Here is a 230686-nt window from a genome sequence, read left to right as displayed (position 1 = left end):
AGATTCGTACACTGTATATGCAGAAGAATACCCATTTAACTATGGAGGAACTATAGGTTATCAAAGAAAGATATTGGATAAATACTTTTTTGATATTTCAATAGACGCTGGAAAGATTAGTCTTGCTCCTTATGAAGTTTTTGGCGATTTAAATCTAAGGGTGCAGCCAAATGTTAAGTTCGGGTATGCTTTTTAAAAGCAACAAAGCTTAATCATATCTTTAAACGGAACTGAGGCATGGGATTTCAAAACTCTTATCTTTGAAGAAAAAAACTATATGCCCGAAAAGAAGATACTTTTTTTAGATATGGATGATGTAATGGCCGATGCTGGTCAAGGCATTTTAGATTTATATAACGCACATTTTAAAACGAATCATACTAAGGAAAGCCTTGCTCAAAACACGCTTTGGGAAGAAGAAATAGGCGTTAATTACCTTACAATAAGAAACCAACTGCATAATCCTGGCTTTTTTAGAAACCTAGCGGTCAAAGATGATGCTATAGAGGTAGTAAGAGAGCTTAATCAAAAGTATAATGTTTATATAGCTTCGGCTGCCATGGAGTTTCCTAATTCTTTAAAGGAAAAGCATGAGTGGTTAGAAGAGCACTTTCCGTTCATTCACTGGAAAAATATGATACTCTGTGGAGATAAGAGTATATTAAAAGGCGATATTTTAATTGATGACCATCTGAAAAACTTAAGTGTTTTTGATGGTCAAACTTTGCTTTTTGACGCCATTCATAATGTGAAAACAGAAGGCCATCAACGAGTTCATAGCTGGAAAGAAATAGCTGACGTTTTACTATAAAAAACTACCATGAAATTAAGGGTCCTTTATTTCGCTTTACTAGCCCTAAATATTATTAGTGGCTTATTCGGGATTCAGGAGCTGGCTTTTCTTACAAAGCCATTACTTATGCCAGTCTTGGTAGGGCTAGTTTGGTTAGAGGGGCGTAATGTTTCTTTTAAGTGGCCTTTGATATTGGCTTTGCTGTTTTCATGGGCTGGCGATTTGTTTTTGATGTTTGATAGAGAAGGCTTCTTTGTATTTGGATTAGGGGCCTTCCTTTTGGCTCATTTGGTATATATTTTTATTTATAGCAAAGCTATCAAGCTCTCTTTGCTTAAAGTGTTGCCTTTTTTAGGTTTCACAGGGCTGTTTTGTTTTGGGGTTCTCTGGAATAAGTTATCAAACGATATGACTATCCCCGTTTATATTTATATGCTGGTGATTAGTACCATGGCCTATCTTGCGTCTTGTAGAGCGGTAAATGTTAAAAGCTTTGAATATGTTTTAGTAGGGGCGGTCTTGTTTGTGATTTCCGATGCTTTTATAGCGGTTAATGAGTTCGTTCAGCCAGTTTTATGGTCTTCTTTTTGGGTGATGATTACTTATGGTTTAGCTCAGTTTTTAATAGTTAAAGGCTTATTAATAAAGAGTTAAGGTGGTTGCTTGAGGATTTGGAAAGCTAGTTTTAAATTAGGCTTTGCGATTTCAAAATAGTTGTCGTACTTTTGCAAGCCAATTTATAACATAAATTAATTAATAATGTACGCAATCGTAGAGATCGCAGGCCAGCAATTTAAAGTTGAAAAGGGTCGTTACATCTTCACTCATAGATTAGAAGGTGACACGGACGCTGAGCTTGTATTTGACAAGGTACTCCTTGTAGATAATAATGGAACCGTTACTGTAGGTGCTCCTACTGTAGAAGGTGCTAAAGTAAAAGCTACTATTTTAGAGCACCTTAAAGGTGACAAAGTGATAGTTTTTAAGAAAAAACGTAGAAAGGGTTACCAAAAAAGTAATGGTCACCGTCAGTATTTGACGAAAGTGATGATTAGCGATATCGTAGCTTAATTAAAATTAATTCACTGGTTTTTGATTTTCAAAAGAAATCAAATCCACTAAAATATCTAGAATAATGGCACATAAGAAAGGTGTAGGTAGTTCTCGAAACGGAAGAGAGTCGGAAAGTAAGCGTTTAGGCGTAAAATTATTTGGTGGTCAGGCGGCTATCGCGGGTAACATTATTGTTCGTCAGCGTGGTACTCCTCATAACCCAGGTGTAAATGTAGGCCTTGGTCGTGACCATACCTTATTTGCATTAAAAGACGGTGTTGTGACTTTTAAGAAAGGTCGTGGCGGTAAGTCTTTTGTTCACGTTTTGCCTGCAGAAGGAGCAGAAGCGTAAATAAAGACGGTCTAAAAATATTAAAGCCAAATTCAGAAATGAGTTTGGCTTTTGGTGTTAAATGACGTTTAGGTATTTTATGATGTATGTTATAAAGTTTTAGGCTCATTAAAAACTATTTCAATACTCTCTATGTTTTCCCATAGATTAGATATAAAACAATTATGCTGAAGAGAAATACAATGATTTATACGGAATTGAGTCCAAATCCCAATTCCATGAAGTTTGTTCTTAATTACGAGCTAGTTCCTGATGGTTTGTCATTCGATTATCCAGATATGAAATCGGCTTTGGATAAAGAGAATGCTTCTCCTTTAGCGGCAGATTGTTTTCAGTTTCCTTTTGTACAGCGTGTATTTATATCATCAAATTTTGTAACGGTTACAAAAGACGACGAAACGCAGTGGGAAGAAGTTTTGGGTAACTTTAAGAAGTTCCTTAAAATTTACTTCGATGATGAAAATCCTGTTTTCACAGAGGCAGCTATAGAAAACAATACGTTGATTGTAGATGCTAATGACACAGAGGCAGTAGGTAAAATAAAAGCAGCATTAGACCAATATGTCCGTCCAGCAGTAGAGTCTGATGGTGGAGCTATAAACTTTGCAGACTTTAATGAAGAAACTGGTGTAGTAACTGTAGTGCTTCAAGGTTCTTGCAGTGGCTGCCCTTCAGCTAGTATAACATTGAAAGACGGGATTGAGCGTCTTTTGACTAATATGGTTCCTGAAGTTAAAGAAGTAGTGGCAGAAGCTCTTTAATTGAGCTTCTCCAGTACTTTTCTTATTTTTTGTTGTTCACGATGTTTTTGAAGTAGTGTAGGAGGGGCAATTCTTTCCTTACAGTCAAAAATTCCACATCTTTCACAGGTTTGATTTACCTCTTGGCGGCTAATGTTTTTATCTGCTAAGAATTTTACTTTAGACTTAAGGTTTTCATCCACTTCAAAACCAAGGCTGACAGAAATATTTAATTGCTTTAAAATATTCAAAGGTCTAGCCATAGAGAATACGAAGAAATCTTCTTTTCTATTACTTAAGAAAGACTTTTGGGCATCCACTATGGGTTTGTGGTATTTGCCGGCTTCTTGTTTACTAGATAAATGGTCAAGAATACTAATGGAAACCCATCTGCGGCAGTAATGTTCCTCTTTGTTTTCCTGTGGCCCCAATCTTTTAGAAAGGTGCAGCTCTTTAGTTAAAAAGTACTTTTGACTTCCAGGCAGTGCGTCAAAACGCATGAAAAGGAAATTATCAATACCGAAATATTTCGGAAGTACGTTCCCGATTCTATAAAATAATGTTTCTGGAGTAGCCGAAAACCTTTCAGACATTTCAATTAAGGCATCTGGATTCCATGTTTCAGAGCCAAACCATTTTTCTAAATCCTGAACTAGGAGTTTTTCTCTAATTAAAATAGCTCCTGCAAAGTAAGACGCCTTATAGTTGTTCAATACCTCTTCAAAAGACTTTACATCAATAGAAGAACTAGTGTACGGACGCTCTTTTAAATCCATAAACTGGAAACCAAGTTCCTTGGCCATGGTAAAGGCTCTCTGATTTTTTGAAATGCGTTTGTTAATCATCAGAACCTTACTTTGAGGTCTGAAAATAGAACGCATATTGCTTATTACAGGCTGGTCTTCTTCGTCAAAAAGTTCAATAGTTATTCCGTAAAGGTCTTTAAGTAACTCTGTAAGGCAGTTTTCATCAATAAACTGTTTATCTGGACTTATTTTCTCTGAAATAAACTTGTTAGCCTCGTTTTCTAAATCGGGAAAATAGTTTTGATGAAGCTCTTGGTATGACCTTAAAGCGGCAAAATAGAATTTCTCAACAGTAAGGTTATAGTTTTTACCAATCTCGAAGATTGCGTTTATAAATGCACTTAATTTAGCTGGTGCAGAAGAGAATAACTCTAAAATTTGAGCAGTGTCAACCCCAAAAAAATCGAAAGGTATTTCGGTTAATAAATTAGACTTTAGAAGCTTAGTGATAGGCTCTAGCTTTTTATTCATTTTCAAAGAAACCAATTCGTCGTATTCGGTTTCAAGAGCACTTGCCAGTGCGGTTATTTTGTCTGTTTTTGGGTACTTTTTACCCTTTTCTATCTCATTTAAGTATGAGTTAGAAATGCCAGACTTAGTAGATAAATCTTGGAGAGAAAGCCCTTTTTCTTGCCTTAGCTGTTTAAGCTTTAGACCAAAAATTAGTTTGATGTGTTCGTTATTCAATTCGGCTAGTTTTATTGTGAGACAGCGTTAAATTCGAGGTTGATTTCTTCGCCAACTCCAGATAAGAAATTCCCTGTAGGAGCTTGAAGCGTTAGTTTTCCAGTTTGTAAAACAACAATTTTAAAGTCGTAATCTAAGTCGGAGAGTTTAACGTTAACTACTTCTTCGCCACCAACAAAATCCCAAACGCCCTTGCTTATTATATTTCCAGATGTTTTATCTATACCTCGTACTTCGTTGTCGCTACGGAACTCAAAATTCATAGCAAATAGGAAAAAAGCTTGTGTCTCTAGGTCGGAGTTTGAAATAGTTTGACCTGATACATTCGTAAACCTTGACAATTCCCATTGGTTGAGAGAAATTAACTCAGTTGTTGTTTTTGCTGAGGAAGGGTCGTCTTCTTTGTCTTTACAGGCTGTAAAAACTAGAGAGACTAATATTAAAACCAGAACTTTTTTCATGATATCAAATATGGGTACATTTGTATAACGCATTTAACATACAAATTTAGTTAAAATTTGAGAGCTTTCTTCGCATTTATATTCCTATTTTATTGTTCTGTTGACCTCGTTTTAGGCCAATCATGCAATGATTTTGCTGATTTTAGCCCTTCAGGAAATAGTCAAATTGATTGGGGTAAATTCCCTGAGTTTGACTTACCATTTAAACTTATATACGGTGGCGAGATTCATAATGGAAATGCTGGTGGTCCTTTAAAGCATGGCTTTTCGCATATAACAGATGCTAGGTATTTAACTAGCGTTCCTTTTTCAAATAGAGCTTTCATCTATTATGGTGTGGCTTATCCAAATCAAAATCAACCTTGGGAGTTGGGAAGAAGTCCATGGAATAATGATTTGGGCATTTATCAGCAAAAATGGAATACAGATTTTATGAACTTTGCTAATTCGCTTGGGAATAGTGATTTCGTTGCCAGTGATATTTTCATGTTTGACATAGAACGCGTTTGGCGATTTGATAATGAAATTCTACAGTTTAAAAATGCTGAAATAGTACCTGAAAGCTATAAATCACTTTCGAATGATAGCTTTGTTAATACTTATAAAAGAGATACCAGAGATTTATACGCAACTGCGGTTAGTAACTTTCTAAGTAATGGTAAGCATCCCGATACCAAAATTAGTTCTTATGCGGATGCTCCTATATTTAACACATTTGATAATATTCAGGGAAAGTCATGGGAGCAATGGATTCGAAACCCGGAACATGTAAATTTTATCACCAAAGATGATAATGGAAATGTGGGCGGGGCTTTTTATGAGCAAATGGATTTTATGTCGCCATCAGCTTATTATTATTATGATTATCCACACCAGTTTGCAGGAGAGTATTTATCATATATGATGTTTCAGATTGAAGCTAATAAAGCTTGGTCTACCAAACCTGTGATACCTTTTTTATGGTTAAAATACAGTGCAAACCCTGACTTAGTTAATCAACCAATAAAACATTGGATGGCTGAAGCAACGGCCATTTTTCCTTTTTTCTCTGGGGCAGATGGTCTTTGGCTTTGGGAGAATCCAACTTTGCTAGGAACTCAAACTGATTTCTCAGCTTATGAATATTTCAATAAGGGGCTTTATAGGTTGAGCGAATTTAAAGGCTTTTTTGAAGGTACTTATGAGTTGGTTCAAGAAACACCTGCTCGTGATTATAATGAAAACAAGCAGCCTATTTGGCGTGGAGTGGTAAAAGAAAATGAAATATTGATAGCTGCTCATAATCCTTTCGCTTTAGATGAAAATGAAGAGGTGACAATTGGCGTAAGCTATCAAAATTGGTCTGGAACAGTAACTTTAAAAGGCTATGAGGTGTTTCTGTGTAAGTTTGACATGAGTGCTCTTGGGAATGCCGTAGAAGAGCCTTTGATGGTGGTTTATCCAAACCCTGCGAGTGACAGGTTGAAAGCTAAGTTTGAATCAAAATTTGCTGATTCAGCAATAGTAAATTTAATTGGGTCAAAAGGTGAAATGCTGAAAGAAAAGCTTTTTGAAGTTGCCAAAGGCCCGAATGAAATTGAACTAGATGTTTCTGATATACAGACCAATCAGTTTTATCTTCAAATCAAGATTCAGAATCAATCCTTTTCTAAGAAGGTTATAAAACGGTAAATTAACATTTGTGCTAATGAACCTAAAGTTGCAGTCAGATGAAGTTTGATATTTATCCCTTAAGTGAACATGCCATTAGTTTATACTTTGAACAGAAAGTATCTCCGGAGATTAATGATTTAGTTTTGTCGGCGTGTGAGTGGATAAATAAAAACCCTATGATAGGATTTGTGGAAGTAGTGCCTGCCTATGCTTCATTAACTGTTTTTTACAAAATCTTAGAAATTAAACCACTAGTAAAAAGCGGAACGGTTTCTGGATATGTTGAAGATTATTTAAAAAGTATTCCTTTAGAAGAATTAACTCAGGTAGAAAGAAAACAAAACATTGTGGAGATACCAGTACGGTATAATGGAGAAGATTTGGTTTCTCTGTGTGAAGCAAAGGACATAGAGAAAGACGAGTTAATCAAACTTCATACGGCTCCAGATTATAGGGTTTATATGATGGGTTTTCTGCCAGGTTTTGCCTATTTAGGAGGTTTAAATGAAAAGTTGAGTATGCCGAGAAGAGCTAAACCAAGAATACGAGTGCCAAAAGGGAGTGTGGGAATTGCAGGAAGTCAAACGGGAATTTATCCGGTTTCAAGCCCAGGAGGATGGCAATTGATAGGCCAAACGGAAGCTGTTCTTTTTGACCCAAAAAAGAAAAAAATGACCTTGTTAAGTAATGGAGACACTGTGAGGTTTGTGGAGGTATGAACTAAGATTTGTGGCTATTTGGTTTGAATATTTCAAGAATCCATCTACCTTGATGTTTGTAAGCAGTGAATTAATGATGTAAAACTCTTAAAATAAAGCTCTTAATATTGATTTTTCTAAAATCTGGAATATTGACAAGTATTCAGGATATTGGAAGGTGTGGTTTCAAAGACAAAGGGATTAACCCCTCTGGTGCAATGGATACTCTTTCAATGAGGTTACTGAATATTCTATTAGGAAACGAAGACACCGAAGCGGTTTTGGAGTTTCATTATCCTACACCTACCATTACTTTTGAAGAGCATGCTCTTTTTGCCATTGGCGGAGCAAATTTTTCTGGCTCTTTAAATAATAAAAGTATTTCTAATTGGAAGGTTCAGGAGGCTAAACCTGGAGATATGTTGTCTTTTGGTAAAAAAATAAACGGAGAACGAGCATATATTGCTATCAAAGGTGGCTTCAATCTTAAAAAGTCTTTGGGTTCTAACAGTACTAATTTGCTAGGAGGCTTTGGCGGGAAAAAAATAGAGAAGGGAGATTCGTTAGATTTAAACCTGAAGAACGGACAATTATTTGCTGCTACTGAAAAGGTTTATTTAGCTCCTAAGACCGTTAATGTTAACTTAAGACCCGCTTTTGAGCAAAAGCAAGAAATAAGGGTTATTGCAGGAAAAGACCTCAGTAGTTTAGATTTAGAAAGTAGAAATAAAATATTTAAACAATCTTTCATCATTTCTTCTCATGCAGATAGAATGGGTTATAGGTTAGAAGGGGATTGTTTGAATTTACAATCTTCTGATGAACAGATTTCTTCTTCAGTGGCCTTTGGCACCATCCAGTTATTGCCGGATGGGCAATTGGTTATTTTAATGGCCGACCATCAAACTACGGGAGGTTATCCTAAGTTAGCTAATGTTATTTCTGTAGACTTGCCTATTTTGGCTCAGCTGTCAGTGGGTCAACATGTAACCTTTAGAGAAATATCTATGGAGGTGGCTGAAAGTGTTTTCCTTAAGCAGGAAAGGGAAATGAAAAAGTTTAAATCTGCGGTTCAGCTGTATTTATAGTCTATAGAAAACACTTTAATTTAGTATGGCTCGGTCGGTAAATATCAACTGCGATATGGGCGAAATTCAAGATTCGTGGGACTCTGGAAGGGATAAAATCCTTTTAGGTTATGTGGATGCGGTGAATGTATCTTGTGGCAAACATGCGGGTAATCATATTTTAATAGAAGAAACCATTCAATATGCAATAAAACTTGGTCTGCAAATAGGAGCTCACCCTAGTTATCCTGATAGAGCGAATTTTGGTCGTAAAGTAATGCGTATATCTATATCAGAACTTAAAGAGACCCTCAAGGAGCAAATTCTTTACATAAAGTTTCTCGTAGAAAAACATGGTGGTAGACTTCATCATGTGAAACCACATGGAGCTTTATATAATGAGGCCGCAGGAAATTTTGAAGTTTCAACTGCCATAGCTGATGTGGTCGAACACATTGATAAGGATTTAATATTATTTGGCTTAGCTCATTCAAAAGGGATTACTAAGTACAAAGAAAAGAGACTACAAGTTTGGGAAGAAGTTTTTGCAGATAGGGCGTATGAGAGTGACGGAACCTTAAGGAAAAGGAGTTTGGCAGGAGCTCTAATTGAGAATCCACAAAAGGCATTTCAGCAAGCTTTTAGTGTGATAACTAGAGGAGAGCTGGTAAGTTATTCTGGTGAGATTATTAAACTTAAAGGTGACACTTTTTGCATTCATGGAGATGGTGAAAGAGCCCTTGAAATAGCCAAAATTCTAAAGAAATAGTTTTACTTAGTCAAATTTAACTCTAACAAAAACATCTTGGTCTAAAACAAAATCGCCTTTAGCAGATTTATAAGGAAAGGAGTAATCCCCTTCTGGCAAAGTTCCTAAATTAAAGCATGTCCCAAAACCTCCAAAAGGCTGGTAATCGCCTAATTGCATGTCCACGTTTATATCTCCTTGAAAAACATTTACAATTACGGTGGAGTCAGCAAGCCTGTTAAATACGGTAGTTCCACAAAAATGCCCGCCACAGGAGCTTCTTGTTACTAAGTATCGGTCAATAGTTTCTCCATGATCGGTTGTGAAATCTATATAGAAATCTTTTGGTACGTTACCAATGTGTTCTATACGTGTTACATCTAGGTATCTTTCTGTAAATGGTTCCCAAACAGGGGTATAATCTATTGATGCACGCCATGAACCACCGTTAATGCGATAGGTGAGATTTGTAAGGCCACCTTTTAGATAAAAATTCCAGAGGTCATAATTATTATCTTGCCCATAGTACAAATCATTAGAAAGGTGAAATGGCGTATTTAAATTAGCATAATTCTCAATTGTGTCTAGCGTTGGCAGTGCTCTTTCATCTCTATATAAGTATTCCATGCTAGTCGTTCTCTCGTCGGGGTAGGCGGGGCAGCCTGCATTGGTTCTGAGGTGAATATTAGAAGGAGCGGTATAAGGATGTCTGTAGCCCCAGAAGAATCTACTGGAGTCTTTGTCTACTCCGATTTTAGTCATTTTTAGGTAGGGCTCATTCGAGCTTATCCTATACTCTGGCTGAGAAATGGCAAAGATTGTTCCTACCATTTCCTGTGAACTAGCATTGGTATATAAATGAGGGATATTGTTTCCGTGATTGTGAAAGTTTTCGCAAACTACTTCAGAAGAGTCTGGATTATAATTTTGGCTGGTGTTTATACATTCGCCAATATTTGCACTAAAAACTGCGGTACTATCTGTTTCAAAACCCGGAAGAAGCTCAATACTGTTGCCTCCTTTTGCAATAATGGAGGTTGAAGGATTTATTTCAAAGCTTAGATGAAGACTATTTATAGCTTGTAAGTTTTGATTGCCATTTCCAGCAGAGTTTATACTGCTATTTTCAGAACAGAAATAAGAATATATGACAGAGCCACCTGTTGGTTGGTTCAGGAGTATATCAGTGTCATCATTTGAATAGTTTGTAATAGTTAAAAGGTAAAAACTCCCTGAATCTGGCTGGTAAAGATTTAAAGTTGGGTTGATAGCCGAGTAATCACATGATTTAGGGAATTGAGAACTGGTAAAACAAGTAGAGTCTAAATCTCCACCTGCAATTGGCCCCCATATGGCAGCATCTATATCATAGTTTTTAGAATTTTGAAAATTGAATTTTAGGGAATCACCTTCAAGTACTTTGACTAAAAACCATTTGGAGTTGTTATAACTTAAGAGACAGCCAGGGTTGAATTCATTTGGTACTTCATAGCATTCTGAATTGTTAGTAATGGCTGGGAATACCAGTTCTTCCGTGGCTACCAAGTTTTCCTTATTTGCAGGAAACAGATTGCAGACAACCTGACAGCTATCATAAATGGTACTTACAGAATTATAGGGTTTAAGCGGTTCTTTTTTATCCTGAGCTATAAGAGAAAAGCTAATAGAAATAAAAAAAGCAATTCTAAATAGATCACCGCTTTTGATGATTTTTAACAACATTTAGAAGAAAAACGAATTATTATGGAAAGCATTGAATTAATGAATGCAAAGGTGAAATTTTCTTCTGAGAATTGCTAGGTATTTTGTTTTTAATTAAAGAGTTATCTAAATTTTTAAATATGTATGCTTTGAATGGCTCAGGAAGGGGAAAGTAGAATCTTATTCGAAGTGACTATTTACGAACGATGAACAAAATTAAATTATTAGGTCTGAAGTTTTTTTGTAGTCCATTTTTTATTTGGAACTGGAAGATTTAGCTTAAAATCCCCATTTCAGGGGATTTTAAGCTATAAATAAGACGTAGTTTTTTTCTTAAAATTCTAAAAGTAGGGTAGAGCTACCTTTAATCTCAATTGATTGACCCAAGGTCAAAGTTTGATCAGAAAGTACATTTTTAACAGTGCTATTTTCAGGCAATAACTCTCTAAATCTATTTAAATCTATCGATTGATTCTTTTCGTTTTTGTTGAAAATGACCATCACCTTTCTAGCATCGCTATGTCGGAAATAAACGTAGACGCCATTTTCTGGGCCGAAGTGCGTTAGTTTTCCTTCATGTAAAACGGGATTTGATTTTCTGTAGTTTAAAAGTGTTTTGAATAGCTTTTGAGCTTCTTTTTGTTTGTCTGAAAGCCCTACACTCGTAAAAGCATTGCTGCTCATGTTTGCAAAACCGCCGGGAAAATCACCTCTTATTTCTCCATGAGAATCTGAGTTAGGGTTGGTCATTAGTATCTCGGTGCCATAATAGAATTGAGGTATCCCACGCATGGTAGCCATCAAAACCATTGCCATTTTAAAATGGTCATAGTTTTCGTGCAACTGCGTATAGATGCGGCTCATGTCATGGTTGTCCGCAAATATTAACAGGTTAGAAGCATCAGCATAAAGAAAATCATTTGATACCGAATGGTAGACTCTGTTGAAATCTGTACCCCAAGCAATGTTCTCATTCAACCCTTTTACTAAAGCATCTTGGAGAGGGAAGTCCATAGGTGTGGGTACATAAGATTTGTAGCCATTTGCGTTAACTTTTCCCCTTTGCCAGTAAGAAGTAATAGCTGGGTTTGTGCTCCATTCTTCAGAAGTGATGTTAAAGTTTGGATATTCCTCCATGATTCTTTTACTCCATCTGCTAGAGAAATCTTGGTCGGAGTAGGGGTAGGTATCTACTCTGAGTCCACCTAAATCTGCCATTTCAATCCACCATATAGCATTTTGTATGAGGTAGTTTGCTAAGAAAGGGTTTCTTTGGTTCATATCTGGCATGGTTTCTACAAACCAACCGTCTGACATTACTTCTTTATCTTTTTGAGAAGCGTGAATATCTCTCAAAGTTTCTCTGCGGTGATTGGTGCTTTTGAAATGCCCACCGTTATTTATCCAGTCTTTTGATGGTAAATCCGTCATCCACCAGTGCTTACTTCCACAGTGGTTTAAGACCACATCTTTTATGATTTTTATGCCCTGCTTTTTACTTTCAGAAGATAAGTTGTAGTACTCTTGATTTGAACCATACCTTGGGTCTATTTTATAGAAATCCGTAATAGCATAACCATGGTAACTGGCGTCGTCCATATTATTTTCCTCTAGGGGCATTGGCCATATAGCCGTAAAACCCATGTCAGAAATATAATCTAGATGCTCCGTGATGCCTTGAATATCTCCACCGTGTCTTCCAAATTCCTTAGAAGGAGCAGCTTTGTCAGGGTAGCCATCGATGTTATCGTTTGAAGTATTTCCGTTTACAAAGCGGTCTGGCGTAATGAGGTAAATAGCATCTGAAGTATTGAATCCTTCTCTTTTTGCTGAGTTTGGTCTTCTTGCCTTTAATTCAAATTTGAAAGTTTCTTTCTCAGACTTATTGGCAAAGTTGATATCGACAGTACCAGCTTCAGCTTTTTTAGAAATAAGTAAATCTATAAATAGATAATTTGGATTGTCCGTTTTATGAACAGCTTCTATTTTGACTCCTTTATATTTTAGAGATGGAGAAAATTCTGAAATCTGATTTCCATGAACTAATAATTGAACCGTAGGTTCCTTCATGTTAATCCACCAATTGCTTGGCTCTACTCGCTCTATGTGCTGAGCAAATAAGGTGCTCTGGGTTAGCAGAAGCAGTAAGAATATTTTTTTCATAATCGTGTAATTCTTGTGAAAAGGGTAAAAAAAGAATGGGACATAAGGCCCCATTCTTTAGCGTCGTAAAACGACCGTTTTAGCCAGTTTTATTTTGCTGTAAGCGTATAAGAAAAATCTGTAAGATTTACCTCTATATCATAAGTGCCAGGACCTACTAAAATGTCAGCACCGTTTTCTTCTAAAGTGCCATCCACACCATCATCACCGTAGTTTACTGCCCAGTCATTATTCATTCTAATTTTGATGGCTCCGTCAGTCAAAGTGACATTATAAGCTACCCAAACACCCTCTCTTGAGAAGTCAGGCATAAGGCTTACATCTGGGCCATCCCAGCCATTTGGTGCAGCAGAACCAACTATGCCAGGAACGTCAATCGTTTCTAAGGTATATGTTAATTCATTTTGGTTTAAAGTGATTAGGTAAGTGCCAGCAGAAACAGCAATGTTGTCGCCATTTTCTTCAAGGCTTCCATCAGCACCTGTATCTCCATAATTTAAGCCCCAGTCATTGTTTTTTCTTATTTTCATTTCACCATCAGCCAATGTGCCGATTGCTCTCCATTGGTCAGAACTTGGGTCATAAGAAAATTCTAAATCTGGACCATCCCAACCGTTAGGAGCAGCAGAACCTACTATTCCCCATGAAAGTGCTTCAATGTTATAAGTAAGGTCGTTTGCATTAAATGTTACAGCATACGTACCTGCTGTAACAGCTATGTTGTCTCCACCTGCGTCTAGAATTCCATCTTTACCTGTATCACCGTAGTTTACGGCCCAATCGTTGTTTTCTCTGATTTTTATTTCACCATCAGCCAACATCACGTAGGCTACAAAAACGCCAGCTTCTGAAGTCTTGTAGAATGGCATATCTGGGCCATCCCAACCATTTGCGGCAGCTGAACCAACAATTCCCCAAGAAGAGCTTAGATCTAATTTGTCTAGATAAGTTACGGCTGTAAGTGCCATGGCGTCTGAACGCTGCACTTGACTTTCACTCAAAATAGCCTCAACTGCTAATTCAAGAGAGGCCATTTCCGTAGCTTCAAAACCCATTCCAAGCAAAAGGTTATTCAATTCTTGGTTTGTCCATGAGCGATTTAAATCAGCACCCGTACTGAAAACCTGAGCTTCCGCAAAGTTTGAACCCGCTTTGTCTACCAAGATTCTGTATTGAGCACCTGCATTAAAACCAAATGATGGCTTTTCCCAAGAAACCGTTAGGGCATTAAGATCAGCATTGTCTTTTGACAACTCCAATGAACTACTGTTTAAACTAACCACAGGCTTGGCTGCAGGGTCTAAAATCGCTCTTATCTCTTCTTTTTCGCAAGAACTTAGAAGAACTACCATTCCTAAAAGGACGTAGATTTTATTTATTAAATTTCTCATTCTAATTATGCTTTAAATGTTAGTATCCAGCGTTTTGGACTAGATTAGTATTGGCCACAATATCTGAAGAAGCTATTGGGAATAAAGACATGTGCGTTCCAATGTCACGACCTTCCTTTACGTTTCCTTTCCATGCCCAGTTATAACCTGTAGTGAATTTTCCAAAACGAATTAAGTCTGTACGTCTGTGAGCTTCCCAAAATAATTCTCTTCCTCTTTCGTCTAATAAAAAGTCTAAAGTAAGAGCAGTTACAGGTGTTGCGTTTGCTCGTGTTCTTAATTGATTTACCAGACTTAATGCCAGTGATTGGTCTCCAGAACCGCCTCTGGTTACCGCCTCTGCATACATTAGGTAAGCATCAGAAAGTCTATAAACTCCAAAGTCAGTATCTGTATGAGCAAGGCTTTTGCCTGGTACACCAGCCGAAGTGAGGTTTGACCATTTAGCTACTGCATAACCGTTGTCAAATGTTCCAATTTCATCAATTTCTAATTTCTGACCATCGCTGTGAAGTAATCTCCTGTCATCAGCTCCATTATCAAAAAGAGAAACAAACTCCTTTGTAGTTCTGAAACCGCTCCAGCCACCATCTACACCAAAGTCAGCTGGGTTCATAGTTCCTCCTATTGAAGCATGAATTAGTGTGGTAGTTCCTCCCCAAGTGGCTGTTTGATTTCCGTCATAATTGATGGTGAAAATCAACTCGTTAGACTGGTCATTATCCGCCATGAAATTGGCTTGATAGTTTGGGTTTAAGGTATAACCTGCGTCTATCACTTTTTTAGCGTACTCGGCTGCTTCGTTATATTTTGCAGTACCTGTATATACTTCTGCATTTAAGTAAAGTTTTGCTAAAGTCATCCAAACTGCACCTTGGTCGGCTCTTCCGTATTCGTTGCCTTGTGGGCCAGGAAGTTCCGTTTCTAAAGCTTTAAGTTCCGTTTCTAGGTAGTTGAAAAGCTCCGTTCTGCTGATTTGCTCTGGTAAGAAGGCACCCACAGGGTCGTTTTCTGTAACAAAAGGAACATTGCCAAACATATCCAAAGCATGGTAATAAGCCAATGCTCTCAGGAATTTTGCTTCTGAACGATAAAGTGGAATCTGTGTATCGCCAGATAAGCCACGAGCCTCTAATTTCTCAGGAGCGGACTCTCTAATGAATTCGTTTGCTACAGTTACTTGATATAAAGTTCTGCTGTAAAAGTTAGAAGTCCACTGGTTTGAGGCAGTCCAAGAAGATGCGTGCAAATCAGGTAACCCTGGGTCTCCCCAACCTACCACGGCTTCGTCCGTAGTGAACTCCTGAAGATACCAGTAAGCTCTCAAATAACTTTGAGAACCTCCGTCAATTCCTTTCAGGTCAACATTGCCATCTTGTGGCTCAATTCCTGATACTGCTAAACCAGCATAAAGTTTAGCCAATACTTTTTTATAGTTATCAGCGTCTTGATAAACTAGGTCAGACACTTCGCCTACGTAAGGAGTGGTGTCCAAATCGCTACAAGCATTTAATGCCGTGAGCATTAATCCTGCAAAGAGTATATTTAATATTTTTTTCATCTTTTTACTTATTAGAAATTAAGATTTAGATTCAAACTGTAAGTACGCGGACGTGGATAGATGTTTCTGTCAATTCCACCTTGTACTTCTGGGTCAAGACCCGTGTAGTTAGTAATGGTAAACACGTTTTGAACTATGAAACCTAGGTTAGCTCTAAGTTTAGAGGTTTTGAAAAGTGAGCTTAAATCATACCCTACGTTTATGTTATCCATTTTTAAGAAAGAAGCATTCTCCACGAAGTAGTCAGAAAGGTTGATTCTGTCTCTTCCGGTAGAAGAGCTAAACTCTGTTTCTTGTACAGCTGAGTTCAGGTTGAAAATAAAGTTACCCGCACCAGTCATTGAAGAGTAGCTACTAGAACCAGAGGCTACGTTATTGAAAACATAGTTTCCTATGTTACTACGCATGATAAAGCCGAAGTTTAAATTCTTATACTGCATCTGAGAAGAGAAGCCTAAGAAATAGTTTGCGTCTGGGTTTTGATAGTGATATCTATCTAGTTCACTAATTACGCCGTCGTTGTTTTGGTCTACAAATACACCTTCAAGTGGCTTACCGCTTTCATCATAAACTTGCTGATACAAGAAGAATGAAGAACGGGCATAACCTGTGGAGTGAATTTGACCATAGGCACCAGTACCACCACTTACATCACCAGTAAGAACACCTAAGTAATCTTCGTTATCATTTCTGGTTAATGCCGTAATCTCATTTTTGTTATACGTAGCATTGAAATTCAAATCCCAAGAGAAATCAGCATTTTGAATAGGCGTATAGTTTAAAGTAAACTCAACCCCTTTGTTTTCTAAAGAGCCAATATTGGTTACCACTTTATTAGAGAAGTTGGTACCCGCTGGGGCGTCAATTTCATTAATTAAGTCTTCTGTTTTCTTCATGTAGAAATCTATACTACCAGATATTTTAGCAGCACGAATCCCGAAGTCTAAACCAAAGTTAGTAGAAGTAGTTTCTTCCCATTTGATTTGAGCATCATAAGGGTTTGGACGAAGTACGTCATAAAAAGCTCCGCCAAATTGGTACAACAAACCTTGACCAGGCGTATAAGCCGCTAGGTACGGGAAGTCGCCAGAGTTAATATCTTGCTGCCCCGTAACACCCCAGCCAACTCTTACTTTTAGGTCTGAGAAGGTATTGTCAATGTCAAACTGCTCATTAAGTTTCCATGCTAAAGCCGCAGATGGGAAAATACCATATCTGTTGTCCGGTGCAAACCTTGAGGTTCCGTCACGCCTTACCGTGAATGTGGCTAGGTAAGTGTTATTAAAACCGTAGTTAATTCTACCAAATTGAGATGCCAGTCTGTATTCTGTTTTGAAATAGTTTCTTAAAGGCGTTACATCAGATTTTCCGTAGTCTGTTCCGGTTTCGTTTTCTCTAGTGAAGTTTTGATACTCATAACCTCCCATCACATCAAAACGATGCTGATTGATTTCTTTTACATAGTTCAAGTAAGCTTGGAATGTAGTGTTGTTTCTGTCTTGAAGATAGAAAGCAGTAGAACCTTGATTATTGAAAGAGTTGGCAGAAACCAAGGGGCTAGTTATATCTTTTCCATCTGTGTTTGATTTATCAAAACCTGCATTCACTACAGCTTTTAATTCTGGTAAACCATGGAAAGTATAGCTTAATCTGGCGTTACCAATATACCTGTTTAAAACACCAACGTTATCTCTCAAATTCAGCATGGCTAAAGGGTTACTAGGCCCAAGAGCCTCAATACCATTTCCGTTCGGGTCAAGCCAGTTGAAGTATTCACCAAACTCTGTGTTGCTAGCGTAAACTGGCTGTGTAGGGTCAAAACTGATGGCTGTTCCTATGGCTCCTTCGTCGGCAAATTGAGATTTACTATTTGCTACTTTGAAGTTCACATCTAAATTAAGGTGGTCGTCAAGAAAAGACGGAGACAGGCCCAAAGAAGCTGAAGTTCTTTTAAGGTTTGATGTTTGCAGCGTACCGTTTTGATTCAAGAAACCTACCGAAGCTCTGTATGGCATACCTTTTAAAGTACCTGTCAAGCTCAGGTTATTATCCTGTGTTAAAGCAGTTCTGTAAATAACATCTTGCCAGTTTGTGTTTGCTGTTCCCAATAAAGCTTGCTGAGAAGCAGTTCCGTAAGTACCTACAGCATCTACAAATTCAGATGGACTAAGTACATCTACTTCGTTGATATTGTTTGCTACAGAAAAACGACTGTTAAAGCTCAGTTTAGTTTGCGAACCCTTTTTACCTTTTTTGGTAGTAATGATAATTACACCGTTGGCTGCTCTAGAGCCATAGATAGCTGCGGCGGAAGCATCTTTAAGGACGTTGAAAGATTCAATGTCATTAGGGTTTATAAAACTCAAAGGGTTAGCAGAACCAGAAACGTCGCTGTTGTCAATCGGCACACCGTCAATTACAATAAGCGGGTCATTGCTCGCATTTAGTGATGAGCCACCACGAATTCTGATAGTACTTCCAGAACCCGGAGCTCCACCACCTGAGGTAATTTGTACACCAGCTAATTTACCAGTGATTAACTGCTCAGGAGTACTTACGTTTCCTTTCACAAAATCATTTTCGGTAATAGAAGTAATAGAACCAGTAAGGTCGTTTTTTCTTTGTGTACCATAACCTACCACCACTATTTCGTTCAGTGCTTGGCTGTTGTTTGTAAGAGCAATGTTGATAACCGACTGGTTACCTACCACCACTTCTTGACTTTCTTTTCCGATGAAACTAAATACCAAGATTGGGTTTTGAACGCCCGCCGTAGATAGTTTATAATTTCCATCCATATCAGTAGAGGTACCTTGAGTACTTCCCTTAATGGCAATAGTTACTCCTGGAAGGCCGATTTGGTCTTCGAAGTCGGTTACTTTACCAGTAACATCGCTTTGGGCAAAAGCCTGACCCATGCAGAAGCTTAGCAGGAGTAGCCAAAGAAACTTTGGCTTCCAAAGAACGGCTTTTGTGCTATCACAATAGTTTTGTTGCATTCTATTCTAGTTTTAAGTTTAAATTATGGTTATTGTATTTATCAGTTTATTTAAAATAATTATGTCCCAAAAAGTCAAAAACTGGTAGTGCTTCGTTATTCCGACTTGCGTCAAAAAACGCTGCGTTTTCCCAGTGGGAGCCTGTACCCCATTGCGTTTTACAAGCTGAACTTACCCAAGCCGGTTCCCAGTAAATCACTCCTTCGCCACCAGCTTTTATAACACTTGAGGTTAAGTCAATCATAAAACTTAACTGCCCTTCTGGGCTTACTGGGTAGCCATTGAGGTTAGAGCCAGTTCCTAGTACGTTGCTTGCCTCATCAAAATTTCTAGTAGAGTAGGGATAGCCTGTTTCTACCACCATTACCCTTTTATTATAGGTGCTTTTTAATGTCGATATAGTTTCTTCTAACTGTTTTAAGTTAAATTTTGACCAGTTTGGATAATAAGAAAGGCCTATCCAGTCGAAGTTTTGAAGGTTATTTTTACTGGCGTTTTCAAACCAAGAAAGAGCTTCATCAGGCTGTGCTACGTGAAGAAAAGTTTGAACCGAAGTGTTATTGACTTTATTAAAATCGTCAACAGCTTTTAAGCCTTTGTTAAATAAGGATATATTTCTAGGCCAATTGGTTGGACCATTTTCGGCTGTTTCTTTTTCCATTAAAATTTCAGAATTGGTTTCATTGCCAATCTGAACAAATTCAGGAAGTAAGTTTTCGTTGTTCAGCTCGGTCAAAACAGCTTTCGTATAGAGATAAAGGCTATCTCCTAATATTTCGGTGTCTGTAATACCCGACCATGCACTCGGAATTATCTGGTGAGCAGGGTCTGCCCAGTTATCAGAATAGTGGAAATCAAGCAAAATAGGCATGTTTTTTGCTTTTGATTTAGCAATAGATTTCTTTACATCATCTAATGTTGAATAGTTTGTCCAGCTAGGCTTATGCCAAAGTCTTAGACGGGTTAAATTAGCTCCTTGAGATGCAAAAAAGTCAAAAGGTTCTACCGATTTTCCGTTATGAGTAAATTTGGCTCCACAGGCCTCCAGCTCATTTACGTAAGAAAGATCAGCACCTAAGTAAATATGGTTTTGCTTTTTCTGAGAAACTGCTTCACACGAAAAAAGCAAGCCAGCGGCTAACAGTGTAATAAGATAGTTTAGATACTTAGGCATAAGGAAATGGTTATTTCACTATGCAAAAGTACCCTAGATGTTTAGGCTGGTCGTTCCACTTTACTTATTTAAATCCTAATTTGGTTTTCTTATAACTTGCTTAATATAAAGTTTTTAATAGGTTCATTTTATGATTCGGTACGAATTGTTAAAAAATGAACCTTTGAATTGTACCATTAAATCTCATGGATGATGAGTTATGTCTTACATAGCGTGTAAAACAATCAATCATTTATCTCTTGAGAGAAAATATAAAGTGAGATGTGAAAAGATTTACCGTTTTCAGAGTGAATCCTACACTTCATCGAAATATTAATTATTTAGAAAGTATCTGAGATACTTTTGTTACACACCAAGTCAGAAAACATGAAAGTTGTATTCAAAGTCAGTTTGTTCTTATTTCAAATTTTATCTGTAGTGGGCTTTGCTCAAAACTTTAGCTACATGGGTACGTATAATTCTCAGGGGGTGCCTGATTACCTGATTGCCTCAGATGTGGTCGATAGGGATTTCTTGAAAAAAGTTGATGCTTCTTTACCAGAAAGCTACCCTGTTCCTTTTTATAATGCACATTATATTACTACCGGTACAGAGAGTAATATTGTGCTTGTTGACAGTGCGGATGTTTGGATAACTTTTGTGGCAGAAGGGGCAGGTTATAAAAACGCCTTGGGTTATTATACTTTTGATGCCAGTAACCCATCGCCAACTGCTCCACCCGCAGAAGACATAAATATTATTTTTCCTAATGTATCTCGTTTATATAGCGGAGGAGGCTTACTACCGGGGAATAAAGTGCACTTAGGGACTTTTGCTCCAGGCACTGGTATTGGTTGGGTTTTAATAGCGAATGGCTGGGATTCGGGTAAACAATTGGTGAAAAATAAGCTATGGACGGTTTATTCTAATCCAGCTTACAACCCAGAGACTGTGCAAAGTTTAAAATATCATAATGTACAGCTTATAGATGAAGAAACAGAGCGGATAGTATTAGGTTTTGAAGATATAAGAAGAGATTACGCCTCATGTGACCAAGATTTTAATGACGCTATTTTTTATATTTCTGCCAATCCAATTGAATCAATTTCGCTTAGCAATATTAATTATACCTCTCCAGTAGATGGGGCTATTAGTTCAGGAAATCAGGGAGGCTTGGAGAGTAATGGTTCTCTTGCAGAAAAGATTGCAAAAAGGAACCTTCAGAAGGATTTATTAAATAAAGATGAGGATAGATACAAGTCCATCTCAATGGGTTCTCATACACAAGTGAAGGGTATTTTTTCTACTTTGGAAGAGATTCCTTTAACAGCTTTAGTACCAACTTTAGGCCCTGACTCTTCGGATGCATACCAAAGTACTCCCACTGATTTATTAGACTTGACGAATGCGGTTGAAGTGCTCTCGGTTGACTTTTTTGACAGTACTTACAACGAACTTGACACTACTTATGATAGAAAAGCTGTTTGTTTGGTTACAAAAACCATAGATGACGTTTATAGTCATACTAAAAGTATATGTGATAGGGTAGGTGGTGCGGCTTTGTTGTCAGCCAAAACTGTTATGATTGGTGGCGAATACCCTGGAACACTTATAAGCTTAAAAAGAGATGACGGCTCTGTAGAGTATGCCATGTCTTTTTCACTAAAAGAATTGGGTGACGACCAATATCAATTTAATAGTCACTGGAATATAACAGATTATCCTTTAGGAGGAGTCTTCCTAAACCTTCAGTTATGGGGTAGGAAGCCATCAGATGTATTCTATTTAGCAGAGCAAGTAATAAATATATTTAGTGAATCATTTGCCCTGTCAAAGACTGCGTCATTTTCGGCCAGTCCAGCTATAGCTATGCGTTTTGGAGAATATGTTCAAGGTCAATTTAAAATGACTTTAATTAATTCAAGACGTGAAACTGGGAAAGTATATGTAGAAGGTACTTTGAGAAACTCGGAGCAAACAAACTCCATTGCATATAAAGATAGCGTAGAATTAACGGGAGCATTTTTGCAAGAAATTGAATTAGAAACGGCAGGTGTTTTTGACGCAGGCTTGAATATCTATAAAGAGAACTCAATAGAACAAGATGCCATATATTTAGCTGATGGAGCTTGGATAGCCAATTTTGAAGAAGCGAACGTGGCCAATGAGAGTCTTTCTATTTTTCCTTTAGATAAAATAGTAGAGAATGATAATCACTTTTGGATAGAAAGAAGTTTTGAGGCCTCTGGCGATGTAAAGAATTATTATTCGGTTCACAGACCCTTACGTTTGGGTTTAAGAGCGGTGGATCTTACAGAGTATTCTTACTTATCTTTTGTAGCCGAAGGTGTTCAATCCATAGAAATAGTGCTTAGTCATGAAGGGGTAACAGAGTGGCTAGACCAACCTAGGAAAGTGGTTAACTTGACAGCATCAGCAAAGCGATTTTATATTCCTCTAAGTGAGTTTTTGGATGGCTCAAACAACACACTTAGCAATGATGATATTACTGCACTTACTTTTTCTGCCATTGGCGATAATAATTCCTTTGTTCCATTTGACTTTAAATTTAACAATATAAGCTTTAGTAAGGTAAATGGTTGCGAAGCTGATACCGAAATAATGGCTACTTCTTATTCTAATGAGGTATATGCTTCCACAGGAAATATGCAGGTTAGTAATAAAACCAAAGATGATTCAAGAGTGATATTTACATCTGAAAATTCTATAGAATTTAAGCCGGGCTTTTCTACAGAATCAGGAGCCGTTATAGATGCACAAATTTTAGGTTGTCAAAATTAAATAACACACAAAAAATATAAATAACATGGTAAAAGCATTAGTAGAAAACCCAGAAGAAGTTCTTTATTTAAAGGCAGACACTAATTATACGGTTTATAATCTGAATAATGGGAAGAAAGTAGTGTCTGGATTTACTTTAAAGATACATGAAGAAAGGAGTGAGTATAATCATTTCTTACGTATTAATAGAGCCTATTTATTGAATCCAAAATTTATAAAAGAAGTGGTGAGTGAAGGTGCTAACAAAGCGGTATTACTAGTTGATGGTACTTTAGCTAAAGTTTCTAGAAGAAGATTTGATGTTTTGGCGGGTCTTTAAAGAATATTTAAACGCTGTAGAAACTCGGTTTTTTGTCTTCGACTGATAGGAATGACTTTATCTTTAACCACAAGATTGTTATCATCTACATCTAAAATTTTATTGAGGTTAACAATGTAGGAACGATGAACACGGAAAAAAGAACTGCCCAGTTTGGCTTCTAAGTTTTTAAGCAGACCTAGCATTACATAGCTGTCTTTCTCTGTGAATATTTTAACATAGTCGCCTAGGTTTTCAATGTAGCAAATGTCGGGCTTTCTGATTCTAATAAATTTCCGGTCCACTCTGACATAAATATTTTCTTCTCCGGCATTGTCGTCTACGGTATAGCTGCTGGTTTCAGGTTCTGGTTTATCCCATTTTTCTAAAACCTTTTCTATAGCCATGTTTAATCTAGGCTTGGTAATAGGTTTCTGAATATAGTCCACAATACTGTATTGAAAAGCTTCGTAGGCGTATTCTTTACTAGAAGTAGTCATTATTACGGCTGGAAGTATGGCTAGGGCATTAAGAAACTCAAAACCATTCATGCCTTCCATTTCAACATCCAGAAAAATCAGGTCTATTTCATTTTCTGCAAGAAAATCAAGTGCTTCTGTTGCCATTTCAAAGGAAGCAATATGCTCGATGGACTTATGGCCTTGGCATTGCCTTTCTAAAGCCGCTCGAGCTATTTTGCTATCTTCAATAATAATGCTTCTTAATCTCATGTTGCCTTGTTTTCCGTGGGTAACTAGCGTCCATTAAAGATAAGAGACAGCTCCAAAGATCTAAAGGCTATGTCACTTTTATTTATAAAGAACGGGATTTATTGGGCTATTTATAATCTCGCCAATTTTTGCACCTGGGCACCATGTATCCCAATCTAGTTTTTGATTTTCGTTTACTGGCTCTTTTAGTTTCATGTCCTTGTCCATGTAAATAACGGTCATCACACTACGCATCTCTTTGGTGGTATTAGCACCTGCTCGGTGAAATATCCATCCGCTATGAAAACTGACTTCACCTAAATCAAAGGCTTCAGCTACTTGGTCAAAATCTCCCAATCTTAATTTTGATGAGATTATGTTTTCGCTATCGTCAGATATTTTTAAGTTTCTTCCGTCTTGTAGTAAATGACTTTTGGCCGAAAACTCTAAGGGCCCCATTTCTTTAGGAACCGCCTGTAAAGGAACCCAGGCAGTAACGGTATTGTCTGAAGAAAGTGGCCAGTAGTATTGGTCTGCATGCCAAGGCGTAAATCCTCCACCTGGTTCTTTGAAAAGGGCTTGATCATGATAAAGCCTTACGCCATCTACTTGCATTAATTGGGTAGCAATATGTGCTAGCTTTTTACCAAATACAAACTCTTTTACTTCATCAGACTCTCTCCACAAGTTCATAACTTGAAGAAAAGCTTTGCTATAAGTATCTCTTTCTTCTAAAGGAAGGTTCTCTGTACTTAACTCTTTTACTTTATCAATAATTATTTGACGATAGTGTGCTAGGGTACTGGCGTCAAAAACTTGTTTTAGCTTTATGAATTTATTTTCCTGATAGAAGGCTATTTGTTCTTTGGTAAGTATATATGGTTGGTCAATTGATTTCATATCAGTAGGATGGGTGATTTGTTTTAAATTTTTCTAATACAAAGTTGATAGGAAAATGTGAACACAATTTTGCGGATTTTGCCAAGATGATAACTTATTTTATCTTTATATGTTTGTATTTTATCAAATAGAAGGTAATAAAAGTGAAAGCAGTATTTGAGAGCGTAAAAAAGACTGGCTTGTCTTCTTTTAGAAGTTACTTACATGAAGTGCCTCGTTTTGATTTTAAATGGCATTTTCATCCTGAGTACGAAATTACTTTTATTAGAAGGGGAAAAGGAAATAGGCACGTAGGAGATAGTTTGGAGCCCTTTCAGGAAGGTGACCTTGTTTTAATAGGTGCAAATATTCCACACACTTGGGTTTCAGATATGGAGGAAGAAAACTGTCAGGCAGATGTAGTTCAGTTTAGCGAATTAGTAGTTTCGCCGCTTTTAGTGGGTTTGAATGAATTTGAAAAAGTTAAAATACTATTAAGAAAGTCTGATAGAGGAATTTGTTTCAAAGTCAATGGGGAAGAAGATTTCTTAATGTCAAAATTTGACACTTTGCATAAGGCGGTAGGTATGAGTAAAGTCCTCCTATTATTTGAACTTTTAGATATGCTAGCCTCTAAGACTTCTTTCTATTCATTACTAAATACTGATTTTAAAAGTCAATTAGGTAAAAAGGAAACCGACAGAATGGATACAGTTTTTAATTATATTCAAGACCATTTTAGAGAGCAAATTACGCTGGAGAAAATGTCAAGTTTGAGTTGTCTTACTCCCACATCTTTTAGTCGATTTTTTAAGAAACAAACGCATCAAACTTTTGTAGACTATTTGAACGAGCTGCGGCTTACGGCTGCCATGAGAGAGCTTCAAGGGACAGATAAATCAATATCAGAGGTGGCTTTTTCTTCTGGATTTAATACTTTGATGCATTTTAACAGGCTTTTTAAAAGGAAGTATTCTTGTAGCCCTAGTGTTTGGCGTGGGCGGAATAAAAATTAGTTTGAGCTTTCTTTTACTTCTTCAAAGTACTCTTTTGGTGTTTGCTTAGTGATTTTCTTAAAAGATCTATTAAAAGCAGTTTTCGAATTGAAACCTACTTCGTAGGCTAGTGCTAGTAAAGTATAATGGCTAAATTTCTCTTGCTTTACCAAGTTTTTAAATTCATTTATTCTGTAACCATTAATAAGCTCAAAGAAGTTTTTGCCGTAGTGCTCATTGATGGTCTTCGACAAAACATGCGGCTGTATGTTTATTTGAGCGGCTAGCTCACTTAAGGTAAGTTTAGGATTTAAGAAAGGTTTGTTCTCTTCAATATTCTTTTCAAAAGCTTCTATAACCGGCAAAATAGCTTCGGTCTGTGTTTGATCTTTTTTAGGCAGCTTATTTACCGTCTTTTTATGAGGAGTACTTTCTAGAATATCATCAAAAATGGAAATATTCTCTGGGGTAGCTTTAAAGGTTTCTGGCTGGTGAATGGCAAAATAACCCAAAATGTAGGTAATCATGGAGAAAGAAAGCCAAATAAGGTCAATGAAGTTTTCCTGTAAGTCTACAGTCTCATAATTAAAAAATCTTGACAATCCGAAAACCACAAAGAAGGCAAACCAAATAGTCAAACAGACAAACTGTATGATTAAAATGGTGGTGAGGTAATTTAGGTTTTGGTCATAACTAAAGTTTGATTGAAACTGCTCTTGGTAGTTTTTGATAGTTTTTCGGAAGAGATTCCAGTAGTAGGTATTCCACAGGAAACCAGCGAAACCAATGGCTAAAAACAGGATAACTAGCGAAGATTCCTGGTTCATGATTCTGTCTAGCAAGGTTTTATCTGGTTGCAATAAAAATGGCAAATAGATAATTAGTTGAATCAAGAATGGAATAAAATGTAGATACCATTTTGAGGGCAAACTTTCAATATTGAAAAGAAGCTTTCTCAGGTAAAAGTAAAAAATAGGACCATAGAGGAAAATGACAAAGTCGGAGAAGAATAATACCTGAGAAAAGTACTGTACCGAGTTTTGATAATTTGAAAGCAAATAGAAAAAGATGCTGAATGTGGAGAGACCAATGGTACATAACAGCCACTTATTATTTCCTGTATTGCTAGATTGTAAGTTTGGAATGGCTATTAAAAGCAAAACTCCCTGGAAAATTGAAAATAGGAGGAGGAGGTCATATATAGAATAAAAACTAAAGGCACCCTGAAGGTCTTCCCAACCTACTATTCGGAAAGTTAAATTGTCTACGTCGTTAGTGAATTCCCTTTTTAAAGTTCTGTTAGGTCGGGCTTTTCCACTCTCTCTGCCTTCTACGGAATCCCATGAGCCTCTTGTAAATTTAAATTCTATTTCCTCAGAATCGGAGTATACCTTGCATCGGTAGCTACCGTCAATAGATTTTTTTAATCTATAGTTTTCATCTTCAGGATCCCAATTATTAAAATTTCCTGCTACATAAATGGATGCATCTTTTGGTGTGTTTTCAGGAATAGCGTTTACTATAAAGCTGTAAACTATCTGCTCTTCCCAGCCTAAGATGGTGTTATTTATTGAGGTTTTGTTTGACTCATTCTGAGTATATACTCTGTTTGGCAGTGCCAAACCAGCGGGTGTACCTTCGGCAGTAGCCCAGGTACCTTGAGTGAATTTATATTCAAAACGTTCGGGTACGTTTTCTAAAACAATGCTGTAATGTGAGAGCCCAACTTTGGTCATGCGGAAGTCAGGGTCGCCAGCATTCCATTCATTAAAGTCTGTAGCAATGTAGATATCGCCTTTTTCTATGAGCGGGTCCACCTCCAGTTTTACGTCTACTTTTAACTGTGAGAAGCAAAGTACCTGAAAACATAGTATGACCAAGGGCGTAAGAAAGGTTACTATTATACCTTGGTCAATATTTGCATGAAATCTATTCACATTTAAAACAGACCTAATTGGTTTTCAGAATCAGGGTCTTTGTCTTTTGATTTGTTTTTATTTGGCTCAGACTTTGGCGTTTCAGGCTTCGGGCTTTCAGCTTTTGGTGCCTCAGGCTTTGCGGCTTCCGGTTTAACATCTTCTTTAGCAGCAGCTTCTGGTGTACCCTCTTCTGTGTTTTCTATATCGGCGTTGTTTTCTGCACCATTGTCGCTTTCGTTATCATTATCGTCGTCGTCGTCGGGCGTCTCTTCGGGCTCTTCCTTCTCAATGATTTCAGGCTCCAGCATTTTTACATCGCTTATTTTCATAAACGGTAGCTTGTTTCCCAAGGCTTTCCAACCTTTAACACCTACCAACTCTTCTAATTTGAATTCTATTTTTTCAATGTTTGACTTACGGTCTTTTTTTACTTTTAGCTCGGCTCTTGGTAAGTCGTCATAAGATATTCCTAAAAGCTCAGTTCTATTATGTTCGGTTAAGAAGGCAAACTTCTTATCCATGGTGGTGGTTTCTATCTGGAACCTTTTGATGTAATATATTCGACTATCGCCATCATAGTAAATGGCGGTGACTATCCCTTCTTCCTCCAGTTTAGTTATCAGCATAACCGAGCGAGCATCATAGTGATTAGTCAGTTCAAAATTGGTTAGTTCATATTCACCAGTTTTATAAAGTACCAATACCTTATCCTCTGCCTCAAAGTTTCCTATGTATTCGCCGTGTTCGTCCCTGTTTAAACGTCCTAGGTTTGGTGTATACCAAATATCAACACCACCAAGGGTTGATTTACCGGCAGATTTAAGGGCTATTTTTCTTACAGGATATTTAGTAACCATATTACCCATAGAAGAGCGGCCTTTGATGAGTAAATCGGCAAAGTTATAGTCAAATTGTTTTTTCTTTGCGGTACTAGATGCCGTCAAGCTAACAGTAACTATTTCGGCTTCTCCGTTTTCGTTATCACTAAAGTATAGCACTTTAGATTTTGGAGCCCCTTTGGTTACATTATATTCTTTGTCTCTGGTGATGCTTGTTATATTGAAACGTTTCGCATAAGTTTTACCAGACTTAGCATCTAGGTAAATGGCATTGTAAATTCTGCGTTCGTCGTTTTTTCGCCAAACAGAGCAGTGAATAATATCTTTACCCACAAAGTTTTTATCAGAAACTTTAGAAATACTATAGGTTCCGTCTCTCTTAAAAGCAATGATATCGTCAATATCGGAGCAGTCCATCACAAATTCTTCCTTCTTGATGCCGTATCCTATAAAGCCATTTTTACGGTCTACATAAAGTTTTTGGTTATTGGCTGCCACCACGGTAGCTTTCACCTCTTGGAATTCCAAAAGCTCTGTTCTTCGTTCTCTCCCTTCACCATACTTTTTAATTAGGTTATTGAAGAAGTCAATGGCGTAGTCTGTTAAATTGTCAAGGTGGTGATTTACCTCTTTAAGGCTATCAATAAGCCTTTTCATTAGTTCATCTGCCTTAAAGGCATCAAATTTTGATATTCTTTTAATTCTTATTTCGGTCAATCTTAGAATATCCTCTCTGCCTATTTCTCTATAAAAGTCTTTCTTAAATGGTTCTAAACCTTGATCAATAGTGTCAATTACGGCTTCAAAAGTTTCGCATTCTTCTATGTCTCGGTAAATTCTGTTTTCAATGAATATTTTCTCTAGAGAGCTGTATAAAAGCTTCTCCATAAGCTCAAATTTCTTAATCTCTAACTCTCTTTTGAGCAGATGCAAAGTTTGGTCAGTAGAGTCTTTTAAAATGTCAGAAACACTGACAAAGTGGGGTCTGTCATCTCTAACAACAACGGCGTTTGGAGAAATTGACACTTCGCAAGACGTAAATGCATAAAGTGCATCAATAGTAATATCTGGTGATGTGTTAGTTCCTAAATGAATGATGATTTCTACATCACGAGCCGTATTATCTTCTACTTTTTTTATTTTGATTTTACCACGGTCGTTTGCTTTTATAATAGAGTCAATTAGACCTCCGGTGGTGGTTCCATAAGGAATCTCTGATATTTTCAGGGTTTTTTTGTCAACCTCTGATATTCTTGCTCTTACTTTTATTTTACCGCCTCTAGCCCCATCATTATAGGCACTCACATCTAAAATTCCTCCTGTAAGAAAATCAGGGTAAATAGTGAATTTTTGACCTTTCAGATGTTTTATTGATGCCTCGCAAATTTCAATAAAGTTATGAGGCATAAGTTTGGTAGAAAGACCCACCGCAATACCTTCAACACCCATTTCTAGCAATAATGGGAATTTGGCTGGTAGTGTTACTGGTTCTCTTTTTCTGCCATCATAAGACATTTGCCATTCAGTGGTGTCTTCATTAAAGAGAACCTCGTTAGCAAATTTTGAAAGCCTTACCTCAATATACCTTGGTGCTGCAGCACTATCTCCAGTTCTTATATCTCCCCAGTTTCCCTGAATATCTAATAAGAGTTCTTTCTGACCTATGGTTACCATGGCATCGCCAATAGAGGCATCACCGTGCGGGTGAAATTGCATAGTAGCACCTATTACATTGGCAACTTTGTTAAATCGGCCGTCGTCCATTTCTTTAAGAGCATGCATAAGTCTCCTTTGAACAGGCTTTAAGCCATCTTCAGAGGCAGGTACGGCTCTTTCCAGAATTACGTAGGACGCATATTCAAGGAAATAATCCTCAAACATGTCATCTAAAACTTCGTCTTGTTGGGTTGGGTCGTAAGCTTGGTTTTTATCACTCATTATGTCAGAAATGCTAGTCTATGTAGGGGGTATATGCAAAAATAAAAAATTGTGGGGGATTTAACTTCAGATATCATTTAAAGCAAAAAAAAATTGTAAATAGATTCAGCTACCTCGGCTGTTTTATATTTTAGTTAAATATCTAAATGCTCTTTCATGAAACAGAATTCTTACTTTCGTGCTTTATGAAACTTAGAGACCATCGTCATATTTCGGTTTGTATTCCGGCTTATAATGAGCCTGATATTTTAACTACACTAAACTCCTTATCTCAGGCTGCTACAGATGGCTTAGAAGTGTGCGTTTATATATTGATTAATGGGTCAAAGGACAATGATCCTCTTACTGTGGCCTCTAATTTGAAGGGTTTTGATGAAGTAAATGCTTGGATTGAAAACTATTCAGGCTCCATAGTATTCAAATGTTTGTTAGAAATTGATTTACCTTTAAAGCATGCAGGCGTAGGCCTTGCCAGAAAGGTTTTAGGTGATTTAGTTTCGCAAAATTTTAAAGCCAATAGTCAGAACGGAATCCTAGTATATTTGGATGCCGACTGTGAGGTTAAACGAAATTATTTCCAAGCTATCAGTAGTTTCTTCGAGCAGTCCGTGTTTAATGCGGCGGCCATTCACTTTGAGCATAGGATTAATAAGCAGCGAGATATTATTGAATATGAAAGTCACCTAAGATTATACATATTGCTGCAGCGTATGCTTGATTTACCTTTTGCTATTCATACGGTAGGCTCTAGCATGGCAGTGCTGTCGGATACATACATGGCCAAAGGTGGTATGAACAGGCGTAAAGCGGGAGAAGATTTTTACTTCATGCAGAAGTTTATCAAAGATGGCGAGTGCGGAAACATTACAGACACTACCGTTTATCCTTCTGGAAGAATCTCAGATAGGGTTCCATTTGGTACGGGACGTGCTATGCTGAAGTATGAAGAAAAAGGTTTTGAGTGGCAAACGTATAACCCTGAGGCTTTTTTAATTTTGCAGCCATTTTTGGCTAGAAAAGAATCTTTTTATGAGTCTGAGGTTGATTTCACTGGATTACATAAAGGGTTGCTGGCATATTTAAGCTCAATAAGTGCCAAAGAAAAGATAGAATTGATAAAGCAGAATGTGGCTAGTTTTGATGCTTTTGAGAAGCGTTTCTTTCAATTTTTTGATGCCTTTCAATTGATGAAATACTTACATTTTATGCGAGATGAGTTTGGTGTAAATGATGTACCTATTTCGGAAGGATTAGGCTGGTATTTTGAAAATGTGATGAAAGAAGAAAAGCCGCTAACTTTAGGGGAATCACTTTTGAGAATTAGAGAGATTGATAATAAACTAACCTATGAATATTAAAAAATTTAAAGACGCAGAGGCTCTTTCTTTGGCGGTAGCTAAATTTATCATTGCCCTTATAAAAGGTAAGCCTACGGCCACATTAGTGTTAACTTCAGGAGATACTCCCAGAAGAGCCTACCAACTAGCCGTAGACATGGCACAGTCTGTAGATTTCTCTAAATGCATGATTATAGGCCTAGACGAATGGGTAGGTATAGGTCCAGAAAGTGTCGGAAGCTGTAGATATATAGTGGAAGAGAATTTCCTGAAACCTTTAAATGTCACAAAAGAAAACTATACCTTTTTTGATTCTTTAAGCCCTGATTTGACCTCAGAATGTCAACGCGTTGATAAATTGATTTTAGATAGAGGAGGTCTAGATTTAATGTTGGTAGGAATTGGCCTGAATGGTCATATTGGATTGAACGAACCTGGGTATGCTTTTGACCATTATTGTCATGTTACAGATTTGGCACAAATGACTATTGACGTAGGTCAAAAATACTTTGAGGCGGCTACACCTTTGACAAAAGGTATTACGGTAGGTTTGAAACATTTGCTGGAAGCTAAAACTGCCATGATAATGGCCTCAGGAGAAAAGAAAGCAGCCATTATTGGTCAAACTGTCAATTCTCCAGTTTCAACAGAAATACCTTCCACTGTTTTTCAGCTACACAAGGAGGGGCTTATTTGGGTAGATGAGTTAGCAGGAAGTATGATTTAATATCAATGCAAAGCAGCTCTAATCGGCAAGTTTTTAACCACTTCACATTCTTGGTCAATCCAATAATTTAGTCGGCTGTAAACCTTTTCTTCTGGGAAATAATTAAGAGCCATTTTGACAAAATTATGTCCGTGTTTGGCTTCAGAAACCCATAGCGTTTTGTAGAACCTGGCTATTTCGGGGTCTGGGTGGGCATCTGCTACCATTTTGAAACGTTCCCCGCCGCGAGTTTCAAAAACGGAGGCGATCAAGAGACCGTCTAAAAAACGTCCTTCTACATCACTGTATCTTAATTTCATGAGGGCTTTGATGTATGGGTCGTCGGCTATGCTATGCTGAAGCTGTACGCCCCTAGCTTCCATTAATTTGTAAACGGCTTCAAAATGCTGGAGTTCTTCTATTCCAGTGGCAATTAGCTCTGGAAGTATCTCTGTTCTGTTTGGATATTTGGCCACAAAACTCATGTTCATGGCTGAGGCTTTACGCTCGCAGTCGGCATGGTCTTGTAAAAAACTATTAAAATCAGCCATGACGGCCTCAAGCCATTCTTGGCTGCTAGGCCCTTTTATATCCAAGTTTAATTTCATGTGGCGAAGGTAAAATAGAATTCAATAAAACTCAATGAAAGAGAAGTAGAAAGTGGTTTTAGATTAAAACTTTAGCTCTGTATACCATAAAAGAAATATTCAAAGGTGTCCGTTTGTCATAACTCTGGCATTAAGGCCAAAATCTCGCCAAACAAGATGCTTGTAGGTAACATTTAACGTGGAATTTCATCCCAAACTACTCCTAGTTAGCTCCATTGGAGCTTAACTTCCATTTTTTTAAGCGGTACTTTTATCAAGCTTAAGCTAAAATCCTTTTCAAATCTCATCAAGCTTCGCCAAAAAGCTTTCCACATGTTGCAGATGTGCTTGTTTTTTCTCGTCTGGCATTTTTTGTAAAGCGTAATATAGCATGCTGATGCGGCTATTTGATTTAAAGAAATCCTGGTGTTCGTTCATAAATCGCCAAAACAAACCATCCCATATTTGCTCCTAAGGCCCTGAAGGGTAGTGGCTCATTTTTTTGACAAAGGGAGCCTGAAAATCATCAATTTGTTCTTTTTCTAGTTTCATTCTCTCAAACTAGATTTCTCTCTACCCAATTTCGCTGAGGCATAGTGTGCCTTCTTTGCAAAAGCCTCCGACACATGATTAATGGTATAAAATACCATTTCTTGAATGTTAAGATGCGTGTCACTTTGGGCTTCTATTTGTGGCCTAAGTATAAGTCCTAATTGAGCAGGATTAGAACCCAAATGTACCACAGAAGAAAATATGGCCACATTATCTCTTCCGTCGGCCGACCTGCTTCCTATTAAATTAGCAGGCTTAATCCCTGATGTAGAATTGATTAGGTTGAGCCTGGATTTCCGTTCCAGATTCTCTATTTCACTTTTTTTTAAATGTATTGTTTCGGGTATGAAGTTTAATAATTCGTTGATTTTCTGTTTTTACATCTTGGTTTTTGCGGTGTCCCCAAAGCTTAGTTCTAGCTACTTTACCACTTGCAGCTAAATCTACGATGGGTGCTGGATAGTCAATTTCTATACCCAAAAGTTCTCTATCCAAAATACTCATTTTCCATGGCTCATGGATAAATTCTTTGGGTACATCATTTAGTTCCGGCACCCATTCTTTGATAAAAATACCTTCGGGGTCATGGTCTTGCGACTGTTTCACAGGATTATACATTCGTACGGTATTTACACCTGTGGTTCCGGCTTGCATCTGAAACTGTGTGTAATGAATGCCTGGCTCGTAATCCAAAAACTGCTGAGCAAGATGATAAACGCCTGTTCGCCAATGACAATCAAAATGATGGCAAAGTACCGAAACCAGCATGGCACGCATTCTAAAATTTAGCCATCCTGTGGTGTTTACGCATCGCATACAAGCGTCCACCAGCGGGAAGCCGGTCCGGCCTTCTTTCCATGCCTTAATGTGGGTTTCGTTATTGGTATATATTAGTTTTTCGTAAGCTCTATTGACACAAAGTGTTTCGTATTCACATTCGTTTTCGAACTTTTGAATGAAATGACAATGCCATTTGAGTCGTATCAAAAGACCATTAAAACCGCGGCCATATTTACTGTAGTTTGGGTGGTTTTTAACAAATTGATAGACCTGTTTTATACTCAGATTTCCCCAGGCTAAATATGGCGATAGCCTTCCGCAAGATTTTCGGCTTTCTTTTGGTTTAGAAATGAAACGGCTATAGTCTTTACCTCTTTCTTGGCAGAAGGAAATCAGGTATTTCCATGCCATTTTTTCACCAGGTTTTTGAAAGTGAATGGGATAATCTTTTAGTTGATTTTCAAGCGTTTCTGGTAAAGAAAATGGGTATGCAAACTCGAGATTTTGAGAAATGGAAAACGTATTTTTTATGATAGGCTGATGGGCTTGACTGTACCAATTTGTATCCCAATTTTCCCTATTTTTGATGCCTCGCTGTACGCCATTTTGTTGAAATTCTTGCCATTCTATACCCCTACAGGCTAAATGTTTAGCTACGTTTTTGTCCCTTTTCCAAGTTTTCATGATACCACTTTCTTGGTAGGAAAAGACAGTTGAAATAGCGAATTGAGTGGTCAAATAATCAAACACCTCTTCGGCTTCAGCATGAAAAATATGGACTTTTCGATGGAACGGATCCAACTGTGCATTCAGGTCAAAAATGGAATGATACACGAACTGCAAATGGCGTAAAGAAGTGTCAGGGTGAGCCAATAGTGAGGGCTCAAAAAGGTAAATAATAAGGTAATCTTCAGCGGCCTTTTCTGCTTCTTGAAACGGCAGATGGTCCTGTGTTCTCAGGTCTCTTTTGAGCCAAACAATGTTTTTTTTGCTTCTCAAAATTGACGTGCCTTTTAACGTTTTGAAATCTTATTCAGCGAAATGCTTTTCTGCCGCGTGCATTTGAAACGTGTAATTTCTTCGCTTCTCTTTTTGAGATGTTTTTGACTCACACCAGAATTGACCCGCTTACGCCAAAGTTTAAAAGAACTTTCCTTTAAGGTACGTCGCATAGTAGCAATAACATCTGCCTCCGAAGTGCCAAACTGTATTTTTATGGCTTGAAAAGGCGTTCTATCTTCCCAAGCCATTTGGATAATTCGGTCGGTATCTTGGTCGGTCATTGCTGTAAAGAGATAATCATTGTTTAATAAAAATCTAAAATAATTAAACAAAATAACTTCTTCAAACAAATGGCTAACAGGTTTACAATAAGAAATTGGCCTAAAAAGAAAAACATTTTTAAATCAAGACCTTATATTGAAATATGAGAGAACGAAGTTCATAGTGACTTTACAAATGAATAGATTACCTTGAGGTACATTTAAATATGGCATGCTGTAATAACAATGATTTTTAATTTGGGAGGTACAAATTTGGATAAAATGAAAGCAAAATTTAAAAAAGGGATTCCAGTTCTACCTTCGTCGGATATTAAAAGAGACGTGGCATGGTATAAAAAATATACAGGTTTTGAGATGAAGGGCGGTGACGAAATGTATGCTGTACTGCGTAGAGAAAACATAGATATCCATCTTCAATGGCATGCAGATACGGAAGAGGACCCGCTTCTTGGCGGTTCGGTGGTGAGATTTTGGATACAAGATGTGATTTCTTTATTTGAGGAATTTGTAGAAAACGGAGCCTTATCAAAAGATAAATTAAGACTTAACACGGCCTGGGGAACTAATGAATTTGGTCTTTATGATTTGAATAAAAATGCACTTTTCTTTTTTGAGGATATCAAAAATTAGAGCTGTTATGTCATTGACACAGTAATTACTGCCAATTATACATTTTTTGGTTTTTCATGTCTGAGCCTTCTTAAACTTATAAGTTGAAAATTATCCCATTGATGAAAAACTTACTCGCTCTTTTAATTTTAATGCCCTTTTTAACTTTTTCTCAAACGGCCGTTTGGGACGGTGACTCTGACGGAGACGGTGACAATTTGAAATGGGAGGATCCTGAAAACTGGGTGGCAGATAAAATCCCCGAAAAAGAGGAACTTGTTCAAATTGCCAGTGATAGTGTAGTAGTTTCGAGTGAAGTACTTATTAGAGCATTAGAACTACAGCCTGGTGCTATCTTAGTACAGTCTTCCAGCACTAATTCTGATGTTTTTACCATAAATGAAAGTTTGGGAGAAGGTGTAATTATTGACGGCTCTGCCAAATTGTATATAGATGGTGAGTTACACATTCTTCAGTCTGCTCAAAATGCCATTGACTTACAGGCTAATGGTTCTTTGATTATTGGTCAAAACGGTTTGTTGTATATAAACCAAGCCAATGTGTCCGGAATAAATGGAGTGCCTGGAGATTATTTTTTAAATGAAGGACATTTGCAGATTGAGAATGTGGCTTCAGACGGTTTAGAAGTAAACAGTTTCACAAATAAGGGCACGATTCAAGTAGAAGATGTAGGAGGTGCGGCACTGGTAGTTTCAGGTGCTAATGGCCTAAATGAAGGTACAATAGCAACGGAAGAAGCTATTACCATTCAATGCAGCAATTCTTTTACAAATACAGCATCGGCCCAAATCAGAACTGATAGGACATTAGGGATTTCCTGTGATTTTCTAAACCAAGGATTGCTAAACTGTAGAAATGGTTCTGGTATTGGACTTAGTTTAAGTACCAATAAAATGCTAACGAATGAAGGGGATATTAGACTAAGAGTTTCAAATTCAGATGCTTTAGTTATGGATACCTCATTTGAACTATTTAATGCCAAAGATGGTGTTATTTTGTTGACTAATAGCGGGGTAGGGGATTTGCCAGGTAAATACATTATGGCCATAGACGGCGTAGATACCAAACTTACCAACCATGGTTTTATAAACCTACCAATAAACGGAAGGAGAGAAGGCATAAAAGTCAGTAACAGAGCTATTATTGAAAACGTTGGAGATTTTTATGTTGGAGATTTCTATGAAAAGGGTTTGACTTTTGGTATTAACGGACTCAATTCAGTTGTTTTAATAAATGCTGATACCGCCTATTTTAAAATTGGCAAAGGAACATTGGCCAATGCCGTGGCTTTAGAGTTTAATAACAAAATTAAAATGACCAATGCTGCCTGTGCCGATTTTATCCTAGAAGATTCGCTTGCATTGACAGGAACTATAAATGGAATGAGTATCATAAATGAAGGCTTTCTCCAATTAGAAAAGTTTTATAAAAAATCTAGTGCAACTTTTGAAAACGCTGGAGCCATCTTTTTGGCCGATTCGGCCTTGGCTTTGAACTCTCCCAATAGTATCATAGATGTAATCACTAATACAGGCTTAATCTATCATCCTCAGCAAGCTCCTATTGTTTCTGGACTTACTGTTAGCCCTATCATAAGAAATGCAAATTTTGCCAATGCAGACATTACAGGCGGTAGTGTTTTTGTCAAAAACGGTAGTGGATTATTGACTCCCGCTGGTCAAATAATAACAGGAACAAACTCTTGGACACCACCTGCCAATGCAATGGGTAAAGACTCAATATTTTTTAATTACAGACCGCAAGGTTCTGGCTGTGACCTACGTTCTTTGACTATTCCCTTTATCACTTTTACCGACTGTCCATCACCAGCAGTGCTCACTTTTACAGGTAATGCTTCTGAAGATTGGCATAATGCATCTAACTGGTCACCAAACCAAGTACCTCGTAAATGTGACGACGTCATAATCCCGAATGGCGAACGATGTGAAATAGCTCCTGCGACCACAGCAGAAGCAAAAAGTATTTTGGTAGAAACGGGTGCTTATTTTTTAGCTCCGCCAAATATTGTAGGCTTGTTTGACCCTTCGGAGTAGTTTTTTAAGGTTATCTAGACAGCACTTATAACCACTTACACAGTTTATCATACCAACTTTACATAAAACTTGATTATGTATGAATGCCTTTATAGCTTGTCGGTTAACAAGTTTTAATCTATGAAATTTTTTGTTTTTTTGTTTTTATTTCCCCTTTCTGTACTTTCACAAACTGTCACTTGGGATGGAGGAGGTGACGGTGTTAACTGGGAAGACCAAGACAATTGGGACGGAAACCTACTCCCATGTAACTCTTGTGATGTCATTATTGCAAACGCACAAGTAGCTTTTAAGTCAAGTGATGAAGTGAGAAGTATTAGCTTGTCAGGAGTAAGTAACACAAGTTTACAAGTTGAAAAAGGTGCTGAGCTTACTTTAAATAATGCAGTATCTGATGGTCTTACCATAGAAGACAATGCTTCTTGTACGGTTTTAGGGACAATGAATATCGCAAATCCGGCATATTTAGGGGTAGAGTTAGAATATGGAATCCTTGAAATTCAAGATGATGGTCTTTTTCAGATAGATAATACAGGAAGCAATTGCTTAAATATTGGTTCGTCTGGCGTCTTTACATTAAATGCTCTCAGCGGTAATCCTATTTTGAACCTCCAATCTTGCGGAGGTTCGGCCATCAACAACAGTGGAAGCTTTACCAACAACCTTGGTGAAATAACAACAAGTAACTTAAATGCTATTGGAATATCCAATCAAGGTGCTTTTGAAAATAATGGAAGTATTGTTTTAAATAGCCAAAGTCAAACAGGCTTGCTGAATGCTGGAGCTTCCGCGAATTTCTTTAATAATACTAATGGTACGGTCAATATCTCAGGAGGAGTAGACGGCATACTTAATTCCGCTGCAATTACTAATAATGGGGACATAAATATCTATAGTCCTTCTGAGCATGGCATAGAGTCTACGCTTGGTCTTATTCTTTCTGAAGGGGAAATAACCCTAAATAATGCAGGCGATAATGGAATGACTTTGACTGGAGGGGAGTTTGAAAATATTGGTCAACTTGAAATTAATTCACCCACTTTAATCGGTATTTCTACAAGCACAAAAGTGACAAACAGAGGTGATATAGAAATTGAAGGTATTTTTGAAAAAGGCATTTTGAATACAGACAATACAGATTCATTTATTAACGACGGAACCATACGAATTCATAAGCCAACGGGTTTTGGAATTCATAACAGTGGAGAAACTAGTATTTTTAAGCAAGAAACAGGAAGTAATATATTTATAGAAGACGCAGGCACTTATATCCGGAATTCGGGACAATTTGAGAATAAGGGTTCCATGGATTTAAGAAAGACTCTTGCTGGAACAAACAGCGGAATTGGCGTGGTTCATCAATATACTAATGCATCTTTTATAAATGAAGGAGATATTACTATTGAAGATACCAGTGCAGGAATTCAAGCAGCTTTTGCTTCTACTACTTTTGAAAGTAAGCAAGGTTCTAGCATTACCATTAGGCGGGTTGGCTCTGGAATCGTTGCAGGAGCCTCTTTCATAAATGACGGTGCACTTACCATAGAACATACCCAATCTTATCATATTCAGCTCGGTAGTTCTGCCATTTTTGAGAATCAAATCAATGGAATTATAGATTTGGATTCTTTGGAAGGTGCCACGGCATTAGGGCTTTTTCAGAGTACTGGAACACTTATTAATCGCGGGCAACTTGACATTAACGACAAGTCGAATTCATCTTTTTATTTTCTGGGTGCCACACTTCATAACTATGGCACCATAAATTTTGACAGTGAAGATTTTAACACCGTTGAAAGCTTCCGAAACTTTTCAACGGGTATTATTACAGGTACCAATTTGTCTATTATTGGCGGAATACTTAACAACAGTGGTGACCTCCTAGGTTTTAATAAAATTGTGGCAGATAGTCTTATAAACTCGGGTCTGATTCATATTCCTTACGGTCAAATTAACGGTACACCTATTCATAATTTGCCAAGTGGGACTATCCAAATAGACGATACTGAACCAAATACTTTTTCTACTATCAAAGGTGCTTTGAGGGTAGAAGATAAGCTTATTAACGAGGGACTTATAGAGATAAATGCCTCTCCACATAATGGCATTCAGTTTAATGATAATGACTCCCTGATTAATTCTGGAAGTATCAATATTAGTAATGTTGTGGGAATTGGTATTCAGCAGAAAGGTGTCAATGGAGTTATTAAAAATTTGGCTGGTGGCTCTATTCAAATTACTGATGCTGACAGTTATGGTATTGAAACGCAGACTGATGTTATAAATGATGGAAGCATAAGTGTTATTAATTCATTTATTGGCTTAAGGACTTCTGCTGGTGGAGCGGGAGAAATAATAAATAATGGCGATATGGAGTTTAATAATGCAATTCAACAAGCCATTTTTGGTTTTGACAAATTGACAAATTCTGTGACAGGTTACATCCTTATAGAGGCTTGTGGAAATGTATCTCAGATAGAAGAACTAGATAATGCAGGCGAAGTAGAATTTGTGAATACCTCACATGGCATTAAAGCAAATCAAATTTTAAATTCAGGAAGTATTAATGCCGTCAATGTTCCGAATACCATATTAAGTAATATTACTGTAGCATCTGGTCATACTTTTTCTAATACAGGAGTAATGGATTTTGAAAATGTTACACAAGGAATTCATTTCGTTTATGCTAGCACCAATCATGGAGAAATTAAGATTGACGGAGCCACTGTTGGTATTACTAGTAGAATGGATAATTTTGGAAAAATAGAGGCTGCTAACTGTCAAACTGCTCTTACTGGAGGTATAGATAATAAACAGGGCGGAGAAATACTTCTAGATAATAATACCAATGTAATAGTTAGGACCAATGAAACATGTGGTTTTATAAAGTCTACTACAGGATATGAAATTCAAACAGAAAATTACGGTTTCATTAGCCACCCGGACCCTATAAATGCCAATATACGGGTTAGTAACTACGGAGTTTTTGAGAATGTAAAAGGAATGAGGCAAGGGCAAGCTGGTGGTGGCAGTTATTTTAATAATGATGGCTTAATGACCGGTAAAATAAATGGTAAACCTTCTGTTCTTGTCAAAGAATTAAACGCAATGTGGGCTCATTCAGCTTTTACGGTCTCAAATAGTAACCTGTATACAGATGCATCGCTATCAACTTTAGGAGGTGGTTTTGCCAGTGCCGATAATTCTATATCCTTAAATGCTATTGGTGCTTTGGCAGATACTTTATATACCTCAGTTAACTATGGTTCTGGCTGTAATACAGTAATTAGAATTCCTGTTAGGCAAGACGCTGACTGTGGTGGAGTTTATACCACTGCGGTTCCAAGTGATTGGGTTATTTCCACTAATTTTCAATGGCACGACCCAATATCATGGGAAGATAAAATAGTGCCTGATGGCTGTACAAATGTTGTTATGGATGCTCCCTTATGGATACCCGCCAACTCAAAAGCAAGGGCTCATTCTATAGATGTGAACGTGAAGTTTAGAACAGAAACAGGAGCAGTATTGATTATTGACCCTTCTAATTAAATATGGACTATAAAATTTTCAGTATTTCGAATAAAATTTCTTTGAGCAAATGCATATTTACCTTTTTCCTTTTACTCATTTCCATTAACTCCATTGCTCAAGTAAAAACATGGACGGGTAATGGTTTTGGAAATTCATGGAGTGATGCCAATAACTGGAGTCCTGTAGGAGTGCCTGGCTCTTCGCATGTTGCCTACATCGGTAGTGACAGTGTTAGAGCCACTGGAGATATTTTAATCAGAGGGTTGGTTTTAGATGGTAATGCAATTTTAAATTATCAGACTACATCTTCATTTGAATTTATTATTGACGAGACGAATAATGATGGCATCATTTTAAGGAGTAACGCAAAGCTATATGTAAACTCCAAAATGACTCTTAGAAATATAAATCACACGGGTGTATTAATGGAAGCTAGTAACTACCTTTTTATAGGAGATTTTGGTTCACTCATAATAGAAGATACTGGAGAAGATGGAATTTATGGAGTCTTAACTTCATCCGTAGAAAATCATGGAGTCATAAACATAGAATCTTTCCAAGATGATGGTTTAGCTATTTGTAATCTTTTGAACACAGGAAGTATCACAGTTTCTGACGATGGTACTCGTGCTGCAATAATCGGCGGTTCTACATCTGAAAATCAAGGACAAATAAATTTTGGTAGTAACGTGCTACTTAATTCAACAGTTACTTTTACAAATCAAGCAGCGGCAAGTATTTATAGTTCAGGACCCATTCAGGTATATGGAGATTTAGTAAACCATGGAACTATAGCATCTGAATCTACAGAAGAGAGTATAAAGTTATATAGTTATGCCGAGTTAGATAATTATGGTGAAATATCATTCACGTATTCTAACGAAAATAATATTGAATTAAATGGTAATTCGGAGCTTATAAACCACTCTACTGGATTAATTCATAATCTGGATTCTATGGCTACTGCTATGGAAGGTGTGTTTGCTATTTCACTCAAAGATGCCGGAACCAGTATAGAGAACGATGGCGAGATAGCATTAGACTTAAATAATGCCAGAGAAGGTATTGAGATTTTTGACGGCGGAGTCTTGACCAATTCTGGATTAATTGATATTCAGAATTATTACAAAAGTGGGGTAGTTTTATCATCTATTAGCTCTGATAAAGAAACTATTCTGAATTATAAAACGGCAGCGTTTAATATAGGAGAAGGTGCTTTGTCCAGTTCTAAAGCCCTAGTCTTAGAAGATGGAAACATCTTAAATAATAGGGAATGTTCAGATTTTGTTTTAGAAGATTCTTTAGAACTAAACGGTACTTCTGGCACACTCATTTATAATTATGGCTTTATGCAGATAGAAGGCCTAAAGAAAGATGCAGGCCCTGATTTTATTAATACAGGAGCACTAGCACTTACATCTTCACTACTAGAGAATGGATTGCCAGCTGGCTATATAAATCAGTTTGGTAACGGAGGTTTAATCTATAGTAAGAATCCTAATGAAATTATGGAAGGGCAGCAAGTTCAACCACTATTTGCAGGTTTTCATTCTGATGCCGCAGCTTATTTGTCAAATATTCAGGTAAAAGAAAACGGAGCAATGGTACCTGCAGGAGATTTGGATGCTCCAAATAATTATTGGAAACCTAATGAGGCAGCGGTAAGAGAAGATACCGTTTATATAACTTATACGCTAGATGAGTGTAATGCTAGAGTGCTCAAACTCCCTTTTTATAGGAATCCTGTTTGGGATTGTAATACTGCTCCTGCTGCAAATGTAACCTTCTTAGGCTCTATTAACACCGACTGGCATACGTCAGATAACTGGTCAAATAATGAAGTACCTAGAGCCTGCGATAAGGTAATTATACCAAATGGCGAACGATGTGAAATAGCCCCAACTACCACAGCAGAAGCTAAAAGTATTTTGGTAGAAACAGGTGCTTATTTTTTAGCTCCTCCGGGAGTGATGGTTCTGTTTGACCCCTCGGAATAGCATTTTCGGTAATAGTGCCTTTTAAAAGTATTAAAGAGTAAAGTCTCAAATAGAATCAATTTCTACTACTTAAGTTTATGCGGGCTTAAATACTGAAGAAAGATAGGGTACTAATGTTTTTCACTGAAGAGAAATGCTAAACATAACATGCCATATTTAAATCGGTACCTACATGTTTACATGTAGGACATCTACATCAAAACATTGAAAAAACGCCATGCTATTGGCAGCATTGCGATTAATGTTTACCTTGAATTAGCCAATTTATATTTTATGAAAATCGTACTTGTAGACGACCATAATATTATACTCGATAGCCTAGGAATGCTATTAAAATCACTATCTATAGTGAGTGAGATAAAAACATTTAATGAGCCTCAAAAAGCTTTACAGTATATACAGGTGGAAGAGTTAGACCTCTTAATTACAGATTATAATATGCCAGAAATGAACGGCTGCAGTTTGGCGGTAAATGTTAGGAAAATGAAACCTAATTTACCAATCTTGATGCTCACTATTTCAGACGATTTTCAAACTATCAAAGATGCTTTCAATGCGGGTATTAAGGGTTTTGTGATGAAAAAAGCGAATAGAAGCGAACTTCAAAGTGCAATAGAGGCTGTAGGTGCCGGTAAAAGATACTATAGTGAAGGTGTGATGAAAGAGCTGTTAAATCCTGATAACGGTATGGCGGACGTGCTTATGATGGAAGAGGAAATGCCAAGCCTTACCGCGAGGGAAATTGAAATAATAGAACTGATAGGCAAGGAGATGTCCAGTATAGAAATAGCAGAAAAACTATTTTTGAGCCCAGCCACTGTTGAAAAACATAGGCATAATATTATAAAGAAGTTGGGAGTGAAAAATGTAATTGGCATTGTTAAATATGCCTACCAGCATAATCTTATTACACCCTAGCTGAGCGGTATTTCAATAAAAACTTCAAAGCCTTCTTCATCTCTGATAATTACGCTTCCCTTGAAGTTTTTGACTCTTTCTTTCATATTTAAAAGTCCTATTCCTGAGCGGGTATTGTCTTTTGGCTGACTTCCATTGTCGGTCATGCTTATGATTAAATTAGCATTGTATTCTTTGAGTGAAAGGATCGCCATGGTGGCATTAGAGTGCTTCATTACATTAGTGCTAAGTTCTAAAATAATGCAGTAAAGCTGATAGCCTAAATCATGTTTAAAGGTTCTGCTTGCGGGAAGTTTATTCTCAAGTTTAAAGCTAGTTTTCTCTATTAAATTTAGTTTGGTAATTAGGTTTTCAATAGAAGGAATCAGACCTTTTATGTGAAACTCTTGTGATGCCATATTATGGGCAATTAGCCTTACATCCGTATAGAGTTTTTCCAATTCGGAAACCATAAATTCTGAGAGCTCCGTGGGTTTTTCGGCTTCTAGCCTCCATTTCATAGCAGTGATTTTTGTGGCGAGGCCGTCATGAAGGTCATTTGCCACCCTTTTACGTTCTTGCTGACTTCCTTTTTCAATAGCCAGTCTTATTTCCTCGTTTTTGTCATTTAAAAGTTGATTTTGACGCCTAAGTTTTCTGGAGTTTTTTACTAAATAAATACCGAACAAAGTACTTAAAAGAAGTATGGCGGCAAGAGTCCAAAGAACATATTGTAGCTGTGTGTTTTCTAATTCTTGAATTCTGTTTTGCTGTTTTTCAAACTCATATTGACCCTCTAACTCAGCGTATTTTTCATTAACTTCTTGCCGCATAAGGCTGTCTTCTAGGCTAACATAATACTCCAAAGTTTCAAGAGCTTTTGCTTCATTGCCAGCTGCTTTGTAAATCTTGTAAAGGTTCTGGTTACTCCTATTAATAAACTCAAGATAACCAAAGGAGTTTGCGGCAGATACCGCCGCCAATTGATGATCTATAGCCTTATCAAATTCCTTTTTTTTGGCGGCCTTTTCGGCGTAGTCTGAATAGATATTGTATTGAATAAAGTAATTTGAGAGTCTTTGTGCTTGCTCTAAGGCCAAGGCTAAATACTCTTCCGATTTTTTTTCATTTCCTAGCAAATGATACACTTTAGCTTGCCCTTGTAAATTGTTCGGTATTTGGTTTTTTATTAAGCTTTTAGGCAGAAGGTTTTCGGCTTGCTTATAATAAGCTAGGGCTTCTAAATAGTCACTTTCTTTTTGGGCTTTATCAAGTGTATTGTCTGCAAAGAAATCTAAAATCCAGATGGCATGACTAGTATCATGAAGCTTTAAAGCCAATGGCTCGGCCTCTTTAAAAAGCCGAATGCACTCTTCTTGGTTTCCACTATTAAGCATCACATAACCAAGAAGGATTTTGGTGTAAACTATATGCTCTGGGTTGGCACTGTATTCTTCCAATATTTGAAGGGCATTATGATAGTATTCAATAGCCTTTTGATAATCACCTAGTTTATCTTCCTTTTTTCCGAGAGCTCTAAAATAGAGTGCCTTGGATATTGGCCATTGACTATTGATTTGAGCTAACCTAAATTGTTCTAGTCTTAAGTCAGCTTTTGGGTCTCCAGCATAAATACTTTTTTCACAGAGGTCATTATAGTAATACATCAGCAGCGTGTCTCTTTCAATAGTGGCAGGTTGTTTTTCAAGGAAGCTTATCGCAATAGCCAAAGAATCCCTGCTCATACCAGTTTCTGCCTGGGCAGAATTAGTAGGGGCTATCGATAAGAATAGACCAATAAGTATTAAGCTATATAATTTCATTTGCTTTTGGAAGATGAAAATTCTTATCTCAAAATCAAAGCCAAGAACTGCACAAATTTTAACTGGAAGATGGAAATACATGTTTTCATGTATGCCTTTTCAATGTTTACCACCATTTACTTAAATGCATTAATCCACCAATTTTGAAGTAAATAAATACTCCATGAAAAACGAAAAAATTAAAGTAGGAGGTTTTCATTCTGTGGTCCCTAAGAATGTAGTTTTCTTTGAGGCAGATGTTAATTACTCCCATGTTTACTTAAAAAACGGAATGCGGTTTACGGTAGCTACCACCCTAAAATCGCTAGAAGCTAGGTTTAAACCCTTTGACTTTTATAGGTCGCATAAGAAGTTTCTTATAAATGTGCATGAGGTGGAGTCATGTGGTAATTACGAGGTACAGCTTATTAACCAGCAAATGGCCTTGGTTTCTCGTAGAAAATTAAATGGATTATTAGAAAGAATTAAATCGAAAGCTTCATGAAAAAAACTTACTTAATACTGCTTTTTCTATTAATGTTTCTGACTCAGGGTTTTGCTCAAATAGAGAATTGCGGGACAATTACACCCTCAAAAGAGAAAGCTAAGGAAATAGAGAGAATTGTAAATTTATACAGAGGTATTAGTTCTAGTTCCATAACTTATTTGCCAGTGAAACTCCATTTAACACGAAGTTATGGAACAAGTTACTACGACCTAAACTCCTTCATGTATGAATTTGCAAAGATGAATGAGAAGTTTTTACCTGTAGGCTTTCAGTTTTATTTATGTGACAGTATTAATTATCTAAATAATTCGATCTTAGATGATTTTGATGCCAATGTGAACTACAGTGATTCTTTAGAATTGGTAGCTCAAAACGTGGACGATGCTATCAATATTTACTATGTCAATAATTCCAATTCTGGAGGTAGATCTAATTTTATTAGTGGTGATAAGTTTGATAATTGGATGTTTGTGGTTAACCGTGTATGGCAAGGTGGAGAAACACTTACACATGAAATGGGTCATTATTTTAATTTATACCACACGCATGAGTCTTTTCAAGGTGCAGAGCTAGTAAATGGAAGTAACTGTAATGCTTCTGGTGATTATGTTTGTGATACTCCCGCTGATACTTACCCCACTTACTATAATGTGGTTACCTGTAATTATAATGGAACAGCTAAGGACGGGAACAATCAATCTTATGCTCCGCTCACAAATAATATTATGTCTTATTACTCAGGAGGGTGCCGAATGGATTTTACTGCTGGTCAAGCTGCCAGAGCTCAGTCATCTCATGCTGCTAGATTAAGCTTGATTGAAAATGAAGGAAATCAATACGGATTTACCTATCCTTCCAATGATACAATATCTGTTTTTAATGTCCGAGTTTTTGAACTTTACGGCAGTGTGCGTGTGAGATGGTATTGTAATTCTAATCCTTTAGGTTTTTTAATAGAAAGAAGCACAAATCCAAGCTCAGGTTTTGTGTCCATTGGTGGGGTATATAGCTTTTCTAGAGAATTTATTGATGCTTCGGTAGTAGCTGGTACTACTTATTACTATAGGATTAAGGCGGCTAATTCAAAGAATTATTATTCTTCTATAGTAGCACATACTGCTTCTTTTAATTCTTACAGCACGCCAGCATCTTATTACCCAGATAACCATGATGTTAGATATCTCTACCTCTATAATCCTCAAAATGTTAGTCAGTTTTATGTAAGCTTTCCCCGAAATTCAGAACCATATCTCGACTATTCTCAAACGCTTAGGTCTTTTGACGCCGGTACCAAATATGGTGTTTATTGGCTTGACTATTACGAGAACTCTTCTAACCGTGATTCGTTTAAAGTATGGATTGACCTTAATCAGAATCATATTTTTGAAAACTCAGAAATTGTATCCAAAGGTTATAATAATAATGGAAGAAGCAGCGACAGTCTTATAGTTCCTGTTAATACCACCACTGATTTTTATAGGATGAGGTTCAGAACGAGTTACTTATATGACTCGTTTGGGGCAGAAGACAGACAGCGATATTCTGACACAAAGGATATTACAGTCTATATAGAAGGTGATTGTGCAAATGGTTTACAGTTGATAGACTATGTTTTTACCGATTTTATAGCCAATGGTCCCATTGAAACGGTGGACTATACTCAAAACTACTATGATCCATTTTTTCCAGAATACCAATACCCGGCTAATCTAACTAGTCCTAGCATAACTTTAGGTCCTGGGTTTTCGGCTGATGGTGGATCGCCATTTCTTGCTGAAGCCGGAGGCTGCCCTTAATCAAAACAAAATATATTTATGAAAAACTTATTTTTCATCTGTCTTATTCTTTTAACCCAGTGTAAAACCACGGAGAAAGAACCTGTAATTCCTGAGCCAGTTCCAGTCCAGCAAGATATTGCAGAGATTGACGGATTGATTAACGCTTATATGTCTGAATTTGACTTACCTGGAGTTTCTTTGGCGATAGCTAAAGATGGTGCCTTGGTTTACCTGAAGGGTTATGGATTTGCGGATGTAGAAAAGGGAGTTGAGGTTAACCCTGATCATGTTTTTAGGATAGCTTCCTGCAGCAAGGCCTATACAGGTATGGCCATTATGAAATTGGTAGAGTTTGATGCTATTCAGCTGTCTGACAAAGTCTTTGGGCCAGGAGCTATATTAGGGACACAGTTTGGGACAAAGGCCTATTCCGAAAGTCTTAAGCAAATAACGGTCTCTCAGTTATTATTAAACACTTCCGGCACCTTTGTGAATGCCCAAAAACGTGATTTGGTCAATATGCATGAAGAGCTTAGCAATGAAGACTATCTAAGCTGGGTGCTTGATAATTCTATTCAGGAGTTTGCCCCAGGTAGTGCGTATCATTATGTAAATGTCAATTATTTTGTGGCTTCCATGATAGTAGAGGCGGTTTCTGGGGTTTCCTTTTATGACTTTTTAAAAAATGAAGTACTATATAAAATAGACGACGAAGTCACGGCTCTTGGTGTTTCGAATAGTGATTTATCTAATGAAGTCAAATATTATGGACAAGGAAATTTGGCAGGTCATGAATATGATTTTAGTATGGAACGTTACATTGGCTCTGGTAATGTGGTAACTAGTGCTAAGTCCTTATTAAGGTTTGCAATATCGCTTGGACCTTCAGGAAGGTGGAATTTGCTCCCAACTCCCCTTATGAATGAATTTGTAACTACCACACCGCATAGCCCGAATTGGGGGCATGGTATCGGCGTTTGGGGAGAGCGACTTTACATGTATGGTAGCCTGCCTAGCACGCGGTCTGGGTGGATGCTAGATAAGCAAACGGGTTTGACCGCTGCTATAATTTCAAACTCCAATGCTGACTACACCAGTGCAGCTTTAGATCAAGAAATAGCTTATGGGCAGCAAGATTTGTTAATTGATTTAATTTCAAAACAGCGTGCTTTTGAGGATATTGACCAGTTTTTAACTAATGTGTTTTAGACGAAGGAGTTTTAGGGAAATTATTGCTTTAAGTCGTAAAATAGAATATATAGAAGGCGACCTTTTTTTGAAAGGGTCGCCTTTGCAATGTTGAAGCCAAGCTTTTCTTTAACACCTGACCAAGGTCATTTTTTTCAAGCTAGGCATAATCTAGCTTTGTAATTCAATCATTTTATTTGAATTACGTTAATGATAATCATCGCTTTCTTTTTAGCCCACTGGTATTTATCGCTTTTTGCCCAGACTTTTTTCTTGCACAGGTATGCAGCACATAAAATGTTTACCATGAGTCCATTCATGGAGAAACTGTTTTATGTTTTAACTTTTATATTTCAAGGCTCTTCATTTTTGAGTCCATATGCTTATGGCGTTATGCATAGGCTTCATCATGCCCATGCAGACACTGAGCAAGACCCTCACTCTCCATCGTTTTCAAAAAACCTTTTTGACATGATGTGGAAGACTAAGAATTACTATAATAACATTTTGCACAAGCAGGACAGCATAGAACCTAAGTTTAAGAAAAATGTACCTCACTGGGCTTTTATGGAAAAGCTCGGTGATTTATGGTTGGTGCGTTTGGCTTGGGGAGCTGTTTACGTATGGTTTTATATTCAGTTTGCAGACCACTGGGCGTATTTTTTATTGCTGCCTATTCATTTTTTAATGGGGCCAGTTCATGGTGTGATAATTAACTGGTATGCTCATAAATATGGTTACAGAAACTTTGATGTTAATGACACCGCAAGAAATTTACTGCCTGTAGATATACTGATGATGGGAGAAAGCTATCATAATAATCACCACAAGTTTGGTGGTAGAGCCAATTTTGGCATCAAATGGCATGAATTAGACCCAACCTATCCGATAATTAAGATTTTAGATGCTATACACCTTATTAAACTAAAACCCAATAACGACTTAAACTATATGTAGATTGATAGTAGACTAGTGATCGAAAACGCCTATTGCACTTGCAGTAGGTGTTTTTTTTGATGTAGGGCGTTCAATCTTCTTTAAGAGATATTTCTATAAGAGACTAAACTAGCTGAGCTCTAATCTAATCAGGCTAAAGAAAAATGATGTTCAGATTAAGGTTCTCAGGTATTGATGGCTATTAACGTTCGATTGATATTTTTAAAAACACCATGTTTCTATTTTATGGTTAATAAATCCCTATTTACACGATTGTGAGAGTGTTTTTGTTTAAGGAACTTTGAAAGTATCCTATAAGGGGTGAATGATCTAATATTAAGCTATGAAACAGTTACTTTTTTTTCTATTCTTTATTTCTTCTTTTCATGTCTTAGCTATTGATGTGATTTTTGGTTGCCCTAACGGAAACTGGACTGATGCAGGATGCTGGTCTACCGGTAATCTTCCAAGTAGTACGGATAGGGCGGTAATTGGTTCGCCTAATTCGGTAGAGGTAAACTCTTCCGTTAGCGTCGGTTCTATTATTGCCTCTGGCAATATTACAGTAACAGCTAGTGGAGTTCTTGATGTTAACGGTGGTTTAAGTCTGATAAATCAAAACCTTGGTTTTTTAGACATCTCTGGTACCGTAAACCTAGAAGGTGGAGGAGTGACACTTCAAAATCAAAATAGACTTATAGTAAGAACAGGAGCCCTATTGAATATTCTGAATGCAGCCTCAGACGCAGTTAATTCAGAAGGCGAAATCAAAGTAAATATAGGCGGTGAAATAATAGTTAGCAACGCTGGCGACTATGGAATAACTAATTCTGGGGGGTTTGTGAACAAGGGTAAAGTTAGTATTGATGGAGCTGTAACTGGTTTCCTACAAACTGGATTCGTGGACAGTTTGGTCAATTATCAAATACTAAATATTAAAAATTGTACGGAGTATGGTCTAGAAAGTGATGGAGGCCTAGTGGAGAATTATGATAGATTAAGGGTGGAAAACACAACATTGGCAGGCCTCTATGGGCATGGTGCTAATAATGAACTTAGTGAAATTAATAACCATGAAGATGCCATTATGTTGGTTTATAGTGGGATAGACAATAGCAATGATCTTATAAATGACGGTTACATCTATTCTTCAGGAACAAATATAACGTCTTTTGTGACTGGCGATTTGGTGAATAATGACACCATTATAGTTTCAACTAAAAATTCGGTTGGGCTCTCACTTATGGGAGATTTTACTAATAATACAGGAGCAGTAGTTATTTCAGATTCAGTTTCAGACAACGCAGACTTTTTCTTTGTCACAGGTATAGGTAGGGTTGATAATTATGGATTATTTCAGTTTGATCTGAAAGGTCAAATGCATGGTTTATCTCACAGTAATGCCTCAGGAATGCCTGAATACTTTTCTAATCATGCCACCATTGATATTAAGAATGCAAAAAAAGGATTAGAACTAACGTATTTTAAAAACTTATCTACAGGCATCATTACTGTGGACTCCTGTACAGATACCGGTCTTACAGTTCCGGGTGATTCGACTATAAATGAAGGACAAATCACACTTAAAAATGGTCAATCTGGTTATGGATTGACTACGTTAACGTTTGGCAAGTTTTTTAATGAGGGAACACTAACTATTGAAAATCATATGGGAGGAGATGGTATTTACAATTATTCTAATCTGCTTTTCAATGACCAAAGTGGTATAATAGATCTTACATATTCAGGCACTGGCACTGCCTTTAATAATGCAAGAGGCCAATTTGTGAATCGTGGTAAAGTAAATATGACACTCCAGGGAACCTCAGATTTAGGCTTATATATAGGGAGTAATGTAGCACAGGAATTTAATAACTACGGTTTATTTAATCTTATAAATGAAAGCACAGTAAGTGTGCCAAATGGTATTTTTGTCAATGGTATTATGACCATTGACACTTGTTCCACTTTTCATACAGAATTGCCTTTTCAAGTGCAAACCATTGGTACAGTGAATAATATTGGCTTACTAAGCCTATCTGACTCCGCCAGAATTAGTAACGATGGCACCTTTAATAATTACGGACTTATAGAAGGTCTAAATGGCTTTCATTCTGATGAACTAACTCTAAATCAGGGTTTAATAAGCTCTCCCATATATAATAGTTTAACAGTCGGGAAAAAATATACTTCTGGGCTTTTAGGAGCACCCGTTTTTTCTATACCTAATAACTTTTACGGGGATGCCGCTGAGACCCAGTTGGCTGGTATTTTAGCAGGAGATTATCAAAGTTTTGAGGTTAATGGATTCTCTACTTCAGATACCTTACGTTTTACAGTGAATTTGTATGGCAAGTGTGATTTACAAATGAGGTTACCCGTGGTGACGTCTGGGGACTATTCATGTTGGAATATTAGTGAGATTTCTTTTACCGGTAGTCCAGATGAAAGTTGGTTTGATGTAAATAACTGGTCATTAATGCGACTTCCAAACGCCTGTGATAAGGTCATTATTCCTAGTTCTGAACGTGTACATTTATTATCAAATGAGTATGGCCGTGCAGCGTATCTTGACATTCAGACTGGGGCATTTTTTGACACCGATAGTGATGCAGTTTTGGACGTGAGTTCGTACTAATTCATTTCAAATTAAGCTTGGTTTTCTATTTACTCTCCATGAATAGGACATCTAATCATAATTGGATAGGTGGCTGCCTTGATTTTTTATGAACTTAATGAGAGCCAGATTTCCACTTTACGGTCAATAAATCCCCATTTACACGATGGTATGAGTGAACTGGTTTCATGAACTTTGGTGGTAGCTTAAACTGAATTGTTTGGCTGTTAAAATTATATGAGATTTTGTAGAGCTTAATGCTTAGCTCAGAACAGACTTCAAATCACTCGTAAAAAGATAGATATGATATATACAAGAGTAAAACCCCTGCTGTCTTTATTATTTCTTCTGTTTTTTCCAGAACTGAATGCACAACTACTTCCTGAATGGGGGATAGCTCTAAAAGATAAAGAAGAATATTTGACACTCAAGGATGTTATAGACGATGGTGTCGGGAATTACTATGCCATAGGTTCATATACTAATACCGAAATAGATGGTTCAAACTTTGAGAGTCAAGGAGGTAATAGGGATGTTATCCTCATGAAATTAAACGCGAATGGCGATGTTTTATGGAAGAAAAGAATTGGTGGGGATGATTATGATTATGGTCAGTCGATCAGTTTTTATGATGGCAAAGTATATGTAGCGGCTCTTGTTAGAAATGGGTTTAACTTAAACACGCCTTATCAAAGAGGAGTAAATGAACAGGTTTTACCCGAAGAGGTTTTTAGTACCCTCTTGGTATCATATAGTGAAGAGGGAGAACTCTTATGGACAAAATTACTCGATGCTAGCATAGAAGTCTTTCCCAGAGCTTTAAAAGCTACCGATAAGGGCTTATTTCTGACGGGTTTTTTTTCTGGAGACACAGATTTTCAATCATTAAGTGATTCTGGTGGAGTTACTTACAGTTCTGCCGCCTTTAATCGTAAAGGTTTTTTAGTTAGGTATGATTTGGATGGAAACCTGATTTGGGCAAATGTATTGAATAGTGATACGGAGGTCTTTGTGCAAGATGTGGCCATTTATGAAGATGGACTTTATGTAACTGGTTTTTACACTGGAAAGCTTAATACTGAAGGTGAGGCAGGCAGTATAATGAATATATCTGACTCAGGAATTGAAGTAGATAATTTTCTAATTAAATATGATGTAAATGGTTCATATGTTTGGCTCAGGCGGTTTGGAAATCGGGATAGTTCTGAAGGCATGAGTGTATTAGCTCGAGAAAATCAAATTTTTGTTTCTGCTACATATGAGGGTCATATTAATTTTAATACTCCTTCTTTATTTAATGGAGTTAATGAGCTGTCAACTACGGAAAGAGAAGCTTTTATAGCAAGTTATGATAGCCTAGGTAATCTTGGATGGTTTAACGCTTTTGGCCCAATTTATTCTGGTACCACCAGTAAGCTAAAGAGTGTTGATAATCGTTTGTATATAAATGCTAATACTTCAATTGGAGATTCCCTTATTTTTTATACACCGGATAATTCAGTTGCAGCTTCTTATGGCTTAAATTCAGACCATTCTAATGGTCTGATAGCGAGTTATTTATTAAGTGGGACTTTTCTTTCTTGCCGCATTTTTGAGTCATCTGAATTTAGTTTTTTGAGAGCCTATCAACCTACTTCTGAGGGGCTCGTTACCTTTAATGATATAGAAAGTGAATTGACAATTAGTGACTTAAATCAAGAAATAGAAGATTCTTTATATAGTAAATCTGCTCGTTTATTACAGAGTCATTTTGTCAATGAATTAGTACCTAACTGGCAGAATAGCTATGGTGATTCCCAGATTTCTGGTGGTTATGAGTCCATGGCAATAGCTACTGATGGTTTTGGAAATACTTATACCACAGGTTATTTTCATGAAGAGGTAAAATTTGGCTCACTACCAGTACTCTATTCTCAAGGCGGGAAAGATATATTTATTATAAAACAAGATAGTGAGGGAACACCTATTTGGTCTAGAAGAGCAGGAGGAACGGGGGATGACGAACCACAAGACATTACTTTCTCCGACGGCTATGTTTACGTTACGGGTAGTTTTGAAAACACAGCAAATTTTAGCAGCCCTTATTCTGCAGGCACCAATGAAATAACTTCTGCTGGAGGTACTGACATTTTTTTATGGAAAGGCAGGCAGCTAGATGGTTACATATTTATGTTAAGAAGAGCTGGTGGGGTTTTAGATGATATAGGAAAAGGTATAGCCGTGCTTAATTCTGAAATATTTGTTACAGGAAAGTTTATGGTAACCGCTAATTTTAATACACCATCTGCCATTGGTTCTAATCAAATAGCTTCAGCAGGTGGTACAGATGCTTTTTTAGTCAAATATTCATCTTCAGGAGATGTTAACGGGATAAGAAGAGCTGGCGGAACAGGTGATGATGCGGGAATAAGTTTGAGTATTTCTAATTCTGATGTGTATGTTGGAGGTTTTTTTGAGGACACGGCTAACTTTAATACGCCTTCTGCCTTAGGCTCCAATGAACTGGTATCTGCGGGTTTAAAAGATGTCTTTCTTGCCAAGTATAATAGTTCAGGCACCTTGAATTATATTAGAAGAGGAGGAGGGGTAGATGACGACCAACTACTAGATATAGCAACTTATAAAGGTAACGTGTATATGACTGGCTTTTTTACAGATGAGGCATTTTTTCCGGGTGTACTGCTTTCTGGGCCAGCACTAGTTAGTGCCGGTCAAAGAGATGCGTTTTTGGTGAAGTACTCGTCTGGCGGAATTCCAATGTGGCGAAGAAGAGCAGGGGGTACTATAAATGACGGCGGCACCTCGCTTGCCATAGAAAACGGTACGGTTAATCTGGTAGGCTTTTTTAGGAATACTATTGATTTTAATAATTTTACTGAGGTGTGGCCTGAAACTTATCTTTCTGATGGGCTGAGAGATATTTTTGTAACAAGATTTTCTACGGCAGGTACACTTCTTAGCACAAAAAGAGCAGGCGGTATAGGGGATGATTTTCCTCGCGGTGTGGCCTTTGATGGGTATAACTCTTTCCTGTGCGGTTTTGGTACAGAACAAATGAACTTCAACACCCCATCTAATAATTCTACCCATTTTATAAGCCCGCAGGGCGACCCCTACGCTTTTATGGCAGCTTTCTTATGGACTGATAAATACCATTTTAGCAAGATTCAAGGAAGAGAAACAAATGGAGTTATTTATACTGATGACATGGTGGTAGATGAACTTGGTAGTTCGTATATAGTTGGGCGTTATACAGATGTTATTAACATTGGAGATTTGGAATTACAAAACTCTGAAGAAGACAAAGATTGCTTTTTTCTACTAAAACTAGACGCTAGTGCTAAGCCTTTATGGCTAAAAGAAGTAGCCAAAGCCACTTCTGCTAATAATGCAAAACTGGAATATTATGAAGGCCAACTTTTTATGCATGTCAGTGTGGATTATGACTCGCTTTTTATTCACTCTGGAGCGTCAACATTAAACGTCATAGGGAATCATTTGTTGTGGTTTGATACTACGGGCACCTATCTATCCAAAGTGAAAGTTTATGAAGAAGTAACGGATATGGCTGGTGCAGGAGGCAACATCTATTTGTATGGTGGTTTTTCGGACACACTTTATTTTGAAAACGCAGGGGTCAAAGATAGCTTGTTGATTTCTGAAGACAACCGGGATGCCTTCCTTCTTAATTATAACCAAAATGGTAACCTAAATTGGGCGAAGAGATTTGGAGGTGAAAATTCTGATTATGGATATAAAGTGGAAGCCTTTGTAAATAGGATTTATATATCAGGCACATTTAAGGATTCTATAAACTTTAAGACGCCATCTTTGTATGATACAAATAAACTTTACGAATCGGCCTATGAAGGGGTTTTCTTGGCTGCTTTAGACTTATCTGGCAATTTAGTGTGGGCTAGAAGACAAGATGCATCGTTTGCGAATGATTTAAATAAGAGCAGTTTGGTACCTCACGACAACGGATTGTATGCTATAAACCAAACAAATAGTGCTATAGTAAACCTTAGTAGCCCATATCAGGCTGGAGTTGATGAGTATGACGCTTTAGCAGATGGGAGAATTATTGTCCAATCTTATGACCTGACTGGCCAGATTAACTGGGTTAAAATTATTGGAGATACCTCGGAGTATTTATATGAAGAGGTTTATGGAACCTTTCTTGGAGGAGAATTGGTTTTTGGAGGCGAGAATAATAAAAAAATAAATTTTAGTGAGCCCTATGTTCATGGTACTATGGAGCTTTCTGGCGGGAATTCTTATTTATGTTCCTTTAATACATCTGGTGATTTACGATGGTATCAGGGTCAAGGTGGTATAGGAAATGATGTTGTAAACAAATTGGTTTCTCAAGGTTCTTCACTTTATGCTTTAACAGATATTTCTGAATTTCTGGAGTCTTCGAATAATTCGTTTAAACCAAAGAATAACGAAAAGCTAGCGGTCATTAAATTTTCGCCATGCGGCACCATTAGTAATTTACAAAGTACAGCAGGAGACATTAATTTAGGCTATCATTTTATTTCAGGAAATAACTTAACAGCGAGTAATGATATTACGGCACAGGCTGAGGTAGAATATAAAGCAGACGCAATTGTTTTAGAACCAGGTTTTTCAGCCTTATCTGGAACCGTTTTTATGGCACATCCAGAAGGTTGTAATTGATTGAAACTTGAAAGTATATTGCTTTAAAAGTGCATGTTCCATAACTCAGAGCTAAAGTAAATTTCTATTTTAAGGTCTATTTATCCCCATTTACACGATGTTTTTCAGTACCTAGTTTTGCTAAGTTTGATTATGAAAAAGATGCTAGTTTTTTGTGCCTTGTTACTCTCCTCTTTTGCGAGTGCTCAAACTTTTGAATGGAGTGGTAGTGGTGATGGAGTTTCCTGGGAAGACAGTCTTAACTGGATAGGGGGGACGCCTCCTGGTGGAAATATAAATCATGATGTTATTATTGATGGAGCAAACGGTGTCAAGATTAACTCAAGTTTTGTTATTGGTACTTTACGGTTAAAAAGTAGCAGACTCACCATTGATAATACTTATACTTTGTCGGTAATTCATTCCTCCGCTGCACCTGGTGATACACTCAGTGCGGTGGAATTTGTGCAATCTGAAGTGGATGTAAAAGGGAAGTTGTATATCTCTAGTTCGGATAGAAATTTTGCTTTAAGCCTAAGGAGAACGGATATGTTCGTTTATGCCAGTGCTGTGGTAGACATAGCCGCTAGTATTTATGGATTGGCTGTATATAATAATGGCGATTTGGATTTGAAAACAGGTAGCCTTTTAGAAATTGATGCAGATTCTTTAGCTATTCAGAATAATCAAAGTATTGAAAACAATGGCAAAATAGAGATAGACGCAGATATTGATGGAATTATTAATAATGGTAATTTTTCCAGTTCAGATACTTTGATAATTGACGGCTATGGAATTAGTATGTTAACCGCGATAGAGAATAATGGCGTATTCATAAATGAAGGGTATCTGGATATTAATAATGTCAATCTTTATGGCATATATAATACAGGGATTTTAACTAATACCACAGGAGCATATTTGAAAATTTACGATATCACGCCTTCTGCTTTGGGTGGTAGCTCAGCGGTATATTCCAGTGGGTCTTTTGTGAATGATGGTGAAATATACGCTTTGGTAAGAACTGAGTTTGGCGTTTTTAACGAGCAGAACACTGCAGGTTTTGTTAATAGTGGAACAGCACTTTTTACAGGGGCAGATTCCCTAGAATTTGCCAACATAGGCTCGGTGTCAGACAGTAGTTTATTAGTAAATACAGGTACGCTTGATTTGAACGTAGGATGTGATGTGCTCTTAAACAATTCTTACGGAAAAGTGCTGTGGTCTGGAACGGGACTTTTGGCTGGAAAAGATGGGATAATTAATGAAGGGCGGTTTGAATTAAATGGTGATTCACTAACATTTGATGTGTCGGAGACTGCCATAAAAAACTATGATTATTTCCACAGCAATGGGCATATCCATTTAGAAGATTGTAAAAATGGAATTGATAATCAGGGTGAATTTTATAATTTAAGTACCGGTGAAATTTTGATTACCGCAACAAATGGAAGTGCTAGTAGTTTTGGGTTTAAAAATACGCAAGAGTTTGTTAATGAGGGTAATGTAGAAGTAAACAATGCTGTTTTTGGTATTAAAAACGAGACAGATGGAGATACCTTCACTAATAACGGTGACATATGGATAAAACAAAGTAGCACTGCTTTTATTCTTAATAACGGTATTGGCACTGATAGTAGTTATTTTATCAATAATGGTAAGATGCTTCTTGAGCAAAGTGTTTCATCTGGCCTAGGAAATACTATCGGAATTTGGAATCAAGGTAAAGGGAGCTTCAAGTCTGACGGAACTATTGGGATGAACACCATGTGGCAAAACACTGAAAATATTAAAAATGAGGGATACTTCTTCTTCAATGATTCTTTAAACATTAAAGAAACTAGAGAAGTTAATATCAATAATTTGGGCTCTTTTGTTAGTGGAAATGAAGCCTTTTTAAACCTTGATTTTTCTCAAAATTTTGGAGAATATGTTGTTCAAAATTCAGGTGAAATGACCCTGAATGGCAGAACTGACATGGTTTATTTTGATACTTATCAAAGAAACATTCCTCTATTTAATAATGAGTCAATTTTTAATAATAAAGGCTATTTCAGAATAGAGGGCTCTGGTGAGGCAGAGGGCATTCTTAATACGGGAACATTTATTAATGAAGACACGCTAGTCTTAAATAAGGTAAGAAACATTGGAATAGAGAATTCAGGTACTTTCATTAATTCTGTTGGGGCTTTGTTCCAATCTGACAGTTTGCTTAATAGTATTTCGGCTGGGACTTTATTTCAAAACGACGGAAGTATGCTATTAAACGGTGAAACTAGCATTCTAATTTCTGATAATAGTACGCTGACAAATAGCGGTCTACTTAAAATGAAAAACGGGATTTCTGATGCCATTTGGTTAGAGGGGCTTAATCCCGTTTTGGTAAATCAGGCAGGAGGTGAAATCTTAATTGATAGTTCTGAGGTTAGCTCAATTTTAGACAGCGACGGAATAAGAATGGAATCTGGTCAATTGACAAATGACGGCTTAATAAGACTAAATCATATTTCTGATGCAGGAATAAGAATGATAGGCGGAACTCTGACAAATAATGATTCCCTATGGGTAAAAAGTTTCAAAGGAATGCATGGTGTGTGGGTAGAAAACAGCAGCTTTATTAATAATGGGTATTTAGACTTAGATGGAGCCGAAGAAAGCAGTGTGGGACTTATGAATGTGCTGAGCAGCGGTTCCTTAGAAAATACTGGCGAAATATTACTTCGAGATGCCCACACAAGAGGTATTTATAATTTAGGTTTGTTTACATCTACCTTAGGTTCAAATATTCATTTTGAAAACAACACCAGAAATACCTCAGCCTTACTTTATCATTCCAATGTCAGTAACCCCACCACGTATAATGGGAATATGACAAGTGTTAATTCCAAATCTTGCGTATCCTTCAGCGGGGCTGCTATAAATAATGGCCATTTAGATTTAAGGGGCTGTGGAAGTTTGGCCTTTATTATGACATCTGGAACCAATAGTACAAACGGTCAAATTCTTTTAGACCATGATTCCTTTGTTGGAACCAATGAGGGAATTTTGGAATACTTTTCTGACTCTGTTTCATCGATTTCAGGTACTAATACCATGATTAATTTAGGGGTGATAATAGATCATGGAAACCAATTCAGAAATACCAAGTTTAACGATGGCGATGCCCTTGGCTTTCCTATTTGGAACAAAGGCCTATTTGCATCGCCTTTTTACGGTAATATTTCAGAAGACATTCGCGAAAACATAAATATTAATTATACAGAGCCTGGCTCATTGCCAATTAGTAATGATTGGTATGTTGATAGAGCTATGGCCACCTCAGCAGGGGTTTGGCATCAAACAGATCATTATTTCACACCAAATGCCAATGCAAATGCGGCCGATAGTCTTTTTCTAGAGGTGAATTTATCAGGAAGTAACCCTATAGTTTTAGGAGTACCGCATAAACAGATTTCTGTTTGTCCCCAACCTATTGTGACTAAAATTCTCCGGCCAAAGGTAGATTACAACTGGAATGACCACACGACCTGGCGAGGCAATAGAGCTCCCGATTACTGTGATAAAGTTGTATTAAGTGGTTTTAATGATGTCTACGTACCATCTCTTTATAAAGCTAAGTTAAATACATTGGAATTTGAGCCACAGGCAGGGCAAAGCAGTTTTCTTGAATTTCAATATGGCTCTGTAATGGAAGTGAATGTAATTCCGTACGAATAGTTTTTCAATTAAAGGTGTGTAAATCACTATTTACACGATGGTTTGATGTCGTGCTGTTTTGGAAATTTGTTTATTAAAAACCTTGTAGGATGAAGTATTATTTTTTCTTAGCATTCTCATTTTTTACGGCTGAATTATTGGCTGCTGATATTTATTGGGGCGGCGGTGGAGATGGATTTAGTTGGCACGACGAGGCTAATTGGTCTGGCGGTGTAAAGCCTGGCACTGATGATAATGCAATTATAGCCTTTGGCTCTGTTGAAATAAGTACATCTGAAGAGGCAAAGTCTGTTCAGGTTCAAACTAAATTAATTGTTGCATCTACCGGTAGTTTGGAACTTCAAGATGGCTCTTTGATAGCGTCTTCTGGTTATTCTTCCGAAATAATTAATTACGGTGATATATTTATTTCAAATGGAATACTAAATGTTGCACTAACAGGTAGGTTTGTAAATACCTCTGGAGGTTCAATAAGCATTGATGGTGGGGTGTATGGAATTTCTAGCTATGGTACTTTTGTGAACAGAGTTAATGCAGAAGTTTATATTTCAAATGCTACCAATAGTGGCGTACTCGTAGAGGATAGTCTTGATAATAGGGGTTATATACAAGTAATTAATTCAGAAATAGGTATAAAGCTACTTGGTTCTTATGATCCGGCTTACTTAAAAAATACAGGAAGGATTGAAATAATGGATTCAGACTCAACCGGTGTTTTGATTATAACGGGAAGGCTGGAAAATGAAAATAAGATTCAAACGGTCAATAATTCGGGAGGAGGTATTGATAATTTTTTAAATAGCTCTGCTGAAATTTTTAATAAACCTGGAGGGCGGATATCTTCAAAAGACGGGGTTAGAAATAATGGTTTTTTCGAAAACAAAGGAACGCTTCTTCTCGGAAGTTTAACAGAACCCGCCATGGAAAACCTCGCTGACTTTTACAATTATGATTCATTATATATATCCTGCATAAATAATGATGGTATTTTAAATAAAGGAGATTTCATCAATTATTCTAATGGTTTAATACTCAGTGATAGTATGAACTCAACTGTAGTAAATGTCTATACTATGATAAGAAATGAGAGCTCTTTTGTAAATAATGGACTTATTGAAGCGGAATGTCATCGCTATATGATTGCTATAATTAACACGGATTTATTTGAGAATAATGTTGACGCCAGTGTTAAAATAGAGGGGGCTTTAATAGGCTTTTTAAATGAAAAAACTTTTATAAACGAGGGAGAGCTTTTCTTTGGTAAAAGTGAGTACGGAGAAGGCTTCGCTCAGTTGACATCAGATGCACTTTTTGAAAACAAAGGACTCCTTAAAATCAGTGATTTAGGTGGAGATATAGGGATATATAATTTTAGCGGAAGTATTTTAAACAAAAGTTCGGAACAAATTGAAATTTCAAATGTTGACTTATTTGAAACTTGCATAAAAAACTCAGCCACCATCATTAATAATGGCAGCCTATTAGTTGATGTCTCTACAGAGGTTCCAGCTCTGCATAATCATAAAACTTGGTCTAGTTTCTTAAATAGGGGTAGTGTAGTCTTTAGAACCACTCATAAGGAGGTTGTTGGTTTTAAAAATGAAGGGGAGTTTATAAACGATTCTTGTGCTACTCTGGTAAATCATTTTGCAATAAGAAATGAAGTTAATGGGAGTATAGAAAACAATGGTTCTATTGCACATTTTGGCATTGGCGGTGTGGATAATCTAGGTGTTATAATAAATAATGGTTTTTATAATTCGCATGGGAGAATAAGAAAGATATTCTATAGTAATACATCTAAAGGGTTGGTTATTAATCCTTTTTACAATCCATTGTTAGAAAATATTACCTATGCCCCTATAATGTCTAAAAGCATAACTAGTAACTTTTCAATAGATTCAACGTGGTATACAGATCTTACTTTAGCTGCACCATTTGCCACGTTTGATTCTACCAATAATTTGTTAATAGTCAATTCTAATTTGAGCACGTCTTCGGTTTATTTTAAAATAAAATGGCCTGATATTTTTTGTGAAAAAGTGGTTAAAGTCAATGTACTCAGCAGCCCACCGGTATGTGATAGTTATGACGAGGTAGTATTCCATAATGGATTAAATGATAATTGGTTTGAACGTGCTAATTGGAGTACTAATACTTATCCAGACTATTGTTCTAATATTCAGGTGGCCGCTGGCGAAACGCTGAATTTATTTAATGACCACCACGGAACAGCTAACAAAATCGAAATTGATACGGGGGCTGTATTTGACACAGAGTTGGGTTCTATACTAGATGTTAGAAATGGTCTTTGATTATTCTTCCATTTTACGGTCAATAAACCCCCATTTACACGATGTTTTCGTTTTAAATATTTCTTGAACTTTGGTTATCAAAAGTTTAAGAGCATGGAAACAATACATAAAATCAGGATTGGCGGGCATCTTTTTGCACAGCCCCAAGACTTATTAAAACTAGAAGCCAGGGAAAATTACACACAAATTTACTTCAGGAGTGGAAAGGAAGTTTTGGTGGCCACCACCATTGGTTTATTAGAAGAACGGCTTACCGACCATGGTTTTTACAGAACCGACAGAGGAGCAGTGGTCAATATGAGCTGTGTGAAATCACTGTACAGAAATGGCCGTAAAATGCGAGTAAGGCTAAATAATAATGATTTAATGAAAGTGTCCAAAAGAAGAATAAATGATATGCTGAATTTGTCAATCCAGCGGGATATTGATTTAATAGATAACCACACATTCACTTACTAAAGAGCCAGTAGCCCATTCTCTCGCATCACTTGAATAGGTTTAGAGTACCAGAATAGCTCAAAGTTTTCGTACTGTTTTTCATAGTCATCTTTGAGGTTTTGTAGGGTTATTAGTTTGCCACTTTCTGGCTTTAAATCATCTAGTTTAGTTAATAGCCAATTCCCGTTCGCTATGCCAAAATCTATTTCAAAGGCATCCGTTTTAGTATGAAAAAGGAACTTTAGTTTCTTAGCATTCTTCTGAAATACCGAAGGCTCAGTGCCCAGCCAAACTATCTTGCCATTCGGTTTTGAGAGAAAGTCACCTTGCTCATCTAGAGCATCTGCAATTAAGTTTTTTGGAACAGTGGTTTTAGGAATTTTGAACTCAAACCACTCTTGCAGTGGATATTCAAAACAGATGCCATGCATATAATTAAAGAGCGATTTCTTTAGCCCAAAGCTAAACTTATCGTGCTCTATACCTGTGCTGTCAGAAAACTGAACATCATTATTAGCAAAACTGATTTCCTTAAGGTCTGGTACTATACCAAAAGCCTCAGGATTTAGCCCAATAGGACTATGTGCTGTCAAGGCAAACTGGTGCCAAAAACCTGATTGGAGTATACCTAATTCAAACATTTGACGCACCATTTCCAAACTATCAACGGTTTCTTGAACAGTTTGGGTAGGGTACCCATACATAAGGTAGGAGTGCACCATAATGCCCGATTCGGTAAGATTTCGTGTAACTTGAGCTACTTGTTTTACCGTAACCCCTTTATCTATCAGAGCCAAAAGTCTATCGGAAGCTACTTCTAAACCGCCGGAAATAGCTATGCAGCCAGACGCTTTTAAAAGTTTGCAGAGGTCGGCGGTAAAGTTCTTTTCAAATCTGATGTTAGTCCACCAAGTTACCACCAATTTCCGTTTCAGAATCTCCAAAGCCAATGAACGCATTAATGCTGGCGGAGCAGCTTCATCTACAAAGTGAAATCCTTTTTCATCAGTTTGTTCTATTAGCTCTTCCATTCTGTCTACCAGAATTTTGGCGGCTATAGGTTCGTAAAGTTTGATATAGTCTAATGAAATGTCGCAGAAAGTACATTTTCCCCAGTAGCAGCCATGAGCCATGGTGAGTTTATTCCAGCGGCCGTCACTCCACAGACTATGCATTGGGTTAGCTATTTCTATTACAGAAATATAGCTATCAAGCCATAAATCGCTATAATCTGGGGTTCCTACCTGTGCTTGTTTATAATCTGGTTTCGGACTGTTATTGGTATAAGTAACTTCGTTTTCTACTAAATGAAAGGTTCTTTTTAGTTCTAGTTTTTCTTGTTTCGCTAAAACATGTTGACTTAAAAGTTCTAAAGGCAATTCGCCATCATCCAAACTGATGAAATCAAAAAACTCAAAAACTCTTTTGTCTTTTACGCTTCTTAATTCTGTATTGGCAAAGCCGCCACCCATGGCGGTTTTAATATTCGGATAGTTTTCTTTGATGTACTGAGCACATCTAAAAGCACTATATAAATTGCCAGGAAATGGCACCGAAAAGCAGATAAGCTTAGGTGCAAGTTCCTGAATTCTTTGTTCCAATATATCCAGAGAAACTTCGTCTATCAGTGTTAGTTCGCCTTGGAGGTAATCGTAAAGCTCGTCAAAGGCATTCGCACTTCTCCCTAGCCTTTCTGCATATCTGCTAAATCCGAAATTCTCATCTACACATTCTTTTATAAAGTCAGAAAGGTCTTCTAAGTATAAGGTGGCTAGGTATTTAGCTTTGTCTTGGTCGCCCATGCTACCAAAAGCCCATTCCAAATCATTGATTTGCTCAAACCGGCTGGCTTGCGGAAGAAAGTTTTCGGTACAAATTTGCTTAGCAAAAGTTTGGCTATGCCCTTGCAAAAAAGGAATAACTTCTTCTATCGTTTTTAGATATTCCTCTCTAAGGCAATAAATACGCTCAGCATTTTCGGTAGAAATACTGTCGTTTTCATAAGCCATTTCAAAGATACTCTCCAAGTTTTCCTTTGAAAATAAGGCTAGAATAACCTCAATGCCCAAGTCCATCTGAAATGCAGAAATCCCCTTTGTGTTTAAAAAGCCTTTAATGTAAGGCGTGGCAGGGTAGGGTGTATTTAGCTGGGTAAAAGGAGGCGTTATGAGTAAAAGGTCTTTCAAATCTTGATGTAAGTAAATTGCTGAGCAAAGTACGGGGTTTTAAACCGTTTATTTTCAAAAACCTGAGACCAACTAAGATTTGACAAAATAGCCTAGAGGAGCCAAATGTTAATGGCATCATTTAGTAATGTAAGTCATTTCTTTTGGTGGGATTTTGAACCAAAATCATGACAAACATTTATCTATTAGTATTTTAAAGAAAATACAAACTCCGAGCCTTTTCCTAATTCGGATTCAAAAGAAACAGTCCCTCCTAGCTCTTCGGCTATTCTTTTGACAATACTTAGACCAAGCCCAGAAGAGCTTTCATCAGAAGTAGGAGATGCGGAGGTTTGTCCATATTTAGTAAAAAGTTGACTTTGCTCAGTTATGGGAATACCTACGCCATAGTCTTTGATTTTAAAAAGAAGGTTCTCGTTTTTTTTGACTAAAAGTACTTCCACTTTAGATTTAGGATGAGAGAATTTTAAGGCGTTTGAAATAAGATTTTCCAGAGCTCTCCTAAGTAAAGATGCATCGGTAACTATTCTTTGGCTTTCATCTAATTCAGATTTAAAGTTAATTTTAATGCCTTTTCCAGATGCCGCAGGGGCAAAGTCATCTATCAGAGAAGTACTTAGCTCTATGGGGTCAATCTCCGATAAGTCAAGCTGATGCGTATTGATTTCTATTTTTTCTATGTCCAGAATATTATCAATCATCTGCTGCCCATAGCTTGCGGTTTTGCCTATCATCTCCGTAGCTTCGGCTACTTTTAAAGGCGAGCCTTCTAAATTCTCTTTTAATATATTATTCCAAAGGGCAATACTGTTAAATGGGCTTCTCAAATCATGCGAAACTATACTGATAAGTGAATTTTTCTCTTCGTTTAGCTCTGTAAGCTTGTCTTTTTGTTGATTTATTAAGTTGTTTTGAAGAGCTAGTTGGCGATTCTTAATTCTGTTTTTTCGCAGCGAAAAAGCAATAAGTCCTGAGAAAAGGGCTGCTAGTAATAGTCCTAGTAGGAGGAGATTTTGTTGGGTTTGCTTAGCAGAGAGCTCTAGGTTAAGAAGCTTGTTTTCTCGCTCCTTTTCTTCCGAGTTATACGTTTCGCGTAGCTCGCTAATCTTGTCATTGGTTTCTTGATTTAAGATTTTCTCAGAAACCTCTTTTGTTGCCTGTTCCATGGCAAGGGCCTTTTTAAATTGTCCTTGCTGTTCGTAATTAACGGCCAAGGCCTGGAAACTCTCTTTTCTAAAAGGGTCATTGTCTAATTCTTCGGCTATTGCTTTGGCGTTTAACAAATGCTGCTCGGCCTCTTTAAATCTTTTTTGCTTGTTTCTGAGTGAACCAAAGTTAATGTAATTGTGCCAGAGGTCTCCTTTTTTGTCAATCAGTTTACAAAAAGCAATGTTCTCTAAAATGAGTTTCTCGGCGTCTTTTAATTGGTTTTCTTGAATTAAAAACGAGGATAGGTTTGTCTTTAGGTTTAGCATTCCAAGGCTGTCGCCAGTTTCTTCTTTCAGTTGCAAAGATTTTTTATACATGACCAATGCACTGTCTTTTTTACCCAGTTGATTATAGGTACTCCCTAAATTGTTATAAAATGTAGAAAGTCGTCGCGGTTGTTTTTTACGAAAGTTTTCGTCTTGAATAGCCTTTAAGAATATACTTTTAGCCTCTTCATGCCTATCCATAAATGAATATAGACCTCCCAAATCGCCGTAAGCCATTATTATTTCATCTTCAAAACCTTCTTCTTGTGCCACCTTTAAAAACTTAAGCATAAAGGCAATTGCCTTATCGTAATCGCCCTTATAATCATAAGCCCAGCCTTTAAATCTATAGCCGTAAATGGCACCAAGTTTATAATCTATACCAAAACCTTTTTCTTCAATTTGGTCAGCCATCAAAATCAATGAATCAGCTTTTGACTCATCCATACCTAAATACTGCGTGAAGTAGATCAGACTATCTACATACGCAATGTCAATTTTTTGAGCGGAAGCCATCAAAGGACTAGTTAATGCAAATAGGAGTAGTAGTATTCTCATATCAATCCATTATTGACCGCAATTTTTATCAAACCTACAATATTGTCAACCCCAAGTTTCACCATGATATTCTTCCTGTGGCTGTCTATAGTACTTACAGAGACAAACAATCGCTGTGCGATTTCGGCACTAGAAAGCTCTTGTGTTACTAATTTTAAAACCTCTATTTCCCGGAGGCTTAGTAAGTTTAAGATTTGTGTTTCGGGAGTGGTGGCGGTATTTACCTTGTTTTTATTGCTGTATCTTTCTCCAAAATACTCTTCTCCTGCCGCTACTTTTTCAATGGCTTCATGAAGAATTTCTATTGGGCTATCTTTTAGTATATATCCCTGAAAACCAATTTTGCTAAGTTTATTAAAATATCGATTTCCTCTAATTAAGGTTAAATATAAAATTTTTAGGTCTGGCTGTTTAGCTCTTATTTTTTTGAGCAAAAGCTCCGACTCTATATCGGGTAGTTGTAGGTCTAATAGAAGTACGTCGGTATCTTGAAGAGGAAGTTTTTCTAAGAGGGCATTTCCAGAATTAAAAGTATCCCGAATAAGAATATTGGCCTTACTTGCGAGTAGGCTTTTAAGACCCTTAAGAAAGATTTCATGGTCATCTACGAGGCTGAGTCGGAGCATTATTAACGCTTAATTAAACAATGTAATTAATAATTAAACTTCAATATACTTAAACTTAGCCTTTTGTCAAGTTTTCAAAACTTCCATGAGTTCGGCTATCATTAGAGCGGTGGCTCCCCAAATCCATTGTCCTTGAATTTCAAAGCCAGAAGTCACCATGGTAGTTCCTCTTACTTGAATGGTTCTTTTCTGAAACCTTTCAGGAATAGAAAACTCAGACCAAGGTATTTGATGAATAGCAGCTACCTCTCTTTTGTCTGGGAAAAAACTTGGTTTATAATCTAATGTACCTATTATAGGTTTTACCCAATAATTGGACGGGGCAATGTAAACCTCTGTTAATGTGCCAATAATGTTAACATCAAGGGCTTTAAGTCCAATTTCTTCTTCGGCTTCTCTAAGAGCAGTTCGCTCGTAAGACTCGTCAAAATCTTCCATTCTTCCGCCAGGAAAAGCCATTTGACCGCCATGCGTTCCGTCATAAGGAGGTCTCAAAATCAAAGGAAGATAAATATCTTCTTTGTGAGGGTAAAAGGCTATTAGTACAGCACTTTTTTTAATTCTATTAAAATCAGGTTGAGCTCTTTTATTAAGGTCATATCCATTCTTTTTCATGAACTCCGCATGGCCAGGTAGGGGCTTTTGAAGCTTTGTTTCTAAGGAAGATACAAAAGAATGATATTTCAAATTTTTCTGTTTGAAACAAATTTCGTGAATATTAAGGCTCTGCGAAAGTGTACTTACTTATAAATTTTCACAAGTGCCTCAGCACAACGCTCTCCATCCATAGCTGCACTTATAATTCCACCTGCGTAACCAGCACCTTCACCACAAGGGAACAGTCTTTTGGTACTTAAATGTTCTAAGGTTTCTCTGTCTCTCGGAATCCTAACAGGGGAAGATGTTCTACTTTCAATACCAATTAATTGACCCTGATTGCTATTATAGCCTCTCATTTTTTTGCCAAAAGCAATAATTCCTTCCTTCAAAGGCTCTGCAATGTTTGGTGGCAATACTTTATTCATATCAACAGATACAAGTCCGGGTTGATAAGAAGATTCATTCAGTTTTTTAGAAACCCTTCCGTTTAAGAAATCTGGTATTAATTGAGCGGGAGCTAATTGACAGTCTTTTTCGTGCGTATCGCTATTGGCCACAGCTACTTCCCATGCTTTCTTTTCTACACTTTTTTGAAACTCCAAAGCAGCCAAAGGCCCGTGTTGTTCAAAAGCTTTCCAGTCAGGCTCATTAATGGTTACCACCACACCTGAGTTGGCAAAAAAGGAATCTCTTCGCGATGGGGACATACCGTTTACTACCAACTCTCCGGGAGCAGTACTGGCAGGAACTATAAAACCTCCTGGGCACATACAAAAACTAAAAACACCCCTTTTTATGCCTTTATAATGCGTTTGTGAAACTAAAGAGTATGATGCCGCAGGCAAAATGCCTCTTTCTTCTTTATGATATTGGCAGCTATCTACAAAACCCTGCGGGTGCTCTATTCTGACACCCATAGCAAATGATTTATTCTCAATCAGTATACCCTTTTTATGCAGCAGCTCATAAATATCTCTTGCGGAGTGACCTGTAGCCAGAATAACGCCAACACCTTGGTATGTGTCATCATTTTCTGTAAGTACTCCTGTAAGTTCTTTATTTGTTAGAAGAAAGTCGGTAACCTTTGTGTCAAAATGAATTTCGCCTCCAGCACCTAAAATACTTTCTCTCAATTCTGAAACTACTTTTGGGAGTTTGTTGGTACCAATGTGTGGATGTGCATCTACCAAAATTTGTTCGGTAGCACCATGTGCCACTAAAATTTCTAAGGTTCTTTTTATATCGCCTCGTTTTTTCGAACGCGTATAAAGTTTCCCATCAGAATAGGTTCCCGCACCACCTTCACCAAAACAATAGTTGGAGTCAGGGTTAACGATATGGTCCTTATTGATGGCAGCTAAATCTCGTCTTCTGGCTTGAACGTCTTTTCCTCTTTCCAGTACTATAGGTTTAATACCGAGCTCTATTAGCCTTAAAGCGGCAAATAAACCTGCAGGGCCAGCACCAATAACTATGGCTTGTTTGGCTTGACTAACGTTTTGATATTTTTTTTCAAAATCGATGTTAAGAGGAAGGGGAGAGGAAGAAACTTCTACTTGTAGATTTATTTTGACTTGTTTTTTTCTAGCATCTACAGACTGTCTTCTTACTCTGTGGAAGAATTCGGTTTCTGCAAGGTTTAGCTTTTTTCCAAGAAAGCTTTTTAGGTTTTCTTCATCCAGAGCTACTTCGGGGTCTAAAACTAAGGTCAATTCTTTATACATACTGAAAGGTGTTTATCCTCTAAATTTTCACAAAGGTAAGGTCTTTATACGGGCAGTTTTCGAATTATTTAATGAGATTTTAAGTTTTTATCCGTCATAAGGGGCTTTCTAGTTTAGATTTAAAAGAACTTAGTCTATCAATTTAGTAGATTAATGAAATTTAAATTATCTTTGTCCTATCTTTGTGATATGTCCTATTTCGGAAACATCAAGAAAGGTTTGAAGACTACTGCCAAGGGCATGAGTCTTACACTAAAACATTTGGCTGACGCACGTTTTTCACGAGCTGAAAAGCAGATATCAGATCCAGACTTTTTTGAATTAGATAAAGGTCATGTCACAATTCAATATCCTCATCAAACAATAGATATTCCAGATCATGGTAGGAATCAGTTGGATTGTGAAATCGATGATTGCATCGTTTGCGACAAATGTGCGAAAATTTGTCCGGTAGACTGTATTGACATAGAGGCTATAAAGTCTCCAGAACTCATCAGAAATACCTCTGATGGCTCCCCTGTACGTCTTCATGCTGCCAAATTTGACATAGATATGGCTAAATGCTGTTTCTGTGGCTTGTGTACTACCGTATGTCCTACGGAGTGTTTAACTATGAATAGCGAGTACGACTATTCTGTGGTAGATGTAACCGACCTTAATTTTGCTTTTGCTAATCTTTCAGAGGAAGAAGCTCAAGAGAAGAGAGAGCTTTATGAGCAATTTGTGGCAGAGAAAGAAGCTTTAAAAGCTGAAAAACAAAAGATAGCTGCCAAAACTGAAACATCAACTAAGCCAGCTGGAAGGCCAGTGTTTAGTCCTACACAAAAAGCAAAGCCATCAGGAAGTCCTGTATTTAAGCCAAGTGCAAAACCTTCTGGTGACGTTGAACCTAAAAAAACAGTTTTCAAACCCTCAGCAGGAAAATCTGCATTTAAACCAGGCATGAAGCCTGCATCCGAAGGAAACGAGAAGCCAAGGCCAGTATTTAAACCGACCAGTAAGCCGGAAGCTAAAGCTGCACCAAAGTTTACTCCGAGTGCTAAACCAGCTTTTAAACCAAGTCAGAAGCCAAAAACGGAGGAGGGAGAAAGTAAAGCAGAAGTAAAAGCTACGCCAAAGTTTATTCCGAGTGCGAAGCCCGCTTTCAAACCAAGTCAGAAGCCGAAAACGGAGGAGGGAGAAAGTAAAGCAGAAGTAAAAGCTACGCCAAAGTTTACTCCGAGTGCTAAGCCTGCTTTTAAACCAAGTCAGAAGCCAAAAACGGAGGTAGGAGAAAGTAAAGCAGAAGTAAAAGCTACGCCAAAGTTTACTCCGAGTGCTAAACCGGCTTTTAAACCGACCCAGAAACCGAAGAACGAAGAGTCTTCTGAAAAGAAACCTGCGGCTAAAATGCCATTTAAGCCTAGCATGAAACCTAAAAAAGATTAAATGGAGCTATTTCAGGAAATATTAGAGGCCGATTTACTAGCTCAGATAGTTTTTGGCATTTTTGCTTTGATAGCCATTGGCGGAGCAGCCTACTTATTTTTCACTAAGAATATCCTTTATGGAGCCTATGGCTTATTAACTTCACTTCTAGGTGTGGCAGGGTTGTTTTTATTGGCAAATGCCGAATTTATAGCTGTTTCACAGATAATGATTTATGTGGGTGGTGTTTTGATACTTATTCTTTTTGGGATAATGCTTTCTGCCAACGGAAAAAATAAAGGAGATGCCCTTGAGGTAATAAATGTCAATAATCTTTTATCCTTACTAATTGCTTTGGTGATTTCTGGTGGATTGGGTTTGATGGTTTTTAATCTGAAAATTACTAATGCTGTAGAAAGCTATGGAGCTGTTAATCATATAAACGCCTTGGGAATGCACCTTATGACTAGTCATGTTGCTTTATTGGAGATGATTGGGGTATTATTATTGGTGGTTTTAATAGGAGCATCTTACATCGCTAAAAGAGAGAAGTCATGATTGCTAGTACCTATTTTTTATACGTTTCTGCCATATTGTTTGCTTTAGGCTTTGCGGTTTTAATAACCAAAAAGAACCTTATTGTGATGTTAATGGGGGTAGAGCTTATGCTAAACGCTGTCAATGTTAATTTTGTAGCCTTAGCTAGAAATGCTTCAGACCCTTTTGAAGGGCAGTTGTTTAGCTTGTTTATCATGATAGTGGCTGCTGCTGAGGTAGCTGTGGCACTCGCGATTATCTTAAAATTAAGGCAGTATTATAAAACAATTAACCCTGACCTTTTAGATGAGCTAAAAAATTGAGAAAGTATTTGCGTTAAAATAGAAATACTCTTACTTTTGCAGTCCGAAATAAAGGAAATGATTTCTTTTTATTTGTGGAATGGCTTCGTAGCTCAACTGAATAGAGTACTTGATTACGGCTCAAGAGGTTCCAGGTTTGAATCCTGGCGAGGTCACAAAGCTCACCGAAAGGTGGGCTTTTATTATTTTATAGTATTTGACTTGGCCAAGAGCCCGTTAGTCCTTTAAGAGCTATGTCCGCAGAATTTTTGATGAGCTTATCTTTAAAATGCCTCTATTGGTTCTAATATTTTTTTAGCCAAAGGCATAAAGCCAAATTATTCTTGAGAATCGATAATTGAAAAAGCTTAGTAGTAGTAAAACTACTGTTATGATTCCAAGTATTCTTAAATCAAGTGACTCTTCAAAGAAAAAACTGGAAATGAAGTATGTGATGAATATTTCAGCAATGATAAGCCCGTAACTCGCATACATGGCTCCAATGAAGAAGCCGGGCTCTTTCTCAAATTTAGAATTACAGGTTTCACATTTGGTTTTCATGTCTGAAAAACCTAAGCTGAAGACTACACTGCGTACATTAAATATTTTTCCAAGACCACAATTAGGACAATTGTTATTAAGTGCAGAAATGATGCTTTTAAACATAGTTTGTTATATTTTTATACAAAATTAGGCATCTGTGTGGTGTTGTTAGCTATAATATTTCGCCACTTTTGACATAATTAGGACATTTATGAAAGGGTATCCAGTTTATGAAATCAGGAAGTTCGATAGGCTTAGGTATCAAAATGACTTATACGTTAACACTTTTAAAGAGCACCTCATAGCGAATAGTTTTATTGAGAAGTCGCACCGCCATGATTTCTATTTGATGGTTTTATTTACAGCTGGTAGCGGCACGCATAAAATTGACCTAGATACGTATGATATAGAACCTGGGAGCCTTTTTGTGATGAGACCTGGTCAAATTCATGGTTGGACGCTTTCTCCTGATATTGATGGCTATATTGTCTTTTATTCTCAAGACATTTATAAGCTCTACTTTGGGCATAAGAAAATTGAAGATTATGTTTTTTATAATTCTGCTACGCATATTTCTGAGATAAAACTGTCGCTCCAAGAAATGGAGAATTTAGAAGTTTATTTCAAGCTTTTAGTAAGGGAGAATCTTGGAGAGCAATCAATGAAACAGGATAAAATCATTAACCTTATAGATACAATTCATATTGAACTTTCTAGAATGCATATGTCGGAAATTAGGTCTTTGTATACATCCTCTGAAAAGCTTAATAGGTTTAACCTATTGCTAGAAGAAAACTTTAAAATTGAGAAATCACCTTCTTTTTATGCTTCTGAGATGAGTATGACACTGAAGCATCTTAATAGAATATGTAAAAGAGTTTTAAATAAGACTGTTACGCAGCTAATCTCAGAAAAGATAGTTTTAGAAAGTAAGAGACTGTTTACTTTTGGCGATAGCACCGTTGCTGAAGTGGCGGATGAAATGGGCTATATTAATCATTCTTACTTTTCTCGCGTTTTTAAGAAGCATGGTGGCATGAGTCCTTTTAAATTTAAAGCTAGCCTAAAAGAAATAGGCTAGCTTTAATATTTGTTTCTAAATGAGCTTTCTGTTTAGAAAGTACAAGAAGTTTCATCGTTCTTGATGTAGTAGTCTTTATAGTTTTTAGCCTTAGGGTTCATGCATCCTTTAAGGTTTAAAAGTTCTACTTTTCTAAATTCTATCGGATGGCTTTCGCTTTGCAAAGAGATAGACCCATGGCTTAGTGAGTGTCCGTCAGGCTTGTCTTCCGGGTTAAAACCACTTACTACGCCGCCGCCATAGGCAGGTTTTGCGTATTCCATAGCTATTTTACCATCTACCCAATGACGAATCAGAGAGTCTCCAAATACTTCAACTTCTGCTCTTACCCACTGGTTCAATGGAGCTGCTTGGATACTTGAACTTATGCAATGCCTCTCATCAAATTTACCTTCATACCAAACCGTAGTTCCTGGTGTGCATAAATTACAGTTGGTTCGTGGTTTGGCATCATCATAGCCACCTAATAGCTGTACTTCAATGGAAATTGGAAAGTCTTGGTTTAATCCCATGGTTTCTGCAGGCTGACCATGAATCATTATACCACTGTTTCGGAAAGCCCAGCCTTCACCTTTTGGAGCTTGTTCGCCAATAAATCTATATTCTGTGGCTATTTTATAGTAGCTAAAGTCGCCTTTGTAAAATAGGTGACCGTACTGCTTCTTGAAGTCGTCATAAGCATCATAGTTTACCACTATGTTACCGTTTTTGACCTGAAAGGTTTCGTTATAGTTATCGTTTAAAGGATGGTTACGAATTTTGATATCCCAGTTCGATAGGTCTTTTCCGTTAAAAAGTTGTTGCCATTCTTCCTTTTTGCCGTCTGATTGTGCGAAGCAACTACTTAGCGACAGACAAAAAATAATAGTGATAAGTTTTCTCATAGGTACACTCTGAATTTCATAGGTTATTTATGGATTCAATAAACTTCAAATTATTGGTTAAAACAAGATTTGATTTGGCATTTCTACAAAAGAAAAGAGGTTCTAATTTTTGATTAAAACCTCTTTGATTGCGTTTAAGCAAATGTATCTATGATTTTATTTACCATAGACCTCTCTCAAAAAGTTGGTTAATTTTTTTGGTTCTCTACCTAAGAGGTTTTCAAGGTCGTTTGATGTTGTTTCAAAGTCTTTATTTTTGATTCCAGCAGCAAATAAGGAAGACATTTGAACAATGTGTGCTGGTAAACCAAACCCTTTAAGTGTTTCACTGAATACAGATGGTTCGGGGCTAGTGAAAGCTACTTCCTTTTCCGAGAATTTTGAAAGCTCTTTAGCTATTTCTGCATAGGAATATGCTTGGCTTCCGGTCAGGGCGATAATTTTATTGTCATACCCTTTGCCTGTTAAAATAATTGCTGTAGCTTCTGCCAAATCTGCTCTTGATACAAAGGCTACTTTCCCTTCACCGCTTGGGAAGAATATTCCAGTTTCAAGAACGTTTTCGCCTACAAACATTGGTACCACCTCCTGGTAAAGATTGTTTCTCAAAAAAGTATAAGTCAAACCACTTCCTTTAATGTAGTTTTCAGTTTCGAAATGGTCGCCTAAAAGTGGTTTGATAGGTGAGTTATCCATATCTTCAATGCTTACGCTGGTATAAAAAATATGCTTTACTTCAGCGTCTTTTGCCGCGTCAATTACGTTTTTATGCTGCCCGATTCTATCATTAAAGTCGCTAGAAGAAATTAGTAGTACTCTGTTAATTCCTTTCATGGCTGTAGCCAAAGCGTCTTTATCTTGGTAAGAACCTACTCTTATGTTTACACCTTTTTCTTTTAGGTTTGCAGCTTTTGATTCATCTCTTACTAAGGCTGCTATTTTATTGGCTGGCGTGGTTTTTAAAAGGTTTTCAATAACTCCATTTCCTAATACACCGGTTGCTCCCGTTACTAATATCATAATTATTGTTGTTTTATTTGTTTGATAATTCAAAAGTAGTCTACCTTTGCTATATAAAATATAGTGATATACTTTAGTATATCGGTATACAAAAGTATAGTTATTTGAATATGAGTAATTTAAGAAGTGTGGAAGATTTTGAAAATGTAAAGAAATGTCCGGTTTCCTATGTTTTAGCTGTGAGAGATACACTGAATGTTTTCCAAGGGAAATGGAAAATGCCGATTATTGGGACGCTTCTTTTCGGTAAAAAGCGGTTTAAGGAGATAGAAAGGGAGTTGGAAAAGATAAGCCCTAGAATGCTTTCGCAAGAGTTGAAAGATTTAGAGGCTAATGGGGTGATAAGTAGAAGCGTTTATAATACCACCCCTGTAACGGTAGAGTATGCTTTAACAGATTCAGGTAGGGAGTTAAGTACCGTTTTAGAAGCCATGGTAACTTGGGGTTTGCAGCATAGAAAGACAAACATCATGGAAAACCTTCCTGTGTTTAGTATGATGCAGAAGGCTAGTTGATATTTAGGGCTCAAAAGCAAAAGCCATCCCAGTAAAACTGAAATGGCTTATTATTATGTAAACATATACGACAACAGAATATGTTTACTGCATTTGCATTCCTTCCATTGATGATGCGTTTCCTTTTTTCTTAAACATATTAGCATCCATTTGACCAAATCTAAAAGAGAAATTCAATTTGATTTGCTGTGGATTATTCAGTCTGTAATACGTTTGTGAGAAATCTTCTCCATTAGATACTTGCGTATTTCCTCTGGTACGAAAAATGTCATTGGCAGATAGTGTCAAAGAAGCGACATCGTTTTTCATAAAGCTCTTTTTGATGGCAACATCTACACCGTAGAATGGCTCAATATACCCTTGAGAAGAACTTTGAGCAGTGCTAGGAGGACCAAAGCTTTGCCCTTGAGAAACTGGAAGATTGGTTTTTCCTTGATAGTCTCCGGAGAGCTGAATTACCCATTTGTTTTTCAAACTAAAGTTATTATTAATCTTTCCGAAAGTGGTCCATAAAGCATCTTGAGAAGAATTTGTTTCTACGTTCTCTGAGTTAATCCTGGAGTTGTAAAAGTTCATATTTGCCGTAAAATCCCACCATTTTTGAATCTTATTGGTATAAGTTATTTCTGCACCATAGTTTTCACTAGAGTTTGCGTTTACATAAGTATTAATCAAATCAAGATTGCCACTAATCGGGTTTATTTCTTGGCTTAAATATCTAGTAATTAAATTGTTGGTGTGCTTATAGTAAATAGAGGTAAGAAAAGTACCTGTTCCTTTTGATTTACTATATGAAAGCTCCGTAGAGGTGGTGAATTCAGGTACTAAGTCGGCGTTACCTTGTGTGATGTTTAGGCTATCGCTATAATCAATGAATGGAATTATCTGGAAGAAGTTTGGTCTGTTAACTCTTCTGGTTACACTAAACTGTAATTGGTCTGTTGGGCTTAGGTCTTTACTTAAAAACAGAGAAGGGAACAAGCTAACAGGATAATCATTGCTGAATTTTTCACCAGTATTTAATAAGTCTCCTTTATAGGAAGAGCTTTCTGCTCTTACGCCAGCTTTATAAGAAAACGCTGTTCCTACTTTTCCGCTCAACGAAAGATAGGCGGCATACACATTATTAGTGCTTTCATAATTTGTAGAAGCTGAGGCTATAGGTAAAAAGACATTAGAACCTACGGCTTTCAGCGTGTTATCATTAACATTTTCTAGTGTATTAATTTGTGCTCTAATACCTAGTTCAATGTTCCCGTCATTTTTTAATGGTCTAACATAATCTGTTTGAAAAGTCATGAAACTGTTAGTACCCGAGCCAATATTTTTCTGAATTTGCATGCTGTTTATTTCATTCGAGTTGCCCAAATATGTTGTACTATAAGTACCATCATTGGCATTTGAGCCACCGAAATAATTGAAATCCATTGTTAACTCTTCACCTGCTTTTGGGAAATCATGTCTGAAACCTAACTGCAAACCAGTTGGCTGAAATTCTCTTGTAGAAGTTGAGAGCCTATTGCTCATGCTAGTGTTATTTTCTACCGTGTTTGTGATTAATATGTTTTCCTCAGGGCTAAACTTTCCACCGCCTATCACACCACCAACAGATACCGAAGTCCTATTAGAAATATAGTAGTCTAAACCTATTCTTCCGAAACCTAACTGACCTTTAGTATTGCTTACAATGTCTTGGTAAGTTGAGGTAGATATGCCTCCTATATTACTATTTCGCAGGCTATAGCCATCCACGTTATTATTTAGTAGCATCCCCATTCCCATTACAGACAGATTCACTTTACCCTGTCGCACATTGAAATTACCCATTAGGTTGGCTCCACCGTAATTGTCTGCTCCAATGTTAAACATGCCGTTATAACCGCTTTTTTTGTTCTTTTTAAGCACAATGTTCAGAATACCGGCCATACTTCCAGATGCATCATATTTGGCAGAAGGATTAGTGATAACTTCCACTTTTTCAATAGCATCTGCCGGAATTTGATTTAACATTAAAGTGGTGGGCCTTCCGTCAATGAATAGGGTGGGCGAAGCATTTCTCAGTTTTACATTTCCGTCAATATCAACCTGTAAAGAGGGTACGTTTCTCATTACATCTACCGCAGTACCACCAGCAGTAACAATGTTCTTGTCAACATTGAAAATCTTTTTGTCAATGTCCATTTCCAGTAAAGCTTTCTGAGCTGTCACTGTTACGGCATCTAAAACTTGTGTATCATTTTCTAAAACCAAGTTTCCTAAATCTTTTTCAAAGGCAGCCATCATTTTTGCTATCATAGCAGGGTCTGGCTTCTGACTAGGTTTCATACCCGACATGTCCGGTTTGTCAAACCTAATAGGGAAATCAGTAGTAGCAAAACCTACAGAACTGACTTTAAGACTGATTTTTGAAAAAGTGGGTAATTCTGAGAAATCAAAGTCTCCATTCATTTCAGAAGTTTGAGCTTTCACCACTATTTCTTTAGGAGATTGTGTGGTGCTGTCTAGTACGCTTTTCATGATAATAACGGTGGCAAATTCCACAGGTTTTCCTTCGTTATCAATAATTTTTCCGAAGACGTGCCCTTTGTTTGGGTCTTGTCTGTTTCCTCCAGGAAACTGAGCTAAGGCCGAGAAGCCTATGAGGGTAGTTAGAAATAATGTTAGTAAATTTTTCATTTGTATATGTTTTCTGTTGTCTTGGTTTGGCAAATTTCCTAGTGCTTCGCTAAATCCATGTGACAAAGGAATACCCTAAAGGAGGCTGTTTACAAATGAAAAAGTGGGAGTGTATACGGATACATTAAAAGTGTATACCGATGAAAATGTGTTTTGAGGATTTGGGAGAAGAAGTGTCTCTTTTTCTAAAAATTAATCTTCAATTTTCCACAAGTTTCCTCTCGTTTTTTAGACATGAACCAAATGAAAAGTTCAGAGGAAGTGAATGTGAATGGACTCGTATTCTCAATTATTCTTCAAATTAAAATGGATTTCGGACAGCTAAACCGCTTAAGAATAATCTAAGACTTTGTAAGTCTGGTCTACATTGGTTGTATATAGTTTCATAATTATCTATAACCAAGACGGTAGGAGAGCAGCCGTTCTTGATTTGATTAAATAAGAGGGGCAACTTTTCTGAGGAATATATATAGTTCTTGAAAAATAAATTTTTCCCTCGTAAGGCATTTTCTACATCATACACGGATTCATCAAAAAGATTGCCTCGCAGATCTATTCTCTTTTCCAAATCAAGAAGTATATCATTATAGTTATCTAAGGCTGCTAAGGATTCTTCAGACGATGTTTTCCAAATAATAAGGACACGTTTTTTGCTCGGCCAATATGTTTTTTCATCGAGGTGCCCAGTTTCTTTAAAGTTTTCAAAATTTAAAGTGACGTTTGACAAGTTGTCTTTTAAATTTAGCCTTTGGGCAATAGTAATTTTAACAGAATCTCTGTTAGTGCTTACGTCAAATACTCTCACCATTTTATCTTCAATAATGAAGTCTTGATTTAGTTCAAGAATAGGAGCCATATGAAAATAGGTTTTATCTTTTAAACCAATCTGTATGCTTTTATTCCTGCCAAATTCATCCAAGAATCTATCTTCCTCCACATTCAGCCTAAGCATATATTCTTTACCATTTACTTCAAAGTAACCCACCAATTCATCGTATGGAATAAGATTAATTCTTAGACTATCGGAAATGTTCAGACTGTTCGATAATAAGGGGACTATTCTAATAGCTCGCTCTTCTTTTAAACCGTGGTTTATTCGGTATTCTAAAATTTGCGAATCAATATTATTTCTGAGGTCATCTCCATTGCTTAAATCAAAGTGTAATGTTTTGTCATCGTCAAAATTGAAATTATTATTCTTATCCAGAATGACAGTTTTTTTATCCCCTTTAATACCAACCAAAAAGTCTAAGTAAAGGTATCTTTTAAGATTCGGTTGAGCTGGCGGTTTTACTTCTTCGAAATTATAACCATTTTTCTTTAGAAAACTGGATGTGATGTTTAACCTACAAATGTTATATTCGGTAAAATCACTGGCGTCAAATTTGTATTTTTCTAGGCCCCATTCTAAAGGAGAACACGAGTGGATACTTTTGGGAGAGTTATTCTCGTTGGATATAATTCTTTGAAGATTTATTGAAAATATTGATTCCTGAGCATGCACGAATTGTATGCTTAGGAAATATAGAAGGAGAATAATGCTATTTTTCATGGTGCGAATTGTGATGAGATTTGACTTGCCTTTATGGCAAGGTCTGTTTAACCAATTTATGGATTAAAACTGTTTTTGCCAAACGATAAACAATTGATATTTGGTCGAAAGTGGAGTTTAGCTAAATAAACTACGAGCCTGCGGACTATCAATATATTTCTTTCCCACGGGAATTTCTATTTTACCCAAAGTGAGTTTTGAAAGATTAATGCCCGTGATTTTTGAGGAATTAACTATAAAGGAATTATGAATTCGGATGAAATTACTTTCCGGTAATTTAGTCTCCATGCCTTTCAAATTACTACGTGTGAGTAGGGGATAGACCCTACTTTCCAAGTATATTTTGACATAGTCTTTCAAGCCTTCAATGTAGATAATTTCATTGAAAAGAAGCTTAACCTTTTTATATTCAGAAGTAATTACGATGTGGTTTTCTTCCTCTTCAGGAGCTGGCTCCGCTGTTTTGAGCTTTATGAGATTAACAACTTTTTCAATAGCCGCACCGAGCCGTTCTTTTCTAATGGGTTTGAGAAGATAATCTACCGCGTTTAGCTCAAAGCCTTCTACCGCGTATTGATGATAGGCTGTGGTGAAAATGACTAATGGTGGATTTTCTAAGTCTCTTATAAAATTAGTGCCGAGCATTTCAGGCATCTGAATATCTGAGAAAATTAAATCTATATTTTCGTTTTTTAAATAGTCAGCCACGCCAACAGGGCTTGAGAATTTCTCACAAACCTCTATGTTTTCGAAGCCAAGAAGGTCGTCTTCCAGAATGTCTAGAGCAAATGGCTCGTCGTCAATAAGGATGCATTTAATCTTCATGGAGCTGAAGTTTCATGATGACTTCAAAATAGTTGTAGTCATTATTTATTGCTAGTTCATACTTATTTGGATACAAAAGCTCCAAACGCCTTTTGATGTTGACCAATCCGATGCCTTCATTTGACAAATTGCTGGATGTGACTAATATTTTGTTTCTAGAAGAAAAAGTAAGCGTGTTATCTGCTGTCGAAATTTCAAATTGAATATCAGGTTCGTTTTTACTATCTACTCCATATTTAAAGGCATTTTCCACAAAATGTATAAAAAGTAAAGGCTGTATAGCTACCGAGTCCATATTTTCTTGCACCGTAAAGGCTACGTTACCTTTCTTTGGTAAGCGTAGTTTTTGAAGTTCAATGTAGTTTTTGAGGTGTTCTATTTCACGAGAAATGTCTACCTTTTTATCGCTTACTTCATAAATGATATAACGAAGTATTTCTGATAATTTAAGAATGGCCTCTTCGGACAAATCAGACTTTTTACGCACTAGCCAGCGAATATTATTCAAAGTGTTGAATAAGAAATGAGGGCTAATTTGTAGTTTTAACATGCTTAGTTCAGCAGCAGTTTTTTCTAGTTCTACCAGTTGGTTTAGCTCTTTTTGTCTTCTTCTTTCATTAAACAAATAAAGCATGGTGCTGGTCAATATATTGATGGAATAAAGTAAAGTGGGACCAAGCACTACGGGAATCCAAATCCAATTTTCACTTCTGTCTTCAGGACTTCTTTTACTTTGATTTTCAATAAACTCTGGACTAGTAAGTACAAAATGATTAAAAGAATAATAGTTAAGGGCAATGTATATTAGTAAACCTAAAAATATGATTGAAACGAAAAACCAATTTCGATTTTTAGAGAGGTATTTAGGTCCTAAAAAATATAAATTGAAATAGAAGAAAAGCATCAAAAACAGGGTAGAAATCCCCTGCATGACTAAAAGACCTTTATTAGCAGTAGCCCATTTTTCAGGCTCATAGAGAAAATTGATATAAGGCAAAAGTAACAAAACACCCCAAACGATACTATGTGTTATGATAGATCGTGTACTGCGTTTTTCTTGAAATCCTATTGTTTTTAACCCCATACTGCTTATTCTGATATGCCGAATTACGGTATTTATTAGCAATATAAACAGAATGCCCCCAAAGTTTAGTTTAGGGGCATTTGCTATTCTTTATGAAGAAGTTGCTTTTGAAATTCTATTTCTCAAATTCCTTCTCTAATAGTTCCTTTTCGGTGTAAAGACCACCTTTTGGTTTGTCTTCTCTTAGTTTTTTTACATCAGCAACAGAAATTCGCTTCAAATCTTTCGCAAAAGCATTTTGAAGGAAGTGTGTAATATCCACTACATCTTGGTCCGAAATCTCACTGTTGTTTGACAGAGCTGGCATATCATTGTTCAGCTCATAAAGCTTACCGTTTACATGAATAGGTCCACTAATTCCATGTAAAATAATAGAGGCTAAACGGTGTATAGGTCCGTCAATATACTCTGAGTCTTTAAGTGGTGGGGCTAGCCCCTCTATACCTGAACCATCAGGTCCGTGGCAAGCACCACATATAGTTCTGTAAAGTTTAAGGCCATTGGTACGGCCATCATCTTTTCCAGACTCTCTTACATAAATGGAGTTTGGTTTGTTCTGCTCTTTATTCTCTAAAGTTTTTCCGAGATTCTTCGTTAAGAAAATATTGGCAGCGTTCTCTTTAAGGTAAAGCTCTTCTTGCCCTTCTAAGCTACTAATAATGGCTTCTTGGAATATTTCGTTTTCAGAATATCTATCAGAAATTTGAGCCAAAAACGGTTGAAATACCGCTGGAGAAATTTTGGTCCAAGGGTTTAAAGAAAACCCTAAATACAAATCAGTCATTGGCTCAGCCTTGGCAAGTATTTCAGTACTGATTGCAGCCATTTTTGTAATATTTGATTGCGAAGCAAATGGCTCCATTAATCTTAATATATGAGAAATGGTTTCTGGATTTTCTGTCTGCTTTAATAATGCAGTTAAATCTTCAAAAGAAAGTAAATTCAAACCTTCCAAAACATAAAGGGCATGAATAGGAGTGGCAAAATTATTATCAATAGCCACAAGATTCATCAAGGCACCTTTGACAGATTTCTTCTTCTTATTAATAAGTAGTTGCTGAGCTCTGTCTCTTAGCCATCCATTTGAACTGCTTAATAAAGGAATGAGCTCTTTATGAGATAGCTTTGACAAATTTGCAGGAATAGCATGAGATGTACTCGCCTTATGCGTCACCTTTAAAATACGTCCTGCGTTTTGAAGTGTATCCAGTTTCTTTTCTAGTAACAATTCGGTCAAATATTGAGAAATAAATGCTTTGTGCTGGATAATACCACGATGCATATCTACAATATACATAGCACCATCTGGGCCATTAAAAAGGTTGACAGGTCTAAAGCCTTCGTCTGTAGAAGCTATGAATTCTTTATTATCCCAAGCCTGCTCGGCAGATATTTCGATGTCGTTAAAGTTTAGAATGTTTCGCTTTATAAGGTTAGCCTCAGGAATACAAACAAATGCATTTTGGTCATACCCTTTAGGGAAAAGTCCTCCTCTGTAAACGACAGGGCCGCATGATGCAGTTACATTTCTAAGAACTCCGTTTTCGTCTAACACTCCCTTTTGATATCCACGGTTAACCGATGTGGCGTGTAAAGGATAAACGCGGTTATTTCTTGTGATACGTTGATTAATAGAAGCGGTTGGTTTGTAAAATTGATTTCTGATGACAGTATTTGGTAATACGTGGTCAGCTTGAAGTTGGTTAGAGTTATTATTGAAATATAATCTACCAAAGTTGTCTTTTGAAATTCCCCATTGACCTCTGTAGGAAGTTGGTTCTTTAAGCCATTTTCCGTTTAATAAACGGTACCTAAAATTGGTGTTTGCATTATAAATCCAGTTGTCAATGTTAAGCATCAATCCGTTTGGCTGATGTTCTACATTACCTCCATCCGCGTATATAGGATCTACTAAAACTCTTTTTCCTGGTTTATCGTTTTTGATTTTGACAAAATAAAGGGCAGGACCATCTGTGTATAAAAGTCCGCCGTATGCATGGGCAATAGCACGTGGAAGCACTAGGCCATCTAAAAATACTTTGGAGTGGTCTACTCTGCCATCCTTATCTAAATCTTCTAGAATGGTGATTCGGCCATTTTGTTCCTCTTCTCCTATACCCTCAATGTTTGGCATGTAGCCTTTCATTTCTACCACCCATATTCTACCTTGATTATCAAAGTCCATGGTGACAGGTGCTGAAAAATGCGGTTCTGCAGCTACAAGGCTTAATTCAAAACCTTCTTCTACCTTATAAGAATCAAGTGAGATTTCGGGCTCTTCAAAAAAGAAATTGGCAGTGAAAGAAAATATAGCAAGAGAGAACAAAAGAAGTAAGAGATACTTACTCGATTTTAGAAATTTCATAGAGTCTTAAAGTATTTTTTAAATAAACCTCACAAATATAAACGTCATTTCTGACTCTTATTTTATTTTTTGGTGTCAATACTTCATTATTTTATGCCATTTTGACAAAGAATGGGTTTTGAACTTTGGTTATTCTCATTTCAAAGCATCTGAAGCTAGTTTTCCCATAGTGGCATAGGCTTTCATAGTTGGGTGAACACCATCTTTTGCTAAGTCTGGATTCATGCCGTTGTTACTATTTTTTAATGGAGTATGGTAATCTACATATTTAAGCTTTCTCCTTACAGCTAGGGCTTTTAAGCGTGTGTTTAATTTTAATATTTCGTCAGACTTGTCACCTAAACCAAGTCGCCATTCAAACTTAGTAGCCGGAAGTACGGAGGCTAAAACTACTTCTATGCCATTTTTTTGAGCAATGTCAATCATGGATTCAATATTACCTACGGTCAAATCGGGGCTATATGGGCCTGTGTTTTCGGCTACGTCATTGGTACCAATATGAATAAGTACTTTTTCAGGTTTTAGGTCAATCACGTCTTGTCTGAAACGAATAAGCAGCTGTGAAGATGTTTGACTAGAAATACCACGGCCTATGAAATTGTTTTTTTGAAAGAAACTAGAATCTAAACGGTACCAAGCATCTGTAATAGAATCGCCTATTAATACTGCTTTTATCTTTTTGCCTTTATCTCTTCTATTGGCGTCGGCATATCTCTTAATACCGCCCATGTCATTTTTTAATTTATTTCCATCTTCTTTATTTCCTTGAGCTATTTCCCACTGGCCATAGAGTTTTTCATACTTGCTTGGTCTTATTTTATCTCTAAGTCCTTGTGTCCAAAGCCAATCGCCAAATCTTTCATGCCATGTATCTACAGGGAGTTTCTGCTGACGCATACCAAAACCATGACCACCTTTTTCATAAATATGTAGTTCAGCAGGTTGAGCGGCTTCAAACCATTTTTCATAAATAGAAATGCTCATTGGCATCATGCCTAGTTGGTCATCGCCGGCCACGGTTATGAAGATGGGTGTTTTGGCTGTCGGCATTTCAGAGCCAAGTATGGCAGGTTGATAGGCATAAATGGGTGCTAAGAAGTTTGGTTTGCTACTTTGCGGAGCTGAGTAAGCTACAGACATGGCCAGAGTACCACCAGCTGAAAAACCCATAAACCCAATTTTCTTAGGGTCAATTTCCATTTCTGAAGCATGTTCTCTAACATACTCCATGGCTTTTATTCCATCTTGTGTAGCCATTTTTACATATGGGGCATTTTCTGCATCAAGTGTTTTAGAATCGCCCATTTTAGACATCAGTTCTTTTACGGGTTCTTCTGTAAAACTAGGTGCTAGTCTGTATTTTAAAACAAAAGCCGCTATGCCTATGCTATTCAGGTATTTTGCTACATCTATACCTTCGCTATTAATGCTTAATGTATGAAATGCTCCGCCTGGGGCTATTATCACAGCGGTACCTGTAGTTAAATGTTTGGGAGGTAAATAGGCCATTATGCTAGGCTCAGTTACGTTGTAAATAACCTCCGTGTTAAACATGTTTTGCGTAGAAACTTGCTCTTTCCATGTTGCGTTTTCTGAGCCCGGTGCCACACCGTCGTAAAGTTTAATTATCTCTTGAGCATAAAGTGATGAAAGCGAAAGAAAGAGTAAAAGGCTTGAAAGTAATTTCATGTAATAGGTAGGGTTTAAATTTGTTACGAATTTAGACTTTTATACCCGCACCTATGAAATAAGGTGGTCAGTTTTTCTAAAACACTAGGTGTTGTGCCTCAAGGTTTCGCCGATTCAATAATTGTACTTTCTGTTGCTATAGCTTTCTTTACTTTAATGTAAACCTTACAAGAGCCTTCCTCCATCTACGGTGATGATGTTTCCTGTGGAAAAAGTTAATTGAGACGCTACCGAGAAAACGGCATTTGCCACATCGTCACCTTGAGCAAATCGCTCTAGTGGCGTGTTCTCCATTTGATTTTGGAGGAATTTGGGGTCAAAACTTTTAGTATACTCTCCTTCCACAAAACCTGGTGCTACAGATACCACACGAATTTTAGGAGCCAATGCTCTAGCCAAAGAACGTGTCATAGAATCTACAGCGGCTTTGGAAGCACAGTAGGCCACATTACTGCCTATTCCATAAATACCAGCGATAGAAGAGATATTAACAATGAGCGATGTTTCTTTTTCTGTTGCGGACGCTACCAAAAGGTCTTTGAAAGCTCGCACCATAGCAAAGCTTCCTCTAAAATTGGTTTGCATTATTTTGTCAATCCACTCATCACTTAAGGCACCTAAATCTTCATGAGCTACGGGAGTGGTTATGCCGGCATTGTTTACCAGCACATCCAGTCTGCCGTATTTCTCTATCACAAAGTCTTTTAAAGCAGATATTTTTTCGCAATTGGTATTGGGAGCATGAAAAATACTATGATTGTCACCAGGCAGGGCTGCTTTTAGCGTTTCTGCTTTTGCGGCATTGGTATTATAGGTGATGATTACGGCATAATCATTTTGAGCAAATTTCTTGCTGATGGCTGAGCCAATTTCTCCTGCACCTCCTGTGACTAGTACTGTTTTCATTGCTTTACGAGTAAATTATCAATGTTGGCTTTCTGAGCAAGATGCGTCATACCACATTAATGTTTCTAAATCTTATTTGATTTCAGTTACTTTAAAGTGCTCTGCATTTGGGGCAGAATTAAAGAAAGGAGAAAGAATAGCACGCCATTCTAAAAAAAGTGGAGATTCACGGAAGCCTACGGTGTGGTCTTCTAAAGTTTCCCACTTAATCATAGCCAAATATTTAGTTGGCGTTTCTATACAGTTTTGAAATTCTATGGATACAAAACCTTTTGATTGAGATATAACTGATTTTGCCTTTGGTAGAATAGCTTCAAAAGCTTTTAGTTCTTCATTTCTGATGTCTAAAGTGGCAATTTCTAAAATCATTATGGTTTGAATATTTACGTATCGAATTGATTTTTATCAGCACAAATTTAGGGTATTCTTTCGGTTGCAAGCAATCCTAAAAACGAATTAGCTATGCTAATCTAATGATATTGTTATTTTCAAGTAATGAATAACATAGACTTACTTTTGTTTTAAATACTCATGTATTGGAAGCTAATTCCACACTTTCTACACATAACAGCATAGGGAATGAGTTTTTTAGATTAGTGAGTACAACACTAATTATGAAAACATGCTGATTCTCCTTTTAACATCCGTCATCCTTTATTTTAGAAACAAAAAACAATCTAAAATGGACCTTAATTAAAAACAATTAAGAAGGGAGAATTATGCTCATTTAAAACAAACAATATTATGAAATCGACTAAAATAATAGGGATACTCCTAATCATAGGGAGTTTGGCTTTAGGGTATTTTGGCTTTAACAAAGTCAGTAAAAATGATGCTTCAGTGGAAGTGCTAGGACTTGAACTTGAGGCGTCTAACCAATCAGGAAAAGAGCAGGGTTACATGCTTCTAGGATTTAGTTTAGTAGTATTTGTAGGAGGGCTCTATGCCACTTCTAAGAAATAGGTTTCACTTTTAAAAATTAACGCGAAAAATACAAATTATGAAAAAGCATATAATTATCCTGAGTTTAATAATTTTAACAAGTATCTCTGCCAAAGCCCAATATAATGGAGCTGTGGGTGTAAGATTTACCGATGGCCCTGCTGTCTCAGCAAAATTTAATGTTTGGGGTAGTTCTGCCTTTGAGGTACTTGTTGGTGGTTTCGGGAATGGTTTGAAAGGAACCTTCCTTTATGAAATACATAATCCTGCATTTAACTCCTCAAGATGGAGGTGGTATTATGGATTTGGCGGGCATGCTGGCTCATCTCCAGTTAAACGAAAAAACTATGACCCCGTATATAATGGGGAAGTTTTTCACCTAGGCTTAGATGGGATAGTGGGCTTAGAGCATACCTTTACAGAGATACCAATAAACATAAGTGCTGACTGGAAACCTGAAGTGAATTTTGTCAACTATACAGGACTTGTCTTACCCGTTTTTGGCTTTACAGGTAGGTTCGCTTTTTAAGATAACATCATACTTTTGGTAAGTAGATAAGGGATAAATAGCATTTATCCCTTTATTTGTGTAGTCTTATGACTGGAGTTTTGATAGTAATTAGTTTAAACAAATATGCAGATTGCCAACTTGCCAGCAAATGAAAAAGAAAGATTGCAGGCACTGACAGAATTAGAAATTATAGGTTCAGAAGAAGAAGAATCTTTTAATGATTTAGCTAAGTTGGCTTCATACGTATGTGGGACTCCGGTAGCTTTGATAAGTTTTATTGAGGAAGACCGCCAATGGTTTAAATCTGCTGTAGGCACTGACCTTAGAGAAACGCCTCGTGATATAGCTTTTTGCTCACACGCCATTTTGGAAGAAGAAAATTTCATGATGGTGAGCGATGCTAAAAAAGATGTTCGTTTTGTTAATAACCCCCTTGTTACGGGCGAAACAGATATTCAGTTTTACGCTGGTGTACCTCTAAGAGTGAATGACCAACTTCCTGTAGGGACAGTATGCGTTTTAGACACAAAACCGCACAAACTTTCCTTAGAGCAGGAAGAAGCTCTAAGGAGAATCTCAAGGCAGGTTATGCAACTATTAGAACTCCGAAAAACGAATATCAAAAATAGAGATTTGGCTGTAGAGAATGAGAATAAATTAAAAGAAGAAATTGAGCGTCAGACCGAAAGCTTAGAGCGAAAGAATTTTGAGCTTCGCCAACTAAACTCAGAAATGGAGCAAATGGTTTATATAGCCAGTCATGACCTGAAGGAACCTATTAGAAAGCTAAAGATTTATGCCGATATTTTAGGAGAAGAGACATTTCAAAATGCCAAAATCAATAAGTTTTTACCAAAAATTCACAATAGTACAGATCGTGCTTATAATTTGGTCAATGATATTTTAGATTTTGCCAAAGTAAAATCTATAGGACTGCTCAAAGAGGATGTAGATTTTAATGAGCTTATGCAGGCTGTGATAGAGGCTTCTGATGAAATAATATCGGATAGCAAAGCTCAAATCGAAATTAATAAGCTGCCTACGGTCAAAGTAGATAAAGGGCAAATGATTCAACTTTTTTCAAACCTTATTCAGAATGCTATAAAGTACTGTAAAAATGTTCCGACAATAAAAATTGAAGCTTCCACGGTGGTTTTAAATGCAAATGACTTTGTTCCAAAAAAAATTAATACAGGTACATTTTATAAAATAGATGTGACAGATAACGGTATTGGGTTTGACCTTAGTCACAAAGATAAAATCTTTGATTTTTTCCAAAGATTACATAACAGAAACGAATTTAGCGGAACGGGTATAGGTTTGGCTATTGTAAAGAAAATAGCTCAAAACCACGGTGGCTTAGTGGAGGCCACCAGCCAAATGGGAGAGGGGTCTGTTTTTAGTGTTTATTTGCCTGTTTAAACTAATGTTCAGCTTTAGATAATCTACAATCTTGATAAATAACACCATAGGAAGCTGAGAAATTGATTGTCGATGGATATGATTTTAATTTAGATTATGACAGCTCAGGACTTTAAAGATAGTTTGGAAATCATTGGTCAGCAGTATGTAGGAGGCATACCTAAAAAGGAGTTGTTTTCTTTGGCAAAAGAATTTCAGAATATGTCTTTAGAAGAGGTGGCAGCATTACTTCGAAGTGAAAATGATGACCACAGACTGGGAGCAGTTTCTATCTTAGACTGGAAAGCACGTAACAAGAAAACTACCTTAGAGGAAAAGCAGCATGTTTATAAGGCCTATTTGGATAACCACCAATACATTGATAACTGGGGGATGGTGGATAGAGCCGCACCCTATGTAGTCGGTGGGTATTTATTTGGTAAGGATAAAACACCGCTATATGATTTGGCGAAATCTCAGAACCCTATGGAGCGGCGAACAGCCATTGTGAGTACCTATTATTTTATTCGTAAAAATGAAATAGATGACACTTTCAAAATTGCTGAAATTTTGGTGAATGATAAAGAGCACTTTGTTCAAACTGCTGTGGGAAGCTGGATTAGAGAAGCAGGGAAAAGGGATGAAGAAAGATTAAAGCTGTTTTTAGATAAACATGCCGCTACTATGCCACGTGTTACTTTGAGATTTGCGATTGAAAAGTTTAATGCTGAGCTTAGAAAATACTATTTAGGTTTAGCCAAATAGGATTAATAAAAACCAAGTATATTTATCAAGTATAAACCGAATACAAGTTGGCAAATAATAAACTTATAGTAGACGAAAGACAGACTGACCTAGGCAAATTTATGGTAGGGAGGCTGCTGCCGTTTAGAAAGAAACGACAGGTAGGACCGTTCACTTTTATAGACCACATGGGGCCAGCCACCGTAGGAAATGGTAGGTATATTGATGTAGACCAGCATCCTCATACTGGTTTAAGTACATTAACTTATCTTTTTGAAGGAGAAATAGAGCATAAAGATAGTACTGGAACAGTAAAAGTGGTAAATGCAGGTGACGTAGGTTTCATGACTTCTGGCAGTGGTGTTACACATACAGAAAGAACTCCTGCCGATAAAAGAGGTCAGGGAGAATTAAAATTGCATGGTTATCAAATTTGGGTAGCTCTTCCCAAAGACAAAGAAGAAATGGAGCCACGCTTTGATTTTGTGGCAAGCCGTGATGTACCATCTTGGAAATTAAACGATCTGACCATTAAGCTTGTGGCAGGAAATGGATTTGGAAAATCATCTCCGCTTCAGGGTTATTCTCCGCTTTTCATGGTGGATGTTTTTGCGGCAGAAGAAAGCACTTTGGACTTAAAAGGAAAATTAAAAGGCGAGGTGGCCTTTGTGATAGTAAAAGGCTCCATAACTACACATAACGAAAAGGTTAATGCAGGACAAATGCTCATAAGTAAAATGGATGATGAATGTGAGATTTGTTTAGATAAAGGCACTCAAATATTACTTTTTGGGGGCGAACCATTGCCTGAAGAACGTTTTTTGATGTGGAATTTTGTGTCGAGTGATAAAGAACGACTGAAAAAAGCCAAAGAAGACTGGCAAGCTAAGAGGTTTCCAAAAGTAGCTGGGGATGATACATATATTCCATTTCCGGAAATGAAGAAATAGCCAGTACTCCTTTCATTTACAGGCTAATCACCTTCAAAAAATAATCTTTCCTCCTTCTGGAAGTCCTTAAGACTTGACCATTTTTAAGTGTAATTAAAGCAAAATTATTAAAATCTAAGTACTTTTTGATATAAGCGATATTTATAACCTGGCTTCTATTTATCCTGATGAAGGCTTGTGTATCTATCCCTGCAGTTACGTGGCATAGGCTTTTGGAAGCTATTATTTTCTTTTTGTCACTGTCTACATATATCTGTGTATAGTTACTCTCACTTTCCATGTAAATGATTTCTTTAAGAGGGATTTCTAGTCTAAAAGGTAACTTTATGTTTTCCATGAGTGGTGGATTAATGTTTTAATTGGCTTTAAATGAGCGGTGGTTAACTTAATTTTCGGTACAGCCGGGTTCTGTAACTATTTCCAAAACAATACCTTCTTCTATAGCTACCAGCGGAGAGATAGAAACAGCAGGTGCTGAAATAAAGATTTTACAAGGTTTCTCAAAAATAAGAGTATCCAGTTCCACCTTTTTAGCTGCTGAAATGTAAAGGTTTCCATAGAGTGTGTCATTGCTAATTACCACATCGTTTTGGCAGGGGAAATGATGTTCAGCATTACAGCTGACAGGAGTAGGATTACCTCTAACCGTCCAGCCGCGGGCTATAAGTTCAGCTTGTGCTCTAGCGGCCACCGAGTCAATTTCTATATTTGGCCCACCTAGAGGTATGTTTTCTAGTTCTGGATTGCTAAAGTTTAAACCAATAATAGTAGATGACCAGCTTTTACAGTCAATGGCTATGGCTCCTCCAAATACGTTTAAGAAGTTGGCATCTGGGTTAAATTTCCAGCCACCTAAGGATTGATTGAAAGCATCGTTTTGTCTAAACATTTCTCTAAACGTCTGGCAATTGCTCACGTTCCAGCTTTCAATTTGTTGATTGAAGGAATCTGCATTGTCAAACATCCTTCTCATAGTGGTAACGCTACTTACATCCCATTTAGAAATATCGCCATTAAAACTGCTGGCACCACTAAAAAGCGATGTCATGTCAGAAACATTACTTACATTCCAATTCCCTATTTCTTGATTAAAGCTTTTAGCATTGAAAAACATAAAACTCATATTTGTTACATTGGCTGATATGTTCCAGTTTGAAATGTCTCCATTAAAAAGAGTAGCCCCGCCAAAAGTTCCGGCTAAAGATTTTACCTGAGAAACATCCCAATTTCCTATTTCTTGATTAAAAGTAGCGGCTCCTGAAAAAGCTCTATTTAAGAAAACAAGTGATGGTGTCTCCCATCCGCTTATATCGCTGTTGAAATTAGTTGCATTACGAAAAATAGCATTCATATTTGATACGTTTTGCACATCCCAAGTACTTATGTCACCATTAAAAGCTGTAGCGTCTTGGAATAATTCTTGCATATCATTTACACTTCCCACCCGCCAGCTAGATAAATCATCATTGAAATTAGCGGCATTCTTAAACATTCTAGACATGGAAGAAACCCCTGATAAATTAGGTGCATCAGTAGCAGAGAAAGCCACTCCCTGCCAATCCTTAAACATTTCTTCGGTGCTTTCCCAAATGATATCTCCCCATTGGAGCACATCTAGTAATTTATCTTTAGGGTACTCTTTTAAGTGCGGAAACGCCCCAGTTATCGCTAAACTATACTCTCCCGTTGTTTCAAATAGCGTTTCGAAAACACCATCTGCTGAAGTATGGGTACCACTTATCACTATTGATTGGTTTGAAAGAAGTGTCCAAACATAATCAAAGTCATATACGCTATTTGCTAGCTGAATGGAAATAGTATCATTTTCATTTAGCTGCCATTTGGTGATAAAAGGGGTTTCTGTTTGTGCCAGTGCCATAGTTTGAAAAAGAACCAGGATGGCTATGAGCACTACCCTTTTTTTGCGAAAATTTATTAGCAGGTTTTCCATGTTATTGCTTTGTATTTTTGAATAAAAATCTAACAATACAAAGGTAGCAGAGGGGCTAGGCAGACGTGTAATACATATACGACATTAACCATAAAGTTTCCGACAGGAGTGCTATCACAAAACCGACATTAGAATTAGAGAATAGGTCAAATTAATCCAGAGATATCAACTCAGATGGACTCATCCCAAACTCATTTTTGAAACATTTGGAGAAATAGGAAGGGGATGTAAAGCCGGTTTGGAAGGCAATTTGAGCCACGTCATCTATTTTACCAATGAGTAGCTCTTTTGCCCTATGAAGTCTAACCGACCTAATAAGTTGATTTGGAGATTTATTGGTGACGGCCTTTATTTTTCGCTGCATTTGACGTTCGCTAAGTCCAAGATGGTCACAAAGCATTTCTACCGTTAATTGTTCGCTGTTAAGATTGTCTTCTATATACTGCATAACATGATCTAGGAGAAAACCATTTTTACTCAATATTTGAGTTTCACCCATGGAGGGCTTTACATTGGCCGAAAGAATATCTTCTATTGTAAATAAGTTGGGCAAAGCAATGTAAGGTGAGGGCTGAAAACTTGAGAATTTTAGACCCATATTTGGAATAAGGAATTTTGCTGTTTGTGAGATGAGTATTTGCTTTGATTTGGCAATACTATTAATTTGACGTGTTTTGATAACAGCCTCGGTTTCTGCCAATTTATTATCTTCAATAAAACAGTCGCCCACATGAATTCCAGCTTTTAAACTTAGATTAAGACCTTCTAGCGTCTTTTTAAAATCTAAGCAGCAATGAATAGCCTTTGCCGAACCTGCAAAAGTTGCTACGCAAATATTGCCATCAATATGATGAAGTGTGCCCTTGTATTTTTGTATTAGTTGTTCATCAATTTGTTCATAATCTATCGAAATTAAAGACTTTACTTCTGGTTTTTGTATGATTTCAGCCACCATTATAGTTAACAGCTGTCCACCACTTTTATCGGATAGTTTTAGTGCATTTATAAAGCCAATCATTTCATCCAGCACCTCTCTGGTGTTACCCACCCAAAAGAGGTGGTCGTCTCCATGAAATTCTACAAATCTGGCTCCTTTGATACGCTTTGCTATAAACTTGCCTTCTTCTATTTTAACATCAATATCATTAGTTCTTTGCAAAATCAAAGTAGGTACATTAATGGAAGGTAAAATACCAATGATATCAACGCTAGTATTCATTTTAGTTAGTATCAAAGCCGCACTTGGGCTGGCTCCTGACCTAAAATAATTTGCCAACCAATCCATAAACACTTTGTCATTGGCTTTTGAAGGAGCTAAAGAATCTAAATTCATATCGCCACTTCCCCATGAATTTTCAATCATGTCATAAACCTCCTGACGCTGCTCATCTTTAGGTGCCCAGGGGTAATCCTCAGTAAACCTTCTTTTAGCGAATACGCCAAAAGTCAGAAGGGCAACAGTTCTGTTTGGGTAAGTGGCTGCAAATAAGGCTGAAACCGAACCACCTTCAGAATGCCCGAAAAGTATGGCCTTTTCTGAGCCAACGGCATCCATAACAGCTGTTATGTCTTCCATTCGCTCTTCAAGTGTAGATAGTTCCACTATTCTGTCCGATAGACCCGTACCACGTTTATCAAAAAGTATAACCCGGGCTACCTTTCCTAATTCGGTAAGAAAAGATACAAGTTCAGGGCAGCTCCACATGAGGTCAATGTTTGAAACCCAACCTGGAATATAAACCAAATCAAAGGAGCCAGTGCCGAACACTTGATAGGCAATATTCACCCTTCCACTTTTGGTGTAATTGGTATTTGGTTTTTTCATAGAGTCTCAAATCTTAAATTAATTTACTACAAAAAGAATTCGAAAATATGGCTTCTCTGAAGAAATTTTACTTTTCTTTAAAGCTTCACAGTACAATACGTATAAACAACAAAATAGGTGACGCTATTTTTAATGAAAAGTTTGCTTTTGAAGTATAAAGCCCTCAGATTGAATCCGATAAATGGACCTCATAATTAGAAAGCGAATAAGTGTTTCATTTGATGAACAACCCACGTTTATAAATGAGTAAAATGAATTTAAAATCGCGACTCATCCTGGCAACCATAGGCATTACTGTCATTGCCCTGTTTATAGGTTTAATGGCTTTTGCATGGCGAAATGATGTATCTGACCAAGAACAATTTAGCGGTTTCTTAAACAGACCTTTGGAAATAAAAAGAGCCGGTGTCATAATAAAAAAGGAAGGTCGGTTTGCAGATTATGGTATGGATAGCCAAGAAGCGTTAGCGAATTTTACTGCCGAACAATTGCTCAACCCTGGTGATAAACTTGAGTTTTATGCTGCCAAGTCATATTACAGCATACATGTAGGAACTAGCTATTATTTGTTAGGCCGTGACACTTTGAGTTCTGGCGAAGTGGTTTCCTTTGAATATTTTTTGAGCGATTACTCACCCAGAATTTGGGAAACACTAGCAGAGTTTCTTGAGAGGAAAGAGCAGGAGAATATCTTAAAAAAATAGACTTCAATAACTTTTGTCGACAAAAGGTTCAAATTAGGCCTTATTCAAAGAACCCAATAAAGCAGAAATTAATAACTTTAGCTGTTTCAAAACCCTGAAGAAATAATAAACATCATGAGATTAAAGCTACTAATTAGTCTATTTCTGATAAGCAATATAGCTTTTAGTCAAACCTCAGAAACAGTTTCAAAACGCTACGATGTTACCTTGCGACAAGCACACATGGGGAGTTTGGAAATTGATACCATGCTGCTTGAGAGTTATACCAAATTGCCAACTAATGTTAGGCAGTTTTATCTTGACGCTAGAACTGTTTTTGAGAAAGACAAGAAGATTGATTTTACTGACAAGAGAATTGTGGAAGCTGCTGCCCAAAATAAGATAGCTTTAATGGGAGGGCCAATGCTGGGTGATATTAAAGAGCATGGAGTAAGCATTTGGCTAAGGCCATCAAACAAACGCCCAATTCGTATAAAAGTAACCGCCTTAAATACAAAGAAAGAAAAAACATATGTCTTTAAACCTACGGTAGCAGGAAAAGAAGAACGTGTAGTATTAAATGATTTGTCTCCAGCTACCAATTATAAATATGTGTTACTATCAAGCGGGGCTAAAATAGGTCAGGGAGCTTTCCAAACCACAGCAAAAAGTGACGAAAAGGTAGGTTTAAGGTTAGCTTTTGCTTCAGATTTTCACAAAATAGGTCTTCATAACCCAAACCTGATAGAGGCTATTTTAGATAGAGAACCTATAGCCATGATGCTTTTAGGTGACCTAGCGGTAGATGATAGAGAAAATAATATGAGCATGCATAGGGCTGATTACTTGCTGCGAGATGTTTCTCAGGCTTGGCGAAACCTGTCTGCTAATGTACCCTTATATGCAGCCTGGGACGACCACGATTACCTAAACAACGACCTCAGTGGTCTGCCAGAATGGTTTTCAAAAGAAGAGAGAACCGAACTCCGAAACTTATGGCGTGAAAACTGGAATAACCCTAAAACGGATGTAGAAGGTATTTACTTTAATACGCGAATAGGGCAGGTAGAAATGATAATGCTTGATACCAGGTCTTATCGTATGGTGGAGGAAAGAGGGCAGTACGGTTCCTATTTGGGCAAAGAGCAGCTTAATTGGTTGAAAAATGTATTGGCGAAATCTACCGCACCTTTTAAGATTATTTCTAGCGGAACTATGTGGAGTGATTATATCTCAAACGGCAAAGACTCATGGGGCACATGGGATACACTGGCACGTGAAGAGATTTACAAGTTTATAGAAACTGAAAACATACCCGGTGTACTATTACTAAGCGGAGACCGTCACGGAGCACGTGGTTTTACTATTCCAAGAAATGCAGGATTTGATTTTTACGAATTTGGACCAGCCTCGCTAGGTGGTGTACCAGGTCCAGAAGCCATAGCCAAAGATGCATCAAGTCAAATGTTCGGCTATCTTGGTTTAGGCCTAAAAGCCTTTGGCGAATTTACATTTGATATGGAAGGAAATGAACCTAAAGTTACCTTCAGGTTAATAAGCGAATTAGGAGATATTATGGAGGAGCATGCAGTGCCTTATATAAAGTTGATTCCGGTAAGGAAGTAGACTTCAAAGCGAAGGCTGTATGTTAGAAAACCCTAGCCTCCTGTTTAATTCGTTTTAACTTTAACTTTGAATTTGCCATTGGTAATTTCGATGATATCGGAAAGGTCTTCTCTATTAACAAGGGTAGCTTCAAATGTGCCTTCGGCGTTAGTGGCCGTCAAAATTTCAAAATCTACATAGCCATCACCACCAGACTCAAGAGCCGAGTAATCTTTGTCGTCATGGAAGTAACTAATGTTGCTCAAATATGAATTGACGTTTGTACCCACAGGTACTCGAGTAGCTCCGAGACTTGGAAACATATTAAAATTGAAAATTTTATCTTGTGAGCTAATGTTTCCATTCACCACCAGTTCACTTTCCATAGGAGTGGCAAACCAATGCATTGATGCGTTATTATTAGTTTGAGCCCTAAAGGTTTCTCCATTCATTTCACATTCGATAAAATAAATAGGGTTTAAATCCGTGTCTTCAAAAATTTCTTCACAAGAAGTAAAAACCAAAGAGCTTAGTAGGAGTAAGAGCTGATAAGATTGAAAAAATGACTTCTTTTTGAGATTGTTATTCATAGTAATCTTGACTTTAGGCTATAAATCTAAAAATTGATAGAAAGCTATCCAAGCATAATAGGAGAATTCCATTTTACGGTTTTATCTCTTATATTGTTGATAATTAGTCTTTTGGTTGTTTTTCTGTACTCACCCTCTAAATAGAGCTGTCTTGGGTACTTTATTTGTTTTGTTAAATTTATCGCCAAGTTCTTTTGGTTTTGAGCCTTGGTATTTTGTGGTGGTTTAAGACCAAGAATTACGAGAATTACTCAAGCCTGTAGCTTGGGGAGCACCTTTAAAGTTAGACACCGCCAGCCATTTTATATTAGGCTTAAGCATGAAAGCTCTAATGACAAAGTGGGACACGGAATATATCATGCAATATGATGAAAGAGGTGAAATAAATTCCAGCTGAAGCAATAGAGATGTGTTCAAAATTCTATAGAGAATTTCAAGAGCCTGATTTCAATTTAGATTATGATAAAAAAATGTTTGATTGGGCTTCAAAACAAACCTATATAGCCCTAGGGAACATGATGACGGCCGAGGAATAGACAGTTGCCCCATTGAAGGATTTTATCAAGAAAAAGCCGAAGCTTTATTAAGAGAGAAGTTTGATATAAATACAGACAAATATGGTTTGTCTTTCATGGTGGCCTTTGGTAACAGAAAAGCAAACCCACCTCACCCAAAATCAAGAAGAGGTTTTAATGATATTGTAAGCTGGAAATAACGCCTTCTGCTTTCTAGCTGTCATTTTGCCCATAGAGGTTTTACTTAGGTGGACTTTTGCGGTGCCTATTACCGAATAATCAATTTATTTCTTTTAGCCGTTCTTATCCGCTAAAAACGGCTAAGTTGCGTGTATACTAATGTTGTACTGCATTAAATAAAAATCGAACATATGAATAATAATTATCCTAAAGGTTCTGAATGGAGAAAATGGGATTTACATGTCCATACACCAGCGTCTATCTATCACAGATACGGACCTGATTCAGATGATACTTGGGAAAATTTTATGAAAGACATAGAAAATCTTTCTTCCGACTTTGCAGTATTTGGAATTAATGATTACTTCTTTATTGATGGGTACGAAAGATTAATTGAGGAAAGGAAGTCAAATAACCGATTAAGCAACATAGACTTAATTTTACCTGTTGTAGAGTTCAGGATAGACAAATTTGCGGGAATTGATTTTGGCAAATTGAAAAGAATCAATTTACACGTAATATTCTCTAATGATTTGCCAGTTGAAACTATAAAAAGTCAATTTCTTCAAACATTAGAACAAAGTTATTCTCTTGAATCTGGAGAACAATGGACAAGGGCTATAACAAAAGAAAGTGTTGAAGAACTTGGAGCAAAAATAAAAAGTGGTGTTCCTGCTGAACAACTTTCAAAATACGGAACTGATTTAGAAGAAGGTTTTAATAATCTAAACGTAAGAGAAGACAAAATCTTTGAAGCTCTACAGAAAGACTGCTTCAAAGGAAAATTTATTGTTGCTATTGGTAAAACTGAATGGGGAGATTTAAAATGGACTGACGCTTCTATTGCCACGAAAAAATCAGTCATAAACAAAGCTGATATTGTATTTACTGCTTCAGAATCAATTGATGCTTTTAATAAAGCCAAAGAACAACTAAAAGCACAAAAAGTAAACGACTTACTACTCGATTGCAGCGATTCTCATTACTTATCATCTTCTACTGACAAAGATAGAATAGGGAATTGTTTTACTTGGATTAAAGCTGACCCTACTTTTGAAGGTCTTATCCAAATTCTTTATGAACCAGAGGAAAGAATCAGAATATCTGATAAAAATCCTAATCTCGAATTTGACAAACCTTACATTTCTAACATTAAATTCAAAAACAGTTTAAACGTTTTTGAAGACGAAGATGATTTAAATTTTAATCAAAATGAAGGCATTCCACTAAATCAAAACTTAGTAACTATCATTGGAGGACGTGGAGAAGGAAAGAGTATGCTTACAGACTATGTCGCCAGTAGTTTTATAGGTCAAGAACATTCAAAGGAAGGCGTTTTTAATAAAAATGGTGAAGTCAATTTATCATATCATAAATCCAATCAGACAGAGGATGACATCATAAACTTTGACCTAACAGAAGATAAGAAAGCAGTAGAGTTTATCTACATAAATCAAGGTCGATTAAAAACTTTAGTCGAGAAAAAAGATAAACAATTTCAACTCGCAAACTCAATAAGAAAACTTGCAAAACTTAAGGAACCAGAATTTAATAAGGAACTTGATAAGCAAATATTAGATGCCTTAGAAAGTTTTCACGAATTGAATCTCTTTTTTAGCACAAAAGATGAAGATGGAAATTTTATTTATTCAATAGAATATTTAGAAAGCCAAGAAAAAGCGATTAATGATTTCATAAGTAATATCACTACAAGTGAGAATAAAGACAAATTAGAGAAATACTCTGAAAATCTCAGGAACAGAAACAATTTAAATACTAAGCTCAAAGAATTAAATGAATTAGAATTAAGTCTAAACAATTCGATTGAAGAATTAAATCAAGAAATCAGTAAGGTAAATGGTGAAGCCTCTAAAATATCACTAATTGAATTGTCCGCCTTAAAGAAACAGTTTGATGAAATAATTGCTTGGAAGTCTGAATTACAAAAAGAGGTGGAAACAATTTCAGTTACCATTTCTGCTGTCAAAGAAGAATTTAAAGACTATAAAGGTGATTTGACAACACTACTAAATGATATAGATAAGTTTCAGAAAAATTTATCTCAAATACGTGAGGATATTGCGATTTCAAAATCAAAAAAAGAACAATTAACGAAACTTAAAAAGAAGATATTTTTTTCAGACCCTGAACACATTTCACTTATAGATAAAATTAAAACAGACTATGAGTCGCAAGTTTCTGAATTGCTAAAAAATTGGGAAGATTTCAAAGATGTAGATTCCAAAGAAAGATTAAATCCCTCTCAAAAAGCAATAATGAAAAATCTATTAACCGACCTTGAAATAGAAGTCAAAATAGATTTTGATATTGAAAAATTCTACAGTTTAATCTACCATTCAATAGATGGTGCAAAATGGAGAATTAAAGGCAACGTTGAAGCTCAGAAAAATGCATTTAAGATTACGGATTTAGATTCTTTTTATAATTTCTTAAAAACTAAATACGAAGACTTTTACGAAAGTGATAATATTCATAGTAAAACACTAAAAAATATATTCTTTAAAGAATCAGAGCGAAAACAGTACTTGAAAGTATTTCCAATACTTAAATATAAAGGGAAAGATTTAAACAAAATTTCTGTTGGACAAAAAGGAACAGTCTATTTAAAAATGATGCTTGCCACAGAAGCCTTTTCAAAACCAATAATATTTGACCAACCAGAAGATGATTTAGATAATGAATTTATTATGCAAAATCTTATCTCATTATTTAAAGAACTAAAACAATATAGACAGGTAATCATTGTCACTCATAATGCCAATTTAGTTGTAAACGCAGATGCGGAACAAGTTATAGTTGCTTCAAATATTGATGGTGAATTGAATTATGTTTCGGGTAGTTTAGAAAATCAATTAATCAATTCAAAAATTTGTCAAATACTTGAAGGTGGAGAACTTGCATTTGAAAAACGAAGAAGAAAATATCAACAAATCCAATAATAACGCAGTACAACAATTAGGCTCGAATGCAGCGAAGTAAGGCTTCGGTTCATTTGAGCCTATGTTGAGCTCAAGCCCCCTCTTAGGGCTATGGGGTTTCAATAAAACTTCTTTGCGATTTGTGGTTTAGGAAGAGCTTGATGTAGCTATAATTTCAATTATGTTTCTTTGACTTTCGCAGCTATTGATGCTTTTTAGATGACTCCTTTTGGTAAAAATGTAAGCATCAGACAGACCTCTCCCATCTCCTGATTTTGGAGTTATTTTTCTACTTGTTACTTTGTCTCTTCCCATCGCTTTATATTTGGTTTTACTCGGGCTGGTGGTTCTCTTTCTGGCTCTAATGTCCTTCTATTTATCAATGCCTGGCTATGGCCATTCGTCTTGTTGATTTCGTCTGGTTCTAAACCTGGTGTAGACTTTTTTCTCAGTAAAGCCTGAAATCCTCTCACTTAGCTCCACCTATTAATGTTTTAGCACTATTTAGTTTGGTTATGAATATAAATGGTCATCCCGGGCTTAAGATGTAAACTAACCTTTGGCACCAAGCTGAACTCCTACTTTGAATATTTTTCAACCACAGAATCACCCCAATCAGCGATAGATTGGATTAAGGGAATTAAGGTTTTACCCAAATTAGTTAAGGAATACTCGACTTTCAAAGGAGGTTTAGAAGTATAAACCTTCCTTTCTATTATTCCATCTTCTTCCAATGTTTTCAGTTGTAAACTCAACGTTCGCTCGGTAACTGAAGGCATGTGTTTACGTAACTCATTATACCTTAGTTTCCCTTCTATGAGGTGAAATAAAATCACGGTCTTCCATTTGCCACCTATTACCCCCATGGTTAAACTCGCACAGCAAGGGTATTCTTTTCCGTTAAAAGTATACATAGTCATGATAAACTTCTTTATTTATTTGCAAAGATATAAAGCTATACTTAATTATACAACTATACTTTTTATAGTAATATTATAATTTGTAATACTTTGATATACAGTGTTTTTGGAAATATTTTTATACTATCCTTTTTGACCGTTATTGTTTAAGATATTTGCTATACATACTTTTGCAACTATAAAAAGTATAGTTTTAAAACAAAGCAAAATAAATGGACTTAAAAGAAACATTAAACTGGAGATACACCACAAAGGAATATGACACAACCAAGAAAATATCTGAGGCAGATATGGTGCAAGTCAAAAACTTATTAAGAATGAGCCCGTCAAGTGTGAATCTTCAACCTTGGCATTTTATAATAGCAGAAACCAAAGAAGGAAAAGCACGTATAGCAAAAGGAACTCAGGGATTTTTTCATTTCAACGAGCCGAAAGTCACAAATGCCTCTGCAGTTGTATTGTTTTGTTCCAAAATTGATGCTGATGATGAATATTTAAAGCATGTTTTGGCACAGGAAGACAAGGACGGAAGACTCCCAAATGAAAATGTAAAAAATGGGCTTTACGGTGCGATGAAGGCATTTTCTGGCATTCATAAATACGATTTAAAAGACCTTCAACATTGGTTAGAAAAACAAATATATCTTAACATCGGAAACTTTTTATTAGGAGTAGCAAGCTTAAAAATAGATGCTACACCTATGGAAGGAATAGACGTAAAAGCATTAGACGAAGAATTTGGATTAAGAGCTAAAGGATATACTGCCCTAGTTGCAGTTTCACTAGGTTACAGAGCCGAAGCTGATTTTAACTCTACAGACAAAACACCGAAGTCTAGATTACCAGAGAACGAATTATTTACAGAAATATAAGTTAAAATGAAAGCAATAGGATTCAAAGAGAATTTACCAATTGATAATGTAAAATCTCTTCAAGACATAGAAATAGAAACGCCAAAAGCTACTGGAAGAGACATTCTAGTTGAAATTAAAGCCGTTTCGGTAAATCCAGTAGATTATAAAGTTAGAGCGAACAGACCCGCTCAAGGTGACCAATGGAGCGTTATTGGATGGGATGCTACAGGAATTGTAAAAGAAATTGGTGACGATGTTACCCTTTTTAAAGTTGGAGACGAAGTATGGTATGCAGGAGACTTAACTCGCCAAGGTAGTAATGCAGAATACCAATTGGTAGACGAACGTATTGTTGGTAAAAAACCAACAAGTTTGTCTCATGCAGAAGCTGCCGCACTTCCATTAACCACACTTACGGCTTGGGAAATGTTGTTTGACAGACTTCAAGTTTCTAAAGAGGATGCTAATAAATCTATTTTGGTAATTGGTGCTGCCGGTGGCGTGGGTTCTATTTTAGTACAATTGGCTAAGAAATTGACCAAACTAAATATTATCGCGACCGCCTCTCGTGAAGAAACTTCGGATTGGTTAAAAGAACTAGGAGCAGATAAAGTTATCAACCACAGAAATAAATTGAGTGAGGAATTTGAAAAATATCAAATCCCGGCTCCTGAATATGTAGTGAGTTTAAATGGCACAGAACAGCATACTGCCGAGATTGTCAAGTTGATTAAGCCACAAGGTAAATTCGGATTTATTGACGACCCCAAAATCATGAATGTGATGCCTTTTAAAGGAAAAGCAGTTTCTACTCATATCGAATTAATGTTCACACGGTCTATGTTCCAAACCGAAGATATGATAGAGCAACATAACATTTTGAACGAAGTTTCGAGCTTGATAGATAAGGGTATTATCAAAACCACTTTGGGAGAAAACTTCGGGGTAATCAATGCTGAAAACCTTAGAAAAGCACACGCTTTTTTAGAAACAGGAAAAGCCAAAGGGAAAATAGTTTTAGAAGGATTTTAAAAAATATAGCATGAAAAAGTACGCTTTAATAACACTATTACAAGTACTATCTGTTTTTGCATTCGCACAAACTCCAAAATCAGATTCGGTAAAATCTAAAGACGAAGTTGTAACAGCTGAAAATGTGGAATGGGGATGGTTAAATCCGTTGCGTGGAGATAAAAGTCCCGCTGCTGGAAAACTTTGGGGAGACAGAACTGACACTTTGGCGTCTGGATTTTTAGTAAAATTCAATAAAGGTTTTTCTTCGCCACCACACATTCACAATATAACCTATCGTGGCGTAGTCATTAAAGGTTTATTGCATAATGATGACGAAAAAGCTGCGGAAATGTGGTTGCCAGCAGGTTCGTTTTGGCAACAACCAGCAGGCGAAGCTCACATCACAGCAGCATCAGGTGAAGCTAATATGGCCTACATCGAAATTCAAGAAGGTCCATATTTGGTAAAACCAACAAGCGAAGCTTTTGATAATGGTGAGCGACCAGTAAATGTGGATAAATCGAATTTGGTATGGTTAAATGCAAGTGATATTACTTGGGTTTCAAATAATAGCAATGTACAAACTGCCTTTCTTTGGGGAAGCCATGCTGAAGGAGAATTAAGTGGGAGTATGTTAAAATTACCAGCAGGTTTTGTTGGTGAAATCAAAAATATAAGTCCAAATTTTAGAGCCATAATCATTCAAGGCAACCTAGCACATCAAGTTTCTGGAGAGGACGAAAAAATAGCTTTAGAAGCAGGAACGTATTTTGGTGCAGCAGAAAATTCGACGCATAAAATTTCTGTAAAAGAAGACCAAGAGGCTATCATCTACATAAGAACGAATGGAAAGTTTGAAGTAGTGGCAAACTAATTTTTAAATGAAAACTTTCGAAAACATAAACAGTGGCTTTAATTCTGTATTCCAATTTGGGAAATTGAGTTTGGGCGTAGTAATTCCAATAGAAAACTACGCTCAATCTTCTATTCCAAGTATGAAAGAACACCTACAACGTGTTCAATTAATTGAAAAACTAGGATTTAAAGCACTTTGGGTTAGAGATGTGCCTTTTCAAGTGCCATCATTTGGAGACGCCGGGCAGCTATTTGACCCTTTTACTTATTTAGGTTTTTTGGTAGGTCAAACCTCAAAAATTGCCTTGGGCACTTCTAGTATCGCATTACCCTTGCATCACCCTGTTCATGTGGCTAAATCGGCCGCAACTATTGACCAACTTTCTGACGGAAGACTCATTTTGGGAGTTGCCTCTGGCGACCGTCCAAGTGAATATCCAGCTATGGGTATTTCTTTCGAAAGTCGAGGCGAAATGTTCAAAGAATCGTTTCAATATATCAGGAAATTGCAGGAATCGTTTCCTATCATAAAGTCTGAATATTTCGGAAATACGATGGGAGATATAGATGTATTGCCCAAAGCTACTGGGCATAAAATCCCGATGTTGATAACAGGTTACAGCCAACAAAGTCTTCAATGGAATGCCGAAAATGGAGATGGGTGGATGAACTACCCTAGAAGTCTTGAAGAACAAAAACATAGTATTGCTCAATGGCGAGATTTGGTAAATCAATCGCATGAATACAGCAAGCCGTTTATGCAGCCGCTTTATATAGATTTGCACGAAAATGACGATTTTAAACCTCAAGGCATTCATTTAGGTTTCAGAATTGGAAGTTTTCATCTGCTTGAATACCTGAAGCTTTTAGAAAATATGGGCGTAAATCATGTAGCACTAAATCTTCGATTCAATTCATTGGGAACAGAAAAAACACTGAACCTTTTAGCAGAAAAAGTATTACCAAGTTTTAATAAATAATAGAATGAAAACAATATTAATCACAGGCAGCACAGACGGAATAGGTAAACTTACAGCTATTCAATTGGCGAAAAAGGGGCATGCCGTTTATATGCACGGAAGAAACGAAACCAAATTGCTTGCCGCAATTAAAGAGGTAAAACAACTAACCAAGAATGACAACATAGATGGTTTTGTAGCTGATTTCTCTAAGCTTGAAGTTGTTTCAAAAATGGTGGACGAAGTAAAAAGCAAACTATCAACATTGGACATCCTGATAAATAATGCAGGTATTTTAAAATCGAAAAATGAAGCAACGGAAACTGGTCATGATATACGTTTTGTCGTAAATTATTTCGCTCCTTATGTTTTAACCAATAGTCTGTTACCCATTTTAAGAAAAGGGAATAATTCGAGAATTATAAACTTAAGTTCTGCCGCACAGTCGCCAGTTTCTATGGATGCTCTAAGTGGAAAAGTGAGACTTTCTGCTCAAGCTGCCTACGCTCAAAGTAAATTGGCCTTAACTATGTGGAGTAATAAATTGGCAGTTCAGGAGAAAGGAATCATTGTTATACCTGTTAACCCAGGCTCCTTGCTCAATACCAATATGGTAAAAGAGGCTTACGGTCAGTTTTGGTCCTCGGCAGATAAAGGAGCAGATATTTTAACAGAATTAGCGGTTTCAGAAAAGCACACAGAAAGTAATGGGAAATACTTTGATAATGACAAAGGAACTTTTTCTGATGCTCATAATGATGCCTACAATCAGGAAAAAATCAATCAAATGATTTCTGAAACAAACAAAATTTTGAAACTATAGATGTGTGTTTATTCTAATATTACATTCAATAGTATACTAAAATTAGGACTGGTCTTCCCATTAGAAGCATTTTGTTGTTCTATTGCCAAAATGGAAAACTAGGAACAACTTGCAAAACGAGCAGAAGAATTAGGTTTTAAAGCACTTTGATTTCGGGATTTTCCATTTAGTGACCCAACTTTCGGAGATACTGGACAACTTTATGACCCTAGGGTTTATTTGAGTCATATACTGAATCATACTACAGAAATTGCCTTAGCAACAGAATGTATAGTTTTACCACTACGTCATCTTGTTCACTCCCGCTTCATGAAGTCTTTTGACCTCATAGGATACTGTTTAGGTCTTTAGACCAATAATCATATTACCTTGTAGGCGTATGGAGTATTTGGTAATCAAGTATAATTAAAATGCCTTAGCTGCTAAAATCAATTTCATTGAATTTTGGAAAATGTTCTCAAAACCTAAAACTATCTACAAACGCCCATTCCACATATTTGAACAAAGCCAACTAACAATGCTTAACCTAAATCTGAAAACCTAATTCTATTAGAAAGCCCTCAGAGTATACAAAGCCTCTTTTCTAAGTATTCTCCTCAAAATAAATCATGTATATACGTTCTGGATATGAACTAAAAGCCTGTTTTGGGTTTTAGGGGTGTGTTTGCCAATATTTTGAAGGAATAGATTTATATCAAATCCTTGGAGTAAGTCATTCGACAATATTATTAATCATGAGCGAGATTGGCCCAGAAGGATTCACATAGTTGCCCACAGCTAAGCATTTTGCTTCATGGCTTCGACTAGCTCCAAACAAGAAAATATCAGGAGGTAAAATACTCTCAAACAAAATCCCAAAAGGTAGCAATAGACTTAAGATTGCTTTAAGAAATGCTGCAAATGCAGTTGGAAATCTCAAAGAATCAGACCTTGGCAAATTCTTCAAGAAAATAGTCCGGGCGGCGTTCCACTTCAAAAAAGGAAGGCAAGCGGCAATTACCGCAACAGCAAGAAAAAATGCAGTAATAATATGGTAATCAACAAAGAGCAATACGCACCAAAAACAGCCTATGTCTTCCTTGATGAGAAAAGAAAACAGATCGCAAGGATGAGAGAGGAAATAACTAAATTTGGCTTAGATCCAAATGAGCTTGGACTCTTCTCATAAGAAAGATATAGGGAAAGATGGGAAAATAAAATAGCTAATAGTCAGGCAGTTAATAAACGTTAGTCAGAATTAAAAAAAATGGGAGCATCAGGGGCTGGAATAATAATTAGAACTAAAAATGTCGAAGATATTGATGTTAAGAAATTATTAGAATCGATTATTGGCAAAGAAACAGAAAAAGGGGGTTATTGTGATTTAAGAACAGAAGGATGTTTTTATTTAGGTAAAACTAAAAATTCTATATCTATTTTAAATTCTGATTTAGCAGAACGTTTTTTTACGGCCAAAGACACTAGTGAAATACAAGACATCTTAACTAAACTACCTGAAAATGATTTGATTTACGCTTTCGAAGAATATGACAGTGGAGGAACATATAGTTATGCGACAATTAGAAAAAACAAATTTGACAGAAGATTTAGAAGTCTTACATATGAAACAACTCTTGATGAAGGAGAATTGGAAGAAAGAGAAGTTGCTTGGAATAACAGTAAAAAGGAAAAAGACGACTTAGGAGATGGAGAGTGGGAATGGCTATATACTCACCCTGACAAAGATGACTTTAAATGTCCTGAGTCAAGTTTGCCTAAAATAAAACTGCAAGATATAATGATAAATTTGTTTAATCTCACAACTGAAACTATGGGAGATTTACATATTGAAGATGGACATTTCCAAGTAATAAAACAGGTTAAAGCTCAACATTTAATAAAAACCAACCACCAACTAATGAACGGAAATTTAGAGAAAGAACCTGTTTTATCAAGTAGAAAAAGAAGAGTAGCAGCATTCTTAATTGACTATTTTGCTTTTCTTTTGGTAGTAGCACTAGTCTTGACACTTGGGACAGACTTTATGGGCGAAAATGGTTTCGATGGTCTGAGAGAGAGGCAGGTGCCAGCAATTATTATTGCTTTACTTTTATACTTCGCAAAAGATTCTATAAAAGGGATTAGTCCTGGTAAATGGGCTATGGGAATTATGGTGCGTGATGAAAACAATCCGCATGAAGTTCCTTCTTTTGGTAGCTTATTCATTCGGAATTTGTTTTTAATAATTCTGCCCATAGAATTTATAGTTCTTGCTTCAAGCCAAGAGAAAAAAAGACTTGGAGATAAAACCACAAAAGCAATTGTAGTAAAGAATCCTAACAGGCCGGCAAGGCTTCCAAGAGTATTAGCATTAGTAGTAGTTGGTTTTAGCTTTTATGCATTTATATTCTTCTTAGTTGCTTCGGAAATGAAAGAATCCGATGCCTATAAAGCAGCAATTATAGAAATTGAGAAAAACAATGAAATCTTATCTGAAACTGGTGGAATAACAGGTTACGGAATGATACCGACAGGACATGTTAATTTTTTGAACGGAAATGGAGAGGCTCAATTGGAAATAAAAGTTCTCGGAAATGATAAGGATTTTAAGGTAGATGTTCTTTTAACTAAAGAACTAAACGGAGAGTGGAAATTAATAGAATTAAACGAAAAAAGATAAGACTAATAATTTAGGTTTAAGGCTTCGCTTTTTTGAGCATTTCAAGTGTTAAGGAGATTTTTGGCCTTAGCAAAAAATGGATTATTCACCTCAGTAACGATTTACTAATTCAGTTAGATTCTAGCTTTATCGATAATTCAAGAGACAAACTATTTTGTTTACCGTTTTCGAGTATCAAAATATTTTGAGTACGGTTTTGTCGATAATTCAAGAGACAAAGTGTTTTGTTTACCGTTTTCAAGTATCAAAATGTTTTGAGTACGGTTTTATCGATAATTCGAGAGACAAAGCGTTTTGTTTCCTGCTCCGCAAGGTCTTCCTGACCTCGTGGAATACAGTTTTCGGTCTTCATTTGATGTTAATATAACTGAGTAACATACTGATTATCCGGGGATCATACATAATTATGATGATGTCTTGGCTTCTGAAATCTATTCCATTAAATAGCTGAAAAATCCGTTGTGAAAAGTTTACATGAAACGAAACTTTGTTATATTTGTTCTTCACATGACTATTACTTAAAGATGATTAAGCGATTTGAAACTGAATTATTGGAAGACGCTTTTGAATTCATTGAGAAACAAAACTTAAAAGTTAGGAAGAAAATACTTCAGAACATTAGAAGGGCAGAGCAACAATCTGACCCAAAGTTTTTCAAGAAATTAACGGATGAAATTTGGGAGTTTAGAACGCTATATTCAGGTATTCAATATCGGCTTTTAGCTTTTTGGGATAAGGACGGTGAGACTGAAACACTAGTTTTAGCAAGTCATGGATTTATTAAGAAAACCAGTAAGGTAGACAAAAGGGAAATTGATAAAGCTGATAATATTAGAAAAAGGTATTTTAAAAATAAAGAAAGATGAAAACTTACACTTTAGAGCAGGCGGAAGACCTTTTAATAGGCAAGAAGGGTACAGAAGAAAGAGAAGAATATGAGTTCGAGTTAAAGCTTGAACTGATAGGAGATATGATTAAAACTGCGAGAAAAAAACGACAACTTACCCAGGAACAATTAGGAGAATTAGTAGGTGTGAAAAAAGCACAAATTTCACGTCTGGAAAACAGTACAGGAAACGTAACTTTTGAAACAGTTATGAGGATATTTAATGCTTTAGGAGCAAAACTTAGTTTGAACCTCCAAATGTGATGTTAAAGTCGCTCCACAAGGTCTTTTTGACCTCGAGGGAAACAGTTTTCGGTCTACAGACCAATGTCAGCATTACTGAATAAATATATTGGGTTTCTGAAGTTCCAACTATTATTAACCCATCTAGGTTTTACTTAGGTGGGCTTTTTGCGTTTTTACAGGGCGGATTACCGAATAATCAATTTATTATTTTAAGCCGTTTTTTATCCGTTAAAAACGGCTAATTTGCGTGTACTATGGTTGGCAGTAATTAGAAAAATGACGAACAAAATAGATAATATAGATAAAAAAGAATACGAAAATGTAGTTGAACTTTGGGAATCTTCAGTTCGAGCAACGCATCACTTTCTAAAAGAAGAAGATATTGAATATTTTAAACCGCTAATTTTAAATACTTATTTAGATGCAGTTGAATTAAGGTGTATAAGAAATAATAAAAAAAGAATAGTTGGCTTTCTTGGAGTAGCTGACCAAAACTTAGAAATGTTATTTATTCACCCTGAATATAGAGGGAAAGGAATTGGAAAAACGCTTTTAGATTATTCGATTGACCAATTAAATGTAACAAAAGTTGATGTAAATGAACAGAACAAACAAGCAGTCGGATTTTATAAACATTGCGGATTTGAAACCATAAACCGTTCTGAATTGGATTCTTCAGGAAAACCTTATCCAACTTTACATATGGAATTAAAAAAATAACTATTGCCTGCAATTAGGCTCAAATGCAACCATTAAGCCCTCAGCATTCCAGCTACCATTTGCCCATCTAGGTTTTACTTAGGTGGGCTTTTTGTGTTTTTACAGGGCGGATTACCGAATAATCAATTTATTATTTCAAGCCGTTTTTATCCGTTAAAAACGGCTAATTTGCGTGTGTACTAATGTGAGCGGTAAAAGAATAAAAAACGAAACGATGTCTGATTGTATATTAAAATTTTGGCCAAAAGAAGAGGTAAAAGAGATTAAGACTGAACAAATAAAAACAGGACTTAGGGGCTCCAAAATTATTGGTGAACCTAAAGAACTTTGGGGAGAACAAGGTTATGAAGCTGGAACAGCAATGAACGATTACTTCGAACCTGTATTGAACCCTGAATGGGCAAAGCTATACTTCCCAACAATTGCACTTATGATTGAAGAAAAAGGATACGGTGTTGAAAGCGGAGAAGAGGACTTCGAATACGTTGACAGATTAAACGTTGTATCTATTAAAGGTGGCGAAGGAGCTTTTGATTCATGGAGTAAAATGTGTGCTGAACTAGAAAAAATCACTGGGGACGAATACCAAGGTGGATGGGAACTACTATAAACACTTATTAGATATGTTTAAAAACCTTTTTAGCAAAAAACGTGAGGACGAATTAACTCCTCAAATTGACCTTACGAAGATTCTTCCAATAATTAAAGGAACTCAGCCTGAATTGGATTCAAACGTGGACGTGGAAGCTCCAATAAACAGACCATTAATAGACAACCTTCATGTTTTCTATGCTCTAAATGGAGAAAACGAATTGAAGTATATCAACGAATCAATGTTAAAAGCCATTGGAAAATCGGAAGCTGAACTTGATTCATTAGTAATAAATAACCTACAAGAATATGTAAAGTCTAAAGGGGTTAATATAGATGGCGATGAGAACTTACAAATGATCAAGCTTGATCAGGTAATTGAATCCTCACTTCTACTTTATGATGGACTTTGGACAAAGTTCTGTATTGATTATCAAGATGATATTGTAATTGCCGTTCCTTCAAGAGAAATTCTAATAATAACTCTTGCTTCAAACGAGGTTGGAATTAATCAACTTAAAGCAGGTGCCATTGATCTTTTCAATAGTGGTCAATACAAATTGACTTCAAACCTTCTTCTTAAGCGTCTAGACGGAACATTTAAGAAACTTGACGAGTAAAACACCGCTAACAAAGGTTATGACACCATGTCGTGTCAGTGGGTTACGATAGGTTTCTGGTTACTTACAAGCCCTGTGAATTCTTTGAATTCGCTACTTAGATAAACGAAACGAAATACGAACTTAAACACGCCACGGTGCATAGCCAGAGCGTGGGCAGTAATTTATGAAGAACATCCAATTAAATATAAAAGGTTTAAATCTAATCGTTGAAGGAGCTTCAAAAAATGAATTATTGGAAATCGCTGAAGACATTTTCCCAAAATATAATTATACGCAACTTTGCAAGTTCGAAAATTATTCTTCTAGACTTTCATGGAACTTCAATCTAACAAGGTTATTTAAAGAACAAAATCCTCCAATCGAGAAAGAAAAAAGATTTTCATTAATTATGGAAATTAAAGATGAAATTATGCGTATGCATCAGACATTATCTTTTCTTGAAAATCTGATTGAACAAAATGAAATTAATTTTTCACTAAAAGTCGTTGAAAGTCTTTCAAATATAGAATGTGGCAGAACAAAAGACACGAGGGCATTAGGCTGGAGAAAAGTTCTAAAATACTATGCAAAAACAGCTGATTTAGAAAGTTTTAAAAAAGTACTGAAACTGTGTGAATCTGGAAAGGAAAGAAATGAAATTACTTCTTTAAAATCTTTAATGGTAACTTCCTATTCAAAATTAAATGGTATTGAAAAAGGACTCGAGTTGGCACGTTTAAAACTCTTCGGGAATAAATATTTATACTCCGCCGTATCATCTGGAATACAAACTTCTTCTTATGATAAAATGAAAAAAGTATTGAAAAATATTACCGATTTAGGACAAGAAGATAAGACTGCACTATTAGCTCGCACATTTCAGCAGAATGCAAAAAATGGAAACTTCTCTTTGATAAATTTCGATGAAATTTATCAGCAAGTTGAAACAATGGACCCAAAAATAAAATTTGGAGACTTCAGATTAAGAGACACACTACTGATGGATATCGGAATGAATCTAAAAGAACTGGATTTAGTAATTAAGTGCAGGATATCAATAAAAAATAATAATCTAAAAAAGGAGCTACGATATACCGAAGAACAACTCAAATAAAAAACTACTGCCAACAATTAGGCTCGAATGCATTGATTAAGGCTTCGGTTCATTTGAGTCCCGATATCTATCGAGAGGGATTGAATAAAACTTCTTGTGATATATAGTTATGAAGGGCTTAATGTAGTGTTAGTTTCGATTCAGCCCGCTCCACGAGGTCCTTTTGACCTCGTGGGATACTGTTTTCGGTCTTCAGACCGGAGTTACTATTGCTAAACAGGCATATTGATTATGTGGTAATCATATATAACCAAAATGAAGCCCTAGCCTCTAAAACCTAATTCTACTAAAAAATCCTCAGAGTATACAAAGCCTCCTTTCTAAGTATTTCCCTCAGAATTAGCCATGTATATACGTTCTTGATATGGACTGAAAGCCTGTTTTGGGTAATAGGGGCATGTTTTCCACAGGAACAAGAATTTAAGTTCTAGTGCTGAATGCTAAAAATGGCGTTCGGAACATAAAGAACTAAAAATGAAAAAGTTATTATTAATAATGAGTCTTGCTGCTTTTGGTGCGGCTTGTGACAATGCAGAATCTTCAGACACAGAAACTACACAAGAAGCTACTGCCACAGCAGAGCCAGAAGCTGCTACTGAGGAATCTAAAAATGTAGACAGAAAAGAAAAAGACAAGGGCGAGCAAGCAAATTCTTCCACATGGGATAAGCTGCTCAAAGACCACGTAAGCGATGACGGTGAAGTAGATTACGGAGGAATGCTAGATGATAAAGCCGATTTAGAAGCTTATTTAGCAGAAATCTCGAAAAACGCCCCTGCCAAAAACTGGTCAGATGAAGAGAAAATGGCTTACTGGATAAACGCCTATAATGCCTTCACAGTAAAACTAATCTTAGATAATAAGGGAGTGTCAAGCATTAAAGACATTGGCCCTAAAACGCAAATACCCTTTGTGAATACACCATGGGATATTAAATTCATTGAGATTGACGGTGATAAATATGATTTGAATAACATAGAGCACGGTATTCTTAGAAAAGACTTTAAGAAAGACCCACGTTATCATTTTGCACTGGTATGTGCCGCAGAGTCTTGTCCAAAACTTAGAAATGAGGCTTACACCGCCAAAAAACTGGATAAACAGCTAGATGAAGAAGGTGAAGCCTTTCTGAACAATAAGGCTAAGAATAAGATTAGTGAAGATGGCGTAACCATTAGTCCGCTGTTTAAATGGTATAAGAAAGATTTTGAAAGAAAGATGCCAATAGCAGAATGGGTTAATAAATATTCTGACGAGAAAATAGACAAAAAACAAGACGACTTTAATTATATGGACTATAGCTGGAAACTAAACGGTACATTTTAAGAATTTTTTCGCGTTTTAGTTTAGCTCGAGCCGTCTACGGATATTCTGTAGGCGGCTTTTTTGTATACTTGTCCGTATCTTTGTGTGTAGATTATTATCTACACTTTATGACACGGTACGAACTTTTAATAAACCTTGTACGTGTATATATATTCTTAAGACGCAAAAAACAATAATGAGTAAATCTAAACCTAAAAAGGAAATCTTTTTATCCAGGAAATTAGACAAATGGCTCTCCGAGTTTAAAAGTGGATTTGATTTCATTTTTAGATTTTTTAAGGAGCTTGGTACGGGCAGTTTAGTTTGGTCGGAGTTTATGAACCAATGTTACCAAGTTGGTTTGAAGTCATTACCACTTATTAGTTTGACGGGTTTTGTGACTGGCTTGGTTTTTACCCAGCAGTCTAGGCCCTCATTACAGGAGTTTGGTGCCACATCTTGGTTACCTAGTTTGGTGGCTATTGCTATTGTAAGAGCGTTGGCTCCATTGGTTACCTCCATTATTGCTGCAGGTAAGGTAGGTTCTAATATTGGAGCGGAGCTTGGAAGTATGAAAGTAACGGAGCAAATAGACGCCATGGAGGTTTCGGCCGTAAATCCGTTTAGTTTTTTAGTGGTTACTAGGGTTTTAGCTACCACAGTTACTATACCCATATTGTCTTTTTACACAGCCGCTGTGGCTCTTTTGGGTTCGTTTATTAACGTAACCTTAAATGAACATACCAATTTCACGGCATACCTTCTGGCAGCATTTGATAGTATTGTTTTTCTAGATATTATCTCGGCTTTAATTAAAGCCATTCTTTTTGGTTTTACCATAGGTATGGTGAGCTGTTACAGTGGTTTTAATGCTGAAAAAGGTACACTAGGAGTAGGGAAAGCGGCCAATACTGCTGTGGTAAGGTCTATTTTCTTGATTTTTATTATTGAAATATTTGTGGTTCAGGTAACAAACTCGCTAAGATGAGAAACGAAGTAATATCAATAAAAGGACTTTATAAAGCCTTTGGCGATTTAAAGGTCTTGGAAAACGCAAACCTGAGTCTTCACAATGGTGAAAACTTGGTGGTATTGGGTAAGTCTGGTTCAGGGAAATCTGTTTTGATAAAGATTATTGCAGGTTTGATAAAACCAGATGCTGGAGATGTGAATGTGCTGGGTTATGATATGACCAATATTACAAAAGAAGAACTTTTAGAACTTCGTTTGAAAATCGGTTTCTGTTTTCAGCACTCAGCTTTGTACGACAGTATGAGCATCAAAGAAAATATAGAGTTTCCGCTCAAATATGCTCTAAGAACTATTTCTCAATCAGAAATTAATAAAAGGGTAGACAGAGTACTGGAAGCGGTAGGTTTAGAACAAACTAAAAATCAGATGCCGTCAGAGCTTTCTGGAGGTCAAAAAAAGCGAATAGGTATAGCCAGAACCATTGTTATGAATCCTGAGGTGATTCTTTATGATGAGCCTACGGCAGGGCTAGACCCCATTACCTGTGTAGAAATTAACGACCTCATGAATCAGGTCAAAGAACAATATAAATCGAGTTCTATCATCATTACCCATGACCTAACCTGTGCTAAACAAACCGCAGATACGGTAACTGTTTTATTGGATGGGAAATTTGACCGAACAGGAGATTTTGAGGCTATTTTTAATAATAAATCAGAGGAAGAAATTAAACAATTTTACGATTACAATTTCATTGCAAACGAAGTAATCCTTTAATAATAGAAGAATGGAGACGACTAAGAGAAATGCGAAAGTGGGCCTTTTTATGCTGATAGGGCTAATTATTTTTGCTTGTGTGGTAATGCTCATAAGCAATATGAGAAAGGTATTTGTTCAGAAAATAGATGCTGTAGCGGTCTTTGAAGACGTGGCAGGGCTAAACAAAGGAAACAATGTTTTGTTTGCTGGTGTGAAAGTAGGAACAGTGGCCGGACTAGAATTTATCCCAGGAAAAGGGGTGGAAGTTGATTTTGAAATTGAAGAAAAATCTAGGAAGTTTATTTATAAAGATGCTGACGTTAAAATTAGTACAGATGGTTTGATTGGGAATCCTATTTTGGTGATTGCCGGCGGCGATATAAAATCAGGTGTAATAGAAAGCGGCCACAGGTTCAAAGTGAGTAAAGAAGACTCACAGCAAGACATGATAAAAACGCTTCAAGAAAACAACAAGAATATTCTCGCCATTACAGAAGATTTGAAAGGTATTATGGGAAGCATTTCTAAAGGCGAAGGCTCCATAGGAAAGCTTTTAAAAGATGATGAATTATACGATAATGTAAATCAAACGGTGGCCAAACTGGAAGGGATGGCTACATCTGCCCAAGGAATGGTTAGTAACCTTAATAAGTTTTCTGCTGACCTTAGTAATCCAGAGGCTTTACCTTATCAGTTAACGCATAATACTACCATTATGCCGGCACTAGAAACTACCACGGCTAACTTAATGGATGGAACTAAAGCATTGAAGTCTACCATGGCGGAGGCTAATGTCATGATGACGGATGTAAGAAAAGATGTAGGTCAAATCACAGATAATATTACAAACAATAAGACAAGCACGCTAGGGGTTTTGCTTAATGACAAAGCCACGGGAGATAACGTTAAAGAGACTTTAGATAACCTATCTTCAGGGACAGAAAAGCTAGACGAAAATCTAGAAGCTTTAAAGCATAATATATTTTTTAGAAGATATTTTAGAAAGAAAGAAAAGGCAGAGGAGAAAGCCAAAGAGGCTCAGTTAGAAGAAGGGAAGTAATATCTTAATTTCAATTTAAACTTAAAGTAAGATGACACTAAAAGGTAAAACGGCGATAGTTACGGGCAGTAGCAGCGGAATAGGAAAGGCCATAGCTTTAGAAATGGCAAGAAAAGGAGCCAACGTAATAGTGAACTATCGTTCTTCAGAAGAAGAAGCTTTAGAGGTTTTGAAAGAAATAGAGGTTTTGACTGACGGTTTGGCTATAAAAGCCGATGTGTCGAATGAAGAGGAGATGAAAAGCCTTTTTGAAGAAACTGTAAAGAAATTTGGTAGGGTAGATATTGTGGTGGCTAATGCTGGCTTACAAGTAGATTCTCCTTTTTTGGAAATGGATTTAAAGCAGTGGCAAAAGGTTATAGATGTCAACTTAACCGGTCAATTTATTGCCATGAATTTGGCGGCACGCCAGTTTATGAAGCAAGAGCATAAAATGGGTCAGGCCAGAGGTAATATCATCTGCATGAGTTCTGTGCATGATATGATTCCGTGGGCTGGGCATGTAAACTATGCTGCATCAAAAGGTGGCGTATCTATGCTCATGAAATCCGTGGCTCAGGAACTTGCCCCAAAAGGAATTAGAGTAAATGCTATTTCGCCAGGTGCAATAAAAACAAGTATTAATAAGGAAGCATGGTCAAACCCAGCCAATATGAAAGAGCTAAACAAACTTATACCTTATAAGAGAATAGGCCAGCCAATAGATGTGGCAAAAGCAGCGGTTTGGCTTGCGAGTGTGGAGAGTGATTACGTAGTGGGAGAAACGCTTTATGTAGATGGCGGGATGATGCTGTATCCAGAGTTTTCTGATAATGGATAATTAGAAATGTCTTAAAAAAAGATAAGCGTGCCGGCATAAAGCCAGCACGCTTTTTTTATGGCCAAAAGTTGCGTTAAATAAAGTAGTCTGCGTAAACAGCTTCTTGTTTTTTTGTGTTACTAGTCTTTTTTGTTTTGGTGTTTATTGCCAAAACTGTAATGCCTAAAAAACCAAGTGTCCATAAGTATTTCATGTCTTTGTGTTTTTATGAAAGACTGTATTAAAAAAGTGTTCCCTACTTCTAGTGTCTGTCTTGAGATTAGGTATTTACAATAGAGGAATACGCAAAATTTATAAGAAACAGTTCTTTTAATTTCAGGTCTATGGAACGCTCTTTTTAGCTTAAATAGTAAAAACTATACAATTATGAAAAATACAATAAAAACTCTTGGATGTGCCTTTTTGATAGGTTTGGTGCCTTTTTACACAAGTTTGGCTATGGTTTACGAACCAGACACCTCGTCTAAAGCCCCAGAGAAGGTAGAATTTGTAACGGTTAATAATGCCTACGAGGTAGGGGATATTGACAGAGCAAATACCGATATGCAATTACTAAAAAGGAAGCAAGCAGAATTGAACGAGCTTCTGATGGGAATGGGAAGTGTACATATGGGGAAAAAAGGTCTCATTATTTCCTTTAATGAGGGAGAGGTTTTGGGTCTAAATGCTAAAGATAAGGTACAAAAGAACTCTGCCGAGTATAGAAAATTGGTAAAAGCTTTAGATACTTTTGACTATGGAACAGTGATTATTGCTGGCAAAACTGCAGGTGTTACCTCTAGAAATATGGCTCACGAAAGGGCGGTGGACGTGGCAGAAGTAGTAAGTCAAAAAAGAGATTTGGAAGGCAGGATTTTAGTAGACCCAATGGGCGTAAGTTTCACTTCAGATAGAAACATTCCTAAAACTAAAAACACGGTGGCTTTCTTACTCATTCCACCTAGAATATAAACCCAAAACGTGAAGGTTTAGCCGTAGGCATTTTATATGCCTGCGGCTTTTTTTGGAGTTTATTCTTGTTTTAAAGCCATAACGGCGTCGTATGCTTTTTTAGGAAGATTTTCTCTGTCAAAAAGCAGCGGATAATTAGTTCTTCCATTTACTGGAAAATTATTTTTCCAAGAGTTTCCATCATTTACGCCCCAAAAAGTAACTCTATCTATTTTGTCTTTATGCTTTAAGAAAAGAGCAAAAATGTCTGCATAGCGTTTAGCTTGCTTTTGGGCAATGTCCTCAGGTAAACCGTTCACATAAGGGTTGTACTCATCCTGAAGTTCAGCACTTTGGCTAATGTCGGCACCACTTATGCCATCTGGGTTAGGTAAGACATCAATATCCAGTTCGGTAATGGCAACCTTTAACCCTAAAGCCGCATATTGAAGAATACTTGTTTCTATTTCTTGTATGCTCGGGTACTCTAAACTCCAGTGTCCTTGCATGCCTATTCCGTCTATTTTAGCACCACTTGCCTGAATTTTCTTGACCATTTTAATAACGCCAGCCCTTTTTTGAGCTCCCGTCATGCTGTAATCGTTATAGTATAAATCTGCATTTGGGTCTACGGCGGCTGCCGTTTTAAAAGCAAAGCTTAGGTAATCTTCCCCCATGGCTTTCAGAAAAACAGATTCTCTCAATTCTCCATTCCACTCCACAGCTTCATTTACCACATCCCAGCTGTAAGTCGTGCCTTTATATCTTCCCGCCACAGCTTCAATATGAGCTTTGAGTGTATTCGCCATCTCGGTGGAGTCGGTTATGCTGCTTATAAAAGAAGAAAGCTGGCTATGCCAAACCAAAGTGTGGCCATGAAAAGCCATGTCATGTTTTTCGGCAAGTGCTGCCAGTTTATCAGGCGTGTCAAAATTATAAACGTCTTTAGAAGGGTGTATTTGGCTCGACTTCATCACGTTTTCGGCCGTGACGCTGTTAAACTGTAGGGCTACTAGGTCGGTTTGAACAGCATCTTGCTCAAGAATTTGACCTGTATTAAGTGCTACGCCAATATAGAAGTCGTCTTTGAATGCGTCACGAAGTTTGATGCTATGACCTAAGCCCTGCACTGGCCCGGGTTTATTGTCATCGGTCGAATTACATGCTAATAAGACAGCGGAGAGAACTATTAATAATTTTAATTTCATATTAGGGTCTTGTTACTAAATTGAAGGTACTTTTTGACTGTAATAATTGGGATAGTCAATAGAGTTTATACCTTCGGGTAAAAACAGCAAGTTATGCAATTCAATTTAAGATTACCTCAGGGTTTATATCCGTTTTTTGAAGCAGAGTTGGCTAATTATAGAGCGGCTTTGGAGCTAGATTTAGCCAAAGCGTGGCATCATTTAGAGAGAGCACATATTATTGGCCAGCGTTATCCTTTTGCCCATACTTATGTACACTGGAAGATGTTGCAATTTGGTTTCAAAATTAAGAGTCCAAAAGAAGTCTTGGGTCAATTGCCTAGGCTTCTAGTAGGAGGCGTGAAATCATTTGTGGGGAAAGTGCCTGTGGGTAACCCTGGCGGGTCAAACGTGCCGCCATTAAAATCATTTCCTATTGAAAAAGATTTGCAGAATATCTTTTTAGAAGCAGGGGTGGGTTTAGCTTAAACAAAAAAAAGAAGGAAATTAATCCTTCTTTCTTCAAAGTGTAAATTGCGAACGTAGCTTATTGTTTCTTAGCTTTCTTATTTTCTATAACATCTCCGGTTACTGCACCAGCAGCTCCACCTATAACCCCACCTATCACAGCTCCTTTTCCAGGTTTTTTGGAAACTACTGCACCAGTAGCGGCACCAGCTCCAGCACCTATCAGTGCTCCTTTAAGTGCACCTGACATTTTCTTCTTTTCAGCTGCTGTAGTAGGTTCGTTATATACCTCTTGATTTGCCACCTGCGGTGCAGGACTAGCTTCTTGGATAATAACCGTTGGGCTTTCCGTCTCGGCAGGATTGCTTGTGTTACAAGATAATGCAAAAGTTGATAAAAGTGTAATTGCGACCGTTTTAATTTGCTTTTTCATAATTCGTGTTATTTAATAAACATTGCTTAAAAAAGTGAACCTTACTCTAAATGGATGTGAACTGTAGAATTTGGGGGGCACTTTGGGGCAGTTTTTAATTTCTCGGTTTATTGCTCTTTCAAAAATCTAATGGTTTCTATGACTATACCGGGCATTTCACCTTTCATGTCATGTGTAGCATTCGGTAAAGCCTTGAAGCTTGCTTTTACATTATTTGCAATAAGTTTATTGTAAAGCCTTCTTCCTTGTTCATCCACATCCACTAGCCCGTCTCTTTGACCATAAAATAAGATAGTCTTAGCCGACTGGGCGTTTATATCAAATATAGGGCTGGCTGCTTTGTATGCGTTTGGGTTGCTATCATAAGCTACACCAATAAACTTTTCGGTTAAATTTCTTTCTTTATCGTCTACTATGCCCTTATAAATACTCTCTTGGGTAAGGTCAGTAGGAGCGGCTACAGCTGCCACTGATTTTATATAAGGTTTTGGGAATTTGTAACTATAAGTTAAAGCCAAATGTCCACCTGAGCTATATCCCCATAAAACTACATCTTCACTTAAATTAAGCTGCTGCTTAAGAGTCTGCTGATGCTCAAAAAATAGATTGAAGTCTTCCATAACTCCGTCAAAAGTGACACCGTCAGACAGGGGTAATCTATGGTTAATGTTAAATATGGTAATGTTTAGATTCTCTCTTTTGAAAAGTTCAACCACGTTATCTAAAAATGATTTGTCAAGTAGACTCCATCCACCACCATGTACCATCACCAGCGACACCGACTTTTTAGTAGAATCACTTACGATGGGCGTGTATAGGTCATAGGCTTGCGTAGCACTCGGTCCATAAGACTGATCTTTTTTAACATTATAACCTGACGGAACTGCAGCGGTAAGTTTAGCCGCCAGACTTACGTTTTGTTCACTTCCGTTTTGGTTGTTATTATCATTTTCCTTTTCTACATCTTTAGAGGTACTCTCGTTATTTGGTGTCTCTTTGTTTGAAGATGTCTGTGTTTCAGGATTGATAATATCTGCCGTAGTTTCACAACTCATGGTGCTGAGGGTTAAAAGTAAAACAAGGTATTTTGAATATGGTAGTAATGCTTTCATTGTCGTCTTTTTTTAATTCTTGTTATATAACTTAAAAAGCATGTTCCTGCCTTATAATGAGTGGTTTATGTAGATGAGTGTAGCGGTAATTCTACACTTTTTTGGGTATGTTAGAGCATAAAAAAAGTGACGAATCAGATTCGTCACTTAAATATTTCTGTACTCTTTATTTATCTAATATCAGAGACCTCGTCCTCGGCCTTTGAAACCACCAGTAATCAATGAGATTACAAACAAGATTAAGAAAATAAAGAAAAGAATTTTAGCTATTCCAGCCGCACCGGCTGCTATTCCACCGAAACCAAAAACGGCTGCGATTACTGCTATTATTAAGAATGATATTGTCCAACGTAACATAATTTTAAAATTTTAAGTGTTAAAAAATGGGTTTACCTAATTCCCTTTTATTTTGTAAGGTAAGCTCGTAACATCCAAGCCGCTTCTTCGTAGTTTCTTATAAGACCTACCATGAAGTCTTCTGTACCGTAATCTTTGCTATCACCTGCTAGCTCTACATGGTCTCTTATCCATTTTATTATTACCTCGTAATCTTCCAGTAATGTGCTTAAGATTTTATGAGAATCATGATATGGCTTTTTGGTTTCTTTTAGGTTTGTGAATTCTAAGAATTCCGCTGCCGAACCCATTGGGTTTTTACCTATTTTTCTAATTCTTTCAGCTGTCGCGTCAATATCCTTTTCAAGGCTCACGTACAGTTTTTCTAAGAATTCATGCAGCTCCAGAAAAGAGTTGCCTTCTATGTTCCAGTGATAATTTCTAAGTTTTATGTAAAGAATATGCTGGTCTGCCAGTACAATATTCAATGCATCAGAAATTTCTGTTTTATGTTTTTTGTCTATTCCTATTAAAGCTTCCATTGTGTTATTTTTAAGTTTTAAAATTTGGTAATGATTCTAGTTTTTATTTAGAAAGCATACCCTAGAGTTAAGAACCATAGGTTCCCTTTTCCAGCAAACTGATTTTCGGTTTGCTGATTGTCGTAATCGATATTAAACACATCGTTTACGTTTCCTTCATATCGCATATCCAGTCTGATTCTTTTAATGTCAAATCCTACTCCTAATTGATATCCCAGAATGGCTTTTCTGAATTCGTCATCGTTATTTTGAATTCCTAAGTTTTCAAAGAATCCATCGTCTTTATTCACTAAGAAAGTAGCTACTGGTCCGGCTTGCACTCTTACCACATCACCTACCTTAACTCCTACCAAAACTGGTATATCGAAATAGGTTTGTTTGAAAGTTCGCTCTACACCTAAAAGACTTGTAGTTGTTCCTCCTTTTTGAGATATTATAAATTCTGGCTGTAAAAAGAATTTATCTCCAAACCTGGTATAAATACCACCAGTAAATCCTGTACTTCTGGTTTCGTCTGAGTTCCAAAACTCGCCATCGCTTCCACCTCCGTCTCCTCGAACTTGCGAGAGGTTTACACCTGCTCTGGCACCTATTTCAAACTGTGCCATACTTACACTGGTGAAGGCTACCATTGTGATTGTAATTGCTATTAACTTTTTCATTTTTATTGTTTTAGTTTACGTTTTGTTATTTACTCATTGCCATGTCATCGGCTTCTTTCTTTGCTTCTTTTTTCAGGCTGTTGTCTGCTACTATGGCTAGCTCTACTCTTCTGTTTTTCATTTGACCTATATCTGTATCGTTGTCAAATTCTGGGTTGTCTTCGCCAAAGCCCATCACTATAAACCTGTTTCTCTTTACTCCTTTCTGGGTCAAGTAACTAGCTACGGCTTGTGCTCTTTTTTCTGAAAGGGCTTCATTATAGCTGTCGGTTCCTACATTATCTGTGTGACCAGCCACCATGATTTCTGTGTTTTCATATTTATCTAGCGTGGCAGAAAGCTTTCGTAAGTTTTCTTTGGCCGCTGTTGATAATTGATAAGAGTCAAACCCAAAAAGAATTCCTGAACCCATGGTTACTTTAATACCTTCTTCAATTCTTTCTACTTCGGCGGCCGTTCCTAAATCTTCTTCAATTTCTTTGGCTTGCTTATCCATATACTTTCCAACTACCGCTCCAGCTACACCGCCAATGGCTGAGCCAACGATAGCGTAAACTGCTGGATTTTTCGATTTAGAACCAATGGCTGCTCCTGCTGCCGCTCCGCCTGTGGCTCCTACCACGGCACCCTTTTGTTCTTTTGTAAGTTTTTTAAACGTGTTACAGCTCGTAGTTAAAAGCGTAAATGCCATGCCTACTGCCAGTATCGATTTTAATTTTTGCTTTTTCATAATCTGTGTTGTTTGTCTATATCTCTTAAAAAACCTCGCCGTATATACATATATTTTAGTTAAATGCTTGTTTATAAGTATTTTGTGTAATTTTTGTTTTTCTTTCTACATACTTTCTGATGTTAATTTTCTACACTTTCACACCTTCTTTCAACACTTTTCAATGTTGTTCTATGTCATAGGCTTGAAACGCACTTTGTATATTATAAAGGAGTAGGTGGTGGCTTGGAACAATCCTTTAATATTTAGGAGTAAAAAAGAATTAAAAAGATGAATAAGAGTAACACAATGTTTTTGATAGCGGGAGTTTCAGGATTTATTGCTGGGGTGCTTTTTGCACCTAATAAAGGCTCTGTGAATAGGCTAAAGGCAAAAAAAGCCGCCAACAAGATTGCAAACAAAGCTTTATACGAGATAGAGCAACTGCAGCATGAGCTGGAAGGGTAGAAGGCTTGTAGTGTATAATTAAATACTCACCTGAGTAGTCAAATCTACAGTTATCACACTTTTAAGTAAGTCAGGGCAATGGAATTAAGTTTTAACTATTTGAAGTGTATTAATTATTAAACTAAAACAAAACAAATTATGAGTAGCGGAATAAAAACAGTATTAGGAATAGTAGGAGCAGCAGCGGTAGGAGCAGCAGTAGGAGTAGCATATGCACCAGACAAAGGTTCTAAAACTAGAAAGAAAATGAAGCGTAAAATAGAAGATGCTTCCGAAGAACTTCAGACTTATGCAGATAATGCCAAGCAAAAAACCGTGGAGACGGCATCGGAAGTTATAGATACAAGTAAGCAAAAAGTGAATTCTTTGGTAGATACGGTTTCATCAAAGATTGCTTCAAAGAAAAGCGACTTAAAGACCGCATAAGGAATTATTTTCCAGATGGAAGAAATTTTCAGGAAAGCCATCTTAAATAGGATGGCTTTCTTTATTTTAAAAAACTTAATAAACTGTTTCAAGAATGCCTGGTTTAAAAGAGAATTTAGAAGAATATATAGACCTCCAGAAAGAACGTCTGATTTTAAACGTTGCAGACAAATCCTCGGATGTTGTTTCCGCAATGGGCGTCAGATTGGCTTACATGATGTGTGCACTTTTTGCAGTAGTATTCTTAAGTTTATCTTTAGCCATGGGTATAAATTATATGGCTGATAGCCAGTTTTTAGGGTTTGTAATAGTGGCCTTTATTTACGCATTTTTATCTTTTTTACTTTTTAAGAATGGAGAGAAATGGTTCGGTAAAATAATAGCCAGAGAGATGTTAGACATAATTTATAAAGAGGAAGACAATGAGAAAATTCAATAAATTCAAAGGGTCAAGGGCAAGAAGAACCGAGATAGAGGAGCGTATTAAAGCGGTAGAGGCTGAACTTATGCTAACTAAGTCTGACATTTTAGGAAACCTTTTGCCGCTTGGTATTTTAAAAAAAGTGGGTAAAAATATTAAGCCCATGCCCATGAAAGTAGGAGCACAGTTATTAGCCACAAGGTTAGTTTCTAACAGTCATCCTTTGGTAAAAGTAGCTACACCATTTGTGGCCAATAGTCTATTTCAATCAGCCATGGAAACCGAAAACCAAAAAGTAATTTTGAACAAAGCACATCGTTTTTTCTCTTGGCTAGCCGCCAAAACTAAATTATCGCTGAGGGAAGAGCAAATTCTTCTTTCCGCCGAGATTAAAGATATAAGTTTTTCAAAATCTTATCCTTTTAAAAAGTCAAAGACCATAAATTTGGAAGAGGTAGAAACTACAATAGACGCCGATAGGGTAAGTCTTTACTAAGGTTGAATAGGAAACAAGCATATAATCTTAGTACCAACACCAGGAGTGCTCTCCGCACTAATCTCCCCTAGATGGCTTTCCATGATTTTCTGGCAGGCGTTTAGCCCAAAGCTCTTTTTAGAAGAATTATGGTGCAACTTTAAGTCATTAAACAATTCGAAAACATTTTCGGCATACTTTGGGTCAAAACCATGACCATTATCAGTTATAGTAATTCTATGGAATTCGTTCTTTAAAGTGTCATAAGTCAAATCAATAGAAAGAATAGGCTCATTTTCCTTTCTAAATTTAATAGCATTTGAAATGATATTTCTAAAAAGCATTTCCACTCTTTTAGGATAAAGCGGTAATTCAGGAGTTTCTTGGGCACTGTACTCTATATTTACTTCAGCTTCATTTAATATTTTTAACTGTGAAGCTATTTCTGAGAAGATATCCGATGGTCGCACTTTTACTAACTCATGCTCTTCTTCGTTAAGTTGTGCATGGTTCATTAATCGCTTTGCTAAATCAATAGCATTCCTAGAGGAAGCGTCAATCTTATTCAGATACTTTTCTAACTTTTCTTTATCATTATTAATTAAAGCTTCATTCGATAAATCTGCAAAAATGCTGATTTTCCGGAGTGGCTCTTGCAAATCGTGTGATGTTACATAAGCATAATGCTGTAACTCTTCATTTGACTTGGTGACTCGCTGTACCAACCTTCTTTTATGTAAGAGTAAATTTACTTTTTCATTCAGAACGGTTTTAAGCTTGAAATAAGTAAAAGCTATCACCGAGATAGATAGAAAAGCCACAAGCGTAAAAATTAAAGGAATTTTCTCTTCCCCATCTATTTGATTTGCCACCCGAGTTTTCATGAGTTGGCTTTCAAGAGCGTTCATGTTTTTTATTTCCTCAATAAACTTTTCTGAGTCGTTACTAGAAGCTATAATATGCTTTCTAATAAGTTTTGCAGAAAAGAAAGCTTTTTCCATAAGCGTGAGCTCTTCGTTTAGTGAAGCTATTCTTATGTCTAAGTTTTTTCTAAGGCTTTTAAGGTTTTCTAGTTGTATAGGATTATAGGCTACTAAACTATCTAGCTCATTTGTCAGCTTATTTAATGTATTTTTTCGGTTATTATATTTCGATAAATATGCTCTATCTTCGGAAAGGAGGTAAGACCTTTGACTAGCAAGCATAGACCTAAATTCACTTTCGATGTCCAAAATTTTATTCTGAACTTCATAACTATGGTCTACCAGATTATTTGATCTATCATATCTGTGGTAGAAATTATAGATCATAAAGATGCCCGCTCCCAAGAAAACGAAGGATGATAAGAATAGAAAATCGATGGATCTGGATTTCATGAAGGTGTAGAAAAGGTCCGTATACTTGTAGAAATTATTATACACATTTCTACAGGTTCGTTTTTTTAGGTTAAGCTGGTGTTGGCAGCATATTTTTTTAATTTAAAGTTAAGTTGCTGATAATAAGTAATTAAGTTTATTATCCTATCATTAATATACTAAAGTACGATTTATGGATTGTAAATTGAATAAGTGAATATGACAATTAACCATTTAAACGCTATCACTCATGCAAGGAAACGCTCAGATTCAAACTGCTAAGCAGAGTCAAAAAGTCAATACGCAGCAGATTCAGTTTCTAAATTTCTTGTTTCTTAACCAGCAAGAATTGGACAGGCATATTAATCAAGAAATGCTTGAAAATCCTTTTTTGGAGGTTGAAAAAGAGGGTAGCACTTCTGACGAGCAAGGAGACCACAGAGAGGTAGATGATTCACTTTCTGGTGAAATGAGAATGGATGAGGTTTACAGCAGAGATGACCTTGAAAATGACATGCCCAACTATAAACTTAACAGCTCATCTTCTGCAGATGGAACAGACTGGAAAGACCTTCAAATGGAGCGTTTCACTGAAACTGAAGATGTAAGAGACCTTATGGTGGATCAGTTGAAGTATCTAAAGCTTTCTGAAACTGAGTTTGAAATTGCTCATTTCTTAGTGAACTCTACCAATGAACGAGGCTTTTTAGAAGGAGATTTGTCAAGTTTGACTGATAATTTAGGTTTTGCCACTGGGCAGTTTTATGATGAAACTGAAATAGAAAAGGTAAAGAAGATAGTTAATAACTGTGAGCCGGTGGGCTACGCATGTTTTAATGTTGAAGATTATATAAGAACTTTAATAACTTTAAGTACAGAGATTGATTCTGAAATAAAAGAAGCAGCTCTTAAGATTTTTGAGAATGGATTAGAAGAGTTTAGTCAACTTAAGGCAGGGAATTTAGCCGACAGTCATGGCTTAGAGGAAGATGTGCTTGACGAAGTTTTGGAATTTATAGCAAAGATAAAGCCGTATCCTACTAAAGGTTTTGGTGATAGCTGGCAGGCAGAAAATACTAATATTATTCCTGATTATCAGATTAGCTTGGTTAATGATAAATTGAAGGGAGAAATATTGAGCAGCAGCTCTTATAGCTTTAACGTAAATGAAGAATACGCATCTAGCATGAAAAATACTGCTAGAAATGGAACCAATAGCTATATCAGTAGCAAATTGAAATCCGCGTATTGGTTAATAGATGCTATTCAGCAGCGTGAAAATACCATGACCAAGGTAATAGAGGCTATTGTTTATTTGCAGGGTAGCTATCTTATAAGTGGTGAAAATAAAGACCTAAGGCCCATGATTCTTAAAGATGTGGCTGAGTATATAGATATGACTATTTCTACAGTAAGTAGAGTTACCAGTAATAAATATGCTAGAACGCCAATAGGACTAATTAACCTTAAAGACCTGTTTACAGAAGCCATAGAATTAGACAATGGTGAAAGAAAAAGCAATAGAGAAGTGCAAGATATGGTGGTGAAACTGGTAGAAGAAGAAGACAAGAACAAACCACTTAGTGACTTTGATTTAAGAAACGCTTTGAAACTAGAAGGCATAAGCCTTACCCGAAGAACAATTACTAAGTATAGAATGGCAGCTAATATTCCTTCTTCCAAAGAAAGAAAATTGGCTTAGATTTAAACCGTACTGGATTAAATATCGAACCTTTCATTAGGGGAATAACCACAAATATTTTATCTATACGCAATATTAAATGGTAATAGCATTAAGAATATGAAGAAAATACTGGTCATTGATGACGATAAAGACGTCCGTCTTTTGTTAGATAGATTTTTAAAAAGGCAGGATTACATAGTAAGTACCGCTTCCTCAGGGAAAGAAGGCTTGGAGATGCTGTCTAAAGATGTGCCAGATCTTATTCTTACTGACTTTAAATTAGGTGATATTAATGGGGGCGACCTCCTTAAAAAGGTAAAGGAAAAACACGCGGCACTGCCAGTAATTATCATTACAGGTTATTCAGATATCAAAGTAGCCATTAATGTAATGAAGAATGGTGCATTTGACTATGTCACCAAACCACTTTTTCCAGAAGAGATTTTAAACATCATCAAAAAGGCATTGGCCTCTGTAGATGGCGAAGTTGTCAGTGAAAGTGGTGTGGATGAAGAAAGTTCGGCAGAAAACAAGAAAGCTGTTAAAGCCGCCCCTAAAAAGAAAAAAAGAAAGACGGGGAATATATTTGGGACAAGTCAGGCCAGTAAAAACTTACTTAATCAAATAAGTTTAGTAGCACCTACAGACTTTAGTGTAATAATTTATGGTGAAAGTGGGGCAGGGAAAGAAGCAGTGGCTCGTGAAATACATAATAAAAGTGAGCGTGCAGGAAAAGCTTTCATAGCTATGGACTGCGGTGCCATCAGTTCTGAATTAGCAGGAAGTGAGCTTTTTGGGCATGAAAAAGGTTCTTTTACAGGAGCTATTACGCAGAAAATAGGGCATTTTGAACTTGCGAATGGAGGTACCCTTTTCTTAGATGAGGTAGCTAACCTTTCTTATGATGTGCAGGTTTCACTGCTTCGTGTGGTGCAAGAAAGAAAACTGAAACGAATAGGAGGAAATAATGAAATCTCTATTGATGTAAGAATCATAGTAGCCAGTAATGAACGCCTATTGGCAGCTGCTAAAAAAGGGAAGTTTCGAGAAGATCTTTATTACAGGTTTAATGAATTTGAAATTAGTGTGCCTGCTTTGCGTCATAGAGATAAAGACATCATGATGTTTGCGGAATACATGCTGGATGGAGTGAATGACGAGCTAAATAAAGATATTATTGGTTTTGATAATGGCGTGGTGGATGTGTTTAAAGCCTACCCATGGCATGGCAATATTCGTGAGCTGAAAAATGTGGTTAGAAGGGCAGCTTTGCTCTGTCAAGAAAATGAAATTACGGTAGAAAACCTGCCCTATGAATTAGTGAATCATAACCACATTCATTTCGCAGAATCTGAAAATGAATTAGAAGAAGCTAGACCAATAGCAGCACCTGCACCAGGGCAAAGTACTAGCGAAATTATGGCGGATTTAATAAAACCTACGCATCACTCTCGTATTCCTCATGATTTAAAAGAGGCAGCTAAAGAGGCCGAAGCGGAGCTTATTGTCAGGACCTTAAAAGAAGTGAATTTTAATAAAAGTAAGGCGGCTAGGGTTCTTAAGATTGACAGAAAAACACTTTACAACAAAATAAAATATTACAATTTGTGAGCATCTTTAAGCACATACATCCCCAGGGTATGACTTTAGTGCCAAATGCTGAGATTTACGATGAGCTAAGAGAGTTTATTCTTATACTGAGTCAGAAAGAAGTACTTTATCTTAATAAAAGTATAAAATCCTATCTAGGAGCACTAACCTCAGAAGTACAGGAAAGTTTAGTAGTAAATATTGTTAGATTAAGAGGTGGTGAAGATTCTGAACGAGACTTTTTAAAAGGTTTGCCCTTTGAAGAGGTTATGATAAGAACTATTAAGCTGACTGATGGCTCTGAGGCTGACCTAATCCTTTTAAATACTTCAAAACAGATAACCATAGATGCAGAATATTTCCATTATAAGCTTTTATTAACCGCTGAAGAAGAATTAGGTTTCGGCTGCTGGAATAATAATCTGAAAGATGATATTATTTTTTGGTCAGATGGAATGGCCAGAATTTTCGGATATAAAGATGCTTCAGAAGTAAAAGGACAAAATAATTGGGAGGGTTTTGTGGCTCATGTTTCCAGAGAATATAAAGATGCTGTAAACAGAAGGATTCAAGAAAAAATTAGCAATGGAATTGATGGGGAATCCAAACAGACAGAACTACGAATTGTCAAAATAGATGGAACCAAACGTTTAGTTTCGCTTAAGACACATTATATTGAAAGAGGAGATGACGGTGAGGTGCTAAGTTTATATGGTACTATCAAAGACATCACAGACATAAGAAATAAGGAAAAAATTATTAAACAGCAGCTTGCTGAGCTTAATAAATCAAATGATGCTCTTACCCAATTTGCCTACACTGCTTCTCATGATTTACAAGAGCCTCTCCGGAAAATAGAAGCGTATGGGAATAGGCTTAAAAATAGTTTAGGAGAAGATTTGCCAGAAAACTCGGAAAGATATTTAGGTAAATTGATTTCTTCAACACTCAGAATGAGCAATTTGATTGAAGATATTTTAACGCTTTCTAGGTTAAACGCTATCAATGTAAAAGCTGAAAAAGTAAACCTTAATGAGGTTATAGGAGGTATTTTAGCTGATTATGAGGAGTCAATTAAGGAAACCGAGGCGGAGATAACTTTTGATTTGCCAACTATTTTAGGTTTGAAATCTCAGTTTCACCAACTTTTTCAAAACCTGATTGGCAATGCCATTAAATTCAAACATCCAGAAAGGGTTCCTAAAATAGATATTAGTTTTACCAAAATAAAAAAGAAGGAAAAGCAAAGTTTAAAACTTGACCCTGATAAAAAGTACTATTGTATTAAAGTAGCTGATAATGGAATAGGTTTTGACCAAAAATTTGAAACGAGCATTTACACGCCTTTCAAAAGACTAGTTGGTAGAACTGAGTTCTCTGGCACGGGCATAGGCTTGGCCATCTCTAAAAAAGTGGTAGATAATCACGACGGTTTTATTAGAGCCGAATCTCAAGAAGGTGAAGGCACCAGTTTCTATTTATACTTCCCTATTTAAAATGATAATGACTCAAATTAACCTTTTACTAGTTGAAGATGACGAGGAAGACTTCGAACTCTTTGAAGATACCTTGCTAGAAATTCCCACCTATAAATTTAATATTACGTGGGCTCCTACGTATAAAAAAGCATTAGAACTTATTGATTCGGGTACCTATGATTTGTTTGTGGTAGATTACCTTTTAGGAGCATATTCAGGATTGGAGCTCTGTGAGCAAATCAAAAAGGATGGTAATTATTTACCGGTGATCCTTTTAACAGGTAAAGGCGATACCGAAATTGACCGTAAGGCTTCCGACCTTGGAGTGAATGATTTTTTGGTAAAAAGCACCATGACTTCCACAGATTTGGAGCGAAGCATAAGGTATTCTCTAAAGCAATCTGAGATTCTTTCTGCCTTACGCATAAGCGAGTCAAAATATAAATCGGTTTTACGTCAATCAGAAGATATTCTTTTTATCTCAGAGAAATCGGGTAAAATTTTGTCAGTGAGTAATTCACTCTATAATATTACTGGTTTTAGAGGAGCAGATTTGTCTGAAATGGGGATTTTTAACCTTATAGCTGATGCTGAGGTAAGAAATTCCTTTTTAAGGAAGATTGCTGTCAAACAGAATATAGTCAAACAAAAAGTAGATATAAAATGTAAAAACGGGGAGCTTAAATCCACCATTTTTACCTGTAATTATCAGGAAGGTTTTACTGAGCCCGATTTTGTACATGGTGTTATTATTGACAAAACAGACGAAATAAAAGCTCAGAAAACCGCTTTGGTTTACGAAAAACTAGAGTCTACAGCTAGGTTCATGCGTACTTTGGCTCATGAAGTAAGAAATCCACTTTCTAATATTTCACTTGCTATAGAAGGTATGGAAGCAGAAGAAGAGGAGGTTTCTCCATACTTATCTATCATAAAAAGAAACTCAACCCGAATAGACAGTATTATAACAAAGGTGCTTAACAGTGCACAAATTGAGGAAAAGAAATTTGTCCCTTTGGATATTATTGGGCTTGTTAGCAATGTAATTGAGACTATTAAAGACAAAGCCAAATTGAAGGGAATTGAACTTTCGGTCAATCTTCCTGCTGAACCTTTATTAGTAAACCTAAATGAAGAGCAGCTTTCTTTAGCTATCTCAAACTTACTAGTAAATGCAGTAGAGGCAATTGATAATAATGAAGACGGTCTTATTAAAGTACTTTTAGAAGGAAACACGCTGGTGATATCAGATAACGGACCAGGTATTTCGAAAGACGATCAAAGTTTGATTTTTGAACCATATTTCACCAAGAAGAACAATGGGATAGGTTTAGGTTTGGCTAGTAGTTTAAGCATTTTTAAGGCTCATAAGATTGACCTGGAACTAATTTCTAATTTAGGAGCTGGGGCTACTTTTGTACTTAAACTTCCAGTGTAGGTTTTAGTGAGACTGTAGAGCTAATTACACACTTTTTTGCTTTTTTAAAGTAGAAACCTGGGTGCTTAGATAAGGAACAATAATCTAAGTAGCTAGCGTATGGCAATAAACATTAACTTCTCACATATTTACAAGGCTCTTAAAAAGAGTGTCTTGAATTTTGGGGATTATAAAATCCCGAAAAAGAGTGCCTCACTGGCATACTATACCACCTTTGCTTTAGCACCCATTTTCTATTTTATCTTGACGGCAGGTAGCCTGATATGGACAGATGAGATTTTAAATGGACAAATTTTCACCAAACTACAGGAGTTTGTAGGTTTAGAAATAGCCGATACGCTTCAAGGAATTTTAAGCAGAACCTCCATTGAGGGTAAATCAGGTTTGGCGTCTGCCATTAGTTTGGTAACGCTACTGGTGGCTGCCACAGGGGTTTTTGTGGAGATGCAAGATTCTATAAACGAGATTTGGGAAGTAGAGGTTAAAGAGTCTTCAGGTGTGCTGTCTTTTTTGAAGGACCGTCTAATGAGTTTTTCAATTATTGTAGGATTAGGCTTTTTATTGCTGGTTTCTATGCTAATAAACTCAGCTATTGATGTGCTACACGATAGTATAGAGCAAAATATCAGTCAGCTATCCATGTTAATAACCGGGATAATTAATTATACGGTTTTAATAGCACTTATTAGCACACTGTTTTTTTTGATATTTACTGTTTTACCTGATGTCAAGTTTAGTTTGAAAACCTCTATTACTGGAGCATTACTGACTACCATTCTCTTTTTAATTGGGAGGTATTTTATTGGTTTGTATTTGGCCAACTCTGAGCTGAATTCAGTCTTTGGTGCTGGTGGAACCGTAGTAATATTATTAACCTGGGTTTATTATACATCCATGATATTGTATTTCGGAGCTGCTTACACCAAAAATTTAGCATTAATATCAAAGGAAACAGTCCGATCTGAGAAGTTTGCCAATTTCGTTGAAAAAAAAACTAAAGTCATATCCGACAAAGCCATGAATAAAGATATTGGCAAAGAATCATAAAATTATGTACACTTTTCATTATTTCAATAAAGAGCCAATATTGAGTTCAGAGGAAGATAGTGCTCTGACTTGTAATCTATTGACCGACTGCGATATTTTCAAAATAGAAGTTTCATCGGAAAGTATGGACGGCAGTTTTACGTATTCCAAAACTGCGGATAATATCTATTATTTGTTTATGGATTTACAGGTGCATGAAGATGTTAACATATGTTTTAAAGGCGATGCTTCCAGAAAAGGAATGTGTTTGTTTTATAATATAGGAGACTGCCTAAGCTTACAGATATTAGATAAAAAACATGCTTTATCCTCTGAGAACTTATACATAGGCATGTCAAAGTCATCGGATAATTTGAACTTCGCTATTTCAGAGAACACAGGTGTAAAGTTGATTTTAATTCAAACCGATTTTGTGGAGTTAGTAGAGGAAAATTTCTGTGTGAATGCAAGTTTGCCAACAAATATTAGCAAAGCCAAAGGTGGTTTTTATGATAAATTTGTTCAAAAGAAAGCATTAAATGGTCAAATGAGAGGCCTGATAAACAAGTGTTTGACAAATAGTCAAGAAGGTTTAGAAAGAAAAATGAATCTTGAAGCTCACTGTAAAGAACTAACAGCTCTGGCCATTGGTACCATAGGGAAGTATAAAACTACCTATGATAATACTGCAGCAGTGCTAACTAATAAAGAACGTGAAGCTATACACGCCGTTGCCAAAATTTTAGAAGAGAAATATAGTAATCCACCTTTACAAACAGAATTGGCTAGGGAAGTGGGTTTGAACCTTAATAAAATGACGAGTGGTTTTAAATTGATTTATGGGCAAACTATTAATAAATATCTTTTAAAAGTTAGGATGTCAAAAGCTAAAAGCCTGCTGGTGATAGATAATGATTTTACAGTAGGAGAGGTGGCAGAAGCCGTAGGTTTTAGTCATGCCAGTTATTTTATTAAGAAATTTAAAGAATCTTATGGCGAAACCCCCGGGGTTTTTGTTTAATACAAATAAACTATTCTTAGGGATAATAGTGCTATCAGTTAGGCCTAAAAATATCGCAATTTTGTAATGCTTTCGGACGATTGGAGTAGTGTCTTTCCTCTGAAAGTACTATGATGCCACAGTGGAAGGTTTCATAATATTTCTTTTTTTGTTGGTTAATGCGGAAGCTCTTCAGCCGGGCTTCCGTATTTTTTATGCTCGAGCTATAATGTTATTCATGTATTGCTCGTTTTGCAAGCTTACTTTTAAACAATCTAGGCAGCCCTTTACATCATCTTTGATATTTTTAAGGTGTTTCATTTCTGTTCTTACCAAAAGCTCCTCAAAGTTTTTTATAAACCAGGTATCGCCAAGCTGTAACGAAAGGCAAACAGTAGTTACTATAGAAGTGCTTTTTGCCATGGCGTAATAAAAGCTACATTTTAATGGAGGTCGCTCTACTTTAATTAATTCTTTAACATTTTTAGAAATGTCGTCTAGTCTGGCCGACATTCTAGAGATGGAACTTTCGCTATCTTTTATATAGGAGCTAAAAAGGACTTTGTCTTCGTTTGTGAAATTTTGAAGTTGAGATGCATGCTGGTAGGCTTCTTTACGAAGCAGCATGGTGTAATAGAAGTCTGACAAATTTTCGAATACTATTTTTACTGGGCTGTTCATATTTTGGATTGTTTTTTTGATGGAAAAGTCAAAAAGCTTATTCCATGTTTTCCAAGACACTTTTATCCCTAAATGAGTCAACCTTTCCTCCGAATGAGGAAGAGGATTTCTACAGAAAAAAAATACTGAGCTTTACTTAGCTTTCAGAAGGTTTCTGATAGACTCCACTAACACCTTAAAGTTTACCGGTTTTACCAAATAGTTGTGAGCTCCCAAAGCCATTGTTTCTTTAATGTCTTTTTCATTAGAGCTTGTAGAGTATATAATTACTTTACTCAAGGCCGTTATGCTATCATTTACAAACATTTGAAGACACTCCAAACCATTTATTTTAGGCATGTTAAGGTCCAAGAAAATGTAGTCAGGCTTGTCTGAGCTTGTTTTTATTTGATTAATCACGGAGTCTGCATCGCTAAAACACAGTAAGCGTGCCTTAACACCAGAATCGTATAAAGCCATGTCGAAAATCTCTTGATCTTCTTGATCGTCGTCTACTAGATATATCAGCATTACACCAAATATTATTAATTACGTAAGATATAAAACTGCAATCGCTCGGAGTAGTGTGGAACAAAAATAAGTAAAAACCTGATATAAATTCTGTTCTTCATTTATACTACGGTCTTTTTTTATCTTTTTAGCAAGCATATAGTGGAGTCAGAAGTAAGAAGGTTTTAAAATCATTAGGTTTTAGTAATCCTGTGGAAATGGGGGTGTTAGCTACGCATAATACAGCGATTGGTGACTTTTTTCTACACTTTTCTACAGTATTACCCCAAAAAAGTATCGGAATTTGGTTTTTATATAGACAAGTATAAAACACGAATACAATGGAAACAATAATAGTTTTATTAGTAGTAGGTTTAGTATCAATATTGGCATTCATTTTAGTGAAAAACTCACTTGCTAATGATACAAAGAGTGATAAGGCTCAGCATTTTGGCAGAGGTCTTAACAGAGAAGAAATTAAAGAGAAGTTTCGTCACCTTAACAGTGTGTCTTCTCAGATTAGAATATAAATAGTGGTTTAGGGTTAATTAATAAAAATGGGAGAGCTTTCTCTCATTTTTTTTTACACGAGTATTACATTTAAAATCATGAAAAGACTATACATTATATTGATTGCGGCGTTTATAGTATTTGCCGCTTTTTGGGGTTTATATAAGTTTAGCGGCGTGTTTACACCAAAAATGACACTATCCGTGCTTCAAATAAATAGGGTAGGGGCTGATGAAGCCACACTACAGGTTAGGGTAGATTTAAAAAACAGGTCACCACTTTCTGTCAGTTTTAAAGATGTCAATTTTAGAATAAAAGCAAACGCTGAAACTTTGGTAGAAACGGATACCGTTATTCCTGTTGACATGAAAGCTTTCAAAACTACCAGTTTTACTGTGCCAATAACCCTAAAGCTTTCTGAAATTAAAGCTTTAAATTATCAGAAAACACTAGAGAAGCAAGATAGTTGTATGTACAGCTTTATGCTAGAGGTGGTGAACGAACCTGGCTTTTTTCTGCCTGATACTCTTTTCATTGAAAAAGAAGAAAAGTTGCCGCTTTATCATCTTCCAGAGGTAGAGTTGGCAAATATGGAAGCTGTAGAGCTTTTGGGCTCAGAAGGGCCAAGGTATAATTTGACACTGCTTATAAAAAATAAAAATAAGATACCGCTAGTTATTAAAAACCCTAGATACGCTGTGACTTTTGAAGGCAAAGATGTTCTGATTGAAGGTACTTATCCTGAAGATTTAGTAGTAAAGGAAGCGTCTAGTAAAACTTTTAATTTAATGGTGCAGATGGACAGAGAAACAATAATAAAACATGCTAGTAAACTGATTTTTAGAAAGGAAGAGCTAGATGTTAACCTTATTTTTAAAGGAAATTTAGAAACCAATAGTACCTATATAGATGGATGTAATTTGGTAGTTAAGGTGAAAGGAAATCTTAAAGAGTTAATGAAGAATTAAGAACTAGTCTTAAAAACAGAAATACCCTTATCATAATTTTTAAGTTCTATAATATCACCTGGCATATTAATATTATTAGCTTTTAATGCCTCAAAAACTCTCGTTATAGCCTGCGTTTGAACCTCAATACCTGAGAACTTACTGTCAAACGTGTCAAGCCAATACTGTACAGTGATGGTGATGGAACTAGTACCTAGATTTGCAATCATGTTAATCGGAGGTTTTTCTTCACTTATAACCCCAGGTACTTTTTCCATGGTTTTTTGAATAATGTTTCTGGCCTGAGCTATATCACTGCCATAATCTATTCCTACATTAAATTGGTTTCTCAGAAAACCATCAATGGTGTAATTATATAAGGGGTTTTTAAGAATTTGACCATTAGGTATAAAAACATCTTTTCCGTCAAAAGTCTTGATTTGAGTATCTCTAATATTCATTTCTTGTATGGTTCCGGTTACACCAGAAACCTCAATAATATCGCCTACTCTGAATGGTCTTTTGAACGCCATCACTATTCCTGCCAAAAAGTTTTCTCCTATATCTTTAAAAGCAAAACCAATAACAAAAGTTGAAATTCCGGCAGCGGCCAAAATGCTCCCAGCTAGACCTTCTAAACCTACTACGTAAAGAAAAAACAGCGTAAGTACTATTATGTTTACCACTCTAAGTACTTCGTCAAAAAAATCGACAATGAGAAGGTCTTCTGCTCTTTTAGCAAATAGTACAGCCCCTTTTTGTCTAATAAATCTAAGTAAGAAACCTGCCAAAAAGGTGAGCAATAAAGCAAGACCAATTCTAGGAAGGGTGCTAATGACAGATTGATAAAATGAAGTGAGTTGTTCTTGAATTTCAGTAATCTCGTTCATCAAAAATGATTTTAAGCTTGGCTCGTTTTTATTTCTTGAATACTTGGTTGTTTCTCGCCAGCGGCTGGAAAAGATGTCATTAAAAGCCAAATAGGGTTCAAAGTTTCTACGTGTCTACATACTTCCTTAAATATTGCAGCTATAGGTATAGCCACTATTAATCCTGCAAGTCCCCAAATTTTACTGAAAATAAGTAAGAAAACTAGAACTACAAAAGGATTGATTCTAATCTGGTTTCCTACCACATTAGGGGTTATAAAATTACCTTCTAAAAACTGAACGAAGGTCATCCAACCTACTACCCCCATCGCATTTAATGCACTATCATGATTTACTAAGGCCATTAATGCAGGAAGTAAAGAGCCCACTATTACACCCACGTAAGGTATTACACTTAAAAGGGCCGCCAGCACACCGTAAAAAATGGCGTCTTCTACACCTAAGAATAATAGGCCAACAGAATTTAATACAGCTAGAATTCCCACTACTTTAGCAAAACCCGTAAAGTAGGATTGTAACACTTTTTTTGAACTTTTGATCATGGCTCTAAAATCTAGCTTATTGAAGGGTGCTACTATTTTAGATAAGGCTCCCAGAAAAAACTTAGAATAGCTTAAAAAAAAGAACATGTAAATGGGCACCAATAGGATATTGATAATAATATCAAGAGAGGTGTTAAGGGAGCTTGAGCTATTTTCAAAAATGGTTTTTATATATTCCTCTGTGGTGACCTGCCTTTTGTAAACATTGACCAGTCTTTTACCCATCTTAGACTCATTAAGCTCCGAAATGATAATGTTATTGTAATGACTCATCTTGTTCATAATCTTTTCTTGGTTTTCAGAAATATTACCAAGTTGATTAATGAAAAGGTAGCCAAGTGAGCAGAAAACAGTGAGAACCACAAAGATTCCAATTATGCTTGAAAGACTTTTATTTATTCCCTTTGAAGTGATAAAGGTTACGATGGGTTGTACTGCAACAGACAATAATATAGCTATAACAATGGGCACTAATATCGATTTAAGGTAAATCAACACTATGACTAATAGCGTACAAAGTATCAATACCGAGGGTAAGTCTCTAAGTTTTAGTTTCATGTGAAAATTTTACAGCGAATTAGGGTGGATTAGTTGACTAATATGGCTCAACTTAAAAGGTTTTGGTACAAAAAAATCAGCTCCTTTGTTTAATGCTTTTGACTGGAGTGAGGTCATAGCCGAAATCATGATGACTTGAGTTTCTGGGAAATTGGATTTGATGTTGTCAATTTTATTAATGCCCAAGCCATCTGGTAGATTATTGTCTAAAATGACAGTGTCGGGAGTATTTTTTTGAATAGCAGTCAAACCTTCAGTAAGGTTCATGGCATAATTTACAGTAAAGTTATTTTTCTGCAGGTATGCTTTTAGTAAAAGGCATATATCTTCTTCGTCATCTATTATAAGTACTTTTTTCATAATTCGAGTTTTTCATAAGCGGGTGTTTCATAGAAACTATCCCTTCGGAAGTGCTATTAACCTTTCCTTTCAGCTCAGAGGAGCCGGATTTGAGGTTGCATGCCAAAATATTAAAGAATCGTTCCTGTGGAAAAAGAGGTTTAGGAGCTGTATGATTTTATTAAGAAGTGAGGAATTGAACAGGCTACTTTTTATCAATGTGTGTAAAGTGTAGAATTTAGTATACAGATATACAGGTGAAAAGTCATTTTGTTTAATGGAATCTTATTTTATTAGAACAAGTGTGTCAAAAAAGTGTTGACTTGAAATCGCATTTCATTGCATCGCCTTTAACATGTACCTAAAATCTAAATAAAACCTCATCAAAATGAAGTATTCAGAAAAAGAACTAGTCCTGGCTTTAATAGACAACAGCCCCCAAGCCTACACTTATTTGTATTCCAATTATTCTAATTCACTTCAAATAATAATTAGTAGGATAGTTAAAGATTCGGAACATGTTTCTGATTTACTTCAGGATGTTTTTATAAAAGTTTTTGGTAAAATAAAAAACTACAATGCCGTCAAAGGGTCTCTCTATACCTGGATGGCTCAAATAGCAAGAAATACCGCAATTGACTTTTACAGAAAACATTCAAAGAACGCTTTTTTCACTTTGGATACGGAGCATCATGGAAACGATGCTAAGACATGGGTTTTTCAAAATCATGATGTTGCAGACATAGGAGAGCATATAGATAAACTTATGCCTGAGAGGAAAGTGATGATTGAAATGGTTTACTTAGAAGGTTTTACTTATAAAGAGGCTGCGGAAGAAATGGAGATTCCTATTGGAACTGCAAAGTCAAGAGCGAGAAGGGCATTGAGGTCTTTGAAGAATGTTTATGATTATAGAGCAAAGGTGGCGTAATGAATGTTCTGGCTACAATTGGAGCAAAAACTATGCTTTGTCCTGAGTCCTCAAGGTTTGCCTTGGGGATTTTTGTGTTTGCTAGCATTATTTAAAAAAATAAGTAGTCTTGGGTATTTGGGGATAGCGTTCTACACGTTGCTTCGCTCAGTATCTTGTTTTCTACATATTTCGGCCGTTTTTAGTTTGGAATGGCCTTTTTACTTTACTAGTCAAACAACACATATATTATGAAAAATCAAGATAAAATTAAAGCACTTCAAACATTAGCCGAACTTCAAGTTGACCGTGAGGCAGGTTACCGTAAAGTTGCGGAAGAAGCAACTGTAGCAGACTTTGACCTGAAAGTAATGTTCCAAAATATGGCAAATGAAAGTAAAAAAGCTACTGAGTTTTTAAATGCTTTCTTAGCAGAGTATGGAGGAGAAAAAGTGGAACATGAGAATTCATTTTTGGCAGAGATACATCAGGCTTGGATTGACATTAAGAAAGCTGTTTCAACCAGAGATAGAAAAGCCTTACTAGGTAGTTGCGAATTTGGTGAGAACATTATTATTGGGGCCTATGAGAGTATTCTTGAAGATGAAAGGCTAGTAGATGCTGAAATAAGAATGCTTCTGCATAGTCAATTGGACGAGATTAAGAAGTCGATAAAGATTATTGAAGAGGTGAAAGAGTTAGAAAAAGCATAGATTATGAAAGTTTTAGGTATAATAGTTATATCGGTTTTGTTTCTGTTCTCCATAGGAATGGATTCAAAAGGTACAATCACTGATGAGGGAGTCCAAGAGTTGGACTCCCTTTCTCAGTCAATTGATTCCGTATTTAATGAGGTGGAAGCAGAAAGGGTTAGTCTCAAACTGAAGTTGGAGCAATCTTTGAGAGAAACCAATAAAGACTTATTGGCTGTAGAACAGCTACTTACAGTCTATAGCGGGAAGGGGAAAGATACCGAATTGAACAAAAAGAAAGAGGCATTGGTGGCTAAGAAAAATAAGCTTTTGAGTAAGTATGGAGAGTTGTCTTTAAATGCCAAAAAAGATTTGCAAGAGCACAAAGAAAATATGGAGTTGGTAGAGGTATTAGACAACTGAGTCATAAGCTTTCTATCTTTAAGCCATAACTAGCATTGGGTAATCAAAATCACTAAATTTCCGCTGAGAGGCGGTAATGACCAATTTATGACGAAACGTATACTAATTATTGATGATGAATTAGATATCTGTTTATTGTTACAGGGCTATTTAAAGCGTCAGTCTTTTGATGCCCATTATGAGCAAAACCTTAAAACGGGTTTGCAGGCGTTAAATGATTTACAACCCTCGGTATTGATTTTAGATAATAACCTGCCTGATGGTTTAGGTGTGGAACACATTCCAGCTATTAAAGCATCATATCCTGATTTAAAACTTCTTATAATATCGGCTTACAGTTCGCTAAAGAAAAAGGCAATAGACTCAGGAGCAGATGCTTTTATTTCAAAACCGTTTAATTACTCTTCAATAATGGCTTATTTATGAGCTTATTATTACTTTTCTCTCCTTATAATGTTTATCCTCTTTAAAAACTTACTCTTTTGATTAGTTGGGATTACAACAGTTTTTTGCAAACTCTCTATCCTCATTATATTGTTGTTAATTTCTGCCACATATTCAAGGTTTATGATACAAGACCGTGAAATTTTGTAAAAAAGCGGCTCCGTAAAGGTTTTGCTTAATTCGCCAATATTGATAGAGAATTGTTCGGGCAGTTTTTGGTCTTTTATATAGATGTATGAGGTGTAGCCTTTGGCCTCTATTAATATTACATTTTTCCGTTTTATTTTTTTTAAGCCTTGTGCAATAGGAAAAAACATATATTCATTATCTCTTTTGACCTTGGCATGAAACTGATTATAGGCAAGTTCAATCTGGAACATAAGTCCTTTGGCATGAAAAGGCTTTAAAATATAGTTTGCAGGGTTAGTCTGGGAAGCTTCTTTAAATTTTTCATCGTCGGAGTGAGAGGTCAAAAATACTATAGGAATAGGCATAGATTTATTGACCTGTTTTGCGAAATCAATGCCTGATTTTTCTTCATGTAATTCTATGTCTACCAGAGCCAAGTCAATGGGTTCCTCCATCATTATCCTAAGGGCGTCAATGTACGTGTGGCAAATTTCTGGATCTTTATGTCCAGCTTTTTGAATGATGTTTTTTATGTCATTGGCTACAATGACGTTGTCTTCCAGAACTAGAATTTTTAGAGCAATCATGGATTTAATTAGCTTATTTTATAAAAGATATGGTTAGGTAGAACTTATCAAAAGTATCGATTTTCAATTTGCCTTTTAATTGCGTGGTTTGCATTTTTATGAGTTCCATCCCAAAACCATTTCTGTAACCTTCTTTTTTAGTAATGCCAGGACCATTATCAGCATAGGACAAAGTGATTAAGGAGTCAACATCCTTGGTTAATTCAAACTTTAACTGTGGGTTTTTAGAGAAAGGGATGGCATATTTACAAGAATTAGTAATTAGTTCATTAATAATAAGTCCAAGGGCGATGGCTTTGTCCGGTTCAAGTTCTATTTCCTCCAAGTTTTCTATAATCTCAACCTGCTCTTTTAAGCCAAAACTATTTAGAGCATATTCTATTACATTGGTTAAGAATTTTTTGAGGTTAACAACGCCGGCATTTTTACCATCATATAATTGCCGGTGAAGAATGGCCATACTTTCAAGGCGGAACTGAGTATCTTCTAGGGCTCTTTGGGATACAGCATCTGTTACCTTTTCTTTCTGAAGGTTTATAAGGCTAGATATAAGTTGAAGGTTGTTTTTTACTCGATGGTTCTGTTCCTTGATTAAAATGTTATTCGTTTTTATCGTTTTTGCTCTGGAATTTAAGAGGTAGTAAAAAAGGAAAATCAAGCAGACGGCTATTACAAGACCAATAAGGATAATTGTAATTATTATTTTCTGGTTTCTTATTTCGGCAAGGTTTTCTTTTAAGGTTAATTCATTTTTCTCGGTTTCATATTCTATTTTTAGTTTGCTTAAAGCTCCATTTCTGTCAGCTTCAAAAATGATTTTATCCTCTTCTATCAGAAGTAGAAGGTATTCCAGAGCATTTTTATAATCATTTTTGTGTTGATAATATTTATACCAAGAATTGTATACTATTGCTCTGAAGGTTGGATTGCCCCCTAAACTGCTGGACATTCTGGAAGTTAACTCATTTAGCAATGATTCTGCTTGGTCAAAAATACCCCTTGAGGCAAGTATTTCAGCTTTGCCTGCTTGAGCATTGGATAAAGTGAAAAACTCATTTTCGTAGCCTTTCAAAACCTCTATGGCCTTATCAAATATTACTAGGGAGGAGTCTGGATTAGTAGGCCTAATACTGTTGGCCTTCTGAATAAGGATTACCGCTCTGTCTTTCTGATTTGTATTGTCAAAATTTTCGACCAATTCCGGGTAAAACTGTTGAAGACCTTTTCTAGAGTTACCCTTTATGAAAACTTCCTTCGCTTTTAATTTTAGTCTTTCAAATTCTTCTTTCTGGCCGTTTTGGAATGCTAATCCTCCTATTTGCCAATATAGCCGCCCTTCTTCAAAAGGCATTTGCCTCTTTTCTACTATGCGTAAAGATTTTAAAAACCATTCTAGTGATTTTTCTGAATGACCTAGACCGTTTTCTATTTTTCCAAATAGGTAATAGGCTTCCGCCAATATACTCGAGTCTTTTTTGAGTGTTCCCTCCTTTAATAATGCGTTTGCATATTCTATTCTTTCTTCTGTTGTCTTGGTGTTTGTTTGGGGGTATGTCAATAATGAACAGAATAATGCCAAGCCAACGAAAAATATAATTTTAAAGCGTGTCATAGATATACCAAAATTAGAGGGCTCTTATTAAAAATCAACACTTTAGTCCTTAGTTGTCCGAAGTGCAGTGTTTGTTGTTGTTTATATGCAGTTCGTTGGATTGGGGCTTTTGAAGATAGTTTCTTTAAAGGGTTCATTTTACATTCGTCTTTCCAATGTTTGAAAATAAGCTTTCCCACTACTACAAACCTAGAACACAACTTTTTAAATTATTAAAACATCATTATTACTTATAGTTCTTACCCCTTTTAGAATGCTGCTTTTCTCTTAACCCAGACTTTGTTCTGGGAGAGATTAAGCAGTTAAGACAGAAGTTTTAACTTAATTCAATATTCCCTTTTAAATTGATAATATCACAAAAGTGTCTCGGCTTTTTTTGTTAGAAATGCCTATCTTGTGGCTAGATTTTCACAAAGAGTTTTATGTTGAAAAACTAATGCGGTATGTACTTTTATCGAAAGATTCTTGACGCAGAAATCCTTTAACAAGGCGTGACTTTGTAAGAGGGCTATTTGAAACTCTGTTCAAACTAAACTAAAATGACGGTCAAAAAACTAAAAACACTCCTTTCTTTTTTTACAGCTTTACTTTTAACTAATTACTCCTTTTCGCAGGGCGATTTTGTTTCCTCTATAAACGAACGTATAGAAGAAGTTAACTCTGCCAAATACGTTTATAAACAAAACTTGGAGTTAATAGGGGATGAAGGGAAGGCTAAAATAAAATTATTAACCATAGATAGCAAAGGGCGTAAGAAAGCCGTAGAATATGCTTTTAACTTCAAGGACCTTTCAGAGAAAGCTCTAAATTATAAAGTAGACCGAGACGTTATAAAGGTAGGCGTTTTTGCTGCTGATAAGAATAGATTTATAGCAGAATTTAAAGACGACGAACTCTCAGGCTATACGGCCGACTTTATAATTTATAGTAGAGATTATGATAAGGCGAAGGAGGTTATTGAGGCTTTTACTAAGCTGATTAACTATTATGAAGAAGTCACTCCATCAAATGCTCCTCCATCTAAGTTTGGTCCTATTCAAGATTGGTTAATAACTAATATAAAGGGTTTTGAAGGAGAGAAGAATGATGTTAGACAGTCCTTGTCTTTTGACCCAGAGAACACGATTTCTTCAACTTTCACTACCACATCATCAAACTCGAAGGGTGATGATGTGGAGTTTTACACTTTCAATCTGGCGGATTTAGACGCGGAAGATATTTCAATTGAAATGAAATCAAATATGTTTTTTTTGGAGTTGACTACAAAGAGAGGTTCTAAATATATTTCCTATAATGAAGATGGAGAACTTGAGAATAATGTCAATAATGTGCAAATGTGGAGCACTGATTTAGAATTGATAAAACTCTGGAAAGAGGCATTTAAAAAAGCAATTCCACTAGCAGAAGAAATTTTAGAAAAGAACCAAAAAGTTATAAATACAAAGGCTGTCGCCCAAAACTATATTAAAATGTCTCAGGATATTTCCTTTGATAGCAACTGTAATTGCACGGTTAACTTTAAAGAGAAGGATGTTCCGATGACGTATAAGTTTAATTTCGCTGACCTTGATGATAATTCATTAGATAAGTCGGTCTCTGGTTACTTATATGAAGTAGAACTTAAGGCTAAAAAGGGTAACGACTATATAGCCATTTATGAAGAGGACGCTCTGATAGACTTTAAAGAAAAAGTAGTTTTGACATCTGAAAATATAGAATCCTTCAGGCAAATAAATGAATCGTTAAAGTTCTTAATAACGCAGTGTGAAGAGAGTTATGTTATTTCCATAAAGGAGGGTAGCCTAAAAGAGAGAGTAAGCTGGATTGCGGAATCAATTCCAAATATAGAGGTTGATGAAACCAAAATTGAGCAAGAAATTACTTTCTCAGATGATGAGCCATGCGAAATGCGTTTTGATGTTAAGATTGATAAATCTGGTAAAGAAGAGTCAAACGGCTATGAATTAAAGGCACATCTATTAGACCCAGATATTTCTGGAATAGAGGTGAATGGAAATAATGTTTATGTATTTCTACAGGCCGAACATAAAGGGAAAGTTATTGAAGCTTTTGAAAACGGTGAACCAGACAATTTTGTGAGTACCGTTAAAATTCAGATAGACGATTTGGAGAAAGCTAAGTCTATTCTTGAGACTTTTAAAACGGTAATGAACGACTGCAAATAGTTTTATATTCCGCTTCGATAAGCCCTTTCTATGAATAGAAGGGGCTTTTTTTGGCGATAAATACCCTTGCTTGGTCTAGTGAAATCTAAGAAATGTTTTTTTAATAAGATGTACTTCTAGTTAATGGCATTCACTTAGTTTTTCTAATATGTAAGGCTAGGCCCTTATTATGATGATTTTACTTTTAAGAATGTTAGAATAAGTCTATTTGGTCTCTATATTCTGATAAAATAATAAAAATATTACTAGCCAAACCATTCTTTAGAATCTGCTGTTGTATGGGGATTATGTTTGAAAATAATAATTTCGGATAACGATGGAAAAGTTTACTTTAGAAGATTTTTACTCTAAAACACTTTTGAAGGGTGGCGGAGATAAGTTTGCTCAACTCTCCAAAATGAGTCATGTTAATATATTTAAAAGAGATTCTTTTAAGTGTGTTAGCAGTAGTATAGGTAAACTTCATAGAACAGATTTTTACAAGATATCATTGGTGGTGGGTGAAGGACGCCTTCGCTTTAAAGATGAAACCATAGAGGTCTCTGGGCAGGCTCTAGTTTTTTATAATCCTAATATTCCTCACTCTTGGGAAGCTCTTTCTGAAAACCAGTCGGGTTACTTTTGTTTGTTTAATGATAAGTTTGTTGAACCTTATTTGATGACAGAGGGCTTTAAGAATTCTGCATTAAATAATCCTGAGGTGAATCCTGTTTTTCATTTAACGCAGACAGAAGCCCATTTTTTCACTCACCTTTTTAAAAGGATGTATGATGAGTTAGCGTCCTCTTATGAGTATAAGTATGACTTAATCTTGCATAGCTTGCTCATTTTGATTCATGAGGCTAGTAAAAGACGGACTTTTAAGACTAAAGTAGAAAAGACAGCAAATGCCTCATTGACAATCACCACAAAGTTTATGGAGATTCTTGAAAGGCAGTTTCCTATTGATTCATCAGAGCATTCCATCAGTATTAAAAGACCGAGTGATTTTGCAGACCAACTTTCTGTACATGTAAATCACTTAAATAGAGCGGTGAATGAAACTACAGGAAAAAGTACCTCCGAAATTATATCATCTAGGCTAGCAAATGAAGCTAAAGCATTATTAAAGCACAGTTCTAACTCTGTTTCAGAAATAGCCTATACTCTAGGTTTTGAGCATGCTTCTAATTTTAATCTATTCTTTAAGAAACACGCCGATATCTCACCAAGAGCCTTTCGGAATTTAGTTTAAGGATTAATTATTTGATTTTAGTAAGCAATAGAATGAATAGAATAATTTAAAATTCTTAATAAACTCCAATTTTGCAACATCAAATTTTTAAAAGCTTCTTTTAGCAAATTTCTTTAATTAAATCCAGTTCAGAATTGGTCTGAACTAAGAAAACTATTTCATCAAAACATGTTTTTCAAAATAAAAGCTATCATATTAATTACTTGCATTGGATTTTTAACATCCTGCAAGTCTGAAACTGCTCAGCAAGAAGCAGGTACTAAGGCACCCGTTAAAAGTTATCCTGTATTAGCTCTTCAAAAAATGTCTACCATCGTTAGTTTGGAGTTTCCAGCTACGCTAGAAGGAATGGAAAATGTTAACATACATTCCAAAATTGACGGTTTTGTAGAGAAAATATATGTAGATGAAGGGGCCTTTGTTAAAAAAGGTCAATTACTCTTTACTATTTCCGCTCCGCAATATGAGCAATTGGTAAGAACGTCTAATGCGGCTATTAAATCTGCGGAAGCGGGTGTGGAGTCTGCCAAATTGAAAATTGAAAAAGTAAAGTCTTTGGTAGATAAGAAAATTGTTAGTTCCTATGAACTGCAGGAAGCAGAGTTAAACCTTAAAAGTGCGGAAGCTTTATTGGCTCAGAAAGAGGCTGAACTAATGAATGCAAAGGTAAATTTAGGGTATACCAGAATTACTAGTCCAGTAAGTGGTGTCATTGGTGGTTTGTCTTTCAAAGCTGGTAGTTTGGTAAGTGGGAGTACGCCGCAGCCGCTTACCACAGTTTCAAACATCTCAAATATTTTTGCCTATTTCTCTGTAACGGAGAAAGCTCTTTTGGGTTTCTTAAGAGAAAGGCAGGGCTCTTCTGTCAAAGAACAATTGAAAAGTTTGCCTGATGTGAAACTCTTACTTTCTGATGGGCAAGAGTATCCTTCCACTGGAAGAATTGAATCTATTTTTGGTTTGATTGATGCTCAAACGGGTACAGTGAGAATTAGAGCAAAGTTTCCTAACAAAGAGTCATTGCTAAGAAGTGGAGGTAGTGCAAACCTGATACTTCCTCAAACTTTAGAAAATGTATTCTTAGTACCTCAAAAAGCTGTTACCGACTTACAAGGTAAAAAGTTTGTTTATGTAGAAAACGAGGGCATTCTAAGAAGTGTATTTATAGATGTGCAGGAAGCAGGCTCGGGTCAATTTTACATTGTAGAAAAAGGCCTTGCTGAAGGTGATAAAGTGGTTTTAGAAGGTGTCCAGTTTTTAAAGGACGACATGGAAATAAAACCAGAACTGGTAAACGCTGCAGATATATACAAAGACTTGTAATCAACCTTTTAGGTTAGATTTATTTACCTATAAAACATTAAAGCATGTTTAAGCAATTTATAGAGAAACCCGTACTCTCTACGGTGATTTCCATAATTATAGTCATTCTGGGTTTACTGGGGATTTATGCTATTCCAGTATCACAGTATCCAGAAATAGCCCCGCCTACGGTAGTGGTTTCCACTTCTTATCAAGGTGCCAATGCAGATGTGGTACTAAACAATGTGATTATTCCGCTGGAAGAGCAAATCAATGGTGTGGAAGATATGACCTACATCACTTCATCTGCAGGTAATGATGGTTCTGCCACTATCACAGTTTATTTCAAATTAGGGACCAATCCTGATTTAGCAGCTGTAAATGTTCAAAACAGGGTTTCTAGAGCTACTAGTCTATTACCCCAAGAGGTGGTGAGAGCTGGGGTTCAAACCACAAAAAGGCAGTCGAGTAATTTGGTAATTTTTGCTATTTATAGCGATAGCTCCACTTTTGACCAAACTTTTTTACAGAACTATGCCAATATTAACCTTATTCCAAAGATAAAAAGAGTTCCAGGAGTTGGAGATGCGTCGCCGTTTGGCTTGATGGATTATTCTATGAGAATTTGGCTGAAACCTGCTATCATGGCAAGTTATGGTTTGGTGCCATCTGATATTAATGCAGCACTGTCTGAACAAAATTTAGAAGCTGCTCCTGGGCAATTAGGGGAAGAAGGAAATCAAAGCTTTCAGTACACCCTTAAGTATAGAGGAAGACTTAAAAACGAAGAAGAATTTAGTAATATCATTATTAGAACGGGAGCAGATGGACAGATTCTAAGATTAAAAGATGTGGCTAGGATAGAGCTGGGGGCATTAAGCTATACCAGTTCTGTAAGAATGAATGGTAAATATGCCTTAGGAGTAGCCATTAGTCAAACCGCTGGTTCTAATGCCCAAGAGGTAATTGATGGAGCTTTGGAGGTTTTAGATGAGGCCTCTAAATCATTTCCAAAAGGGATGAGTTACATCACTATTCTAAATGCTAATGACTTCTTAGAAGCGTCTATTGAAAATGTTTTTCATACGCTTTTAGAGGCTTTTGTGTTGGTGTTTTTGGTGGTGTTTATTTTCCTTCAAGATTTTAGGTCTACGCTTATTCCGGCCATTAGTGTACCTGTAGCCATTATAGGTACGTTTTTCTTCTTAAATCTTTTTGGCTTTAGTATAAATCTGCTCACGCTTTTTGCCTTAGTATTGGCCATTGGTATTGTGGTAGATGATGCCATTGTGGTGGTGGAGGCCGTCCATTCTAAGTTGGATAGCGGCTACACCTCTGCCCGAAAAGCTAGTATAGATGCCATGGATGAAATCTCTGGAGCCATAATTTCTATTACCTTGGTGATGGCGGCGGTATTTATTCCTGTGAGTTTTATTGAAGGTTCGTCTGGTGTATTTTATAAGCAGTTTGGTTTAACATTGGCTATAGCCATTTTACTTTCTGCTATTAACGCATTGACCTTGAGCCCGGCCTTATGTGCTATTTTGCTTAAGCCGCATGACAAAGACCATAAAACTACATTCTTAACTCGTTTTAGTCTGGCTTTCAATACTTCTTTTAATAGACTGACTTCACGCTATAAGGGAATTGTACTTTTCTTAGCTAAAACCAAATGGGTAGCTGGAGGTATTATCGCAGTTTTTGTCGGTCTTTTAGTTTGGGGCATGCAAACCACGCCAAAAGGTTTTGTGCCAAATGAAGACTTAGGAACCATATTTTCGGATATTTCTTTGCCAGTAGGTACTTCTAGAGAGAGAACAGAGGAAGTTTTAGCCGAGATTGATAGTATAGTACATACCGTTCCAGAGGTTGATTTTACATTGAAAATTGGCGGACGTTCTATCATAAGTGGTACGGGTAGTTCTTACGGGATGGTTATTTCTAGGCTTAAACTTTGGGACGATAGAGAAAGAACGGTGGAGCAAGTGATAGGTGAACTTTTTCAAAAAACAGCCAGTATAAAAAATGCAAAAGTGTTGTTTTTTGCACCGCCTACTATTCAGGGTTTTGGTACCACTTCAGGTTTCGAATTCCAATTGCAAGACATGTCTGGAGGAGAGTTGACAGATTTCAATACTGTTAGTGAACAGTTTTTGGGAGCATTAAATGCAAGACCTGAAATTCTGTTTGCTCGAACATCTTTTAATCCGAATTTCCCTCAGTATCAAATAGACCTTAACGTAGCTAAGATTAAACAATCTAAACTTACCGTGACAGACGTGCTTAGTGTGCTTCAGGGTTATTATGGTGGCGTTTATGCTTCTAACTTTAATAAGTTTGGAAAGCAGTACAGAGTGCTTTACCAAGCAGAAGCCATGGATAGAGCAGACCTTAAAAGTTTGAATGCTATTTATGTAAGAAACTCGGCAGGGGAGATGTCGCCAGTATCTGAGTTTATTACGCTTGAGAAGGTTTACGGACCACAAATTATTTCGAGATTTAACCTTTTTACATCTATTGGTGTTACAGGTACGCCAAACCCAGGCTTTAGCTCTGGAGATGCTCTGGTGGCTATTCAGGAAGAAGCTGCTAAATTATTGCCAGATGGTTATGGTTTTGAGTTTTCTGGTCTTTCAAGGGAAGAAAGCTCAGGAGGAAATCAAACCACCTATATTTTCTTACTGTGTATTGTGTTTGTCTACTTCTTGCTTTGTGGGCAGTATGAAAGTTATATTCTGCCTTTAGCTGTTTTGTTCTCCATACCTATTGGTTTAGCAGGAGTATTCATATTTGACAAAATGTTCGGCATTGACAATAATATCTATACTCAAATTACGGTCATTATGCTTATTGGTCTGCTGGCCAAAAACGCTATTCTAATTGTGGAATATGCAGCCGAAAGAAGAAGAAAAGGCTTGAGCATTTTAGATGCTGCCGTTAGTGGAGCCGAGGCTAGACTAAGACCAATCTTAATGACATCTTTTGCGTTTATTTTTGGGCTTTTGCCGCTTATGCTTTCTAGAGGAGTAGGAGCAGAGGGTAATAATTCTATTGGTACTGGTGCTGTAGGCGGTATGTTAATAGGTACCATTTTCGGAGTGTTGGTAATTCCAGTATTGTTTATCGTTTTCCAAACCTTACAAGAGAAGGTTTCTTCAAAACCACAACCGGAAAACTAAAAAATCATTAAAATGAAATTGAAATTAAGTATATCAATATTGACATTTGGCGTATTTCTGTTAAGTGCTTGTGTAAAACCAAGCATTTATCAGCAGCCCAATGTAAATACAGAAGACCTTTATAGAGGTGTAGAAAATGCAGATAGCACCAGTATGGCTACTTTGGAGTGGCAGCAGCTTTTTACTGACCCTATCTTACAAGACTTGATAGAGACAGGTTTGGCAGAAAACTTGAACTTGAAAATAGCTGTAGAGCGAATAGCAGCGGTGCAAGCTACTTTTAGAGAGAGTGAATTAGCCTTTTTCCCAAGCCTAAGTGCGGGATTAAGTAGAACGGAAAATCAACTTTCGTCACAGGCTGTCAATTTCCCTGTCGGGTCAATTAGGTTAGCCACTTCAACTAATTCGCTGCAGCTAAATACAAGCTGGGAAGCAGATATTTGGGGTAAACTAAAAAGTGCCAAGAAGGCTGCTTACGCCAATTTGATGAAAGAAGATGCTACCAAGAGAGTGGTCCAGACCGAGTTGATAGCCAATATTGCCAATGCCTATTATAGCCTTTTAGCTTTAGATAAACAGTTAATGGTGACGGAGCAAACCGTGCAAAACAGAAAGGAAAGTGTGGAGTCTATGCAGGCATTAAAAGATGCTAGTTATGTGACAGAGGCTGAGGTTATGCAGGCTGAAGCCAATCTTTATTCGGCGGAGGTTCTTATTCCTAATATCATGAAAGGCATTAGAGAAACAGAGAATATACTAAGCTTTTTATTAGCGGCACCATCTAGCTCTATCAGAAGGTCAAGTTTAGATACTCAGAGAGCTTATGCTGACTTACAAACAGGTTTGCCAGCACAGCTTCTTCAAAACAGACCTGATGTGCAGCAGGCAGAATTTACTCTTGTAGCGGCTTTTGAAAATGTAAATGTGGCGAAGACATATTTCTACCCATCATTGACCATTACTGCAAGTGGTGGCTTTAACAGCTTTGATTTGAAAGACTTTTTTAATAATTCTATTTTCTACAACCTTGTAGGTGGTTTAACCCAGCCTATTTTTAGTAAAGGAAGAAATGAAGCACGATTGGCTATTGCTGAAGCTGACCAAAAGCAAGCCATGTATGCTTTTCAGCAATCACTTTTAGGAGCAGGCCAAGAAGTTTCTAATGCACTTTTTGCTTTTCAAACGGCGGTAGAAAGGGAGGAGATAAGAAGTAAGGAAATAGAGTCATTGACCAAAGCGGCGGCGTACACTAAAGACCTTTTGCTTTATAGCTCAAATACCAATTACACGGATGTGCTGAATTCTGAGCAAGCCTTAATAGCTTCACAGCTAAACGGTGTCAATGACAAGTTAGAACAGTTACAATCTGTGGTAAATCTATATAAAGCTTTAGGGGGTGGTTGGGAATAATCTATACAGGTTATGGATTTTAGACCACAGTTTTTTTATTTCTTTTGGTAAGGCTTTGTTTTAGTATACTTATAGTAAGCGACTTGTGTTATTTGGTCTTTTTGGAGGGTGATTTTAAGTGTTAAGAGTGAAAGATTTATTTAGAACTAAAACACAAATAAAATGAATAGCTTTAAAAATAAGATTAGCGGAAATTGGAATGTAATAAAAGGTAAATTGAAGCAAGAATATGGCGAACTTACCGATGATGATTTAGCCTATGAAGACGGAAAAGAAGACGAACTTCTGGGTAGGTTAGAGAAGAAGCTTGGTAAAACCAAGGACGATATAAATGAAATGATCGGGAAGTGGTAAGTCACATCCCTTATAAAGTAAGAAAGACGGCTCTCGGGCCGTCTTTCTTTGTTTATTTAATATAAACCATTTTATCTTTTTGAACTTGTAAGGTACCAATTGGCTCCACAAATGACGCTAGCCCATTTGACCTCAAAGTAGCTTGAAACTCTGGAACAGCATCCTTATTAACAGCCACTAGTAAACCACCACTAGTCTGTGGGTCTGCAAGAATGGCTTTTTGTAAGTCTGTTACAGAGCTAATTTTTGAGCCATAACTATCCCAGTTTCTATTTGTTCCGCCAGGTACAACTCCAGCATTTATGTAGTCAATAATTTCTGGGGCAATGAGCGGTACTTTATCAAAGTGCACTTCTGCACTTAAACCACTTCCTTCTGCCATTTCTTTAAGGTGGCCTAAAAGACCAAAGCCAGTCACATCTGTAATGGCATTTACGGCCTCCATTTTACCTAAGGTTTCTCCAATCTTGTTTAACTGCATCATTTGATTTGCAGCCAAGTTTTTATGCTCAGGCTTAAGAATGGATTTTTTTTCTGCCGTAGTTAATATGCCAACACCAATTGGTTTGGTTAAGAAAAGGACGTCGCCTTCTTTAGCTTTGTTGTTTTGCTTGATGTTTTTAACATCTACAATACCATTTACAGACAAACCAAAAATAGGCTCAGGTGAGTCAATACTATGACCGCCACCCAATGAAATGCCGGCTTCTTTACAGATGCTTCTGCTGCCGTCTATAACCTTTTGAGCTACTTCAGGCGAAAGCTTATTGATGGGCCAGCCCAAAATAGCAATAGCTAAAACAGGTTTGCCACCCATGGCGTAAACATCTGATATGGCATTTGCAGAGGCTATTCTTCCAAAATTGTAAGGGTCGTCTACTATCGGCATAAAAAAGTCGGTAGTAGAGATAAGAGCGGTACCGTTTCCTAAGTCTAAAACAGCCGCATCATCTCTGCTGTGGTTTCCTACTAATAATTTGTCATTATCAGGCATGGAGATATTCCCTTTTAAAATGACATCTAGCACCGCAGGAGAAATTTTACAGCCGCAGCCGGCTCCGTGCGAATATTGCGTGAGTTTTATTTCTTCCATATTTCTTTCTTTAGTAAAGCTGTATTCTGAATTAAGCTTAAATCCTCTGCCATGATTTTAACCATTGACTTTTTCTTTAAACTACTTTTAAGATACCATTTATCATAGTAACGGAGGAGTATCTCAAAACAAGATGCTATGTTGTTTTCTTTTAAATACTCAATAGCATTATTAGTTTCAAGTCCACCAAGCCTTTTCTTAATTCTTAGGATAGCCTCAATTAGCTCTTCAATAGGCAGTTTTCCATATTCAGTACACAAATAGGAAAGTCTTTTATCAAAAGGTACATCAAAAAAGTAAACTGTACTTTCTTTCATTTGTTGCCAAACTGGCAGTGGAATTTGGGTATTACCAATACGCTGACTTTCATCTTCAATAAAGATAAATTCGGCATCATTTAGTTTTGCAAGAGCTCTTCCTAAAAGGTTTTCAAACATCTCTTGACTTGGCTGTGGCTTTTGACCAATGCCGCCTAAAGAAGAACCCTTATGATTTGCTAAACCTTCAATATCAATGATAGCGTGACCTTCAGCTTCAAGCTGATGGAGTAAAAGGGTTTTGGCACTGCCGGTATAGCCACCAATGATTTTAAAATGACGTTTTTTTTCAAACTGCCTATTAATCCAGCGTCGGTATTCTTTGTAACCACCTATTAAGCTGTAAACTTTAAAACCATAGAGGTCAAGTAGCCAAGCCACGGCACCACTTCGCATGCCGCCACGCCAGCAGTGTACCAGTACTTCTTGTGGAGCGTCTTTGGTTATTTTTTCCACTACTTCTACCATACTTCGCATGGTAGGTCCAAAGTAGTCTAAGCCTATTTTGATGGCCTTTTCTCTGCTTTCTTTTTTATAAGCAGTGCCCACCACTTTTCGTTGTTCATCGCTAAATAGAGGTAGGCTTATTGCCCCAGTAATGTGAGCCTGCAAAAATTCAGAAGGACTTCTCACATCTAAGACTGGAAGTGTTTTTGCCTTTTCTAAAAAGTCTGTAATATTTAGCTTTTGAACTGCCATAGGTATTCCATAAAGCTAGTTTTTTTTTGTGATAGGAACTCGGCATCACAAGATTATTCTACGATTCATCTCGTTTTTTTTATGTTAAGTTGAATCTTTTTACCAAATTTCCATTTCTTATTATAAAAAATGATTTAGGTGGATAAAACGATATTTAATAGTCCTTTGGGCTGGCTAAGAATTGTGGGCTTTATGGAAGGTTGTTCTTACCTTCTTCTGGCTATTACTATGCCTCTGAAGTATATGTATGATTTTCCAAAGCCAAATTATATTGTAGGGATGCTGCACGGGCTTCTTTTTATCCTTTATGTGGGTTTGGTGCTATGGGTGTCTTACTACAATAAGTGGAGCAAGACCAAAGCCTTTTGGGCTTTGTTGGCTTCATTAATTCCTTTTGGAACATTTTATGCGGACAAAAAGCTTTTTAGAGTAAAGCGTACATAAAAAAAGCACTGACCTTCTTTCGAAAGTCAATACCTCTTTTACATTTTAATCAATTTTACTTTGTCGCTGTGGGGATTGTTCTGATGGTTTTTGCCAACGGTTTGGCTTCTGCTTCTTTCATGTAGAACTTATTTTTACGCCAAACAGTGGTTTTATTACCAAGTCTTGCTGACGCCAAAGTCTTTTCTCCTAAAATATCTAGTACTTGGCTAAACAGCGTTTCGTTATAATCACCTATTGGTAAGTATGGTATTTGGTTATCCTCTATGTAATAATCAGGTGTGATACCGTCCACAGTGCCGTAGCCAGATTGACCCAAAGCATTTGTAGTTTCTCCCAGCATAACGTAAATACCATAGTTGGACTTGTTGACCTCGTCTCCCACCAATGTGCCAAAAAGGTTTTTACCATAGGTGTTTTCTCCCACAGTAATTACTTCCATGTAAGGTTCTAAACCGTTTATAACAAGTTCGCTAGCTGATGCAGTGCTGTTTGAAGTAAGAACAAATACTCTTGAAAGCTGATTGCCAATATTGTTAGGTTCATTTAAGAAACTATGGTTAAAGTAGTTTGAACCATAGGCCGAACGTAAATAGCTTTCGTAAGACTCATTCCATTTCTCAATATAGAAAATGTCACTAGTTTTTGTGTTCTTTCCTATTAGTGAAGAAAGGACTTCTGCCGAGCTGATATAGCCACCTCCGTTAAATCTTAAATCTAAAACTAATTCACTAACCTGATTTGATTTGAAGTCTGCAAAAATTGACCTTAACTGATTATCATATTCATCTGCAGAGCCTGGTATGAATTGCGTATAAAGCAAATAACCAAGCTTTCTTCCTGAAACAGGTAAATCTATTATGCCAGAATAGGCTACCGGGTTTTCTTCAGTTACCATGCTGGTTACACTTACAGCTCCCTCGCTTACCCAAACATCATTTTCTAGTTTTCCAAAGCCAAAGCTATGGGTGTCGCTAGAGCTGAATAGAGATGAGAAGTTAGCTGAAGTAATATTTTGATTGTCAATTGTGATAATGACATCACCTCGTTTCATTCCAGCGGCTTCGGCAGCACTTCCGGGTGTAATTTGACTTAAAAATAGACCAAGATTAGTACTTGAATTATCTAGGTAAGCAATGGTGTAACGTAATCCGAAAATCTTGCTAATACCATTGAAATCATTTTCTAAGGCCTCAAAATCATCTGTCAGCGAAGAAAATCGGTCAATGGTTTCTCTATTATAAATTAGTTTTTCAAAGAAACTGAAAGGATCCAAGCTTACATCAAGGTTGGATAAAGAAACCATTTCGGAGGACCAATAGTAGGCGTCTTTCATGGTATCATAAGCCCAATTATTAACTAAACTATTTGTAGTATTCGTTTCCTTAGTAGTCTCCGGAACTGTGAGTGTAGTTGGGCTTATAACATCATCTTCTTTACAAGCCGAAAACACACATATAAAACCTACCAACAGGGTGGCAGAAGTAACTTTTCTCATGTGATGAAATGTTTAATGGCGTCGAAGTTTATGCTATAGCTTATCTTTTTTGGTGATTCTTAATAGTATATACTGAGTTTTTACCTAAAATGTTGCCTCGGAGGTTTTGAAAGCGTCATGTGTATTTTGTTGATGTCGCTTAAGTATATGATATTCAGGGGTGTATGGGTATATGCTCTTCTGGTTATTTTTTATAGAAAGCCTTTATCTTTCTGAACTTACCATCAATTTTTGGGTTTTTAAAGCCAAGTATTTTAGTGATTAATGGATAAATATTGACATTCTCAATAGGCTCCGTGGTTAATCCAGAATTAATATTAGGACCTTGGGCATATAAAATTCCTTGCATTTGTTCTGTAGTATAGGGGTCATAGCCATGTTCACCCGTAATTTTTTCATTGATCTTTTTCTTTCGGAAGGCAAAACCGGGATTAGCAACCAAAACTAAGTCACCTATTCGTTCGTGTTTGTTGTAATGCCATTTTTTAGGCAAGTCTCCTTTTTTGTAAATTTTGAAGTTTTTCTCTAAGGTTTTTAGGGAAGCATAAATACTGTCGACATCTTCAGAAGGTAAAAAGACCATGGAGAGGATTTTGTCATAAACTACAGTAGCATAAGGAGGTATTTTAAGACTGAGTTCATTGAAATCTACATAGTCTGTGTTCTTAACTTCTTTCATCCCATGGTCAGATACCACAATTACATTTACAGGAAGGTCAATTGTTTCTAAAGACTTCATAAGGTATCCTAGTACTTGGTCGGCCTCTTTTACTGTGTTTTCTAATTCTTTAGAGTTCGGGCCTGTTCTATGGCCTTGGCTATCCACTAATGAAAAGTATAATGAGACAAAACGAGGTCTATCTTTTTCGGGAAGTTGAAACCATTTTATTACTTCATCTATACGTGTGGTATTACTTACAGAACCGTCATAAATATGGTAATAATCAGGAAAGTGGCCTTTTATCGGAGCTTCTGAACCTACCCAAAAATAAGAGGCTGCTTTGTAACCTTGTTCGCGAGATAATTGCCAGAGTGGCGTTCCTCCGTAATAATAAGGGTCTTCTACTAAAGGCCTATTTGAAATGCGATAGTTCGCTTGTCTTTTGGGATCGTAAAAAGTATTGGCCACTAGGCCGTGATTACCTGGATACAAACCCGTAATGATACTATAATGGTTTGGGAAGGTTTTGCTCGGGAAGCTTGGGATTAATCCTTCAGCGGCTGTTCCTTTTTTAATGAATTCCTTAAAATTGGTGGCGTTATATTTTTCAACATAGTCATGTCTGAAGCCATCAAAAGAGACTAATAAAACATGGCTTTTTTCTTGCGTGTATCCTAAGTTGCTTATTAAAAGTAGTGTAAGGATAATGATATTAGATTTCATTTGGTCTTTTAAGTATTGTATAGCAAAAATACGGATTTACGTAATTTAATTGCTGTATTTTCGTATTACAGTTGGTTTGTGTAGGTGGAATTTGGTTAATCAAAAAGCAAGAAAACTGCAGTTGGAAAGTTGCCTATTGGTCTGCACTAGCAAAATTTATAAATTTGGGCTAATTGATAAAAGTAAGAATTATGGAACGTAGGAAAGCTATTCAGACTTTAGGTTTGGGTTTTAGTACTTTGCTGGCTTTACCTTCTTGGGTAAATTCATGGAGTAAGGCATCTTTTGCGGAAAGTAACTTTGAAAACGAAGTGACTTTGGCGGCTTTGGTAGAATGTATAATTCCTGAATCAGAAACACCCGGAGCTAAGGCAGTAGGAGCACATTTATACCTTGAGCGAATGGTAAACGGCTGTTATGGTACAGATGTGAAGAAGATGTTTTTAGCGGGCTTAGAAAAGCTTGAAAAGCGTTCAAGTCAGAAGTATAACAAGGCCTTCTCTGAATTAGATTTGGAGAAAAGGACAGCAGTTTTAGCGAGCATGAAGAATGCCAGTGAAGTGTCTGACAAAAGGTTTTTCTCTTTTGTTAAAAACCTAACTGTTAGAGCGTATACTCACTCAGAGTATTATTTGACCACTTATAGAAATTATGTAATGGCACCGGGTTATTTCCACGGCTGTGTGCCTGTTTAGAGCTGTGTTCGCTATAAATTTTAATCAAAGAAATGACCTATTTAAATAATAAAGCAGTAAAAAAGAACACCTTTGATGTCATAGTAATTGGCTCAGGAATTAGTGGGGGATGGGCTGCAAAAGAGTTTTGTGACCACGGTCTTAAAACTTTAGTATTAGAAAGAGGGAAGGATGTAAAACATGTGGTGGATTATCCTACGGCCATGATGGAGCCTTGGGAGTTTGAGCACCTTGGTCAGGTGCCAAAGAAGCTAAAAGACGAAAGTCCGATAGCAAGCAAAACTTACATTTACAAAGAAGATAGTAAGCACTTTATAGTTAAAGATAAGGAGCATCCATATATTCAAGAGAAGCCTTTTGACTGGATTAGAGGATACCAAGTAGGAGGGAAGTCATTACTTTGGGCTCGTGGTACACAGCGATGGAGTAAATATGACTTTGAAGGCCCTGCTAGAGATGGTTTTGACGTGCATTGGCCTATTGGTTATGATGACCTTGCTCCATGGTACAGCCATGTGGAGATTTTTGCTGGAATTAGCGGAAACAAAGATGGTTTAGATTCGCTGCCAGATGGCGAATTTCTGAAGCCGCATGAGCAAACCTGTGTAGAAAAGCATTTTACACAAAAAATGAAAGAGCATTATCATGGTAAAAGACCCGTAATTATAGGTAGATGTGCTCACTTGACAGACCCACAGCCTATTCATTATGAGCAAGGAAGAGGGCAGTGTCAGCACAGAAACTTATGTCAAAGAGGCTGCCCTTATGGTGGATACTTTAGTAGTAATGCCTCTACATTACCTTGGGCTCAGCGAACAGGGAATTTGACCTTGCGTCCTAATTCTGTGGTACATTCTATCATTTATGATGAAAAAACAGGAAAAGCCTCAGGCGTGAATGTGGTGGATTCTGTTACGAAAAAAGAAAGGAAATTTTATGCGAAAGTTATTTTTCTAAATGCTTCTACTATAAATACGAATCTTATCCTTTTAAACTCGAAGTCGTCTAGGTTTCCGAATGGAATAGGAAATGACAATGAGCAAATGGGTAAGTACATTCACTTCCACAGTTTTATTACAGGAATGTCTGCCGAGTATGATGGAATGCTTGATTCTAAAACCGATGGTACTAGACCAAATGGTAGTTACATTCCTAGGTTTAGAAATGTGAAAGAGCAAGAAACGGACTTTTTAAGAGGGTATGCTGCTGGCTTTTCTGCTAATCGTTCGCCTCTAACCAACTCGGAGGGTTTGGGTATGGAATTGAAGAATAACCTAAATAAAACGGAGTATGGGAATTGGCATGTAGGGTCGCACTTTATGGGAGAAACTGTTCCAAAAGAAACAAACTATGTGAAGCTAGACGATACGCAAATAGATGATTGGGGAGTGCCGCTGCTTAGAGTAAATGTGGAACTGGATGATAATGACATGAAAATGGCCAAAGATTACGAAGAGCAGATGACCGAAATGCTCACAGTGGCTGGTTTTAAAAATATCAAAGCTAACAGAAAAACCACTTGGAACCCGGGTTTGGATATTCATGAAATGGGTGGTGTGGTCATGGGTACTGACGCAAAGAATTCGCTTTTAAATAAATGGAATCAATTACACCATTGTAAGAATGTTTTTGTGACAGATGGAGCATGCATGACCTCAAATTCAACGCAAAACCCTTCCTTAACTTATATGGCTCTTACGGCTCGTGCTGCAAATTATGCAGTGGAAGAATTGAAAAAAGGAAACTTATAGAAGCGTCTGTTCTTTAAAGAAACTAAAAGCTCGAGCCTAAATTGATTCGGGCTTTTTTGATGGAAATATTTGTCATAATTTTGGCTTATAAGGTCAAAATGACGCCAAACGGGAATGGCTTAGGAGATGAGATTACTATTAATATTTCACTCCTACGGAGCTTTTAAGCCTATATTTTAAATAGAAGCTATTTGGGAAATTAGATGTGATATCCTAATTGTCAAATAGTGGTTGTCATTTACTGGTCGCAGTTTATTCTCATAATCTCTGCTTTAAATCCAAAGTTGGAACCTGGTTCTTTAACTATCGCTTTTTGTTCGGAAATAGTAATTTGAATTTGGGTGCTGTCTGAAATTCCTTCTTGTTCAAAGTAATACTGAGCGGTTATAATACCGTTTTCCTCCACCCCTTCAAAATGACCGATACGCTTGTCTTTTTCTAAAGGAAGCCAATTGTACTCACCACTTACTTTTCCTTCCTTAAGGCTATATGATAAGTTTAAAACGTCCGCTTTATCTGGAGAACCTTGAAATGGATATCTGTTTTCAAAACATTCTGTATTTGGATTTTTGTTGAAACAGCTCGCTAAAATCAAGAATAAGAAGAGAAAACTGAGAGTTTTTGCCATGTCAAATAGTTTATTTGCTGGGTTAAGACTGTTTTTAAAAGAAAACCAGAGTTCTGATAAGAACTCTGGTCAAATATAAAACGATGTATCTTAAATTAAGCTACAACAGTAATAAGGTCATCTTTGCTTTTTCTAACCTTTGGTAAGTTAACTAACCAATCTTTCTCTGCATCTCTTACACCTACAGGTAAAATAACACAGCTTCTTAAACCTTTTTCTTTCAATCCTAAGATTTCGTCAAGTGCCGCTGGGTCAAAACCTTCCATAGGTGTACTGTCTACACCTTCAAAAGCAGCAGCCGTAATAGCTTCAGCAAAAGCAATGTAAGCCTGTCTGGCAGCATGCTGGAAATTTACTTCGGCATCTTTTTGAGGATAAGAGCCTAAGAGCATTTGTCTATAGTTTTCCCAACCCTCATTAGTGAAGCCTCTCACATCGTTAGTGTGGTCAAAAACTTTATTTATACGCTCAGCGGTGTATGTATCCCAAGCCGCAAAAACTAACAAGTGCGAGCAGTCTGAAACTACCGATTGATTCCAGGCGATAGGCTTAATTTTGTCTTTTATTTCTTGGTTAGTTACCACAATTACCTCAAAAGGCTGTAAGCCACTTGATGTAGGAGCTAGTGAAATGGCTTCTAATATTCTGTCAATTTTCTCTTGGGCTACTTTTTCTCCAGTCATAGCCTTAGTAGCGTAACGCCAGTTTAGTTTGTCTAACAATTCCATAATTAATGAATGTTCATTCTTTTTTTAGTGCAAAAAAATATTTTATCGTTTGATGGCATCCCAGGCAGCGTTGAAAGCAGCCTCTAAAAAATCAGGTTCTACTTTTCGATTTTCTTTATTTAAGACAAAGGACATAGGATAAATGGTGTAAGCATAAAGGAGGTATGGCTCAATTTCCTTGATGATACCTTCTCGCTGACCTCTTAACCATAAATCTACCAATGGTTTTAAATGGTGAAGGTCTTTTTTACATCTGTCTTCTTCCACAATGGGTGTGCTTTCGCACTGTGCCAGAAAAGATGCTTCTTCATTATGTTTTAACCTAAATTCAGCAATATTATACCAAATAGCCCTAAAACTCTTCTTAACCGGCATGCTTTGATCATAACCCTTAAAGGCTGTTTGACTGAAAAGCTCTCTAGTCTCATTGAAAAGCTGATTTACCAAATCCTGCTTATTTTCAAAATAGAGGTAGATAGTGGCGGGTGAAACATTTGCCATTTTAGCGACTTTAGACATGCATGCCTGCTGCACCCCTCCTTCATTTATTAGCCCAAGTGTGGACTTTAAAAGAGCGGTACGTTTGTCAATGCTTTTCTGAAGCCTAGCCATTTTTGTCTTTTAAATTATTAATCGATGTTTACCTATTTAGTAATGTCATCAGTAGTAAAACCTTTAAAAGTGAATGAGCGTTCACTTTTAAAGGTTTTTATTTGATTGTTTTTGTAATTTATTGATAATGAAACTATTAATTTTAACTTTTCCAAAGTGTCCAAGGTGCTCGGTAGTTTGGTTTTAAGTATTTATTAGCATCTGTTTCGTTGCTGATGATGCTTTCGCTGTCGTTCCAGTCCAACTTTTTACCGGTTCTGTAGGCTATATTACCTAAGTGTGCTACTAAAGCGGCATTTCTGCCCATTTCTATGGTACAGTTTGGGTCTTTTCGGGATTTAATACATGCTAGAAAGTTTTTGGTGTGAGCATCTAAGCCACTGCTTCGGCTTTTTTGAGGAGGTATAGCTTCTGTCATGTATTTGCCGTTTTCTTCTAAAGGGATAACTTTCCATGTATCTCTATTTACAGCTAGAATCCCATTCTCTCCTATGAATGCTACACCAGGTTTCCCCATATCATCTAAATATGGTGAAATGCCCATGGCCATAAATTGTTCCCAAATGAAACTGAAATTGCCAAAATCATACACGGTAGTTAGCGTATCTGGTGTTTCGGCGGCATTGTTTGGGAAAGCGAGCTTTCCGCCAATAGCCACTACGGATTTTGGAGCAGTAGCGTTCATACCTGCCAAAACCATGTCTAACATATGGACACCCCAATCGGTCATTAAACCTCCAGCATAATCCCAAAAGTATCTAAAAGTACCATGGAATCTGTTTTTGTTAAATGGTCTTTCTGGAGCTGGCCCTAACCATCTATCATAGTCAACTCCCTCTGGCGGTATACTATCTGCTACCACATCAAAACCCCTTCCGTAGCTAACATCAGCCCAGGCTTTTACTTGTCTTATTTTTCCTAATGCACCTGTTTCTAAGTATTCAAATGCCGAATGCCAATGTGGGTCGCTACGCTGCCATTGACCTACTTGCACTACACGTTTGTATTTTCTAGCGGCCTTTACCATCAAATCTGCTTCATGAATACTGTTGGCTATTGGCTTTTCTACATAAACATCCATTCCCGCAGCACAGGCATCAGTCATCATAATATGATGCCAGTGGTCTGGAGTTCCTATAATTACAGCTTCTAAGCCAGTGGCTTTTAGGAATTCGCGGTGGTCTTTATAGGTTTTTGGGCGTAGCCCAGTTTTAGCCTCTAATTCGTCTGCTCTCTTTTTTAGGAGATCGCCATCTACGTCACACAAGGCAATACAGGCAGTTCCATCATTTTTTAGGAATGATTTGAGGTCTGCCCAGCCCATACCGTTGACTCCTATAAGGCCTACTTTGACACTATTTGCCAAATCTGGTTTGATAGTTTGAGCTGCTGCAGCTCCTAATGGAATGGCTGCGGTCAAAGATGCGGCACTTAAGTTTTTGATAAATTTTCTTCTATTATTCATTTCAATGGGTTTATGCATTGAAATTAAGAAAATTTAAGAGATAGTTTTACTCTAACACCGTTTAGTATATTAAAAGCAGGCAATTTTAAACTAAGAAACTTATGATTGAGCACGGACTTTGACGCGACCTAGATTTACTATTGTTCCGCCTATTTTTTATATAGATCGTTGCAAGGCGTTTTCCATTTTTTTGTTAAACTCAATTGGTTTGTCAATATATAATCCAAGTAGGTTAAATTTCTTTTTCATTCCATATAGACCAACTAATTCGTTCTCCTTTTTTAAGTAAATTATAACATTATGATTCTCAAGTTCTCCAAGTGGTGAAAGTGTTTTAGTCAAATCGTTCTTTTCTAATGATTTTCTTGATAACTCTACTTTGACAATATCTGAAAAGGGAATTTCAACTTCATTTAAGATACCATATTTTAAAGTCAAACTGTCTTTATTCATTGAAATTGGTCTTTTGGAAAGTGATTTTGCAAATCCGAACACTTGAATAGCAGTGTAAGCACTTAATGCCGTTAAAACCCAAGCCGCAACTATACTCCAACGAGCAAGTAAAAAATGAAGTACAACTGTTTCAATTCCAATTATCATTATAAATCCGCCAAAGAGTGCTGGTGTTCCACTATTTTTATGATAAGTAAATTCATTTTCATTAATATCTTTTGTTTTCCAATTTATAAAGCCATAGTAGAAAACAGCAACTTCTGTAGCAAAGGGCAAAACAAGTTTTTTGGGAAGAATTTCAGAGCAAGTGCTTTTAAGTGCATTATAGAAGTCGGGAGTTGAACCTTTTAAATTCTTATATTTTTTAATCGCTCTACGCACTTTAAATATCACGAAAGTTAGGATAGAGATTTCAATTACTGGTAAGGCCCAAGTTTTGAAGATTGATAAATATGTTTGACTTTCTTGTGGTAAAAAATGTAACCCCACAAAAAGTCCAATTATAATAACAGGAATAACCGTGGTATTCGGTATTTCAGATTTTCGTATTAGTAGAAAGTAAACAAGTGGAACTGTTAAAAGCAAGTCAGCCGTTATTGCCAAGTTCAAAGTATCATTCCCATTTAGAAATGAAGATTTGATAAGGAAAATTAGAGTTCCTAAAAGAGCAATAGGAATTGCAAAACTGATAAGATTCCGATTTATCTCTATTGTTCCTTTCATGTCGTTTGTTTTAATGCCTTACACCTCTTAAATATAGGCATACTATTAAAATGGTTTATCTGCAATAAGCATTTACTCCTAGAATGGCGATCATCTCAATTTTTCGAATACTTATTCCCACAAAACAATCATCTGCACAGCCATTAGGGACATAACCGGCGGTGGAAATAAGTCCTTCGGTGTCCACTTCAAAGTACGTTTCGGTATCATCTCTTTTTACTAGCCAGTCTAGCTGAGCTTTTTCATAAACCTTATCAAGTGTAATTGTTTCAGCAGCTGCTGGGTCGGTATGAGTATTAAGTTCGTTTTCATTTTCTGTCCATTCTATGATAGGTTGCTTTGAATCAGGGGCTGGGGTGTATTTATAGTATCTTTCGGTGACCATGCCGTCAGTAACAGTTAGTTTAGTTTCCCATCCAGAACCTACCCAAGAGCCACCTACTACCGTATATTGATAAGAGTTATTAGAGGTGTTTTTGAAACTTAACCAGGCTTTTTCACTTTTTTCAAAGTCGCTGTTGAAATTGATGTCATTCTTTTCGCAAGCGGAAAATACACTAAGACAAAGGATAAGGCTTATTAAAACTTTCATGCAGTTATGTTTATAATGTTATAGTACAATAACTGTTCTAGGGCGGTGTAGGTTGTATGTCGTTGTTAAAAAAAAACGGAAGAAAGTCCTCCGTTTTTAAAGTCCTCGTTAAACTATATAACCCATATCATTTCGTGGCTAAAATACTGTTTTCATATTAAGGGAATGTTGCCTAGAAATAAAACTATTATTAAGCCAAAAGCTAACAATTACTTAATCTTCTCAAAGGCTAGACTATGGGCATTCTTCAATAATATTGTCAAAATAATAATGCAAAATGGTAGATATAAGTCTTGTGGTGTTTGATATGGCGGGCACCACAGTTAGTGATAAGCGAGAAGTAGAAACTTGTTTTTCTGAAGCCTGCAAAGATACAGGGTTGGATGTATCTGACGAGCGTATATTGGAGCTTCAAGGTTATGCTAAAAGGGATGTGTTTGAGTTGCTTTGGAAAGAGAAACTTGGTAACAGCCACGAGTTAAAAGACTACGTTGACTTGTCGTACAATACTTTTTGCGAAATTCTAGAGAATCATTATCAGGAGTCAGAAATCTTACCAACGGAGCACTGTTTGGGAATTTTTGACCTTTTGAAAAAAAATGATATCAAAATAGCCTTAACCACAGGTTTCTATAGAAAAGTAACCAATATTATTTTGGATAAACTGGGTTGGCTTGATGGCCTTAATGATGATTTTGTGAAAATTGGTGGAAAAACGCCAATTGATATTTCCATAACACCAACGGAAGTACCTGCCGGAAGACCAAAGCCGTATATGATAGAGCGTGCTGTTGATTTTCTGAATATTTCTGAAGGTTCAAGGATTGTTAAAATAGGTGATACACCGGTAGATTTAGAAGAGGGTTATAACGCCAAGGTTTGGAAAAGTTTAGCGGTAACTAATGGTAGTCATTCTCATCAGCAATTAAGTTCCTTTAAAAACGATGGCTTACTCAAGAGTTTGGCAGATTTGCCGAAGATATTAAGTATCGATGTCCAAAAGGAAAATAGGAATTTTATTACGTTTTAATCTTTATTCCCTATGAAATATGATTTGATAGTGGTGGGTGCCGGGGTATTGGGCACTTTCCACGCGTACCATGCGTCCAGGCTTGGTAAGAATGTGCTTTTGTTAGAAAAAGATGAAAAACAAGCTGGTTCGAGTACACAGAATTTTGGTCAAGTAGTACCCTCTGGTCTATCATCTACATGGAATAAATATGGACAGCGAAGTTTGGTCCATTATTTAGAATTACAGCAAAAGGCTGATTTTACAATTCGCCAGCAAGGGAGCGTTTATATTGCCTCGGATGATGCAGAGCAGGAATTGTTAGAAGAGCAAAGAGATATCCATGCTAAGGCTGGTTATGAGAATATTATGTTTTCAAAAAAGGGAATCATAGAACGTTTTCCTGATCTAAATCCTGACTACATAAAAAGTGGATTATTTTACCCACAAGAGCTAAGTGTGGATCCACGACAAATGGTTAACCGGGTAAGCGATTATCTTAACGAAATGGGGAGGGTACATGTGCGGTATAATCATAAAGTAATGGCTATTATTCGCAAAATGACAGGTTGCGAAATAGAGCTTGAAAACGGTAATACATTTAGGAGTGAGCAGGTTTTGGTGTGTTGTGGCTATTCCTTTAAAACACTTTATCCAGCTATTTTTGAGAAAAGCAACATAAAGATAAGTAAGCTTCAAATGCTAAAAACGAAGCCTTTATCTAATATTAAGCTTAAGTCCAATATATTGACGGGCTTAACTATCAGAAGGTATGAGTCATTTGAGGAATGCCCTTCTTTTGCAAATTTGGCAACTCCCGAACGTTACCAGAAATTAAAAGAAAACGGAATTCACATTCTTTTTAAACAGGCAGATGACGGTTCTATTATAATTGGAGATTCGCATGAGTACGCCGGAATAGATGGAGTGAGGGAGCTGGGCTGCCAGAGCAATCCTGAAATTGATGGTTTAATTATGAAGGAAGCAAGACGAATATTGAACTTACCTGAAGACTGCATAGCTGAAAGGTGGGCAGGCTTTTATGGCCAGCATGAAGATGATATTTTTGTACATGATGTTGAGAAACGCATTAAAATTATTACAGGAATTGGTGGGAAAGGTATGACCTCTGCAGCCGGATATGCGGAAGAATCAATTAACAGTTTGTACCAAGTTTGATACTTTGTTTTTCTGATTAACTAAGTAAGAAAAAAAGAGGTACTGCCCTATTATTAAAGCCAAACCCACAAGGGCCGTACCGTAGCTAAAGTTTACCAAAAGCTCTTTATAGTTTAGGTTAGTGGCTAAAAACTCTTTGTAAAAAAGTAGCACTACACTTCCAAGATAGCCGACGGAGTCGCAGAGGTAAACAAAATATCCTGCGTTTGAATTGATTTTTAAAATCGGAATTAACCTTTCAAAAAAGGCAATTTGTATTAATAAGTAGGGCAGGTAGAAGCTTATACCTTGACTGACAAGCCAGCTGAAGGGTGAAAGCTGACCTTGCTTAAATAATACGGTAGATAGTAAAAGGCCAAAAAGAGAAATAATCATGGCCAAGTTTATGAATCTATAAGCTTTACGGTTGCTTTTGATTAAAACTAATAATGCAATTAAAGACATCACAATAATTCCAATTAAGCTTTCCGTTTTTGCAAAAATACTTATGTCAATAGTAGCATCTAAACTTTGCCAAATTTCTACTGCGAAGTTATCTCTAAAGTCTCTTAAAGTAGTAAATAATGCGTAAGAGATTATCAATAAACTTAAGCCTGGGAATAACTGCTGCCAAACTTCTCTCTTCTCTTTTTTTGTCATGGCTTTACGGCTCATTTTTGAAAGCTTTTCGGCTTGGGTTGGCGGTGGAAGTTTTGACAGCATCCAAACGGAAAGCAAGAAAAATGGCAAGAAAGTACAACCCATAACCAAAGGCATCTGGAAGTCCGAAAAGCCAAGGCTATTTTGAATAAAAAGGTAGGTGCTTTTTAAGATTCCGGAAGTAATAATCATATTAACGCTGAGTGCCATGCCTAGTAATTCGGTCAGCCTTCTCCCTTCTAAAAAACTAAATATAACGCCCCAAACCATGCCTAATGGGAGGCCATTCATAAACATGAAAAGTATATTATATGGAGCGGGTATAAATGCGAATAAAGTGAGAGAAAGCAGGGCTATCAAAATAAGTGATATGATGAGTAAAATGCGTTGTTTGGCTTTAAGTTCAGAGATGATTTTGATGCCTAAAAATTTAGAAAGCATATAACCTATAACTTGTGCTATGATAATAACGGTTTTGTACTCCATCTCACCAAAGAAGAAACCTTCGAAAGTGCCTGTGGTATAGGGCTTTCTGAAAGCGTAAGTGCAAAAGTAAGCCCCAAAAGTGGCGATGACTGCCCAAAGGATAAAAAGGGTTTTGTTGCGACTTAATGCGTTAGTTATTACCTGATTTTTCATCAGGCTAAATTCATAATTGAAGGTAAATTGGCAGTTAGCTGTTTGTGATGAAATTGTAAAGGTTATTGCAGGGAGAAGGTGAAATTGTTTAGCCCTATTTCTTAATATTAGAATAGATGGAAAAGTGAAATGATTTAGATAAATTTGTTTACAACTTATAAAGTGCAACGCTATGAATACATCAAGAAGAGAGTTTTTAAGAAACGCATCGCTGGCTACATTGGTTTTGGGTGCCGGTGGTTTTCAAAGTTTATCCGCAAAAGAGTTATCAGAATTAAAGGAGAGAGTGAAACTGCGTTTTCTTATTGCCTCGGACGCTCACTACGGACAGCCAAAAACGCCTTTTGAAGCTATGTTTGACAATTTTAGAGACAAAGCAAATCTGTTTCAAAAGCAAATGCCAGCTAATTTTTGTGTTTTAAATGGCGATCTAATTCATGATGAACCACACCTTATGCCACTAGTAAAAGCTAAGGCAGATATGCTGGATTTGCCTTATTATGTGACTAAAGGAAATCATGATAAAATTTCAGATACGGAATGGGAAAACATTTGGGGAATGCCCGTTAATTTTTCTTTTGAAGAAAAGGGAAGTGCGTTTTTGTTTGCTACCACTTCTGACGAAGAGGGAACTTATCTTTCACCGGATTTGACCTGGATGAGGAATCAATTGGACGCTTTTACAAAGGTCAAAAACGTTTTTATATTTATTCATATTCCCCAAGCCAAATGGACGGCTAATGGAATTGAAACGCCTGAGTTTTTTCTATTACTTAGAGATTATCCTAATATAAAAGCAGTGTTTCATGGTCATGAGCATGACCAAGACGGTGTTAGAATGCATAATGGTGTCCCATTTATATTTGATTCGCACATTGGCGGTAGCTGGGGTACAGACTATAAAGGTTTCAGGGTAGTGGAGGTTTTGAAAGATAATAGCATAGTTACTTACATGATGGACCCCGTGAAACCTATGACTAAAGAAACTTTAAAGGTCGGGTAAAAACCCGACCTTTATTCTATTTAATAATTAGGTCAATTGGCTTGCCAATCTCATGACCGTTTTCAAACTTCTGACCTAGTAGTTTAGCTACGGTAGCGGCTATTTCATTTTGATGATTTTGATGTTCAAAATCTACTTCGCCATTTGCAGCGGTATCTGGACCAATGGCTGCCATCCAAATAGAGCCGCAGTCTTTTACTTTATCGCCATGACTAGTCCACTGTGATTTATCAGCATCACCGCGACCGTGGTCTGTGGCTATAATAATGGTTGTTTTGTTTTTGTATTGCGGGTCGTTTTGGCAAAAGTCCCAAAGTTTGCTGATGTAAGTGTCAATAGTGTTAGCAGCATATAGATATTCACGGTATTTTCCTTCATGGGCAAACTCGTCAGTTTCATCAAAGGCTATATAAAGCACCTTTGGTTTCTTTGTTTCTAAATAATCAAAAGCCTGATAAAAAGTAATGTAATCATGCCTTGCACTGGCCAAACTAGGCACCGTTTGTTCCATGTCATTTAGCAAGGCCTCCGTTTTTGTGTGAGTAACCTCGCTTAAATCGTGGGCAGTGTTTACATAAACACCGCTTCGCTCTTCATTAATAATGTATGGGAAAACATCCCAGGTAGAGAAAGCCGCAACTTGACCTTTAAACGCGGGTTTCTTGTTCAAAAACTCCAAAACGGTGACATTCTTGTTATTCTTTTTATCGTTGGAGTCAACTTCTTTGTCAGGATAACCCGTTAGGATTTCGTTATATCCTGGGTAAGAGAAACCATAGATGTTTTTTATGTCAACTTTGCTACCAAGCTTTCTGTTGCCTATTATAATTCCTTCATTTTTAACCGTACTCCACAAAAAAGGCATGAGTATTTCCCTTCTTTGGTTTGCGTCATCTGACCAAAATTTATCTGCGGTGCTTTTAATTGACTCTGTGTACTTTTCATCATTTAATAATTCACTATCAGCACCTTGGAAAACCTCTTGCCACCTAAGACCATCAAGAGTTACAATAATAACGTTTTCTGTATTTTGGGCGTAGCCTGCCAAGCTAAGGCATAGTAGTAAAGCTAAAGTTTTAATCTTCATGTTAATTGAATAATTGTTCTATTTGGTTGTAAATGAGTTCTGTATCTAAAGGTTCTTTGTTTTTGTCTTTTGCTTGCTCGTCCCACAGTCTTACCGAGATAATATCATCAAAAAAGGGATGCTCCTGAAATAAGGCAGCCTCTGACGGCTTCATAATTCCACCTTGTAAAATCAAAGTTGCTTTGCTGGCTTCTGAGAGTTTAGTTCTGTAAGAAGTGTATTTGTAACAGAGGTAGCGTTTGGCATTTACGTGCTCACTTGCTACAGCCACTATTCTGTCTGAAAAACCATTCTCTGCGAGCCATTTAGCACCACCTTGTTCATGATGAATGGCTCCTAGTTCTTCAGTGTCTTCGTCTATCATGTGACCTATGTCATGTAGAAATGCACCAATACAAAGCTCTAAATCGGCATTTTTCTCTTTGGCAAGTTCATAGGTTTGTACAGCATGCTGTAGTTGAGTAACTTCTTCTCCAAAATAGGTTTCATGAGCTTTTTGCTCAAATATATCACGAATTATATCAGATATAAGGGCTTCTTTTTCCATGGCTATAAAAAGAGTGTTTCTATTGGTAAATATAGCTCTTTCTGCCATGAGTGTGGCCTAAATTTGTTTATGGAAATGTTATGTTTTGGTTTAGAAATTAAAAACTACTTGCTAAATGCGGAATGCACTATACGTTCCATTTGTAGCGTATGTTTTGACTCAGGCAGTTCAAATATTTTCCCTTGCCAAATACAGCGTAGTCCTTCCGTTTCTAAAAGGCTTAGCTGAACATTCTTATAACGTTCGTCGTAAGCTATGTTTACATATAAATCTGGATTTTGGTCGTCGTAAATCCATTTTGACTTAATCAGGTGCTTCCGCACAATAGGGGTGAGTTTATCCTCCAAATTATTACTGGATTGTCTTTCAATAATAGCAAATGATTTACTGTAGTTAGGAAAGTCAATGTTGGCTGTTTTTTCTAGTTTATAGGAGCTTTTTTGACAAGAATATAGTGAGGTTAAAAGGAGTATGCAGATAAGCTTGTTCATGATGTATCGAGTTTAAGAATTATATTCAAGATACATTTATTAACAATAATTTAACACTAAGTTAATGTAGAGTCTGAAAACTTAATATTGGTGATACTTTAATGTCTCATTTATCAGCGTGGAGGTCAAAAAAAGACCCGTCTTAGTTTGAGATAAGAAGGGTCTTCTAAGAATTTATAGAATAGGAATCCAGTGCGAATTATAATTCGTTTTTTTAATCTACTGCTCCAGTTAAAAGAGTAACACCACCAGTGGCAAAATTAGCAATGTCTCCTGCAGTGGCTTGTCCTGCTTCAGAACCCATACCAGCTTGCAATGCATCCATATCCGCAAACCATAACTCTGCCATGCGATAGTAGGCTGCTTTACTGCCATCAGCTTCATCTCGAAATTTGGTAGTTTCTGCTTTTTTAATTTCCTTAATTTTACCAACTAATGGCATGTGCGTAGTTGCATAATATGCTTCAAAAGCAGCAGGGTCAGTTGGGTGTCCGTAAAGTACCGTTAATTTAATCATGGTGTTTTATTTATTTTTGGTTGATGTGGGAGGTATAAAGTTTAATTCAAATAAGTACTTCGTCAAGGGCGAAGTGTTAATTATTCAACGGGCAAATTAGAATTAAAAATATCTCTAAATAACTTCCATTTTCCATCTTCTTTTTTCCAAAGCACAAGGTATTTCTCTATGGCTACTTCTTTATCCCCTACAAATAGGCTCAATTCACCCTCTTCGGCTATTAAGTCTTTGGTGCCATATACGTTTTCTAGTCGTAAATCCACCTTCGTGATTCCTGAATTAACTATTCCTGCCATGGCAGATTGAATATTGGCTCTTCCTACCACAGAAGGAGCTCCAGCACTCATGAACTTTGCATCAGAGGTATAGGCATTGGCTAATCCAACAGAATCTCCAGCGGCTACTAAAGCCATAAAGTTTTCATTGGCTTCTTCAATTTCGGCTTTAGCCGTTACTAAGTCGAAGGTGGTCGTAGGCTCTTCTGTTTTTGAAGTACAACTTATTACTAGAGCTGTAGCTATTATAAAAGTGAATCCTAGGATTGTGTTTTTCATGATTGTTATTTTTAGTAATTTGATTTATTGAACAGGAGGGAAAGGTTATGCCTGTTTTCAATAAAATGATTAAGTGAGAGGTAAAAGAGCAAACCAACTGGCAAATGCATCCCAAGCTGGAAAGCTTATTCCAAATAAATACAGCCAATGAAACAGAATATATAGCACTCCTACAAGTGGGAATATCCACCTGCCTTTACTTTGTTTTCTTTCTAAGAATATCAGAATTAATAATAGAGCATATACAATAACAATGGTTACTATAAAGCCCGTAGTGAAGTCGGCTGGATAGAAGACATTAATGATTAATCTACCCAAAGAGGGCTCAATAAATACTATTCCTGTAGCAATCATAGCTCGGGCATGTATTTGAATGTTCTTTTTGTGCCAAATGGCAATACCGTACATGATGCCGATAATCACTAAATCTTTTAACTGTAACCATAAACTAGCTCCTAAACTTGGGCTAACCTCACCGCCTATACTATGATGTTTTAACAATATTACCGAAAGAAAAAATAAAGGCAACAAGACATAAGTCAGTTTGCCCAACTTTCTATGTAAGGCTACTTTCTTGTTTTTGATAAGCATGGGTTGCAGTACCAATAGTGCTACCCAAGTTGCTGCCATAGCGGCATGAAAGTGAAAATAGAAACTGAAATCGGCTGTTCCATTAAGGAATTTAGCAAAGTACGTCGGCCAAAACCCAAGTAGAACTAGAACAACTAAAGTCAGGAAATAAAATGTTGATTCATTCCATTGAATTGGTAAGACTCGTTTTTTATTAGTTTTCATTTATTCTACTTATAAATCGTTAACGAATCTACCTCTTAACCTGCTGATCACCAATTATTTTTAGGGAGTGGTAGTTACGGGGTAATTTCAAGTATTTTCGTGACTTTTAGGCTGATAAATAAGTTGGGGAAATCCACCTCCTACCAATTAGGAGGTGTGTTTCTGAAAAGCTAAACTCACGGCTTCTCAGCATAATAAATAGCCTGCACTTCTGCATCGCTTAAAGCACGGTTGTATATCCGAAGCTCGTCTAAAGAGCCCTGGAACGGATCCAAACCATTATCGCTAGAACCTATTTGTAAAACTGCATTTGAAAAGCTAGCTAAGGCTCCAGTGGTATTCGTTTCTTTGTCTAGTACTCCGTCAATAAAGACTTTTACTTTAAGCCCATCAAAAGTGACTTGATAATTATGCCAACCGCTATTATCTGCTACCGATGTAGCCGAAAAACTTTGCTCTAAACTGTTGCTTGAAAAGAACCAAATTCGCCTTGGTGATGCAGTGCCTTCCAGTATTAAACTGTAATACTGATAAGGTGATCCTGCTGGACCTACACCCACCATTCTTGGATTGTCAATTCCAGATCCTGAAATTTTAGCCCAAAAAGAAATTGTTTTATGCTCCGAATAGAAACTGCTGCCCACGTTACTTGAAATTTTGTCGTTAATTCCATCAAAAGCGTAAGCTTTAGCGGCAACTCCAAATCTATCAGTAGTTAGTGTGGCTCCGTTTACTACACAGTTGTTACCATTGCCCGTTTCATCGTTGGCATTGCCGTTGAAGGGGTAGTATGCTACCAATCCAAGGGTTCCAATATTTTCACAGCCTCCTATTTCCGCCCTGAAAAGGCTAGCAGAAGTTGCTTCAAATCCTTCATTCAAAGAAATTGATTTTCCTGACTTATAAATGGCTTTAGCTGGAGAAATAACCTTGTTTGTTGCTAAAATAGATTCAGAAGACATCTCTAAAGTTGAACCGGAATTATAGTCAGTTGTTAAAGTCAAAGGAGTAGCAGACGGCTCTTTCACTATAACTGTAGAAGTGGCAACACGGGCACTTTTACATGTGGCCGTTTCACAAGAAACATAAAAGGTTGTATTGGATATTGGTGCCTGCACTAGGTTGCTCCCTTCCCCAATACTGGTTCCATTAGATAACTGGTCATACCATTTAATCTCACCATTTGGGCAGTCCGCCATTAGAGATAAATTGGCAGCTGGACAAATGGCGTAAGAGCTAACCGAAACATTACTAGCCGTCTGTGTTTCACTTATAGTAAAGCTAACTGGCGTTCTACAAGAAGGGTTAAAACTCTGAGAAACATAAAAGTGGCTAGTACCTAAAATAGAGGTATTACTTATGCCAGAGCCGGCTATACCTACAGGATTAAATACCTCGCCAGTGGAGAGTACAGTGCCACCAGAAGCACTGGCGTACCAATTATTTGCTCCTGTAAAACCTACCACACTTGATACCAGTGTAAATGTTCCCGTAGTAGCTCTGCTGAATGTGCTTACAACGAGTACATATGTACTATCTTTAGCAAGTGTATGGGTAAATTTAGATTGATAGTTTTCCCCTCCATCATCTCTTGATATAAGAAAATTAGTAGCGGGGTTGGCAGGGTCAAACGGGCTTTTGTATAAGGATAGATGTGTGTCCTGCTCATAAGTACTAGTTAAAGAGGCTGAAGTAACTTCAAAAGTTACATCTTCCGAAAAAGAGGCTGTAAAAGGAATGCTTTTATAATAAACAGAAACATTAGAATTTATATAGGAAGAAGAACTAGTTTTTGATCTCACGTAAGTAGGGCCGACGGCTATTTCGGCATCAATACTATTGAGATATACTGCTGGAACTTTTAGGCCTTCGCCAATAGGGATAGTGCCGTTTTGACAAATAGAATAAGCACCGACAATTGGAGTTACTAAAGGATTAACTATGATACTCACGGTTTGTGGAGTAGGTGTACCTCCGCAGGTAGAAGGACTTACCGTTATGAAGTATTTCACATCGACAGGATATGCGGTCGTATTGATAAGTGTTTCACTAATAGAGCCCACTCCATTGGAGGCTGGATTGCTAATGCCAGCCACTGCAGCACGTGTCCAAGTGTAGCTATAAGTCCCACTCACCCCCACAGTTGGGGTATAGTTGAATAGTTGATTATTACAAATTGTGTTTTCTAAAGTAGAAGTCAAAGCTGGTACCGCAAGAGGAGTGAAGTCTTCGGTAACGATACGGTCATTGGTAGATAAATCTGTACTGGCATAGGCCCCTAAACCCCTACGAGCAAAAGCTTTTGAAATAGCACAGCGGTACCTGCTGCCAAATAGTAAGGCATCTGCTTGTAAAATGGCATCACGGGCTTGCACAAAACTGGGACTACAGGATTGAAGGCGAAGCCCCTCATTGACTAGTTTTAGAGCTGCTACATTCCCTTTCATATCAAAGATATTGGCAGGTACGTCGTAAATGTTATTGGTAATTTGATTGTCTTGAAAGATTATTTCCCAGGTCATATCCCAAAGTATAGTAGCCCAAATGGAGCCAATACCGTGTGGTTGAGAAAAGCTCAGAGTATTGGCTACTTGTCCATAAGTAACTGTAGGGTTTACATTAGCCATATCATAAGAATATCTAAAAGGACGGCTTCCAGGACCAGTGGTGGGTTGACCTTTTACATATGTTCCTCCCCCTTTTGCGATATTGGCACTTGCTAAATTTGGTGAAAGTACAGACCAATCTGTAGTTAACATTAGTGCTAAATAGTCACTCCAGCCTTCACCTCCGCTTTCTGCGTTTGCTAAACATCCTACATTAGCGGGGCCACCCGTTAAACGTATAGACCAGCCATGCCCATATTCATGTGAAATTATCCCATTGTCAAAATCCGAATCAGGTTGATAAGCAGGGTTGCCTGCATCGCTAAAAATGTACATTTGCATCCTAGGATTGCTGCCATCTATTGGTGTGAAAAAATAAGCGTTATTGGTTGCAGAGCCATCTTGGGCATCAGCGTTTACATAGTCGTTACCACTACCACCCCTGCCCATATTATCTTGCTGGAAATTACCACTCGGTTCGTCAAAACCATATCTATATAAGATGTCATGATTGACATTATTCCAATAGAATAAGTTGGTAATGGCCGCATCTAAGTTGGCAGCGGCAGTTCCGGTAGTTTGTGAGTAGGGGCTATCAAACTCTAAAGTTGCCGAACTGGGGCTTGAGCCAATAGTTCCTTCATTATCAAAAGCTAAATCATCCTTCGCGAATACATTATTTCCACGGGTTGTGGTAAAATCTGTAGTGCCATCATTATGCCAGCCATTAGTAGCTCCTGGGCCTGTATTTGCTGGCACAAAACGGGCGTAAGGGTTAATTACAATGGTACGGTTTCCATGATTGGGGCTTTCTAAAGGGTAATCAAAAACATTATAGCTGTTTGGAGTTGCTACTTTGGACGTTTTTAAATGTGTATGTTTATCGTTGCCTACTTTAGCACTAGTTGTGCTTTCTGGCACCTCAAAATGACAATGAATGATATCATCTTGGTCTCGTAATATTTTGCCAGTGTTTACATCTACGTGTATATTCCATTGATTTTTATGGTCTTTAGTCAAGAATTGAACATTCCATGTAAGACTTACCTTTTTTCTAGTTTTACCATTTTCAGTGCTTTCATAAGGTAGCCAGTATTTTTTTACTAGTATGTTTTCATCAGATAGCGTTTTATCGGTGTAACTCGCTTTTAGAATTCTTTTTTCTTTATCATCATTTATTAATACTGAGTTCACTTGTAAAGCCTCCCCAAAGGAAAGATTCTTAGCCTTTGCAGCCGTTTCAATGGCTTGTGACGGACTTATATTGAGACTAGAAGAAGTGCTTTCTGGAATAAAAGAAGCAATATTTTTCACGAAGGTATTGCCTACATATTTAACTTCTCCATTTTGTAATGTTGCATTCAAAACGCCATTATATACCTCAATAGATTGATAAGTTTGTGTGAAATAAATATGGTACCAGCCCGTAGTAGGAGATAAGTATGCACTGGATACCGTCATTTCGTCAATGTCACTTTTTGACAAATGCTCCTTAGCACTGTTTTGACTGAGGTAGGTTTTGGTAATGTTTATTTCGTTTTGGGCACTTAAAGTAAAAGCGGTAATTAGAAAAATGCATAATAGTGCTAAGGTGTTTTTCATGGTTTATTCTCTCAATGTTTTGAGGGGGAGCTATATTGTCGCTTAAAGCTATCCCAATATCGAAAGTACCTATAATCAATTTCTTAGCAAAAAAACTTTATGGAGTGGTAATTCTACTTCTTCAAGTTGGTTTTGTGTTTAAGATTTTAAAATCTGAACTGGCTTTCTTGATTTATTTTCTCACGGCTTCTCCGCATTATAAATTTCCTGCACTTCTGCATCACTTAATGCACGGTTGTAAATGCGGAGGTCGTCTAAAACACCGTTGAAATACCACCTGTTAAATGTTTTATGGCCACCGAGGTATAAGTCAGTATAAAATTCAGATGGATCTGTGTAGGTTACTTCTCCTTCCTTAACAGCATTCAAGTAAATTTTGGTGGTGTTATTATCCCTCGTAGCCACTACGTGATACCATACATTTGCAAGAAAGTCAATGGTGGTAGCTTTATTTATTATGAAATCTCCGTTGTACATATAAAACTGGAACTTATTATCTTCAGCATTTCCAAAATCTGGTTTCCCAATCATGTCTGTAAATCCACCATCAGTTGATCTGATTATCAGAGAATATAAATCTGCTGCTCCGTAGTTTTGATTTGGTTTAAACCATAGCGAGTAAGTAACGTTATTCAGCGGCTGGGTAGTGGCGTTGTATAAATTGGGTATTCTTACAACGTCATTGCCATCAAAATTGAGAGCCTTCCCGCTAAAGCCAAATTCACCGTATTTATCAGCGGTAGGTGTTGCACCATCCATGATTCCGTTAAAACCATTTCCAGATTCATCATTAGCATTGCCATTGAAAGGGTAATAGGCCACTAAACCGTCGATTGATAAATTTGGACATCCACCAATTTTCGCTTCAAAAATTCCACCTGAACTTACCTCAAAACCTGGCTCAAAAGCAAGCGAGTTTCCCGCCAGGTATGACACTTTAGATGGCGAGAAAATCTTATTTGATGCCAGTATATTTGTATTTGCTAATTGTAAAGAATTAGATGTGATGTTAGAAGTCAAATAAAGGGATGGGAAAACAGTGTTTGGCACTAAAACACTACTGGCCTTTACTCTTGGATAATTATAAATACCTGCTTGACAAGCCACGAAGTAATCGGTATTAGCAGTAGGTGTTTGCGTAATTGAGTTACCGGTGCCCAACATTGTCCCATTGGTTTGGGCATCGTACCAAGTAGCTGTACCCGCTGGGCAAAAAGCAGATAAAGTAACATTTGTACTGGGGCATATTACATTATTACTTGAAGTTAGATTTGAAGGCAGGGCGTAATCCCCCCAATTGGAAGTAACAAAAATATCTGATTTGATGCTGGGTTCATTGGCAACGTATAATTGCAAATTGATTTCCTGAGAAGTGAGTGCCCCTGTGTTTTGCTGATCAATGTTTACAAAATACGTATTAGCTAAACAGGAGTTTGCTGGAACATTAAATGAACCATATTCAGTTGTTCCTGAAGAACCCGTTAATGAGACAAAAACGTTGTTTGCATTGGTAGAAGGGTCAAACCTTAACTGATAGGGACGTGCTTCGTCAGAATTATTACAAAGCTTTACCCCAAACTGTGAAGTAGTGCCTACCGGTACGTTGGGTACTGTATAATACGAAGTATCAGCAACTGCCGAAAACTTAAGAAATGGCTGGTCTCTCTGATAACCTCCTTCATAGGGGGATGATGTTCGTGAGTTTGCGGTATCTAGTAAAAAGATAGGTGTGCCGTAATCAGGGTCACGCACTATTTTTAAGCGTATTCTTTCGCCAGTTATTCCATTTTCAAAGCCTGTGATATCATCATCATATAAACGCGTTTTTATAGAGGAAGTTGAATTGGTTGTATTGGCAACCGCCTGTCCAAAAGTCTTTTTTGTTGAGAACTGGGCTCCGCCAGATATTCCAGAACCTGCAACCTCAAATGCAAACGAGAGACCCGCCCCGGCAGAGATATAGTGGTTAACATCATAAACAGTGCTACCTGCATAACTTATGCTTTGGGTAGTGTTTTGTTCAGGACCCATATCATAAGGAGGAGTAATAACGTCATTTAGTGGATTAACCATATTGGCAGAATCTTTGGCAAGTACTTGTTCCCAAACGCTTATTTGATTTAATGCGTGATTTGCCAAGCTCAAAGCTTGCTCGTTGACAGGATTTGTGGGCACATAAGCATCTACGATAGCTTGTTTCACGGAGATATCATTAAGAATTTGCTGTTTAGACCAGTAAAAAGGAACAGGCACGCCTACCTCTGCAAAAATTAGGGCAGTGTCTCTCTTTATAATGATGGGGTTATTGGATTCAATAACAATTCTTGGGAAGAAACCATAGACCAGGTCGCTCGAATAACCCATGTATATTGTGCCATCGGCCACACCACTTGATTTGGTACTTGTAGTAATTGACGAAACAGCGTTTATGCAAGTCTTGCTTTCAGATTTTTTAATCTGAGTATTTCCGCCGCCACCTTCGACTGAAGCAGTAACCGAAAATTCAAAATCAGTGGTAACAAATAAACCAGTTTCCCCGGCAATTCCGAGTTTAAGATCCAATTTTCCACTGGCAGAAAAATCATCTTGAATAGTTTCAGAAAAGCTACGGCAGGTTTCCTGAGCTTGTTCAAAAGTAACAGAACTGTTATCGCCAGGAGGGGCGTGTAAAATCATATAAGGGATAGCGGGTTCTTTGGTGTACCCCTCAATACCTACCGCATCTGGCACAGTTAAATCAATACTTGGCCCTTCTACAATAAAAGGCATGACTATAATATTTTCATATTGACTATCAACCCAAAAGCAAGTTGGTGGCTCGTCTCTATTACATTGATAAGTTAAGTTTGTAATTTCCTCTATAAGTGGAATTACCACGTATCCTTTGGTGCTTCCAATAGGAAAGTTGACAGTTACCTCAAACGTGCCGGTAACTATATTATTACTGGTAGTTTCACTTATCTTAGTTGGGACAGTAGTGAAATTTTGATAAGGGGCATTGCTTTCGTTACTTCCTACCACCACTTTTAAGTCGGAAGTAAACGTATTAGTTTGGGAGGGATTTTCGGGATCCATAGCCGGCGAGACTTTCCTGTATTGATAATCTATTTGAATAGTTTCGCTTTTACCTACTGTGGCTTTATACCACTTGTTTACAGTGTGATTATTTAAGACGAGCCCAACAACAGTATTTAATTCGCTAACGTTATAGGTATTATTATATATATTGACTACTTGATAATCTGTTCCTACTAAGCCTTCCGGAGGAATAGAACCATGCACTCCACCACCTGAAGAAGTAACAGTAACTATGCCATCGGTATCAGACGTACTGCCAAAATTATGGTTGTTGCCATTGGTATTAAATGCCCACTGTGCGTTTGTGTCAAGTAGAATAGTACAGTTTAAAAGCAGCAATAAGTAAAAATATCTTTTCATTGGAGTAAAATTTAGGGGTTTTCGTTGGTCAAAATTTTGCATTTATACTCGCTTAAAACACGACTCAAAGCCGATTCAAATCAAGTAGCTAATCACGTTTTTTGTAAGAACTATATTCACAAATAGCTCGAAAGTGAATTATTTAACTTTTGAAAACTAAATCGTGAATTTCTCTCCAACAATTATTTGCGGCACAAATGGAGGGTAAATTTTACTGAGTGGTAAAAATTTCTAATCTGATTGAACCTTTTTTGCCTGTGATACTATTTCACCGACGTCGTTTAAGGCTAATTTTACAGCACGCCGTATGGTATAGGGGAACACTCTTCCGACGGAGACCGCCGCTGCTATAAAATCATTGAAAAGCTATGCAAGGGAAAGAGTGTAAAGTTGAAAATGTTAAGGTGTCAAACACCATAAAGCAGTGCAAAAGTTAATTGCTTATGAAACGTGAATTGTACAATCAAAATCAGTAAAAACAATAAGTACTACTTATTAAGCTTATTTCTAATCTGATTTCTCATAGACGCTTCAAAAAGTCTGCGTAGTATTAATACCCTGTGACTTTAAAATTACTCATACATTTTTCGTTGGAATATAAACCAAAAAAAATGTTAAGGCTTCTCAGCATTATAAATAGCCTGAATTTCGGCGTCACTTAAAGCTCGATTATAAATTCGGAGGTCGTCTAAAGCACCGTTGAAATACCATCTGTTAAATGTTTTGTGACCGCCTAGGTACAAATCAGGGTAAAAGATAGATGGATTTGTGTAGGTTACTTCTCCTTCCTTAACTGCATTCAAGTAAATTTTGGTGGTGTTATCATCCCGAGCAGCAACTACGTGATACCAAACATTTGCAATAAAGTCAATGGTGGTAGCTTTATTAAGGACATAGTCTCCTGTGAACATATAAAACTGGAACTTGTTGTTTTCAGCACTTCCAAAATCTGGTTTTCCAATCATGTCGGTAAAGCCAGCATCAGTTGATCTGATTATAAGTGAATAGAAATCTGCTGCTCCGTAGTTTTGATTTGGCTTAAACCACAGCGAGTAAGTGACATTATTCAAGGGCTGAGTTGCGGCGTTGTATAAGTTTGGGATTCTCATAACGTCATCGCCATCAAAGTTGAGTGCCTTCCCGCTTGAACCAAATTCGCCGTACTTATCAGCGGTAAGTGTTGCACCGTCTATGATTCCATTGTGACCATTCCCGGATTCATCATTAGCGTTGCCATTGAACGGGTAATAGGCCACTAAACCGTCGATTGTTAAATTTGCACATCCACCAATTTTCGCTTCAAAAATTCCACCTGAACTTACCTCAAAACCAGGCTCGAAAGTAAGCGAGTTTCCGGCAAGGTATGATACTTTAGAAGGTGAGAAAATCTTATTTGATGCCAATATAGCCGTTGTTGCCAATTGTAAAGAATTGGATGCGATATTAGAAGTCAAATTAAGGGAAGGGAAAACAGTGTTTGGTACTAAAACACTACTTGCCTTCACTCTTGGATAATTATAAATACCTGCTTGACAGACCACGAAGTAATCGGTATTAGCAGTAGGTGTTTGCGTAATTGAGTTACCCGTGCCCAACATTGTACCATTGGTTTGGGCATCGTACCAAGTAGTTGTACCCGCTGGGCAAAAAGCCGATAAAGTAACATCCGTACCAGGACATATCACACTATTACTTGAAGTTAGAGCTGAAGGCAGGGCATAATCCCCCCAATTGGAAGTAACAAAAATATCTGACTTAATGCTGGGTTCGTTGGCAACGTATAATTGCAAATTGATTTCTTGAGAAGTAAGAGCACCTAAGTTTTGCTGATTCACATTCACAAAGTAAGTGTTGGATAAGCAACTGTTTGCTGGAACGGTAAAAGAACCATATTCTGTTGTTTCGTTGGAACCCGTTAATGACACCGTGACATTATTAGCATTGGTAGAAGGGTCAAACCTTAATAGGTAGGGGCGTTCTTCATCTGACTCATTACAAAGTTTAATACCGAACTGTGAAGTTGTACCTACAGCTACGTTGGGTACTGTGTAGTAGGAAGTATCATTAACCGCTGAGAATTTCAGATAAGGCTGATCTCTTTGATAACCACCTTCGTAAGGTGCTGAGGTTCTTGAACCTGCCGAATCTAATAAGAAAATAGGCGTGCCGTAATCGGGATCACGCACTATTTTTACACGTATTCTTTCTCCTGTTAGAGGAGGTTCCAAACCAGTAATATCATCATCATATAAACGCCATTTTATAGAAGTGGTAGAGTTTGTTGTATTCGCAACAGCCTGTCCAAAAGTCTTCTTTGTTGAAAACTGGGCTCCACCTGATACACCCGAGCCTGCCACTTTTACCACAAAAGAAACGCCTGCTCCAGCCGATATGTAGTGATTTACGTCATAAACAGTACTACTGGAATAACTTATGCTTTCGGTAGTAGTTTGGTCTCCGCCAATAGTATAAGTCTCACGAATTACGTCGTTTTGCTGACTGGCTACATTAGCCGAATCTTTGGAAAGCACTTGTTCCCAAACCTTTATTTGATTTAAAGCATGATTTGCCAAACTCAGGGCTTGCTCATTGATAGGGGTAGTTGGCACGTATCCATCTACAATAGATTGTTTTACCGCAATATCATTGATGATTTGCTGTTTCGACATATAAAAAGGAGCTGGTTGCCCTACTACTCCAAATATCAAAGCGGTATCTTTTGTTATTACCAGCGGGTTATCAGACTCAATTATAACCCTCGGGAAAAAACCGTAAGCCAAATCGCTTGAGTACCCCATGTAAATGGTACCGTCAGAAACACCACTTGCTTTAGTGAGTGTAGAAATAGACGAAACGGCATTGATACAGGTCTTTGTATCTGATTTCTTAATTTGTGTATTTCCGCCGCCACCAGTTACCGAAGCAGTTACTGAAAACTCAAAATCTGTGGTAACGAATAAACCCGCTGAACCCGCAATGCCAAGGGTAACATCTAACTTACCACTCGCCGAAAAGTCATCTTGCACTGATTCAGAATAACTACGGCAGGTTTCCTCAGCTTGCTCAAAAGTAACGCTACTGTTATCTCCGGGAGGAGCGTGTAAAATCATGTAAGGAATGGCGGGTTCTTTGGTATATCCTGCAATTCCAACTGCATCTGGTACCGTTAAATCAATGCTTGCCCCTTCCACGATGAAAGGTAGTATAATAACATTTGAAGCACCACCTTCAATCCAATAACAGGTGGGTGGCAAATTTCTATTACAAAATAGAGAGAAGTTTGAGATTTCTTCTAGGACTGGAATAACCACATATCCTTTTGTACTTCCGACTGGAAAGTTAACAGTAGCCTGCAAAGTGCCAGTGACCGTATTACCACTTTGTGTTTCGGTTACTTGCGTAGGGACTGTCGTAAAGTTTTGGTAAGGTGAATGGCTTTCGTTGCTCCCTACCACCACTTTATAGTTCGCAGTAAACGTATTGGTCTGCGTTGGATTTGCAGAATTATTGGCTGGCGTTGTTTTTCGGTAAGAGTAGTTCAATTGAATAGTTTCATTCTTACCAGTTTTTGCTTTGAACCACTTATCGACAGGTACTTCGTTTAATGCAGACGCTACAGCCGAGTTTAATTCTGAGACATGGTATGTGTTGTTATACCCGTTTAGCACAAAAGCACTTGAAACGATGCCTTCGGGTGTGACCGTACTTTTCACACCACCGCCAGTAGATGTAAGCGTTATTGTTCCTTCGGTATTTGCAGTAACGCCATTTACATTATACTGATTTCCTCTGGTATTGAATGACCACTGAGCGTTTGCAGTAGAATGGATAAAACACGTTAAGAACAAGAGTAAGTAAAAAAATCTTTTCATATCAATTAGAATTAGTGGTTTTCTTTTGAGTTCGTAAAAGTTTCCTTTAGGCCTTCACACAAGCCTGAAATGCTGCTGCACGTCTACGGGAAATAATAATGTCATGCGTGGATTTAGTATTTTGCCTATGACCGTAAGGGTGAATATTGAACTGCCTTAAATATTGTAGGTTAATAACCGTAGAACGGTTTACCCTAAAAAAACGACAGTCAGAAAGGCGTTCTTCTAGAATACCAAGTGTGGTAGATGACAGGAGTTTGGTTCCGTCTATAAAATGAACTAAGGTGTAATTATCTTGGGCTTCTAGTTTTACTATTTCGTGGGTAGCGGCACTTGTTCTTGCACCTAGATGAATGGTAGTTTTCATGGCTATTTGGTCAGTTTTTCCTTACCAAACCTCCAAATAATAAGAACCGTTATCAATAGGGAATTTCCGAATAGCCACATTTATCTTCCGAAAAGCTTGTTTCAGTTTCCGATGTTTTATCACGATCCCTGCCGTAATGGTTTAAATAAGTCTTTCTTTAAAATGAAAGTAGAAGAGGAGTTCCTTTTATTACTTGTGTCTGGGGAAATAAAATATAACTTTGTGACTATTCTAAAGATTCCTTTCCGACAATTAAGTGGCTAAGTGCAATCATTTTTTAATGAAAATCTGAGATTATGGATGATTTTCAAATAAGGGTAAATGAAAAGACTTTTAGCCATAGAATGGCTTCGTGGATTTGCCGCACTGAGTGTGTGTATTATGCATTTTTTTAATGCTTCGGGCTATTTTGGTGAGTCTGACCCAATATTTACTTCGTTTTTAGGTAAGTTGACCCTATTGGGCCGTATGGGGGTGCCTATTTTTTTTGTTATTTCTGGTTTTATTATTCCGTACAGCATGTGGCATGGGGGCTATACTTTTCCTGAAAAAATCAGGAACTTCTTAGCAAGAAGGTTTGCCCGAATAGAACCTCCTTATATTCTTTCTATTTTCGTATGTCTGATAGTTTGGTATGTCATTAGAGTATTTGTGGAAGGTGGTTCGTATGCCGTTGATTGGAAAAACATATTGATGCACCTTGGGTATTTAAATGTAATAGACGGAGAGGGATGGATTTTAGGGGTTTACTGGACATTAGGTGTAGAGTTTCAATATTACTTATTAATAAGTTTTCTATTTCCTATACTGTTTTTAGGTACAAAGATTCGGCGAATTGTTAGTGCACTGGTTCTTTTAGGTCTTAGTTTTTGGCTTTCTAAATATGTTCATGATGGATTGATATTTAGACATATACCACTCTTTTTGGCTGGAATATTTACTTTTCAGTATCGTGAAAACCTCCTTGATTTAAAGTGGTTTTTATTCCTTTTGCTAATCATTTTGGCCGCTTTATCTGCTGACTTGGGTCTGCTTAATGTGTTTTCTGCGGTTTTTGTGGTTGTCGTGATTTTATTCAATATTGACATCCGATTTAAACCCATGTATTTCTTAGGAACTATATCATACTCACTTTATCTGATGCATTGGACTTTTGGAGTGGACATTTCAATGCGTTTCTTTAAATATATTTTACCTGATATTTCGGAAATTGGCAAAATTGCGGTGGTGATAGTGTGCGTTTTTATCTCAATTCCCCTGTCATATCTGTACTACCTTTTAATAGAGAAACCTGCTATAAGGTGGGGGAAGAAGTTAAAGTGAAATGTTTTCTTTAGCATGTTGGGTAGAAGTACCCCTAGAAATATTGTAGCTATACTGTAAATGTTTTTTTAAGGCTCTTTGGTTTCAACAGCTTGCTTTTCAGTAATTAACTAGACTCGTTTTAAACGTTTGAATAATTCTTCTTTAGCACTCGTATTTATCGGCAAAGCCTGTTTTTTTATAAAAACATGGGTGTCAGATATTTCGTCTATCAATTTAATATTGACAAGAAAAGACCGATGTATCCTCATAAACTGAGTATTTGAAAGCTTGTCCTCTACATTTTTAAGAGGAACGGAAAGCAAGTGCGTTTCTTGTTTTGTGAAAATTTGACAATAACTACGGTCTGCTTCAATGTAGAGAATGTCACTCACAAAAATTTTAACCATTTTCTGTTTGACCTTAACAAAAATCCTGTCCGTTAAAAAAGCCCCATCATCTAGATGCTCTTGAGTGCCCTCAATAAGCTTTGACTCTTTCATCGGGTTCTCTTCTACATTTTCTATTTCTCTTTGTTTTAGAATTCGCTCCTCGGTTAGTTCTATGGTTCTTTGAAGGTCTATGGGTTTAATGGGCTTTGATAAAAAGGCAAAAGGACGAGTGGCTTTTGCTCTGTTAAAAGTAGCTTCATCATTATTTGCTGTCAAATATATAATAGCACACTGCCATTGTTTTTTGATAATCTCTGTTGCAATATCAATTCCATCAATACTTCCTTTTAGGTTGATATCCAAAAGGACAATGTCTGGTGCATTCTGTTCTATGTGCAGCAGTGCTTCTTCACCGCGTGGCACTATACCAGCTACCTCATAACCAAGATTGGTCAGTCTTAATGATATTTTGGCGGCAATAATCATTTCATCTTCTACCACCAGTATGGTTATCGGATTTTTCATGCTAGGTTACTGCTTTTGGTAAAAATCAAGGAAACCTTAGTGCCGTTTTCATTTTTATAAGAAATAGTGCCATTCAATTGTTTAGTGAGCAGGTCTATTAGCATGGTGCCAAAACCTGTGCCTTTTGCAGGATTGTCAGCGTTTTTCCCTATGCCGTCATCCGTTATGTTTAATTCTAGGTTGTCGTCATTCGGGCCATTAGATTTCATGGTAATCTCAATTTTACCACTATCTTTTCCTTCAAAAGCATATTTAAAGGCATTGGTGAGTAGTTCATTAGCAATTAGCCCTACCGATATGGCTGTATCTACATCCAGCACTAATTCTGGCATATCACATTCTATTTTCACATTGCCATCTGTACTAAAAGAATTCAGGATGTTTTCTCCCAAATTCACGAAATAATCACGCATTTCTATAGACGTAAGGTGTTCACTTTGATAAAGTTTCTGATGAATAATGCCCATAGAGTGCACCCTGTTTTGACTAGAAAGCATGGCAGCTTGTACAGAAGGGTCGTCTATTTGAGATGATTGCAACTCTAAAAGCCCAGATACTATTTCAAGATTGTTTTTAACGCGATGGTGTATTTCTTTTAAAAGTAATTCGTTTTCAGCGTTTCGTTTGTCAAGTTGAACATTGGTGACTTCTAGGTTATTATTGAGCTCTTCGAGCTGAATATTCTTTTTCTTGTTTTTTCTGTAGGTATAAAAAAGACCACTTAAAAACACAAACAAAAGGCCACCGACAATGTAGCTTAATAGTTGATTTTTTTGCTGCTGTTTGATTAACTCAGATTGGGAGAATATTTTCTCGTCTTTTTGTTCTGTTTCGTACTTAACTCTTAGCTCGTTTTTTAAAGCCTCTGTTTCTTGTTGCAAAGAATTAATTGTAATGTCTTTGCCCTCGGCTAAATACTTGAAAGCCAAATCTGACTTTTTGACTGCTTTATATGATTCTGCTAACCAGATGTAGTGGTCTTTTAATTCTTCAGAATTATAAACTTTTTTATTATTAAAGTGCTCCACATAATCCTTTAGATAGGGGATAGCCTCTGCATATTTTCCTTGTAGATAGTAGATACTACCTATTCCTCCTTTCCAGCCGTTCGCCATTTTATCACCATAAATGTCTTGCATTCCTTTCCAAGAGAATTTGAAATCTGCCAGTGCTTCATCATACTGCTTTAAAGCACGGTGGGCTTGAGCACGCCATGCTCTTACATTAAAAGTTTCGGAGTTTTGATATTTTTCTGGTAATTTAGGTACTAATGCTAAGGCTTCATTTACCACTTCCAGTGCTTTTTTTGCCCGTTCTGTTTTAACATAAATATTGCTTGAAGCTAACAATGCTCTAATTAAGGGATGCGTATTTTCCTCTTTTTTATAGGCTGCTACCACCATATCACTATACTTTAATGCAGATTCATAATCTTTGGTATTGGTATATAATCTGCTTAAAGAGGCATGAATAGAATTAATGCCTTTTTGGTAATCAAAAGACTTTGCAACTTCCAAGCCTTTGAAAAATTGTACCTCAGCTTCGGCGTATTTCTGCATTAAATCTAAATCAACGGCGACCGTTTTATAAGCATCGGTAATGAGTTCTTTTTGGTCTGTTTGCAAAAAGAATTGTAGTGCCTGATTATCGTAATAATATATTGAGTCGTTATTTTCAGAACTAATGCTTAGGAAATGCCAATTAGCCAACTCTTTATAGGTTTTGGCTATTGTTAATGGCTTTTTTGTAGCTTTTGCACGTTTTAAGGTAAGCCATAAATCTTTCTTTATGGCGGCATCATCCTCGCCTTTCATTTGGTTAACGGCATCTCCTAGTTTCACCAGGGCGGTATCTATCGGGATGGAATCAATATTGTCTATTTGATAAGGCTCATTTTGTCCGTATAAACAAATTGAAAAGAGGTTAAGCAGGAGAAAAAGTAAAGGTTTTTTACTCATCTCTTTAAGTGGTTTTTCATTTTAGACTTTCGGTTTTCAGGTATAGAAAACAATGTACGCCATTTTAGTGAAGTCTTGAAAGGCTTTACAGTCAATTTTTTGGCAGAGGGGCCAAAGTTCTAGTTAAAACAATAATGAGATAGCCTTTTTTAATTAAAATTATCAGGTTCGATTAGTGGGGTCTTTCGGTAGCTTAAAACTAAATTCTTTTCTCTCAATTACGGATTCAGTATTTTCAAAGAAGTGGGATTTTGGGTTTTGATTACCGATGTCTCGGTAATGAATAATTCAACTTTGCGGCTATAAGTTTAACATAGTTTTTGGCCAATTTTATTAATCCACTTGACGTCAGAAATTACAAAAGAAGATGATATTTTTTTGGTGAAAGCCGATATTCTCAATGAGTGACTATGTTTTGGTGCATACCATTAGATAAATTTATTTTCATCTTTTTTTTAAAAGGAGTACTATTATATCTATTTAAGCCGTCCTTCACTCATTAATATACAGTGATTTTGACATGAAAAACTATTTATACCTCCTTTTATCTTTGGTTAGCCTTAATGTTTTTGCCCAAAATTCGGGGTCAAAAATTGATTCTACGGGTTTACAGCCCAATCTAGGCTCCAGTGCCATTTTGGAGGTCAACTCCAAAACCAAAGGCTTTTTGCCTCCACGTATGACTTCAAGCCAACGGCTGGGTATACAAAACCCAGCAAAAGGTTTAATTATCTATCAAACTGATAATTCTGAAACTCGAGATGAAGGTTTGTATATTTTTGATGGAAATCAATGGAATAATTCAGGCTTACAAGGCTCAGCGGGTCCAAAAGGAGATACTGGTGATACAGGTCCGCAAGGTCTTCAAGGCGACCCAGGTCCACAAGGAATACCTGGTATTCAAGGTCCAATCGGTCCAAAAGGAGATACGGGCGATACAGGGCCACAAGGTGTTCAGGGCGAAACAGGATCGCAAGGAATACCTGGCGTCCAAGGACCAAAAGGAGATGAAGGGCCGCAGGGTATTCAAGGTTTAAAAGGCGATACGGGTGCTAAAGGTGACACAGGTCCGGCGGGAGAAAGTGCACTTGGTAGCCTACGAATTGGCGAAAAAGGAAATTGGAAATTAGTTGGCGATGATGGATTCGTTCGATTTGGAAATATTGTAGGTGAAAGTGAAAACGCTGAATTTCAGGACTATTCAGATATGGGATGGTACGAAACTGTAGAGGTTTTGGAAGTAACTCCTTTTGGAACAGGAACGCCTGACGTATCGCGAGCCAATAGTATTGTTATTACGCTTTTAATGAAGACAGACGTTAGCCTTCCAGATATTATGGATAACATGTTTTCAGGAAATCCGATTAACCCAGTTATCCTTAGTAACGTTCAATTTATTAACTCGCCATCGGGTTCTGAAAGGTTAAGCGAGGTTCGATATACACTCAATAATGCCTTTATTACAGATGTAGAGCAGCTAGTTAAAAAAGATGATTTACCTCTTAGTAGAATCACTATTGAAGCTTATGAGGTGGAAGTAAAGATTTTAAAGGATGAAACTACGACAACAAAAACCTGGAATTATCAAACAAATATACCTTAAGGCTATGAGAATATTATTTACGCTATGTGCTTTTTTGGGTTTCTTAAATGCTAATGCACAAAGAATTTTTCTAAAAGTAAATCAACCTATTTTTAATGAAGGAGATGCTACCAATATCAGCAGCACTCCTGGTTTGGATTTAAGTGATTATATCGAGCTTACTGAGGCTTCTGTGGCATTTTATAGGCCGGCGGGGCAATCTGGAAGAAACCAAAAGGGAAGCCTCACTATAAAAATTTTGGAACAGCAGGGTTTACATTCTTTGCCCCATTTGATTGAAAGTAAACTTTTGGGGAACGTTCACTTAGATGGTGAAATAATATTTACAAACGAAGGAGAGAGGCGTAAAATATATCAAAAGTATAAATTTTCTGAATTCTTAATAGCCGGAACTGAAAAAGAGTTTTCTGACGAGAGTGAGCTTATCATTGACATCTTTTTCCAGTTTTTTGAGCAGACGAATTATTCGTTTAATGATAGCGGAACGGTTAAAGAAACTAAAAGTTTTGGTTGGGATTTTGAAAGAGATAGGCCTTGGTAGATACTTGCTCATATTAAAATGGTTTTTGCTATTTTCTGATTTTGACCCTGAATAATAAAATGGCCTCCTCTGAAGTCTTAGTATTGTTTGGTTGTCAATTTCGGTGGCTAGAGGTAATTAAAATTGGATTGTTCTTTGGCGGCCTTAAGAAATACTTTGAGTATACGCCTTATTTTAGAACTTTAAGCAGGTTCTAATTGGTGAGTTAAGTGGAATGGAATTAATTTCTAAAGAGAAATTAGATAGTCATACGTGATTTGGTAAATGTTTTTTGTAAAGAAAAACCTGCCCCTTTTGGGACAGGCTTTTACTAAACCACTATTTTATGAAATATCTTATTTATTTAACCAAAGCTCTTCATTGATATCGTCTTTGCCATTAAATTGGTTATCAATAGCAATTTTATAGTTTGAAGTGTTGGTTGTTCTTTCTGAATAAGGATACTGCCATCTCACTGCTATTCTACCAGAGTTTCCTGTTCCTACTCCTGTGTAAAATTCAGGGAAACCTGTTCTACGCCAGTTGAAATAGCCTTCCATGCCTGAGTTCATGAAAAATGCCAAGTATTTTTGTGTAATTATTTGCTCTAAACCATTGGCGTCGGCACTGTATTTTACGTTTGGCTGAGCCAAATAATCTTGGAGTTCAAAATCGTATTCGTAATTAGCTAGGTCAGACGAATTTCTTCCGCCTGTTAGTGAGTAAGTGAATGTATTGGTACCAGAACTGATGCCATAAAATTGGAAAGAGGCTTCTACACCTTTTTTATACCAAGCATCTGCTGAGCCAGTATTTCCCCAGCCTCTGTGTATACCTTCGGCTATGTTAAAGCACATTTCAGGGTAGCCCACTATAAAAGTTGGTTCGCCTTCATAATCTGCATAGTATCTGTTTCGGTTTTGAAAAGAATAAGAACCTGGAGCAAAACCTTCATTACTAATACCAGCTTTAAAAGACATATCTGCTAGGTCTTCACCAGAACTGGCTCCTAGGTAAGCAGAAAAATCGTTTGGTTGTTTTCCTGAAGCAATTTCTGAACCAGCTGGCTCGGTGGTTACAAAAAGGCGAGGGTCATTTCTCTCTTTAAGTCTTTCTACATACGCAGCAGACATGTTTTGACGCGTGGCGTCAAAACCAAAGTTGTCAGGGTTTGAGGGATATTTATTAAACTGATTACTGATGAATTGAAGGTTGTCATCCATGCCATTTAACAAAGGGTATTTGGTAGGATTTGAAATGATTTCGGCAAATCTAGCTTTTATATTTAAATCTGTATCGGCGTCCTTTTTGCTTAAGGTAGTTAATACTCTTAATTGAAAAGCATTCACTACTTTTTGCCATTGTCTTAAATCGCCATTAAAATATATATCGCCTGTTAGTTCGCTCTCACCTTGAGCTATAAGGGTGGCCATTTCTGTGTTTGCTTGGTCAAGCCAAGTCAATATTTGCAAATAAATCTCTTTTTGAGAATCATATACAGGTTCAAAGTTTTCTCCGCCTTGAAGTGCACCAGTAAGCGGTAGGTCTCCTACACGCTTAGTCATTTGGTCATAGAAAAAAGCCTTTGAAAATTTAGCTATGGCCGAGTAAGGATTGACGGCAGCAGCTCCTGCATTTAGGGCTTCCTCTTCCATTTTTGTTACGTTTTTAAGTGTATAAAAATGGTTTGGCATTTCTGTCCAAGTGTACTCATTGGTAGCGTAATAATTATAATTAGAGCAGTAAAACTGGTTCCAACGCATTTCTGCACTAAAAGGACGGCCAGTGCCATTGTACATTTGATACTGCACTTCTTTAAGAACAAGTGCCGCAGGTACATTTAAAGGACGATTCGGGTCTTTTTCTAGCTCTGAAAAGTCTTTTTCGCAACTAGTGAGCATAAAGAAGCCCAGAAATAGAATGCTTAATTGTATAAGTTTCATTATTGTATATCTTTAAAATCAATCAATTAGAAAGTGAAGTTTACATTTACACCGTATCTTCTGGTAGAGGGAGTTTGAACATCAGATGAACCACCACCTATGTATTGGTTTAGGTCAATGTCCTTCTTTTCGGCGAAGTAAAGTAGGTTTCTTCCTACCAACGATACGCTTACATTTTGGATACTTTTACCAAACCACTCTTGTGGCATGGTATAGCCAATTACCGCCTCACGAAGCATCCCGAAAGAGCGACTCATTAGGTTCCCTTCGTCTGTATTATAGTAGCGGCTTACCCAGTCTTGAAGGTACTGTTCTGTGGTATTTGGCGTGTAGCTTAACTCGGCGTAGTTAGTTACTTTTCCGTCTGCATCAAAGTTGATTTCAGCACCATTTGCCACTTGAACACCAGGCCCTATATAAGACTTTACACCTAAATAATCTTGATAACGAGCTTCACCCATTTCGCCCTGTACAGTAGCAATATGGCGACCACCACGGAAAGTTTGTTTTTGAACGTAGTTGGTAATTACACCGCCTATTCTACCATCAAACTGGAAACTTAAGCTAACGTTTTTGTAATTGAATCTGTTATTGATACCAAATACAAAATCAGGATTTGTGTTACCCAAATATTGCGACACAGGAGCATAAATAGGTCTTCCGCTGGCGTCATTGATAATTTCACCCTCTGGTGTACGTACAAAAGCACGACCATAGAATTTATCCATTCTGTCGCCTACTTTTAAGAAGGTGTTTAAGCTTTCTACCTCTGGGTAAATTTCGGTCAAAGTCTCTTTATAGGTAGACCAGTTTACTAGTATATCCCAGGTCAAACCATCTAGATTTTTGATAGGACTACCTGTCAATGCTAGTTCTAAGCCTTTTTTCTGGGTTTTGATACCGTTTACTAATGCTGTAGAGTATCCCGAAGTGCTGGATACTGGAAGGTTGAAAATTTTGGGTCCTTCGTTAGAAATATAGTAGGTGGCGTCAAAGCCTAATCTGTTGCCTAAAAACTTCAAGTCTAATCCTAATTCGGCTTGTGAAGTAGAGCTAGGCTGCAAATCTGGATTATTTAGGGAGTTGGTAAATGCCGCCGATGGTTGATTATTATACGTAGTCAAAATAGAATACACAGCTGAGTTTTGATACGTAGGCCCATCATAAGGCGAGTAATATTGATCTCCATATCCAAGTGGATTATTGTCGCCCACAGAAGGAATAGCTCCAATAGAAGACTTGGTTAAGCCATCTTTCACATTTGCATATGAACCTCTTAATTTTGCGTAGCTAATAAAACTAGGCAAAGGAAGGTAATCTGTTAAAGAAGTAGCCAATGCCACAGAAGGGTAGAAGAAAGTATTGTTCCCTTCTGGAAGGGTAGAAAGCTGATCTACACGGCCTGTGGTAGATAATGTCAAATAGTTTTTCAAAGAGAAGTCAGCCGAGTAGTATCCAGAATTAACACGCATAGCGGAGTTAAAATTAAACGCTCTAACTGGGTTAAAAGAGTTATTGAAATTATATAAACCCGGTACATTTAAGTAATCTGTAGAAGCATAATCAGAGCTATAAGAGAATGTTCTAACGTTTCCTCCCACCCAAATTTTAGCATTCAAATCATTGACAATGTCTTTGTCAAATCTGATAAGAAGGTCGGTGTTGTTCTCAAAAAGGTTTCTTCTGTCTTCCCTATAATCACCGCGTCTTTCGTCACGACCATAAGCACCAGCCGAGTAAGGCATTTTTTCGGTACGTAACAAATCCCAAGTGGTAACTTGTGTACGCAGCATCACATCTAAATTTGGTGTGATATCATAGGTCATAGAAGCTTGTCCCATAATATCTGTTTTATGATGACTTCTTAGCCACTCATAACTCATGAAGTAAGGGTTATTATAACGGGTATATTCTGCATAAATCTGCTGAATGCCCTCTTTCCCTTCTTGCCAATAGTCTCTCATGTCGTCAACATCCCAGTCTGCAGCACCCCAAAAAATCATGTTATAGATGATAGAATTTGGGCCATAATTAATGTCTGGGAAGTTTGGACTGTTTTGACGGTTAAACTGTATGCCAGAAGAAAACTTCAATTTGTCAGAAAACTTGTAGTCAGTAGTCATGTTGAAATTGACAATGTCCAATTTCGTGTTTGGTACCAATCCTTTTTGATAAGTATTAGAACCTGACAAACGGATGTTATGCTTTTCACCACTCGAAGAAACAGAAAGGTTATTTGTACTTAAAACTCCCGCTTCTAAAAATCGGGTCAAATTGTCTTTTCCACGAGCGATATACGGTGTAGGAATTCTATCGCCAGTTATTGGGTCAATAGGGGAGTCGTACTGAGAAATCGGCTGACCATCAAATTTTGGACCCCATCCGCCATCATAATCGGCATCGTTAAGTCCGCCACCTTTACCATCTACAAAAGAGTAATTTCCATGGTCTCCTGGACCATATTCGTCTTGTACTTTAGGAATGGCTATAAAGCCTTTGTCTATCATGGTGGAGCTGTTGAAGTCTACTTGGAAACCTCTTTTGTCTGACGAACCACGTTTTGTAGTTATTAAAATGGCTCCGTTTTTACCTCTAAAACCGTAAAGAGCAGCGGCAGAAGCACCTTTTAAGACAGAATAAGTGTCTATATCATCTGGGTTTACATTCCATGTGTCAGAATTTACGGGCACACCATCTACCACAAAAAGTACATCCGAGTTTCCTCTTAAAGAGATGTTCGGTTTTCTAAGAAGTTCTGGCTGGGCACCAATGGTCAAACCAGCCACTTTACCTACTAATGCATTAATGGCATTTGGCTCACGAGCTTTAACAGTAGAGGCTCCGTCTACAGTCTGAATAGCCACACCAATTCTCCTGGCATCTTTTTTTATACCCAATGCAGTAACCACCACCTCATTTAAGGTTTTGTTATCTGCCGCTAGGTTAATATTAATAATAGATTGGTTTCCTACCACAATTTCAGAAGGTGTAAAACCAATGGATGAAAACACCAAGACAGATTTAGAAGAAGGAACATTGATTTTATAATTTCCTTCTATGTCTGTAGTGGTTCCGCTAAGAGAACCTTTGATAATGACACTTACGCCGGGTAAGGTTTCGCCGCTTGGGTCTTTTATTACCCCGCTTACGTTTAACTGTGCTGATGCCGCAAAGCAAACACAGAATAAACCGATGATTGGCATTAAAGCTTTGCCAAATAAAGTTTTAAGTAGAGATTTTCTTCTCATAGTGAAAACATTAAGGTGTTAAGAATTGTTTTTGAAATTCTCCGCAAAGGTGATTTTCTACTTTAACCTAGATGTTAATATGGTATAGGAGAAGTGTTAATTTATGGTCAATTTTTGGCGGGAGCCAATCAAAAATGTTTGAGATTAATTAATGATTTTTTAATCTAACCGTATGGTCAAATCATGAGAATTAAGGACTTAGTAAAAGTATTGTACAGTTTAGAGATGTCCGTTTTAACTCTTAGTATATTCAGAACCTTCTAGCTTACTATTTACTTCTCTAAAATAGAGATGAGGTTGAGCAGGATTTTTTCATTTGCAGGAATGAAATAGTTCATAAGGGAGAGGTATTTGGGCGTGTTTTTATAGCCAATTCCGTAAGATTTTACGGTGGTCATGCCATCAGGATTTTGGTCAAAATAAATAACATTATAAAAGTCTTGTGCTTCCTTTTTCATGAACTCAGGGAAGTTGTCTGTTAATTCGGCCTGGAGGGTTAATATTTTGAGGGGAACGTAATTTACGATATGAGTCAGTATAGTGGTAGTGTCACCAATTTCTCCAGATTCATTATAGTTGCTTTTGATATAGCCACCTACCTTTAAATCTATTTCTGCCAGCGGAGCTGCCCAGCTTTCATAACCTTTTTTAGTGGTATATGCATCCCAAACAGATTTCAATGGAGCGTTTACACTGAATTCTTGAATTAGAACAATTTCTGGTGATTTGGAGGAATCAATTTTTGAAGTAACCCTTTTTCCAAGAATCGAACTTTGAGCCAAAGAACTTAGGCTTATACAAAGAAGAAACAAACATTTTTTCATAATCAAAGATATGAAGGCTCAGTAAAGTATGCTATACTTGATAAAGTTATCACCTAATGCAATCTGAATTCTTTAGGCCATGAGTCTTATGTCTGACTTTTTACTAAAAGTCCACTCAATCTTCTTCTCTGGTCAAATGAAGGTTTTAATTGCTTTTCATATTTAGCTCCAGAGGTACGAAATGATTATAGAAATAATAAAAGGTTGAGCTCTCGACCTACATTTTAACCGGCTTATGCTTCTTAAGGGAATAGTTTTTCTTTAGGAATTTTGGATTAAGGCTTATATCGGAGATAGCTATGGCGGCACCTAATGCAGAGCCTAAAGACGAATCGGTAGTTTTAAGCTCCATAGGCTTTAGGTAATGGCTGAGAAGTTTGATGTAGATATCATTATCGCTAAAACCGCCGTCTATATAAATCCTTTCCAATATAGCTTTCCCTTTTGCCATGTTAATGTTTTTCACCTGAAGCTTTACTAGCTCCTGCATCATTTGATGGTAAGCTTCTTCAAAACTTTCAAACGGCAAAGTAGTTTTCTTTGGAGCTTCGGAGTCTTTTAAGCTTTCCCAAGCGAAGTGCGGCTTAAAGTTCTGGTTTAGTTTCTTAAACGTTCTTTTTGAAAATTTGACCGTACGGTGTGTTTCGTGCGGTACTTTATAGTGTTCCGTCAGTTTAGCTATTTGAAGTTTGTATTCGTTGCCTAAAAATAGTCTTGCGGCCTTTACGGCTTCGCCGTTTATTCGCATGTTGTTTTGACAGTCGGCCTTTAAGTCGGATGCACTTAAGATGCCATCAGAAAATGGATTTAAGGTAATGGCCCATGTACCCGTAGATACCAATAAGAAAGGTTTTTTGGAGCTTCTAAGGTAAGGAACTAATGCAGATGAACTGTCATGTATTCCAACGCCAATTTTCATTTTGTGCCCTTTGTAGTTCATGTTGATACTACTTTCGGTAGAGACTATGCTCGGAAGCTTTTCATTGATACCTTCTTCATAAACCCATGTATGATAATCCTGTTTTTTATAATCCCAGAGAGCGGTATGACAGCCTATACTGGTGTATTCACTAAGTGGAATTCCGGTGAATAAGTAACTGACAAACTGCGGAAGGTGCAGCGAGTATTTTATCTTTTTGAAAAGTTCTGGCTGCTGATATTTTAGTAGATAAATCTGCAATCCAGAGTTTAAATTTCCCAATTTAGAAGAGCCTGTTTCTTGACAAAATTTGCCAATTGGGCCATACTTCCTATAGAACTTTGCTTCTAATTTGGCATCATAAGGTTTGGTATAATTATAGAGCGGAGCCACCACTTCGCCATCATAACCAATGTGCACAAAACTAGCTCCGTAGGTGGAGAAGTTTAGGCTTGTGATTTCATATTTATCAGCTTTCAGTATAGTGTCAAAAGTGTCTACTATCCACGTTTTTAACTTGTCAATATCTTCACAAGGGTATCCGTCTTCGTCTACAGTTTCATCAAAACGAATGTATTCTTTATGAACCTCTTGGAAGTTTTCATCAAAAAGGAAAATCTTCTTATTGGTTTTTCCAATATCAAAAACTGCGGTGACCTTCTGTTTCATTCGTAAATGCTAAATTTTCAAAAAGGAAGATATATAATTATTCTAGAAGTGTATTAATAAAAAACACTAGCACCATTCGGCACTAGTGTTTTGTTTTTCGTGTTTGAATTATCTCACAAATGCGTTTGCCATACCACCGTCCACATTAATAATGTTTCCAGTGCTTTTATCTAATATGGCTACTAGAGCAAAAACCCCATTGGCTATATCGGCAGGGTAAATAATTTCATTCATTAAGTTTCTTTTGGCGTAGTGAGCTGGAAGTTCTTCTACTTTTATGCCATAAGCTTTAGCTCTGCCTTCTGCCCATGCACCTTCCCATATTTTACTACCTACTATTACGCCGTCAGGATTGACCGTGTTTACACGGATTTTCTCTGGCCCTAGCTCTGCTGCTAGTAACCTTGCCATGTGCTGCTGAGCAGCTTTTGACGTACCATAAGCCACATTGTTTGGCCCTGCCACTAATCCGTTTTTACTAGCGATACTAATGAAGTCTCCTCCAAGGTTTTGCTTACGTAATACGCCCACCACTTGTTTAGCAAGTTCAAATTGACCTTTCACTAATACTTTCTGAAGAATATCCCAGTCGGCATCAGTAGTTTCTGCCAATGGCTTAGAAATGGCGAGGCCAGCACTGTGAATAACTATATCTACACCACCAAACTCAAGCGAAGCTGCTTTATAAGCTTCTGCTACAGAGTTGCTATCGGTTACATCGCACACCGCGTAGCCTGCTGTATCTTTTGCATAGGTAGCTACGGCTTCTTTTAGTCTTTCTTCGGCTATATCAGTTAAGAAAACATTAGCCCCTTCTTCCGCTAATTTATCTGCAATGGCTTTACCAATTCCGCCACCTGCACCAGTTACAAAAGCTACTTTTCTAGAAAGTGGCTTTTCTTTAGGCATTCTTGAAAGCTTGGCTTCCTCTAATAACCAGTATTCTATGTCAAATGCTTCTTGTCTTGGTAGTGACGTATAAGAAGTAATGGCTTCCGCACCACGCATTACGTTGATGGCATTGATATAAAACTCACTAGCTACACGGGTAGTTTGTTTGTTTTTTGCGAAGCTAAACATACCTACACTTGGGTAAATGATGATAACCGGATTGGCATCTCTTACCGCTGGGCTATTTGCTTTTTTACAGGTATCGTAATATTCTTGGTACTCTTTTCTGTAAGCTTCAAAAGCTGGTTCTAGCTTCGCCAAAACTGCTGCAGAATCTGTTAAATCTTCCTTAGCATCTAGTGTTAATACCAAAGGCTGAATCTTAGTTCTCAAGAAATGGTCAGGGCAAGAAGTTCCCATAGGAGCCAGTCTTGCCAAATCATTACTGTTTATAAACTCTAGCACCACATCGGCATCAGTAAAATGACCAATCATGCGGTTTTCAGAAGAACAAAGTCCACGAAGAAGTGGCATCAATTCCGCTGCCTTATCTAAACGCTCTTCCTTAGGAAGGCTTTCAATTTTTTGTCCACCAAAAACGCTTCCTTTTTCTGCAATTTTCTTTTCTATGTATTCAGATGCCATCTCGATAACCTCAAGGCTATTGATGTAGCAATCGTAGGCATTATCTGCCCAGGTGAAAAGTCCGTGGCTACCTAATACAATACCTCTAATACCTGGATTATCTGCTAAACATTTTTCTAACTGTAGTCCTAGGTCAAAACCCGGACGCTGCCAAGGCACCCAACCCATAGTATCTCCCCAAATTTCTTTGGTTACTTTTTCACTATCTTCTGCAGCAGCTACTGCAATAAGGGCATCTGGGTGAAGGTGGTCAATATGAGCAAAAGGTAAAAGACCATGAAGTGGCGTGTCAATAGAAGGAGCACGGCTGTCAAGGTCATAAATGCAATGATTAAAAAGACCAACCATGCGGTCTTCGTCTTCCAGTCCTCCGTACACATCTTTAAGGTTACGAAGCCTTTCTGTATATAATCCTGCTATGCCAGAGCGGGTTAATGTTCCTATATCTCCACCAGAACCTTTAATCCACATTACCTCTACTTCTTCATTGGTAAGTGGGTCTTTTTCGATGGTTTTGCAGCTCGTGTTTCCGCCACCATAATTGGTGATTCGGAGGTCCGCACCCAAGATGTTAGATCTATATAAAAATAATGCAACTTGGTCGTCTTTAAGAGCCTCTGCTTTTTCTGCGTCCCAGAGGTAATCTACGTATTTAAAATCCTTAATTGAAGTGTCCATGATGATTCTGTTATTTGAATGCTAAATTATTAAGTGTACTTAGATATCCCGTCCTTTACTGTACTGCTAAATCTTAATTATTCTACTTTTATTTTGTAATATACTTACAATAAGTACTTTGTATGATTTCTTATTTTAGGAAATTGTCCACGTTTTCTTTCACTATTAACTGAAAGGGTATTAGGACTTCATTTTCGGTTTCCTGACCTTGGGCTAGTTTTACGGCAGTGCTTACTGCGGCAGCTCCTTGCTCTCGGGCATTTTGAAAAACCGTGGCGTCTAATGTTCCTTTTTTGACAGCTTGAAGTGCATCTTGAATGGCATCTATACTTACCACCAAAACTTTGTCTTTTAGACCTGCGTTTTCTAATGCTTTTACGGCTCCCATGCCCATTTCGTCATTATGAGCAAATACGGCATCAATTTTATCACCGTAAGACTGAATCCAGTTTTGCATCAAATCCATGCTTTTTGACCTGTCCCATTCGCCTGTTTGCTCTGCCATTAATTTCATTTCAGGATGAGCTTTTAATATTTCTTTGGCACCTTGCTCTCTTTGAATTTGTGCGGCTTGTCCCATGAAACCATGAATCATAACTAAGTTTCCTTTTCCTTCCATTTTTTCTGCCAAATAGTTCATTGCTATTCTTGCTGATTCTACATCATTTGAGCCTACAAAAGCAGTTGGTTTTGCTGTAGTTTCAGAATTGACATTAATAATAGGAATGCCTGCGGCAATGGCTCTACTCACGGCAGGAGAACTAGCTTCTACCTCACAAGGGTTTAGTATTATAGCGTCAACACCTTGGGCTATGAAGCTTTCTACTTGCTCCATTTGTTTTAATGCAGACCTTTCGGCATCTACGGTAATAAGCTTAACGCCTAGCTCATCTGCTTTTTTTTGCATTTCATCGGCCACATTGACAATGAACTCATTTTGCATGCTGAGCATAGTGACTCCTATAACCAGTTTTCCGTCATCTTCTGCCGAGTTACAGGCGTTTAAAGCTATGAGCCCCGCAAAAAATAGTAGTTTAAGTGCTTTCATTTCTTTGTTTAGTTTCTTGTTTTTAGATTCCAGCTGTCCATTAATACAGCTCCTATGATAATGATTCCCATGATAACTTGCTGGTAATAAGACGTGACGTTCATGAGGTCCAGGCCGTTATTAATTACGCCAATGAGTAAAACACCAATCAGTGTTCCTATCATAGTACCGCGGCCACCTGTGGTACTGGTGCCACCAATTACTACAGCGGCAATGGCATCTAGTTCAAAACCCATTCCTGAGTTTGGTTGTCCTGTGCTTATCCTTGCGGTCAATAATATTCCTGCCAAACCCGATAATGCTCCGCAAATAGCATAGGCTGCTAGTTTGACTTTATTGACACTGATTCCTGAAGCCCAAGAGGCATCTTCATTTCCGCCAATGGCGTAAACATATCTTCCAAAAATGGTTTTCCTAAGGGTAACGGAGCAGATAATAAACACTAAAATTAGAATGATAATTGGGACTGGAAGTCCACATATTTTGCCATTTCCAATAAAGTTGAAACTCTCTGATAAGTTAGATACTGGACGGCCTTTGCTTAGTATTAATGCTAAACCACGACCAATGGTCATAGTTCCTAAGGTTACGATAAAGGGGGCAATCTTACTTTTAGTAACCAGGAAGCCGTTTAAAAGTCCAAAGGCAAGTCCTGCTATCAAACCTCCTGCTATGGCAACTGCCACGGGGTAATCTCCATTTTGTGCCAAAGATGCTGCTACCACACCGGTAACGGCCACTATAGAACCTACTGATAAGTCAATGCCACCTGTAATAATGACGAATGTGACACCGAAGGCTAGTAAGGCATTGATAGAAACTTGCGTGATGATGATGGTCCAGTTGGCTACGCTTAAAAACTGTGGTGTAGCTACGGAAAGAATAACACAGGTGACTATAAACGAAATAAATATGCCGTATTCTTTAAGGCTTTTAGTGAATTGCATGCTGCATGATGTTTTCTTGAGTGGCTTCTTTTCCTGATAATATGGCGGTTTGTTTGCCTTCGGAGATTACTAGTATCCTGTCGCTCATACCTAATACTTCTGGTAATTCAGAAGATATCATAATAATACCTATGCCTTTTTGACTCAATGTTCTGATCAGTTTATAAATTTCAAATTTAGCTCCGATGTCAATTCCTCTGGTGGGTTCGTCAAGTATGATGACTTTTGGCGAGGTTAGCAGTACTTTGCCTATCACCACTTTTTGTTGGTTACCGCCACTTAGGCTTCCTACTTTTTGAGTTAGACCATTACTTTTTATTTTAAGATCCTTTATCATGTGGTTTCCCACGCTTTCTTCTCGGTTCTTAACGGGGAAATACTGATTGGCATAAACGGAGAGACTGGCCAAGGTAAGGTTTTCATTGACGGATAAATCGGGAATAAAGCCTAAAGCTTTTCGGTCTTCACTTACATAGCCTATTTTGTTTTTGATAGCATCTTTAGGGCTTTTGAGCTTTAGCTCAGTACCTTCTAAAATTACTTTTCCGCTATTGAATTTATCTAAACCAGCTATGGCTCGGGCTACCTCCGTTCTTCCTGCACCTACTAATCCAGCTAGGCCTAATACTTCACCTTCTTTAAGGTTAAAATTGATTTTCTCAAACTTACCAGCAGAGCTTAAGTTTTCAATTTCTAGTAATGTTTTGCCTATTTCAGCAGTAGAATCGGGATAAATACTGTCAATCTCTCTACCCACCATCATTGTAATGAGGGATTTGTTATCTAGTTCGTCTGCCGCTTTAGTACCTATATAAATACCATCACGGAGCACGGTGATTCTATCTGCAATTTGGAAAATCTCATCCATTTTATGTGAAATGTAGACAATTGCCACATTTCTGCTTTTAAGGTCTTTGATGATATCAAAAAGCTTGGCTACTTCTTTATCGGATAGGGCAGAGGTAGGCTCATCCATAATGATGATTTTTGCCTCATTTGAAATGGCTTTTACTATTTCCACCATTTGCATTTGAGCTATGCTCAAATCCTTCATCTTGGTTTTAGGATTCAGCGTCAAACCAATATTGTCAAAAAGCTCTTGTGTTTGCTGATTGATATGTTTCTCTTTTAAAAAAGAGAACGTGGAGGTTTCTTTTCCTAAGAAAATGTTTTGAGCAATACTCAACTCAGGCACCATTAAAATTTCCTGATGAATCATGGCAATACCTTTTTTTAAGGTCTCTTGCACGTCCATTTTGGTGATGTCTTTGCCATCTAGATTTACCGTTCCTGTCTCAGGTTTTAGGAGTCCCATGAGTATTTTCATGAGGGTAGACTTACCTGCACCATTTTCTCCCATAAGAGCATGTACCTCGCCTGACTTTAGGTCAAACGAGATGTTTTCTAGAACCTTAATTCCAGAAAATGATTTAGAGATTTGAGAGATTTTAAGAAGGGGCATAGGGTTTTATGAAAAATGCAGCCTAGGAAAACCTAGGCTGCATTTATTTTATACGAATTTACCGTCAACACCGGTATCAACCCATCTTCTTTCGCTTGCTGATGCAATGATGGCTTCGCACACTTTTTGTGTTTGTAAAGCTTCTTTGAAGGTAGGAGAGCATGGTGTTCCGTCTTCTAAACTTTTTAGGAAATCGGCTACTTGGTGTACAAAACTGTGCTCCCAGCCAATTCCACAGCCAGGAATCCACCATTTGTCAATGTATGGGTGGTCGCCGTCTGTAATGTGAATAGAACGCCATCCTCTAAGTTTGGATTCATCTGCATGGTCAAAGAACTCTAGCCTGTTCATGTCATGCAAATCCCAACGGATAGAGGCATGCTCACCATTTATCTCAAACGTTTTTAGAGCCTTGTGGCCTCTAGCATATCTTGTGGCCTCAAAAAGTCCTAAAGAACCATTCTCAAAATGGCAGTGGAAAAGGCAGGCATCGTCAATTTTGACAGGCTCTACTTTACCAGTAAGCTGATGCATACGCTCTTTTACAAAAGTTTCTGTAACGGCAGATACATCTTTAATGCCACCATTAAGCCACATAGCGGAGTCTATACAGTGAGCTAAAAGGTCGCCCGTAACACCCGAACCTGCGGCATCAGAATCCATACGCCAAAGTCCTTCACCACCCTGCGGAAGGTCAGCATTGATGGTCCAATCTTGTAAGAAGTTTCCTCTGTAATGAAAGATTTTTCCAAGCTTACCAGAGTCAATTATGTTTTTGGCAAGTGTTACTGCGGGAATTCTTCTATAGTTATACCAAACGGTCGTTTGAACGCCTGCTTTTTCGGCAGCGGCTACCATTTTTTGACCTTCTGCTATGGTTCTAGAAAGAGGTTTTTCGCAAAGTACCATTTTGCCTGCCTCAGCGGCAGCTATTGAGATTTCCGCATGGCTGTCGTTTGGTGTACAAACGTCTACTGCGTCAATATCATCTCTTGCTATTAGTTTTCTCCAATCCGTTTCATAAGAAGCAAAGTTCCATTGGTCTGCAAAGGCCTTTACTTTTTCTTCGTTTCTAGAGCATACGGCCACTAATTCTGGCTCGTACGCTAAATCAGGGAAGAAGTTATGAATTCTATTATATCCGTTTGCATGGGTTCTGCCCATTAGGCCAGTACCTACTAATCCTATTCTTAATTTCTTTTTTTCTGCCATTTTATTTCAATTTTATGGTTGAATAATTTTGAGCTTTAGGCCTCATGCCAGCCGTGTTGCTCTCTTACTTTAATCATTGCGGCTAAGATATCATTCCACGTGTTAGGCTGTGTCATGATGTCGTTTGAGAACATGCAGCCATCCCAGCAAATATGCTTGAATGCTTTTGTCAATTCTCCTGAGCCATCTCTTAACCAATAACCGGCGTCATTGGCAATGTCTAATTTACCATTAGGGTCGGTCGCTTGACAGTGGCGGCCAGTTTTATCATGAGAGCCTGTTCCGTGAACAGTACCGTCGTTTTGAGCCACATGGAAATCTATAGTCCATGGTCTTAGTTTGTCCGTAATTTTCTTAAGTCCAGCTAAGAATGTTTCACGGTCGTCCCAGTTAAAGTCTTTTGGTAAAACTCTATGCTCAGGAGCGTTATAGCCTAGCAGATAAAGTGTAGTATGCGACATGTCGGCCTGGAAGCCAATGTTTTTTCTATCTACCATTTCAAAGGTTTCAAGCATATAGTCCATGCTGTGCATGCCCCCCCAGCAAATTTCTCCTTCTGCTGCTAGTCTTTCACCAAAATCGGCCGCTACATCACAAGCCTCACGGAAAGTTTCAGCTATTAGTTTTGAATTTGCTTTTGGGTCTTTTGCCCAGTCGGTCACGCCACTGGCAGAATCTATTCTGACTATGCCGTTTGGTCTAATACCAAGGGCTCTAAGTTTTTGACCTACTTCACATGATTTACGCACCATTTCTACAAATTCGGCACGCTGTTCTTTGGTTCCCATTGCTGGACCGCCCCAGATAGGAGCTACCAGACTTCCTATTTCAAGGTCATAAGCAGCTACTTTATCAGCCAGCCTTTTAACGCCATCATCAGAAGTATCTAAATCATAATGTGGGTCAAAAAGACCAAGGTCTACACCGTCAAATTTAACACCGTCAACCTCGGCTGCGGCGGTCATTTTTAACATGTTATCTAGGGCAATGGTAGGCTCAGAATCTGGTCCTTTTCCTACTATTCCTGGCCATGTAGCATTATGGAGCTTTGGATAATTATTATTACTCATTATTCTATAATTTGGGTTGAAAATCTATTTTATTCTATCTCTAAATCTGGATTGTTAGGGCCAAAGTGCTTCAAGATTACGATAGGGTCATTTGCCGAATAGTTGGTAATTGTTATCCCTTCTTTGGCTGCTTTCTCTGTAACGAAGAACTCGTCATTAGTAAGCTGCCCGTATCTTATCAAAGCAGGAGTTTCTATGTTCCATTCGCCCATTTTACCATGCCCCTGCATCACTATCATTCCGTAGGCGGCAGCATCTTTAATAGTTACTGTAGCACCCGGAAGAATGGTTAATTCTTTGGCACTAAAGTCTGTGGCTTTGTAGCAAATCCAGTTATCAATATAACCTTCCGCCTCCATTTCGGCTATTGGTTTTACTGGCTTAGGCTGCATGAAGAACTTTTCTACAATATTAGGGTCTGTGTTAAGCTCCCAATCTATTACACTTACCAATTCATCATAGTCACCAATTTTATCTTTAGGAGTCCCTTTCCAAAGTAATTCTTCTGGAACAATGGCTTCGTTCACTAAGCTTTGGTACATCGCGAAAATATCTGATGCCTTCTGTGGCTCATAAGTACAAAGGCTACCTGGTGCATGTAAAACTCCTGGTGGAACATACCATCCTGTACCTGGCTCTAATCTTTGAGCAGCTGAGTAATTTGTGATTTTGTTGTCTCCTTTTGTAAAGTTCATCAGGCACTCTTTGATTTGCTCTTTTGTGGTACCTGGTGTTATTCCAAAGAATGTATATGGAAAATCTCCACCGTGGTTATTAAGCTGAGGCGGGAAATAATAAGCTTCTGGTTTACCATTTTGACCAACTAGTGCGGCTTTCTCGTCATTATGATGAATATGGTGAGGAAGAGGTCCCATATTATCAAAAAACTTAGAGTACATAGGCCAGCTTTTGTATTCGTTCCAAAGTCTGTCTCCTATAATTTCTCCTTTGAGTTCATCAATGGCATCTTTGAGCGTGAACAAAATATCTTTCTCACCGTCATTATAAACAACGTGACTCAAGCCTTCATTTTCGCCTGTTAAAGGTCCATTTTCAGCGGCACAGGTAGAAGATAACCATCGCTCATCAATTCCACCACGCTCTCCACCTAGCACATAATAATCGTCTGGGTGTAGTTTTATTCTTCTTCCGGGGACACAAAAAGAACGAGGCACCCATGTTGGGGTCAATCTCAAAATTCCTTTTCCTTGTTCTAGTGCCTTTGCTATATCGCTCATCTCAATTAATTATTTATTCTTTTACGGTTGAAATATTAAATTCTAGGTCTATTTTTTTTGATTCAAAAGGCTTAAGAAATTGCAATGTGCCATCTTCTCCAGCTTGTTTTTGACCGATAGGTAAATTTGTACCAGGTTCTAAGCCTGTTACATATTCGCCTTTTCCCCAGTGCTGCCAATTGCAGAATGCTGGAAGTTGGTCTTTTTTGTATTTAAGGTTGACCGCTAGGTTTATCTTTTCATTGCTAATGCCGCAGTTAGAAAAACCTTCGCTATCAGTATTCATTTCTACGTAAGCTGCAGCTTCACCAGGGCCATCATGTGCTGATAGGGCAGGAGGGCAGGTTTTGAAATCATTTGATTCTACAAAAACCTCTTCTGATTTGATATCGCGAGCTTTCCATTCTCCTTCCCAATTGATTTTAGCTCCTTGGTCCACCAGTGGGTAGCCGAAATTAACATGATAAAGCACCATGACAGGAACCGTGGTGTTTCCTCTATTGATGACTTCGTCACTTATTCTAATATCTGAGGTGCCGAGGGTGCAAGAAATGGTTCGTCTTAGTTCTAAGTTGGCACCAAAAACGGTAGACTCTTTGATGATACCAGTAATGCTCATGTCCATTTTACCTACCAAAGGGTCGGGCTGAATGATGGATTCTATTTCGGCCGAAATGTTACTTACTCTTCCGTGTAAGCCTCTTTTTCCAAGCTCATCTTCATTAGGATCGCCTACGTTTGATAGTCCGCAGGTGGTTAATAGGCCTCCCGAAAAAGTTTTTAACCAGTCAATGCCTTCATCAGAAAATGGCTGAGGAGCGGTGACGCCGTTATGGCTAATCCATGCTAAAGAATGTTGATTATAAAAAGCATCTACAATGTCCATTCCTCTATCAAGTACTACTTTAAAGCGTAGGCCAGTTCCTGTATTTATCCAGGCTATTCTGGTGCCTTTGCCTAGTCCATTATCTAAAATGGAAGTTTCTATACCACCTATTTGGGAGGTATGAGAGATTTTATCTTTCCAGCTATTGTCTTTCAGGAAACTCATTATTTATGTGCAGAAAGCCAGTTTAAGGCTTTCTGGTTAAAGTCGTTTAAATTTTCAAAATGGAAAATATGTCCACTTTTAGGGTACAGGTAAAGCTCTGCATTTGGCATAGCTTCTTTAATTTCTTTTGACATCCATGTAGGCGTAAACTCATCTTCTTCGCCTCCTACTATAAAAGTTGGCTGTGAAATACTCCCTAGTTGGTCATACACATCATGGTTTATGCAGGCATAAGCTTGTCCTTCTAGTCCATGAAGCGGTTGTTGGTTTTCACCAATGGCGTCTGCGGCTCTCCCTTCTGCTAATTCTTTGACAGTTTCTTGGTTATCCCAAGACGCTTTGGAATAAATTAAGAGCTGGATATAATGACTAAACTCTTCAGGTCTGAACCTTGCTTTGCAAACCATCATATGTTCAAAAATGGCTTTTGCCTTATTATCACATCTTGCCCATGGACACATGAGAAGTAAAGATTTGACCAGTTTTGGATGTCTTATGGCTAATTCAAGGGCAATGGTGCTGCCCATAGAAACGCCTGCAACACTTACATTTTCTAGGTTTAAAATTTCTAATAATCCTGCACAGTCATCGGCCATTTGTGCCGTGGTGTAAGGTCCTTTTGGTTTATCTGATTTACCAACACCTCTGTTGTCTACTAAAATGCATCGGAAGTCTTTTTTCCATTCGTCTGTGTGGTCGTACCAAACAGAGCCAGGTGCTGTAATACCCATTATCAAAAGCAAAGGTGGCTTAGATGCATCGCCTAGCTCCTCATAATAAAGTTGAATACCGTTTGAATCTATGATGGGCATTTTACTTCAATTTTGGAATTAAATCGTTTACTATCCACTGGCCATCATGTAGGGTCACTGCATCTGGGTCTTCTAAGGCTAAAGCACCTTCGTCTTCACAAATAATCCAGCCGCCATAGTTAATGTCTTTTAGCCATTGGGTTATTTCTAAAAGCTTTACTTTTCCTTTGCCCATCAATACAAATTCAGGATTACCATCCCAATCTTTATAATGCACATGATTAATGAGCGATTGATATTCTTTCATTTTAGAAAGTGGGTCCATGTCGCCATTTATAATATGCCCTACATCTGGAGTCCAGCCTGTAACGGAGGTGTCAAGGCTTTCTAAAACTATTTTATAATCTTCCTCGGTTCGAATAATAGAAGTATGTGGCGAGTTAGGATGATAACTACATGGTATGCCTTTGTCGGCAGCTCTTTTAGAAACGGTATTGACAATGTTAACCAAGGTTTTTCTTCTGGTTTCTATATCATGACGTCCAGTTGGAATTTGAACTGTATTTAGCATAGCTCCAGGGAAATGCTCCAAAAGAGCTATGGCATTGTCTGCTACTATTTTTTCCTCGTCAGTTTCTTTTGCTCCATTCCAGTCTTGAGCTAAAGCAAGAGCAGCTAGTTCTATGCCTTGTTCTTTAAGCTTGTTTGCTAATAGTTCTGGATTTACCAAATCTCCCATCCATGTAAAAATTGGTTGAATACCTGTAAAGCCAGCTTTAGCGATTATTTCAATCATGTGACCAAGCTGCCCTTTATGGGTTTCGCCGTCGCCACTCATAAACCAAGTGTAGACTTCGGATCCAAAACGAAATGGTAATTTGTTATTCATAGGGTTGTTTTTCAATAGGTTGATTAAATGTTTTTGATTTTATTTTAAACCATGTTTGGCAGACATGTCTTGAATAAACTTCAAGCCTTTTTCTGCAATGTCCCAAGCGTCGTCATATTCTCTCCAAACATTGATGGCGTTCGCAAAATCGGGGTCACTACGTGAAAAAGCCTCAATGGTTAACCATCCGTCATAATTGATGTCTTTTAAAGCCGAAAATGCATCATCAAAAGGAATATGCCCACTTCCAGGTGTTCCTCTGTCATTTTCAGAAATATGGACATGCTCTAAATGCGGGGCAATGTTATTAATAGCGGTAGCATATTTTTTTTCTTCAATATTGCTATGGTGCGTATCAAACATGGCTCTCACATTTGGGTGATTGATGGTATTTACCAGTTTAGCTAAATCTGCCATGGTATTTACCAAATAACATTCAAACCTATTTAGTGCTTCCAGGGCTAAAGTTACACCAGCTTGCTGGGCATGCTGTCCTGCACTGTGCATGTTTTCGGCACTCCATTTTAATTCGTCTGCCGTGGCTGGGCGACCATAAAAGTGAGCGTGAGCAGAGTGAAAGGGTCCACAAAGCACAGAACTACCTAATTCGTGCGTTCTGTCAATGGCCCATTTCACTCTGTCCAAACCTTTCTGTCGTATTATCGGATTGTCGCTAACTGGGTTGGCATCTGGACTTACCACCGTTACACAGGTAACATCAAGGCCAAGAGCTTTGGAGCGGTCACCTACCAGTTTATAGTTTTTTATGTCTTCAGCACCCACAAAATATTCTACGCCATCGTAACCAATGTTTTTTAAGCGTTCTATAATAGGGTAAAGGTCTTCCGAGACATTTGCCGACCAGGCTAATACGTTAAATCCGATTTTTGTCATTCTTTATTATTGCTTCATTCTTAAATTTCTATATTTCACAGTCATTGGCGGACCTACATGTACTTGCACACCAAGTAGTCCTTTTGACTTTCCATTAACCTCATCATTATCTGTTACATCGCTCATTAAAACACCATTGATGTAGTGTTGTAATCTGTTCCCTTTTATGACCAAATGAAATTCATTCCAATCTTGGGCATTAATCTTAGTTTTTAGAGAATCTGACTCTCCTAAACTTCCAGTAACTTCTAGTTCTGTCCAAGCGTTTTTCTTTACTTTTTCTCTTACTTGCTCGTGTGTCATATCACCTGTTTGAGGGTTGATGCTCGTGATTTGACCTCGGTATGCAAGTGTGGTTCTTCCTCGCTCTTCATAGTTTTGGCCTGTATATCGGTTTGCACCGTCAATATCGGCCTGATACCCTTTTAAAGCGTGAGGAACTTCGGTAAAACGCTCACTTCTATAGTTAATTCCTGAGTTTCCTTTTTCTGAAATCAGGAACTCACCTTTGAGCTCAAAATCGCCAGGCTCTCCGCCCTCCCAAATTATGAATGAATTTGTTTTTAGCAAAGTGCTAGGAGTGATTTCTCCTACTAAATTTCCGTCTTGTACGCTCCAGTAGGTAGTGTCACCTTCCCATCCGTCTAAGTTTTCGCCATTAAAAATCTGGACAAATTCACTTTCATTTTCCACTACTGCTTGTTCTTCATCGTTAGCAGCACTGTGAGATTCTGTACAAGAAGTGCTTATTAATCCAATGGCAGCAGCTGCCAGTAAGTAGGTTACGTTTTTGTTTATCATGCTGGGTTAAAATTAAGATTGTTTATTATTCGTTTATTGGTTTTCCTTCGTAATTGACATTGATATATGGAACGGTTTCGGTTTCGTCTACCAAGTAGTTCCATTTCTTTACATACTCCATTCCTGGGAGAAATTCATCATTTCTCTTTTGAAGTTCTTGATTTAATTTTTTTTCTAAAGTCTTTTGAAGTTTTTGATGTTCAGGCTTGCCTATCAAATTGTTCATTTGAAAAGGGTCGGACACATTATCAAAAAGCAGCCAAGGGCCTTCTAAGTCTCTGGTGTAGGTATACCTTCCGGTAAATACGCCTCTATATTCTTTGCCACCCATTTTTCTCGCCCATTGACCGAAAGGTTGTTGACAAGAGATAAGGGTCTGTTTTACTTTATCTTTCTTTTCACCTTTTAAAACAGAGGAGAAGTCTAAACCTTCTACTGTTTCAGGGATATCAATATTTGATAAACCTAAGAGCGTAGGCATAATGTCTGGTGAGTTTATAAGAGCTGGAGAAATGCTACCTTTTGTGCCAAAGGCTTCAGGATAATGAATAAGGAAAGGAACCTTGATACTCTCTTGGTAAGGCTGTTGTTTTTTATAAAAACCATGAGAACCCAAAAGGTCTCCGTGGTCAGAGGTGAAGACTATTATGGTGTTTTTATCCATATTTAAGTCCTTAAGCTTTTGCCTCATTTTGCCAATATAAGAGTCTATTGCAGTCATATGAGCGTAATATCCTCGGGTGTCATTTTCGACTTTTTCTCTTAGTTCTTCTGGTACATTCTTATGAATGAAAATCTCTTTGTTTTTATAGTGTTTTTTGAATTCTTCAGGTGCAGTATGATAAGGAGCATGTGGGCTCCCTATTGAAAGCATTAATAAAAATGGTTTTTTACTTTTTGACTGTTCGTCTAGGTAGTTTAAAACGTCTTCTGTTTGAGCGGCGGCGTCATAACCATTCCAGAATTTCTTTTCGTCTGACTTACCTGTGTAGTAGGCGGAATTGTTATAGTTATGGGTGCATTCCAGTACTTTCCAGTATGCAAAACCTTGCTGGCGAGTAGGAGGGATGTAGGTGTTTCTGCCGTGACCGTCTAGGTGCCATTTACCAATATAGCCAGTGTTATATCCGTCTTTCTTAAACACTTTTGGGAGTGTTATGGCATTAGTGTCTAAAAGAACATCATTCATAAAAACACCGTTTGTGAGTGGGTACTGCCCAGTCATTAGCGACGCTCTGTGTGGGGTACATACAGGTGTGCCAGAAATAGCATTTTTTAAGTTGATACTTTCAGACGCTAGTTGGTCTAAATTTGGTGTGAGCACATCTTGATTTCCTGAGTAGCCAGTGGCTTGAGCTCTCCATTGGTCCACTAAAATATATAAGATGTTTGGTTTTTCTGATGCCTCCTGAGCTGTGACACTTTTGAGGAAAGGGCATAGAAATATAAGGCTAAATAGAAATGTTGATTTTCTCATGTTGGTAGGGCTAAAGTGAAAAAGATTGGCCCAGGTAATTTCTACCCAGACCAAATCTTATTTCAAACTAAACTCGAAAATTTTTAATAAAATAAACCTCTTAAAGTGGTTAGATTATTTAGAAGAGAACATCTTATTGTTTTCATTACCTCCTGACATTAGGTAGGCCATTAAATCTTTAAGTTCGTCCTCATTAAGGCTATTTATAAGACCAGGGAACATCATTGAAACTTGAGAACTCTTGACAGAAACTACATCTGCTTTAAGTACTTTTTCTAACATATCTGGTGCAAAAGGATTTGAAGAAATGTAATAGGATTCATCATCTTCATTTACAAGTCTACCTACTAAAGAGTTACCATCTTTTAAGCTAATTTGAGAAGCTGCATATTGGTCAGAAACTGCTTTATTAGGGTCAATTATAGCTTCAAGCATATCTTTAGACGAGAAACGTGTTCCTAATTGCGTTAAGTCAGGGCCAATGGCTCCACCTTCGCCTCTCATGGTATGACAGTTTTTACAAGTGGTGGCTGCAAACATGGCTTTACCATTTTTGAAGTCTCTGCCGCTTAAACCTTCGTCAATTAACTTTGCTGCTGCTTCCACTTTCCATCTTCTTCCTGGTCCTTTCGGATAAGACATATCAACGATTTCGTTACCATTAGACGAGAGTAAATCTGCCCCTGATAATTGATTGTAATGCTCTACTTTATCAGCTGGAACATTTTCTAAGGCTAACTTACGAGCTCTGTCAATAAACCCAACGTAGCTACGTCCGCCTTTGTAACTGAAAGCTTTTTTAAACCAAGAGAAGTATGTTTCTCTAGTTTTTTCTGTCCATCCTTTTTTCGCCATGCTTAAAACCGTTGCATAGTATGTGTGCTGCATTGGAGGCATGTTGGCTAACATTTCAGCAATATCAGAACCATACTGAGGGTTTCTCAATATTAAGTCACTAGAGGCAGTGGCCGTTTCTTCCATTAAGCTTTCTGTACCTGGCTCTTTTTCTATTTTCATAAGAGCTAAGGTCTTGTCAACCGCTCCTGGAGCATCTAAGTATAGTAAAACCTTACTTAAAGACCTGTTTAATTGAGCTGTTCTAGCAGGATACTGCGAGTTTAAAAGTGCTATTACCTTAGTTTTGGTATCACCTTCTGGCTCACCCATTCTTAAAAAGGCTAGCTCGTAGGCTCTTAGTATGTCTAGCTGCTCACCTTCGTTAAGGCTTTTGTAGTTAATGCTAGAAAGAGCGTTTAGTATTTCGTTTTTCTTAGAGCCATCTCCCATTCTAATTAAAGAAATTAGAGCTTGCGTTTTAGCCACAGCGTCTTTCTCTGAAAGAGCTTTTGACTGCCATTCTGAAACTGGCTGATGCTCTAATACTAATCTGGCTGCATATCTGATAAACCTATCAGCGTTATTAAGTTCAGGCCAGGCTTTTTTGATGGCACTTTTGTCTGCACCAGCTACGTGATACTTTTCTAAATCTCTTCTTAATTGGTTTTCGGCATTGATAGGCTTAATAGCTACTGGAGCTGTACTTTCAGAACCCACATAGCTTACACGGTATAGGTCTGATTCTAATCTACGCCCACCCGTTAAGAAGTAAAGAGCTCCGTCTGGACCAATAGTTCCGTCAGTAAGTGGTAATGGAATACCTGATAAGAACTCTTCTCTTTCTGCCGTATATGATGCCCCTTCTGGCTTCAAATGAATGGCATGCATAATTCCGAAACTCCAGTCAAAAGCTAATAAAGAGCTTCTGTATTTAGCAGGGAACTTGGCATCTTTTAAATGCAATAAGTTGGTAGGAGAACCCTGTCCAATGTTTATTACTGGAGGAAGGTTATCTGGGTAAGCAGGAGACCATTTGCTGTTTCCTGTTCTCCAGCCATGTTCTGAACCACTTGTAGAATGATTGATTCTGGTAGGGCGGTACCAAGGTTGTCCAAAATCCCACTCCATATCTGCATCGTATGCAAATAAATCGCCTACTTCGTTAAAGGCAAGGTCAAATGCATTTCTATAACCAGCACTTACTAGTTCCCATCTTTTTCCTTCTGGGTCTAGGTTTGCTATCCACCCACCTGGTGCCATGCGGTCGTTGGCGTGTCCTCTTGGATCTTTAATTAATGGGAAAAGGTTATCTTCTTGCCAGTTTGATGGTAAACGATATCCATCCATTTCTGGAACGTCTGTATGATTTCCAGCAATTACATAAAGTGATTTTCCATCAGGAGAAAGGACTATACTATGAGGTCCATGTTCTCCTTGACCTACTAACTCTTTCAGTAAAGTTATTTTGTCAAAATGGTCGTCGTTGTTTGTATCTTGAAGTCTGTATAATCCACTAGAGCGAGGGAAATCTTTATTGTTTTTCCCGTTGTTAATCATCACGTAAAGGCTATTGAATGCATAAAGCAATCCGTTAGCATAACCCATACCCACTTCATCCACATTGGCACCTTTGCCAATTTTTATTTTCTCAACCTTTGGTTTAGAACTTGCACTGCCAATTGCTGGAATTTTTAATCTGTAAAGAGAGCCATACTGATCGGAGGTGATCATTCTTCCTTTGTCGTCAAAAGTCATGGCAACCCATGAACCCTCATCTTCTTCAGAAGGACTGTAAAGGTGTTCGGCTTTAAAGCCGTCTGATAATCTTAGTTTCTTTATTTTCGGGTTTTCCTCATCCATTGATGCTAAAACCTGCTTTTTTAAGAAAGTAAAGGAATTGGCTATTGTGAGAGCTGCTGCCGCAAACAGCAGGATGATTGAACGTTTTTTTAGTGACATAATTTCCCTAGGTTGAATTTTAGTTTATACTGCACAAGATAAAAAATTAATTTTCTCTTGTGCAGTTTTATGAGTGTAATATAAAATTAGAAATGGGGAGATAAGTCGGCTTCTGCCGCAGGAAGACCATAGTAAAGCGAAATGTTGCTAAATGCATTTCCCCTAGGCTCAGCACCTTCTGGATAGTAATAAGCAAATGGATCTGCTTTGATACGGTTACCATAGGCTGTTATAGTCTCTATTGCTTTTCCGGTACGTACTAAGTCGAACCATCTCTTGTTTTCAAATGCTAACTCGACTCTTCTCTCATTTGCAATAGCTGTTCTTAGCTCATCTTGACTAGTAGCTGGTGTGTTTCCAAGACCTGCTCTAGACCTTACTTGGTTAAGAAAAGGAAGTGCCTCAGAGGTTTTGTTTTGCTCTATCAAAACTTCAGAAAGGAATAATAGTGCTTCCGAGTAGCGATATACCGGCCAGTTAGTACCTGTGTTATTATGAAGGCTATGCTTCTTAGCATATTTCTTAATGTAAGGATAGGTTTTGTCAGACCTCAGGCTACCTTCTAAGGTAACGTAAGCTATAGATTCGTCTTTTCTTAAATCTCCATCTTCATAAGCGGCAATAATGTCTGGTGTAGGAATGTTGTTCCCTTCTCCATTAATTGGTTGGGGGTTAGACGTACCCATTATTGGCTCTAGTTCGCTAGGAGAAATTGGTCTTGGAAGAAAGCTGTAAATGAAATTACCATTTAAGCCAGCTGAACCTTCTAAGAACTGAACTTCGAAAATAGACTCTTGGTTATTTTTGTTTGAGTTATTGTCTGAGAAAGCTTCTCCATATGTAGGCATTAAGGCGTACTCACCGCTGTTTACTATTTCTCTTAATAGTGCTTCTGCTCCACTCCAGTTTTTTTGGATAATATAGACATTAGCAAGTAACATTTGGGCAGCTCCTTTTGTTACTCTTCCTGGCTCTTGATTTGCTTTAGTAGGCAAAGAAGATATAGCGGCTTGAGCGTCGCTGATCACTTGCTGATATAGTCCTGCTTCTTCGGTAAGTGGCAGTGCAGCACCTTCTCTGTCTGTAACAGGCTCTAGGTGAAGGGGTGCTTTTCCGAAATATCTGGCAAGTTCAAAGTAGGCAAATGCTCTTAGGAACTGAGTTTGACCTTTAAGGTTTGCTTTGTTTGCAGCATCAAAATCTACATCGTCTATCTGGCTCAGGATTTGGTTAGTTCTGGCTATTATTTGATAATCAAGTCTGTATTGATTTAATACGTGCGTATTGGTTGACAAACCATTACTTGTAGGGTCTGCAAAGTCAGCCAAATCTTCTTGTTGCTCTGTAGCTCCAAAAAGAATGTTTCTTGCATAATAGGTATTGTCTGAGTGCATTTCACTTAACAACCAGGAACGGCTATTAAAAATGTCTCTTAATGGAACGTATGCCCCATTAACGGCTTGTTCGAAATCGGCCTCTTTGGTAAAGAATGTAGCCGAACTTAAGGCAGTAGCAGGCACTAGTTCTAAGAAATCGTCCTTACATCCAGTCTGCGTAAATACTGCTAGTATTAATAGAATTATTGTCTTCTTCATTTTACTGATAGCTTTAGATTAAAAATTAAGATTAACACCCAAAGAAAAAGTACGTGGCACTGGGTAGTTTGAAAGGTCAACGCCTGGGCTCAAGTTTCCTCCGTCTCCTTGACCATTGTTTTGAGCACTAGTTTCAGGGTTAGGACCACCCCAATATTTGGTTAAAACTAAAGCCTGTTGGATAGAACCATAAATTCTTGCACTATTAAATATTTTATTGCTTTTGTTGAAAGTATAGCCTAAAGTGATGTTTCTAATCATGAAATTTGATGCATCAGTTACAAACCTACTGTTCATCCAATCACGCTCAATTCCTGTTACGTTTCCACCACCTACAGTAGTTCCATAAAATCCTTTTCCTGGGTTTTCTTCAGAACGGAATCTATACTGAACTTCTTTTACCATGTTAAATACACCATCAAGGTTAGCTGTACTATATAAATGACGAACAAGTAATTCGTTACCTACCGAACCCGAACCTACAATACTTAAATCGAAGTTTTTGTAGTTAAAGGTATTTGTAATACCGAATACAAAATCAGGGAATGGATTTCCCATAATAGCTCGGTCATCATTATCTCCTCCTCGTGTAATTACTCCATCGCCGTTAATGTCTAAAAGCTTGATACTTCCTACTGTAGACCTTCCAGGCACTTGTGGACTGCTATTTAAATCTTCCTCATTAAGGTAAACACCGTCAGCTATATGTCCATAAAATTGACCGAATGGTTGTCCTACTTGCGTAATATGGTATGAACCATAAACTCTGTCAATACCATCTGCTAGGGCTAACACTTTATTTCTGTTGAATGAAATGTTGAAATTAGTGTTCCATCTGAAATCCGAATTTGATACGTTTTTGGTGTTAAGAGAGAACTCATGTCCCCAAAATCTAATTTCACCAATATTGTCATTAAAATTACTAAACCCTGACTCTTGAGCCACCTGAACACTGTAAAGCAGATTCGTAGTGTTTTTGGTATAATAGTCATAGACAAACTGAATTCTGTCATTGAAGAAACCTAAATCAAGACCGATATCAAATTGTCTTGTGGTTTCCCAGCCTAGGTTTGGGTTAGCTAAAGATGTTACTCTGGCACCAGCTACTACATTTGAACCAAAAACAGCGTTTACTGTATTGTCTACAAGTGCATAAGATGTGTAGTTACCAATATTGTTGTTACCAATTATACCGTAACTAGCTCTTAATTTGGCAAAAGAAAGCTTATCAAACTTGTTAAGGAATGACTCATCAGACATAACCCACCCAGCGGAAACTGAAGGGAACGTTCCCCAACGATTGTCAGCTCCAAAACGAGAAGAACCATCTCTTCTTACTGCTGCTGTGAACAGGTATTTACCTTTATAGTTATACGTAAGGCGTGAAAGAAGAGAAGTTAAGCTCCATTCTTGTAAGTCATTTCTAGTACCACCTCGGTTTATGTTAATGGCACCTTGTACGGTAGGTACACGGTCATCTGCATATGTATCTCCTTGTATTCTGGTGAATTCTTCAGAGAAAGTTTGGTTTGTAAAACCTCCAAGGATTTCAAAGTTATGGTCATTGAAGCTTTTAGAGTATGTAGCCAAGTTTTCGTTAAGCCAGCTTACTCTTTCATTATTTTCTCTAATTGACTCTGCGGTAGTTGGAATAGGTTGGTTAATTCTATATGTGGCTGTAGATGGGTTGAAATAGAAATATTTAGATCTACCAAATTCCACATTAAAACTAGTCTTAAGAACTAAACCGTCAATTGGTTCGTATGAAGCAAAGGCATTAGAAAGTAGGTTTAACTGTTTCGTTTCATTTACTAATTCCTGTGCAGACCTTACATAATTAGGATAGGCAAAGATATTACCTGTGCTACCTGGGAACCTATTAAATAAGGTTAATTCCCCTTGGTCGTCATATATTGGCATTACTGGCCAAGTGTGAAGGGCATTAAAGAGTATACCAGTACCACGAGAACCATCTGTTCTTGGAGTATTGTCGTATACATATTGCGGAGCCAGGTTAAAACCTAATTTAACTTTTTCTCCTACATCATACTCTGAGTTTAATCTTAGAGAATAACGTTGGTATTTATTATTTAAAACTACGCCTTGCTGATTAAAAACACCCGCTACCACTGCCGTACGAGAATTACCTTTGTTAGATGAAACATTTAAAGTGTAGCTCTGAAGGGGAGCATCTCTTAAAAGTGCGTCATACCAATCGTTGTTTTTTCCTTCGTAATCTGACGGGTTTTGGAATTCTACTGGTACAGGAGAGCCTTGGTCTTCGTAGTATTCTTTTTTAAACTGTGCAAACTCCACAGCATCCATCATTTCAATTCTTCCTTTTACTGGCACTGTTTGCATACCCGTGAAAGCATTGAGGCTGACACTTGTACCTTGTTTGGCACCGCGTTTTGTAGTTACTAAAACTACTCCATTTGCTGCTCTAGAACCATAAAGTGAAGTAGATGCGGCATCTTTTAAGATAGTAATATCTTGAATTTCGTCAGGGTTAAGATTTGCAATATCGCCGGTTATAGGAAAACCGTCAATAACATATAATGGAGTACTTCCTGCTGATACAGAGAGCTGACCACGTATACGTACGTTCATGCCTTGACCTGGTTTTCCAGTAGTTTGGTTAATTTGAACACCAGCTACTTGTCCTTGTAATTTTTGGCCTACTTGGGAAACTGGTAAATCTTTAAGCTCTTTGTAGTCAATTGTTTGTACTGCTCCAGTAACCTCTCTTTTTAACTGGCTACCATAACCTACTACCACTACCTCATTTAGTAACTGGTCATCTAAGTCTAAGTTAACATCAATTGTTTTTTGAGATCCAACAGTAACTTCTTGGTCAAGATAACCTACAAAGCTAAACACTAGGGTTTGGTTTGGCTGAGCATCTATTTTGTACTTACCATCCAGGTCTGTTGAGGTACCTTTGGTTGTGCCTTTTATTGACACACTTACTGCCAGCATTGGGCTGCCGGTTTCGTCGAGCACTGTTCCTTGAATTTGGGAGAATGCAAAAGACGTGCATAGCATTAGAAGCAGGAAAACTCCTGAGAATCTAATTCTATGCATAATTGCGGTAGAATTTAACTTCATAATTTCAATAGTTAATGGTTTGAAAAAAAAACATCGGGTTGTCTATAAAAAGAAATATTATTTCCTTTATATGTACCAAAAGTATCTCTTAAGCCATGTTGTACCGTCATACACTGTCACACCGAACCGTCCTATACTGTCTTCGTATAATGCAATTACTTAAGGACGAATTTTAGGAAACTGGGGATGAAAAGCCCAGATTAAACGATGAGTAGATTTAGACTTAAGGGTATGATTGAAATAATTGTAGTTTTAGCTAGATGCTCTTAATCTTATAGTGAATGGGTTTTTGGTATGCTCTTTCTTATTATTAAGTATAAGCTCACCTGCTTTTTCGCCCATTAAAGAGAAATCAGTAGATATGGTGGTAATGCCATTCAAGATGAATTTTTTAAGTGGCGTTTCATTGTAAGAAATTATACCAATGTCTTTACCTACTTTAAGACCAGAGTCAGGAATCATGTCTAACAACCTTACCAAGTCATCTTCCATGACATTTAGGTATAACTCACCTGGTCTAATTTTACTTTTACGAATGTCGTTTATGATTTTGTAATTAAACTCGTAGCTGTTGCAGAAGTTTATAAAACCCTGCATGATGTCTTTGGGGTAGTAAGAATTTTCAGGGAAAATAAGTACCATCCTGTTATACTTTTTTAAAGTTTCCCAAGCTTCGCCTAGAGCTCCAAAAATGTCGTCTTCGAAAGGTTGATATACTGCAGCAAACTTTCCTGTAATGCCATCTAGCATTTTGTCGATGACTATCAGCTGGTCCTTTGGAAGCTTGTTTATTAGTTTCAGGGCTTGCTCATCTCCTTCAATGAAATTTGGGATGATAACATAATGTGAGTAACCCTTTTTATGACTTTCCAGTAATTGGCAAAACTGTGTGGCATCGTTATTATATATATAAAATTCTATAGCGGCACGGTTTCCTAGTTTTGCTACTAAAGAGTCATAGATTTGCTTTTTGTGAGCACTAAGCTTATTAAATAGTAAAAGAATTTTCAGGTCTTGTTCTACCTGGTCATTAATAACAAAGAAACCTTTACCTGGGTGAGCTGCTATAAAGTTTCTTTTACGTAATTCATTATAACCTTTTTCTACCGTGATTCTGGAAATTTCGAAACCATAGCTTACTTCATTAATAGAAGGTAAGGTGTCGCCTTTTTTTAGCCTACCAAAACGTATGCTTTCTAATATGCTATTAACTAGCTGCTGATATTTTGGTGTGGCCGAGAATTCATTGATGCTTATTAATTTGACACTCATTATTATTTCAGGTAGGTTGAAAGTACTGGCAGTATAGCAGGTTTTAACAAAAGAAACAAGACTTGATTTGCTTAAACCTTGGTCAAAAGTAAAGCACACCAGTTAAACTAGTGTGCTTCACGAGGTTAGTGTATGACAGTTTTGACTATGCCAATACCTTCAATGCTGCTTCATAATTAGGCTCTTGAACTATTTCAGGAACCTGCTCTGTATAAACTACTTTATGGTTTTCGTCTAGTACTATAACCGCTCTGCTTGAGAAGTCTTTCAAAGGACCGTCTACTATTTCAAGACCATAATCTTTTCCGAAACTTCCGTTTGCAAGGTCAGAAAGTGTTTCCACATTTTCAATACCTTCTGCCCCACAAAAACGACCTTGGGCCATTGGTGTGTCTCTAGAAATGCAAAGTATTTTAGTGTTTTTAAGGTCTCCAGCCACTTTGTTGAATTCTCTAACAGATGTAGCACAAATGCCCGTATCTAAACTTGGAAATACGTTTAATACTACTCTAGAGCCTTTATATTTATCAAGATTAGCTCTTGACATATCTTGAGCTATTAATTCAAAGTCTTTAGCTTGCTCACCTAGTTGAGGTAAGTTGCCATTGGTGTTAATAGGAGTTCCTTTTAATGTTATTTGTGCCATAATTATTTCGTTGGTTTTATATTTGAAGATAGAACAGAGATACGCCTAATGCAAGTTCAGAGTTTTATAAAAGTCTTATTTCTTCTTTTTCTTCTTTGCTTTATCCTTAACTTTTTTCTTTCTGTGTTTTATGTTAGACTTTTCAGCCATTTCTATTTCTTTTTGAATGTCTTTCCAAGTGGTGTTCGACTCATTTTTTGTGAAGTCTAAAGTTTCTTTGTATTCTTCTTTACCAAGATTCAGAACTTCAATAGAACCACCAAGATATGCCTCTATCTCCGTCAAATAGTGCTTTTCTTCAGTAGCACAAAAAGCCAAGGCTTGCCCTTTATTCATTCCACGACCAGTTCTACCTACCCGGTGAACATAGTTTTCTGGCACATCTGGCAGGTCATAGTTTATGACCAAATCTACATTTGGAATATCAATACCTCTTGCACTTACGTCTGTAG

195 protein-coding genes and 1 tRNA gene (2 of these 196 only partly in view) are annotated in these 230686 nt (G+C 37.2%); 96 read left to right on the top strand and 100 right to left on the bottom strand.

Translation table 11 applies throughout. From position 1 onward, the window contains the following. From AADJ06_RS07945 to AADJ06_RS07920, 6 genes are all read left to right on the top strand, one after another. Positions 1-196, top strand: partial view of a hypothetical protein gene (locus AADJ06_RS07945; protein WP_341225894.1) — the end only. 1160 nt of this gene lie to the left of the window's left edge; the window shows 196 of its 1356 coding nt (coding positions 1161-1356); the start codon falls outside the window, past its left edge; the stop codon is at positions 194-196. Between the two features lie 81 nt (positions 197-277). Beyond that, complete coding sequence (locus AADJ06_RS07940; protein ID WP_341225893.1) at positions 278-811, top strand: 5'-3'-deoxyribonucleotidase; 534 nt, start codon at positions 278-280, stop codon at positions 809-811. 9 nt (positions 812-820) lie between these two features. Then, entirely contained in the window at positions 821-1447 is a 627-nt protein-coding gene (locus AADJ06_RS07935; RefSeq protein ID WP_341225892.1) for a lysoplasmalogenase, read from the top strand. Positions 1448-1552: 105 nt separating this feature from the next. Continuing rightward, positions 1553-1864 (top strand): 50S ribosomal protein L21, encoded by a 312-nt coding sequence (gene rplU / locus AADJ06_RS07930; RefSeq protein ID WP_341225891.1) that lies wholly within the window; start codon positions 1553-1555, stop codon positions 1862-1864. Between the two features lie 64 nt (positions 1865-1928). Continuing rightward, complete coding sequence (gene rpmA, locus AADJ06_RS07925; protein WP_341225890.1) at positions 1929-2198, top strand: 50S ribosomal protein L27; 270 nt, start codon at positions 1929-1931, stop codon at positions 2196-2198. Positions 2199-2362: 164 nt separating this feature from the next. Beyond that, entirely contained in the window at positions 2363-2959 is a 597-nt protein-coding gene (locus AADJ06_RS07920) for a NifU family protein (protein WP_341225889.1), read from the top strand. Here AADJ06_RS07920 and AADJ06_RS07915 read toward each other — a convergent pair. Both AADJ06_RS07915 and AADJ06_RS07910 read right to left on the bottom strand, forming a co-directional pair. Continuing rightward, on the bottom strand, positions 2956-4431 hold the full coding sequence (locus AADJ06_RS07915; RefSeq protein ID WP_341225888.1) for a helix-turn-helix domain-containing protein: 1476 nt from the start codon (positions 4429-4431) through the stop codon (positions 2956-2958). The two genes, AADJ06_RS07920 and AADJ06_RS07915, sit on opposite strands and share 4 nt — an antisense overlap. 11 nt (positions 4432-4442) lie before the next feature. Beyond that, positions 4443-4892 carry a hypothetical protein gene (locus tag AADJ06_RS07910; RefSeq protein ID WP_341225887.1) on the bottom strand — a complete coding sequence of 150 codons (450 nt, stop codon included), beginning with the start codon at positions 4890-4892 and terminating at the stop codon, positions 4443-4445. Between the two features lie 57 nt (positions 4893-4949). Between AADJ06_RS07910 and AADJ06_RS07905 the strand changes: the two genes are divergently transcribed. The 4 genes from AADJ06_RS07905 to AADJ06_RS07890 all read left to right on the top strand — a co-directional run bounded on the left by AADJ06_RS07905 (position 4950) and on the right by AADJ06_RS07890 (position 9079). Beyond that, a complete protein-coding gene (locus tag AADJ06_RS07905; RefSeq protein WP_341225886.1) occupies positions 4950-6563 on the top strand; it encodes a T9SS type A sorting domain-containing protein in 1614 nt (537 codons plus the stop codon). A 38-nt stretch (positions 6564-6601) separates the two neighbouring features. Continuing rightward, positions 6602-7264, top strand: a complete 663-nt coding sequence (gene pxpB / locus AADJ06_RS07900) for a 5-oxoprolinase subunit PxpB (protein WP_341225885.1) — start codon at positions 6602-6604, stop codon at positions 7262-7264. 107 nt (positions 7265-7371) lie between these two features. Further along, positions 7372-8331, top strand: coding sequence for a biotin-dependent carboxyltransferase family protein (locus AADJ06_RS07895; protein ID WP_341225884.1), 960 nt, complete (start codon positions 7372-7374; stop codon positions 8329-8331). Between the two features lie 25 nt (positions 8332-8356). Continuing rightward, positions 8357-9079 (top strand): 5-oxoprolinase subunit PxpA, encoded by a 723-nt coding sequence (locus tag AADJ06_RS07890; protein WP_341225883.1) that lies wholly within the window; start codon positions 8357-8359, stop codon positions 9077-9079. A 6-nt stretch (positions 9080-9085) separates the two neighbouring features. On the opposite strand, the gene AADJ06_RS07885 is transcribed toward AADJ06_RS07890, so the two are convergent. The 6 genes from AADJ06_RS07885 to AADJ06_RS07860 all read right to left on the bottom strand — a co-directional run bounded on the left by AADJ06_RS07885 (position 9086) and on the right by AADJ06_RS07860 (position 20047). Next, on the bottom strand, positions 9086-10780 hold the full coding sequence (locus AADJ06_RS07885) for a 3-coathanger stack domain-containing protein (RefSeq protein WP_341225882.1): 1695 nt from the start codon (positions 10778-10780) through the stop codon (positions 9086-9088). 312 nt (positions 10781-11092) lie between these two features. After that, positions 11093-12922 (bottom strand): glycoside hydrolase family 13 protein, encoded by a 1830-nt coding sequence (locus AADJ06_RS07880; protein WP_341225881.1) that lies wholly within the window; start codon positions 12920-12922, stop codon positions 11093-11095. 89 nt (positions 12923-13011) lie between these two features. Continuing rightward, a complete protein-coding gene (locus AADJ06_RS07875; protein WP_341225880.1) occupies positions 13012-14313 on the bottom strand; it encodes a SusE domain-containing protein in 1302 nt (433 codons plus the stop codon). 19 nt (positions 14314-14332) lie between these two features. After that, positions 14333-15874, bottom strand: coding sequence for a RagB/SusD family nutrient uptake outer membrane protein (locus AADJ06_RS07870; protein WP_341225879.1), 1542 nt, complete (start codon positions 15872-15874; stop codon positions 14333-14335). 11 nt (positions 15875-15885) lie between these two features. Beyond that, positions 15886-18873: a SusC/RagA family TonB-linked outer membrane protein gene (locus AADJ06_RS07865; protein WP_341225878.1), complete on the bottom strand. Its 2988-nt coding sequence runs from the start codon at positions 18871-18873 to the stop codon at positions 15886-15888. Positions 18874-18919: 46 nt separating this feature from the next. After that, on the bottom strand, positions 18920-20047 hold the full coding sequence (locus AADJ06_RS07860) for a glycosyl hydrolase 53 family protein (RefSeq protein ID WP_341225877.1): 1128 nt from the start codon (positions 20045-20047) through the stop codon (positions 18920-18922). Between the two features lie 366 nt (positions 20048-20413). Between AADJ06_RS07860 and AADJ06_RS07855 the strand changes: the two genes are divergently transcribed. Both AADJ06_RS07855 and AADJ06_RS07850 read left to right on the top strand, forming a co-directional pair. Beyond that, a complete protein-coding gene (locus AADJ06_RS07855) occupies positions 20414-22828 on the top strand; it encodes a DUF4114 domain-containing protein (protein ID WP_341225876.1) in 2415 nt (804 codons plus the stop codon). A gap of 25 nt (positions 22829-22853) precedes the next feature. Next, positions 22854-23147: a LytTR family DNA-binding domain-containing protein gene (locus AADJ06_RS07850; protein WP_341225875.1), complete on the top strand. Its 294-nt coding sequence runs from the start codon at positions 22854-22856 to the stop codon at positions 23145-23147. On the opposite strand, the gene AADJ06_RS07845 is transcribed toward AADJ06_RS07850, so the two are convergent. Both AADJ06_RS07845 and AADJ06_RS07840 read right to left on the bottom strand, forming a co-directional pair. Next, the gene (locus AADJ06_RS07845) at positions 23144-23857 is read right to left on the bottom strand and encodes a LytTR family DNA-binding domain-containing protein (RefSeq protein WP_341225874.1); all 714 of its coding nucleotides are present in this window, start codon (positions 23855-23857) and stop codon (positions 23144-23146) included. The two genes, AADJ06_RS07850 and AADJ06_RS07845, sit on opposite strands and share 4 nt — an antisense overlap. A 78-nt stretch (positions 23858-23935) precedes the next feature. Then, positions 23936-24736, bottom strand: a complete 801-nt coding sequence (locus AADJ06_RS07840; RefSeq protein WP_341225873.1) for a phytanoyl-CoA dioxygenase family protein — start codon at positions 24734-24736, stop codon at positions 23936-23938. Positions 24737-24879: 143 nt separating this feature from the next. Between AADJ06_RS07840 and AADJ06_RS07835 the strand changes: the two genes are divergently transcribed. Further along, on the top strand, positions 24880-25731 hold the full coding sequence (locus AADJ06_RS07835; RefSeq protein ID WP_341225872.1) for an AraC family transcriptional regulator: 852 nt from the start codon (positions 24880-24882) through the stop codon (positions 25729-25731). Here AADJ06_RS07835 and AADJ06_RS07830 read toward each other — a convergent pair. Together AADJ06_RS07830 and AADJ06_RS07825 are read right to left on the bottom strand one after the other, a co-directional pair. After that, positions 25728-27647: a helix-turn-helix domain-containing protein gene (locus AADJ06_RS07830; RefSeq protein ID WP_341225871.1), complete on the bottom strand. Its 1920-nt coding sequence runs from the start codon at positions 27645-27647 to the stop codon at positions 25728-25730. The genes AADJ06_RS07835 and AADJ06_RS07830 overlap by 4 nt on opposite strands. 2 nt (positions 27648-27649) lie before the next feature. After that, on the bottom strand, positions 27650-30406 hold the full coding sequence (locus AADJ06_RS07825; protein WP_341225870.1) for a DNA gyrase/topoisomerase IV subunit A: 2757 nt from the start codon (positions 30404-30406) through the stop codon (positions 27650-27652). A 185-nt stretch (positions 30407-30591) separates the two neighbouring features. On the opposite strand from AADJ06_RS07825, the gene AADJ06_RS07820 reads away from it, so the two are divergent. Together AADJ06_RS07820 and AADJ06_RS07815 are read left to right on the top strand one after the other, a co-directional pair. Then, positions 30592-31764 carry a hypothetical protein gene (locus AADJ06_RS07820; RefSeq protein WP_341225869.1) on the top strand — a complete coding sequence of 391 codons (1173 nt, stop codon included), beginning with the start codon at positions 30592-30594 and terminating at the stop codon, positions 31762-31764. Continuing rightward, a complete protein-coding gene (locus tag AADJ06_RS07815) occupies positions 31754-32470 on the top strand; it encodes a glucosamine-6-phosphate deaminase (protein WP_341225868.1) in 717 nt (238 codons plus the stop codon). The genes AADJ06_RS07820 and AADJ06_RS07815 overlap by 11 nt, the downstream gene beginning before the upstream one ends. A gap of 2 nt (positions 32471-32472) precedes the next feature. On the opposite strand, the gene AADJ06_RS07810 is transcribed toward AADJ06_RS07815, so the two are convergent. The 4 genes from AADJ06_RS07810 to AADJ06_RS07795 all read right to left on the bottom strand — a co-directional run bounded on the left by AADJ06_RS07810 (position 32473) and on the right by AADJ06_RS07795 (position 35651). Continuing rightward, entirely contained in the window at positions 32473-33057 is a 585-nt protein-coding gene (locus tag AADJ06_RS07810) for a tRNA-(ms[2]io[6]A)-hydroxylase (protein ID WP_341225867.1), read from the bottom strand. Positions 33058-33584: 527 nt separating this feature from the next. Further along, complete coding sequence (locus AADJ06_RS07805) at positions 33585-33797, bottom strand: hypothetical protein (protein ID WP_341225866.1); 213 nt, start codon at positions 33795-33797, stop codon at positions 33585-33587. A gap of 106 nt (positions 33798-33903) precedes the next feature. Beyond that, positions 33904-35367, bottom strand: coding sequence for a deoxyribodipyrimidine photo-lyase (locus AADJ06_RS07800; protein ID WP_341225865.1), 1464 nt, complete (start codon positions 35365-35367; stop codon positions 33904-33906). A 14-nt stretch (positions 35368-35381) separates the two neighbouring features. Beyond that, the gene (locus AADJ06_RS07795; protein WP_341225864.1) at positions 35382-35651 is read right to left on the bottom strand and encodes a TIGR03643 family protein; all 270 of its coding nucleotides are present in this window, start codon (positions 35649-35651) and stop codon (positions 35382-35384) included. A gap of 261 nt (positions 35652-35912) precedes the next feature. Here AADJ06_RS07795 and AADJ06_RS07790 point away from each other — a divergent pair, with 261 nt between their 5' ends. The 5 genes from AADJ06_RS07790 (at position 35913) to AADJ06_RS07770 (ending at position 44784) form a co-directional block, all read left to right on the top strand. Continuing rightward, entirely contained in the window at positions 35913-36281 is a 369-nt protein-coding gene (locus tag AADJ06_RS07790) for a glyoxalase/bleomycin resistance/extradiol dioxygenase family protein (RefSeq protein WP_341225863.1), read from the top strand. 101 nt (positions 36282-36382) lie between these two features. Beyond that, positions 36383-38335, top strand: a complete 1953-nt coding sequence (locus tag AADJ06_RS07785) for a hypothetical protein (protein ID WP_341225862.1) — start codon at positions 36383-36385, stop codon at positions 38333-38335. Between the two features lie 120 nt (positions 38336-38455). Then, the gene (locus AADJ06_RS07780) at positions 38456-41887 is read left to right on the top strand and encodes a hypothetical protein (RefSeq protein WP_341225861.1); all 3432 of its coding nucleotides are present in this window, start codon (positions 38456-38458) and stop codon (positions 41885-41887) included. 2 nt (positions 41888-41889) lie between these two features. Continuing rightward, positions 41890-43866 carry a hypothetical protein gene (locus AADJ06_RS07775; RefSeq protein WP_341225860.1) on the top strand — a complete coding sequence of 659 codons (1977 nt, stop codon included), beginning with the start codon at positions 41890-41892 and terminating at the stop codon, positions 43864-43866. Positions 43867-44139: 273 nt separating this feature from the next. Next, a complete protein-coding gene (locus AADJ06_RS07770; protein WP_341225859.1) occupies positions 44140-44784 on the top strand; it encodes a response regulator transcription factor in 645 nt (214 codons plus the stop codon). On the opposite strand, the gene AADJ06_RS07765 is transcribed toward AADJ06_RS07770, so the two are convergent. Next, positions 44781-46586: a hypothetical protein gene (locus tag AADJ06_RS07765; protein WP_341225858.1), complete on the bottom strand. Its 1806-nt coding sequence runs from the start codon at positions 46584-46586 to the stop codon at positions 44781-44783. The genes AADJ06_RS07770 and AADJ06_RS07765 overlap by 4 nt on opposite strands. 163 nt (positions 46587-46749) lie before the next feature. Between AADJ06_RS07765 and AADJ06_RS07760 the strand changes: the two genes are divergently transcribed. The 9 genes from AADJ06_RS07760 to AADJ06_RS07720 all read left to right on the top strand — a co-directional run bounded on the left by AADJ06_RS07760 (position 46750) and on the right by AADJ06_RS07720 (position 64745). Further along, a complete protein-coding gene (locus AADJ06_RS07760) occupies positions 46750-47070 on the top strand; it encodes a LytTR family DNA-binding domain-containing protein (RefSeq protein WP_341225857.1) in 321 nt (106 codons plus the stop codon). Then, complete coding sequence (locus AADJ06_RS07755; RefSeq protein ID WP_341225856.1) at positions 47067-48869, top strand: GEVED domain-containing protein; 1803 nt, start codon at positions 47067-47069, stop codon at positions 48867-48869. The genes AADJ06_RS07760 and AADJ06_RS07755 overlap by 4 nt, the downstream gene beginning before the upstream one ends. Before the next feature lie 18 nt (positions 48870-48887). Beyond that, a complete protein-coding gene (locus AADJ06_RS07750) occupies positions 48888-50060 on the top strand; it encodes a serine hydrolase domain-containing protein (RefSeq protein ID WP_341225855.1) in 1173 nt (390 codons plus the stop codon). A 189-nt stretch (positions 50061-50249) separates the two neighbouring features. Beyond that, positions 50250-50996 (top strand): acyl-CoA desaturase, encoded by a 747-nt coding sequence (locus AADJ06_RS07745; RefSeq protein WP_341225854.1) that lies wholly within the window; start codon positions 50250-50252, stop codon positions 50994-50996. A 322-nt stretch (positions 50997-51318) separates the two neighbouring features. After that, complete coding sequence (locus tag AADJ06_RS07740) at positions 51319-53613, top strand: hypothetical protein (RefSeq protein WP_341225853.1); 2295 nt, start codon at positions 51319-51321, stop codon at positions 53611-53613. 282 nt (positions 53614-53895) lie between these two features. Next, positions 53896-58275: a 3-coathanger stack domain-containing protein gene (locus tag AADJ06_RS07735; protein ID WP_341225852.1), complete on the top strand. Its 4380-nt coding sequence runs from the start codon at positions 53896-53898 to the stop codon at positions 58273-58275. A 132-nt stretch (positions 58276-58407) separates the two neighbouring features. After that, positions 58408-61971 (top strand): hypothetical protein, encoded by a 3564-nt coding sequence (locus AADJ06_RS07730; protein WP_341225851.1) that lies wholly within the window; start codon positions 58408-58410, stop codon positions 61969-61971. Positions 61972-62060: 89 nt separating this feature from the next. After that, a complete protein-coding gene (locus AADJ06_RS07725; protein WP_341225850.1) occupies positions 62061-64286 on the top strand; it encodes a hypothetical protein in 2226 nt (741 codons plus the stop codon). A 93-nt stretch (positions 64287-64379) separates the two neighbouring features. Then, positions 64380-64745 carry a LytTR family DNA-binding domain-containing protein gene (locus tag AADJ06_RS07720; RefSeq protein ID WP_341225849.1) on the top strand — a complete coding sequence of 122 codons (366 nt, stop codon included), beginning with the start codon at positions 64380-64382 and terminating at the stop codon, positions 64743-64745. Here the strand turns inward: AADJ06_RS07720 and AADJ06_RS07715 are convergent. The 5 genes from AADJ06_RS07715 to AADJ06_RS07695 all read right to left on the bottom strand — a co-directional run bounded on the left by AADJ06_RS07715 (position 64742) and on the right by AADJ06_RS07695 (position 71893). Continuing rightward, a complete protein-coding gene (locus AADJ06_RS07715) occupies positions 64742-66910 on the bottom strand; it encodes a B12-binding domain-containing radical SAM protein (protein ID WP_341225848.1) in 2169 nt (722 codons plus the stop codon). The two genes, AADJ06_RS07720 and AADJ06_RS07715, sit on opposite strands and share 4 nt — an antisense overlap. A 185-nt stretch (positions 66911-67095) precedes the next feature. Further along, complete coding sequence (locus tag AADJ06_RS07710) at positions 67096-68943, bottom strand: tetratricopeptide repeat-containing sensor histidine kinase (RefSeq protein ID WP_341225847.1); 1848 nt, start codon at positions 68941-68943, stop codon at positions 67096-67098. After that, positions 68940-69569 (bottom strand): response regulator transcription factor, encoded by a 630-nt coding sequence (locus AADJ06_RS07705; RefSeq protein WP_341225846.1) that lies wholly within the window; start codon positions 69567-69569, stop codon positions 68940-68942. Before AADJ06_RS07705 ends, AADJ06_RS07710 begins: the two co-directional genes overlap by 4 nt. 66 nt (positions 69570-69635) lie before the next feature. Continuing rightward, entirely contained in the window at positions 69636-70256 is a 621-nt protein-coding gene (locus AADJ06_RS07700; protein ID WP_341225845.1) for a CoA pyrophosphatase, read from the bottom strand. 53 nt (positions 70257-70309) lie between these two features. Then, positions 70310-71893, bottom strand: coding sequence for an FAD-dependent protein (locus tag AADJ06_RS07695; protein WP_341225844.1), 1584 nt, complete (start codon positions 71891-71893; stop codon positions 70310-70312). 153 nt (positions 71894-72046) lie between these two features. Between AADJ06_RS07695 and AADJ06_RS07690 the strand changes: the two genes are divergently transcribed. The 4 genes from AADJ06_RS07690 (at position 72047) to AADJ06_RS07675 (ending at position 74315) form a co-directional block, all read left to right on the top strand. Further along, positions 72047-73321 carry a 4Fe-4S dicluster domain-containing protein gene (locus tag AADJ06_RS07690; protein WP_341225843.1) on the top strand — a complete coding sequence of 425 codons (1275 nt, stop codon included), beginning with the start codon at positions 72047-72049 and terminating at the stop codon, positions 73319-73321. Next, positions 73322-73858, top strand: a complete 537-nt coding sequence (locus AADJ06_RS07685) for an NADH-quinone oxidoreductase subunit J (RefSeq protein WP_341225842.1) — start codon at positions 73322-73324, stop codon at positions 73856-73858. Further along, positions 73855-74160 carry an NADH-quinone oxidoreductase subunit NuoK gene (nuoK, locus tag AADJ06_RS07680; RefSeq protein WP_341225841.1) on the top strand — a complete coding sequence of 102 codons (306 nt, stop codon included), beginning with the start codon at positions 73855-73857 and terminating at the stop codon, positions 74158-74160. The genes AADJ06_RS07685 and nuoK overlap by 4 nt, the downstream gene beginning before the upstream one ends. A gap of 81 nt (positions 74161-74241) precedes the next feature. Beyond that, positions 74242-74315: transfer RNA gene (locus tag AADJ06_RS07675), tRNA-Arg, on the top strand. 139 nt (positions 74316-74454) lie between these two features. Here the strand turns inward: AADJ06_RS07675 and AADJ06_RS07670 are convergent. Continuing rightward, complete coding sequence (locus tag AADJ06_RS07670; RefSeq protein WP_341225840.1) at positions 74455-74805, bottom strand: DUF983 domain-containing protein; 351 nt, start codon at positions 74803-74805, stop codon at positions 74455-74457. Between the two features lie 88 nt (positions 74806-74893). On the opposite strand from AADJ06_RS07670, the gene AADJ06_RS07665 reads away from it, so the two are divergent. Then, complete coding sequence (locus AADJ06_RS07665; RefSeq protein WP_341225839.1) at positions 74894-75763, top strand: helix-turn-helix transcriptional regulator; 870 nt, start codon at positions 74894-74896, stop codon at positions 75761-75763. Between the two features lie 32 nt (positions 75764-75795). On the opposite strand, the gene AADJ06_RS07660 is transcribed toward AADJ06_RS07665, so the two are convergent. Together AADJ06_RS07660 and AADJ06_RS07655 are read right to left on the bottom strand one after the other, a co-directional pair. Then, a complete protein-coding gene (locus AADJ06_RS07660) occupies positions 75796-76647 on the bottom strand; it encodes a DUF1080 domain-containing protein (protein WP_341225838.1) in 852 nt (283 codons plus the stop codon). 156 nt (positions 76648-76803) lie between these two features. Next, positions 76804-77667, bottom strand: a complete 864-nt coding sequence (locus AADJ06_RS07655) for an SDR family oxidoreductase (protein ID WP_341225837.1) — start codon at positions 77665-77667, stop codon at positions 76804-76806. A gap of 110 nt (positions 77668-77777) precedes the next feature. Between AADJ06_RS07655 and AADJ06_RS07650 the strand changes: the two genes are divergently transcribed. Beyond that, positions 77778-78182, top strand: a complete 405-nt coding sequence (locus AADJ06_RS07650; protein WP_341225836.1) for a helix-turn-helix domain-containing protein — start codon at positions 77778-77780, stop codon at positions 78180-78182. 84 nt (positions 78183-78266) lie between these two features. Here the strand turns inward: AADJ06_RS07650 and AADJ06_RS07645 are convergent, their stop codons facing one another. From AADJ06_RS07645 to AADJ06_RS07610, 8 genes are all read right to left on the bottom strand, one after another. Beyond that, the gene (locus AADJ06_RS07645) at positions 78267-80858 is read right to left on the bottom strand and encodes a TonB-dependent receptor (RefSeq protein ID WP_341225835.1); all 2592 of its coding nucleotides are present in this window, start codon (positions 80856-80858) and stop codon (positions 78267-78269) included. Positions 80859-81159: 301 nt separating this feature from the next. Then, positions 81160-82410, bottom strand: a complete 1251-nt coding sequence (locus AADJ06_RS07640; protein WP_341225834.1) for a hypothetical protein — start codon at positions 82408-82410, stop codon at positions 81160-81162. Positions 82411-82527: 117 nt separating this feature from the next. Next, positions 82528-83235 (bottom strand): LytTR family DNA-binding domain-containing protein, encoded by a 708-nt coding sequence (locus tag AADJ06_RS07635; protein ID WP_341225833.1) that lies wholly within the window; start codon positions 83233-83235, stop codon positions 82528-82530. Continuing rightward, on the bottom strand, positions 83225-84319 hold the full coding sequence (locus AADJ06_RS07630) for a histidine kinase (RefSeq protein ID WP_341225832.1): 1095 nt from the start codon (positions 84317-84319) through the stop codon (positions 83225-83227). Before AADJ06_RS07630 ends, AADJ06_RS07635 begins: the two co-directional genes overlap by 11 nt. A 115-nt stretch (positions 84320-84434) precedes the next feature. Continuing rightward, positions 84435-86684 carry a c-type cytochrome gene (locus AADJ06_RS07625; RefSeq protein WP_341225831.1) on the bottom strand — a complete coding sequence of 750 codons (2250 nt, stop codon included), beginning with the start codon at positions 86682-86684 and terminating at the stop codon, positions 84435-84437. Between the two features lie 135 nt (positions 86685-86819). Next, positions 86820-88373, bottom strand: coding sequence for a GDSL-type esterase/lipase family protein (locus tag AADJ06_RS07620; protein WP_341225830.1), 1554 nt, complete (start codon positions 88371-88373; stop codon positions 86820-86822). A 165-nt stretch (positions 88374-88538) separates the two neighbouring features. Then, on the bottom strand, positions 88539-89279 hold the full coding sequence (locus tag AADJ06_RS07615; RefSeq protein WP_341225829.1) for an SDR family oxidoreductase: 741 nt from the start codon (positions 89277-89279) through the stop codon (positions 88539-88541). A 72-nt stretch (positions 89280-89351) separates the two neighbouring features. Next, positions 89352-89648, bottom strand: a complete 297-nt coding sequence (locus AADJ06_RS07610; protein ID WP_341225828.1) for an antibiotic biosynthesis monooxygenase family protein — start codon at positions 89646-89648, stop codon at positions 89352-89354. A 375-nt stretch (positions 89649-90023) separates the two neighbouring features. On the opposite strand from AADJ06_RS07610, the gene AADJ06_RS07605 reads away from it, so the two are divergent. From AADJ06_RS07605 to AADJ06_RS07585, 5 genes are all read left to right on the top strand, one after another. Beyond that, entirely contained in the window at positions 90024-90242 is a 219-nt protein-coding gene (locus tag AADJ06_RS07605) for a hypothetical protein (protein WP_341225827.1), read from the top strand. A gap of 37 nt (positions 90243-90279) precedes the next feature. After that, on the top strand, positions 90280-90750 hold the full coding sequence (locus AADJ06_RS07600; protein ID WP_341225826.1) for a hypothetical protein: 471 nt from the start codon (positions 90280-90282) through the stop codon (positions 90748-90750). 105 nt (positions 90751-90855) lie between these two features. Then, positions 90856-92154: an ATP-binding protein gene (locus tag AADJ06_RS07595; protein WP_341225825.1), complete on the top strand. Its 1299-nt coding sequence runs from the start codon at positions 90856-90858 to the stop codon at positions 92152-92154. 96 nt (positions 92155-92250) lie between these two features. After that, positions 92251-92898, top strand: a complete 648-nt coding sequence (locus tag AADJ06_RS07590) for a DNA alkylation repair protein (protein WP_341225824.1) — start codon at positions 92251-92253, stop codon at positions 92896-92898. A gap of 47 nt (positions 92899-92945) precedes the next feature. Further along, the gene (locus AADJ06_RS07585; protein WP_341225823.1) at positions 92946-93827 is read left to right on the top strand and encodes a pirin family protein; all 882 of its coding nucleotides are present in this window, start codon (positions 92946-92948) and stop codon (positions 93825-93827) included. Positions 93828-93843: 16 nt separating this feature from the next. On the opposite strand, the gene AADJ06_RS07580 is transcribed toward AADJ06_RS07585, so the two are convergent. The 3 genes from AADJ06_RS07580 to AADJ06_RS07570 form a co-directional block, all read right to left on the bottom strand. Continuing rightward, on the bottom strand, positions 93844-94164 hold the full coding sequence (locus AADJ06_RS07580; RefSeq protein ID WP_341225822.1) for a LytTR family DNA-binding domain-containing protein: 321 nt from the start codon (positions 94162-94164) through the stop codon (positions 93844-93846). A 48-nt stretch (positions 94165-94212) separates the two neighbouring features. After that, the gene (locus tag AADJ06_RS07575; RefSeq protein ID WP_341225821.1) at positions 94213-95739 is read right to left on the bottom strand and encodes a BspA family leucine-rich repeat surface protein; all 1527 of its coding nucleotides are present in this window, start codon (positions 95737-95739) and stop codon (positions 94213-94215) included. Positions 95740-95929: 190 nt separating this feature from the next. Continuing rightward, positions 95930-97603, bottom strand: a complete 1674-nt coding sequence (locus AADJ06_RS07570; protein WP_341225820.1) for an alpha/beta fold hydrolase — start codon at positions 97601-97603, stop codon at positions 95930-95932. A 251-nt stretch (positions 97604-97854) separates the two neighbouring features. Here AADJ06_RS07570 and AADJ06_RS07565 point away from each other — a divergent pair, with 251 nt between their 5' ends. Beyond that, positions 97855-98307 carry a hypothetical protein gene (locus tag AADJ06_RS07565; protein WP_341225819.1) on the top strand — a complete coding sequence of 151 codons (453 nt, stop codon included), beginning with the start codon at positions 97855-97857 and terminating at the stop codon, positions 98305-98307. Positions 98308-98421: 114 nt separating this feature from the next. Then, a complete protein-coding gene (locus tag AADJ06_RS07560) occupies positions 98422-99912 on the top strand; it encodes an alkaline phosphatase D family protein (RefSeq protein WP_341225818.1) in 1491 nt (496 codons plus the stop codon). A 44-nt stretch (positions 99913-99956) separates the two neighbouring features. On the opposite strand, the gene AADJ06_RS07555 is transcribed toward AADJ06_RS07560, so the two are convergent. Continuing rightward, the gene (locus AADJ06_RS07555) at positions 99957-100481 is read right to left on the bottom strand and encodes a hypothetical protein (RefSeq protein ID WP_341225817.1); all 525 of its coding nucleotides are present in this window, start codon (positions 100479-100481) and stop codon (positions 99957-99959) included. Positions 100482-100959: 478 nt separating this feature from the next. Between AADJ06_RS07555 and AADJ06_RS07550 the strand changes: the two genes are divergently transcribed. After that, on the top strand, positions 100960-101196 hold the full coding sequence (locus AADJ06_RS07550; protein WP_341225816.1) for a hypothetical protein: 237 nt from the start codon (positions 100960-100962) through the stop codon (positions 101194-101196). Positions 101197-101367: 171 nt separating this feature from the next. Next, a complete protein-coding gene (locus AADJ06_RS07545; RefSeq protein WP_341225815.1) occupies positions 101368-104136 on the top strand; it encodes a TrlF family AAA-like ATPase in 2769 nt (922 codons plus the stop codon). Positions 104137-104262: 126 nt separating this feature from the next. On the opposite strand, the gene AADJ06_RS07540 is transcribed toward AADJ06_RS07545, so the two are convergent. Beyond that, positions 104263-104430, bottom strand: a complete 168-nt coding sequence (locus tag AADJ06_RS07540; RefSeq protein ID WP_341225814.1) for a hypothetical protein — start codon at positions 104428-104430, stop codon at positions 104263-104265. Positions 104431-104693: 263 nt separating this feature from the next. After that, the gene (locus tag AADJ06_RS07535; protein ID WP_341226211.1) at positions 104694-105029 is read right to left on the bottom strand and encodes a helix-turn-helix domain-containing protein; all 336 of its coding nucleotides are present in this window, start codon (positions 105027-105029) and stop codon (positions 104694-104696) included. 218 nt (positions 105030-105247) lie between these two features. Between AADJ06_RS07535 and nfsB the strand changes: the two genes are divergently transcribed. The 20 genes from nfsB (at position 105248) to AADJ06_RS07435 (ending at position 122225) form a co-directional block, all read left to right on the top strand. Then, complete coding sequence (gene nfsB, locus AADJ06_RS07530; RefSeq protein WP_341225813.1) at positions 105248-105907, top strand: oxygen-insensitive NAD(P)H nitroreductase; 660 nt, start codon at positions 105248-105250, stop codon at positions 105905-105907. A gap of 6 nt (positions 105908-105913) precedes the next feature. Then, entirely contained in the window at positions 105914-106921 is a 1008-nt protein-coding gene (locus AADJ06_RS07525; RefSeq protein ID WP_341225812.1) for a zinc-binding alcohol dehydrogenase family protein, read from the top strand. Positions 106922-106931: 10 nt separating this feature from the next. Beyond that, positions 106932-107777: a DUF4437 domain-containing protein gene (locus tag AADJ06_RS07520; RefSeq protein ID WP_341225811.1), complete on the top strand. Its 846-nt coding sequence runs from the start codon at positions 106932-106934 to the stop codon at positions 107775-107777. A 7-nt stretch (positions 107778-107784) separates the two neighbouring features. Next, positions 107785-108738, top strand: coding sequence for an LLM class oxidoreductase (locus tag AADJ06_RS07515; RefSeq protein ID WP_341225810.1), 954 nt, complete (start codon positions 107785-107787; stop codon positions 108736-108738). A gap of 4 nt (positions 108739-108742) precedes the next feature. Then, positions 108743-109540: an SDR family NAD(P)-dependent oxidoreductase gene (locus AADJ06_RS07510; RefSeq protein ID WP_341225809.1), complete on the top strand. Its 798-nt coding sequence runs from the start codon at positions 108743-108745 to the stop codon at positions 109538-109540. A gap of 767 nt (positions 109541-110307) precedes the next feature. Continuing rightward, positions 110308-110577 carry a transposase gene (locus AADJ06_RS07505; RefSeq protein ID WP_341225808.1) on the top strand — a complete coding sequence of 90 codons (270 nt, stop codon included), beginning with the start codon at positions 110308-110310 and terminating at the stop codon, positions 110575-110577. Beyond that, entirely contained in the window at positions 110571-110708 is a 138-nt protein-coding gene (locus tag AADJ06_RS07500; RefSeq protein WP_341225807.1) for a hypothetical protein, read from the top strand. Before AADJ06_RS07505 ends, AADJ06_RS07500 begins: the two co-directional genes overlap by 7 nt. A gap of 78 nt (positions 110709-110786) precedes the next feature. Then, entirely contained in the window at positions 110787-112199 is a 1413-nt protein-coding gene (locus AADJ06_RS07495; protein ID WP_341225806.1) for an RDD family protein, read from the top strand. A gap of 524 nt (positions 112200-112723) precedes the next feature. Further along, the gene (locus AADJ06_RS07490; protein ID WP_341225805.1) at positions 112724-113065 is read left to right on the top strand and encodes a type II toxin-antitoxin system RelE/ParE family toxin; all 342 of its coding nucleotides are present in this window, start codon (positions 112724-112726) and stop codon (positions 113063-113065) included. Next, positions 113062-113349: a helix-turn-helix transcriptional regulator gene (locus AADJ06_RS07485; RefSeq protein ID WP_341225804.1), complete on the top strand. Its 288-nt coding sequence runs from the start codon at positions 113062-113064 to the stop codon at positions 113347-113349. Before AADJ06_RS07490 ends, AADJ06_RS07485 begins: the two co-directional genes overlap by 4 nt. A 258-nt stretch (positions 113350-113607) precedes the next feature. After that, a complete protein-coding gene (locus AADJ06_RS07480; protein ID WP_341225803.1) occupies positions 113608-114051 on the top strand; it encodes a GNAT family N-acetyltransferase in 444 nt (147 codons plus the stop codon). 214 nt (positions 114052-114265) lie between these two features. Further along, a complete protein-coding gene (locus AADJ06_RS07475; RefSeq protein ID WP_341225802.1) occupies positions 114266-114661 on the top strand; it encodes a hypothetical protein in 396 nt (131 codons plus the stop codon). A gap of 13 nt (positions 114662-114674) precedes the next feature. Next, positions 114675-115262 (top strand): DUF1444 family protein, encoded by a 588-nt coding sequence (locus AADJ06_RS07470; protein ID WP_341225801.1) that lies wholly within the window; start codon positions 114675-114677, stop codon positions 115260-115262. Between the two features lie 166 nt (positions 115263-115428). Next, entirely contained in the window at positions 115429-116358 is a 930-nt protein-coding gene (locus tag AADJ06_RS07465) for a hypothetical protein (RefSeq protein WP_341225800.1), read from the top strand. Between the two features lie 474 nt (positions 116359-116832). Then, entirely contained in the window at positions 116833-117684 is an 852-nt protein-coding gene (locus AADJ06_RS07460) for a DUF547 domain-containing protein (protein ID WP_341225799.1), read from the top strand. 175 nt (positions 117685-117859) lie between these two features. Beyond that, positions 117860-118651, top strand: coding sequence for an ABC transporter permease (locus AADJ06_RS07455; RefSeq protein ID WP_341225798.1), 792 nt, complete (start codon positions 117860-117862; stop codon positions 118649-118651). Beyond that, entirely contained in the window at positions 118648-119412 is a 765-nt protein-coding gene (locus tag AADJ06_RS07450; protein WP_341225797.1) for an ATP-binding cassette domain-containing protein, read from the top strand. The genes AADJ06_RS07455 and AADJ06_RS07450 overlap by 4 nt, the downstream gene beginning before the upstream one ends. A gap of 10 nt (positions 119413-119422) precedes the next feature. Then, positions 119423-120454 (top strand): MlaD family protein, encoded by a 1032-nt coding sequence (locus AADJ06_RS07445; protein ID WP_341225796.1) that lies wholly within the window; start codon positions 119423-119425, stop codon positions 120452-120454. Positions 120455-120485: 31 nt separating this feature from the next. Next, complete coding sequence (locus AADJ06_RS07440; RefSeq protein ID WP_341225795.1) at positions 120486-121274, top strand: glucose 1-dehydrogenase; 789 nt, start codon at positions 120486-120488, stop codon at positions 121272-121274. 366 nt (positions 121275-121640) lie between these two features. Further along, positions 121641-122225 (top strand): hypothetical protein, encoded by a 585-nt coding sequence (locus AADJ06_RS07435; RefSeq protein ID WP_341225794.1) that lies wholly within the window; start codon positions 121641-121643, stop codon positions 122223-122225. Between the two features lie 59 nt (positions 122226-122284). On the opposite strand, the gene AADJ06_RS07430 is transcribed toward AADJ06_RS07435, so the two are convergent. Continuing rightward, positions 122285-123412 (bottom strand): endo-1,4-beta-xylanase, encoded by a 1128-nt coding sequence (locus AADJ06_RS07430; protein ID WP_341225793.1) that lies wholly within the window; start codon positions 123410-123412, stop codon positions 122285-122287. Positions 123413-123505: 93 nt separating this feature from the next. Between AADJ06_RS07430 and AADJ06_RS07425 the strand changes: the two genes are divergently transcribed. Continuing rightward, positions 123506-123880 carry a DUF3703 domain-containing protein gene (locus tag AADJ06_RS07425; protein WP_341225792.1) on the top strand — a complete coding sequence of 125 codons (375 nt, stop codon included), beginning with the start codon at positions 123506-123508 and terminating at the stop codon, positions 123878-123880. Positions 123881-123938: 58 nt separating this feature from the next. Here AADJ06_RS07425 and AADJ06_RS07420 read toward each other — a convergent pair whose 3' ends face one another. From AADJ06_RS07420 to AADJ06_RS07395, 6 genes are all read right to left on the bottom strand, one after another. Beyond that, on the bottom strand, positions 123939-124292 hold the full coding sequence (locus tag AADJ06_RS07420; RefSeq protein ID WP_341225791.1) for a YMGG-like glycine zipper-containing protein: 354 nt from the start codon (positions 124290-124292) through the stop codon (positions 123939-123941). Positions 124293-124399: 107 nt separating this feature from the next. Further along, entirely contained in the window at positions 124400-125404 is a 1005-nt protein-coding gene (locus tag AADJ06_RS07415; RefSeq protein ID WP_341225790.1) for an alpha/beta hydrolase, read from the bottom strand. 180 nt (positions 125405-125584) lie between these two features. Then, entirely contained in the window at positions 125585-125761 is a 177-nt protein-coding gene (locus AADJ06_RS07410; RefSeq protein ID WP_341225789.1) for a DUF1328 family protein, read from the bottom strand. 47 nt (positions 125762-125808) lie between these two features. Next, entirely contained in the window at positions 125809-126282 is a 474-nt protein-coding gene (locus AADJ06_RS07405; RefSeq protein WP_341225788.1) for a DNA starvation/stationary phase protection protein, read from the bottom strand. 47 nt (positions 126283-126329) lie between these two features. Continuing rightward, positions 126330-126944: a porin family protein gene (locus AADJ06_RS07400; protein WP_341225787.1), complete on the bottom strand. Its 615-nt coding sequence runs from the start codon at positions 126942-126944 to the stop codon at positions 126330-126332. Between the two features lie 25 nt (positions 126945-126969). After that, positions 126970-127674 carry an OmpA family protein gene (locus AADJ06_RS07395; protein ID WP_341225786.1) on the bottom strand — a complete coding sequence of 235 codons (705 nt, stop codon included), beginning with the start codon at positions 127672-127674 and terminating at the stop codon, positions 126970-126972. 270 nt (positions 127675-127944) lie between these two features. Between AADJ06_RS07395 and AADJ06_RS07390 the strand changes: the two genes are divergently transcribed. From AADJ06_RS07390 to AADJ06_RS07375, 4 genes are all read left to right on the top strand, one after another. Further along, on the top strand, positions 127945-128121 hold the full coding sequence (locus AADJ06_RS07390) for a hypothetical protein (protein ID WP_341225785.1): 177 nt from the start codon (positions 127945-127947) through the stop codon (positions 128119-128121). 138 nt (positions 128122-128259) lie between these two features. Continuing rightward, positions 128260-128547 (top strand): YtxH domain-containing protein, encoded by a 288-nt coding sequence (locus AADJ06_RS07385; RefSeq protein WP_341225784.1) that lies wholly within the window; start codon positions 128260-128262, stop codon positions 128545-128547. A 94-nt stretch (positions 128548-128641) separates the two neighbouring features. After that, positions 128642-128986: a hypothetical protein gene (locus AADJ06_RS07380; protein WP_341225783.1), complete on the top strand. Its 345-nt coding sequence runs from the start codon at positions 128642-128644 to the stop codon at positions 128984-128986. Then, positions 128970-129464: a hypothetical protein gene (locus tag AADJ06_RS07375; RefSeq protein ID WP_341225782.1), complete on the top strand. Its 495-nt coding sequence runs from the start codon at positions 128970-128972 to the stop codon at positions 129462-129464. Before AADJ06_RS07380 ends, AADJ06_RS07375 begins: the two co-directional genes overlap by 17 nt. Here AADJ06_RS07375 and AADJ06_RS07370 read toward each other — a convergent pair. Continuing rightward, the gene (locus AADJ06_RS07370; protein ID WP_341225781.1) at positions 129461-130819 is read right to left on the bottom strand and encodes a CHASE3 domain-containing protein; all 1359 of its coding nucleotides are present in this window, start codon (positions 130817-130819) and stop codon (positions 129461-129463) included. The genes AADJ06_RS07375 and AADJ06_RS07370 overlap by 4 nt on opposite strands. 229 nt (positions 130820-131048) lie before the next feature. On the opposite strand from AADJ06_RS07370, the gene rpoN reads away from it, so the two are divergent. From rpoN to AADJ06_RS07340, 6 genes are all read left to right on the top strand, one after another. Next, positions 131049-132500, top strand: a complete 1452-nt coding sequence (gene rpoN, locus AADJ06_RS07365; protein ID WP_341225780.1) for an RNA polymerase factor sigma-54 — start codon at positions 131049-131051, stop codon at positions 132498-132500. Between the two features lie 99 nt (positions 132501-132599). After that, entirely contained in the window at positions 132600-134093 is a 1494-nt protein-coding gene (locus AADJ06_RS07360; RefSeq protein WP_341225779.1) for a sigma-54 dependent transcriptional regulator, read from the top strand. A 29-nt stretch (positions 134094-134122) separates the two neighbouring features. Further along, positions 134123-135568 carry an ATP-binding protein gene (locus tag AADJ06_RS07355; RefSeq protein WP_341225778.1) on the top strand — a complete coding sequence of 482 codons (1446 nt, stop codon included), beginning with the start codon at positions 134123-134125 and terminating at the stop codon, positions 135566-135568. 1 nt (position 135569) lies between these two features. After that, on the top strand, positions 135570-136988 hold the full coding sequence (locus AADJ06_RS07350) for an ATP-binding protein (protein WP_341225777.1): 1419 nt from the start codon (positions 135570-135572) through the stop codon (positions 136986-136988). Between the two features lie 99 nt (positions 136989-137087). Next, positions 137088-138035: a YihY/virulence factor BrkB family protein gene (locus AADJ06_RS07345; RefSeq protein ID WP_341225776.1), complete on the top strand. Its 948-nt coding sequence runs from the start codon at positions 137088-137090 to the stop codon at positions 138033-138035. A 4-nt stretch (positions 138036-138039) separates the two neighbouring features. Then, on the top strand, positions 138040-139035 hold the full coding sequence (locus AADJ06_RS07340; protein ID WP_341225775.1) for a helix-turn-helix transcriptional regulator: 996 nt from the start codon (positions 138040-138042) through the stop codon (positions 139033-139035). Positions 139036-139227: 192 nt separating this feature from the next. Here the strand turns inward: AADJ06_RS07340 and AADJ06_RS07335 are convergent, their stop codons facing one another. Next, positions 139228-139695 carry a hypothetical protein gene (locus AADJ06_RS07335; RefSeq protein ID WP_341225774.1) on the bottom strand — a complete coding sequence of 156 codons (468 nt, stop codon included), beginning with the start codon at positions 139693-139695 and terminating at the stop codon, positions 139228-139230. Between the two features lie 132 nt (positions 139696-139827). Further along, entirely contained in the window at positions 139828-140205 is a 378-nt protein-coding gene (locus AADJ06_RS07330) for a response regulator (protein WP_341225773.1), read from the bottom strand. Positions 140206-140525: 320 nt separating this feature from the next. Here AADJ06_RS07330 and AADJ06_RS07325 point away from each other — a divergent pair, with 320 nt between their 5' ends. Both AADJ06_RS07325 and AADJ06_RS07320 read left to right on the top strand, forming a co-directional pair. Beyond that, positions 140526-140714 (top strand): hypothetical protein, encoded by a 189-nt coding sequence (locus AADJ06_RS07325; protein ID WP_341225772.1) that lies wholly within the window; start codon positions 140526-140528, stop codon positions 140712-140714. A 78-nt stretch (positions 140715-140792) separates the two neighbouring features. After that, complete coding sequence (locus AADJ06_RS07320; protein ID WP_341225771.1) at positions 140793-141662, top strand: LEA type 2 family protein; 870 nt, start codon at positions 140793-140795, stop codon at positions 141660-141662. On the opposite strand, the gene AADJ06_RS07315 is transcribed toward AADJ06_RS07320, so the two are convergent. From AADJ06_RS07315 to AADJ06_RS07305, 3 genes are read right to left on the bottom strand one after another with little or no spacing between them, the layout of a single operon-like run. Next, entirely contained in the window at positions 141659-142531 is an 873-nt protein-coding gene (locus AADJ06_RS07315) for a mechanosensitive ion channel family protein (RefSeq protein ID WP_341225770.1), read from the bottom strand. The two genes, AADJ06_RS07320 and AADJ06_RS07315, sit on opposite strands and share 4 nt — an antisense overlap. A gap of 11 nt (positions 142532-142542) precedes the next feature. After that, entirely contained in the window at positions 142543-143631 is a 1089-nt protein-coding gene (locus tag AADJ06_RS07310; protein WP_341225769.1) for an AI-2E family transporter, read from the bottom strand. A 9-nt stretch (positions 143632-143640) separates the two neighbouring features. Further along, positions 143641-143991 (bottom strand): response regulator, encoded by a 351-nt coding sequence (locus AADJ06_RS07305; RefSeq protein ID WP_341225768.1) that lies wholly within the window; start codon positions 143989-143991, stop codon positions 143641-143643. Positions 143992-144358: 367 nt separating this feature from the next. Here AADJ06_RS07305 and AADJ06_RS07300 point away from each other — a divergent pair, with 367 nt between their 5' ends. The 4 genes from AADJ06_RS07300 to AADJ06_RS07285 all read left to right on the top strand — a co-directional run bounded on the left by AADJ06_RS07300 (position 144359) and on the right by AADJ06_RS07285 (position 146421). After that, positions 144359-144901 (top strand): sigma-70 family RNA polymerase sigma factor, encoded by a 543-nt coding sequence (locus AADJ06_RS07300; RefSeq protein ID WP_341225767.1) that lies wholly within the window; start codon positions 144359-144361, stop codon positions 144899-144901. A 230-nt stretch (positions 144902-145131) separates the two neighbouring features. Further along, the gene (locus AADJ06_RS07295) at positions 145132-145593 is read left to right on the top strand and encodes a PA2169 family four-helix-bundle protein (protein ID WP_341225766.1); all 462 of its coding nucleotides are present in this window, start codon (positions 145132-145134) and stop codon (positions 145591-145593) included. 3 nt (positions 145594-145596) lie between these two features. Then, on the top strand, positions 145597-145995 hold the full coding sequence (locus AADJ06_RS07290; RefSeq protein WP_341225765.1) for a hypothetical protein: 399 nt from the start codon (positions 145597-145599) through the stop codon (positions 145993-145995). Positions 145996-146082: 87 nt separating this feature from the next. Further along, a complete protein-coding gene (locus tag AADJ06_RS07285; protein WP_341225764.1) occupies positions 146083-146421 on the top strand; it encodes a response regulator in 339 nt (112 codons plus the stop codon). An 8-nt stretch (positions 146422-146429) separates the two neighbouring features. Here the strand turns inward: AADJ06_RS07285 and AADJ06_RS07280 are convergent, their stop codons facing one another. Together AADJ06_RS07280 and AADJ06_RS07275 are read right to left on the bottom strand one after the other, a co-directional pair. After that, positions 146430-147155 (bottom strand): response regulator transcription factor, encoded by a 726-nt coding sequence (locus tag AADJ06_RS07280; RefSeq protein WP_341225763.1) that lies wholly within the window; start codon positions 147153-147155, stop codon positions 146430-146432. Positions 147156-147168: 13 nt separating this feature from the next. After that, positions 147169-148767, bottom strand: coding sequence for a sensor histidine kinase (locus AADJ06_RS07275; protein ID WP_341225762.1), 1599 nt, complete (start codon positions 148765-148767; stop codon positions 147169-147171). Between the two features lie 539 nt (positions 148768-149306). Between AADJ06_RS07275 and AADJ06_RS07270 the strand changes: the two genes are divergently transcribed. The 6 genes from AADJ06_RS07270 to AADJ06_RS07245 all read left to right on the top strand — a co-directional run bounded on the left by AADJ06_RS07270 (position 149307) and on the right by AADJ06_RS07245 (position 158432). After that, the gene (locus AADJ06_RS07270; RefSeq protein WP_341225761.1) at positions 149307-150953 is read left to right on the top strand and encodes a hypothetical protein; all 1647 of its coding nucleotides are present in this window, start codon (positions 149307-149309) and stop codon (positions 150951-150953) included. 316 nt (positions 150954-151269) lie between these two features. Beyond that, positions 151270-152187 carry an AraC family transcriptional regulator gene (locus AADJ06_RS07265; RefSeq protein WP_341225760.1) on the top strand — a complete coding sequence of 306 codons (918 nt, stop codon included), beginning with the start codon at positions 151270-151272 and terminating at the stop codon, positions 152185-152187. 168 nt (positions 152188-152355) lie between these two features. Continuing rightward, positions 152356-153510: an efflux RND transporter periplasmic adaptor subunit gene (locus AADJ06_RS07260; protein WP_341225759.1), complete on the top strand. Its 1155-nt coding sequence runs from the start codon at positions 152356-152358 to the stop codon at positions 153508-153510. 44 nt (positions 153511-153554) lie between these two features. After that, positions 153555-156668 carry an efflux RND transporter permease subunit gene (locus AADJ06_RS07255; RefSeq protein ID WP_341225758.1) on the top strand — a complete coding sequence of 1038 codons (3114 nt, stop codon included), beginning with the start codon at positions 153555-153557 and terminating at the stop codon, positions 156666-156668. A 12-nt stretch (positions 156669-156680) separates the two neighbouring features. Then, positions 156681-158078, top strand: a complete 1398-nt coding sequence (locus tag AADJ06_RS07250) for an efflux transporter outer membrane subunit (RefSeq protein WP_341225757.1) — start codon at positions 156681-156683, stop codon at positions 158076-158078. A gap of 162 nt (positions 158079-158240) precedes the next feature. After that, positions 158241-158432 (top strand): CsbD family protein, encoded by a 192-nt coding sequence (locus tag AADJ06_RS07245; protein WP_341225756.1) that lies wholly within the window; start codon positions 158241-158243, stop codon positions 158430-158432. 52 nt (positions 158433-158484) lie between these two features. Here the strand turns inward: AADJ06_RS07245 and selD are convergent, their stop codons facing one another. Both selD and mnmH read right to left on the bottom strand, forming a co-directional pair. Next, the gene (selD, locus tag AADJ06_RS07240; protein WP_341225755.1) at positions 158485-159525 is read right to left on the bottom strand and encodes a selenide, water dikinase SelD; all 1041 of its coding nucleotides are present in this window, start codon (positions 159523-159525) and stop codon (positions 158485-158487) included. Beyond that, positions 159513-160541 (bottom strand): tRNA 2-selenouridine(34) synthase MnmH, encoded by a 1029-nt coding sequence (gene mnmH, locus AADJ06_RS07235; RefSeq protein WP_341225754.1) that lies wholly within the window; start codon positions 160539-160541, stop codon positions 159513-159515. Before mnmH ends, selD begins: the two co-directional genes overlap by 13 nt. 138 nt (positions 160542-160679) lie before the next feature. On the opposite strand from mnmH, the gene AADJ06_RS07230 reads away from it, so the two are divergent. Beyond that, positions 160680-160985: a DUF3817 domain-containing protein gene (locus AADJ06_RS07230; protein ID WP_341225753.1), complete on the top strand. Its 306-nt coding sequence runs from the start codon at positions 160680-160682 to the stop codon at positions 160983-160985. 55 nt (positions 160986-161040) lie between these two features. Here AADJ06_RS07230 and AADJ06_RS07225 read toward each other — a convergent pair whose 3' ends face one another. Further along, positions 161041-162483, bottom strand: coding sequence for a S41 family peptidase (locus tag AADJ06_RS07225; protein ID WP_341225752.1), 1443 nt, complete (start codon positions 162481-162483; stop codon positions 161041-161043). A gap of 184 nt (positions 162484-162667) precedes the next feature. Continuing rightward, a complete protein-coding gene (locus AADJ06_RS07220; RefSeq protein WP_341225751.1) occupies positions 162668-163867 on the bottom strand; it encodes an ectonucleotide pyrophosphatase/phosphodiesterase in 1200 nt (399 codons plus the stop codon). Between the two features lie 191 nt (positions 163868-164058). Here AADJ06_RS07220 and AADJ06_RS07215 point away from each other — a divergent pair, with 191 nt between their 5' ends. After that, positions 164059-164562, top strand: a complete 504-nt coding sequence (locus tag AADJ06_RS07215; RefSeq protein ID WP_341225750.1) for a gluconate 2-dehydrogenase subunit 3 family protein — start codon at positions 164059-164061, stop codon at positions 164560-164562. Between the two features lie 32 nt (positions 164563-164594). Then, on the top strand, positions 164595-166313 hold the full coding sequence (locus AADJ06_RS07210) for a GMC family oxidoreductase (protein WP_341225749.1): 1719 nt from the start codon (positions 164595-164597) through the stop codon (positions 166311-166313). A gap of 238 nt (positions 166314-166551) precedes the next feature. Here the strand turns inward: AADJ06_RS07210 and AADJ06_RS07205 are convergent, their stop codons facing one another. The 6 genes from AADJ06_RS07205 to AADJ06_RS07180 form a co-directional block, all read right to left on the bottom strand. After that, positions 166552-166941, bottom strand: coding sequence for a hypothetical protein (locus AADJ06_RS07205; protein ID WP_341225748.1), 390 nt, complete (start codon positions 166939-166941; stop codon positions 166552-166554). Positions 166942-167036: 95 nt separating this feature from the next. Further along, positions 167037-167669 (bottom strand): nitroreductase family protein, encoded by a 633-nt coding sequence (locus AADJ06_RS07200; protein ID WP_341225747.1) that lies wholly within the window; start codon positions 167667-167669, stop codon positions 167037-167039. Between the two features lie 42 nt (positions 167670-167711). Then, on the bottom strand, positions 167712-168281 hold the full coding sequence (locus AADJ06_RS07195) for a TetR/AcrR family transcriptional regulator (protein ID WP_341225746.1): 570 nt from the start codon (positions 168279-168281) through the stop codon (positions 167712-167714). Positions 168282-168423: 142 nt separating this feature from the next. After that, a complete protein-coding gene (locus AADJ06_RS07190) occupies positions 168424-169746 on the bottom strand; it encodes a Gfo/Idh/MocA family oxidoreductase (RefSeq protein ID WP_341225745.1) in 1323 nt (440 codons plus the stop codon). Between the two features lie 156 nt (positions 169747-169902). After that, positions 169903-170922: a hypothetical protein gene (locus AADJ06_RS07185; RefSeq protein WP_341225744.1), complete on the bottom strand. Its 1020-nt coding sequence runs from the start codon at positions 170920-170922 to the stop codon at positions 169903-169905. A gap of 55 nt (positions 170923-170977) precedes the next feature. After that, positions 170978-171514, bottom strand: a complete 537-nt coding sequence (locus AADJ06_RS07180) for a hypothetical protein (protein WP_341225743.1) — start codon at positions 171512-171514, stop codon at positions 170978-170980. Between the two features lie 277 nt (positions 171515-171791). On the opposite strand from AADJ06_RS07180, the gene AADJ06_RS07175 reads away from it, so the two are divergent. Further along, positions 171792-172544 (top strand): HAD family hydrolase, encoded by a 753-nt coding sequence (locus tag AADJ06_RS07175; protein WP_341225742.1) that lies wholly within the window; start codon positions 171792-171794, stop codon positions 172542-172544. 12 nt (positions 172545-172556) lie between these two features. Further along, on the top strand, positions 172557-173702 hold the full coding sequence (locus AADJ06_RS07170) for a TIGR03364 family FAD-dependent oxidoreductase (protein ID WP_341225741.1): 1146 nt from the start codon (positions 172557-172559) through the stop codon (positions 173700-173702). Here AADJ06_RS07170 and AADJ06_RS07165 read toward each other — a convergent pair. Then, the gene (locus tag AADJ06_RS07165; RefSeq protein WP_341225740.1) at positions 173676-174980 is read right to left on the bottom strand and encodes a DUF5690 family protein; all 1305 of its coding nucleotides are present in this window, start codon (positions 174978-174980) and stop codon (positions 173676-173678) included. The genes AADJ06_RS07170 and AADJ06_RS07165 overlap by 27 nt on opposite strands. Positions 174981-175152: 172 nt before the next feature. Here AADJ06_RS07165 and AADJ06_RS07160 point away from each other — a divergent pair, with 172 nt between their 5' ends. After that, positions 175153-175983: a metallophosphoesterase gene (locus AADJ06_RS07160; RefSeq protein ID WP_341225739.1), complete on the top strand. Its 831-nt coding sequence runs from the start codon at positions 175153-175155 to the stop codon at positions 175981-175983. 16 nt (positions 175984-175999) lie between these two features. Here the strand turns inward: AADJ06_RS07160 and AADJ06_RS07155 are convergent, their stop codons facing one another. The 10 genes from AADJ06_RS07155 to AADJ06_RS07110 form a co-directional block, all read right to left on the bottom strand. After that, positions 176000-177070, bottom strand: a complete 1071-nt coding sequence (locus AADJ06_RS07155; RefSeq protein WP_341225738.1) for an alkaline phosphatase family protein — start codon at positions 177068-177070, stop codon at positions 176000-176002. Position 177071: 1 nt separating this feature from the next. Continuing rightward, positions 177072-177665: an HDIG domain-containing metalloprotein gene (locus AADJ06_RS07150; RefSeq protein WP_341225737.1), complete on the bottom strand. Its 594-nt coding sequence runs from the start codon at positions 177663-177665 to the stop codon at positions 177072-177074. 56 nt (positions 177666-177721) lie between these two features. Further along, on the bottom strand, positions 177722-178108 hold the full coding sequence (locus tag AADJ06_RS07145) for a DUF4136 domain-containing protein (protein WP_341225736.1): 387 nt from the start codon (positions 178106-178108) through the stop codon (positions 177722-177724). Between the two features lie 214 nt (positions 178109-178322). Further along, entirely contained in the window at positions 178323-178625 is a 303-nt protein-coding gene (locus AADJ06_RS07140; RefSeq protein ID WP_341225735.1) for an EthD family reductase, read from the bottom strand. Between the two features lie 80 nt (positions 178626-178705). Further along, positions 178706-179179 carry a nuclear transport factor 2 family protein gene (locus AADJ06_RS07135; RefSeq protein ID WP_341225734.1) on the bottom strand — a complete coding sequence of 158 codons (474 nt, stop codon included), beginning with the start codon at positions 179177-179179 and terminating at the stop codon, positions 178706-178708. A gap of 69 nt (positions 179180-179248) precedes the next feature. After that, the gene (locus AADJ06_RS07130) at positions 179249-179974 is read right to left on the bottom strand and encodes a hypothetical protein (protein WP_341225733.1); all 726 of its coding nucleotides are present in this window, start codon (positions 179972-179974) and stop codon (positions 179249-179251) included. 176 nt (positions 179975-180150) lie between these two features. After that, the gene (locus AADJ06_RS07125; protein ID WP_341225732.1) at positions 180151-184182 is read right to left on the bottom strand and encodes a M36 family metallopeptidase; all 4032 of its coding nucleotides are present in this window, start codon (positions 184180-184182) and stop codon (positions 180151-180153) included. 180 nt (positions 184183-184362) lie between these two features. Then, positions 184363-187620, bottom strand: a complete 3258-nt coding sequence (locus tag AADJ06_RS07120) for a LamG-like jellyroll fold domain-containing protein (RefSeq protein ID WP_341225731.1) — start codon at positions 187618-187620, stop codon at positions 184363-184365. 614 nt (positions 187621-188234) lie between these two features. Beyond that, entirely contained in the window at positions 188235-191492 is a 3258-nt protein-coding gene (locus AADJ06_RS07115; protein ID WP_341225730.1) for a LamG-like jellyroll fold domain-containing protein, read from the bottom strand. A 46-nt stretch (positions 191493-191538) separates the two neighbouring features. Then, the gene (locus tag AADJ06_RS07110; RefSeq protein ID WP_341225729.1) at positions 191539-191859 is read right to left on the bottom strand and encodes a LytTR family DNA-binding domain-containing protein; all 321 of its coding nucleotides are present in this window, start codon (positions 191857-191859) and stop codon (positions 191539-191541) included. Between the two features lie 321 nt (positions 191860-192180). On the opposite strand from AADJ06_RS07110, the gene AADJ06_RS07105 reads away from it, so the two are divergent. Further along, positions 192181-193182 (top strand): acyltransferase, encoded by a 1002-nt coding sequence (locus AADJ06_RS07105; RefSeq protein ID WP_341225728.1) that lies wholly within the window; start codon positions 192181-192183, stop codon positions 193180-193182. A gap of 110 nt (positions 193183-193292) precedes the next feature. On the opposite strand, the gene AADJ06_RS07100 is transcribed toward AADJ06_RS07105, so the two are convergent. Continuing rightward, on the bottom strand, positions 193293-194078 hold the full coding sequence (locus AADJ06_RS07100) for a response regulator (protein WP_341225727.1): 786 nt from the start codon (positions 194076-194078) through the stop codon (positions 193293-193295). After that, a complete protein-coding gene (locus AADJ06_RS07095) occupies positions 194075-196036 on the bottom strand; it encodes a histidine kinase dimerization/phosphoacceptor domain -containing protein (protein ID WP_341225726.1) in 1962 nt (653 codons plus the stop codon). Before AADJ06_RS07095 ends, AADJ06_RS07100 begins: the two co-directional genes overlap by 4 nt. 520 nt (positions 196037-196556) lie before the next feature. On the opposite strand from AADJ06_RS07095, the gene AADJ06_RS07090 reads away from it, so the two are divergent. Together AADJ06_RS07090 and AADJ06_RS07085 are read left to right on the top strand one after the other, a co-directional pair. Next, the gene (locus AADJ06_RS07090; protein WP_341225725.1) at positions 196557-197639 is read left to right on the top strand and encodes a hypothetical protein; all 1083 of its coding nucleotides are present in this window, start codon (positions 196557-196559) and stop codon (positions 197637-197639) included. A 4-nt stretch (positions 197640-197643) separates the two neighbouring features. Then, positions 197644-198180: a hypothetical protein gene (locus AADJ06_RS07085; RefSeq protein WP_341225724.1), complete on the top strand. Its 537-nt coding sequence runs from the start codon at positions 197644-197646 to the stop codon at positions 198178-198180. A 335-nt stretch (positions 198181-198515) separates the two neighbouring features. Here the strand turns inward: AADJ06_RS07085 and AADJ06_RS07080 are convergent, their stop codons facing one another. The 23 genes from AADJ06_RS07080 to AADJ06_RS06970 all read right to left on the bottom strand — a co-directional run. Then, positions 198516-200102, bottom strand: a complete 1587-nt coding sequence (locus tag AADJ06_RS07080) for a SusD/RagB family nutrient-binding outer membrane lipoprotein (RefSeq protein WP_341225723.1) — start codon at positions 200100-200102, stop codon at positions 198516-198518. 26 nt (positions 200103-200128) lie between these two features. Beyond that, complete coding sequence (locus AADJ06_RS07075; RefSeq protein WP_341225722.1) at positions 200129-203350, bottom strand: SusC/RagA family TonB-linked outer membrane protein; 3222 nt, start codon at positions 203348-203350, stop codon at positions 200129-200131. 272 nt (positions 203351-203622) lie between these two features. Continuing rightward, entirely contained in the window at positions 203623-204174 is a 552-nt protein-coding gene (locus AADJ06_RS07070) for an SRPBCC domain-containing protein (RefSeq protein ID WP_341225721.1), read from the bottom strand. A 217-nt stretch (positions 204175-204391) separates the two neighbouring features. Continuing rightward, positions 204392-205762 carry an FGGY family carbohydrate kinase gene (locus tag AADJ06_RS07065; protein ID WP_341225720.1) on the bottom strand — a complete coding sequence of 457 codons (1371 nt, stop codon included), beginning with the start codon at positions 205760-205762 and terminating at the stop codon, positions 204392-204394. Positions 205763-205870: 108 nt separating this feature from the next. After that, complete coding sequence (locus tag AADJ06_RS07060; RefSeq protein WP_341225719.1) at positions 205871-207976, bottom strand: bifunctional aldolase/short-chain dehydrogenase; 2106 nt, start codon at positions 207974-207976, stop codon at positions 205871-205873. Positions 207977-208106: 130 nt separating this feature from the next. Continuing rightward, a complete protein-coding gene (locus AADJ06_RS07055) occupies positions 208107-209024 on the bottom strand; it encodes a sugar ABC transporter substrate-binding protein (protein ID WP_341225718.1) in 918 nt (305 codons plus the stop codon). Positions 209025-209032: 8 nt separating this feature from the next. Beyond that, entirely contained in the window at positions 209033-209971 is a 939-nt protein-coding gene (locus AADJ06_RS07050) for an ABC transporter permease (RefSeq protein ID WP_341225717.1), read from the bottom strand. Continuing rightward, positions 209958-211433 (bottom strand): sugar ABC transporter ATP-binding protein, encoded by a 1476-nt coding sequence (locus tag AADJ06_RS07045; protein ID WP_341225716.1) that lies wholly within the window; start codon positions 211431-211433, stop codon positions 209958-209960. The genes AADJ06_RS07050 and AADJ06_RS07045 overlap by 14 nt, the downstream gene beginning before the upstream one ends. 48 nt (positions 211434-211481) lie before the next feature. Beyond that, positions 211482-212645: a Gfo/Idh/MocA family oxidoreductase gene (locus tag AADJ06_RS07040; RefSeq protein WP_341225715.1), complete on the bottom strand. Its 1164-nt coding sequence runs from the start codon at positions 212643-212645 to the stop codon at positions 211482-211484. Positions 212646-212680: 35 nt separating this feature from the next. Beyond that, positions 212681-213715 carry a TIM barrel protein gene (locus AADJ06_RS07035; protein WP_341225714.1) on the bottom strand — a complete coding sequence of 345 codons (1035 nt, stop codon included), beginning with the start codon at positions 213713-213715 and terminating at the stop codon, positions 212681-212683. A 29-nt stretch (positions 213716-213744) separates the two neighbouring features. Continuing rightward, complete coding sequence (locus AADJ06_RS07030; RefSeq protein ID WP_341225713.1) at positions 213745-214953, bottom strand: hypothetical protein; 1209 nt, start codon at positions 214951-214953, stop codon at positions 213745-213747. Between the two features lie 13 nt (positions 214954-214966). Beyond that, positions 214967-216004 (bottom strand): aldose 1-epimerase family protein, encoded by a 1038-nt coding sequence (locus AADJ06_RS07025; RefSeq protein WP_341225712.1) that lies wholly within the window; start codon positions 216002-216004, stop codon positions 214967-214969. Further along, positions 216004-216816 (bottom strand): alpha/beta hydrolase, encoded by an 813-nt coding sequence (locus AADJ06_RS07020; RefSeq protein WP_341225711.1) that lies wholly within the window; start codon positions 216814-216816, stop codon positions 216004-216006. Before AADJ06_RS07020 ends, AADJ06_RS07025 begins: the two co-directional genes overlap by 1 nt. Position 216817: 1 nt before the next feature. Beyond that, positions 216818-217645 carry a sugar phosphate isomerase/epimerase family protein gene (locus AADJ06_RS07015; RefSeq protein ID WP_341225710.1) on the bottom strand — a complete coding sequence of 276 codons (828 nt, stop codon included), beginning with the start codon at positions 217643-217645 and terminating at the stop codon, positions 216818-216820. A 39-nt stretch (positions 217646-217684) separates the two neighbouring features. Beyond that, positions 217685-218539 (bottom strand): sugar phosphate isomerase/epimerase family protein, encoded by an 855-nt coding sequence (locus tag AADJ06_RS07010; protein WP_341225709.1) that lies wholly within the window; start codon positions 218537-218539, stop codon positions 217685-217687. Between the two features lie 6 nt (positions 218540-218545). Then, on the bottom strand, positions 218546-219340 hold the full coding sequence (locus tag AADJ06_RS07005) for a DUF1080 domain-containing protein (protein ID WP_341225708.1): 795 nt from the start codon (positions 219338-219340) through the stop codon (positions 218546-218548). Between the two features lie 25 nt (positions 219341-219365). Then, positions 219366-220817, bottom strand: a complete 1452-nt coding sequence (locus AADJ06_RS07000; protein ID WP_341225707.1) for a sulfatase — start codon at positions 220815-220817, stop codon at positions 219366-219368. Positions 220818-220931: 114 nt separating this feature from the next. Continuing rightward, positions 220932-223613, bottom strand: a complete 2682-nt coding sequence (locus AADJ06_RS06995) for a c-type cytochrome (RefSeq protein ID WP_341225706.1) — start codon at positions 223611-223613, stop codon at positions 220932-220934. A gap of 86 nt (positions 223614-223699) precedes the next feature. After that, positions 223700-225208, bottom strand: a complete 1509-nt coding sequence (locus AADJ06_RS06990; protein WP_341225705.1) for a RagB/SusD family nutrient uptake outer membrane protein — start codon at positions 225206-225208, stop codon at positions 223700-223702. A gap of 18 nt (positions 225209-225226) precedes the next feature. Next, complete coding sequence (locus tag AADJ06_RS06985; protein WP_341225704.1) at positions 225227-228316, bottom strand: TonB-dependent receptor; 3090 nt, start codon at positions 228314-228316, stop codon at positions 225227-225229. A 252-nt stretch (positions 228317-228568) separates the two neighbouring features. Further along, positions 228569-229588: a GntR family transcriptional regulator gene (locus tag AADJ06_RS06980; RefSeq protein WP_341225703.1), complete on the bottom strand. Its 1020-nt coding sequence runs from the start codon at positions 229586-229588 to the stop codon at positions 228569-228571. Positions 229589-229733: 145 nt separating this feature from the next. Then, positions 229734-230234, bottom strand: coding sequence for a thiol peroxidase (gene tpx, locus AADJ06_RS06975; protein WP_341225702.1), 501 nt, complete (start codon positions 230232-230234; stop codon positions 229734-229736). Between the two features lie 75 nt (positions 230235-230309). Further along, positions 230310-230686, bottom strand: partial view of a DEAD/DEAH box helicase gene (locus AADJ06_RS06970; RefSeq protein ID WP_341225701.1) — the final stretch only. The gene runs 898 nt beyond the window's last position; only the last 377 of its 1275 coding nucleotides appear in the window; the start codon falls outside the window, past its right edge — the gene reads right to left on this strand; it ends in the stop codon at positions 230310-230312.

The sequence above is a fragment of the uncultured Arcticibacterium sp. genome (assembly GCF_964021845.1).
Classification (GTDB): Bacteria; Bacteroidota; Bacteroidia; order Cytophagales; family Spirosomataceae; genus Arcticibacterium.
Note: the sequence above shows the minus strand (reverse complement) of the source record. Positions and strands in the feature narration are given on the sequence as shown.

Bases quoted from the DNA above. Each gene is read 5' to 3' on its own strand.
- AADJ06_RS07040 (WP_341225715.1), bottom strand. From the start codon at position 212,645: ATGGCAGAAAAAAAGAAATTAAGAATAGGATTAGTAGGTACTGGCCTA.
- AADJ06_RS07460 (WP_341225799.1), top strand. From the start codon at position 116,833: ATGAAAAAGTTATTATTAATAATGAGTCTTGCTGCTTTTGGTGCGGCT.
- AADJ06_RS07090 (WP_341225725.1), top strand. From the start codon at position 196,557: ATGAAAAACTATTTATACCTCCTTTTATCTTTGGTTAGCCTTAATGTT.
- AADJ06_RS07420 (WP_341225791.1), bottom strand. From the start codon at position 124,292: ATGAAAAAGCAAATTAAAACGGTCGCAATTACACTTTTATCAACTTTT.
- AADJ06_RS07105 (WP_341225728.1), top strand. From the start codon at position 192,181: ATGAAAAGACTTTTAGCCATAGAATGGCTTCGTGGATTTGCCGCACTG.
- AADJ06_RS07570 (WP_341225820.1), bottom strand. From the start codon at position 97,603: ATGAAAAAACCAAATACCAATTACACCAAAAGTGGAAGGGTGAATATT.
- AADJ06_RS07760 (WP_341225857.1), top strand. From the start codon at position 46,750: ATGAAAAACGAAAAAATTAAAGTAGGAGGTTTTCATTCTGTGGTCCCT.
- AADJ06_RS07380 (WP_341225783.1), top strand. From the start codon at position 128,642: ATGCCTGGTTTAAAAGAGAATTTAGAAGAATATATAGACCTCCAGAAA.
- AADJ06_RS07120 (WP_341225731.1), bottom strand. From the start codon at position 187,620: ATGAAAAGATATTTTTACTTATTGCTGCTTTTAAACTGTACTATTCTA.
- AADJ06_RS07755 (WP_341225856.1), top strand. From the start codon at position 47,067: ATGAAAAAAACTTACTTAATACTGCTTTTTCTATTAATGTTTCTGACT.
- AADJ06_RS07850 (WP_341225875.1), top strand. From the start codon at position 22,854: ATGGTAAAAGCATTAGTAGAAAACCCAGAAGAAGTTCTTTATTTAAAG.
- AADJ06_RS07910 (WP_341225887.1), bottom strand. From the start codon at position 4,892: ATGAAAAAAGTTCTGGTTTTAATATTAGTCTCTCTAGTTTTTACAGCC.
- AADJ06_RS07060 (WP_341225719.1), bottom strand. From the start codon at position 207,976: ATGGACACTTCAATTAAGGATTTTAAATACGTAGATTACCTCTGGGAC.
- AADJ06_RS07325 (WP_341225772.1), top strand. From the start codon at position 140,526: ATGGAAACAATAATAGTTTTATTAGTAGTAGGTTTAGTATCAATATTG.
- tpx (WP_341225702.1), bottom strand. From the start codon at position 230,234: ATGGCACAAATAACATTAAAAGGAACTCCTATTAACACCAATGGCAAC.
- AADJ06_RS07520 (WP_341225811.1), top strand. From the start codon at position 106,932: ATGAAAAAGTACGCTTTAATAACACTATTACAAGTACTATCTGTTTTT.
- AADJ06_RS07220 (WP_341225751.1), bottom strand. From the start codon at position 163,867: ATGAAATCTAATATCATTATCCTTACACTACTTTTAATAAGCAACTTA.
- rplU (WP_341225891.1), top strand. From the start codon at position 1,553: ATGTACGCAATCGTAGAGATCGCAGGCCAGCAATTTAAAGTTGAAAAG.
- AADJ06_RS07560 (WP_341225818.1), top strand. From the start codon at position 98,422: ATGAGATTAAAGCTACTAATTAGTCTATTTCTGATAAGCAATATAGCT.
- AADJ06_RS07020 (WP_341225711.1), bottom strand. From the start codon at position 216,816: ATGCCCATCATAGATTCAAACGGTATTCAACTTTATTATGAGGAGCTA.
- AADJ06_RS07660 (WP_341225838.1), bottom strand. From the start codon at position 76,647: ATGAGAAAACTTATCACTATTATTTTTTGTCTGTCGCTAAGTAGTTGC.
- AADJ06_RS07350 (WP_341225777.1), top strand. From the start codon at position 135,570: ATGATAATGACTCAAATTAACCTTTTACTAGTTGAAGATGACGAGGAA.
- AADJ06_RS07565 (WP_341225819.1), top strand. From the start codon at position 97,855: ATGAATTTAAAATCGCGACTCATCCTGGCAACCATAGGCATTACTGTC.
- AADJ06_RS07540 (WP_341225814.1), bottom strand. From the start codon at position 104,430: ATGGGAAGAGACAAAGTAACAAGTAGAAAAATAACTCCAAAATCAGGA.
- AADJ06_RS07820 (WP_341225869.1), top strand. From the start codon at position 30,592: ATGAAACTTAGAGACCATCGTCATATTTCGGTTTGTATTCCGGCTTAT.
- AADJ06_RS07735 (WP_341225852.1), top strand. From the start codon at position 53,896: ATGATATATACAAGAGTAAAACCCCTGCTGTCTTTATTATTTCTTCTG.
- AADJ06_RS07180 (WP_341225743.1), bottom strand. From the start codon at position 171,514: ATGAAAGTTTTAATAAGCCTTATCCTTTGTCTTAGTGTATTTTCCGCT.
- AADJ06_RS07870 (WP_341225879.1), bottom strand. From the start codon at position 15,874: ATGAAAAAAATATTAAATATACTCTTTGCAGGATTAATGCTCACGGCA.
- AADJ06_RS07215 (WP_341225750.1), top strand. From the start codon at position 164,059: ATGGAACGTAGGAAAGCTATTCAGACTTTAGGTTTGGGTTTTAGTACT.
- AADJ06_RS07155 (WP_341225738.1), bottom strand. From the start codon at position 177,070: ATGAAGATTAAAACTTTAGCTTTACTACTATGCCTTAGCTTGGCAGGC.
- AADJ06_RS07780 (WP_341225861.1), top strand. From the start codon at position 38,456: ATGAAATTTTTTGTTTTTTTGTTTTTATTTCCCCTTTCTGTACTTTCA.
- AADJ06_RS07200 (WP_341225747.1), bottom strand. From the start codon at position 167,669: ATGGAATTGTTAGACAAACTAAACTGGCGTTACGCTACTAAGGCTATG.
- AADJ06_RS07650 (WP_341225836.1), top strand. From the start codon at position 77,778: ATGAGTAATTTAAGAAGTGTGGAAGATTTTGAAAATGTAAAGAAATGT.
- pxpB (WP_341225885.1), top strand. From the start codon at position 6,602: ATGAAGTTTGATATTTATCCCTTAAGTGAACATGCCATTAGTTTATAC.
- AADJ06_RS07125 (WP_341225732.1), bottom strand. From the start codon at position 184,182: ATGAAAAACACCTTAGCACTATTATGCATTTTTCTAATTACCGCTTTT.
- AADJ06_RS07655 (WP_341225837.1), bottom strand. From the start codon at position 77,667: ATGATATTAGTAACGGGAGCAACCGGTGTATTAGGAAATGGAGTTATT.
- AADJ06_RS07030 (WP_341225713.1), bottom strand. From the start codon at position 214,953: ATGAGCGATATAGCAAAGGCACTAGAACAAGGAAAAGGAATTTTGAGA.
- AADJ06_RS07245 (WP_341225756.1), top strand. From the start codon at position 158,241: ATGAATAGCTTTAAAAATAAGATTAGCGGAAATTGGAATGTAATAAAA.
- AADJ06_RS07005 (WP_341225708.1), bottom strand. From the start codon at position 219,340: ATGATAAACAAAAACGTAACCTACTTACTGGCAGCTGCTGCCATTGGA.
- AADJ06_RS07840 (WP_341225873.1), bottom strand. From the start codon at position 24,736: ATGAAATCAATTGACCAACCATATATACTTACCAAAGAACAAATAGCC.
- AADJ06_RS07360 (WP_341225779.1), top strand. From the start codon at position 132,600: ATGAAGAAAATACTGGTCATTGATGACGATAAAGACGTCCGTCTTTTG.
- AADJ06_RS07270 (WP_341225761.1), top strand. From the start codon at position 149,307: ATGACGGTCAAAAAACTAAAAACACTCCTTTCTTTTTTTACAGCTTTA.
- AADJ06_RS07065 (WP_341225720.1), bottom strand. From the start codon at position 205,762: ATGAAACAGAAGGTCACCGCAGTTTTTGATATTGGAAAAACCAATAAG.
- AADJ06_RS07135 (WP_341225734.1), bottom strand. From the start codon at position 179,179: ATGAAAAACACAATCCTAGGATTCACTTTTATAATAGCTACAGCTCTA.
- AADJ06_RS07810 (WP_341225867.1), bottom strand. From the start codon at position 33,057: ATGAAATTAAACTTGGATATAAAAGGGCCTAGCAGCCAAGAATGGCTT.
- AADJ06_RS07165 (WP_341225740.1), bottom strand. From the start codon at position 174,980: ATGAAAAATCAGGTAATAACTAACGCATTAAGTCGCAACAAAACCCTT.
- AADJ06_RS07920 (WP_341225889.1), top strand. From the start codon at position 2,363: ATGCTGAAGAGAAATACAATGATTTATACGGAATTGAGTCCAAATCCC.
- AADJ06_RS07445 (WP_341225796.1), top strand. From the start codon at position 119,423: ATGGAGACGACTAAGAGAAATGCGAAAGTGGGCCTTTTTATGCTGATA.
- AADJ06_RS07880 (WP_341225881.1), bottom strand. From the start codon at position 12,922: ATGAAAAAAATATTCTTACTGCTTCTGCTAACCCAGAGCACCTTATTT.
- AADJ06_RS07100 (WP_341225727.1), bottom strand. From the start codon at position 194,078: ATGAAAAATCCGATAACCATACTGGTGGTAGAAGATGAAATGATTATT.
- AADJ06_RS07095 (WP_341225726.1), bottom strand. From the start codon at position 196,036: ATGAGTAAAAAACCTTTACTTTTTCTCCTGCTTAACCTCTTTTCAATT.
- AADJ06_RS07455 (WP_341225798.1), top strand. From the start codon at position 117,860: ATGAGTAAATCTAAACCTAAAAAGGAAATCTTTTTATCCAGGAAATTA.
- AADJ06_RS07860 (WP_341225877.1), bottom strand. From the start codon at position 20,047: ATGCCTAAGTATCTAAACTATCTTATTACACTGTTAGCCGCTGGCTTG.
- AADJ06_RS07510 (WP_341225809.1), top strand. From the start codon at position 108,743: ATGAAAACAATATTAATCACAGGCAGCACAGACGGAATAGGTAAACTT.
- AADJ06_RS07940 (WP_341225893.1), top strand. From the start codon at position 278: ATGCCCGAAAAGAAGATACTTTTTTTAGATATGGATGATGTAATGGCC.
- AADJ06_RS07310 (WP_341225769.1), bottom strand. From the start codon at position 143,631: ATGAAACTAAAACTTAGAGACTTACCCTCGGTATTGATACTTTGTACG.
- AADJ06_RS07430 (WP_341225793.1), bottom strand. From the start codon at position 123,412: ATGAAATTAAAATTATTAATAGTTCTCTCCGCTGTCTTATTAGCATGT.
- selD (WP_341225755.1), bottom strand. From the start codon at position 159,525: ATGGAAGAAATAAAACTCACGCAATATTCGCACGGAGCCGGCTGCGGC.
- AADJ06_RS07705 (WP_341225846.1), bottom strand. From the start codon at position 69,569: ATGCTCCGACTCAGCCTCGTAGATGACCATGAAATCTTTCTTAAGGGT.
- AADJ06_RS07635 (WP_341225833.1), bottom strand. From the start codon at position 83,235: ATGAAGATTAAATGCATCCTTATTGACGACGAGCCATTTGCTCTAGAC.
- AADJ06_RS07070 (WP_341225721.1), bottom strand. From the start codon at position 204,174: ATGAAAAAATGTTTGTTTCTTCTTTGTATAAGCCTAAGTTCTTTGGCT.
- AADJ06_RS07580 (WP_341225822.1), bottom strand. From the start codon at position 94,164: ATGGAAAACATAAAGTTACCTTTTAGACTAGAAATCCCTCTTAAAGAA.
- AADJ06_RS07050 (WP_341225717.1), bottom strand. From the start codon at position 209,971: ATGCAATTCACTAAAAGCCTTAAAGAATACGGCATATTTATTTCGTTT.
- rpmA (WP_341225890.1), top strand. From the start codon at position 1,929: ATGGCACATAAGAAAGGTGTAGGTAGTTCTCGAAACGGAAGAGAGTCG.
- AADJ06_RS07025 (WP_341225712.1), bottom strand. From the start codon at position 216,004: ATGAGTTTCCTGAAAGACAATAGCTGGAAAGATAAAATCTCTCATACC.
- AADJ06_RS07410 (WP_341225789.1), bottom strand. From the start codon at position 125,761: ATGTTACGTTGGACAATATCATTCTTAATAATAGCAGTAATCGCAGCC.
- AADJ06_RS07555 (WP_341225817.1), bottom strand. From the start codon at position 100,481: ATGAATAACAATCTCAAAAAGAAGTCATTTTTTCAATCTTATCAGCTC.
- AADJ06_RS07815 (WP_341225868.1), top strand. From the start codon at position 31,754: ATGAATATTAAAAAATTTAAAGACGCAGAGGCTCTTTCTTTGGCGGTA.
- AADJ06_RS07745 (WP_341225854.1), top strand. From the start codon at position 50,250: ATGATAATCATCGCTTTCTTTTTAGCCCACTGGTATTTATCGCTTTTT.
- AADJ06_RS07890 (WP_341225883.1), top strand. From the start codon at position 8,357: ATGGCTCGGTCGGTAAATATCAACTGCGATATGGGCGAAATTCAAGAT.
- AADJ06_RS07610 (WP_341225828.1), bottom strand. From the start codon at position 89,648: ATGATTTTAGAAATTGCCACTTTAGACATCAGAAATGAAGAACTAAAA.
- AADJ06_RS07400 (WP_341225787.1), bottom strand. From the start codon at position 126,944: ATGAAAAAGTTAATAGCAATTACAATCACAATGGTAGCCTTCACCAGT.
- AADJ06_RS07855 (WP_341225876.1), top strand. From the start codon at position 20,414: ATGAAAGTTGTATTCAAAGTCAGTTTGTTCTTATTTCAAATTTTATCT.
- AADJ06_RS07770 (WP_341225859.1), top strand. From the start codon at position 44,140: ATGAAAATCGTACTTGTAGACGACCATAATATTATACTCGATAGCCTA.
- AADJ06_RS07825 (WP_341225870.1), bottom strand. From the start codon at position 30,406: ATGAGTGATAAAAACCAAGCTTACGACCCAACCCAACAAGACGAAGTT.
- AADJ06_RS07265 (WP_341225760.1), top strand. From the start codon at position 151,270: ATGGAAAAGTTTACTTTAGAAGATTTTTACTCTAAAACACTTTTGAAG.
- AADJ06_RS07000 (WP_341225707.1), bottom strand. From the start codon at position 220,817: ATGAGAAAATCAACATTTCTATTTAGCCTTATATTTCTATGCCCTTTC.
- AADJ06_RS07645 (WP_341225835.1), bottom strand. From the start codon at position 80,858: ATGAAAAATTTACTAACATTATTTCTAACTACCCTCATAGGCTTCTCG.
- AADJ06_RS07170 (WP_341225741.1), top strand. From the start codon at position 172,557: ATGAAATATGATTTGATAGTGGTGGGTGCCGGGGTATTGGGCACTTTC.
- AADJ06_RS07450 (WP_341225797.1), top strand. From the start codon at position 118,648: ATGAGAAACGAAGTAATATCAATAAAAGGACTTTATAAAGCCTTTGGC.
- AADJ06_RS07525 (WP_341225812.1), top strand. From the start codon at position 105,914: ATGAAAGCAATAGGATTCAAAGAGAATTTACCAATTGATAATGTAAAA.
- AADJ06_RS07465 (WP_341225800.1), top strand. From the start codon at position 115,429: ATGAAGAACATCCAATTAAATATAAAAGGTTTAAATCTAATCGTTGAA.
- AADJ06_RS07495 (WP_341225806.1), top strand. From the start codon at position 110,787: ATGGGAGCATCAGGGGCTGGAATAATAATTAGAACTAAAAATGTCGAA.
- AADJ06_RS07330 (WP_341225773.1), bottom strand. From the start codon at position 140,205: ATGCTGATATATCTAGTAGACGACGATCAAGAAGATCAAGAGATTTTC.
- AADJ06_RS07115 (WP_341225730.1), bottom strand. From the start codon at position 191,492: ATGAAAAGATTTTTTTACTTACTCTTGTTCTTAACGTGTTTTATCCAT.
- AADJ06_RS07785 (WP_341225862.1), top strand. From the start codon at position 36,383: ATGAAAAACTTACTCGCTCTTTTAATTTTAATGCCCTTTTTAACTTTT.
- AADJ06_RS07605 (WP_341225827.1), top strand. From the start codon at position 90,024: ATGAAATCGACTAAAATAATAGGGATACTCCTAATCATAGGGAGTTTG.
- AADJ06_RS07345 (WP_341225776.1), top strand. From the start codon at position 137,088: ATGGCAATAAACATTAACTTCTCACATATTTACAAGGCTCTTAAAAAG.
- AADJ06_RS07190 (WP_341225745.1), bottom strand. From the start codon at position 169,746: ATGAATAATAGAAGAAAATTTATCAAAAACTTAAGTGCCGCATCTTTG.
- AADJ06_RS07260 (WP_341225759.1), top strand. From the start codon at position 152,356: ATGTTTTTCAAAATAAAAGCTATCATATTAATTACTTGCATTGGATTT.
- AADJ06_RS07725 (WP_341225850.1), top strand. From the start codon at position 62,061: ATGAAGTATTATTTTTTCTTAGCATTCTCATTTTTTACGGCTGAATTA.
- AADJ06_RS07640 (WP_341225834.1), bottom strand. From the start codon at position 82,410: ATGAAAAATAGCATTATTCTCCTTCTATATTTCCTAAGCATACAATTC.
- AADJ06_RS07845 (WP_341225874.1), bottom strand. From the start codon at position 23,857: ATGAGATTAAGAAGCATTATTATTGAAGATAGCAAAATAGCTCGAGCG.
- AADJ06_RS07205 (WP_341225748.1), bottom strand. From the start codon at position 166,941: ATGGCAAAAACTCTCAGTTTTCTCTTCTTATTCTTGATTTTAGCGAGC.
- AADJ06_RS07490 (WP_341225805.1), top strand. From the start codon at position 112,724: ATGATTAAGCGATTTGAAACTGAATTATTGGAAGACGCTTTTGAATTC.
- AADJ06_RS07160 (WP_341225739.1), top strand. From the start codon at position 175,153: ATGAATACATCAAGAAGAGAGTTTTTAAGAAACGCATCGCTGGCTACA.
- AADJ06_RS07250 (WP_341225757.1), top strand. From the start codon at position 156,681: ATGAAATTGAAATTAAGTATATCAATATTGACATTTGGCGTATTTCTG.
- AADJ06_RS07615 (WP_341225829.1), bottom strand. From the start codon at position 89,279: ATGAAAACAGTACTAGTCACAGGAGGTGCAGGAGAAATTGGCTCAGCC.
- AADJ06_RS07035 (WP_341225714.1), bottom strand. From the start codon at position 213,715: ATGAGTAATAATAATTATCCAAAGCTCCATAATGCTACATGGCCAGGA.
- AADJ06_RS07695 (WP_341225844.1), bottom strand. From the start codon at position 71,893: ATGTATAAAGAATTGACCTTAGTTTTAGACCCCGAAGTAGCTCTGGAT.
- AADJ06_RS07320 (WP_341225771.1), top strand. From the start codon at position 140,793: ATGAAAAGACTATACATTATATTGATTGCGGCGTTTATAGTATTTGCC.
- AADJ06_RS07375 (WP_341225782.1), top strand. From the start codon at position 128,970: ATGAGAAAATTCAATAAATTCAAAGGGTCAAGGGCAAGAAGAACCGAG.
- AADJ06_RS07720 (WP_341225849.1), top strand. From the start codon at position 64,380: ATGGAAACAATACATAAAATCAGGATTGGCGGGCATCTTTTTGCACAG.
- AADJ06_RS07390 (WP_341225785.1), top strand. From the start codon at position 127,945: ATGAATAAGAGTAACACAATGTTTTTGATAGCGGGAGTTTCAGGATTT.
- AADJ06_RS07195 (WP_341225746.1), bottom strand. From the start codon at position 168,281: ATGGCTAGGCTTCAGAAAAGCATTGACAAACGTACCGCTCTTTTAAAG.
- AADJ06_RS06990 (WP_341225705.1), bottom strand. From the start codon at position 225,208: ATGAAGAAGACAATAATTCTATTAATACTAGCAGTATTTACGCAGACT.
- AADJ06_RS07055 (WP_341225718.1), bottom strand. From the start codon at position 209,024: ATGAAAGCACTTAAACTACTATTTTTTGCGGGGCTCATAGCTTTAAAC.
- AADJ06_RS07435 (WP_341225794.1), top strand. From the start codon at position 121,641: ATGAAAAATACAATAAAAACTCTTGGATGTGCCTTTTTGATAGGTTTG.
- AADJ06_RS07015 (WP_341225710.1), bottom strand. From the start codon at position 217,645: ATGAATAACAAATTACCATTTCGTTTTGGATCCGAAGTCTACACTTGG.
- AADJ06_RS07285 (WP_341225764.1), top strand. From the start codon at position 146,083: ATGACGAAACGTATACTAATTATTGATGATGAATTAGATATCTGTTTA.
- AADJ06_RS07225 (WP_341225752.1), bottom strand. From the start codon at position 162,483: ATGAGAAAAGTTACTTCTGCCACCCTGTTGGTAGGTTTTATATGTGTG.
- AADJ06_RS06985 (WP_341225704.1), bottom strand. From the start codon at position 228,316: ATGAAGTTAAATTCTACCGCAATTATGCATAGAATTAGATTCTCAGGA.
- mnmH (WP_341225754.1), bottom strand. From the start codon at position 160,541: ATGGCAGTTCAAAAGCTAAATATTACAGACTTTTTAGAAAAGGCAAAA.
- AADJ06_RS07535 (WP_341226211.1), bottom strand. From the start codon at position 105,029: ATGTATACTTTTAACGGAAAAGAATACCCTTGCTGTGCGAGTTTAACC.
- AADJ06_RS07010 (WP_341225709.1), bottom strand. From the start codon at position 218,539: ATGACAAAAATCGGATTTAACGTATTAGCCTGGTCGGCAAATGTCTCG.
- AADJ06_RS07335 (WP_341225774.1), bottom strand. From the start codon at position 139,695: ATGAACAGCCCAGTAAAAATAGTATTCGAAAATTTGTCAGACTTCTAT.
- AADJ06_RS07590 (WP_341225824.1), top strand. From the start codon at position 92,251: ATGACAGCTCAGGACTTTAAAGATAGTTTGGAAATCATTGGTCAGCAG.
- AADJ06_RS07750 (WP_341225855.1), top strand. From the start codon at position 48,888: ATGAAAAACTTATTTTTCATCTGTCTTATTCTTTTAACCCAGTGTAAA.
- AADJ06_RS07740 (WP_341225853.1), top strand. From the start codon at position 51,319: ATGAAACAGTTACTTTTTTTTCTATTCTTTATTTCTTCTTTTCATGTC.
- nuoK (WP_341225841.1), top strand. From the start codon at position 73,855: ATGATTGCTAGTACCTATTTTTTATACGTTTCTGCCATATTGTTTGCT.
- AADJ06_RS07790 (WP_341225863.1), top strand. From the start codon at position 35,913: ATGAAAGCAAAATTTAAAAAAGGGATTCCAGTTCTACCTTCGTCGGAT.
- AADJ06_RS07355 (WP_341225778.1), top strand. From the start codon at position 134,123: ATGACTTTAGTGCCAAATGCTGAGATTTACGATGAGCTAAGAGAGTTT.
- AADJ06_RS07300 (WP_341225767.1), top strand. From the start codon at position 144,359: ATGAAGTATTCAGAAAAAGAACTAGTCCTGGCTTTAATAGACAACAGC.
- AADJ06_RS07110 (WP_341225729.1), bottom strand. From the start codon at position 191,859: ATGAAAACTACCATTCATCTAGGTGCAAGAACAAGTGCCGCTACCCAC.
- nfsB (WP_341225813.1), top strand. From the start codon at position 105,248: ATGGACTTAAAAGAAACATTAAACTGGAGATACACCACAAAGGAATAT.
- AADJ06_RS07670 (WP_341225840.1), bottom strand. From the start codon at position 74,805: ATGTTTAAAAGCATCATTTCTGCACTTAATAACAATTGTCCTAATTGT.
- AADJ06_RS07685 (WP_341225842.1), top strand. From the start codon at position 73,322: ATGGAGCTATTTCAGGAAATATTAGAGGCCGATTTACTAGCTCAGATA.
- AADJ06_RS07145 (WP_341225736.1), bottom strand. From the start codon at position 178,108: ATGAACAAGCTTATCTGCATACTCCTTTTAACCTCACTATATTCTTGT.
- AADJ06_RS07295 (WP_341225766.1), top strand. From the start codon at position 145,132: ATGAAAAATCAAGATAAAATTAAAGCACTTCAAACATTAGCCGAACTT.
- AADJ06_RS07710 (WP_341225847.1), bottom strand. From the start codon at position 68,943: ATGAGAATACTACTACTCCTATTTGCATTAACTAGTCCTTTGATGGCT.
- AADJ06_RS07595 (WP_341225825.1), top strand. From the start codon at position 90,856: ATGCAGATTGCCAACTTGCCAGCAAATGAAAAAGAAAGATTGCAGGCA.
- AADJ06_RS07885 (WP_341225882.1), bottom strand. From the start codon at position 10,780: ATGTTGTTAAAAATCATCAAAAGCGGTGATCTATTTAGAATTGCTTTT.
- AADJ06_RS07210 (WP_341225749.1), top strand. From the start codon at position 164,595: ATGACCTATTTAAATAATAAAGCAGTAAAAAAGAACACCTTTGATGTC.
- AADJ06_RS07395 (WP_341225786.1), bottom strand. From the start codon at position 127,674: ATGAAAAAGCAAAAATTAAAATCGATACTGGCAGTAGGCATGGCATTT.
- AADJ06_RS07315 (WP_341225770.1), bottom strand. From the start codon at position 142,531: ATGAACGAGATTACTGAAATTCAAGAACAACTCACTTCATTTTATCAA.
- AADJ06_RS07515 (WP_341225810.1), top strand. From the start codon at position 107,785: ATGAAAACTTTCGAAAACATAAACAGTGGCTTTAATTCTGTATTCCAA.
- AADJ06_RS07280 (WP_341225763.1), bottom strand. From the start codon at position 147,155: ATGATTGCTCTAAAAATTCTAGTTCTGGAAGACAACGTCATTGTAGCC.
- AADJ06_RS07255 (WP_341225758.1), top strand. From the start codon at position 153,555: ATGTTTAAGCAATTTATAGAGAAACCCGTACTCTCTACGGTGATTTCC.
- AADJ06_RS07865 (WP_341225878.1), bottom strand. From the start codon at position 18,873: ATGCAACAAAACTATTGTGATAGCACAAAAGCCGTTCTTTGGAAGCCA.
- AADJ06_RS07175 (WP_341225742.1), top strand. From the start codon at position 171,792: ATGGTAGATATAAGTCTTGTGGTGTTTGATATGGCGGGCACCACAGTT.
- AADJ06_RS07085 (WP_341225724.1), top strand. From the start codon at position 197,644: ATGAGAATATTATTTACGCTATGTGCTTTTTTGGGTTTCTTAAATGCT.
- AADJ06_RS07765 (WP_341225858.1), bottom strand. From the start codon at position 46,586: ATGAAATTATATAGCTTAATACTTATTGGTCTATTCTTATCGATAGCC.
- AADJ06_RS07665 (WP_341225839.1), top strand. From the start codon at position 74,894: ATGAAAGGGTATCCAGTTTATGAAATCAGGAAGTTCGATAGGCTTAGG.
- AADJ06_RS07545 (WP_341225815.1), top strand. From the start codon at position 101,368: ATGAATAATAATTATCCTAAAGGTTCTGAATGGAGAAAATGGGATTTA.
- AADJ06_RS07620 (WP_341225830.1), bottom strand. From the start codon at position 88,373: ATGAAATTACTTTCAAGCCTTTTACTCTTTCTTTCGCTTTCATCACTT.
- AADJ06_RS07405 (WP_341225788.1), bottom strand. From the start codon at position 126,282: ATGGAAGCTTTAATAGGAATAGACAAAAAACATAAAACAGAAATTTCT.
- AADJ06_RS07385 (WP_341225784.1), top strand. From the start codon at position 128,260: ATGAGTAGCGGAATAAAAACAGTATTAGGAATAGTAGGAGCAGCAGCG.
- AADJ06_RS07415 (WP_341225790.1), bottom strand. From the start codon at position 125,404: ATGAAAGCATTACTACCATATTCAAAATACCTTGTTTTACTTTTAACC.
- AADJ06_RS07630 (WP_341225832.1), bottom strand. From the start codon at position 84,319: ATGGGGTTAAAAACAATAGGATTTCAAGAAAAACGCAGTACACGATCT.
- AADJ06_RS07470 (WP_341225801.1), top strand. From the start codon at position 114,675: ATGTTTAAAAACCTTTTTAGCAAAAAACGTGAGGACGAATTAACTCCT.
- rpoN (WP_341225780.1), top strand. From the start codon at position 131,049: ATGCAAGGAAACGCTCAGATTCAAACTGCTAAGCAGAGTCAAAAAGTC.
- AADJ06_RS07935 (WP_341225892.1), top strand. From the start codon at position 821: ATGAAATTAAGGGTCCTTTATTTCGCTTTACTAGCCCTAAATATTATT.
- AADJ06_RS07480 (WP_341225803.1), top strand. From the start codon at position 113,608: ATGACGAACAAAATAGATAATATAGATAAAAAAGAATACGAAAATGTA.
- AADJ06_RS07290 (WP_341225765.1), top strand. From the start codon at position 145,597: ATGAAAGTTTTAGGTATAATAGTTATATCGGTTTTGTTTCTGTTCTCC.
- AADJ06_RS07130 (WP_341225733.1), bottom strand. From the start codon at position 179,974: ATGAAAACTAATAAAAAACGAGTCTTACCAATTCAATGGAATGAATCA.
- AADJ06_RS07775 (WP_341225860.1), top strand. From the start codon at position 41,890: ATGGACTATAAAATTTTCAGTATTTCGAATAAAATTTCTTTGAGCAAA.
- AADJ06_RS07795 (WP_341225864.1), bottom strand. From the start codon at position 35,651: ATGACCGACCAAGATACCGACCGAATTATCCAAATGGCTTGGGAAGAT.
- AADJ06_RS07340 (WP_341225775.1), top strand. From the start codon at position 138,040: ATGTACACTTTTCATTATTTCAATAAAGAGCCAATATTGAGTTCAGAG.
- AADJ06_RS07080 (WP_341225723.1), bottom strand. From the start codon at position 200,102: ATGAAACTTATACAATTAAGCATTCTATTTCTGGGCTTCTTTATGCTC.
- AADJ06_RS06995 (WP_341225706.1), bottom strand. From the start codon at position 223,613: ATGTCACTAAAAAAACGTTCAATCATCCTGCTGTTTGCGGCAGCAGCT.
- AADJ06_RS07500 (WP_341225807.1), top strand. From the start codon at position 110,571: ATGGTAATCAACAAAGAGCAATACGCACCAAAAACAGCCTATGTCTTC.
- AADJ06_RS07075 (WP_341225722.1), bottom strand. From the start codon at position 203,350: ATGAGAAGAAAATCTCTACTTAAAACTTTATTTGGCAAAGCTTTAATG.
- AADJ06_RS07730 (WP_341225851.1), top strand. From the start codon at position 58,408: ATGAAAAAGATGCTAGTTTTTTGTGCCTTGTTACTCTCCTCTTTTGCG.
- AADJ06_RS07305 (WP_341225768.1), bottom strand. From the start codon at position 143,991: ATGAAAAAAGTACTTATAATAGATGACGAAGAAGATATATGCCTTTTA.
- AADJ06_RS07440 (WP_341225795.1), top strand. From the start codon at position 120,486: ATGACACTAAAAGGTAAAACGGCGATAGTTACGGGCAGTAGCAGCGGA.
- AADJ06_RS07150 (WP_341225737.1), bottom strand. From the start codon at position 177,665: ATGGCAGAAAGAGCTATATTTACCAATAGAAACACTCTTTTTATAGCC.
- AADJ06_RS07425 (WP_341225792.1), top strand. From the start codon at position 123,506: ATGCAATTCAATTTAAGATTACCTCAGGGTTTATATCCGTTTTTTGAA.
- AADJ06_RS07275 (WP_341225762.1), bottom strand. From the start codon at position 148,767: ATGACACGCTTTAAAATTATATTTTTCGTTGGCTTGGCATTATTCTGT.
- AADJ06_RS07600 (WP_341225826.1), top strand. From the start codon at position 90,280: ATGAAAAAGCATATAATTATCCTGAGTTTAATAATTTTAACAAGTATC.
- AADJ06_RS07140 (WP_341225735.1), bottom strand. From the start codon at position 178,625: ATGATTAAATTAACGGTACTTTACGGACACCCAACTGACCCTGCTGCT.
- AADJ06_RS07370 (WP_341225781.1), bottom strand. From the start codon at position 130,819: ATGAAATCCAGATCCATCGATTTTCTATTCTTATCATCCTTCGTTTTC.
- AADJ06_RS06980 (WP_341225703.1), bottom strand. From the start codon at position 229,588: ATGAGTGTCAAATTAATAAGCATCAATGAATTCTCGGCCACACCAAAA.
- AADJ06_RS07185 (WP_341225744.1), bottom strand. From the start codon at position 170,922: ATGAAAGGAACAATAGAGATAAATCGGAATCTTATCAGTTTTGCAATT.
- AADJ06_RS07485 (WP_341225804.1), top strand. From the start codon at position 113,062: ATGAAAACTTACACTTTAGAGCAGGCGGAAGACCTTTTAATAGGCAAG.
- AADJ06_RS07690 (WP_341225843.1), top strand. From the start codon at position 72,047: ATGAAATTTAAATTATCTTTGTCCTATCTTTGTGATATGTCCTATTTC.
- AADJ06_RS07475 (WP_341225802.1), top strand. From the start codon at position 114,266: ATGTCTGATTGTATATTAAAATTTTGGCCAAAAGAAGAGGTAAAAGAG.
- AADJ06_RS07875 (WP_341225880.1), bottom strand. From the start codon at position 14,313: ATGAGAAATTTAATAAATAAAATCTACGTCCTTTTAGGAATGGTAGTT.
- AADJ06_RS07625 (WP_341225831.1), bottom strand. From the start codon at position 86,684: ATGAAATTTCTAAAATCGAGTAAGTATCTCTTACTTCTTTTGTTCTCT.
- AADJ06_RS07045 (WP_341225716.1), bottom strand. From the start codon at position 211,433: ATGCCCCTTCTTAAAATCTCTCAAATCTCTAAATCATTTTCTGGAATT.